Here is a 210,691-nt window from a genome sequence, read left to right as displayed (position 1 = left end):
AGCTGCCCCGCCCGCCGCCCTGCGGCCGCGGGCGCTTGAGGGTCACCGCGCGGAAGATCGCATCCAGCCGGGCGCGCGGGTCGGCCATCGGCCGGCCGGCGCGGGGGTGGTCCGACAGGCCGCAGCCATGCTCCGCCAGGACCGGCCGGAGCGCGGCCCATTCGGCGTCGGTCAGCGGCGCCCAGGGCTGCGGCGGGGTCAGGCCGAAGGTCGGCCGGAGGTAGAGGTAGGCGTGCAGGTCGTGACGGGCGACGAAATCGGGCGGCAGGATCTCCGGCGGGATGCCGGGGTCGAAGGGGCGGGAACGGGGGCGGCGGCGGCGCATGGGCTGGGTCCCTGGCGGCAGGAGCCGGAACAAAGCAGGAATATAGGAAAAAAAGCAAGGGAAAAGGGCAGGAAGGAGCGGGGGTGAAGCCCCCCGCGCGCGCCCTTCCGCCTGAGGCGGCGGGGCGGCGCCTGTCGCCGGTGCGCGAGGGCGCGATCCGCGCCCCGCGCCGCCGCCAGCCTCAGGCCGCTCGCGCGGCCAGCAACAGGAACATCGGCCGCTCGCGCTCCGGCGCCAGGTCCGGCTGCTCGGCGATCTGCGCCTCCGTCGGCGCCCATTCCTCGACACGCGTCAGCGCGAAGCCGGCGCCGAGCAGCGCGTTCAGCGTGGTGCCGAGCATGCGGTGCTGCTTGACCACGCCCTTGGCCAGCCAGTCGGTGACGCGCGCTCCCTCGCGCTGGTAGCCATCGAGCGGCCAAATGCGGTGCCCCGCGGCATCGATGCTCCACCCCTGCCGGCTCGGCGCGGTCAGGATCGGATGCTCCAGCGAGGCGACGAGATGCCCTCCCGGGACCAGCGCGCGGCGCAGCCGGCCCAGCAGCCGCGGCAGGTCCTCGATGTAGTGCAGGGCGAGCGCGCTGAAGGCCAGGTCGAAGCCGGCCGCCGGCAGGTCGAGATCCTCGAGGTCGGCGCGGCGATAGGTCACGTCAGGGTCGCCGGTCATCGCCCGCGCCCGCGCCAGCATCGACTCCGACAGGTCGAGGCCGAGGACCGTGGCGGCGCCCGCCTGTCGCATCCAGCGGCAGGCCCAGCCGAAGCCGCAGCCAAGGTCGACGACGCGCAGCCCCTGCAGCGGCGGCAGCATGGCCCGCAGCGCCGGCCATTCCGGCGCCCCGTCCAGCCCCTCGACCGAACGCCTGAGCCGGCTGTACCCCGCGAAGAAGGTCGGATCGTCGTAGATGTTCTGCGCCATGGCCGAGACTCGCGGTGTCCAGGGGCCTTTCGGCCTTTGGTGGGGGGTGCCGGGGGGCAAGGCCCCCTGGCCTGGCCCCGCCCTACCAGCAATCCGCCGACGCCCGCCACCTTGCCGCCACCCAGGCCCGCGCCCGCCGCGGCCCGCGCCAGGTCTCCACCCGCAGCGGCACCAGCCGGTAGGCCGCGCCTTCATAGGCCGCGAGCCGGGTGAAGGCCGCCGCCCCGCAGCGCAGCAGCCCGCCCTCGGTCACGGCCCCCGGCGCCGGCACCAGGGTCGGCCAGGGCGTGCCGCGCAGGCGGACCCGCGCCCAGCCGTCCAGCCGCGCCGGCAGCAGCCTTCGCGCCAGGCCCGGCTGCCCCGCCAGCCTCTCCAGCAGCCGCGGCCGCAGCAAGGTGCCGTAGAGGAAGAGCATCACTCCGCGCGCAGCCCGACCGCGGCGACCTGGGCGCGGATGCGGGTGATCTGCTCGCGCAGCATGGCGGCGTAGTCCTCCGGCCCGCCGCCGCCCGGCTCGCCGCCGGCATCGAGGATGCGGCGTTCGATATCCGGCACCGCGGCGGCGGCGGCAACCTCCCGCGCCAGCCGGTCGATCACCGGGCGCGGCGTGCCGGCCGGGGCGAAATAGCCGTTCCAGCCCTGCTGCTCGAGCGCCGGGAAGCCCAGCTCGCGCACCGTGGGGACCTCCGGCAGCACGCGGGCGCGGCGCGGCGCGAGGGTGGCGAGCGCCTTCAGCGTGCCGGCGCGGACATGGATCACCCCGGTCGAGATCTGGTCGCCGCCGAGCTGGACCCGGCCGGCGACCAGTTCCTGCACCAGGGGGGCGGCGCCGCGGTAGGGGACGTGCTCCATGCGGATGCCGGTCTCGCGCTTCAGGGTCTCGCCGGTCAGGTTCATCCCGCTGCCGGGGCCGGTGGAGCCGTAGAAGACATCGGTCCGCCCCTTTGCCCAGGCGACGAATTCGCGCAGGTCCTGCGCCGGGTGGCTGGCCTGGGTGAGGACGATGGAGGGCACCATGGCGCCGACCGAGACGGCGATGAAGTCGCGCTCGATGTCGTGCGGCGCGCGGTTGGAGGCTTGCAGCACCGAGGTGGTGGTGACGAAGGTGAGGTTGTGGAAGAGCAGCGTATGGCCATCCGGCGCCGCCTTGGCCACGACATCGGCGCCGATCGAGCCGCCGCCGCCGCCGCGGTTCTCGACCAGCACGGATTGCCCCAGCGTCTCGGTCAGCCGCTGGGCATAGAGCCGGGCCAGCATGTCGGTGGTGCCGCCGGCCGGGAAGGGCACGATCACCCGGATCGGCCGGTTCGGCCAGGCCTCCTGCGCCCGCGCGCCGCCCGCCGCCAATGCCACGCCGGCGCCCAGCGCCCCCCGCCTGGTCCATCGCATGCCCGTACCCTCCCGCGGCCGTTCCGCCGGCCTGTCGTTCAGGATGCGGAAGCGGCGCGCGGCACGTCAACCGCCGGCGGCAGGGCGAGCTCGGCCGGCAGGGTGACGACGGCCAGCGTCCCCCGCCCCGGCGCGCTGTCCAGCACCAGCTGGCCGCCATGCGCCTCGACGAAGGCGCGGGCCAGGGGCAGGCCGAGCCCGGTGCCGCCGGCCGGGCGGTCCAGGCCTTCGTCGACCTGGCGGAAGGGCTCCAGCGCCCGGGCGATCTCTTCCCGCGTCATGCCGGGCCCGGCGTCGCGCACCCAGATGGCATAGCCGCTGCCGTCGTCGTAGCCGCCGCCGACCGCGACCCGGTCCTGCGGGGCGGCGAATTTCACCGCGTTCGACAGCAGCGCGCCGATCGCCTGGCGCAACCGCTCGCCGTCGCCGAGCAGCGGCGGCATCGGCCGGTCGCTGCGCTCCAGCGTCAGGCCACGCGCCGCGGCGGCGGGGGCGGCGGCGCGCATGGCGTCGCCGATGACCAGCCAGGGATCGACCCGTTCCCGCGCCAGCACCAGGGTCCCGGCCTCGACCCGGGCATGGTCCAGCACCGCGGTCAGGGCGGCGAGCAGATCGCGGCCGGCCGCGATGACATGGCCGGCGAATTCCTGCCGCTGCGCCGCCGGCAGGCTGCCGTCCCGCAGCAATTCGGCGAAGCCGATGATGGCATTCAGCGGGGTCCGCAACTCGTGGCTCATCCGCGCCAGGAAGCGGGTCTTCGTCAGGTTCGCCGCCTCGGCGCGGGCCTTCGCCTCCTCCAGCCCGTGGATCGCGGCGGCGCGGCGCTCGGCCTCCAGCGCCAGGGCGGCAAGGTCGGCGAGCGAGGCGAGGAAGCCGCGGTCCTCCAGGCTCCAGCCGCGCGGTCCGCGGGGGGCGAGGATGCCGAGCAGCCCCTCGATGCGCGCCGCGACGCGGATCGGGGCGAACAGCAGCGCGTCGTAGCCGGCGCGGTGGACGCGGGCGGGCAGCCAGGCCGGCAGGGCGGCGGCCGCCCGCAGGCCAGTCAGCGCGACGCTGCGCTCGGCGGCCAGCGCCGGGTCCAGCGGCAGGCTTTCGCAGGCGGCGCGGCGCGGGTCGGACGGCGCCAGCGCCAGGCCGTCCGGGCCGGCCATCGTCACCAGGCGCAGCCCGTCGCCCTGCGGGTCGAGCCGCCAGAAGGCGGCGTCGCAGCCTTCCAGCCGCTCGACCGCCGCGGCGATGATGCGCTGGGCGGAGCCGTCGAGGTCGCCGCGCGCCAGGTGGCGCGAGGTGGCGATGCCGGCGAGCAGCCGCGCCTCCCGCGCCATGCGGGCGGCGCGGGCGGCGGCCTCCGCCTCGGCCAGCCGGCGCGCGGTGATGTCCTCGATGACCAGCACCGCGCCGTCCGGCCGGCCGGCCTCGTCGCGCAGCGGCGCGGTGGCGATGGCGACCGGCAGCCTTGTGCCGTCGCGGCGCATGCGCTCCGCCTCGGCCGCCACCATTGGCTCGCCCTGGACGATCGCGCGCTGGATGGCGCGGGAGGAGTCGATCTGGTCGGCCGGCACGTGCGGGCCGAAGCGGCCGAGCACCTCGGCCTCGGACCAGCCGAAGACCTTCTCCGCCGCGGGGTTCCAGCTGGTGACGCCGCCCGCCGGGTCGATGGTCAGCAGCGGCAGGGGGATGGCGTCGAGCACCGTCTGCAGCCGGCGCTCCAGCCGCGCGTGGCGGCGGACCAGCGCCGCCGCCTCGGCCTCCTGGCGGATCGAATCACCGACCTGGGCGGCGAGGTCGGCGAGCAGTTCGAGGTCCTCGGCCGGCACCGCCGCATGGCGCGGCGCGGTGTCCATGCAGCAGAGCGAGCCGAGCGCCGCGCCGCCGGGGCCGGGGCCGGGGATGGGCAGGCCGAGATAGAAGCGGATGCCGGGCGGGCCGGTGACGATCGCATTGGCGCGGAAGCGGGCATCGAGCCGCGTGTCGGGGACGATCAGCGGCGCGGCCTCGCGCCGGACGATGGCGCAGGGCGAGTCCGCCGGCAGCACGGTCAGCGGCGGGATGCCGAGCCCGTTCCGCACCACGGCGCGCAGGTCGTCCACCAGGGAGATCGCCGCCAGCGGCGTGCCGGTCACCCGGGCGGCCACGCGGAGCAGGCCGTCGAAGCGCTGCGCCGCATCCCCGCCGGACGGCGCGTCGGCGACGCCAGCCGCACCCATCAGCCCGCACTCCTGCCTCACGCCTCGCGGCGCGAGAATTCCGCAGGCGGCGGCATGATGCAAGCAGGCAATCTCACCGCCTGCGATCCGCAAGCCGGGTCGGCTGGCAAAAAAACGCGCCGATCTCAATAACCGGCGCGGCGGGACGTGGAGGCGCCGTCAGTGCCCGGCATTCTCGCCGGAGAAATCCGGCGCGGCGAGGCCGCTGGCGGTCAGCTGCTCGACCAGCCCGGCCTTGAGCCGGTCGAGCCCCGCGGCAGAACTCGCCTCGCAGCGCGCCACCAGCACCGCCTGGGTGTTGGAGGCGCGCAGCAGCCACCAGCCGTCCTCGGTCAGCACGCGGACGCCGTCGACCGCCTGGACCTTGGCGCCGGACGCCGCGAGGCGGGCCTTGACCTCGTCGACCACGACGAATTTGCGCTCCTCCGGGCAGTCGAAGCGCAGTTCCGGCGTGTTCAGCACCTGCGGCAGGGCGGCGCGCATCTGGCCCAGCGTCTCCGTGGCGCGGGCCAGGATGCCGAGCAGGCGGATGGCCGAATAGGGCGCGTCGTCGAAGCCGTACCACTTGTCGGCGAAGAAGATGTGGCCGGACATCTCGCCGGCCAGCGGGCTGCCGGTCTCGGCCATCTTGGCCTTGATCAGGCTGTGCCCGGTCTTCCACATCAGCGGCTGGCCGCCGGCCTTGGCGATCTCGTCGAACAGCACCTGGCTGGCCTTGACGTCGGCGATGACGGTGCCGCCGGGGTGCGACTTCAGCACGTCGCGCGCCAGCACCACCAGCAGCTGGTCGCCGAACAGGATGTTGCCCTCCCCGTCCACCACGCCGATGCGGTCGGCGTCGCCGTCGAAGGCGATGCCGAAATCGGCGCCTTCCTTGGCGACTTCCGCGATCAGCTGCTCGAGGTTCTTCGCCACCGTCGGGTCGGGGTGGTGGTTCGGGAAGGTCCCGTCCACGTCGCCGTTGATGACGAAATGCTCGCCCGGCAGCTTCGCGGTCAGCACCTTGGTGATCTCGCAGCCGGAGCCGTTGCCCGGATCCCAGACCACCTTCAGGCGGCGCTCGCCGCCGTCATAATCCTGCAGCACGCGGGCGGCATAGGGCTCGGTGACGTCGACCTTGTGGTCGCTGCCCTCCAGTGAGACCGGGACGACGTCGCCCTCGGCCGCCATCCGGCCGATCTCCTGGATCTGCGCGCCGAAGAAGGGCTTCTTGCCCAGCATCATCTTGAAGCCGTTGTAGTCCGGCGGGTTGTGGCTGCCGGTCACCATCACCGCGCCATCGGCGCCGTGGTGGTAGCTGGCGAAATACAGCATCGGCGTGGCCACCAGGCCGATGCGGATCACCTCCAGCCCGCAGGCGCGCAGCCCGGCGACCAGCTGCGGCTCCAGGTCCGGGGAGGAAAGCCTGCCATCGTAGCCGACCGCCACCTTGGTGCCGCCGGCGCGGGTCACGATGCTGCCGAAGCAGCGGCCGATGGCGAAGGCATCCTCCGGCTGCAGCGTCGTCCCGACGATGCCGCGGATGTCGTACTCGCGCAGCACGGTCGGGTTGAAGCTGTGGTGGAAGGCGGTCATGGCAGGTCTCCGGGTTTTGCCGGGGGATGTCCCCGGCCGGATCAGGGTCGGCCGATCGAGGAATAGCGGAAGCCGGCAGCACGCACCGCTTCCGGGTCATAGACGTTGCGCAGGTCGAGCAGCACGTCGCCGCGCATGGCGCGGCGCAGCCGGTCGGGCGACAGGGCGCGGAACTCGTTCCATTCGGTCAGCAGCACCAGCGCGTCGGCACCGGCGATCGCATCCAGCGCGCTGGTCGCATAGTGCACGGCGCCCGGCAGCAGCGGCTTCGCATGGTCCATGCCGGCCGGGTCGAAGGCGCGGATCACGGCGCCCGCCTCGGCCAGCCGCGGCACCACGACCAGCGACGGCGCGTCGCGCATGTCGTCGGTCTCCGGCTTGAAGGTCAGGCCGAGCACCGCCACGGTCTTGCCGGCGACGCTGCCGCCGCAGGCGGCGATGACGCGGTCCGCCATGCCGGCCTTGCGCGCCTCGTTCACCGCGATGGTGGTCTCCACCAGCTTGATCGGCGTGCCGAAATCGGCCGCGGTGCGCGCCAGGGCAAGCGTATCCTTGGGGAAGCAGGACCCGCCGTAGCCCGGCCCGGCATGCAGGAATTTCCGCCCGATCCGGCCATCCAGCCCCATGCCGCGCGCCACGTCGTGGACGTCGGCGCCGACCTTCTCGCAGAGGTCGGCGATCTCGTTGATGAAGGTGATCTTGGTCGCCAGGAAGGCGTTGGCGGCGTACTTGATCAGCTCGGCGGTCTCGATCACGGTCGCCAGGATCGGCACCTCAATCAGGTTGAGCGGTCGGTAGAGCCGGCGCAGGACCTTCATGGCCCGCTCCCCGCCCTCGCCCTCCATGGTGCCGATGACCACCCGGTCGGGCCGCATGAAATCGCCGATGGCGCTGCCTTCGCGCAGGAATTCGGGGTTGGAGGCGACCTCGATGGCCAGGTCCGGCCGGGCGGCGCGGACGATGTCGTGCACCTTCCGCCCGGTGCCGACCGGCACGGTGGATTTCGTCACCAGCACCAGCGGGCCCTTGGCCGCCTTCGCCACCTGCTCGGCCGCGGCGAAGACGAAGGACAGGTCGGCATGGCCGTCGCCGCGGCGGGACGGCGTGCCGACCGCGAGGAAGACCGCATCCGCGCCCTGCACCGCCTCGGCCAGGTCGGTGGTGAAGCTCAACCGGCCGTCCCGGGCATTCTCCTGCACCAGGGATTCCAGGCCGGGCTCGTAGATCGGGATGCGGCCGGCGCGCAGCGCGTCGATCTTCGCCGCGTCGGTGTCGAGGATGCAGACATCGACGCCGAATTCGGCGAAGCAGGCCCCCGAGACCAGGCCGACATAGCCGGCCCCCACCATGACAATGCGCATCGTCCTGCTCCCGGTCAATCAGCCGAGCGGGCCGCCCAAAACGGGCGTCCCGCGGCTCGTGTCAGGCCGTTGCGGTTAGCACGGGTGGATCACTGGTACCGCTTCAGGAATTCGCGCACGGACGGCGCCATGTCCGGCCGCGCCAGGGCGAAGGCGATCTGCGCCTCCAGCCAGCCGGCCTTGTCGCCACAGTCGAACCGGCGGCCCTCGTAGCGGAGGCCGTGGAAGGGCTGCTGGCCGATCAGCTTGGCCATGCCGTCGGTCAGCTGGACCTCGTTGCCGGCGCCGCGCTCCATCTTCGCCAGGTGCCCGATCACCTCGGGCATCAGCACGTAGCGGCCGATCACCGTCAGGTTGGACGGCGCGTCCTCGATCTTCGGCTTCTCGACCAGCCCCTTCACGGAAACGAGCCGGCCCAGGTCCTGCTCGATGTCCAGCACGCCGTAGCGGTTCACCCGGTCGCGCGGCACTTCCTCGATCGCCACCACGTTGCCGCCGGTCTCGCGGTAGGCCGCGGCCAGCTGGGCGGTGCAGGAGGTCTCGCACATCATCAGGTCGTCGGGCAGCAGGATGGCGAAGGGGTCGTCACCGATGAAGCTGCGGGCGCACCAGATGGCGTGGCCAAGGCCCATCGGCACCTGCTGGCGCACCGTGACCATGGCGCCGGGCACCAGGGCCTGGGCGCGCAGGTCGGCCAGTTCCCGCGTCTTGCCGCGTTCCTCGAGCGTCTTCTCGAGCTCGTAGGCGACGTCGAAATGCTCGACGATCGAGGTCTTGCCGCGGCCGGTGATCAGGCAGAATTGCTCGATGCCGGCGGCGCGGGCTTCCTCGATCGCATACTGGATCAGCGGCCGGTCGACCACCGGCAGCATTTCCTTGGCCAGCGCCTTGGTCGCAGGCAGGAACCGGGTCCCGAGGCCGGCAACCGGCAGGACGGCCTTCTTCAAGGGCTTCAGTGCGGACACATGCCTCTCCTGGCGGTGACGTCTCATGCGGACGGGGGGCTTGCCGCAAGACCATCGGGCGCGAGGAGTGCCACGCGACCCGACGCCCCGCAAGCCACGCCGAGCCTTATCGAGCCTTCGCTAACGCAACATGAAGACAAGGCCGTGGCCACTCCCGCGGAAAGCGAGGGACGCCGGGACGATCACCGCGGCCGGGGACGACCCAGCGCCAGGCCGGGGGCGGGCCAGGCATGTCCTCCGCGCGCCCCCCCTCCCCGATGGCCGGACGCATGCGTTTCGCGGGAGGAGGACGCCTCCGCCCCGGCCCGGTCCCCGCGCATCAGGGCAACAGGACGTCCCTTGCCTGGTTGATCCGCGCCGCCAGCCAGTCGCTGCCGCCCTGGTCGGGATGCGCGCCCCGCATCAGCCGGCGATGCGCCGCGCGGATCGCCCCCGCATCGGCGCCCTCGGCCAGGCCGAGCACCGCCAGCGCCTCCTCCCGCGTCATCCGGCCGCCGGCGCCGCTGCCGGGTGGCGGGGCGGCGGCCTCGGCGGCGCGCCAGTCGGCATCCAGCCGGTCGAGCCAGGCTTCCAGCAGCGCCACGCTGTCGGGGTCCTCGGTGCGGCAATCCGCCAGCAAGGCCAGCAATTCGGGCAGCGACAGCGCCGCCAGCTCCCGCCCGGCCTGCCGGCCGCGGCGCACCGTGCCGGTCATCTGGCCGCTCGCGTGGTCCAGCCGCATCGCCAGGGTGGCGGTCTCCACCGCGCTCTCGCCGGTCGCGCCCGGGCCACCCCGCCCTTCCCCCTGCCAGCGGAACCGCCGCGCGGCGAGCCAGCCGCGGCCCCAGCGCCAGAGCAGCGGCGCGAACAGGCCGAGGGTCCAGAGCGCCTGGCCGCCGCGGCCAGTGGTCAGCACCAGCAGCAGGACGCCGCCGCCGGCCACCGCGCCGCCCCAGATGGCGCCCTTGCGGATGGTCTCGACCCGCGCCGAGGCAAACAGCCGCATGAGCCACAGCAGCACCAGCAGCAGCCCGACACCGAGGGCGAGCCAGACCATCCCCGGTCAGGCCCTGGGCGCGGGCAATTGCCCGGCGATCCGCGCGGCCGCGCCGCCGGGCAGCCGGCCCAGCGCGGCGCGGCCGCCCGCGGCATAGACCGCGACGGCGCGGAGCAGGTCGCGCAGCGCCGCCGCGCTGGCGGTATCGAAGGGCGCATAGGCGCCGCCCGACAGCCGGGCGATCTGCCTCAGCGCATTGGCCGCCTCCGGATGGCCGCCTTCGTGGAAGGTGAAGACCGGGGTGCCGTGCAGGCCGAGCTGGCCGGCGGCGTGGCAGAGCGGGTCGACCGCTTCCTCGACCGCGTCGCCGACGAAGACCAGCGCATTGACCCGCTCCCGCCTGGTCTCGGCCAGGACGTGGTCGAGCACCCGCTGGATCTGGGTCTGCCCGCCCAGGCACTGCACCCCGGCCATCCGCCGGGTCAGCTCCTGCGCATCGGTCAGGAAGGGGGTCGCGGCGAATTCCAGGAAGCCGCGGTAATAGGCGAGCTGGACGGAAAGCCCGCCCAGGTCGCGGGTCGCCTGGAACATCTCGCCCTGCAACTGGCAGGCGCGGTCCCAGGTGGGCTGGCGCGACGCCGTGGCGTCGATCGCGAAAACCAGGCGGCCACGGCGCCCGGAGGCCGGCCGCGCCTGCGGCAGGCCCTCGACGCGCTTGAGGAAGGCCGCGACGGCGGCCGTGGCCGGCTTGTCGGGCAGGTTGCTCATGCGGCGAATGTGGGCGCGTCGCGGCGCCGGCACCAGGGTAGGATCGGCAGGCGATCGCCATCACGCGCGCTTGTCACGCGGCCGGGCATGGCGCGATGCGGCATCCGCTCCCTATGGTTGCGCCTCCGGCGGAGGATACGGCATGCGGTGGGTTCTCGGCGCGCTCCTGGTGATCGGCCCGCTCAGCCTGGCCGCCCTGGCGCAGCCCAAGCCGCCGCCGCTGGAGCCGCCCGCCGGCCGGCTCGACAAATTCGGCGAACCGCTCCCGCAGGCCGCGCCGCCGGCCGGCCCGGCCCCATCCGGCCCGGCCATCGCCGCGCCGCCGCCGATCGATGCGCTGCCCGCGGTCGCCCGCTTCCGCGCCCTGCTGGGCGATTCCATCACCCTCGCCTACCGCGCCGCCGAGCCGATCGACCCGGCGACCGGCAGCGTCCGGCTGCTCGGCGCCAGGCTGACCCGCGGCGAGGGCAGCCTGGCGATCGAGGAACTCACCCTCGACGGGCTCGGCGAGCAGCGGATCGGCGCCGCCAGCGCGCGCGAGCTGGTGCTGACCGGCCCCGGGACCGGCACCGCCCGCATCGCCCGGCTGGAGCTGCGCGAGATGGCGGCGCCGGGGCTGGCGCCGGAGGCGCTCGCGGTCGCCTCGCTGCGGCTCGAGCAGCTGACCGTCGAGGGCGACACGCCGGTCTCCCTCGCCGAGCTGGTGCTGGAGGACTACGCCGCCGGCAGGCCGGGCCGGCTGACGCTGACCGGGCTCGACGTGCTGGCGCCGCAGGCCGGCGCCTTCGACCGGGTCCGCACCGGGCGGGTCCAGCTGCGCGGCCTCGACCTGCCGGGCACCATCGCCTCGCTCGGGGCGCAGGAGACGCCGCCGCGGGCCGATGCCGGCTATGCGCTGGAGATCGAGGACGTGGTGGTGACCGCCGGCGACCGGGCGATCGGCGGCTTCGGCGCGCTGCGCATCCAGGGCGACCCGACGACCGCGGAGGGGATCGAGACCGGCCGGGTGGCGCTGCGCGAGCTGCGGCTGGAGCCCCTGCCCGGGCTCGAGGCATGGCTGACCCGGTTCGGCTACCCGGCGCTGCTCGCCGACCTGACCGCCGAGAGCCGCTACGACCGCGCCAGGGGCCGGCTGGAACTGCGCTCGCTCTCGCTCGCCGGGCGGGAGATGGGGGTGCTGGGCCTGTCGCTGGCGCTCGACGGGGTGACGCCGGAAGCCGCCGAGCAGCAGGACTGGGAGCAGCTGAAGCTGGTCGGCCTGGCGCTGCGCTACCTCGACCAGTCGCTGCTCGGCCGCGCCGCGCGCGACGAGGCGCGGCGGCGGAAGACGACCGAGGCGCGGGTGCGCGAGGGCTGGGCCAGCCAGCTCGCCGCGGCGCTGGGCAGCCCCGGGGGGCGCGGCCAGGCGGTGCCGGGCGGCGGCGGGCTCGGGCCGGTGGTCGCCGCGCTGCAGCGCTTCCTGCGCGGCGAGGCGAAGGAGGTCGAGCTCACCGCCCGGCCGGCGCAGCCGGTGGCGCTGGGCGATCTGCCGGCGGCGCTGCTCGGCGGGCCGGCGGCGGCGCAGCGGGTGCTCGGGCTCGGCGCGGTGGCGAGGTAGCCGCGGCAGGCGCCACGCCGCGCCTGCCGCGGCGGCGGCCGGCCGCGGGTTTCCTGGCCGATTGGGCGACGCCCGGGTCTGCCGCCGCCTCCTCGCCGCGGCCGGCGCCGCCGCCGGGAGCGCCGTCACGTTGCCGTGGCAGGCGATTTGCCCCCCGCTCCGGACCCCAAGGGCAATGAACGTATCCGCCGCTGGCCTGTTGAGTGGCCCGCCCAGGCAGTCGTTCATGCGGGATTACCCAAGTTGTCAAATAACAACGAAGACGCCGTACCCAATTCGACCGAACATATTCCGCTTCTTGAAGAACATCTCAGCCTGGGCAAGCGGGAAGTCGTGTCCGGTCGGGTCAGGGTACGCATCACCAATGCCACCGAACGGCAAAACCTGCAGGCCGACCTGCATTCGGAGGCGGTGACCGTCGACCGGGTGCCGATCGGCCGCGAACTCGCCTTGGGCGAGGCGCCGCCGGTGCCGCGCGAGGAGGAGGACGGCAAGGTCCTCGTCGTCCCGGTGCTGGAGGAAGTGCTGGTCGTGGAGAAGCGCCTGGTGCTGCGCGAGGAACTGCGCCTCCGCCGCACCGGCACCACCCAGCATGTCGAGCAGGTGGTGGAGGTCCGGCGGCAATCCGCCGTGGTCGACCACCTGCCACCCGCCGGCGATCCGGCGCCCGGCTGAGCCGGCGCCGCAGGGTTTCACCTTTCAGGCAATATCAGGAGCCACATCATCATGGCGAACCAGACCATCACGGCCGTCTTCTCCACCGTCGCCGAGGCCGAGGCCGCGTCGCGCGACCTGGCCATGCAGATCGGCGGGGTGCGCGGCAGCATCTTCACCAACCAGACCGGCACCGCCGACCTCGGGATCGCCGGCACCGACCGCGCGACGCTGGAGGAAGCGGTCCGCCGCGGCCATGCGGTGCTCTCGGCGACCGTCCCGGCCGCCCAGTTCGACACCGCGGCCGACGTGGTCGAGGCCGCCGGCGCGATCGACCTCGACGCGCAGGAAGCCGAGTGGCGGAGCGCCGGCTGGACCGGCGGGAATGCCCTGGGCAGCGCGGACATGGGCACGGCCCGGCTCGACGCGACCCCCGTCGCGCCCCAGGCGGCGCCGGCCCGCGCCGCGGCCACCGGCTCGCTGGCCAGCGGCCAGGAGGAAAGCATCCCGCTGCTCGAGGAACGCCTCCGCGTCGGCAAGCGCGAGACCGCGCATGGCCGCGTGAAGGTGCGGTCCTACGTGGTCGAGACCCCGGTCGAGGAGCAGGTGTCGCTGCACAGCGAGCATGTCCAGGTCGATCGCCGCGCGGTCGACCGGCCGGTGACCGGCGCCGATGCGCTGTTCCAGGAGCGCACCATCGAGGCGACCGAGACCGCCGAGGAGGCGGTGGTCGCCAAGGAGGCGCGGGTGCGCGAGGAGCTGGTGATCCGCAAGACCGCCGAGGACACCACCGAGACGGTCAAGGGCACCGTCCGCCGCACCGAGGTCGAGGTCCAGGACGAGCGCGGCGCGACCCGCCCCGCAACCGGCCCCGCCCGCGACCCCGGCGCCTGAGCCGAGCGGCCGGAGGGGGCAGGCCCCCCTCCGGCCATCCCGCGGCGGCCTTGGGGCCGCGCCGGCCGGCCAGCCGTGGCCTTCCGCGCGTGCGATGGCGCACGGCGCGGCGTCCGGTATTTCCCCCAGCATGCAATCCGCCCCGGCCGGTGCCGGGAGGCAATGCTGTGACGGGGAGGACGCGGATCATGGCGGAACGGACGCCAGGCGGGCGCGCCACGCATCGGCGGCGCGACCGCCTGCTGCGGGGGCTGCTGTCGTTGCTGCTGGCCGGCGCCGCGCCGGCCATGGCGCTGGCCCAGGCGCCGGCGCCCGCCGCGGCCGCGGCGCCGACCAAGGCGGGGCCGGCGCATCACGGCCGCTGCATCCTGATCGACAGCGACGGCGACCTCGACGACTACCGCGCCGTGGCGATGCTGGGCCAGACCGGCCGGGTCGTCGCCATCGTCATGACCGAAGGCCTTGCCCGGCCCCGGCAGGCCGCCGGGGCGATGGAGACGGCGCTCGCCACCCTGCCCTTCCCCGTCCCCATCCCGGTGATCCCCGGCGGCAGCGGCAGCGACAGCGCGGACGTCCGTGGCCCGCTCGACCCGCGCTTCCCCGCCTGGCGGGACAATGCGGAACGGCTCAACGGCCTGCTCGAGGCCCCGGTCGAGGGCAGCCTGGCGCCGCCGGTCGATCTCGCCGCGGCGTTGCGGCCGCACCTGAAGGATTGCGCCCGCATCGCCCTGCTGGTGATCGGGCCCTGGACCTCCTTCCTGCGCTATGCGGCGGAGGTGCTGGAGAAGGCCGAACGGATCGTGGCGCAGGGCCGGCCCTATCCGGACGAGCTCGGCGGCATGCCGGACGGGCTGAACTGCATCTATGACCGGGCCGCCTGCCTGACCGCCTTCGACCTGCTGGCCGGGCGGCATCTCCGCGGCAGCAGGCGGTTGCGGACCGACTGGGTGGACATCCCGACCGGGCTGGAGGCCTGCGGCAGGGCGGAGCCGGGGGTGGATTCCGACGGGCGCCGGCAATTCGCCTTCGCCCCGACCGCCGAATGGGCCGCGACGCTGGCCGAGGGCGGCCATGTGGCGCGGGGCGTGGCGAGGATGCTGCAGAAGAACCCGGATGGCTGGGCCCGTACCTCGCTCTGGGACGACCTGGCGGCGTTGTACCTGCTGCGGCCGGACGCCTTCGGCCAACGCGGCGGCCACCTGGAGCCCTGCGTGCCCGCCGCGGCGGTGCGGCGCATGCTGACCACGGCGCTGGAAGGGCAGACGCCGTAGCGGCGATGCGGCCCGGCCCGGGCGCGGCGGACCTGTCGCGCCGCCGGCCGCGCCGGGCGGCGTAGCCTCACCCCGCCTTCAGCGCATTCGCCTGGTGCACCGCGACCGCGGTCAGGTTGACGATGCCGCGCGCGGTCACGCTCGGCACCAGGACGTGCAGCGGCTTGCGCATCCCGAGCAGGATCGGCCCGACCTGCAGCCCGTCGGCCGCCGCCTTCAGCAGGTTGAAGCTGATATTGGCGCTGTCCAGGTTGGGGAAGACCAGCAGGTTGGCGGTCTCGGTCAGCGTGCTGTTCGGCACCGCGCGGGCGCGGATGGCGGGGACCAGGGCGGCATCGGCGTGCATCTCGCCATCCACCTCCAGCGCCGGCGCCTGGGCGCGCAGCAGCTTCAGCGCCTGCCGCATGGTCCGCGCGGTCGGCGCGTTCGAGCCGCCGAAGGAGGAATGCGACAGCAGCGCGACCTTGGGCGTGAGGCCGAAGGCCTCGACCTGCTCGGCCGCCAGCAGGGTCATCTCGGCGATCTGCTCGGCGCTGGGCTCGACCATCAGATGCGTGTCGACGAAGAACAGCGTCCCCGTCGGGATGATGACGGCCGAGAGCGCGTAGACGCGGGACGTCGTCCCCGACTTGCCGATGACGTCGAAGCCGTAGTGGAACTGCCGCATCCAGTTGCCGCTGCCGCCGACGAGCGCGGCATCGACCAGCCCGGCCTCCAGCAGCAGGGCGGCGGCGACCGTCGCGCGCGTCGTGACGCGCCGCGCCGCGGCCTCCGGTGGCACGCCGCGGCGGCCGACGCGGAGCTGGTACATCTCGGTCAGCGGCGCGAAGCGGGCGATGTCGGCATTGGGGTCGAGGATCTCGACCGACTCGGTGAAGTCCATGCGCAGGCCCATCGCCCGCGCCTTCGCCTCGATCACCGCGCGGCGGCCGAGCAGGACGGGCTCGGCGATCCCCTCGTCCAGCACCGTCTGCACCGCGCGCAGCGTGCGTTCGTCCTCGCCTTCCGCATAGACCACGCGGCGCGGCGCCTGGCGGTCGGCCTCGAACAGCGGCCGCATCAGGTAGCCGGAGCGGAACACGAAGCGCTCCAGCTCGCGCCGGTAGGCGGCGAAATCGGCGATCGGCCGGCGGGCGACGCCGCTCTCCATCGCCGCGCGGGCGACGGCGGGGGCGATCTCCAGGATCAGCCGCGGGTCGAAGGGCTTCGGGATGATGTACTCGGCGCCGAACACCGGGGCGTTGCCGCCATAGGCGGCGGCCACCACCTCGCTGGCCTCGACCCGCGCCAGGGCCGCGATCGCGTCGGCGGCGGCGACCTTCATCGCCTCGTTGATCTGCGTCGCGCCGACATCGAGCGCGCCGCGGAAGATGAAGGGGAAGCAGAGCACATTGTTGACCTGGTTCGGATAGTCCGACCGGCCGGTGGCGACGATGGCGTCCGGGCGGACGGCGCGCACCGCCTCCGGCAGGATCTCGGGCTCGGGGTTGGCCAGCGCCATGATCAGCGGCTTCGGGCCCAGCTTGTTCAGCCACTCGGCCTTCAGCACCCGCGGCGCCGAGAGGCCGAGGAAGACGTCGGCGCCGTCCAGCACCTCCTCCAGCGTCCGCGCGTCCGTCTGGCGGGCATATTTCGACTTGTAGGGGTCCATCCCCTCCTCGCGGCCGAAATGGACCACGCCGTGGATGTCGCAGACGGTCACGTTCTCCCGCCGCAGCCCCATCTCGCAGAGCAGGTCGAGGCAGGCGAGCGCCGCGGCGCCGCCGCCGGTGTTCACCAGCTTCACCTCCTCGATCCGCTTGCCCTGCAGCACCAGGCCGTTGCGGACCGCGGCGGCGACGATGATGGCGGTGCCGTGCTGGTCGTCGTGGAAGACCGGGATCCGCATCCGGGCGCGGAGCTCGCGCTCCACCTCGAAGCATTCGGGGGCCTTGATGTCTTCCAGGTTGATCGCGCCGAAGGAGGGCTCGAGGGCGGCGATGACCTCGATCAACCGCGCCGGGTCACGCTCCTCGACCTCGATGTCGATGGAATCGATGCCGGCGAATTTCTTGAAGAGGACCGCCTTGCCTTCCATGACCGGCTTGCTGGCGAGCGCGCCGATCGCGCCGAGCCCGAGCACCGCGGTGCCGTTGGTGATGACCGCCACCATGTTGCCGCGGCTGGTGTAGTCCCAGGCGGCGTCGGGGTCGCGGGCGATCTCCTCGCAGGCGGCGGCGACGCCGGGGGAATAGGCCAGCCCGAGGTCGCGTTGCGTCGCCATGCGCTTGGTCGGCTCGACGCTGAGCTTCCCGGGCCGCGGCAGCCGATGGTAGTCCAGCGCGGCCTTGCGGAAATCCTCGTCCATGAATCGCCCCTGTCCCGAGGGGCGAAGATGCGGCCGGCGGCGCGGCGCCGCAACTGCCGGGATGGGGAGGGTCCGGAGGGGGCTTGCGCGGCGCCCCGGGGGGCGGCACCTGTCGCCGCGACGAAGGCCAGGATGGGTATGGTGCGGTCGAGAAGATTCGAACTTCCACGGGGTTTCCCCCACCAGCACCTCAAGCTGGCGCGTCTACCATTCCGCCACGACCGCAAAACCGGGCGAGGCGGGGCGTATAACCGATGAGCGGGACGGGAGCAACGGCCGGACTGGCCGGCGTGGCGCTATCCCGGCCGGAATTCCGCGTCGCCGAGGGCCTCACCCCCTATCCCGAGGCGCTGGCCTTCATGGCGGCCCGGGTCGCCGCCATCCGCGCCGGGGAGGCGGGCGAGCTGGTCTGGCTGGTGGAACACCCGCCGACCTATACCGCCGGCACCTCCGCCCCGGCCGAGGGGCTGCTCGATCCGCGCTTCCCGGTCTTCGCCGCCGGGCGCGGCGGGCAATGGACCTACCACGGGCCGGGCCAGCGGACGGCCTACGTGATGCTCGACCTCGGCGCGCGCGGGCGGGACGTGCGGGCCTATGTCCACCGGCTGGAGGAATGGGTGATCCGGGCGCTCTGGCGCTTCAACGTGGTGGCGGAGCGGCGGGAAGGCCGGGTCGGCATCTGGGTGGAGGACCGGTCACGCGGCACGGAGGACAAGATCGGCGCCATCGGGGTGCGGGTGACGCGCTGGGTGACCTGGCACGGGATCGCCCTGAACGTCGACCCGGACCTCAGCCATTTCGGCGGGATCGTGCCCTGCGGGCTGAACCAGTTCGGGGTGACCAGCCTGCATCGGCTGGGGGTCACGGCGACGATGGAGGAGGCCGACGCGGCGCTAATGGCGGAATGGGACGGGGTGTTCGAAGGCTAAGGGCCTCCCCTCACCCAACCCTCCCCCCAGGGGGTAGAGGGCCATGTGCGTTCAGCCTGAGGCCGGGTCGCTCTCGGTCGCCTTCAGGCCGGGGGCGCCGCTGTCGCCGGCCACCGCACCGGGCGGCTTCGCTGGGCTGCCGGGCGGGGCGCGGTCGCCGTCGGCGGCCACCTGCCAGCCTTCGGCCTGGAAGTCCGCCAGCAACGTCTCGTGCATGTCGGTGCCGTGCTCGGCGGCGACCTTGCCGGCATCGTCCAGCACCGTGGTGCCGGCATCGTCGGTGCGCATCACCCGGCGGTCGCCGGCGCGCTCAAGCTTGGTTTCCCGCATGCGGCGGCAACGCGGCGGCAGCGTTCCGGTTCGCAGACCGGGCGCTGCGCCGCGCCGGCGGCGAAGACGGCGAACAGCAACCCGCGCAGGTCGTGGTCGCGGTCGAGCACGTCCGGCCCGATCCGGCCGCTGACCGCGGCGACGGCATAGACGGCCTGCCGCATCCTCTCGAAGCTCTCGTCCTGCACCGCGACATCCCGCCGGGCGGCCTCGCCCGGCGGGAGGTAGCAGCCAGTGTGCCAAGGCCGCGGTCGCAGCCTGCGTTGAAAACTGCGAGTTGATCAGAAATCCGCCTTGATGCCGGCCCGCTTGATCAGCGCCGCCCATTTCGCCTGCTCCCGCGCCAGCAGGGCATCGCCCTCGGCCGGGCTGTTCATGACGATGTCGAAGCCGAGGTCGCGGAAGCGCGGCTGCAATTCGGGCGCGCGGGAGGCCTCGGCCAGCGCCGCGTGCAGCCGCTGCACCGGCAGGTCCGGCGTCGCCTTCGGCGCGGCCAGCATGGCCCAGGTGTAGATGTCGTACTCCGCCAGGCGCGGGTCGCTCTCCGCCATGGTCGGCATGCCGGGATAGGCGGCGATGCGCTGCTGCACCAGGGAGGCGAGCGGGCGGACCGTGCCGGCGGCGATCTGCGGCGCCGCGGCCGGCAGGTCGGCGAAGACCATCTGCACCTGGCCGGCCAGCAGGTCGGCGATCGCCGGGCCCGAGCCGCGGTAGGAGACATGGGTCATCTGTGCCCCCATCATCAGCGAATAGATCGCCCCGCCCAGGTGCAGCGGCGTGCCGTTGCCGGCCGAGCCGTAGTTCAGCTTGCCCGGGTTGCCCGCGACCCATCTGTGGAACTCGGCGAGGTCCTTCGGCGGCGCATCGGCGCGGACCAGCAGGATGTAGGGCACGCTGGCCAGCAGCGAGACCACCCGGAACCCGGCCGCGGAATCGAAGGGGGCTGGGTCCATGGTCAGCGGCGCCATCATGAAGCTGATGCTGCCCATCAGCACGGTGTGGCCGTCCGGCTTCGCCTGCAGGACGCTGCGGGTGCCGATGGTGGAGCCTGCGCCGGCGCGGTTCTCGGTCACCACCGGCTGGCCGAGGACCTGGGTCATCTTCGGCGCCACCAGCCGGGCGGCGACGTCGGGCGTGCCGCCGGGGGCGAAGGGCACCACCATGGTGACCGGGCGCTCCGGCCAGGTCTGGGCGGCGGCGGGGAAGGCGAGCAAGGCGGGGGCGGCGAGCAGATGGCGGCGGCGCATGGGGTTTCCTCCGGCGTGTTGGCTGCGGGATAGCATGCGCCGCGCCGGGCGCTACTCCACCCGTGCCCCGCTGGCCCGCGCCGCCGCGGCCCAGATGGGCGCATCGGCGCGCATCTGGGCGGCGAATTCGGCCGGGCCGAGGGCGGTCGGCACCAGCCCCAGCTCGCGCAGCTTCGCCCGTCCCTCCGGCCCGCGCAGCACCGGCAGGATCGCCGCCGCCAGCCGGTCCACCAGCGCCGGCGGCGTGCCGGCCCGCAGCACCAGCCCGTTGTAGCCCAGCAGTTCCAGCCCGCCGCGGTAGCCCAGCTCGACGAAGGTCGGGACCTCCGGCAGGGTGTCGATCCGGGCCGGGCCGGTCACCGCCAGCGGCAGCAGCCGCCCGTCCTTCACCTGCGGCACCGTCACCGCCTCGTCGTTGATCGACAGGAAGGCATTGCCCGCCACCACGTCCAGCACCGCCGGGGCCGAGCCGCGATAGGGCACGTGGACCATGCGCAGGTCGGCGACCTGCTCCAGCATCGCGCCGTAGAGGTGGCTGGCCGAGCCGATGCCGAAGCTCGCATAGCTGAGCTGCGCCGGCCGCCGCCGCGCCTCGGCCAGCAGGTCGGCCAGGGTCTTGATCCCGCGGTCCGGCCGCACCGCCAGCACCAGGGCGGCGGTGCCGAACTGCACCAGCGGCAGCATGTCGCGGAAGGTCTCGTAGCCCGGGTTGGCATGAACCACGGGGTTGATCAGCGTGGTGGAGGCATTGACGTAGAGCAGCGTCGTGCCGTCCGCGGGGGCCGCCAGCGCCGCCTGGGTGCCGATGATCCCCTGCGCGCCGGCGCGGTTCTCCACCAGCACCGGCTGCCCGAAGGCCGGCCGCAATTGCTCCGCCAGCCAGCGGGAGACGAGGTCCGTCTGCCCGCCGGGCGGATAGGGTGCCAGGATGCGGATCGGCCGGTCCGGCCAGGTCCCGCCAGCAGGCGCGGGCTGTGCCGCGGCGCCGCCGGCGGCAAGCGCCAGGCCGAGCGTGGCGCGGCGGGTCAGGTGGGTCATGGCGGTGCCTCCCGGGGCGTTGGTTGCCCGGAAGGATGCCAGAGCCGGCCCGCCGCCGTCACCCCGCCAATGGGCCGCGACCCCGAGGGGCTGCGGCGGCAGGCTCAGCGGCTGCGGGTCAGGAAGGCCGGCGCGGCATCGCGGAAGTCGGCATTGCGGAAGCTGTCGCGGTCGCGCCGCGGGGCTTCGGCGCCGGCCGCCGCAGCGGGCCGCCGGCGGGTGTTGTCACCGCCCGGCTGGGCCGGCTTCGGCTGACCCTGCGGCCGGCCGGACTGGCCCTGGGCCGGGCGCGGAGCGCCCTGACCGTTGCGAGGCGCGCCCTGCCCGCTCCGGTTGCCGCCGCCCGGCGCACCGCGGCCACCGCCGCCATGGCCACGCCCCTGGCCGCCGCCACCGCGGGCCGGCCGCGCCAGCAGGCCCGGCTTGGCCAGCGAACGGGTCTTGTCGTCGCGCTGGTCCTCGGCCGGGATGACCTGGCGGATCAGCTTCTCGATGGCGAAGAGCTTCTCGAGGTCGTCGTGGCAGACCAGCGCCACCGCCTCGCCCGACGCGCCGGCGCGCGCGGTGCGGCCGATGCGGTGGACATAGGTCTCGGGCACCTCGGGCAGGTCGTACTGCACGACATGGGTGATGCCGTCGACATCGATGCCGCGGGCGGCGATGTCCGTCGCGACCAGGATCGGCGCGATGCCGTCCTTGAATTCCGCCAGCGCGCGTTCGCGCTGGCCCTGCGACTTGTTGCCGTGGATGGCGTTCGCCGCCAGGCCGTCGGCCTCGAGCTGCTTCACCACGCGGTCGGCGCCGTGCTTGGTGCGGCTGAAGACCAGGGCGCGGCCGACGCCGGGGCCGCGCAGCAGCGCCGCGAGCGCCGGGCGCTTCTTGGCCGTCTCCAGGTGGATGATGCGCTGGTCGACGCGCTCGGCGGTCGTCGCCACCGGCGCGACCTCGACCCGGGCGGGGTTGTTCAGCAGCTCGCCGGCCAGGCGGCCGATCTCCTGCGGCATGGTGGCGGAGAAGAAAAGGGTCTGCCGCACGGTCGGCAGCGCCTTCACCAGGCGGCGGATGGCGGGCAGGAAGCCCTTGTCCAGCATCTGGTCGGCCTCATCCAGCACCAGCACTTCCACGCGGTCGAGCCGCGCGGTGCCGGCGTCCAAATGATCCTGCAGGCGGCCCGGGGTGGCGACGATGATGTCGACGCCGCCGGCCAGCGCCCGGCGCTGCGGCCCGTGCGGGACGCCGCCGAAGACGATGGCGACGGAGAGGCCGAGATGCGCGCCATAGGCCTTGAAGCTGTCGGCGATCTGCGAGGAGAGCTCGCGCGTCGGGGACAGCACCAAAGCGCGGCAGCCGCCGCGCGGCGGGCGGCCGCCCTTCTCGTTCAGCCGGTGCAGGATGGGGAGCGCAAAGGCGGCGGTCTTGCCGGTGCCGGTCTGGGCGATGCCCAGCAGGTCGCGGCCGGACAGGACGGTGGGGATGGCCTGGGCCTGGATGGGGGTGGGCGTGGTGTAGCCGGCATCGTCGAGCGCCCGCAGGAGGGGCGTGGCAAGGCCGAGTTCGTTGAACATAGTCAAGATATGCATACTTCCGGTCGCGCGGCGCCGGACGCGGCCCCTTCGAGGGGACGGCGCGCCGCGGGTTTCAGGTGGAGACCCCGCGTGGCTGGGCCGGTCCGGTGGGGATTCATCGCGTGCGCCAGCAGTTCGGCTTGATCCGCGGGGGCTGTTCGCCGCATCCGCGGGCCGCTCACGCGGCCGGGCACCGCCGGCGCGTCGAGGCGCCAGCGGGGGAGATATGCACTTTTGTATGCTGCGGCGCAAGGGGAACCGGCGCGCAGGTTCCGGACAAATGGGTGGGTCGGGCACGCGGATCGGGCGTTTTTGGACAAAGGGGGGCGGGAGACCGGAGGGGCGCTGCCCCTCCGGACCACCCCGCCAAAGGCCGAAAGGCCCTTGGAACCCTCGGGTTGGGGGGCGCGGCGGTCGGGGCCGGACAAAGGCGGGGCATGGCCCCGGGCGGGGCGAAAGGGACCAGAGGATGCATGGGCTGGGCGGGGCGCGTCGGGCATCGCCGGCCTCCTCACCGGAGGCTGGAACGTATCATGAACACGCTGCCGAATGCAACAGGAAGCGACGGGCGAGACCGCTGGCACCGGCATCCGGATCGACCATATGGCGCTGGAATGCGGCCCCCGTTCGGGCCATCCTCAAACCCCGCACCGGGAGCCGATCGTGGCCGCAGCCCCCGTCACCCTTGCCGTCGCCGTCCCCGCCGAGCGCGCCGCCGCATTGGATGCGCTCGCCAAGGCGCAGCGCACGGACGCCGGCACCCTCGTCAACGAGGCCCTCGCCCAGTACCTCGACGACCAGGCCGGCTGGGCCGCCCATCTCGAAGAGGGCCTGCGCCAGGCCGATGCCGGCGAATTCGCCGGTGAGGCCGCGGTCGCCGCCGCCTTCCGCCCCCGTGCCGCGAAGGCGTGATCCGGCTTCGCGTCACGCCCCTTGCACTGGCCGATCTAGACCGCGCCCGCGACGCCATCGTGGCGCACCACCCGGACGGCCCCCTCGCCGGGGAGCATCTGGCCGATGCCGCCCTCGTCCGATTGCTCGAAGGCGTCGGGCACCCGCAGACCTTCCCCCGCCTCAGCCGCCCCGGCCATCGTCCAGGACAATTCGGCATGTAGCCGCGGTGGCTTTCAGCCGGATCCGCGCGCCGCTCACGCGGCCGGGCACCGCCGCGCCATAATGACTTTGGCCCACCTCCGGTATTTGATTGGTGAGCTCGGAACAAGGCATTTTTATATCAAAACGATAACTCCACTGCGGCCTATATTTAAGAAGATACTTGCCGAAACGGCTGAACGACGAGCTTATGTGAGCAAGCCACCAATAATTTCTTGCGGCTTCGCCAGACTAGAACGCACTCGAAGTTTGCGCGAGTCGCATTCAGCGAAGAGGACATCCGACCAAGCCTTAAGTAAAGTGTTGATATAGGCGTCCAGTGTGCCATCTTTTAATAATATCTCAAAACTAAAGAGATCTTCGCGATATGAATTTCCGGGGCCGAGCGGCATTATTGTTTCTAATAAGCCGCTTCCAGCATACGCAACAATCTCCTTTTTGGAGATTTGTGGAAATAGTTTCGATATGTGATTCGAAAGCACTTGAAAAGCCATTAGCTGTCGGAGGTATGGATGCGGATGGTAATGCGAGAGTAGATTGCTTTTCGTAATTATATTGGAGGGAAAAAGAAAAAAGAACGCTGCCAGTAGCAAGGCAAGAAACTTCGCAACACCCCGAAGCCCTACCCCAAAAATCAATCGTAAAAAATGGCACGCCTCTCGATCACTCTCAACATGAAACGACCTTAAATCGTTATTGAATATTGGAAAAAACTTCGAAAATAAAAATACTACAGCTGTAGCGTCCGCATCCATTTCTAACGTATGGGCAAATAAATTTTCTTCGGATCCACCGTATGCGCCAAATTCAAAGCGGAGACTTTCAGGAGAAATATGGCCATTGACAATATGTCCAAGCTCATGGAATAAAATAAATTCCAGCGCGGCAGAAGCCATAAATCGCGCCAATCTATGTCTTATGCGGCATTTAGGCTGCATCGAGCCATATTCTTTTATTATCTTATCGAAAGATGTCTCGAAATGTCCCAACTGTGGACGTTCCGCCTCCAAACGTACATCTCCCACCTTCGCCAGAAATTGACGTGATGAAAGCAGTGAATTAAAGGTATGGTTAATAATATCAATGGCCCCAAAATAGATTGATATAGTTGGCGGACATTTTTTTGTTGCCGAAATTGCTACCGCATTTAGGCTTTCACTATGCCCCCAGACAAATTTAATAGGATTTTCAATATTCTCTGAATTGAGTGCGATCTTTAGACAGCTGGATAATCCAGCATGATAGTTATTTGCCTTAGTTATACTTGATTCATCGAAAGATTTCAGATTTAATACGCCGGCGCATCCTAAAGCAATCAGATTGTCATGGCAATTGACTAGCGCTTCGCTACCACGCCCATCGATCAGCCAAGCATCATCCACAGCAACTCTCCAAACAACCGTCCAACGCGACGCGATTTTTATTGCGATCGACAATCAAGTCAACATAATTTCATTTTCCAAAAAATTCTCCGAGAATATGCAGTGAATTGGCTTAACTCAGCCTTTAGAGACCGGCGTAACCCAGGTCGGTCCAGGCCAGACCCTGGCCTGGCAGGGGGTTGGCGGCAGTGCCGCCAACGGGGGACAGCGTCCCCCAACCTTCCCTTCCCTACCGCGGCGGCCCCGCCGCCGCGACGAAGGCGAAATTCTCGTACGCATTCTCCGCCACCCGGAACCACTGGAACTGGTCGTCCCGGAACGCCTTGTAGCTCGTCCACAGCTTGCGGAACCTTGGGTTCTGCGCAGCCGTCTCCTCGTACAGCTCGCCCGAGGCCTTCCAGGCCGCGTTCAGGATCTCCCTTGGCCAGCCGCGCAGCTGCGCGCCGCCCGCCACCAGCCTTCGCAGCGCCTTCGGGTTGCCCTCGTCGTAGCGGCCCATCATCTCCATCGTCGCCTCGCCGCAGGCCACCTCCAGGATGTGGCGGTAGTGCTCGGGCAGCCCGTCCCAGGCGCGCTGGTTCACCATGAACACCCCGCGCGAGGAGCCCTCCCAGAAGCCCGGCGCGTAGTAGTATTTGGCGATCCGGGCGAAGCCCAGCTTCTCGTCGTCATAGGGGCCGATCCACTCCGCCGCGTCGATCGTCCCGCGTTCCAGGCTCGGGTAGATGTCGGGCCCGGCGATCTGCGTCGGCGAGGCGCCCAGCTTGGCGAACAGATGCCCGGCGAAGCCGGAGATGCGGAATTTCAGCCCGTTCAGGTCCTCCAGGCTGCGGATCTCCTTCCTGAACCAGCCGCCCATCTGGGTGCCGGTGTCGCCGAAGGGGATGCCGACCACGTTGTAGTCGCGGTACAGCTCGGCCGCGATCTCGTTGCCGCCGCCGTAGCGCAGCCAGGCGGTCATCTGCCGCATGTTCATGCCGAAGGGGATGGCGGTGAAGGCGGCGAAGGTCGGGTCCTTCCCCACGTAGTACAGGCTGGCGGTCTGGCCGCATTCGACGGTGCCGGACTGCAGGCCGTCCAGCACCTGCAGCGCCGGCAGGATCTCGCCGGCGGCGAAGGTGCGGATCTGGAAGCGGTTGTCGGTCATCTGGGCGACGCGCCTGGCCAGGTATTCCGACCCGCCGAACAGGATGTCGAGGTTCTTCGGGAAGCTGCTGGCGCAGCGCCAGCGGACCTCCGGGTTCTGGGTCTGCGCCAATGCGGGTGCGGCCAGCGCCACCGGGGCCAGGAGGGCGGCCCCCAGCATGCCACGACGTTCCATGGACGGTTGCTCTCTGCTGATTTGGCCGCCGGCAGGCGCAGGCGGCAGCGGCATCCTGCGCGGCACCGCTCCGCCTGCGCAAAGGTTTTCTAGGCCGCCAGCTTGCCGGCCTTCTTCGCCACGGCGGTCGAGATCGCGTCCATCAGCGGCGGCGACAGGCAGTCATAGGGCTCGAGTCCCAGCGCCTTCAGCCGGGCGCGGACCGCGGCCATGCGGTCGGGCGCGACGCCGCCTTCGATGGCCGAGGAGACGAAGGCGGCGAAGCCCGGGGCGGCCGAGCCCGGCTCGACCAGCAGTTCGGGATGCACGAAGTCGAGCCCGTAGAAGGGGTGCTCCTGGTTCTCGATCCGGCCGAACATGTGCACGCCGCAGCCGGTGCAGGCGTGGCGCTGGATGGCCGCCGCGGGGTCCACCACCCGCAGCTTCTCGGCATGCGCGGTGATCCTGAGCTTGTCGCGCGGCACCACCGCGACGACCGAGACGATCGCGCCTTCCGGCTTCCAGCATTTGGTGCAGCCGCAGGCATGGTTGTGGGCGACGTCGCCCTCGATCCGCACGGTGACCTGGTCGCGCTCGCACCGGCAGCGCAGGGTGCCGCCGGCAAACCGGCCGGTGCCCGGCGTGATGCCGTGGTCGAGGCTGGGATGCAGCTTGGGTTCTCCGGTGTCGGCCATGGGGTTTTTCCTCCCGCGGCGGCGTGTTGTCGCCGCGGCCGAAAGGCTGGCACGGCCCGGCCGCGGCACGCCCCTGCTCCGGCCGAGTTGATCAAGCAGCAACGGCGGTGCCGGCCGGCGGGCCAGGATGCGCGGCAGGACCATCGTGGGCCGCCGTCCGGACCACGGATCCGTCCGAAGCGGCGGGGCGCATCCGCCGGACTCCGGCTGGCCTGCCGCACCGATCCTGGCGGATTGCAAGGGTCTGGGCCGAACCGGCCCCGGCGCGCCTGATCGTGACGCGCCGGATTTGCCGCGCGACGGGCACCGGTCCGGCACACCGGCGGGGGCGGCCCGGGGGGGAACACCGCCCTCCCCCGGCCTTGCCCGTCAGCGCCGCTGGAAGCCCGGCTCCACCTCGTCCTCGTGGAAGCTCTCCAGCACGCTGTCCACCCGGGCCAGGATCGGGCCGCGCCGCGCCAGGGTCAGCAGCGCCTCGACCGCCGGCTCGGGGCCGGCGATCACCGCCTCGACCTTGCCGTCCACCCGGTTGCGGACCCAGCCGGAGAGGCCGAGCCGCCCGGCCTCCCGCGCCATCCAGTCGCGGTAGCCCACCCCCTGCACCCGGCCTTCGATCAGCAGGTGCCGGGCCCTCATGCGGCGGCGTCCTGCGCCAGGTGCAGCAGGCGCTCGGCCTGGGCGATCTCGGTGGCGATCCGGTGGCGGCGGGCGGCGGCCTCGTCCTCCAGGCCCCAGAACTCCTCCTGGAAGGTCTCGTCGAGGATCGAGAGCCGGTGCGCCTCGGCCGCCTCCAGCTCCCGCTGCACCACGGCCAGCGCCAGGACCAGGCTGCCGAAGCCGGGGACCAGGACGCCGAGCGCGGTCAGCTCGATCGGGCTGCAGGCGGCGACCACGCGGCGCAGGGCATCGACCGCCCCCGGTTCCTGCGGCACCGGCATCAGCCCGGTGGTGACCCGCAGCGGCGCGTCGTGCCGGCGCGCCGCCCAGTCGAGCAGCGGCTGCCACTCGGCGGCCTGGATGGCGGCCAGGCGGCGATCCTCGGCGCGGTAGCAGAGCAGGTCGGACTCGGCGTATTTCGCCAGGCCCTCGACCATGCCGCCCGGGTCGGGGGCGATGCGTTCCTGCGCGGTGCCGGCGAGCCGCGTCAGCGGGATGTCGGCCGGGGTCATCTCGCCGCCCTTGGCGCCGCCGGCGGCGGCCCATTCGGCGGCGATCGCCTCGGCCAGGCGCGGCGCCTGGACAACCAGCGGGGTGCCGCTCGGCAGCCGCACCGGCTTGCCGTCGAGCAGCACGCGGAAGCCGCCGGCATCCGGGGCGGCGGCGGCGGTATCCCAGAAGCGCTTCATGATGCCTTCCTTGGTCGCGGGCCGGAGGTGGGTCCGGGGAGCTCAGGGATATAGGGCAAGGCCAGGGAGGAAGTATCCTCCCTGGCCCCACCTCTGTTCCTGGGAGTTGGCAATCGCCGCGCGGCAGGTCCCGAGGCGGAAAAAGCAGCGGAGGGGTCGGGGGAGCAAATGCCTTTGCCTTTCCCGCCGCATCCCTCAGCGCCCGCGCAGCAAGCCGCGCAGCAGGTCCTGCGCCGGGCCGGGCAGCCCCTTGAGCGGCGCCGGCACGCGTTCGGCCGGCGCGGGCGCGGCGGACGGGCCGGCGGCGGGCACCGGGCCGGCGCGGCCACCGCGCGCCACGGCCAGTGCCGCGCCGCAATCCGGCAGACCGCCTGAGGGCGTGCCGCCATTGCCGCCGAGAGCGCCGAGGATCTCGCCGGCGACGCCGCCGGGAAGCTGCGCCAGCCCCTCCACCGTGCCGATCGCCCCGCGGGTCAGCGCCGGGCCGTAATCCGGCCGCGGGTTGGCGAAGCTCCCGCCCACCGCCAGCGGCGCCCGGATCCGCAGCTGGCTCACCCCCGGGATCGGCAGCCGCAGGTCGAGCTGCAGCCGCAGCGCCAGCGTCTCGTCCCGCAGGTTGGCCTGGCCGCCGCCGCCCACCTTGCCGAGCGAGCCGTCGAGCAGCAGCGTCTCGGCCCGGGCGATGCCAGCCTCCGCCCGCCAGCGGGTCGCCGCGCAGGCGAGGGTGACGCGTCCCTCCGCCAGGGCGCCGAGCTGCGGCACCGCCTGCCGCAGGTCGCCCAGCGCCCGGCCGAGCAGCGAGCCGGAGCCGCTGTCGACCTGGCCATCGGTCAGCGCCAGCCCGGCATGGCCGGTGGCGGTCGCGGCGACGGCGCGCAGGTCGCGGCCCTGGCCGCGCAGGTCGAGGTCGAATTCCAGCCGGCCGGCGGTCCCCCCCGGCGCGTGCAGCGCGGCGAGCAACGTCGCCAGGTCGATTCCCTCCGACTGCGCCGCGACCTGCAGGCTGGGCGGGGTGGTGGTGACGTCGGCCGCGGCGCGCAGCGAGAGATGCCCGCCCGGCAGGGTGGTGGTGAAGGGATCGAGCCGGCCGCGGCCGTCGGCGATGGCGAGATGCGCGGTGGTGTCGCGCAGGGTCACCCCGCCCGAACGCAGCTCCCCGATGGTCCAGCGCAGGTCGCTGTCGGTGACCCGCAGCAGCTCGAGCGGCAGCGGCACCTCCGGGATGACCCGGCCGTCGCGCCGGGCGGGCGGCGCCGGCGGCGCGGCCGGCACGGCGGGCGCCCCGGCGGCGGCCGGATCAGCCGGCAGTCCCGGCGAGTCGAGGTCCAGCCGGCGCGAGGCCAGCCTGCCGTGCAGCCCCTGCCGCATGCCGATCACATAGGTCAGCTCGCCCTCGGCATCCCCGGCCGAGGAGGCGATGCGCAGCCCCTTGAGGAAGGCGCCGCCGGAGAAGCCGAAGCCGCGCTCGGCCAGCGCGGTGCCGATCGTCAGGTCCTTCACCGCCGGCAGCGGCGTGCCGGCCAGCGGCGACAGCGCGGCGAGGTCCGGGATGCCGAAGGCCACCAGCAGGGCGACGTCGCCGATCCGGCGCGGGTCGCCGATCGTGCCCTTCACCGTCGCGGTGGCGCCGGCGGCGGTGGCGACCAGGTCGACCGGCATGGCCCCCTGGCTGCCCGGCCGCAGCACCATCGGCGACCCGGTGCTGCCCTTCAGCGTCACCGGCACGTCGCGCAGGGTGCCGGTCCCCTCCACCGCCAGCGGCGCCTCCGGCCCGGCCTGGGTCAGCCGCAGCCCGGCCAGGGCGAGGCCGGGCAGCAGCGGGTCGAGCGGCGAGGCGCCGATCGAGACGTCGAGTGCGGTCAGCGCCTGCTGCCCCGGCCCGGCATCGGCCAGGCCGACCCGGGCGCGGATGTCGCGCAGGGGTGGCAGCGGCAGGTCGGGCAGCAGCGGCACCAGCGCCTGGGTGTCCGGCACCGCGGCGGTCAGCACGGCCTTCCAGCCGCGGCGTTCCTGCGGCCGGTCGATGCTGCCCTCCAGCGTGGCGGAGGCCCCGGCGGCGGCCAGGGTCAGCCGGACCGGCCAGGGGGTGCCGGGCAGCGGCCGGGTCAGGCCGAGCAACGGGCCGCTCTCGCCCTCCAGGCTGATCGGCGCGCCGTCGAGGGTGACGTTGCCCTTGCCGCGCACCGGGCCCCGCTCGCCGTCGGCCGCCACCTCGAAGCCGGGGATGCCGAGCGTCCGGGTGGCGCCGGTCCGGCCGTCCCGCCAGGTCACGCGGCCGGCCTCGACCGCGACGCGGCCGACCGAGAGATGCAGCCGGCGCTCCGTGGCCTGGACCGCCTCGGCCGGGCGGGCCTCCGGCATGGGTGCGGGGGCGGCGTCCGGCGGCGCCGGACGGTCGAACACCCAGTTGGGGCGGCCCGCCGCATCCGTCTCCAGCAGGATGTCGGGCGCGACCAGCCGCAGCCGCCGCACCTCGACCTGGCGCGACAGCAGCGGCAGCAGCGCCAGTTCCAGCTCCACCCGCTGCACGGTCGCCATCTGCGGCCGGCTGCCGCCCGGCATGTTGGCGAGCGCAGCGCCCTCCACCGTCAGGGTCGGCACCAGGGAGAATTTCACCCCGATCGGCCCGTCCAGCGTCAGGTCGCGGCCCGTCGCCTGCTTCACCGCCGCCTGGATGCGCGGCTTCTGGCCGTTCAGGTCGAAGCCGGCGAGGAAGATCCCGCCGGCCAGGACCGGCAGCCCGACGACCGCCGCCAGCACCCAGGGCCAGCGGCGGCGCGGGCGGGCGGGCGGCCCGGGCAGCGGTTCGGGGAAGGCGGTTTCGCGCGGCATGCCGCCCTAACGCTTCGAGACCGGGGCGAGGTGGCGCGGCTTCGGCGTCTTCGGCGATTCGAAGCCGAAGAAGTCGAAGGTCTCCTTCATGTGCGGCGACAGCGGCGCGGTGGCCTCCAGCATCCCGCCCTCGGGGTGCGGCAGCCGCAGCGCGCGGGCATGCAGGTGCAGCTGGTTGGACAGCCCGTCCATGTGCGCGGCGATGCCGCCATACTTGCCGTCGCCGAGGATCGGCGTCCCCAGGCCTTCCGCGCAATGCACGCGAAGCTGGTGGGTGCGGCCGGTATAGGGTTTCAGCTCCAGCCAGGCGGCGCGGCGCTTGGCGTTGTCGAGGGTGCGGAATTCGGTGATGGCGCGCTGCCCTTCCTCGGGGTTGTCGACCGCCACCATGCGTTCGCCGCGCGGGCCGCCGACCTTGGCCAAAGCGAGCTCGATGCGGCCCTCGGCCATTTCCGGCTGCGGCACGACCACGGCCCAGTAGGTCTTCTCGACCTCCCGGCCGCGGAAGGCCTTCGCCAGCCAGGCGGCGGCCTGGGCGGTGCGGCCGAGGATCAGCACGCCGGAGGTGTCGCGGTCGAGCCGGTGCACCAGGCGGGGACGCTCCTCGGCCTCGAATTGCAGCGCATCCAGCATCGCGTCGAGGTTGCGGACGATCCCCGGCCCGCCCTGCACCGCCAGCCCATGCGGCTTGTCGAGCACCATCACGCTGGCATCGCGGTAGAGCACCATGCGCTCGAGCTCCGCGGCGTCCTCCGGGGAGACCGGGAAACGGCCGGGGATGGGCTTCGGCCCGTCCGGCAAGGGCGGGATGCGGACCTCCTGCCCCTCCTGCAGCCGGGTATTGGCCTCGGCCCGCTTGCCGTCCACGCGGATCTGGCCGGTGCGCAGCATCTTCTGCAGCGCGCCCTGGGTGAGTTGGGGGAAGTGGCGGCGAAACCAGCGGTCGAGCCGGGTATCCGTGTCGGCGGCGACGACGGTGCGGTGGGCAATGCTCATGATGCGGGGAGCCTTACCACCTCGGGCGCATGGTTGCGAAACATGGCGTGCGGGCAGGACGGCCTGGGGTCACGACGGCGTGGGCGAACGGGGGGGCGACCCGGAACCATCGACGCCGCAGGGCGTCAGGATGGGCATGAGGAATATCGCATCCCTTCTGGCCGCAGGCGCGGCTGTCCTGGTCCTCAGCGCCGGCGCACCCGGACCGCTGGCATCGGCAGCCGTGGCGGCGGAACGAACGCCGGCGGCGAAGCAGGCCAAGCCGCAACGCGGCAAGGCGAGCTACTACGGCAGCAAATTCAACGGGCGGCGCATGGCCAACGGCGCGCGCTTCAACCCGAACTCGAACAGCGCGGCGCACAAGACCCTGCCGCTGGGCACCACGGCGCGGGTGACCAACCTGGAGAATGGCAAGACCGCCGAGGTGAAGGTCGAAGACCGCGGACCGTACACGCGTGGCCGGATCGTCGATGTGAGCCCGCGGACGGCGGCGCAGCTCGACATGAAGAAGGAGGGCACCGCCGCGGTGGTGGTGGAGCCGATCCGGGTGCCGGACCGGGACGAGCGGGTGGCGGCGCGGTAGGGCGGCAAGGATGGGGGAGGGAAAAGTGTTCCCTTCCCGAATCCCACCCTGCCTTTTCGTGGGTTGGCACCGGCCGCACGGCGGATACCGAGTTCGAGGAATCGATTCGGGGGGCCGGGGAGAATGCCTTCTCCCCGGCCCTTTGCCTCAGAACCGCCAGATCAGCGGCACGATGAACACCGCCACCACGAAGAACCAGATCATCAGCGGCAGGCCCAGCTTCCAGTAGTCGCCGAAGGCATAGCCGCCCGGCTGCATGACCATCAGGTTGGTCGGCGTGGCGATCGGCGTCAGGAAGGCCGCCGCCGCCGCGACCGCCACGCTCATCAGCACCGGGCGCGGCGAGACGCCGATGCTCTCGGCTGCGGCGACGCTGATCGGGATGACGATCAGCGCGGTCGCGGTGTTGCTGATCAGCTGCCCCAGCACCGCGGTCAGGACGAACAGCCCCGCCAGCAGCGCCAGCGGCCCGGCATCGCCGACCATCGCCACCAGCCCTTCCGCCATCAGCTTCGCCGCGCCGGTGTCCTCCATCGCGGTCGAGAGCGGCATCAGCGCGGCGACCAGGATCACCGTGGTCCAGTCGATCGACCGGTAGCATTGCTCGACGCTGAGCACCCCGGTCAGCACCAGGGCGCCGGCGCCGAGCAGCCCAGCCACCGCCGGCGGCAGCAGGCCCGTCGCCAGGCAGAAGACCATGGCCAGCAGCACCATGATGGCCTGCTTCGCCCCGGTGCCGAGCGGCACCGCCTGCCGGCGCACCACGTCGGGCGCGTTCACCACCAGCACCTGCGGGTCGTTCAGCCGGACGTCGAGCGCCTTCCAGGTGCCCTGCAGCAGCAGCGTGTCGCCGGCCTTCAGCGCGATCCTGGCATCGTCCAGCGCCTCGCCCTGGCGCTGCACGGCGATGATGACCAGGTCGCCGCTCTCGGTGACCATGCCGGGGAAGACGGATTCCCCGATCATCGCCGAGCGCGGCGGGATCATCACCTCGGCCAGGCCCGAGGTACGGTTGAACAGCGTCTCCTCGACCTCGGAGGCCGCATCCTCCGGCCGGAAGCCGAGATGCCGGTCGGCGGCATAGGCCGCCGCCGCCTCCGGGTCGCCCGCCACCAGCAGGAAATCGCCCTCGGCCAGGCCCGGCCGGCCGATCCGGCCGCCCGAGGCGCCGTCCTGCACCGCGACCAGCCGCAGCTCGCCGAAGGCGGCCGGGTCGATGCCCTCGGGCGGCATGCCGACCAGCGGCGAGGTGGCGCGGATGCGCAGGCGGAACATGTTGGTCGAGAGCCCGTACTGCTCGACCAGCGTGCGGGCATGCCGGCTGAAATCGGCGGGCATCGACGGCCCGCCGCGTTCCGGCAGCACCTTGTGGCCGATCAGCACGATGATCGCGATGGTGCCGAGCAGCAGGGGGATGCCGATGATGGTGTATTCGAAGAAGCCGAAGCCGCCGAGCCCGGCATCGGTGGCGGCCTCGGCCACCAGCACGTTCACCGGGGTGCCGGTCAGCGCCAGCATCGAGCCGGCATGCGCCGAGAAGACCAGCGGCATGAGCAGCTGCGACGGCGCGCGCTTGAGCCGCACCGCCATGACCACGACCACCGGCAGCAAGGCGGCGACCGCGCCGTTGACGCTGATCAGCGCGGTCAGCAGCGCCACCAGCAGCCCGACCAGGACCAGCAGCCGGGCGCGGCTTTCCTCCCCGGCGCCGGCGATCAGCGCGCGGCCGGCCCAGGCGGTGACGCCGGTGCGGTCCAGGGACGCACTGATGATGAAGAGGCTGGCGATGAACATCACCGCCGGGTCGCTATAGCCGGCCAGCGCCCCGCCCAGGCTGAGGATGCCGGTGGCATAGAGCGACAGCCCGACGCCCATGGCGACGATGACGACCGGCAGCCTGTTCCAGACGAACAGGACCACCGCGAGGGCGATGATCAGGCCGATCAGGGTGACGTCGCTCATGCCACGCCCCCCCGGCCCTGCGCGCCCCTCACCCAAGCCCCCAGGGCAGGCCGAGCAGGTACCAGCCGGCGAGGAAGCCGGTCCAGACCACCGACAGGACCAGGACATAGGGCAGCATCAGCGCGATCACGGTGCCGACGCCGGCATCCTTCTGGTACTTGATGGCGAAGGTCACGATCATCGCGAAATAGGCGTTCAGCGGGGTGATGGCGTTCATCGGCGAATCGCCGACGCGGTAGGCCGCCAGCACCGCCTCGGGCTCGACGCCCAGCTGCATCAGCAGGGGGACGAAGACGGGGGCGAAGATGGCCCATTTGGCGATCGCCGCGGTGATGATGAGGTCGATGAAGAACACCGCGACGACGAAGCCGATCAGCAGCGCGACCGTCGGCAGGTTCAGCTGCTGCAGGAAGGTCGCCATCGAGACCGCGGCCAGGGTCGCCATGTTGGTGTAGTTGAAGAAGGCGATGAACTGGCTGATCACCAGCAACAGCAGGATCAGGCCGGCGAGCGAGCCGATCGCCTTCTGCATGGCGGCGATCGCCTCGCCGGTGGTGCTCATGGTCCGCGCGCCCCTGCCGTAGCAGATGCCGGCGACCAGGAAGATCAGCGCGATCGAGACGATCAGGCTGTTCATGAAGGGCGAGTTGGCGATCATCGCGCCGGTGTCGGGGTTGCGCAGCGGCGCGCCCGGCGGCAGCAGCAGCAGGCCGATGAAGGCCAGCACGCCGAGGAAGCCGTAGCCGGCCCAGCGCAGCCCGCGCTGCTCGTCGTCCGACATGCCGGTCTCGCCCGGCACCTGGTAGTCGCCGACATAGGTGCCGAGCCGGGGTTCGATGACCTTCTCGGTGATCAGCGCGATCAGCACCGTCAGCAGCAGGGTCGAGCCGATGGAGAACCAGACATTGGCGGCGAGGTCGACCGAGAGCGTCGGGTTGACCAGGCGGATCGCATCGTTGGTGATCTCGGTCAGGATGCCGTCGACCGGCACGATCAGGATGTTCACCAGGAAGGCGGCGGCGACCGCGGCGAAGGCCGCCGCCAGCCCGGCGAGCGGGTGGCGCCCGACGCTCATGAAGGCGGCCGCGGCCAGCGGGATCAGCACCAGGTAGCCGGCGTCCGCCGCGATCGAGGACAGGATGCCGACGAAGACCAGGATGTAGGTCAGCGCCCAGCGCGGCGCGATGATCACCAGCTTGCGGATCAGCGCCTTGACCAGGCCGGATTCCTCGGCGACGCCGACGCCGACCATGGCGATGATGATCACGCCGACGGCGTTGAAGTTCATGAAGTTCTGCACGATGCCGCTGAACATGAAGCGGATGCCGGCGACCGTGAGCAGGCTGCGCGCCGCCGTGGTGGCGGGCTCGATCTCCCCCGTGGCGGGGTTGTAGGCCTGGTAGCTGACCTCCGCGCCGAACAGCGAAAGCAGGGTCGACAGCACGATGATGATGCCGATGAGGTAGACGAAGATCATCACCGGGTGGGGCACGCGGTTGCCCACGCGCTCCACCGCATCCAGCAGCGTCTGCATCCCCGTCTTCGGGGCCTCGGTCACGGCGGCCATGGGCGTCTGCTCCGGATCAGCGAGAGAGGGCGTCGAGGATGCGCGCCCAGGAGCGGATGCCCTTGTGGAAGCTCACCAGGTTGTACTTCTCGTTCGGGCTGTGGATGCGGTCGTCGTCGAGGCCGAAGCCGGCCAGCACCACGTCCATGCCCAGCGACTGCTTGAGCTGCGAGGTGACGGGGATGGACCCGCCGCCGCCGATGAAGACCGCCGGCCTGCCCCATTCGTCGCTCAGCGCCTGGCGGGCCAGGGCGAAGGCCGGGTCGTCGTCGGGGAAGCGGATCGCCTGGCCCGAGCCGTGCTCGAGGAACTCGGCGCGGCAATCGGCCGGCAGCCGGTCCCGGACATGCTTGCGGAAGGCGGCGCGCACCTTGTGCGGGTCCTGGTCGAAGACCAGGCGGAAGGACACCTTTGCGGATGCGACCGCGGGAATGACAGTCTTGAACCCCTCCCCCTGGTAGCCGCCGCCCATGCCGTTGATCTCGCAGGTCGGCCGCGACCAGACCATCTCGAGCGCGCTGCGGCCCTTCTCCCCGGCCGGCACCGAAAGCCCGATGGCGCCGAGGAAGGCCTCGGCGCTGAAGCCCAGCGTGTCCCACTGCGCGGCCAGCGCGTTCGGCAGCTCCGGCACGCCGTCGTAGAAGCCGTCCAGCGTGACGCGGCCGTCGGCGTCGTGCAGCTCGGCCAGGATCTTCGCCAGCACGCGGTTCGGGTTGGCGGCGGCCGAGCCGTAGAAGCCGGAATGCAGGTCGCGGTCGGCCGCGTGGATGATCACCTCCTCGCCGCAGAGGCCGCGCAGCATGGTGACGATGGCCGGCGTCGCCGCGTCCCACATGTTGGTGTCGCAGATCAGGCCGATATCGGCGCGCAGCTCCGCCGCATTGGCCGCGAGGAAGCCGGGCAGGTTGGCGCCGCCGCTCTCCTCCTCGCCCTCCAGCATGATGGTGACGGGGATGGGCAGCTTGCCGGTCACCGCCTTCCAGGCGCGGCAGGCCTCGACGAAGGCCATGAGCTGGCCCTTGTCGTCGGCCGCGCCGCGGCCGCGGATGACCCTGGTGCCGTCCGCCAGGGTCTCGATCCTTGGGTCGAAGGGGTCGTTGTCCCAGAGCTCCAGCGGGTCCACCGGCTGGACGTCGTAATGGCCGTAGAACAGCGCCGAACGGCCGGTGGCGCTGCGGTCATGCGCGACGACGATCGGGTGGCCGGGGGTCGGCCGCGCTTCGGCGGTGAAGCCGATGCTGCGCAGGTCGGCCGCATGCCAGTCGGCATTGGCCTGGCATTCCGCGGCGTAGGCGGGGTCGGTGGAGATCGAGCGGATGCGCAGCACGGCAAAGAGGCGCTCCAGCGCCGCATCGATGTCGCTGTCGATCCGGCTCAGGACGTCGTCGAGCTCGGACATGGTACCTCCCGTCGATCTTATTGTTGGACGCAGGCAGAATGGCCGGCCCCTATGCGGTCTCGCAACCACTACGATAACCTCGGGCCGGCCGATGACCCGAGGACAGCACCATCGTGATGCCCATGCCGAAGCGTTTCCCGCAACCGTTACGGATTGGCGGACCAAGTGGCAAGGCGGATCGAGGCGCAGGACAATCGGAAGGCGATCGCGCCGCCCCGCTTGCGCGCAACGGGTGGAGCGGCCTTACCCGACCTTCTCCCACTCGAGTTCCAGGTGGTTCATCACGCCCTTCACCATCCGCGGCGGCGGCTGCAGCACCACCCGGTCGCCCTCGAACCGGACCTGGCGCACTTGGTCCGTGCCGATGCGGTTCGCCGGATGCGCCGCGTCCACCCGGGTCGACAGCACCGCGCCGTCGAGCGACCAGACCCCGGTATAGGCGACCCAGAACCGCGTCTCGCCTTCCGCCGGCGGCCGGCTGTCGCCGAGTGCCGCCATCATCCGCTCGGCGCCGAACTGCACCGTGCCGATCGGCGCCGGGCCGAATTCGGAGGCGATCGGGCGCCCCTCCGGATCGCGCGCACGCACCTCTACAAGCCGCCATATGCCGACCAAGCCCTGCATGACCGTTCCCCCATCGTGTCGGGGCCATGGTCGCCGCAGGCTGGACGGATAGGCAAGGCCGGGCGCGGCGTCAGCCCACGGCGAGGCCCCGCCGTGCCAGCCAGAAGCACAGCGCAAAGGCGGCGAGTCCGAGCACCAGGCTCGCCGCCACATAGGCCACCGCCAGCCACCAGGCGCGCTGCCAGAGCAGGCCGGCCTCCAGGCTGAAGGAGGAGAAGGTGGTGAAGCCGCCGAGCAGCCCGGTGACCAGCAGCAGCCGCCACTCGCCGGCGATGCCCCAGCCCCCCAGCGCGCCGATCGCCGCGCTGCCCAGCACGTTCACCGCCAGCGTGCCCCAGGGGAAGGCGGTGCCCAGCGACTCGATCATCAGCACGGAGACGACATACCGCGCCACCGAGCCACAGGCGCCGCCGCCGGCGACCAGCAGCAGCGAGGGCCAGCCGAGCGCGCTCACCGCCTGGCCTTCTTCGCGCGGATCGCCGCCCAACGTTCCATCCGCTCGCCGATCGCGGCTTCCGCGCCGCGGTCGGTCGGGCGGTAGAAGCTGGCCCGCGGCATGCCGTCGGGGAAGTAGTTGGCGCCGCTGAAGGCCTCGTCCTCGTCGTGGTCGTAGGCATAGCCGGCGCCGTAGCCGAGCTGCTTCATCAGCTTGGTCGGCGCGTTCAGGATATGCGCGGGCGGCATCAGGCTTCCCGTCTCCTTCGCGGCGCGCTGCGCGGCGCCCCAGGCGGCATAGACCCGGTTGGACTTGGGCGCGGTGCCGAGATGGACGACGAGCTGCGCCAAGGCCAGCTCGCCTTCCGGGCTGCCGAGCCGTTCATAGGTCTCCCACGCCGCGATCGCCAGCGGCAGGGCGCGCGGATCGGCCATGCCGACATCCTCGGCGGCGAAGCGGGTCAGGCGGCGGGCGATGTAGCGCGGGTCCTCCCCGCCATGCAGCATGCGGGCGAACCAGTAGAGCGCCGCATCCGGGTCGGAGCCGCGCAGCGACTTGTGCAGCGCGGAGATGAGGTTGTAGTGCTCCTCACGATCCTTGTCGTACAGCGCGGCACGCCGGGCCAGCAGGTCGGCCAGCGCCGAGGGCGTCAGCGGCGGCGCATCCGCCGGCAGGGCGAGCAGCTGCTCCGCCATGTTCAGCAGGTAGCGGCCGTCGCCATCCGCCATGGCGCGCAGCGTGCCGCGCGCCTCGGCATCCAGCGGCAGGGGGCGCCCGGCCTCGGCCTCGGCGCGGTCCAGCAGCAGCTCCAGCGCGGCATCGTCGATCCGCCGCAGCACCAGCACCTGGCAGCGCGAGAGCAAGGCGCCGTTGAGCGCGAAGGAGGGATTCTCGGTGGTGGCGCCGACCAGCGTGACCGTGCCGTCCTCCACCACCGGCAGGAAGCCGTCCTGCTGCGCCCGGTTGAAGCGGTGGATCTCGTCCACGAAGAGCAGCGTGCCCTGACCCGCCTTCCGGCGCATGCGGCTTTCGTCGAAGGCCCGCTTGAGGTCGGCGACCCCGGAGAAGACCGCGGAGAGCGAGACGAAGACCAGCCCGGCGCGCTGCGCCAGCAGCCGGGCGATGGTGGTCTTGCCCACCCCCGGCGGCCCCCAGAGGATGAGCGAGGCGAGGCTGCCGCGCGCCAGCATGCCGGACAGCGCGCCGGCCGGGCCGAGCAGGTGGTCCTGCCCGACCACTTCCTCCAGCGCCTTCGGCCGCAGCCGGTCGGCGAGCGGGCGCGGGCCGGCGGGCGCGGCCTCGGGCGGCGGTTCGGGCGGGCCGCCGAAGAGGTCCTCGGCGGGGGCGGCGGGGCGGCGGTTGGCCATGCCGGGACTATAGCCATGCCGTCACGCCGCGGCGATCCGGGGCACTCGCGGCGCATCCGTGCGTTGCTGGGGGATGCAATCATTCAACGTTTTGGCACCGCACTGCGCCTTCATCCTGCTTGCCCTGCTGGCAGGGCTTGTCTCCGCCCTCAACCTGGCCGGCCGCGAGGCGGTGAACGTCACGCCCCTGAATCTGGGCGCCGCGGTCTTCCTCGGCCAATTCCTTGGCTTCGTCATGCTTGCCGGGTTCGGCCTGCCAGCGCCCCTGGCGCAGGGGGCTGCGCTGACCCTCGGCGCCGCGGCGGCCTGGACCGAGGCGGGGTGAAGGCGGAGGATCGGCCGATGCCCGACAGGATGGACCTCGAACGCTTCATCGCCGCGCAGGACCCGCTGCTGGACCAGGTCAGGCGCGAGTTGGCGGCGGGACAGAAGCGCAGCCACTGGATGTGGTTCGTCTTCCCGCAACTGCGGGGGCTCGGCCAGAGCGCCATGGCGCATCGCTACGGGATCGCCTCGCTGGAGGAAGCGCGGGCCTATCTGGCGCATCCCGTGCTGGGACCGCGGCTGGAGGAGTGCACCGCACTGGTCAACGCCGTGCAGGGGCGCGGCGCGGCGGAGATCCTCGGCAGCGTGGATGCGGTCAAGTTCCGCTCCAGCATGACGCTGTTCGCGGCAGTCCGCCCCGGCGACAGCGTCTTCCGCACGGCGCTCGACCGCTACTTCGACGGCGCGCCCGACCCGCGGACGCTGGCGCTGCTCTGAACCGGTGCCGGCAGCCGCTGCAACCGATGCCCGCCGCTTGCGTCATCTCCCTCCGGGACCGCACCGGAACGGAGAGAACGCCCATGCATCGCCTCGCGGCCCCTGCCCTGCTGCTCGCCGGCCTCGCCGCCTGTGCCGGCCCGCCGCCCCAGCCCGTGCCGGAGGCCGCCGCACCGCCGGCGCAGCGTGGCGAGGCCTCCTATTACGGCCCTGGCTTCGAGGGGAAGCGCACCGCCAGCGGCGAGCGCTTCGACCCCGGCGCCGATACCGCGGCGCACCGCACCCTGCCGCTCGGCTCGGTGGCGGAGGTGACGAACCTCGAGACCGGGCAGTCGCAGCGGGTGCGGATCACCGACCGCGGCCCCTATGCGAAGGGCCGCGTGGTGGACGTGACGCCGAAGGTCGCCGAGAAGATCGGCATGAAGCACAAGGGCGTCGCGCCGGTCGAGGTGAAGCCGGTCGCCGCGCCGACCGAGACCGCGTCGCGCTGAGCAAGGTTGGGGAGGGAAAAGTATTCCCTCCCCAAACCCCTCCCTTCCTTTTTGTGGGCTTGGCACCTGCCACGCGGCAGGTCCCGACTCCCAGACATAGAGGAGGGGCCAGGGAGGATACTTCCTCCCTGGCCTCAGGCTTCCAGCGCCTCCCGATAGGTGCTCGGCACCATCGTCTTCACCTGCCGCGCCCGCTTCTCCAGCCAATAGGCGCTGGCGGGCGGGACGAGGGCGAAGCGCGGATCGACGCCCAGCTTCTGCGCCGCGTCCATCGGCCAGTTCGGATTGTAGAGAAGCTCCCGGGCGAGCGCGATCAGGTCGGCCTCGCCCTTCTGCAGGATGCCCTCGGCCTGGTCGGCATGGACGATCAGCCCGACCGCCATCGACAGGATCCCCGCCTCGCGCCGCAGCCGCTCCGCATAGGGCACCTGGTAGCCATAGCCGACCGGCCCGGCGCCGACGACCGGCGCGCCGGACATCCCGCCCGAGGAGCAGTCGATCACGTCGATCCCCTTGGGCTTGACCAGCTTGGCAAGTTCCACGCTCTCGGCCGGGCCCCAGCCGACATCGTCCTCGACCGACAGGCGGAGGAACAGCGGCTTGTCCTCGGGCCAGTGGCGGCGGACCTCCTCCACCACCTCGATGCAGAAGCGCATGCGGCCCATCCCGTCGCCGCCGTACTCGTCGTTGCGGCGGTTGGAGAAGGGGCTGAGGAATTGGTGGATCAGGTAGCCATGCGCGCCGTGGATCTCCAGCACCTGGAAGCCGGCCTCATTGGCGCGGCGGGCGGCCTGGCCCCAGCGCAGGACGGTGTCCTTGACCTCCTCGCGCGACAGGGCGCGCGGCAGCGGATCGCTGTCGGGCGCGCGCGCGGCGGAGGGCGCCACCAGGTCCCAGGCCTCCCATTCGGCCTGGTCCAGCGCCGCGACCACGGCCTCCTGCGTCAGCGGCGCGCCGCCTTCCCAGGGCCGGAAGCGCCGCGCCTTGCGGCCGGAATGGCCGATCTGGATCCCCGCCACGCAATCCTGCGCCCGGATGAATTCGACGATGCGGGCGAGGCCGGGGACGAAGGCATCGTCCCAGAGGCCGAGGTCGCCCATGGTGCCGCAGCCGCGCCGCTCGACCTTGGTGCTCTCCACCATCATCAGCCCGGCGCCGCCGGCGGCGTAGCGCCCGGCATTCATCAGGTGCCAGTCGGTGGCGAAGCCGCGCACCGCGGCATACTGGTGCATGGGTGCGACGACGACGCGGTTCTTCAGCGTCACGCCCCGGATCTGCATGGGCGTGAACAGCAGCGGCTCGGCCATTCCTGCGTTTCCTTTCCGTCTCCAGGGCCATGCTACAGGCCCGGGCGTGGCTGGAAAGGAGGGCGGGCGGATGGCTGGGAAGGTGGCGCTGGTGACGGGCGGCGCGCGGGGGATCGGCGCGGCGGTGGCGGCGCGCCTCGCCGCCGATGGCTGGCAGGTGGTGATCGCGGACCGGGACGCCGCGGCGCCGCCGCATCCCGGCCGCTGCGTCACGGCCGACGTCTCGGATGAAGCGGCGGTCGAGGCGCTGGTCGCCGACATCGCCGCGCGGGAGGGCCGGCTCGACGCGCTGGTCTGCAATGCCGGCTTCATGATCCGCAAGCCGATCCGCGACCTGACGCTGGCGGAGTGGAACGCCGTGCTCGGCACCAACCTGACCAGCAGCTTCCTGCTGGTCCGTGCGGCGGAGCCAATGCTGCGCGCCGCGCGCGGCACGGTGGTGACCATCGCCTCCACCCGCGCGCACCAGTCGGAGCCGGACACCGAAAGCTACAGCGCCTCCAAGGGCGGGCTGGTCGCGCTGACCCATGCGCTCGCCGTCAGCCTCGGCCCCGAGGTGCGGGTGAATTGCGTCAGTCCCGGCTGGATCGAGACCAAGGGTGCCACGCTGTCCGCCGAGGATGCGGCGCAGCATCCCGCCGGCCGTGTCGGCCGGCCGCAGGACGTGGCCTCGCTGGTCGCCTGGCTCTGCGGCGCGGAGAGCGGCTTCGTCACCGGCGCCGAATTCGTCACCGATGGCGGCATGACGCGGAAGATGATCTACGCGGACTAGGCCCGCATTGCGCGGCGGCGGCGGGCGCGCAAGCATCCCTCCATCGCAGGGAAGGAACCGCCATGCTCGACAACCCGCCGGTGCTGAAGATCCAGCGCGGCCATGCCCGCCCCGACCCCGCTTTGCTGGAACGCTTCCGCGGCGCCCAGACCTCCCACCTGGTCGATGCCATGGACGGCCGCGGCGCGATGGACTGGCAGATCAAGCCGATGGACCCCGGCTGCGCCGCCTTCGTCGGCCCGGCGCTGACCGCCTTCGCTTACCCGGCCGACGTGGTCGGCGTCTTCGGTGCGCTGGGCGAGGCCCAGGCCGGCGACGTCATCGTCGTCGCCAACGACGGCTACCGCAGTACCGCGGTGATCGGCGACATCGTCGTCGGGCTGATGAGGAACAAGGGCGTCGCCGCCTTCGTCACCGATGGCCTGGCGCGCGACCGCGCCGGCATCGTCGCCACCGGCCTGCCGTGCTTCGCCGCCGGGATCGTGCCCACCTCGCCGGCCGCCAACGGCCCGGGCGAGGTCGGCGCCCCGGTGGTCTGCGGCGGCCTGCACGTGCGCTGCGGCGACATCGTGGTGGGCGATGCCGATGGCGTGGTGGTGGTGCCGCAGGACCGCGCCGAGGCGGTGCTGGCAGCGCTCGACCGGGTGCGGGCGGCGGAGGCCAAGGCGGTGGCGGCGGTCGAATCCGGCGCGACCGAGACGGCCAAGCTGCGGGCGATCATGGCCGGGGCGACGGTGGTCGGCGGGTAGCGCGCGGCTCCCCCGCGAGGGAGGCGGACAGTCGGGCTAGCCGCGCGGCCGCAGGACGAACAGCGCGCCGGCCACCGGCGCGCCTTTCTCCTGGCGCAGCACCACAGCCTGCCGCGCCGCCACCGCCAGCCCGGCGGCCTCGGCCAGCGCCGCGACATGCGCCGGGTCGTGCCGGTAGCGCATCGCCTCGCCCAGCGCGAAGGGCGCGCCCACCCCGGCCTCGACCGAGAAGGCCGCCACCCCGCCCGGCGCCAGTGCGCCGGCGATCGCCGCCAGCGCCGGCCCGAGGTCGCCCAGGTAATTCAGCACGTCGGCCGCGGCGACCAGGTCGAAGGCGGCGGCGCGGCCCGGCAGCCAGTCCAGCAGGTCGGACTCGTGCAGCGCGTCGTAGATCCCGCGCCGACGCGCCTCGGCCAGCATGCGCGGCGAGAGGTCGAGCCCCTCCAGCCGCCGCGCGAAGGGGGCGAGCGCCGCGCCGGACAGGCCGGTGCCGCAGCCGAGGTCGAGCGCCCGCAGCCGCCGCGCCGCCGCCACGCCGGCATCGGCCAGCAGCGCCGCCAGCAGCGCCGGCGTGCGGTAGTCCAGCCGCCCGGTCAGCTCGGCCTCGAAGCGCGGGGCGAACTGGTCGAACAGGTCACGGACATAGGCGGCCGGCGCGCGGTCGGGCGCCGGCGCCGCGCCGAGCGCCGCCAGCAGGAAGCGGGCCTGCCCGGCCAGCACGGGCGCCGCCGCGGCACGGTCGAGCGCCGCCTTGGCCGCCTGGGCCGCACCGGCGGCATCGCCGGCCTCGCGCCGGGCATGGGCGAGCGCCAGCAGCGGCTCGGGCGCCGCCGGCAGCAGCGCCGCGGCACCTTCCAACGGCGCCAGCGCAGCCGCGGCATCGCCCAGCGCGCACAGCGCCTGGCCCAGGTTCCGCAGCGCCACCGCGTCGCCCGGCCGGCGGGCGAGGGCCGCCCGCAGCGCCGGCACCGCCTCGGCCAGCCGCCCGGCCTCGGCCAGGGCGGCGCCGCGATTGGCCAGGAAGACCGGCTCCTCCGGCGCGATCGCCAGCGCGCGCTCCGTGTGCCGCAGGGCGCCGGCGGCATCGCCGCGCTGCCGCGCCAGCACGCCCAGCAGGTTATGCGCGTTGGGCTCGTCCGGCCGGCGCTTCAGCACCTGGCGGTACAGCCGCTCGGCCGCCGCGACATCGCCCGCGGCATGGCGGGCGGCGCCTCGTTGCAGCAGGGCCTGGGGATCCTCGGGGGGCATGGCCCCTCATCGCAGCCGGGCGCCGCCAGGGCAATCCGGCAGACACGGGAGGCCAGGTTCCATCACCATCGCGTGCTTGCTAATGTGAAAAAGATTATCTACTTTCACGCGCATTACAGCCAGCTTGGCCCGCCTTCGCGGCACGAGCCCGGAGCCCAACCGCCGCATGCCCGAGGCCAAGCCGAACACCGTGCCGAATCCGCCGCTGCCCGGCGGGGAACCGGCTCCCGATGTTGGCATTGGGGCTTCCATGTCGGACCTGGCCCCGCTCAATCTCGCGCCTCCTGCCGTGCCGGAGGCCGACTCGCCCGCGTTCGACGCCTGGCTGCGCCGCCACCTGACGCAACTGCATGCCGGGGTGCTCGTCGAACCGGTGCCGGATCAGATGCTGCGGCTGCTCGGCGACCGCAAGGACTGACCCGGGCGGACGCCCGGCCGCCGGCGATCCGGTCTAGTAGCGCCCGAGATCCGGGTCCCCTCCGGATTTCGGCTCCAGTCCGACGCCGCGGCGCAGCGCCTCCCGCGCCCGGGAAAGCCGCGACCGCAAGGTGCCGGCGGGCACGCCGAGCACCTTGGCCGCCTCGCTGTAGTCGAGCCCCTCGACCACCACGACCCAAAGCGCCTCCCGGTGGATCGGCGGCAGGCGGCGGAAGGCGATGATGACGTCGCGCATCGCCTGGCGTTCCTCCTGCCCGCCGGAGATCGCCGCCTCCGGCATGGTCTCGGGCGACAGGAAGGGGCTGCGCGCGGCACGCCGCACGGCTGCGGCGCGCGCGTGGCGCAGGATGGTGAAAAGCCAGGCGCGGAGATTTGTCCCTTCCTGGAACTGGTCGCGCGCTCCGATCGCACGGACGAGCGTCTCCTGCACAAGGTCGTCGGCGGCATCGCCGTGCTTCACCAGCACGCGCGCGAAACGTCTAAGCCGCGGGATCTCCGCGGCAACAGCGTTCGCGAAGGCGTCCGCCCCGGGCGCCCTGTCATCTTGCATGCGGTACCGGTAGCCCCCTCTCGCGCGGCGATCTCGTCGGGGCCGACACTATCCGATGGGCGGCGATGGGTGCGCCGAGGCGGGCACACCCTTGCGTGTAACCCAGGTTGCTGCGCTGCACGCTTACGTGCGGGATTCATGGATTGGCCATTATTGCGCCAGGCCCGTGCACCGATGACACAGACCGGCGCGCCGGCGTGGCGCGATACGCCGGCGCATCATCGAGCGCTACGGGAATCCCTGCCGCACGGCACAGCCTTACCGTGCAACGGCCACCGAATCCTCGCACCGCGGCTGCACCGGGCGGTGCCGCGGCATCAGAACAGCCCGTCGATGCGCCCGTCCCCATCCAGCCCGATGCCCTCCGCCGCCGGATGCCGCGGCAGGCCGGGCATGGTCATGATGTCGCCGCAGACCGCGACGACGAAGCCGGCCCCGGCCGAGAGGCGCACCTCCCGCACCGGCAGCACGTGGCCTTCCGGCGCGCCCATCTTCGTCGCATCGGCGCTGAAGCTGTACTGGGTCTTGGCGACGCAGACCGGGACATGGCCGAAGCCCATCTCCTCGAAGCGCCTGAGCCGCGCCGCGACCGCGGGCGGGATCTGCACCTCGGCGGCGTGGTAGATCTCGCGCGCGATGGTGCGCAGCTTGTCGGCCAGCGGCAGCGCGGGCTCGTACAGCGGGCGGTACTTCGCATGGCCCTGGGCCAGCAACGCCTGCACCGCGCGGCCCAGCCCGGCCGCGCCCGCCGCGCCCTCGCCCCAATGGGTGCAGAGGAACGCCTCGGCGCCGATGCGGGCCATGGCGTGCTGCACGGCGGCGATCTCGGCCGCCGTGTCGGTGGTGAACTTGTTCAGCGCGACGACGACCGGCAGGCCGAATTTCCGCATGTTCTCGACATGCCGGACCAGGTTCACCACGCCGCGCTCGACCGCGGCCACGTCCTCCGGCCCCAGCGCCGACTTCGCCACGCCGCCATGCATCTTCAACGCGCGCACGGTGGCCACCACCACCGCGAGGTCGGGCGACAGCCCGGCGCTCGGGCACTTGATGTCGAGGAATTTCTCGGCGCCCAGGTCGGCGCCGAACCCGGCCTCCGTCACCACCACATCGGCCAGCGAGAGGCCCAGCGTCGTCGCCATGACGCTGTTGCAGCCATGCGCGATATTGGCGAAGGGCCCGCCATGCACCAGAGCGGGCGAGCCCTCCAGCGTCTGCACCAGGTTGGGCTGCAAGGCATCGCGCAGCAGCGCGGCCATGGCGCCGTCCGCCTTGATGTCGCGCGCGGTGATGCTGGTGCCGTCGCGGGTCTGGCCGATGATGATCCTGCCCAGCCGGTCCTGCAGGTCGGCCAGGTCGCGCGCCAGGCAGAAGATCGCCATGACCTCCGACGCCACGGTGATGTCGAAGCCGTCCTCGCGCGGCACGCCCTGCGACGCGCCGCCGAGGCCGAGCACCATGTTCCTGAGGTTGCGGTCGTTCATGTCCATGGCGCGGCGCCAGGTGACGCGGCGCGGGTCGATGCCGAGCCCGTTGCCCCAGTACAAATGGTTGTCGATCATCGCCGAGAGCAGGTTGTTCGCGGCCGTGATCGCATGGAAGTCGCCGGTGAAATGGAGGTTGATGTCCTCCATCGGCGCCACCTGCGCCCGGCCGCCGCCCGTGGCCCCGCCCTTCACGCCGAAGCAGGGGCCGAGGGACGGCTCCCGCAGGCAGATCATGGTCTTGGTCCCGAGCGCGTTCAGCGCGTCGCCGAGCCCGATGGTGGTGGTGGTCTTGCCCTCGCCCGCCGCGGTGGGGCTGATGCCGGTGACCAGCACCAGCTTGCCGCGCGGCTTGGTCGACTGGGTCCGGAGCAGGCCGAAGTCGAGCTTCGCCTTGTGGCGGCCGAAGGGGATCAGGGCGTCGTCCGGGATGCCGGCGCGGGCGGCGACCTCGCCGATCGGCAACAGGGTCGCGGCGCGCGCGATCTCGAGGTCGGTGGCCATGGTGTTCCCTCCCGGCAGGCTCCCCGCGCTTATCGTCCCGGGCGGCCAGGGGCAAGCCGCGGCAGCAACCATCCGGTCGCCGGCGGCTTTGGGCCGGCATGGCAAGCCCCTGTATCGATGTGTGCCGCTATGACGAGGCGACCGGCTGGTGCCTTGGCTGCGGGATGACCCGCAAGGACAAGAAGCACTGGAAGAAGGCCAAGGAACGCCGGCCGGAGATCCGCAGCATGCTGCCCGGGCGGCTGACGGCGCTGGCCGCGGCCGGCGAACGCACCGGGGCGGCGGCGGCCAAGAAGAAGCACAAGGACTGACCCGGGCCGCTGTGGCTTTCCGGCCACGGCGTGGTGGCAGCGGAAAGTGGTTTCATCCGCAACTTGATCCGGATCAAGGTCGCGCGACGTTCGCGCGCCTATCCCGACCCGCAGCGGCAACGCCGCCCGCAACGGATCGAGAGACATGCGCAAGACCCTTGGTAAGCTGGCCGGTGCCGTCGCCCTGGCCGCCATCGCCGTCACCGGCGCCGCCGCGCAGGACGCGCCACGTGGCAAGAAGGCGGGCGACTTCGTCGTCGGCCTGGGCGGCATCGCCGTGCTGCCCGGCAACGGCGGCAGCACCAGCATCGGCGGCAAGCCGGAAGCCAGCAACAGCGGCACCGCCCAGCTGGACTTCACCTATTTCATGGTGCCGCAGGTGGCGCTGAACCTGATCGCCGCCACCTCGCAGCACGATGTCAGCGTCAAGGGCTCGGCGCTCGGCGACGTGAAGCTGGGCAGCGTCTGGGTGCTGCCGCCGACCCTGACCCTGCAGATCCACCCGCTGCCGGACTCGCGGATCAGCCCCTATTTCGGCATGGGCCTGAACTACACCTTCTTCTATGGCTACAGCGGCAACAAGACCCCGCCGGTCAGCCGCGTCCGCATCGACAGCACCCCGGCCTTCGCCGCGGTGGTCGGCGTGGACTACGAGCTGGCGCCGAACTGGCTGCTGAACGTGGACGCGAAGAAGATCCTGCTGCGGCCGGATGTGAGCGTGAACTCCGGCACGGTGACCGCCAAGGCGAACCTCGACCCCTGGGTGATCGGGGCGAGCGTCCGCTACCGCTTCTGATTGAGCGGCGCGGCCCGGCATCCGGGCCGCGCCCCGCGCTCAGTCGTCGTCGCGCGCCGAGGTCTTCTGCCGCGGCGCCTCGTTGCCCGAGGCCGCGCGCCGGGTCACCCCGAGTTCCTCCAGCGCCCCGTCGATCGCCGCCACCGCGCCGCGGATGTCCTCCGGCGTCACCGCGCCGATGCAGCCCACGCGGAAGGTCGGCGCCTGGGTGTTCCAGAAATTGCTGATCAGCACGCCGCGGCGCTTCAGCGCATCGACGAAGGGCTGCAGCTCGAAGGCCGGGTCGGCCGGCTGGTGCACGGTGACGATCACCGGCCCCTGATCCGCCCAGTCCAGATAGGGCGTCAGGCCGAGCGCCCGCATCCCCTCGTACATCACCCGCACATTCTCCCGGTAGCGCGCCAGCCGCGCGGGCTGGCCACCCTCCTTGCCATGCAGGTCGAGCGCCACGCTGAAGGCCGCCAGCGCCTGCACCGGCGGGGTGAAGCGGAAGCTGCCCCAGCCGGCCCGCAGCGCGTGGGCATGGATGTCGGACAGGTCGAAGGACCAGGACCCGGCATTGCCCGCCGCGGCCGTCACGCTATCGATCCGCGCCACCGCGAAGCCGATCCCCGGCAGGCCTTCCAGGCATTTGCCGCTGGTGAAGACCAGCACGTCGATCTCCGGATGCTGCGACAGGTCGATCGGCACCGCCCCGAAGGCCGAGACCGAGTCGAGGATCAGCCGCCGCCCGGCCGCCCGCACCGCGGCGCCCACCGCCTCGGCATCGTTGACGATGCCGCTGCCCGTCTCGTTGTGGATCATCGCGACATGGCCGATCTCCGGGTCGGCCGCGAGCGCCGCGGCGATCTCGGCCGCGGTGACCGAGCGCGTGTCCGGCCCGGGCAGCGCCACCACGACGCGTCCGGCCTCCGTCGCCAGCCGGACGGCGCGGTCGGCATAGGCGCCGTTCTGCGGGATCAGCAGCTTCGCGCCGGCGGGGACGAAGGTGCGGATCGCCGCTTCCATGATGAAATGGCCGCAGCCCTGCAGCGGCAGGGTGGCATGCACCCCGTCGACCCCGCCGGCCAGCACCCGGACGCGCTCGCGGATCGAGGCGTAGGTCGGGCGGAAGTCGTTGTCCCAGGGGGCGATGTCCTGCGCCATGGCGGCACGGGTCTCGGGCCTCGTCTGCACCGGGCCTGGAATCAGCAGCAGCATGAGATCCGCACCTGTCAGTAGGTCGCGGGAGATAGCCGATCGAGGCGCGAGAGGAGAAGCCCGCCGATCTCCCGCGCCAGCTTTTCCCGGATCGCCTGGGCGAAGGCGGCATAGTCCGGGCAGTCCAGGGCGAAGCTGCCGGGGCCGCCGATCACCTCGGCGCGGTAGTGGTCGAGCAGGTCGGGCTCCTCGTTCAGCACCGCGAGGCCATTGAGGGTGACACCGGCGGCGGCGCCGATGTCGCGCACCGGGCCGGGCGGCCGGCCCTGGTTGTGCCGGCCATCGCCCGAGACATCGAGCACCAGCCGGGTCGCCGGCGCCGGGCAGCGCGCCAGCAAGGCGAGGCCGGCCGCCATCCCCTCCCCCAGGGCCGTCGCGCCCGGCAGCGGCAGGCGCGGCGCATTGTCGATCGCCTCCGCCAGCGCCGCGGCGGCCGCCGGCCCGTCCACACGCATCCAGGGCACCGCCACCTCCGGCCCGCCCGAGGGCGGCCGCATCGTGGGCCAGGCACCGGACCAGAACAGCACCGCCACCGCGATCGCCCCGCGCGGCCCGGCGGCGCAGGCGGCGGCGATGCCGGGGTCGCGGAAGGCGGCGGCATAGCCGCCGATCATCAGGCCGAACTCGTCGTAGTCGACGCTGGCCGAGACATCGACGGCGAGGCAGAGGGCGAGGTCGACGGGCTCCATCGCCTTCCCGCATAGCGCGGCAAGAACCCGGCGTCGCCGCGCTCGTTGGGCCTGGCATGCCCCTCTCCCGCCTGGCCCCCGCGCCGGATGCCGCGAAACGCGACCTGGCGCTGGAGGCGCATCGCCGCCTCTGCGCCGAATACGGCTGCCCCGTCAGCTATTTCCACGCCCTCGCCCCGCTGGACGAGCTTGTCTCCTCGCTGCTGTCGCACCGGACCAAGAACGCCGACAGCGCCCGGGCCTTCGCCAGCCTGCGGGCGCGCTTCCCCGACTGGGCGGCGGTGCGGGACGCGCCGGTGGCCGAGGTCGAGCGGGCGATCGAGGGCGTCACCTGGCCGGAGGCCAAGGCGCCCGCCCTGCAGCGGACGCTCCGCGCGCTGACCGAGCGCCAGGGGCTGCTCGACCTCTCGCACCTGGCCGGCATGCCGGAGGCCGAGGCCGCGGCCTGGCTCGCCGCGCTGCCCGGGGTCGGGCCGAAGACCGCCGCCGCGGTGCTGTCCTTCAGCACGCTGCGCGGCCGGGCGCTGCCGGTGGACAGCCACCACCACCGGGTCGCGGCGCGGCTCGGGCTGATCCCCAAGGGCCTCGCGGTCGGGCCGTCGCACCTGGTGCTGGCGGCGCTGCTGCCGGAGGACTGGGACGCCCAGGCCTTCTACGACCACCACCAGATGCTGATGCGGCACGGCCAGCGCTGCTGCTTCTTCCGCGGCCCGGCCTGCGGCCGCTGCGCGCTGCGCGACCTCTGCCCGGAGGGGCAGGCGCGGCTGGGCACGGCGTCCGGGTGAGGAAAAGGTCCTCCCTCCCCGAACCCCAGCCTTCCTTTCCGTGGGCTGGCACCCGCCGCGCGGCAGGCGCCAGCCCACGGAAACAGATGAGGGGCCTAGGAGGATACCTCCTCTCTGGCCTTGCCGCCCCAGCTGCGAAACCACGCGCGCCCCGGTCTCCCACCCGCTTATGCTAAGCGGAAAGAACCAGGGAGGGACGAGGCATGACCCAGCAGGGCCGCGTGGTCTTCAGCGCGATGGAGGAGGTGGTCTTCGGCCGCCCCGCCGCCGAGGCGGTGGCCGCACTGGCCGAGAAGGCCGGCGCCGAGCGCATCTTCCTCATGGTCAGCGGTACCCTGCAGCGAGAGACCGACGCGATCGCCCGCATCCGCGCCGCGCTCGGCAACAAGGTGGCCGCGGTCTTCGACCGGATGCCGGCGCATACCCCGCGCGAGGCGGTCCTCGCCGCGACGGCGATGGCGCGGGCGGCCGGGGCCGACCTGATTGTCACCGTCGGCGGCGGCTCGGTCACCGACGCGGCCAAGGCGGTGCAGCTCTGCCTGGCCAACGGCACCGCCACGGCCGAGGCGATGGATGCGCTGCGCGACGGGAAGGCCGGGGCGCCGCCCGTGGTGCGGCAGATCGCGGTGCCGACCACCCTGTCGGCCGGCGAGTTCAGCGCCATCGCCGGCGTCACCAACGAGGCGACCCGGGTGAAGGAGATGCTGCGCCACCCGCGCATCATCCCCGCGGCCGTGGTGCTGGACCCGGCGCTGACCCGGCACACGCCGGAATGGCTGTTCCTCTCGACCGGCATCCGCGCGGTGGACCATTGCGTCGAGGGCATCTGCTCGGCCGCGGCGCATCCCTTCGCCGATGCCCAGGCGCTGCGCGGCCTGTCGCTGCTGGTCGATGGGATGCGGCGGGTGAAGGCCGATCCGGGGGACCTCGACGCGCGGATGGATTGCCAGCTCGGCTCCTGGCTTTCGATGGCGCCGCTGGCGACCGGGGTGCCGATGGGGGCGAGCCATGGCATCGGCTACGTGCTCGGCGCCGCCTTCGGGGTGCCGCACGGGCATACCTCCTGCATCATGCTGCCGGCGGTGATGCGCTGGAACGCCGCGGCCGATGCCGCCGGGCGGCAGGCGCTGGTGGCGGCGGCGATGGGCGCGCCGGGGGCGGCGGCGGGCGACCTGCTGGACAGCTTCATCGGCGGGCTCGGGATGCCGCGCAGCCTGGCCGCGGTGGGGATCAGCCGCGACGCCTTCCCGCGGATCGCCGAGGCGGCGATGGCGACCCCCTGGGTGCCGCGCAACCCCCGGCCCATCGCCGGGCCGGCGCAGGTGATGGAGATCCTGGCCCTGGCGGCCTGACCCACGCGAATGCGAGGCCGGGGGTTGCGGCGGATCAAGGAGGCCGCCGCCGCCGGGGCGGATGCTCCCGCGGCCGTCGCAGAACGGCAACGGGGAGGGATGGGCGTCATGACCAACCGCCACATGCACGAGATCATCACCCGGCGGCATCCCATCACCCTGCCGCCCGAGGCGAGCGTCCAGCATGCCTGCCAGGAGATGCGCAACCATCGCGTCGGCGCCATCCTGGTGACCGACCCGCAGGGCCGGCTGCTCGGCATCTTCACCGGGCGGGACGCCATCCGCCGCATCCTGGCGGAGGGCCTCAACCCGACGACGCGGCTGCAGGACGCGATGACCCGGAATCCCGAATGCTGCGCGCCGCAGGCGACGGCGATCGAGGCGCTGCGGCTGATGCGCGACGGCGGCTTCCGCCACATCCCGGTGGTGGACGGCCACCGGCTGGTCGGCATCGTCTCGCGCGGGGATTTCCTGGCCGACGAGAGCGGGCGGCTGGAGGCGGAGAGCGACCTCTGGGAGAAGCTGTAGCGCCCCATCTGGCCACCCCGCGCGCCGGGCCTTAGTCTTCCCGCCATCCCGGGAGGAACCGATGCCCGAAAGTCCGATCGATCCTAAATTGATGGCCGAGACCCGTCTTCCGCTGGCCGGTCTCCGCGTCCTCGACCTCACCTTGGCCCGCGCCGGCCCGACCTGCGTCCGCCACCTCGCCGACTGGGGCGCCGAGATCATCCGGGTGGAGCCGCCCGGCCAGGGCGACGGGCTCGGCGGCGCCCGCGACGGCTTCGACCAGGTCAACCTGCACCGCAACAAGCGCGGCCTGTCGATCGACCTGAAGAACCCGGCCGGCTTGGCCGCCTTCCTCAAGGTGGCGGCGACCGCGGACATCCTGGTCGAGAACATGCGGATGCAGGTCAAGCACCGCCTGAAGATCGCCTATGACGACCTCAAGGCGATCAACCCGCGGCTGATCTACGCCTCGATCTCCGGCTTCGGGCAGACCGGGCCCTATTCCAAGCGCGGCGGCGTCGACCAGATCGCGCAGGGCATGGGCGGGCTGATGACCATCACCGGCGAGCCGGGGCGCGGGCCGATGCGGGTCGGCATCCCGATCAACGACCTCACCGCCGGCAACCTGCTGGCCATGGGGATCATGATGAAGCTCTACGACCGGGAGCGCACCGGCCAGGGCGGCTATGTCCATACCTCCCTGCTGGAGGCCCAGGTCTTCATGCTGGACTTCCAGGCCAGCCGCTTCCTGATGGACGGGGAAGTGGCGGGACAGGCCGGCAACGACCACCCCGTCAACATCCCGATGGGCGTCTTCCCGACCACCGACAAGCCGATCAACATCGCGGCGTCCTCGCCCAAGCTCTGGACCAATTTCTGCAAGGCAGCCGGCCACGAGGAATGGCTGGAGGTCGAGGAGTGGAAGACCAACGGCGGCCGTTCGCGCGACCGCCAGCGGATCAACGCGGTGATCGCCGAGGTCACCCGGCAGCATTCCTCCGACTACTGGATCGACAAGCTCGAGGAAGCCGGCATCCCCTGCGGCCCGGTGAACAACATCCGCGAGGTCTTCGAGGACCCGCAGGTGCAGCACCTGGAGATGGCGATGCCGATGCGGCACCGCACCCGCGGCGACATCAAGGTCGTGGCCCAGCCGGTGAACATCGAGGGCGTCGAGACCGGCTTCTACCGGGACATGCCGAACCTCGGCGAGCACAACGACGAGATCCTGGCGGAAGCCGGCCTCACCGCGGAGGAGATCGCGGATCTGAAGGCCAAGGGAGCTTTGGGCGGGGCATGAGCAACATGGAATTCGCGGACGGCAAGATCCTCGCCAGCGTCAAGGACGGCGTCGGCCGGGTGGTGTTCAACCAGCCCGAGAAGCGCAATGCCATGTCGGTCAACATGTGGGAGGGGATGGGCGCCGCACTCGACCTGTTTGCCGAAGACAGCAACGTGCGCTGCGTCGTCCTGGCCGGCGCCGGCGACAAGGCCTTCGTCTCGGGCGCCGACATCAGCCAGTTCGAGAAGGTGCGCAGCAACGCCGATGCGCAGCAGGAATACGACCGCGTCACCAGCGCCGGCCGGTTGAAGCTGTCGCACTATGCCAAGCCGGTGATCGCGCAGATCCGCGGCTTCTGCATGGGCGGCGGCCTGGGCATCGCGATGTCCACCGACATCCGCATCGCCTCCGACGACAGTCAGTTCGGCATCCCGGCGGCGAAGCTCTCCATCGCCTACGGCTTCGACATGGTGCGTGCCCTGGTCGACCTGGTCGGCCCGGCGCATGCCCACATGATCCTGATGACCGGCGAGCGCTTCGGCGCGAAGGAGGCCGAGCGGATCGGCCTGGTCAACAAGGTCGTCCCGGTCGACCAGCTGGAGGCCGAGGTCGACCGGCTGACCGCGACGCTCGCAAGCAACGCGCCGCTCTCGCTGACCACCAACAAGCAGACGGTGAAGGCGGTGCTGCAGGACGCGGCCGACCGCGACATGGGCAGGATCCGCGCCGCCATGGCCGCCTGCTTCGACAGCGCCGACTACAAGGAAGGCCGCCGCGCCTTCATGGAGAAGCGCAAGCCGGCCTTTACCGGGAGCTGACAGGATCGGCCGGCCCGCCCGGTTGGGGTTTCACCGAGATTCCCGGTGCATGGCGGGCCGCTTGCCCTTAGGATAGGGTAACCGTGACGGGCTCGAAAAGAAGGGCCGCATGGCGAGGCTTTTGGCGGTCCGGCCGCAGCGCGGTCGGGCCTGGACTGGGACGAAGGGTCTGAGACCGGGAATGGATGGGAATATCGAGGCGCCGATCGTTGCGGCATCGTCTACGCGCGATCTTGGGCCTGACCTCGGGCACGACCAGGGGCATGACGCCGCCGGCGCACCGATTTCCCGCATCGTCGCCGAAGTGGCGGCCCGCTTTCCCAATGAGCGCATCAGCCTCGGCGACATGGCCCTGGCCTTCGGCGACCGCGCCTTCGGCCTGCTGATCCTGCTGCTGCTGCTGCCCTCCCTGCTGCCCGGCATGGCCTCGGTCTTCGGCACGCCGGTGCTGATCCTCGGCGTGCAGATGGGGCTCGGCCGCAGCGTGCCGAAGCTGCCGGGCTTCATCGCCCGCCAGAGCATCAAGCGGGAGGACCTGCTGCGGCTCGCAGGCTCCTCTTCCAAATGGCTGCGCAAGGTCGAGCATTTCGTGAAGCCGCGGCCCGGCGTCTTCGTCTCGCCCCTGGGGGACAGGGTGTTCGGCTGGCTGATCGCCTATGTGGCGCTGATGCTGATCCTGCCCGGACCCGGCACCAACGGGCCGCCGGCCTTCGGCGCCATCGTCATGGCGCTCGGGCTGGTCGAGCACGACAACCGCACCACCGCCTGGGGCATCGGCCTGACCATCGGCGGCTGCGCCTTCGCCACGGCGGTGCTCGGCATGGTTTGCTGGCTTGGGATCAAGGCGCTGGGCTGGATGTTCTAGCCCTGTCGGCAGGCATGGCGACACAGCTTCGGCACGCAAGGCCCAAGCGGGCCAAGCCCCCTGCCCTCGGGCCGGCCCGGCTGCTACACCGCATCCATGCGCCGGTGGCCCGCAAGGGCTGAAACGGGAACGCGCGAGGCCGGAGCGATCCGGTCAGGCCGCGGCTGCCCTCGCAACTGTAGGCGGTGAGGTCCTGCCATTCGCCATTGCACCCTGCGGTGCGAGAAGGCGGCAGGACCGCGGGGGTCCCCGGACTCCCCCACCGTGAGCCAGGAGACCGGCCGGCGCAGAGTTGTCTCGCGCGTGCCGGGCGGGGTGCACCGGCGCACCGGATCACAGGCCTTCCGCCTTGGCGGGGTGCCTCCGTCTGCGGGAACGACGCCCGTCGTCCCGGCCCCATTCGGGCCGGGGCTCGTTCGTCAACGCCGCAGGGGGAACCCATCATGCGACGCATCACCCTGGCCCTGGCATGCGGCATCGCCGCATTGCCCTGCCTTGCCCATGCCCAGACCGCCCTGCCCGACACCATCGTCACCGGCACCCGCATCCCGACGCCGCAGGAGCGCGTGCCGGCCGCCGCCACCGTCATCACCCGCCAGGAGATCGAGGAGCGCGGCTACCAGACCCTGGCGGAGGCGCTGACCGCCGTCCCCGGCCTGCGCATCGCGCCGCAGGGCGGGCCGGGACAGCTCACCTCGGCCTTCCTGCGCGGCACCGGCAGCGGCAACGTCCTGGTGCTGATCGACGGCGTCCCGGCCAACGATGTCGGCGCGCCCACCGGCGGCTTCGACTTCGGCCAGGACCTGCTGTTCGACGTCGAGCGGATCGAGGTGGTGCGCGGGCCGCTCTCCTCGCTCTATGGGTCCTCGGCGATCGGCGGCGTGGTCAACCTGATCACCCGCCGCGCCGCGCCGGACCGCGCCTTCCAGCCCTATGGCGAGCTCGCCGGCGGCACCCAGAACACGCTGCGCGGCGGGCTCGGCGCCACCGGCACGGTGGGTGCCTTCGACTACCTGATGTCCGGCTTCTCCCAGTCCACCCGCGGCTCCAACGCCATGGCGCCGCGCTTCGAGGCCAATATCCCCGAGCGCGACGGCTTCCGCGGCGCCACCGGCACCGCGCGGCTGGGCTGGACGCCGCTCGAGGGCACGCGCTTCGAGGCGCTGCTGCGCTGGCGGGAGAACAAATTCGGCCTCGACAACGTCCCCCAGGACGACCCGAACTACAGCGGCCGCGACCGCCGCTGGGCCGGGCAGATCCGCGGCGAGACGAAGCTGCTGGACGGCGCCTGGACCACCGGGATGCGGGTCTTCTCGACCGAGCAGACCCGCCGCTACACCAACCTGCCCGACCAGTTCGATGCCTTCACCCGGGAGGATTCCCGCTTCCGCGGCACCCGCACCGGCCTGGACTGGGGCAATACCGTGCGGCTCCCCACGGCCGGGCCCTTCACCGACGGCGCGCTCGGCTTCGGCGTGACCCATACGCTGGAGGACGCGCGGACGACGCAGTCCTTCCCCTCCGATTTCGGCGACTTCACCAGCAACCTGCGCGCGCAGCAGCACACCACCGCCGGCTGGGCGTCGCTGCAGTACCGGCTGCTCGACCGGCTCGACCTCTCGGGCGGGCTGCGGCAGGACAACGTCACCGGCGTCGAGGGGGCCACCACCTGGAAGCTCGGCGCCGCCCTGGCGCTGCCGGAGCTGAATTCGCGCCTGCGCCTGACCGCCGGCACCGCCTTCCGCGCCCCCTCGCTGTTCGAGCGCTACGGCATCGGCAGCTTCGACGGCTTCCAGGTCTCGACCGGCAATCCCGACCTGAAGCCGGAACGCAGCTTCGGCTGGGAGATCGGCAGCGACACCGACCTGCCCGGCTTCGGCAGGGCTCGCTTCGCCACCGCGAGCTGGACCTTCTTCCAGAGCCGGGTGCGCGACCAGATCATCAACGTCTTCGGCCCGACCGGCAGCACCTATGCCAACATCAACCGCGCCAACATCCATGGCGCGGAGCTGGGGCTGACATTGCGCCCGGCGACCTGGCTGGAGACCACGACGGCCTGGACCATCACCGAGGCCTTCGACGCCGAGACCGACCGCCGCCTGCCGCGCCGGCCCGAGACGGTGGTGAGCCTGACCGCGCGGATCGTGCCGATGCCCAGGGTGGTGGTGGCGCCGACGCTGCTCTTCACCGGCCGCAGCCCGGAAGGCGCCTTCGCCAGCTACGCCAACGACGGCACCGCCTACCCCTACGCCCGCAGCAATCCGGCGGGGACGGTGGTGAACGTCACGGCCAGTTGGCAGGCCTTCGACCAGGCGGCGCTGTTCCTTGAGGCGCGCAACCTCGGCAACAGCCGGTGGGAGCCGGTGAATGGCTTCGTCACCCCGGGTCGGAGCCTGTTGGTCGGCACGCGCTTCGCGCTGTAGCGGCGGAGGCATGGCTGCAGCGGGCGATGCGGCGCGGTAGCCTGCGCCGCATGACCAGCGCCCTCGCCTATCTCCTCGCCGCGCTTGCCGAGATCGCCGGCTGCTTCGCCGCCTGGGCGGTGCTGCGGCAGGGGGCGAGCGCCCTCTGGCTGCTGCCCGGCGCGGCCTCGTTGTTCCTGTTCGCCTGGGCGCTGACCTGGGTGGAGGCGGATGCCGCGGGCCGCGCCTTCGCCGCCTATGGCGGGGTCTACATCGCGGCCTCGCTCGGCTGGCTCTGGGCGGTGGAGGGCCAGGCGCCGAGCGGCTGGGACCTGGCCGGGGCGATGCTCTGCCTGGCCGGGGCCGGCGTCATCCTGGCCGGCGCGGCGCGCGGCTAGGCGCGCGGCGACCGCGCCAGGATGTCGGCCTCGGCCATCGGCCTGGCCGCGACCTCCGCCGCATCGGCGACGCCGAGCGCCAGCAGCAGCATCCGCGCCACCGCCTCGGCATGGCCGGGCGCGGCCTCCCCGCGCAGCACCGAGCGCATGCCCATCAGCCCAGCACCCAGCACCAGGTCGTAGGCGACCTGCGGCGCGGCGACCTGGAACCGGCCGGCCGCGATGCCATCGGCGATGTCGGTGGCGAGGTCGGCCCGCATCGTCTCGCCCAGCGGCGCGGCGATCAGCGCGACGCGGACGATGATCCAGCCCCAGGTCGCATCGGCGGCGGCCTGCCGGATGAACAGCCGCACGGTGCAGGCGACCCGGTCGGCGGGATCGACCAGGCCGCGCAGCATGCGGGTCTCCGCCTGGATCCGGTCGGCAATGACGGCCGCCACGGCGATCAGCAGTTCTTCCTTGGTCTTGAAATAGTTGTAGAATGTGCCGCGCGCCACCCCGGCCTCGGCGATGAAGTCGCCGATCACCGGAGTATCGGGGCCGAGCCGGGCAAAGACGCGCATCGCCGCCTCGACCAGGGCCGTGCGGGTGCGCAGACGCTTGTGCTGGCCGATCTCCGGCCGGGTTGCCATCACGCTGTTGGACCGCCGACCATGGCTGGGAAGACATCGCGTATAGGACAATTCCGCCACGCGGTCGAATTCTGCTTGACGGTTCCGTCAATTTGACGAAATCGTCAATCCGTGGCGCAGGGCTGCGCCATGGCCCGCAACGCCGCCGCCGCCACGGCGCCCCCGCATCGGACGGGGGCACCCACCGGGCGGCCGTGGCGGCGCGGGCGACGGCATCGGGGATGGGAGCACCTGGGGGAATGGCCGGATATCGCGCGGTGACACTACGGTCGCGCCTGGCAGGCGCCGCACTCGGCCTGGCCCTCGCCGCCGGCCCGGCCGCGGCGCAGGACGCCGCCGCGCCGCAGCTTCGCCTCGACCTCACCCCCTATCTGTGGGTCGCCGGCCTCAGCGGCTCGCTGCGCACCCCGCTGCCCGACCGCTCGGGCCAGGAGGTCTCCGCCCGCTTCGGCGACGTGCTGGACAACCTGAACGCCATTCCGCTGATGGGCGCGGCGGAACTCCGCTACGGCCGCTTCGGGGTGACCGCCGACATCCTCGCCATCTCGGTCAAGGCCGACCTCAAGCCGGTCAACGGCCCGCTCTATGCCGGCGGCGACGTCCAGCTCACCCAGGTCATCGGATCGGCGCTCTTCTCCGCGCGGGTGCTGGACACCGGCGTGCACACGCTCGACCTCGGCCTCGGCGTCCGCGCCTTCGGGCTGTCGACCAAATTCTCGCTCGATGCCGGCCTGCTGCCCGGCACCTCGAAGAGCCCCGGCGCGACCTGGGCGGACCCGCTCATCGGCCTGCGCTACCACGTCGCCATCGCGCCGCGCTGGGGCGCGACCCTGGCGGCCGATTTCGGCGCCACCTCCTCGACCCAGCAGACCTGGCAGCTGCTCGGCACCGCCGACTACCAGATCGGCGAATCGACCGTGCTGCGGGCCGGCTACCGGCACCTCTCCTTCTCCTACGGCTCGGTCCCGGTGCATCAGAACATGCATCTCAGCGGGCCGATCGTCGGCGCCACCTTCCGCTTCTGACCGCAGCCTGCAGGGAGAATACGCCATGGACCGCAACAGCGAGACGACGCCCGCCGCCGGCGGCAGGACGCGGCGCGACATGCTGCTCGGCGGCGCCGCCTTCGCCGCCGCGGCGGGGCTCGGCGCCGGCCCGGGCGCCGGCCAGGCCATGGCGCAGCCGGCGAAGCCGGCCCGCCCGCCGCACATCGTCTACATCCTCTCGGACGACCAGGGCTGGAAGGATGTCGGCTTCCAGGGCTCCGACATCCGCACGCCGAACATCGACCGGCTGGCCGAGGGCGGCGCGAAGCTCGGGCAGTTCTACGTCGAGCCGATGTGCACCCCGTCCCGCGCGGCCTTCCTGACCGGGCGCTACCCGATGCGCTACGGGCTGCAGACCGGCGTCATCCCCGCCGGCGCGACCTATGGGCTGGCGCAGGACGAATACCTGCTGCCGCAGGCGCTGAAGGCCGCCGGCTACCGCACCGCCATGGTCGGCAAGTGGCATGTCGGCCACGGCAAGCCCGGGATGTGGCCGCGCCAGCGCGGGTTCGATTCCTTCTACGGCGCCCTGGTCGGCGAGATCGACCACTTCAAGCATTCCTCGCACGGCGTGCGCGACTGGTACCGCGACAACAAGGTGGTCAAGGAAGAAGGCTACGACACCACCCTGTTCGGGCAGGAGGCGGCGAAGATCATCGCCGGCCACGACAAGGCCAGGCCGCTCTTCCTCTATCTGGCCTTCACCGCGCCGCACACGCCCTACCAGGCGCCGAAGGCCTGGCTCGACAAGTATGCCCACATCGCCGACCCGAACCGCCGCGCCTATGCGGCGCAGGTCAGCGCCATGGACGACCAGATCGGCCGCGTCGTCGCCGCGCTGGAGAAGCGGGGCATGCGCGACGACACGCTGATCGTCTTCCACAGCGACAATGGCGGCACGCGCTCGGCCATGTTCACCGGCGACACGCCGGTGAAGGGCGAGATCCCGCCGGACAACGCGCCGCTGCGGAACGGCAAGGGCACCCTGTACGAGGGCGGCACGCGCGCCGCGGCGGTGATGAACTGGCCGGGCCGGATCCCGGCCGGCAAGGTCGACGGGCTGGCGCATGTCGTCGACATGCTGCCGACCCTGGCCGGGCTGGCCGGCGCCCCGCTGGCGAAGTCGAAGCCGCTGGACGGGGTCGACATCTGGCCGCTGGTGACCGGCAAGGCGCCCTCCCCCCCGGACCGAGATCGTCTACAACGTCGAGCCCTTCCGCGCCGCGGTCCGCCAGGGCGACTGGAAGCTGCTGGTCGCCGCCCTGCTGCCGGCGCGGGTCGAGCTGTACGACCTGGCGAAGGACCCGTCGGAGACCACCAACCTCGCCGCCGCCAACCCCGAGATCGTCGCCCGGCTGCAGGCGCGGATCGACGCGCTGGCGCGGGAAGCCGTGCCGCCGCTGCTGCTGAACGAGATGGTGCGCGCCACCTATGGCGCGCCGCCGATCACCCCCGCCCTCGAATTCGCCGAATTCGACTGAACCGGCCGCCTGATGCGTTCCCGGCAGACAGAGAGGCTCCGATGAGGCTCATCCCGATCTGGACACTGGCCGCGGCCCTCCTCCCGCTGGCGGCGGCCATGGCGCAGCAGCCGATCTTCTATCCGTCGAAGGGCCAGTCGGCGGAGAAGCAGGCGCAGGACGAGGCCGCCTGCCGGAGCTGGGCGACGCAGCAGACCGGGATCAACCCGAACGCGCCGGCGGCCCCGCCGCCGAAGCAGGCCGGCGGTCGGGTTCGGGGCGCCGCGGCCGGGGCGACGGCCGCGGCCATCACCGGCAACGATGCCGGGAAGGGCGCCGCCGTCGGTGCCGTCGCCGGTGGCACGGCGCAACGCGGCGCCCGGCGCCAGGGTGCCCGGCAGGCGAGTGCGCAGCAGCAACAGGCCGGCGCGACCCATGCGCGGGCCGTCGGCGCCTGCATGGAAGGCCGCGGCTACGCGGTCCGGTAGGCCGCCGGCGGGGGCGCGGCCTACCGCAGCGCCTCGCCGCGCGCCGCATGCACGTCCAGCCAGCCATGCGCCAGCAGCCCGTCGCGGCGCGACAGCCGCATGAAGTCGAACCAGCGCTCGGTGATCTCGGTGAAGTCGGTCCACCGCGCCGGGTCCAGCTCCCGCCCGAACAGCCCGCTATGGTGGCCGGTGAACTGCACCGCGGCGTGGCGGCCCTCCCGCGCCGGCTCGGGCGGCGGGCTGTTCCAGTGGAAGGCCTGGTTCACCAGCTGCGCCCGGTCGTAGCCGCAGGCCCGCAGATAGGCGAAGATGTCGAAGGACGAGGCCTCCATCGAGACGAAATCCGGCCGCCGCCCATCCGCCAGCACCTGCCGGGCGCATTCCTCGTCCATGCCCTCGATATCGCATTTCAGGTAGCGCGGCACCCCGAAGCGGTCGAACAGCTCGGCCATCGTCACCGTCGGCACGGTGATCTCCTGCACCGCGTGGCCGCCCTTGGCGGCGAAGTCGCGGTAGACGCTGTTCCAGTCGTCCTTCACCGGGTTGACCCAGAAGGAGATGGTCTCGCCGCCGCGCGGGTACAGCGCGCAGGGCACCACGGTCAGCCGCCCGGCCTCGACCTCGGCGGCGAAGCGGGCGGAGACCTCGGCGCAGAAATCCGGCCGCGCCTCCAGCGCCACCACGCGGAATCCCTTCCGCAGATAGAATTCGGTATCCAGGCCATGGTGCAGGCCGAGGTCGTAGACCAGGTCGGGAACGGGGTCGGGGCTCATCCCCCGATTGATACCGCCGGGGCGCCCGCCCGCAAGCGAAAGCGCGTCAGGCGCCGCCCGGCACCCAGACCACGTCGCCCGCGCCGTTGCCGTTCAGCCGGCGCGACAGCACGAACAGGTGGTCGGACAGCCGGTTGAGGTAGCGCACCGCATCCGGGTTGACCGGCTCGGCCGCCGCCAGCGCCACCACCCCGCGCTCCGCCCGCCGCGCCAGGGTCCGCGCCAGATGCGCCGCCGCCGCCGCCGGGCTGCCGCCGGGCAGCACGAAGCTGCGCAGCGGCGGCAGTTCGGCGTTCATCGCGGCGAGTTCCCGTTCCAGCCGCAGGCACTGCGCCGGGGTCACCCGCAGCCTTCCCCAGGCCTCGCCGGGGACGCAGAGATCGGCGCCGAGGTCGAACAGGTCGTTCTGCATGCGCGCCAGCATCGCATCCTCCGCCGGCATCGCCGCGGTCTGCAGCCGCAGCAGGCCGAGCGCGGCATTCGCCTCGTCCACCGCGCCCATCGCCTCGATCCTCAAAGTGTCCTTGCGCACCCGGGTGCCGTCGCCGAGCGAGGTCTCGCCCTCGTCGCCGCCGCGGGTGGTGATGACGTCCAGCCTGACCATGCGCCTGTCCCCTATCGCAGGGAGAAATGGATCGCCGTGCGGATGCTGCCAGGGATCGGCACGCCATCCCGCGTCGCCGGCTTCAATTTCCACCGCAGCACGGCGCGCCGGGCCGAATCGTCCAGCGCTGGATGGCCCGAGCTCTGCGCCACCTCGACCGCCAGCACCGAGCCATCCTCGGCCACGCGGATGACCACGCCGACCACCCCCTGCTCGCCGCGCTGCCGGCTGGCGAAGGGGTATTCCGGCTCGGCGTTGCGCACCCCGGACAACAGGCCGGGCGGCGTCACCCGGCCGGTCGCCTGGCTGCCCCCGGGCGGCACCGGCGCCTGGGGCGCGGCGGCCGGGCCCGGCTGGGCGGCCGCGGCCGCGGGTGGCGGCGCGGCCTGCTGGCGGGCCGGGACCTGACGCGCGGGCTCCGGGCGCGGCGCCGGGGGCGGCATGGGCGGCGGCAGCGGGACCTCCGCCGCCGCCTCTGGCTCCGGCTCGTCGGCCGGAGGCGGCGGCAGGGTCACCGGATCAACGGCCGCGGGGGGCGGCGGTGGCAGGGTCACCGGATTGACGGCCGCGGGGGGCGGCGGCGGCAGCTGCATGGCCAGGACCGGGGCCGGCTCGGCCGGCGGCGCCGGCTGCGGTGGCGCGATCCCGGGCGGTGCCTGCACCGCCTGCGGCGGCGGCGGCGGGGCGGGCGGCGGCGTGGCCGGGCTGGGCGGCGGCGGGGGATCGCGCGGCGCCTCGGGCTCCGGCGGGGCCGCGACCGAAGGCGGCTGGGCGGGGGACGGCGCGCCGGTCACCAGCTCGGCTTCCTGGGACGCGTCCCAGACCACCTCGACGCCCCGTTCGGGCGGCGTCTCGGGTGCCTGGCCGCGCTCCAGCAGCACCAGCACCGCGCCCAGCGCCGCGGCGTGCAGCAGCAGCGACAGCAGCGGCGCCCAGGACGGCAGCGGCCGCGGGGGCCGCAGGACGGCGGCGCGCTCACCCGGGACCGGCGGCATCCGGGCCAGGCGCGCCAGCGCCGTCACAGCACCAGCACACCGTGGTGCTTGGCCTTGCCCTCGGGCTCGACATGGATGGTGATGGTGGCGCCCTCGATCTCCGCCTTCAGCGCCGCCTCGATCCGGTCGCAGATGACATGCGCGTCGTCGACGCTGAGGCTGCCGGGCACCACGAGGTGGAACTCGATGAAGGTCAGCCGGCCGGCATGCCGGGTGCGCAGGTCATGCGCCTCGATCGCCCCCTCGGCGCTGGTCTGCACGGCGCCGCGGATGCGGCCGAGCAGGACGGGCTCCACCGCCTCGTCCATCAGCCCGCCGACCGATTCTCGCATCAGGTACCAGCCGGACCAGAGGATGTTGACCGCGGTCAGCGCGGCGATCAGCGGGTCGAGCCAGAGCCGGCCGGTCAGCGCCACCGCGGCGACCCCGACCAGCACGCCGATCGAGGTGACCACGTCGGCGAAGAGATGCCGCGCATCGGCCAGCAGGGCGGGGGAGCGGGCGCGCCGGCCCTCCTTCCGCAGCAGGATGGCCCAGCCGGCGTTGATGGCGGTGGCCGCGGCCGAGATCAGCAGGCCGACCATCGGATGGTCCGGCGCGCGCGGCGCGACATAGGCGCCCCAGGCCTGGTCGAGGATGGCGAGCGCGGCGACGATGATCAGCGCGCCTTCCAGGACGGCGGAGAAATACTCCGCCTTGGTATGGCCGTAGGGGTGGTTGGCATCGGCCGGCAGGGCGGAATAGTGCACCGCGACCAGCGCCGCGCCGGCGGCGGCGACGTTCACCACGCTTTCCAGCGCATCGGCCAGCAGCGCGACGCTGCCCGTCACCCACCAGGCGCCGAGCTTCAGCGCGAGCACGGCGGCGGCGATCACGACGCTGCCGGCGGCAAGGCGGACGACGCGCGTCATCGGGGCGTGGCGGCGGTTGGGGCAGCCAAGGGGGCGAGGCTCCGTGGGTGGAGGCGGTTCATGCCCCGAGCGGCGCGGCGGGGGCAACCCCCGGCGCGCCGGGACCGGCCGGATCGCGGCGCCCCGTGCCTCGGCGCGGCGGGCGCGGATCGCGTGAAGCACGCGCTTCTGATCTCAAAAAAGAGATGCGCCCCTAAGGCCGTTATGCAAAGGGAATTGATCCGCCGGTGCCAAGGCAATGAATTACCCGGGACATTCGCCAGACAGGCGAGATCACTGCCGAAACATACAAGTCCGAAGCAATATTATATAACCTTAGGTAAGATGGATGGCACTATTTTTCGGGTATTTTTACTGACCACATGCAATCCATGATGGATTTCTTGGCGTTTGGCTCATTCTCATGAATGATCCGGCTGCCACGTGGCTGCCCCATATCGAAACGTTACTTTCTCGTCGAAATTTTCGGCCGAAAACTCCGCTTCGGGGGCGCTTAACCCGGCCCGGCCACCTTGCCGGCGGGATGTGAGCCCCATGCCCCCTGCCTCGCGGCGCTTCACAACAAGTCGCGGGGTGTCTGCCACCAGGCATGGAAGGACTCGCCTTGGCTATCCTCAACGCCAGATCCGTTGCGCTGACCCCGTCTGGCAAGGTCGTCAACTGGCTCACCCCCGCCGCGAAGGGCGGCAGCCTGGCCGGCACCGCCGGCGCCGACATGCTGTCAGCCCCCAACGGGCCGGCGACCTTGGCCGGCGGCGCCGGCGACGACACCTATGCCATCTGGTCCGCCGACGTCACGCTGCGGGAATTGGCGGGCGGCGGCATCGACACGGTGCAGTCCTATGCCGCGGCCTTCGTGCTGCCCGACTTCATCGAGAACCTGCAGCTGATGTGGACCGGCACCGCCGGCCGGGGCAACGCGCTCGCCAACATCATCACGGGCGCTGACGGCGCGCAGACCCTCGATGGCGGCGCCGGGGACGACGTGCTGAGCGGCGGCGCCGGGGCCGATACCTTCGTCGTCCGGCGCGGCAACGGCAGCGAGGTCATCACCGATTTCCAGCCCGGCACCGACAGGATCCTGCTGCAGGACCATGCGCTGCACAGCTTCGCCACGCTGCAGCCGGCGCTGCGCCAGACCGGCGCCGACACGGTGCTGACGCTTGGCAACGAGAGTTTGGTGCTGCGCAACACCCAGGCGGCGACGCTCTCGGCGCGGGATTTCCAGCTGCCCGCCGACCCCACGCATGCCGGCATGCGGGTCACTTTCAACGAGGATTTCAACAGCCTCAGCGCCTCGGCCAATGGCCGCGGCACCACCTGGAAGACCACGCTGAAGATCGTCGACCAGCTCCGCACCCTGACGACCAACGGCGAAGCCCAGTACTACTCGGATGCCTCGGTCGGGGTGAATCCGTTCAAGGTTTCGGGCGGCATCCTCGATATCACCGCCGCCCCGGGCAGCAACCCGCTGAAGCTGGCCTACAACTCCGGCGCCCTGACCACCGCGCAGTCCTTCGCCCAGCAATACGGGTTCTTCGAGGTGCGGGCCGACCTGCCCTCCGGCCAGGGCTTCTGGCCGGCCTTCTGGCTGCTGCCGACCGATGGCAGCTGGCCGCCCGAGATCGATATCTTCGAGGTGCTCGGCCAGGACCCGACCACCGCCTATTTCAGCCTGCATACCACGACCGGGCCCACCACCACGGCCAAGGTCAGCCTGCTGCCGGACCTGTCCGCCGGCTTCCACACCTATGGGCTCGACTGGCAGGCGGACCGGATCCGCTGGTACGTCGACGGCAACCAGGTCGCCGAGGCGGCGACGCCCGCCGACATGCACCGGCCGATGTACATGCTGCTGAACCTGGCGGTCGGCGATGCCGGCAGCTGGCCCGGCAAATACGATCCCGGCATGCCGACGGGGCATCTGCTGGTGGACTATGTCCGGGTCTGGCAGAACGGCGCCACGCAACCGCCGCCGGTCGACCGCACCGTCCGCGGCCCGGCCGATGTCGCGGCCGCCGGCGGCAGCTATTCGCTGCGGCCCGATGGCGTCAGCGACCTGTATGATTTCGGCAAGGCACGGTCCGGCATCCAGCTCGACGCCAGCGGCCTTTCCGCCCAGCTCGCCCATACCGTCTGGGGCAGCGCCCACGCCGACCACGTGACGGCCGGCGCCGGCACGCTCAACCTCTCCGCCGGCGCCGGCGACGATACCTTCGTCTTCGGCCCCGGCACCTCCCGCGTCATGGGCGGCGCCGGCAACGATACCTTCGTGCTCCGCAAGGGCGCCATCGCCACCGGCGACCAGATCATCGACTTCCAGCGCAGCCTGCCCGGCGGCGGGGAGCACGACCTGCTCCGGCTCGAGGGCTTTTCCGCCGCCGCGCAGCTCAACCACAAGGGCGGCAGCGGCGCGGTGCAGTACTACACGGTGACGGATGGCGGCTACGTGTCGCCGGTCATCACCCTCACCGTCACCAACGCCACCACCCCGCTCACCCAGGCCGACTATGCCTTCACCGGCTGAGCCGGGTCAGATCGCCGGCGCGTCCAGCACCTCGAAGACCGCGCCGCCGTAGTCGGCCTCCACCGGGATGGTCAGGCGCCAGCCCTGCTCCGCCTGCACCATCTCCGGCATCACCGTCACCACCCGGGCCTGGCGCGTCGCCGCCAGCGCCTCGGCCACCGTGGCCCAGCGGCCGAGCTTCTCCAGGTTCTTCCGGGTCGGGAAGACCAGGCGGCGCTGGCCGGCATTGGCCTCCCGGATCGCCTGCGCCGGGGTGATCCAGACGCTGTCCTCGGTCTCGTGCCCGTCATGCACCGCCAGCTGGTCGGGCGGCGCGGCGGCAAGGAAGAACTGCGTGTCGAACCGCTTGCTGCGGGACAGCGGCGTCACCCAGTGGGCGAAATGCACCATGCCGTCGATGGCGGGCTCCAGCCGTTCCTCCGCCAGCATGGCGCTCAGCGGCTGTTCGCCCTTCGCCACGCGGGCACGGTGCAGCGCCTCGATCCCCAGCAGCTGCGTCGCGCTGATCAGGTCGGGCTCCCCGCGCGGCCGGGCCAGCAGCACGCCGCACTCCTCGAAGGTCTCGCGGATGCCGGCGATGCGGAAGCCGTCCAGCGGGTCCGCCCCGCCCAGCGCCTGGTCGTCCGCCTCCACCCGGCCGCCCGGGAAGACCAGCGCGCCGCCGGCGAATTCAATGGCGCGGTGGCGCACCACCATGAACACCTCGATCCCCTCCGCGCCGTCCCGCAGCAGCAGGACCGTCGCGGCGGGCCGCGCGGGAACAGGATCGGCCGGCCGCTTCGTCTCGCTCATCGCCTTCACTCCAGCCGCAGGCCGAGGCCGCGGATCAGCGGCGTCCAGCGGGCGATCTCGGCCTGGATGAAGGCGCCGAATTGCTCCGGCGTGCCGCCCACCACGTCGGCCGCCTGGCGGTCCCGCACGCTGGCCGCCACCGCGGGGTCCGCCATGATGGCGTTGCAGATGCGGTTGGCCGCGGCCACCACCGCCGGGTCCATCCCGGCCGGGCCGAGGATGCCGTTCCAGACCAGCGCCTCGAACCCCGGCAAGGTCGCCGCCAGCGGCGGCACGCCCGGCAGCAGCGCCACCGGCCCCTTCGAGGAGACGGCGAGCGCCTTCACCTTGCCCTCGCGGATGAAGGGCAGCGCGGTGGAGACGGTCATGAAGGTCGACAGCGTCTCGGCCGAGAGCATGCTGCGCGCCACCTCCGCCCCGCTGCGATAGGGCACCGGCGTCATCTTCAGGCCGAGGTCGCGGATCATCAGCTCCTGCGCCAGATGGCCGGAATAGCCGATGCCGGGATGCGCATAGGCCATGTCGGGATGGGCGCGGGCATAGGCGACGAATCCGGCCATGTCCTGCACCGGCAGGGAGGCCGGGACGACCAGGACCAGCGGCAGGTTCACCAGGTGGCAGATCGGGGTGAAGGCGGTGGCGGGGTCGTAGGGGACGCTCGGCTGCAGCTCCCGCGCGATGGCGTTGGCGCCGAGATCGGCCAGCATCAGCGTGGTGCCGTCGGGCTTGGCCTGGGCGACGAAGGCCCCAGCGATGGTGCCGCCGGCGCCGCCGCGATTCTCCACCACCATGGCCTGGCCGTTGGCCAGCGGGGCGAAGGCATTGGCGACGGTGCGGGCCAGCGTGTCGGACGCCCCGCCGGCGCCGAAGGGGACCACCAGGCGGACGGTGCGGTCGGGCCAGGCGGCCTGGGCGCGCGCCAGGCGCGGGACGGCCATGGCCGCCGCCAGCAGGCCGAGGTCTCTTCGGTTCATCATGCGGCGCGTTCCCACTCCCCGTTGCGGCAAACTGCCGCCGGGCGGGGCCCCTGGCAACGGGGGGAAGCGCTAAGGAGCGCTGCCGCTCCGCGCCACTCCGCCAAAGGCCGAAGGGCCGCTGGACAGCTTGAGTCAGCGGTTTTGGAATTGAGGGGCGTAAAGCCTGAAATCGGGCTGAAGAAAGTTGAGGCGGTGGAGGGGGCGGCAGGCGCAAAGGCCGGGACGGGCTGGGGTTCGGCCGCGACGGTTTTTGGATTTTCCGAATTGAGCGCTTGATGCCGGGGGGCGATGCGGACGGCGCGGCGATGCAGCGCGGCGGCCCAATCCGCCAGGGCGCGGAGCGCGGGCGGCGCCGCCGCCTCCCCTGCCGCCCGGTGCAGGCGGGACCAGACGCCGGCGCGGGCCCAGCGGTGGAAATGCCGGTAGACGGTCGGCCAGAACGGGCCCTGCCCGCCGGCCGGCACCCAGGGGACGCCATGCGCGGCGACGCCGAGGATGCAGTTCAGCCGGTGGCGCAAGGCGGGGTGGCGGCTGCGCGGGAGGAGCGGTGCGAGGGCGGCCCATTCGGGGTCGGAGAGCGGGGCCCAGGGGCGGGTGGCAGTCTCCGGACCATGCCCCGGCTGCGCCGCGCCGGGCCGCGGCGACAGGGTTGCAGATGCAGGGGGAGAATGGGTCATGCGCCGGCCTCCAAACCAAACGGAGCATGTTTTACAGGAAAATAGTCCTTTCGCAAGCGAAAAATGAGGCTCGCCGCGTCACCGCGATCCGCTCGCCCGGACCCGGCCCCGATCGGACCTTCGCCGCTGCGGGAGGGAAACCGGGGCCTACGCGAAAGCGGCCGCGTAGGTCTGGCGGTCCGCCCGCCATGCGACCGGCCACGACAGGATTCCTGACCCCGAACGACAGATCCGCATGTCTGACACCCGCCGAGCGGCATATCGTATATCCACGATGACATCTCTCGGAACCGTGAGGTATCCTCATGCGGTGAGTTTTGCGATATCAGAACAAATTGGCGGCGAAGGTGCCGCAGGACGCTCAGCCGCATGGCACCCAGGCGGGTTGTCCTTCCCGCCAGGACACCCGCTGCCGCACGGCCTTTTCGGCCAGGACCAGGCCGGTCTCGCGCCGCACCTCGAGGGGGTGAGCCTGGGGCGCGGCCACATCCCGGTCGAGCCCGGACGCATCCTCGCGCACGTCGCCTTTTCGCAGGGGGGCAGCACGGCCTCGCCTGTCCCGCCACCGGGGCCAGGGTCCGACCGGTGAACCGTGCTTACCCTTCCGAGGGGGCGGAGACCTCGCCGTGCCGCGGTCGGGACCGTGCCCGCCCGCCGCGGTTGCGCTTCACGGCGCTGCTGCTCGGCCTGGTGCTCGCGGGGCTGCTGCCCGCACTCGCCTTCGGCGGCCTCGCGGCCTGGGAGGCGTTGGAAGGACGCCAGGCGGCGGTCGAGAACGGGCTGCGCTTCACGGCGCAGAGCCTCTCGCTCGCGCTCGACCGGGAGATCGACCGCCCCTCGGCATCGTCCGCGGGCTCGCCGCCGCCGAAGCCCTCGACGGGCCGGCGCCCGACCTCGCGCGCTTCGAGGCACAGGCCCGCCGTGTCACGGCGACGTTCGGCACCTCCGCCCTGCTGCTGGACCCCGACTCGCTCCGCGCGGTCGTCGACACCGCGCTCCCGCCCGGGATGCCGGCCGGGGGCTCGGCCGCGGCCAGGTTCCGGTCGGCGGCGGAGACGAGGCGACCCGTCGTGACCGACCTCGTGGCCGGCGCCGCGGCGGGCCGGCCCCTGGTCGGCGTTGCCGTGCCCGTGCTGCGCGGCGACCGCATCCCCTTCATCCTCGCGGTTCAGCTCGAGCCCGAGGTGTTCCGCCGCCTCCTCGTTGCGCAGAACCTGCCGGCGGGTTCCTTCGCCGCGGTGACGGATGGTCGCGGCGTGGTGGTCGCGCGCTCGGATGCGCTGCACTCCCAACGCTTCGGGCAGACCATCCCGGAGGAGAACCGCCGCCGGCTGGCTGCCGCGCCTTCGGGCCTCTACCGTGCCGCCGCGCTCGACGGCGCGGAGCAGGTGTTCGGCTTCCACCGGCTCGACACCGCACCCGGCTGGACGGTCGTCGCGGCGCACCCTGCCGCCAGCTTCGACGCCGCCTGGCGCGCCGCGGCCCTCGCGCTCGGCACCGGCGCCCTTTTCGCGCTGACGCTCGGCGGCACCCTGGCGATCCTTGCCGCGCGCGGCGTGCTGGTGCCGGTCCGCCGCCTAGAAGTCTATGCGCGCAGGCTCGCCGAGGGCGGCGGGCCCTCGCCGGCCGGGTCCGCTGCGGCGATCCCGCCCGCCCATGTGGCGGAGCTGGAGGCGCTGCGGCAGGGCTTCGCCGCCGCGGAAGCCGCGCTCGTCGCGCGCGAAGCGACGCTCGCGGAGGGAAGCGAGCGGCTGCGCCTCGCGCTCGACGCCGCCGACCTCGGCACCTGGCGGTGGGAGGTGGCGGCGGGCACGGACGTGGTCATCTGGGACGCGCGCTGCAGGGCGCTGTTCGGCCTGCCGCCCGACGCCGCCGTAAACTACGCCACCTGGGCCGCGACGCTGCTGGACGAGGACCGCGCCGCGGCGGAGGCGGCCGTCGCCCGCGCCCTCGACCCGGCCGAGCCCGAGGATGGGCTCGCCCTCGACTACCGCGTGCGGTGCCCGGACGGGGCGGTGCGCTGGCTGGCGTCGACCGGCCGCACCATCTTCGTCCCGGATCCTGCCGCGCCGGCCGGCCGCCGACCGGTGCGTATCCTAGGCATCATCCGGGACTGCACCGCGGCGCGCGAGGCTGTGGCGGCGCTTGCGCGCAGCAACGAGGAGGCCCTCGCCGCGGCGGAGCGCGTGCAGCTCGCGCTGGCCGCCGGGGCCATCGTCGGCACCTGGGACTGGGACCTGGTCGCCGACCGGGTCACGGTGGACGAGCGCTTCGCCGAGCATTTCGGGATCGACCCCGCCCTCGGCCGCTCCGGCCTCCCGCTGGAGCAGGTCCTTGCCACCGTCCATCCGGCGGACCTCCCCGGGCTGCGCGCCGCGATCGACGAAAGCCTGGCGCGGGGCGGTCCCTACCGGCACGAGTACCGCGTGCGCAGCCGCGACGGCGCCTATCGCCGGATCGAGGCGAACGGGCGCGTGGACCTCGGCCCCGACGGTGCGCCGGTGCGGTTCCCGGGCATCCTGCTCGACGTCGAGGCACGGCGCGCGCTGGAGGCGGACCGGGACCGCTCGGCCGCGCTGCTGCGCGCCTTCGTCGCGGCCGTGCCGGGCGTGGTCTACGCCAAGGACCGCGACGGCCGGATGCTGGTGGCGAACGCGGGCACCGCGGCGCTGGTCGGCAAGCCGCTCGAGGCGATCCTCGGCCGGACGGACGCCGAGATCCTCGACGACCCCGCCCAGGCCGCCATCGTCATGGCGAATGACCACCGGATCATGGCGGGCGGGACCGCCGAGCAGTTCGAGGAGGCGGTGAGCATGCCGGACGGCAGGCCGGCCGTGTGGCTGTCCACCAAGGCGCCGTTCCGGAACGACTCCGGCGCGGTGGTGGGCCTGGTCGGGGCGTCGCTCGACATCACCGAGCGCAAGCGAACGGAGGAGCGCCTGCGGCTGATGGTCCACGAGTTGAACCACCGCGTGAAGAACACGCTGGTCACCGTGCAGTCCATCGCGGCGCAGAGCCTGCGCGGCGCCGACCCGGCGGTTCGTCGCAGGCTGCAAGCACGGCTGCTGGCGCTTGCCGCCGCCCACGACGTGCTGACGCGCGAAGCCTGGACGGGGGCGGACGTGGACGAGGTGGTGGCCGGCGTGCTCGCCCCGCATGGCGGGTGCGGCCGCGGGCGCTTCCGGGTCTCGGGCCCGCCGTTGCGGCTGGTGCCGCGTGCGGCCGTGGCGCTGTCCATGGCGCTGCACGAACTGGCCACGAACGCGCTGAAGTATGGCGCCCTCTCGGTCCCGGCCGGCCATGTCGAGGTTCACTGGGAGGTCGCGCCGCGGCCCACGCCGCGCTTTCGCCTGACATGGCGGGAGCGGGGCGGCCCGCCGGTGGTGCCGCCCGCCGTCCGGGGTTTCGGCACCAAGCTGGTGGAGCGGGGCCTCGCGCATGACCTCGGCGGGACGGCGTGGATCGACTTCGTCCCGGAAGGCGTCACGGGCCGCGTCGAGGCGCCGCTGGCCGGTATCGTGGCACCGGCGGAGGTAGTGCCACTGCTCCGCCTGGGCTGAATGGGGGAGGATCCGCTGGGCGCGTCGCGCGCTGGAGCCTGGCCGGACGAAGTCCCCGACCGCTGCACCGCGGGACGGTCCTCGGCCCCTGCGCTTGGAGCGGGAGCCCAAGCTCCGCTTCGCGCCCGAAGCGGGCGGCCGCGGTGCCTTCGCGCCGGAACTGGCGCCGGAGGTTGCGCACGCCGCAGAGGCCGACGTTCGCCTCGTGAACCCGCCGGATCGCGGCGCAGAACGCGGCGTCACGGCGGCGCCGGGCCGAGCCCTTGGCTGGATCCATCCGAACGGCAGCACGGGCATGCCAGGTCGACGGGGCGATCCGCAGCACCCTGCAGATCGGCTCGCCCCCGTAGGCTGCGCGGTGATCGTCGATGAACGCGATCATGGCTTCGATCGGCGGTCGAGCTCCGCCACCGCGAAATACGCCGATGCCTTGCGCGGGATCTCGTTGGCCTGCCGCAGATCGCGGACCTCGCGCTCCTGCGTTCTGATCCGCCTGCGATCCCCGCTCGTCAGGCCAGGCCGCTGCCTTTCGTCGCGCCCGGTCTGGCGGACCCGCTTCCTGGGCATCTCGGTCGTGCAGCCGATCCTGCCCGCGGTTGACCCGATCGCCGCCCAGCGCGACGCATGGTCGCCGCCATGACCCAGCACTGTCCGGACCGCCCGCTGCCGTGCCTCAGGCGAACATCGGTTCGACGTCTTCTTTGGCGTTGTCCCATCCTCTCAACGGTTGGGGCCTCCGGCAAACCCGGGGCGGTCCGAAGGCGAGTGCGTGGTCCATCGCGGTCGCGGTCGAGCAAGGCGGCGCCCTCAGTCAGCGTCGTCGCTGCCAGGGCCTCCGGCCGCGCGAGGAGATCCTCCTGCCCAACGCGACGCCGCGCCATAACCGCGCCCGACCGCGGTGTCGCACCGCGTGACACCTCTTCGACAAATCAATCTGTCCTGGGGAAGAACTAGTTTCTAAATCGCATGAATCCCGCTCGAGGGAACAAGTTTGCTTTCCTCGCCCTGCAAATATTGAGCGATTACAACCCCAGATACAAAAAAACTTTTACCATTCAATCTAGAGGCTGGACGACGGTTGGAAAGTTCGCTTAGACATATAGAGGATGTGTTTGTGAATGAGAGACTTTCAGAGGTGCCGCTGACCCGCTCGCCCCCGCAGACTTCCTCCGGTCCTGTCAGCGCCTCGGCCGAGGTTCAGCTCTGCGTCATGGTCCCGCCAGCTGTGCGGAGCAAGGTACGTGCCGCCGCCAAAGCACGCGGCCTCACCTTGCGAGCGTTGGTGCTGAGCGCGTTGCGCGATGCCGGGGTGCTGGAAGGGCTCAGCGAGGTGGAGTTCGCCGACCGCCGCGCCTCCCTTGCCGCCGCGAAGGCGCGGTTATGGCGGGAGCATACCGCGGCGGCAACCGACGCCCCTGATGCCTCGCAGCCTGCCTTGCCAAGATCCGGAGACGGCAGCGCCTAATGCTCGGCCGAGACGACCGATCCGCCCCACACGCACTGCAGTGCCTCGGTCCGAGCCAGAGAAACCGAAGACTTCACTCGAGGGGCATGGATTGGAGCTTGGATGGCGGCAACCTCCGTCGTGGCCTCAAGATCCGGCTCGAAGCGTCCGCACGTATCGCGACCTGGGCAGCCATGCGGCATCGTTGTATCCTCGCCGCAGCGGCGCCATCGCCTTGACCGTTTCGGGCAATGCGTCAGTTCCCGACGACCCTACCATAGGGTGTGACCGCGAGCCTATCCATGTCCCCGGCAGCATCCAGCCGCATGGGCACCTGCTCGCCTTCGCCGGTGACGGTCTCGCACTCATCCATGCCAGTGCCGGTGCGGGAACTGTGCTCCCCGGCGGGATTGCCGCCGCATTCGGTCAGCCGATCGCGCACATCTTCGCCGACCTGCCGCATGAGCACCTTTGCGAAGGAATGCGGGGCCTGCCGGAGACAGGTCCGCTGCAGCTTGGCCGCTTCCGTGCGGCATCCGGCGCGGCTTTCCAGGCGATCGGTCATCGCTCGCTCGACGGACACGCCGTCTTGGAACTCGAGTCGGAGTTCAAGGATGACGGGCCGGCGCCGCGATCGACACTTGAAGCGCTTTACCCCGGTGTGCGGGAAGCATTCGCGCGGCTCGGGCGCGCCACCTCGTTGGAGGCGTTGGCCGCCACCGCAGCCTCCGCGGTGAGACGCATCACTGGTTTTGACCGGGTGCTTGTTTATCGCTTCGAGGAGAACTGGGATGGCACCGTGCTCGCCGAGGATGGCAACGGGCGCTTGCCTTCCTACCTCGGTCTGCGCTTTCCCGCCTCCGACATCCCGGCACAGGCCCGGCGGCTCTACGAGATCAACTCGCAGCGCCTGATTGCGGACGTAGACTACACGCCGGTGCCGATCCTGTCGGCACGACCCGGGCCGCCGCTCGACCTCACCTATGCCGGTCTGCGTAGTGTCTCACCTGTTCACCTCCAATACATGCGCAACATGGGCACGCCGGCATCCATGTCGGTCTCCATCCTGCGCGGCGACGGCCAGCTGTGGGGGCTGGTATCCTGCCATCACGCCGAACCACGCCGGGTTTCCTTCGCGGCCCGGAACGCCTGCGACATGTTGGCGCAGATGCTGGCCGTCCGCGTCGCTTCGCGCGAGGAGATGGCCTTTGCTGAAGCGCGCGCGCGGCTGAAGAGCCTTGAGGGGCGCCTTCTCGCGCGGATGGCGGCGGCGCCCGCAAGCCTCGCGGATGGTCTCCTCGCCGTGCCATCGGACTTGCTTGAGTTGACCGGGGCGGCCGGGGCGGCGGTCCTCACCGAGGGCGGTTGCGCTCTGGCTGGCCGTACGCCTCCAGAAGCCGAGGTGCGGCGCATTGCAGGTTGGCTGGCAAAGCGCGGCGAGGACGAGGTATTCGAAACCTGCTCCCTGGCGTCGCTGCTGCCCGAAGCCAGCCCCTTCGCAGACACCGCAAGTGGGCTGCTGGCCGTGTCGATCTCCAAGCTGCACCCCAGCTACCTGCTCTGGTTCCGACCCGAGGTGGTCCGCACGGTCGCTTGGGGCGGCGACCCTCGCAAGCCGGCAGAGCCGGCTCCGGACCGGCTGCATCCGCGCCGATCCTTTGCCGCTTGGGTGGAGACCGTGCGGCTGCGTTCTGCTGCCTGGAGCACGGCCGAGATAGAGTCCGCGCGTGACCTGCGCACCGCGGTCGTCGGCGTCGTGCTGCGCGCGGCCGAAGAGCGGGCCGAGCTCAGCGGCCGCTTGGAGCGGGTGAACAAGGAACTGGCCGCGTTCTCATACTCGGTCTCGCATGACCTCCGTGCGCCCTTCCGCCACATTGTCGGCTTCGCCGAGTTGCTACGGGAACACGAGGGAGTCTCGCTCAGCGAACGAGGCCGGCGATATGTCGCCACCATCGCCGCGGCAGCGGAAACTGCGGGCCGCCTGGTGGATGCGCTGCTGAACTTCTCGCAGATGGGCCGTACGGCGCTGGTCCCGATCGAGTTCGATCCAGCCGTGGTGGTGGCCGAGGTGCGACGGGCGCTGGAGCCGGAGCAGGCGGGGCGGAGGATCGAATGGCGGGTCGGGCCGATGCCGATGGTGCAGGCCGACCCCACCATGTTGAAGCAAGTATTCCAGAACCTTCTGTCAAACGCGGTCAAGTACACCCGGGACCGATCCCCTGCAGTAATCGAAGTCAGCGGCGAAATGTCAGGCGGCGAGGTCGTCATCCGCGTGCGCGACAACGGCGTCGGCTTCGACATGGCATATGCCCACAAGCTGTTCGGCGTGTTCCAGCGCCTACATCGCGCGGAGGAGTTCGAGGGCGTCGGGATTGGCCTTGCCAACGCGCAGCGCATCGTCGAGCGCCATGGTGGCCGGATCTGGGCCAAGGCCGAGCCTGGCAAGGGCGCGACCTTCCATTTCACACTGCCGCGGCAAGAGGCGCCGACGGAGGAGGCGAATTGACATGGCGCAGTTGAGGCCTGTTTTGCTGGTTGAGGATAATCCGAATGACGTGGAGCTTACGCTAGCGGCACTGGAGAAAAGTCGACTGGCCAACCCGGTCGTGGTGGCGCGTGACGGGGTGGAGGCGCTGGACCACCTGTTCCGGCGCAGCAACGCGGAGCCGGAATGCGCTGGCACGGTGCTTCTCCCCGCAGTGGTGCTGCTCGACATCAAGCTGCCTCTGGTGGATGGGCTAGAGGTGCTGGAGCGCATCAAGGGAGACCCGCTGACCAGGCATGTGCCCGTGGTCATGCTCACCTCGTCGCGCGAGGAGCAGGACCTCATCCGCAGCTACGGCCTCGGCGTCAACGCCTTCGTGGTGAAGCCCGTGGGCCACCGCGATTTCTTCGAAGCCATCCGGGACATCGGGGCCTTCTGGGCCGTGCTCAACGAGCCGCACCCTGATCCGGACGGGGCCGTCTCGGGGTTGGGCGTTGGCGCCAACCTGTGAAATTTCCTTGCACCTCGCCGTCGCCCGAGGACCGCTGCCATATCCTGCATCTCGAGGATAACCCAGTCGACGCCGACTTGATCGATGCGTACCTTGCGCGCATGGGCTTCTCCTACACCGTCCATGTCGTGGCGACGCGAGGCGCCTACGTCGCCGCACTGGCGAAAGGCGTCTTCGATCTAATCCTGGCCGACTTCGAGCTGCCCGATTTTGACGGTTTCACGGCTTTGACGCTCGCGCGCGAACTGGCACCCAACACGCCCTTTATCTTCGTCTCAGGCACCTTGGGCGAGGAGACAGCAGTCAAGGCGGTCAAAGGCGGTGCTACTGACTACGTGGTCAAGCAACGCCTGGCGCGGCTGCCGGTCGCCGTTGAACGCGCCGTCATCGAAGCGCGGGCTCGAGTCGAGCACCGCGAGTCACGGGTGGCGCTGCACAAAAGTGAGCAGCGGTACCGCATGCTGTTCGAGGCGATCGACGAAGGCTTTTGCATCGTCGAGGTACTTTTCGGCGCAGATGGGCGCGCCTATGACTACCGCTTCCTCGAGATCAATCCCGCCTTCGAGCGCCTGACTGGAATGCGCCAGGCTGCGGGCAAGACGATGCGCGAATTCGCGCCGGCGCATGAGGATCATTGGTTCGAGATCTACGGCCGTGTCGCGCTCAACGGCGAATCGGTCCGCTTCGAGAACCGTGCCGCTAATCTCGACGGACGATGGTACGACGTTTATGCCTTCCGCGTCGGCGAGCCCGAGCAACGGCACGTCGCAATCCTCTTCAATGATATCACGAAGCGAAAGGCCGCCGAGGAACGGCAGGCCTTGCTTTCGCGCGAGGTTGACCACCGAGCGAAGAACGCGCTGGCCGTGGTGCAGTCGATGCTGCGGCTGACCCGCGCGGCGGATATGTCGGACTACATCCGGACGGTCGAGGGTCGGGTCGCCGCACTGGCGCGAGCGCAGACGCTGCTGGCGCAGAGACGCTGGGCGCGCACGGATCTGGGCACCTTGTTGAAAGGGGAACTCATGCCCTTTCTCGACATGGGTCAGACGCGCGCGGCGTTGGACGGGCCAGAGGTCTTGCTGCCAGCGAGTGCGGTTCAGCCACTGGCCATGGCCGTGCACGAGCTGGGCACCAATGCGGTGAAGTACGGCGCGCTGTCATTGGCGGCCGGTCGCGTTTCCGTAATGTGGTGTGTCGAGCAGGAGCTCGATGCGCCGCTATTGCTGCGACTGCGCTGGACGGAAGAGGGCGGACCGCCTGTCACCGATGCGCCGACGCGGCACGGGTTCGGACAGCGAGTTTTGGACGGCACCGTACGCGTGCAACTCGGCGGCAAGGTGTCGCTCACCTGGGCGGTGACGGGCCTGGTCTGCGAGATCGCATTTTCACTCGGAGCGCCGACCGACCAAGCCGGCTCTGCGGCAGACGTCGCATCGAGAATCCGTAGCGTCGACACTCCGTGCATTTGATCCGGAAGGTTGATGCAAGGGCGGCCGCGTTGCAGGGATCGGCGGGACGAACGCAACAAGTCCACGCCGTCTGGGTTCGGCCGATACGGACGGAGATCGGGTGTCCCAAGTCCAACATACGCTTCGGAGCATGGATGACGACGTCCACCTCGGTCGCTGGTCCGTGCAGCAGCGCTGCCCGTCATCGATCACCGGCATTGTCACGTCGTTCGATGACCGGACGAGTTTGACCGCACGGCGCGGTTTGCCTGACCTCACGGTGTCAGCTGGGCACACGTCGCCTGCCGCCAGATCTGGAAAGCCTTGTGGCGCGAGCGGCGGTGCTGGTCGGCGGTCACCAAGTGACGCCGTGGACGGAAGTGGCCCTGAATCATCGCGTTCGCCGAGGAGGCACCGCGGGCCTTGCACGAGTGCCTTGACGCGTTGCATCCGGCGTTCTCGACGGCGCGTCGGCCCATGCGGCTTCTCGGCACGATTGTTCGGGTGACGGCTCGCCCGATGTCGCATGTCGGGCAGGACCTCGCGCTGTGCAACGCCGTAGCTGCGGAGCCCCTCCGCGACGATCTTGCAGGGGCTTGTACTTGAGGCCGGCCAGCAGGCGTCTGAGGCAGCGCTTGGCGGCTGCGATACTGCGGCGCTCCTGGACGAGGATGTCGAGCACGACACTGTGCTGATCCGCCGCACGCCAGGGGTAAAAAAGCTGGCCGTTGACCCTGGGCTCCGGCGGCCTCCCGCCAGGGTGGCCCAGCGACCTCACCCCGGGCAGAGCCGGAGCACGTGACAATGCCCGCGCGCGTGCTGACCGGCAGGGATGCCGACGACGGCTTGCAGGTCGGCCCCTTGCTCGACCCGATGGATGGGCCGGTGGCGTCCTTCACCGGCGACGGCGCCTTCGACCGGGACGATGCCGACGCCGAAGTCGCGGCGCGCCATCCCGGTGCGGCCGTGGTCGCGCCGCCGCGCGCGAACGCGGTGCCGGGCGAGCCCGCGGAGACCGCGCCGACGCAGCGCGACGCCCGCCTGCGACATATCGCCGAGCGCTGCCGGATGGGCTCGCAGCGGGCATCGGGGCATGGCCGGCGCGCCCTGGCGGAGGCCGATATCGCGCGTCGGAAGCGCGTCATCGGTGATGGAAGGCGCTTCCAGACGGACGGGCGGCAAAGGGCCGAGGTGGCCATCGCCGCCAGCGTGCCGAACCGAATGCTGGACCTGGGACGCCTGGAGTAGGTTCGGACCGCATGACCCGGAACGCGGGCTGGGCTCCATGCGTCCGATCCGCCGTTCCGTGCAACCGAGTGGCGTCGCAAAAGACCTTGCCATGGCTACCATCAGCATGCCCCCTCCCCCTGGCCGTAGATCGATCTGCAAGCACGCCCTAGACTGGACCAATGGGAGAGGGAACCATCGCCATGCCGCGCGAAATCCTGTTCAACGCCTTCGCCATGAACACGGTCGGGCATCTCTCTCCCGGGCAATGGCGCAATCCGCGCGACCGCAGCGGCGCCTACAATCGGCTGCGCACCTGGACCGACCTGGCCGTCACGCTGGAACGCGGACTGTTCGACGGGTTGTTCATTGCCGATGTGATCGGCGTGTACGACGTCTATGGCAGCGGCCCCGCCGGCGCGTTACGCAACGCGGCGCAATTGCCGATCAACGACCCGATGATGCTGGTCAGCGCCATGGCCCATGTCACGCGGCACCTGGGCTTCGGCGTGACGGCGAACCTGACCTGGACCTCGCCCTTCCTTCTCGCGCGCGCCTTCTCCACGCTGGATCACCTGACCGAGGGCCGCATCGGCTGGAACATCGTCACCGGCTACCTGGACAGCGGCGCCCGCGCGCATGGCCTCACCGGCCTGATCGCGCATGACGACCGCTACGCCATGGCCGAGGAGTACATGGAGGTCTGCTACAAGCTGTGGGAGGGCAGCTGGGAGGATGGCGCCGCGGTGCGTGACCCGGCCACCGGCGTCTTCGCCGACCCGGCGCGCGTGCACACGATCAAGCACGAGGGCAAGCACTACCGGCTGGACGCGATCCATTCCTGCGAACCCTCGCCGCAGCGCACGCCCTTGCTGTACCAGGCCGGCACCAGCGCCGCGGGGCGGGGCTTCGCGGCGAGGCACGCGGAGTGCGTCTTCGTCTCCGGCCCGAACGCCGAGGTGATCCAGCGCCGCACGCAGGAACTGCGCGCCGCCGTGGCCGAGGCCGGGCGCGATCCCGCCGGCCTCAAGGTGTTCAGCCTGCTGACCGTGATGGTGGCCGGCACCCGCAGCGAGGCCGAGGACCGCCATGCCGAGGCGCTGCGCCATGCGAGCCCCGAGGGTTCGCTGACGCTGATGGCAGGCTGGACCGGCCTCGACCTCTCCGGCTACGCGCTGGATCAGGAGATCCGCTACATCGAGAAGGAAGGCTACCGCACGATGCTGGAGAACATCACGCGCGCCGACCCGGACCGGGTCTGGACCGTGCGCGACGTGGCCGAGCATTGCGCCGTGGGCGCCATCGGCCCGGTGGTGGTGGGCGACGCCAAGGGCGCGGCCGATGCGGTGGAGGACTGGGTGGAGCGGACCGGCGTCGACGGGCTGAACCTGGCCTATGCCGTGCTGCCGGAGACCTTCGAGGCGATCGCCGACCATTTGGTGCCGGAGCTGCAACGGCGCGGGCGCTACAAGAACGCCTACGCGCCCGGCACGATGCGTGCCAAGCTGTACGGCCAGGACCGGCTGCAGGCGCCGCATCCTGCGGCGGGGTTCCGGGCGGGCTGACACGTCCGGCCGCATTGGGCGACCGTGCCCGTGGCCATCATGCGATGGCGCTCGGACGTCCGGGCTGGCCAGGAGTCGCGCGCACCCTCGCACTGGAGCTGCCAGGATGTCGGCTCACGTGCCGTGTGGGAGGCCCGCGAACCACGCAGCGTAAGGCGTCGTCCGCGCGAGATGCCTGTTGAGGTCGGCCGCATCATCATCCCACCAGACCGGCCCCCGCTCACCCAAGGCGACCTTTGCGGCATCCACCTGGGCACGCGCGGCTTCCCGGGCGGCATGGTCGCCAGCGCGCATGGCTTGCTGCTTCGCACGCCGTGCGGACATGAGTGCTGCCACCAACTCGGTGCGTCGCTCGTCGTCCAGGTTTGGATTTGAGCAGCGCCATAAGCGTCCACGTACGACGAAATACCGGCCGTCTGGTGTCACTGGATACTTCATGGTCCGTACAGCACGGTTAGGCCCTCGCCGGTCAACCCTGTGGCGCCAGCATAGTCACGCATGGCCCAACTATCACTGCTTGAAGCCGGCGACCTTGATCCCAGCAAGCGCCAGCAGGCGCGCCAGACTGTTCGGTCAGCGGTACGGGTGCGGCGCGGCGCGTTCATCGGGCGACCGCACAGCCGGTCCTGGACAGGGCACCTCCCCTTGCCTGGATCGACTCGAATGCGAAGTCTCGCTCCAGCCTGATCGCGCCGTCACGGCTGAGCTCAAGCCCGGCGACCAGCGTGCTGGCCAGCGTCGCCCGCCACGGCCGCCGAGAGGTGGGACCCGGCCCCGCTGCCGCGGGCAGGAAGGCCTCCAGCGCCGCGCCCTGCGGCAGCCCCGCCAGCATCCGCCGCATCTGCGCCAGCGCGTCCGGCACCCGCCGGAGCGGCGGCGGGTTGGGGCGGCAGACCCGCTCGCGCGCCGGCAGCTTCAGCAGGGTCAGGCGGGCCCGCAGCGGCGCGGCGAGATCCGCCGCCGGTGGCGCGTCGGCCGCGGGCTCGCCCCGTGCAAGGATCTCCCGGCCGAGCTGCGGCCGGCGTTCGAGCCAGTCGGTCAGGCGTCGTGCCACGTCGCGGTCGGCCAGGCGCCGCCGCAGCCCGGCGGCCTTGGCCTGGGCGGCGTCGTCGGGCAGCGCCGGCATTTGGTCCATCATCGGCGGCGCAGCCCGCCCAGCGCCAGGACGATGCGCAGCTTCGCCCAGAGGCTCGGCCGGTGGCCCCAGAGGCTGGTGACGCTGATCGCCGCGGGCTCCTGCGGGGCGACGAATGCCGCCGCGCCGGCGCCGATCTCGATGTCGAAGCCGGACGGCGCGGCGGCGTGGAAGGAGGCGGTGCCGTCCGGCAGCGGGTGCTGGCCGAGGCCGAGGCGGATCGGCATCCCCGCCTGCTCCGCCTGGTCGTATAGCCGGGCGGCCTCGGCGACCGAGGGTGCCTCGGACATGAGGTGGTTCAGCCGCCGCCGGCCAGGCACGTTCGGCACCGCCAGCGCATGGTGCCACGTTGCGCTGCCCAGGAAGCCGCCCTCCAACGCCAGTTGGCCGAGCGTCGTCGCCAGCCGCACATGCAGCGCGAAGCCGATCGCCTCGAGGTGAGAAGCGGGCCGTCTCGCCCGGCGCCGCATCCGCCAGCGCCACATGGCCGATCGGCCAGCCGGCGGCCTCCGGCGCTGGGCCCGGCAGCATCAACTCCAATGCATTGCCTGCCGGGTCGGCAGCGCGGAAGGCCTGGCGGGGCCAGTGCCGTGCCGGCGGTCCAGCATGGCGGCGAAGGCGCAGGATCCGTCCAGCCGAGACCGAGCGCGATCAGGTCGTCGTGCTTCTCCTCGCGCAGCCGCCGCACGCCGCGGACAGCCTGAACGCCCCGACGCAGAAGTCAGAGGGGATGGGCAATCACAATCCATGCGGCTGCTGACACGCAATTATATAATTTTCCAAGGCATGTGCTGGCCGGCACAGCGGCCGCCGGAGCCGCGCCGGACACTCCCGCCACGCGTCGCGGACCGGCGACGCGCTGACCTCCCGTCAGCTGCCGTCGGTCCCGCCCCGCTGCGCCAGCATCGCCCGTCCCGGACCGGGGCGTGCGGCGCCGGCCAGGAGGGCGTGTCGCCGAGGAGACCATCATGCAGGCGCAATTTCGCCCCCCTTCCCCACCCTGTCCGGCCTGGCGCCGCGCTGCCGCCACCCTGCTGGCCGGCCTGGCCGTCACCCCGCTGGCCGCCGCACCGGCCATGGCGCACATCAAGTGGTTCGAGCCCTATGATGTCTCGCAGGCGCCGATGCCGATCGCCGAGCTGATGTCGCAACGCTACCTGCTGGTGATGGCCGGCTTCGCGTTGCTGGTGGCCGGCGGCTTCCTGCTCGACCGGCTGGTGGCCCCGGCGCGCTGGGTCACCACCGCCCTGGCCCGGCACGATTCGGTCGAGGCGCTGCTGCGCGCGGCGCTGGGCGCCTTCTTCGTCGCCCTCTTCACCATGGGCGGCATCATCCTGACCCCAGAGTTGCGGACCGGCGCCGACTGGCCGGCCTGGCTGCAGCTCGGCATCGCGGCCAGCCTGTTCTCGGCACGCAGCTGCTTCCTCGGCGGGATCGGGATCCTGCTGCTCTATGGCTACGGCATCGCGCTCTATGGCGCCTTCCACCTGGCGGACTACCCGATCTTCCTCGGCCTTGCCGCCTACCTGATCTTGACCTCCTGCCGTAGCGCGCGGCTGCGCGAACTGCGCATGCCGATCCTCTACGTCACCTTTTGCGTCAGCATGATGTGGGGCGCGCTCGAGAAATGGGCCTACCCGCAATGGACCTATCCGCTCCTGGCAGAGCGGCCTTACCTCGCCTTCGGCTTCCAGGCGGAGGAGATCATGGTGCTGGCCGGCTTCGTCGAGTTCGCGCTGGCCTTCTACATCCTGACCGGGCTCGGGCTGCTGCGGCTCGGGATCGGCGCCCTTTGCCTCATCTTCGTCGCGGCGGTCGTCGACTTCGGCAAGATGGACGCCATCGGCCACCTGCCGCTGATCGCGGCCATGATGGCGATGTTCCTGCACGGGCCAACCCGGCTGCACCATGCGCTGCACGATGCCGGGCGCGGAATGCTGGCCGAGGCACGTCGCTCCGGCGCCTTGTTCCTCGGCGCCGTCGGAGTGTTCTTCTTCGCGTATTACGGGTTGCAGCACACCGAGCTGCGGAGCGAGCCGACGGGACACCGCGTTGCGGCCCTCGCCGCACCCGACAAGATCCGCTGACGCGCGGGGAGCCGGCGCCATGCCGACTTCGCCCCGCATGCGCGCCGCCGCCGCCCTGGTCGCGGCGGCTGCCGCCCTGGGCTCCGGTGCCGGGCTGATCGCGGCCGGGCTGGCCCTGACACGGGACACGCCGGCCGTGGACGCCGCGGCTGCGGCGCGCGGCGCGGCTGGCCATGCCGCGCTCTGTATGGGGTGCCACGGAGTGCCGGGCGGGCCGGCGCCGCCACTCGATGCCGCGGGCCATGCCTGGCGGCACTCGGATGCGCAGCTCGCGCGAATCATCGCCCTGGGCATCGGCGAGGCCGGAGGAAAGGACGCCGCGATGCCAGGCTTCGCCGCGCAGCTTGGTCGCAACGGCATCGCCGACCAGATTGCCTACCTGAAAAGCCGGTGGCCGGCCGAGCTACGGCGGCGTCAGGCGGTGCTCAATCCGGGCGGCGAGGCGGAATTGCGGGCGTTGCTGGCGGACCCATCCAGGACCTTGCCCGGCGACTGCCTGCCGGGGCCGCCCTGATGTGGCTGGCCATGCCCCGAATGGCATTGATGTCGCATCGAAAGCTTTTCCCATGGCACCCGAAGGGCGGGTTATGGCGGTGGATTGCTGCCGCCCAGTCAGCTTTGCGAGTTGCCGGCACGGCAGGATCGCCCTTCGGGAGCTCTTGGAAAAAGGTTCAGACGCGGCCTTCCTCCGCGAGATGATTGGCTTCGCTGCCCAGCGGCCGATGGCGTTGGAGACCGATGGTCTGTGCGGCGCCGCCCATGGCGAGCGCAGCGCCGAGCGGCTGAACCAGCGCAACGGCTGCCGCGAGCGCGACTGGCAGACCCGGGCCGGGACGGTCGAACGACGGCTCCCGAAGCTCCGGCGGGGCTCCTACTGTCCCGGAGCCCCGCAAGACCGCCAGAAGGCGCTGACCGCGGTGATCCGGGAGGCCTATGTCCAGGGCATCTCGACCCGCTCGTTCGACGACCTGGTCCGTGCCATGGGCCTGCAGGGCGTCTCCAAGAGCCAGGTCTGCCGCCCCTGCGCCGAGATCGATGGACGGGTCGGCGACTTCCTCCCCCGGCCGATCGAGGGCGACCGGCCGTACCTGTGGCTCGACGGTTCTGGGAGATGTTGAACCAGGCCGTGCAGGACGAGCCGACCGAGGCGCTCGATCCCACGACGCCCGGCTTCCGGACACCGGTCGACATCCGGGAAGGCAAGCCCTTCGCACCGGGTCAGCGGATGAAGCGGATCTTGACCGAAGCGGCGGCGGTGGGAGACGCGACAGGGCGGACGCTGTTCTCCCGCAACCGCGAGAAGGAGGCGCTGTCCTTCGACGATGGCAAGCGGAAGCGCCCGTTCATCGGTGGCTACAAGTTCGAATGGCAGCCCGGTGTCGCCAACCTCACCGGCAGCGCGATGTATTTCTTCGCGGCCACCGGCGTCACGCCGGCGATGGACACCCAGATCGTCGGCGAGGGCTCGGCCTATCCCTGGACCGCGACGGATGCCGACGACAACCCGCTGGATGGCGGCAAAAGGTACCAGCTCCACCTGCCGCCAGATATTCCGGTCAAGACCTTCTGGTCGGTGATCGTCTACGATGCGCAGACCCGGCCGATGGTGCGGACCGAGGCGCGTTTCCCGAGCGTGAGCAGGCAGAACAGCGCGGTGCAGACGAATCCCGACGGCCCCGTGGACGTCTATTTCGGCCCGAAGGCGCCGGCCGGGCGCGAGAGCGGCTGGGGGCAGACCACCCCCGGCATGTGGTGGTCCATCATCCTGCGCCTCTACGGCCCGCTGGAGCCGTGGCTCAAGCAGCAGTGGCGGCCCGACGACATCGTGCCGCAGCCGTGAGCCGCCGGCGCGACGCGCCACGGCCGAAGCCCAAGGGCCCCGAGGGCCTTTCGGCCCTTGGCGGGTGGGGTTTGGGGGTCGCGGCACTGCCGCGACCGGTGCCCTCCCCAACCTCCCGTCACTCCGCCGCCGGCGCCACCTTGTCCTGCGTCTTCGTCTCGAAGTCGCTCGCCTCGTGCCGTTCGTGCAGCTGGCTCGAAGGCTCCCCCTGCACCCGGTTCACCATCCGCCCGCGCTGCGCCGCCGGCCTTGCATGGATCGCGTCCGCCCAGCGGTTGACGTGCCTGTAGCTCCCCACGTCGAGGAATTCCGCCGCGCCGTAGAGCCAGCCCTTCACCAGCCCGCCATACCAGGGCCAGACCGCGATGTCGGCGATCGTGTACTCCGCCCCGCCGAGGTATTCGCTTTCGGCCAGCCGGCGGTCGAGCACGTCGAGCTGCCGCTTGGTCTCCATGGCGAAGCGGTCGATCGGGTATTCCCACTTGGTCGGGGCATAGGCGTAGAAATGCCCGAAGCCGCCGCCGAGATAGGGCGCGCTGCCCATCTGCCAGAAGAGCCAGGACAGCACCTCGGCCCGTGGGGCGGGGTCCTTCGGCAGGAAGGCGCCGAATTTCTCGGCCAGGTGCATCAGGATGGCGCCCGATTCGAAGACCCGGATCGGGGTCGGCCCGGACCGGTCGAGCAGCGCGGGGATCTTGGAATTCGGGTTGATGCCGACGAAGCCGGAGCCGAACTGGTCGCCCTCCCCGATCCTGATCAGCCAGGCATCGTATTCGGCGCCGCTGTGGCCGGCGGCCAGCAGCTCCTCCAGCATCACCGTCACCTTCACGCCGTTCGGCGTGCCGAGCGAGTAGAGCTGGAGGGGATGGCGGCCGACCGGCAGTTCCTTGTCGTGCGTGGCGCCGGCGATGGGGCGGTTGATGTTGGCAAAGCGGCCGCCGCTGGCCTTGTTCCAGGTCCAGACCTTGGGGGGGACGTAGTCTTCGGTCATGGGCGATGCTCCCTTGGGTGGGTTCCTGGCATAGGATGGGGCCGCGGCGGCGGAAGCGACACCCCTCCCGCGGCGCGGGCTGCGCGGGCATGCTCCGGGCCTCGCTGCCGGAGCCCTTCGCATGACCTGGTCCATCGTCGCCCATGACCCCGGGACGGGGGCCTTCGCGGTCGCCGTCTCCACCTGCAACTTCGCGGTCGGGGCGAGCTGCCCCTTCGTGCGGTCGGGGGTGGGGGCGGTGTCCACCCAGTCCTTCACCAACCGCTACCTGGCGCCGGCGATCCTCGATGCGCTGGAGCGCGGGCTGGGCCCGGCCGATGCCATCCAGGCGGCGCTGGTGGGGGACAAGGGCGCCGGCATCCGCCAGGTGCATGTGGTGGACCGGCACGGCCGCAGCGCGGCATGGACCGGGGCGAATTGCGTGGAATGGTGCGGCGACAGCCCGCAGCAGGGCTTCTCGGTCGCCGGCAACATGCTGGCCGGGCCGGCAGTGGTGGCGGATACCGTGGCCGCCTATGCCGCCGGGGCCAGCCTCGACGTGCCGGAGCGCCTGATGGCGGCGATGGAGGCCGGCCAGGCCGCCGGCGGCGACAAGCGCGGTCGGCAGTCGGCGGCAATGCTGCTGACCACGACCGAGGATTTCCCCGACCTCAACCTTCGCGTCGACGACCATGCCGAGCCGCTGCCCGAGCTGCGCCGGATGCTGGGTATCTGGCGGATCATGCGGGCGCCGAGCCTGCACGAGGCGCCGCGCAAGGCCGACCCGTCCGGGTATTGCGACATCGACGCGATCGAGGCGGGCTGGATCGCCCGCGGCGTGACCCTTCGCTTCAGGCGTTAATGTCGAGCGCGTGAGTTCTCGTTTCGTTTAGTGTAGCGGGCATGAGACTTCAGGTTGCGAATACAAATTATTGTATTCAATCTTGGAGAGAAACATGCCCGTCCTCGATGGCACCGCCGGTACCGATACCCTGCGCGGCACCGCCGACCACGACCAGATTCACGGCGACGGGCTGGACGGGCCGTATGCGGCGATCTTCCCCGGCCCGGCCGGCGGCCCGGCGCCGCTGGGCAACCTGATCGTCGCCGGCGCGGACGACGACACGGTGCTGGCCGATACCGGCTTCACCGATGCGACGCAGCTGCAGGTCCGCAGCGTCATCGCCGGCGCCGATACGCGGATGGAGATCCATCTGCCGGGCAGCGGCAGCCTCGGCGTCGACGCGGTGATCACCCTGCTCGGCCAGCGCCACCTCACTGCCCAGGATGTCATCTTCGCCTGAGTGGCACGGCCCTGGCATGCTGGGCCGCAGCAGCCGGGGGAACAGCGACGATGGCGAAGACCGAGAAGGGCCGCAGCCTGATCCGCGGCGGGCTCCTGGCGGATGCGGCGACCCGCCGCGCCGCGCCGGCCGATATCCTCATCGAGGACGGCATCATCCGCGCCGTCGGCACCGGCTTGGCCGCGCCGCCGGATGCCCGGGTGGAGGACGCGACCGGGCTGCTGCTGCATCCTGGCCTGATCAACGCCCATACCCACGGCCATGGCGGCCTGGCGCGCGGCCTGGCGGATACCTGGACGCTGGAGCTGCTGCTGGCCGCGGCGCCCTGGATGGGCGGCGGGCGGAGCCTCGCCGACAAGAAGCTCTCGACCCAGCTGGTCGCCGCCGAGATGGCGCTGAAGGGCGTCACCGCCGCCTACGACCTCTCGGCCGAGGCGCCGATGCCGACGCGGGACGGCATGGACGCCATGGCGGAAGCCTATGCCGAGGTCGGCCTGCGCGCGGTGATCGCGCCCATGGTCGCCGACCGCACGGTCTGGGAGGCGGTGCCCGGCCTGCGCGACGCGCTGCCCGATGCGCTGCGCGCCCAGGTGGACGCCACCCGCCCTGCCCCGGGCGACGCGACGCTCGCCGCCATGCGCGACATCCTGCAGCACTGGCGCTGGGGGACGGCGGATATCCGCGCGGCGCTGGCGCCGACCATCCCGCTGCATTGCGCCGACGCGTTCCTCTGCGGCTGCGGCGCGCTGGCCAGGGAATTCGGCGCGCCGATGCAGAGCCATGTCGGCGAGAGCAAGCTGCAGGCGCTCGCCGGGATGCAGCGCTACGGCCGCACGCTGGTGGCGCATCTCGATGCGCTCGGCCTGGTCGGCCCCGGATTCTCGGCGGCGCACGGCATCTGGCTGACCGACGACGACCTGGCGCTGCTGGCGGCGAAGGGGGCAGCGATCGCCCACAACCCGGGCAGCAACATGCGCCTGGGCAACGGGATGTTCCGGCTGCGCCGGGCGCTCGACCTCGGGGTCACCGTCGGGATCGGCACCGACGGCGTCTCCTCCTCCGACACCTCCAACATGTACGAGGCGATGCGCGCCGCCTTCCAGCTCGCCGCGGTGCAGGGGCCGGACCCGGCCGCGTGGGTCAGCGCCGAGGAGGTCTGGCGCGCCGGCACCGAAGGCTCGGCCAGGGCGCTGGGCTTCGCCGATATCGGCGCCATCGCGCCGGGGATGAAGGCCGACATCGTCTTCCTCGACCTGGCCCATCCCAACTGGATGCCGCTGAACGGCACGGTGAACCAGCTGGTCCATACCGAGGACGCCAATGCCCTGCGCCACGTCATGGTCGGCGGCGGCTTCATCGTCCGCGACCGCCGTCTGCTGACCGTGGACCTGGCGAAGCTGGCCCGCGAAGCCGAGGCGGCGCGGGCGCGGCTGGAGGCGCTGAATGCCGAGAGGCGCGGCCTGTTCGACCTGCTGGAACCCGTGGTCCGCAGCTTCTGCCCGGCCTTCGCCCGGCAGCCCTATGCGGTGCGCCGCTACCTCTGCGACTAGAGTGCGATCGTCCGAGGTGGAGTCGCCGCAGGACGTGCATCACAGGAAACGATAAGAGCCCGGAGCCTGTCAGGCGCTTCTATCGGCGCGTGACAGGCTCCGGGGCGGATCGCGGCGGGGCCTGAAGGCCCGGCTGCGTCGATCCGTCCTGGGACCGAGACGCCACGGCGGTGCGGCGTTCCCCGCCGCACGCAAACCGGCGGCGCGCCTCGGCTCGCTGTCCGGGTGGCGGCCCTGGTCCGCGGAACCGGCTCGGGGCCGCGCATGACGCCTGCGGATGGCGTCGATCAGGCGGTGAAGGCGAAGTCGTCCGCCGCGAAGGACGCCTTGGCCACGCCCTCGAACAGCACGGCGTTGCCGCCGCCGAGATCGAGCAGGGTGCCCTGGGCCGTATCGGTGATGCGGGCCAGCACCTCGGCGACGCCGTCCAGATCGGGATTGCCCGCGGGCAGCACCATGATGTCCTCGTCCCTGAAGTCGGTGATCCGGTCCTGGCCGTTGCCGCCGCGGAGGATGAAGCGATCGGGGCCGTTGCCGCCGGGCAGGATGTCGTTGCCGCCGAGCCCGTCGAGCGTGTCGAGCCCGTTGTCGCCGGAGAGCCGGTCATCGCCGCCCGCGCCGACCAGGAGATCCCGGCCGTTGCCGCCGGCGCGCACCACCGGCTCGTCCCGCGCCGCCACCTGGATGCTGGCCGTCGCGGTGCGGGTCACGCCCGCCGCGTCGGCGATCGTGCAGGCGAAGCTGTCGGTGCCGTTGAAATCCGCGGCCGGGCTATAGGTGAAGGCGCCGTCGGGGTTCAGCACGACGCTCCCGCCGCCGGGCTGGGTATAGCCGGCGATGCCGAGGACATCCCCGTCAGGGGCGCTGTCGTTGGCGAGCACGCCCGCCGCCGCGGCGATGCTGAGCGGCGTGTCCTCCACCCCGGCGGTGCTGTCGTCCTGCGCGCCGGACGCGTCGTTCTCCGGCGTGACCGTCACCGCGACGGTGCCGGTGAGGGTGGGATGGCCGGGCTGAATGAGTTCGGCCCGCTCCGGCGCGGCCGGATGCCGAGCTCGCCGGATCGTGCAGGTCCGCCGCGACGCTACGATCGGGCTTGAATCCCGCCCCGAGTTCTTGATACGTTCCCGTCGCGCCAGCCAGGCGCGGAGGGACATCCAATGACCACGCAGGAGATCGCCGAGGCATTCGCCGCGCTCTGCAAGGCGGGGAAGTTCGAGGAGGCGGGCGAGCGCTTCTGGTCCGACGACGTCGTCAGCATCGAGCCCATGGCCGGCGAGATGGCCGTGCTGCGGGGCAAGGCCGCGGTCAGGGGCAAGGGCGACTGGTGGTACGCCAACCATGACATACACTCGGCCGAGGCCCATGGCCCCTATGTCAACGGCGACCAGTTCGCATTGCGCTTCCTGCTCGACGTGACGCAGAAGGCCAATGGCCAGCGCATGCAGATGGAGGAGGTCGGCCTCTACACCGTGCGCGACGGCCGCGTGGTGGAGGAGAAGTTCTACTTCCGCATGGGCTGATGCTGGCACGGGGCTGGCTAGGTGGGGCCGTCCCGCCGGAGCCCGCGCCATGCCGACCCGCCGCCACTTGCTCGCCTTGCCGGCGCTCCTGCTGCCGCATCGCCAGGCCCGGGCCGCCTGGGTGCCCGACCGGCCGCTGCGGATGGTCGCCCCCTTCCCGCCCGGCGGCGCCTCCGACCTCGTCGCCCGCATGGTGGTCGAGGAGGTCGGCCAGGCGCTCGGCCAGCCCATGCAGGTGGAGAACCGCTCCGGCGCCGGCGGCGCGCTGGGCACGGATGCCGTGGTGCGAGCCCGGCCGGACGGGCTGACCCTGCTGATGGGCAGCCAGGCGACGCATGCCACCAACCCGGCGCTGCAGACCCTGGGCTACGACCCGACGGTCGACCTGGCCGTGGTAGCCGGCGTCTGCGGCGTGCCGGCGGTGCTGGTGGTGCACCCATCGGTGCCGGCCACGACCATCGCGGAACTGGTCGCGCTGGCCCGCACCCGGCCGGGCGGCATCCGCTATGGCTCGGCCGGCATCGGCGCCTCCACCCATCTCGCCGCGGCGCTCTTCGCCCATATCGCGGGCATCGAATTGACCCATGTGCCCTATCGCGGCACCGCGCCGGCGACGCAGGACCTGCTGGCCGGGCGGATCGAGATGATCACCGACACGCTGCCGACGTCCCTGCCGCATATCCAGGCTGGGCGGCTCCGGGCGCTGGGCGTCTCCACCACCGCCCGTTCGCCCAGCCTGCCCGCGGTGCCGACCATCGCCGAGGCCGGGGTCACGGGCTACGAGGCGCTGAACTGGTACGCGGCCTATGCGCCGGCCGCGACGCCCGAGCCGGCGCTCGCCCGCCTGCACGAGGCCTTCGCCGAGGCCGTCGCCCGGCCGCGCTTCCAGGCCCGGCTGGCGCAGCAGGGCATGCTGCCCCTGCCCGGCAGCCGGGCGGAGATCGCCGCCTATGCCGCGGCCGACCGGCAACGCTGGACCGCGCTGGTGCTTGCGGCGAACATCAGGCCCGACTGACGCAAAGGCCGCCGCCATGCCCGAATTCGTCGATCTCTCGCGCGAGATCTTCCACCGCACCCAGACCCATCCAAGCCACCCGCCCGCCGTGGTGACGGTCTGGGGCGACCATTCCGAGAAGAAGGTCGCGGGCAGGACCACCTTCACCAGCAAGGCGCTGTACCTGTCGATGAGCGACCATGCCGGCACCCATGTCGACGCGCCGGTGCATTTCGACCCGCGGCCGGAGGCACTGTCGATCGACCAGGTGCCGCTCGAGAACTTCTTCACCTCCGGCATCTGCCTCGATCTCAGCCATGTGCCGCTGAAGCATTCGATCTCGGTGCCGGAGATGGAGGCGGCGCTGGCCGCATCGGGCCAGGAGATCCGGCCGCGCGACACCGTGCTGTTGCACATGGCGACCAACGACCGGCTGCTCGGCAAGCCGGGCTACCTGCACGACTTCCCCGGGCTCGCGCTGGAATCGGTGCACTGGCTGGCCGACCGCGGCATCGGGATGTTCGGCGTGGAGGCGATCAGCCCGGCGCCGGAAGGCGAGCCCAACTTCCTCGCCCACATGGCCTGCGCCGAGCGCGGCATCACCCACATGGAATGCCTGGCGAACCTCGATAGGCTGCTCGGCCGTGGGCGGTTCACCTTCATCGGCTTCCCGCTGAAGATCAAAGGCGGCACGGCGAGCCCGATCCGGGCGGTGGCGATGTTCGGGTGAGAGGCAGCAAGGCCAGGGAGGAAGTATCCTCCCTGGACCCACCTCTATTTTTGTGGGTTGGCACGCGCCGCGCGGCGTTGGGGAGGGAATGCATCTCCCTCCCCAATCTTCCTTGGCACAGGCGTTGCAGCGCCGCGGCCCATGCACGCCCTGCCCCGCCGCGCCCTGCTCGCCGCCCTCGCCTTGCCCGCCACAGCCCGGGCACAAGCCTGGCCGGACCGCCCGGTCCGCTGGATCGTCAACTTCCCGCCCGGCGGCGCGGCGGACACGCTCTCCCGCGCCCTCGGTGAGGCCATCGGCAACAGGCTTGGCCAGCCCATCGTCATCGAGAACCGGCCCGGCGCCGGCGGGCTGGTTGGCGCCGACCTGGTCGCCAAGGCGCGCAACGACACGCATGTGGTCATCATGTCGAATGCCGCCTCGCACGGCATCGGCCCGGTGCTCTACCCCAGCATGCCCTACGACTCGCTGGCGGATTTCACCCACATCGCCCTGGTCGGCACCTTCGCCAGCGTGCTGGTGGTGAACCCGGGCGTGCCGGCGAAGGACCTCGCCGAATTCCTCGCCTCGGCGCGGGCGCGGCCGGGTGGCCTGGCCTATGGCACCGGCGGCAACGGCACGATGAACCACCTGGTCGGGCAGTTGCTGGCCCGCGCCGCGGGGGTGGAGCTGACCCATGTGCCCTATCGCGGCTCGGCGCCGGCCTTGGCGGATGCGATCGGCGGGCAGATCCCGGCGGTGATGGAAAGCCTGCCGATCGCCCTGCCGCATTTGCGTGGCGGCCGGCTGCGGGCGCTGGGCACGTCGGAGGCGACGCGCGACGCGGCGCTGCCGGAGGTGCCGACCTTCGCCGAAGCCGGCTTCCCGGCGGCGCGGAGCACCAACTGGTTCGGCTTCTCGGCCGCCGCCGGCATCCCGCCCGAGATCGCCGCCCGCTGGAGCACGGCGATCGCCGAGGCGCTGGCCGATGCGAAGCTGCGCGAACGCTTCGCGGGCATCGGCGTGGTGCCGGGGCGCCTGGATGCCACCGCCTACACCGCGCTGATCGCCGCCGAGCTTGCCCGCTGGCGCGAGGTGATCCGCACGGCCGGCATCCGGCCGGACTGACGGCGCGGCCATGCCCGGAGCATCGGACCCGCCGCGCGCCTCCGATGCCCCGCCGCGGCCGCTGCACAGGGATCCCGCCCCGACACCAGGGCCGGGCCCGGCGGCGGCCGGCGAGGACGCGGAGGCGCGCGGCATCGCCCGCGCGCTGCGGCATGCGATGATCGCCGAGGCAAACCGGCTGGGGCCCCTGCCGGCCACGCTCATCAACACCGCGGACCTGCACAACCCGGTTGCCCGCCGCCGCTTCCTGCGGCGCCTGCGCGAGGCCAAGCCGGCCATCTTCCACGCCAGCGACCGCACCACCGGGGGGAAGGTACGGATCGAGGCGGTCTGGTTCGACATCGCCACCGGACCGCCGCTCCGGCCGGGCATCGCCGCCATGCTGTGGCGGTCGGGCACGCGGCACGGCCGGGTCTTCGCCTCCTGGGGCGTCGGCATGGCCTTCTCGCACCATGCCCAGGAACGCGCGGTGCGGCGCCTCGGCGCCAGGACGGTGCAGCAACAGTCGCAGGTGCTGCACACCGCCTGGCGGTACTTCGCCGCATGCCTCAATACCCTGCAGCGCCACGGCCGCGCGGAGGGCGACTGCGCCGACCTGCTCGGCCGCTCCTACCTGGTTCCCTGCTTCGCCGTGGCGGGAGGACGCAAGGGGCTGGCGGTGATCGACTGGGAGAGTTTCGTGCTGCCCCGGATCGTCACGGTCCTCGATTCCGACCAGCTCCGCCCGGAGCAGGAGGCGGTATTCGGGCGCTTCCTGCCGGACGGCGGATGCCCGCCGCTGAGCGACCTCGGGATCCCCGACTGGGACGGGGACTGACCGCGTCGCCGCCGGGCGCCCCGCCTGCGCGACAGCGGCCGGACCGCGGCTACTTCCCGGGCCCGGTCGCCCGTGCCAGCCAGCCGGCGAGCCAATCGGCGATCTCCAGGCTGTTGTTGTCCTGCATGAGCATATGGGAATTGCCCTTGATGCCCATCTCCGGCAGCACCACGACCTCGACCTTGCCGCCGGCCGCATTGGCCGCCGCGGCGAAGTCGCGACAGCCCTTCAGCCGCGGCGTCCAGCGCGGCGCGAGTTCGACGTAGTCGCCCCACAGCACCAGGACCGGCAGGCCCTTGTAGGGCGTCATGTCGCCGGTCGCCGCGGGGCAGGCACCCGGCTCGATCGAGACGATGCCGGCGATCCCCGCCCGGTTCAGCGCCGCGGCCTGGAAGGGGTAGATGCCGGACTGCGAATGGCTGACCAGCACCGCGCCCTCCAGCTTCCGGGCGAGGTCCGAGAGCGCCGGCACGGTCGGGTTGGGCGTCGGCAGGCTGTTCAGCCAATCCGGCACCATCTGCTTCCAGAACTCGCCCTGCGCCTCCAGCGGGAAGCGCAGGCCGGGGAAGACCTGCGGGTATTCGGCGCCGAAGCGGAAGATCGCCCAGGCCCCCTCATGCGCCGCGGCGAAGACGGTGGGCAGCTCGTCCGCCGGGGCGCGGCCGGTGCGGACCCGGTTGATGCCGGCGATGCTGCCGGCCGAGCGCCCGCGCCAGGCCTGGTCGACGACATAGGTCGGGTGGCCGCGGCGGAGGAAGTATTCGTCCCAGCCCATGCGGCCGTCGGGCGTCGTCTCCCAGGTCTTGCCGGTGAGGCAGCAGCCATGCACCAGCACCAGCGGCCGTCCGGTCGCGGCGGCGGGCACCTGGTAGCGGACATACATCTGGTCGACCGTGACGGTGCCGCTGGACGCATAGGCCGGCAGGGTCGAGAGCGCGTCGGAGGCGACCTCCCGCCCGCCGATGAAGAAGCTGCCCTGCCTGGCGATGGTCAGCGGGCCTTCGGGTTGCGCCGCGGCCGGCAGGGCCAGCAGCAGCAGGGCGGCGAGGGTCAGCAGCCTGCGCATGATACGTCTCCTCAACCCGGCTCGATGCCGACCTCGCGCGCGCGCTCGCCGAGTTCCTTGATCTGGCCGGCGAGGAAGGTCCGGAACCACTCCGGCTCGGTCGGCTTCGGGACGTAGCCGAGCTTGGCCACGCGCTCGGCGAATTCGGCGCTGCCCAGCGCCTTGTTCATCGCCGCGTTGGCCCGCGCGACCACCGGCGCCGGCGTGCCGGCGGGCACCCCCATGCCGAACCAGAAGCGGAAGCCGTAGCCGGGCAGGACGGAGCCGACCGGCGGAATCTCCGGCAGCAGCGCGAACGGCTCCGGCTGGGTGATGCCAAGGGCGCGGACGCGGCCGTCCTTCATCTGCGGCACGCCGGCCGGGATGTCGGTGAAGGTGCAGTCGATGCGTCCGGCGATGATGTCGGTCAGCGCCTCCGGCCCGCCGCGGTAGGGGATGCCGGTCATCTCGATTCCGGCCATGCGGGCCAGGGTGGCGGTGGCGATATGGGCGCTCTGGTTGCCGTAGCTGAAGGTCAGCGCGCCGGGCTTCTCCTTCGCCAGGGCGATCAGGCCCGCGAGGTCGCGCGCCGGGTGCTCGGTGCGGACCACCAGGATATAGGCGGTCTCGGCGAGGAAGCCGATCGGCGTGAAGTCGCGCAGCGGGTCGTAGGGCAGCTTGCGGACCACATAGGGGGCCAGCGCCCCGTTGGTGACGCTCAGCACGCACCAGGTATGGCCATCCGTGCCGGCCCGGGCGGCGCTCTCGGTGCCGATCACGCCGTTGCCGCCGGGCCGGTTCTCGATGATCACCGGCTGGCCGAGCTCGCGTGCCAGCGGCTCCGACAGGTGCCGCATCAACGTGTCGGTGACGCTGCCGGCCGGGAAAGCGACGACGATGCGGATGGGGCGGTCCGGCCAGGCGGGCTGTGCCAGGGCCGGCATTGCCAGCAGTGCCGGCGCGGCGAGAATGGCGCGGCGGCCGATGATGCCCGACATGGCGTTTTCCTCCGTTCTGATTGGGGCGGACACTCCCCCACCGCCGGTCGGCTGGCAAGGTGGCCGCGACATGGCGGCGCCGGATCGGCTAGAACGCCTCCGAGTAGAGGACCAGCCGCCATGCCCGAGGACGACGACGCCTATGTCTATGACGAGGCCACCGGGGAATGGCGACCGGCGGGTGAGGTCGCCGCCGCAGCACCCGCCGCGCCCGTCCCGGGCCGGGTCCGCGACGCCGCCGGTAGCATCCTGGCCGATGGCGATTCCGTCACCGTCATCAAGGACCTGAAGGTGAAGGGCGCCAACCAGACCCTGAAGCAGGGCACGGTCATCCGCTCGATCCGGCTGACCGACAACGCCGAGGAGATCGACTGCCGCCACGAGAGCATCAAGGGCCTCGTCCTGCGCACCGAATTCGTCCGCAAGCGCTGAACCCACAAAAAGCGAAGGGGGACCGGGGCAAGGGCCTTCCCCCGGCCTTCCCTACTTGACCCAACTGGCCTTCCGCTTCCCCTTGAACGCCGCGATCCCCTCCGCCGCCTCGGCGCTGGACGCCGTCCGCGCGAAGGCCGCCGCCCCGGCTTCGGCATAGCCCTCCGGCGAGATCGGCCCGAGCGCCGCCAGCAGCCCCTTGGTCTCGGCCAAAGCGCCGGGCGCGCCTTCCAGCACCGCGGCGATGGTCCGCTGCACCTGCGCCTCCAGCGCCGCGGCATCCGGCAGCACCTGGTGCAGCAGGCCGATCCGCCCGGCCTCCGCCGCCTCGATCACCGCCGCTTCCAGCACCAGCCGGGTCGCCGCGGTGCGGCCGGTGCGGCGGGCCAGCCAGGGCAGGATCTGCGCCGGGACCAGGCCGCGGCGCACCTCGGGTGCGGCGAAGCGGGCGGTGGCCGCGCCGAAGGCGATGTCGGCGGCGCAGCAGAAACCGAGGCCCCCGGCATGGCAGGACCCCTCGACCGCGGCGACCACCACCTGCGGCAGGGCCGAGATGTCGACGAAGCGCTGGCCGGTGCGGCGGTTGCGCGCGGTCTGCCGCGCCAGCTTCCGCTCGGGCGTCTCATCGGAGGCGACCTCGGTCAGGTCGAGCCCGGCGCAGAAATGCCCGCCGGCGCCGGCGATCACCAGCACCCGCGCCGTGCCGTCCTGCGCAAGCTCGGCCAGCAGCCGGTCCCAGGCGGCGCCCATCGCCTCGCTGAGCGCGTTGCGGCGCTCCGGCCGGTTCATGGTGGCGCGGACCACGGGGCCCTCGCGGGTGACCAGCAGCGGGGTGTCATCGGCCATGCGGCGTTCCTCCGGGCGGCGTCGATCACGCGGCCATCCATGGCGGCGGAGGATGCTGCGCGCAGGGGGGGCGGGCAAGACGCGCACGGCATGGCATACCCGCGCCGACAGACGCGGGAGACTTCGCATGGCCGCCATCAACCTCGGCATCATCGGCTTCGGCATCATGGGGGAGCGGCTGCTGCGCGCGGCGCTCGACCATGCCGCGGCGCATGTGCGGCCGGCCGGCGTCTGGGACCCCGCCCCGGCCGCCGCGGCGCGGCTGGCCGAGGTCGCCCCCGGCGTGGCGCTGCTGGACGGCGCGGCGGCGGTGATCGAGGCCTGCGACTGCCTCTACGTCGCCGCCCCTCCCCGCGCGCACCTGCCGCTCGCGGAGGCCGCGCTCGGCGCCGGGCGGGCGGTGTTCCTCGAGAAGCCGCTGGCGGTGGACCTGGCCGAGGCACAGGCCTTCGTCGCCAAGGCCGAGGCGCTGGGCGCCCGGGCGGCGGTGAATTTCCCCATGGCCTCCTCCCCCGCCGTCGCGCAGCTGTCCGCCTGGCGGGAGGCAGGCGCGGTCGGCGCGCCCGAAGGGCTGGCCATCGAGGTCGCCTTCGCCACCTGGCCGCGCGGCTGGCAGCAGGATGCGGCGTCCTGGCTGGCGCGCCGGGCGGAGGGCGGCTTCACCCGGGAGGTGCTGTCCCACTTCCTGTTCCTGACGCGGCGGCAGCTCGGGCCACTGGTGCTGCAGGCGGCGACGGTGGCCTATCCCGGCGGCGACGCGGCGGAGACGGCGGTCACCGCCCGGCTGACCGCCGGCGGCGTGCCGGTCACGGTCACCGGCGGCGTCGGTACCACGGCGAAGGACGACCACAACACCTGGACCCTGCAGGGCCCGGCCGGGACGATCCGGCTGCGCGACTGGTCCTTCGCGGAACGGCTGGGGGAGGACGGCCGCTGGCACCAGGCGGCCGACGCGCTGCCGAACGAGAAGATGCGGCCGCTGGTGCTGAAGCGGCAGCTCGGCAGCGTCGCCGCCATGACCCGCGGCAAGGCCCACCCGCTGGCGACCCTGCGGGAGGCGCTGGAGGTGCAGGCGGTGGTCGAGGCGATCCTCGCCGCCTGACCCGGCCGGAGCGGCTTGCCTTCGCAATGAACGCGGCACCGCTGCAGCTCCTGGCTTTCAAAGCGGACTCCTGCGTCCGGGCGCGCCCGGACGCGATCTGCGCTACCCCAGGAGGACCGCGAGCTTCGTCCGCACCTGGCCGGCCGCGCCTTCCGTGAAGGCTGCGGCGGGCAGCGCGCGGTACATCGCGTAGCTCTCCCGCAGCAGCCGCGGCAGGCCGATATAGAGCGCGTTGCCGAGCGGCCCGACCGGGTCGGAGTAGCGCTTGAACAGCATCCCGCCGGGGAGGCCGAGCGGCTCGGCGATCTCCGGATAGACCGGCCAGATGGTATCGGCCGCCAGGTGGTCGAAGGGCGGCCGCACCCGCGGCGCCGCCGCCCCCAGCAGCCCGGCGCGGATCGCCGCGGCGCGCATGACATCGGCCAGCACCGGGCCGCGCGGGTGGTTGATGCCGTGCATGAAGGGCCCCTCGGCATGCCAGGCCTCGAATTCCGCCGTCAGGTCGAGCCCGTAGCCGGCGAGGAATTCCAGGAACAGCGTCCGCGCCGCGGCGAAGCCCTGCAGGTAGCCGAGCCGGGCATAGACCAGGCGGTTGAACAGCTGCGGCACGTCCGCCTCCGCCACGCCCAGCGAATACGCCGCGGCGATGATGGCGGAGTGGTAGGCGCCCAGCGGCGAGCCCTGCACCTGGCCGGCCAGGGTGAGGTAGACCATGTCCGGGTGGTAGCCGGCGAAGGCGAGCAGCGGCAGCCGGTGCACCGGCGGCCCGAGCGCCGGCAGCGCGGCGGTCGCCAGCGGGCCGAACTCGGCGCCGAAATCCTGGGTGAACAGCACATCGCAGCCGCGCAGCAGCGCCGCGGCCCGGTCGAGCTTGTCGTGGTTGCGGCTTATCACCGCCTCGACCGCCTCGACCTCCGCCTCGGGCAGAAGATGCGCCAGCGCATGCGCATAGCCATGCGCCTGGCAGCAGCCGACGACCGCGATCCGCATCAGGTCGCACGCCCCGGCACGCCCATGGGCATGACGACCGCCTCCTCGTCGCAGATCACCTTGGTCAGCGCGGCGTAGCGGGCGCGCTCCTCGGCGCTGACCGGCGCCGGCAGCGGCGCGCCGGGGCGCGGTGGCGGCGGCGGGATCTCGGCCGGCGTGCCGACCAGACAGTGGCGGCGGAACAGCGCCATGACGAAGGCGACGCCCTCGGGCGTCACCTCGCGCAGATCCTCGGCGTAGAAGCGCGCGCCGGTCTGCGGCCCGGTGACGATCTCGAAGGCGGGGAAATAGCCGATCGACGGATCCCGCCGCACCAGCTCGTCCGCCACCGCGCGGAGGATCGCCTTGCTGGCCATGGTCGAGACCAGCACGTGGCGGTCTTCGTAGGTCGCCACCAGCGGCACCGGGGAGACGGTGAGCATGACGCGGACGCGCGGATTGACGCTGCGGAGCGTCGCCAGGAAGGCCTCCAGCTGCGCCAGGGTCTCGGCGAAGCCGGCATTCTCGAAGCGCCAGTCACCGGGTTCGGTCGCCACGCCCAGCACGCCGGGATGCAGCGGCACCGCGGCGCCATCCCTCCCGGCCACCCAGCCCTCGGTCAGGCCCAGGGTGAATATGAAGACGTCGCAGGCCTCGAACATCCGCCGCACGGCGGCGAGGTGGCGGCTGCGGTCGGCGTCCAGCATCGCGGCATCCGCGAAGCCGCCGGCCTGGATGCGCGGGCGGAAGGGGTCGGCAAGCCCGCCGCCCGGCAGCGCCCAGCCGCGGGCCTGCGGCCGGAAGATCCCGTAGGCGCGGTCGATCAGCTGGCGGAGCTGCCGCGCGGTGTAGAGATTGCCGAAGCGGGCCGGGAAGACGCCGTAGCCTTCATCGCGCGTGCCGGGCGTGCCGGCGAATTCCTCGGTCACCAGGTAGCGGAAGCCCTGCGCGACCAGGCTGCGCGACAGGTGCTGGGCAAAGCAGCTGCCCGCCGTCGCCACCGCGTCGGTGGGGGCGATGGCGAAGGGCATCGCCACCACCGGATCGACGCCTTCGGCCACCCGTGCCGCCACGCCCTGCCGCCAGAAGCTATGGCCGGGCCGGCCGCGATAGGGGTTGGTCACGCTGCACCTCGGCTCCCGTCCTGCCGATGTGTCGCGTCAGGCGAGGAAAGGCAAGTGTCATACCAACGCCCGCATTGCCAGACCTGCGGCGGGCGACGCCCGCCGAGGCGCCGGATGGCGCCCGCCACGCGTGCGGCGGCCAAGGCCGCGGCTGCAGCCGCCCGGCGCCCGAGGGCACGGCAAGGCATTCCAGCGGTCACCGAAGATGACCGTTGGCGTCACCTCAATCCACGTTCGCGCGCCGCCGCGACATAGGCCTCGGCATCGGCCGGCAGCAGCAGGCGCTCCGCCGCCAGCACCTCGGCCGCGACCCGCACCGCGGCGACATAGGCGGCCTGGCCGGGATAGCGCTCGGCCAAGCTCGGGCGCGGGTCGCCGGCGGCCTGGCGGGCGGCGGCATCGGTGGCGAATGGCAGGAAGCTGCCCTCGCGGTCGCAGAGTTCCTCCTGCAGGCCGGCGGCGGCATAGAGGTTCCAGCCGGTGTGCGTCCCGCGCGGCACGGCGATGTCGGGCAGCCGGACGCCGGCGCGCTCGTTGCCGTCGGCATCGACCGCGGGGACCAGCGGGCGCCAGGCCTCCTCGGCGCCGCGCGTGCCGGCGACCCAATCGGTGACCGGGGCGATCGGCGTGGCGAAGCGCGGGCGCAGCGTGCCGGGCACCACGGGGAAGCGCCGCAGCACGTCTTCCGCCGGGACCAGCGTGCCGTCGGCGATGCGCGGCACGCGCGACGGCGGCGGGGCGGTGCCGGACTCGACCCATTCCTCCAGCGCGGCCAGCAGGGCGCGCAGCAGCGAGCTGGCGGAATGCGGGTTGTTCAGGTTGTGGCAGCGGCCGGGCGCGGTGGTCGCGCCGAAGCGGCCGCCATGCTTGGTACCGGCGACCAGGTAGTGCCGGACATGCGGCAGCACGTGCAGGTCCTGGGTGCCGGCCGGATCGGTATGGGTCAGCGAGGCGCCCTTCTGCCAGTACTCAGTCGAGGTGTTCACCTCGATCAGCAGCGGGTCGCTGCCGTCGCCGCGCAGCAGGGCGCCGCGGCGGCCGGTGGCGGGGTCGGTGGTCTCGGCCGCCGCCATTGGGAACCAGGTCTCCGGATGGGCGAAGTCCTCGTGCCAGGTGGCGGTGCGGTCGGGCTGGGCGAAGCGTTCGTTGGCGAAGACCCGGCCGGCGCCGGCGATATGCGCCAGCACGCCGTCGAAGACCCGCCGCCCGCGCGTGTCGGCATTCATCCCGAGGTCGATGTGGTGCCGCAGGTAGCGTCCGGACTGCGAGATGCCGAGCGCGAAGGCCGCACGGATGGCGATGCCGGCGAGCGGCCCGGGGCGGCCCTGCCCGTCCGCCTCCCCATGCCGCAGGAAGCTGACCAGGTCGCGGGTCGCCGCGAAGCCCATGCCGAGCGGCCGGGCGCCGCTGGCGACATAGCGGAATTCGTAGATGCTGCCGGGGATGAAGGCGGCGCCCTCGGGCAGCAGGCGGATGGCGCGCGGCCCGGCATAGGCGAAGGCGACCGGCTGCGGCGCATCCTCCCGCCGGCGGCGGACGGTCAGGCCGGCCTGGGCCGGGTCGGCTTCGGCGGCGGGGTAGGAGAGCGGCGCGGTCGGCCGGTCACCTGGGTTGATGCGGGTGCCGAAGATGAATTCGTCCCGCACCGGGCCGGTGATGCCGGGCAGGACGGGGATCTCGATCCGCAGCCCGTCATTGGCGCGCGGCGCCTCGGGGTCCCAGCCGCTCCAGACCAGGGTGGTGCCGGCCCGCAGCGGCAGCGCCAGGCCGACCGAGGCCGGGGTCTGCAGCGCGTTCAGCTCCGGCTGGCCGCCGGGCGCGTCGAAGACGCCGCCGAACATCATCTTCCGGCCGCGGTTGGTCACGTCGTACAGCAGCCGGCCATTGGCCCGGGCCGGGTCGGCGGGGCGGAGGATGACCACCTCGGTCGCGTATTCCACCTGGCCGCGGGCGTTGCGCGGGGCGAGGCCGAGATCGACGATCGGGGCATTGCGCGGGTCGGCCGGGTCCAGCTCGCCGCGGGCGATGCCGCTGACTTTCAGGTAGGGCCCGGCGCCGAAATCCTGGCCGCCGGCGAACGGTGCCTGCGTGGTGACCTCGAAGGCGATGATGCGGGCGGCGGCCGGCGTCGTGGCCAGCAGGGCGGCGGCGGCGGCGGCCGTGACGGCTCGGTTCATGCTCGGGTCCTCCCGCCCGGAGGATAGGCCGGGGCGGGCCGGCGGGTCATCCCATCTGCATCGGCAGGCCGACATAGTTCTCGGCCAGGGTCAGCGACCCGGCGGCGCTGCCGCAGACGTAGTCGAGCTCGGCGACCTGCACCTTGTGCTCGAAGGGGTCGCCGCCGTCGAAGCGGTGCAGCATGGAGGTCATCCACCAGGAGAAGCGCTGCGCTTTCCAGATCCGGCGCAGGGCGGTGGCGGAATAGGCGTCCAGCAGGGCGGTGCCGCGGCCGCGGTAGAAGGCCTCCAACGCCCGGGCAAGGACGACGATGTCGGCGACTGCCAGGTTCATCCCCTTGGCGCCGGTGGGGGGCACGATGTGCGCGGCGTCGCCGGCCAGGAAGAGCCTTCCGTGCCGCATCGGCTCGGCGACGAAGCTGCGCATCGGGGTGATCCCCTTCTGCAGGATCGGGCCTTCCTTGACCGGTGAGGCGCCGTCGCGGTCGAGCATGCGGGCGTGGAGTTCGGCCCAGATGCGGTCGTCTGACCAGTCGGCGATGTCTTCGTCGGGCCGGCACTGGACATAGTGCCGGGCCAGGGAGTTGCTGCGCATGGTGGCCAGGGCGAAGCCACGCTCGTGCCGCGCATAGATGAGCTCATGCGAGGCCGGCGGCGCACTGGCCAGGATGCCGAGCCAGGCGAAGGGATAGATTCGCTCGTAGACGCGCAGGACCTCGGCCGGGATGGCGTCGCGGCAGATGCCGTGGAAGCCGTCGCAGCCGGCGACGACGTCGCAATGCAGGGTCTGCGCCCGGCCCTCATGGTGGAAGGTGATGCTGGGATAGTCGCTGTCGATGTCGTGCGCCGCGGCGGCCTCGACCTCGAACAGCAGGGCGCCGCCATAGGCGAGCCGCGCGGCGATCAGGTCCTTCACCACCTCCTGCTGGCCATAGATGGTCACCCGCTTGCCCGTCAGGCCGGTCAGGTCAATGCGGTGGCCCTGGCCATCGAAGCGCAGCTCGATCCCCTCGTGCGGCAGCCCCTCCCGGTGCAGGCGGTCGCCGACGCCCGCCTGGGTCAGGATGTCGACGCTGCCCTGTTCCAGCAGGCCGGCGCGGATGCGCCCCTCGACATAGGCGCGGGACTTCGCTTCCAGGATCACGCTCTCGATCCCGGCCAAGTGCAGCAGATGCGCCAGCAGCAGCCCGGCCGGCCCGGCCCCGATGATCCCCACCTGCGTGCGCATGGCGCCTCTCCCGTCGATGCCGCGACTGTGCAGGCTTCGCGGCCCCTGGCAAGGCTTTCGCCCGCGGTTTGCGCCGATGCGGCGGGCAGGCGACACTGGGTGCTGCCTGGCCCCGCGAATCAGGGCGCCAGCAAGGCGCTGGGCGGGCCACGACCATCCTGGGGACATCGCCATGAGCCGCGTGCTGTACGACCTTGCCGGTGCCGATCCGGCGCTGCGCTTCAGCCCCTTCTGCTGGCGGACCCGCATGGCATTGGCGCACAAGGACCTGACGGTGGAGACCGTCCCCTGGCGCTTCACCGAAAAGGACCGGATCGCCTTTTCCGGCCAGGCGCTGGTGCCGGTGCTGGTGGACGGCGACCGGACGCTGCACGATTCCTGGGCCATCGCCGAATACCTCGAGGACGCCTACCCGCACCGGCCGAGCCTGTTCGGCGGGCCGGAGGCGCAGGCAGTGACGCGCTTCGTCAACGGCTGGACCGACAGCATCCTGCATCCCTGGATCGCCCGGATGGTGGTGCGGGACCTTCTCGATTGCCTGCGGCCGGAGGATGCCGGGTATTTCCGCGCCAGCCGCGAGGCGCGCTTCGGCACCACGCTGGAGGCCTTCGTCGCCCCGCGGGAGGCCAGCCTGACGGCCTTCCGCAAGGATCTGCAGCCGGTGCGGCTGGCGCTGCGCGGCCAGGCCTTCCTGGCCGGCGAGGCGCCGGCCTATGCCGACTACATCGTCTTCGGCGCCTTCATGTGGGCGCGCGCGGTGAGCCCTTTCCGGCTGCTGGAGGCCGACGACCCGGTGCATGCCTGGCGCGGGCGGATGCTGGCGATGTTCGACGGGCTTGCCGGCGCCGCCCCGGGCCACGAAGTCTGAGAACCGAAGCAGGAGCGGCAGGATGAGCGAGATCTGTGGCCCGGATGGGTGCGAGGTGCCGGCCGCCGCCGGCGGGGCGCTGCCGCTGGAGCGCGTTCCGGCGCGGATCGACGTCGTGTCGGATGCCATCTGCCCCTGGTGCTGGGTCGGCAAGCGCAACCTGGAAGGCGCGCTGGCCATCCTGGCCGAGGCGGGCGAGCGGTTCGAGGTGCATTGGCGCCCCTTCCAGCTCAACCCCGACATGCCGAAGGAAGGAGTGGAGCGGGACAGCTACCGCGCCGCCAAATTCGGCAGCGTGGCGCGGAGCCGGGAGCTGGACGCCCAGGTGGCGGCGTCCGGCCGTGCCGCGGGGGTGGAGTTCCGCCATGCGCTGATGCTGCGCACGCCGAACACGGTGGATGCGCACCGGCTGATCCGCCTCGCGGGCATGCAGGGCCCGACGGTGCAGGACAAGGTCGTGGAGGCGCTGTTCGTCGGCTATTTCCAGCAGGGCCGCGACATCGGCGACCGCGCGGTGCTGGCGGAGATCGCCGGCGCGCAGGGGCTGGACGTGGCGGCCTACCTCGCAGGCGACGAAGGCACGGCCGAGGTGCTGCAGGAGGACATGGGCTTCCGCCGCGGGGGCCTGTCCGGCGTGCCGACCTTCGCCTTGGACGGCCATGTGGTCTTCAGCGGCGCGATGCCCGCCGACCGCATGGCCGACGCTTTCCGCCGCGCCCTGGCCATCCTGCGCAGCCCCGCCGCCCGCGCGGCCGAATAACCCGGAAAACGGATGGGGGTGCAGGGGGAATGCCTTCCCCCTGCCCTTGCCGCCTCTCAGTAGGTCGCGCGTCCCCCGGAGACGTCGAACACCGCCCCGGTCGAGAAGCTGCAATCCTCGGTCGCCAGCCAGCAGATCAGCGCGGCGATCTCCTCCACCTGGGCGAAGCGGTTGGCCGGAATCTTCGACAGCATGTAGTCGATCTGCGCCTGCGTCATCTGCTTGAAGATGTCGGTGGCAGCGGCCGCCGGCGTCACGCAGTTCACCCGGATCGGCGTCTGCGCCAATTCCTTGCCGAGCGACTTGGTGAAGCCGATGACGCCGGCCTTGGCCGCCGAGTAGGCCGCGGCGTTCGGGTTGCCTTCCTTGCCGGCGATCGAGGCGACGTTGACGATGCGGCCATAGTTGCGCGCCCGCATGCCCGGCACCACGGCGCGGCAGGACAGGAAGACGCCGGTCAGGTCGATCTCGATCACCTGGCGCCAGGCGTCGATCGGGTACTGGTCCACCGGCATGTTCGGCCCGGTGATACCGGCATTGGCGACCAGGATGTCGAGCGGGCCGAGCGCGGCTTCGGTCGCGGCCAGCGCCGCTTCGAGGCTGGCATGATCGGCGACGTCGACGCGGGCGGCGAAGCCGCCGAGCCGGCCAGCGACCGCCTCGGCCTCGGCCAGGTCGACGTCCCAGATGGCCGGGCGGCCGCCGCTGGCGGCGATGCGTTCGGCGACCGCCAGGCCGATGCCGCGGGCGCCGCCGGTGATGGCCGCGACGCGGCCCTTGAAATCGAGTGCGTTCATGGGGTCCTCCGCCGCCGGTATTAGGCGGGGCGGGGCTATCCGGCCAGCCGGACCGCCGAGATGATGACGATGGCCGAGGCGTAGGGGTATTCGTCGGTCATGGTCAGGTCGACCTGCGCCGCGTGGCCGGGCGGGGTGAGTGCGGCGAGCCGCGCCGCGGCGCCGCCGGTCAGCGCCAGGGTCGGCTTGCCGGAGCGCAGGTTCACCACGCCGATATCGCGCATGAAGACCCCTTGGGCGAAGCCGGTGCCAAGCGCCTTCGATGCGGCCTCCTTCGCCGCGAAGCGCTTGGCATAGGTCCCGGCGCGGAGCTTCTCGGTGCGCTTCTCCGCCTTGGCGCGCTCGACGGGGGTGAAGACGCGGTCGAGGAAGCGCTCGCCATGCCGTTCCAGCACGCGTTCCAGCCGGCGGATGTCGCAGATGTCGTTGCCCAGCCCCAAAATCATCCGCGCATCCGCTCCACGCGCAGATTGTCGGCCGGGGCCCGCAGCGCCGCCATGATACGCTCTAGATGGCGCAGGTCGGTGACCTCGATGTCCAGCAGCACCTCGATCGAATCGCCGTCGCGGTGCTGCACCTTCAGCCCGGCGATGGCGCCGTCGTTCTGCGCCACCGTCTCGGCCAGGGCGGACAGCGCCGCGCTGCGGTTGCGCGTCTCCACCACCACGCGGCCGACCCGGGCGGCGGCCGAGGCCTCGTCCCAGTCGACGTCGAGGAAACGCTCCGGCGTGGCCGCGAAATTCTCCAGCGTGTGGCAGTCGGTCGCGTGGATGGTGACGCCCTTGCCGGTGGTGACGATGCCGAGGATGCGCTCGCCCGGCAGCGGGTGGCAGCAGCCGGCGAAGTGGAAGGGCATGCCGCTGACCAGGCCGGTGACCGGCAGCCCGGCATTGCCGGTGCGCGGCGCGCCCGGGCGGTCCGGCCGGCCGAGCATCGGGCTGGCGCCGATCCGGCCGCGCGGCCGGGACAGCGGCAGCGCGTCGGCGATGCGCGGCGGGATGCGGAGTTCCGGCACCGCGGCGTGCATGACCTCGCGCGCCGAAAGCGACCCGGAGCCGACGGCGGTGTAGAGGTCTTCCAGCCCGGCCTGCTTGAGCGGCTTGAGCGCGCCTTCCAGCAGCTTCTCGGTAGCTTCCAGCCCTTCCTGGCGGAAGGCCTTGGCGATGGCGGCGCGGCCGCCTTCCATGTGCTCCTCGCGCAGCCTTGCATGGACGAAACGGCGGATGCGGGCGCGCGCCTTGCCGGTGACGACGAAGCGTTCCCAGCCCGGGTTGGGCTGGCCGCCACGGGCGGTGATGATCTCGACCTGGTCGCCGTTCTCCAGCTGGTGGCGCAGCGGGACGATCTTGCCGTTGACCTTGGCGCCGACGCAGGAATCCCCGACCTGGCTGTGCACTTCATAGGCGAAGTCGATCGGCGTGGCGCCGCGCGGCAACTCGATCAGGTCGCCCTTGGGGGAGAAGCAGAAGACCTGGTCGCGGTGCAGTTCCAGCTTGGTATGGTCGAGGAAGTCCTGCGCGCCCTCGGCATTCTCCAGGATGTCGAGCAGGGCGCGGACCCAGGGGTAGCGCTTGCGGGCGCCGCCGGGATGGGCGTCCGGCACCTGCTTGTAGATCCAGTGCGCGGCGACGCCGTTCTCGGCGACCTCGTGCATCTCCTGCGTGCGGATCTGCACCTCGATCTTGGCATTGCGGCGTTCCGGCACCGTCACGCCGGTATGCAGCGACTGGTAGCCGTTGGTCTTGGGCGTCGAGATGTAGTCCTTGAACCGCCCCGGGACCACGCGGTAGGCGTCGTGCACGGCGCCGAGCGCGACGTAGCAGGCGGCCCGGTCGTCGACCAGGACGCGGAAGGCCATGACGTCCGAGAGCGCCTCGAAGGCCACGTTCTTCTTCTGCATCTTCAGCCAGATCGAATAGGGCGACTTCTCCCGCCCCACCACGTCCACCGCATGCACGCCGTGGCTGGCCAATACGCGCTTGAGGTCCTGCTCGATCTCGCGGATCAGGTTGGCGCCCTGGCCGCGCAGGAAGGTCAGCCGGGCGGCGATGGTCTGCCGGGCCTCCGGGTGCAGTTCCTGGAAAGCCAGCGTTTCCAGCTCGGTCTTCAGCGCATCCATGCCGATGCGCTCGGCGAGCGGGGTGAAGATGTCGATGGTCTCGCGCGCGGTCTTCCGGCGGCGCTCGGCCTGCGGCACGAAATGCAGCGTGCGCATGTTGTGCAGCCGGTCGGCCAGCTTCACGAGCAGGACGCGGATGTCCTCGCTCATCGCCAGGACCAGCTTGCGGAGGTTCTCGGCCTGCTTGGTCCGTTCGCTCTGCAACTCGATACGGGTGAGCTTGGTCACCCCGTCCACCAGCCGGGCGACCTCGCTGCCGAAGCGGCGCTCGATCTCCTTCAGCCCGAAGGCGGTGTCCTCGGCGACGTCGTGCAGCAGGGCGGTCGCGATGGTCGCGCTGTCAAGCCGATAGTCGGCCAGGATGTTGGCGACCGCGATCGGGTGGGTGATGTAGGGGTCGCCGTTGTCGCGCTTCTGCGCCGCATGCGCCTCGGCGGCGACCTGGCCGGCGCGCTCGATCAGGGCGACATCGGCGCGGGGGTCGTAGCCCGCGACGCGGCGGGCAAGCGCGATGGCCTCCTCAAGGCCGGGGATCGGCGTGGTGGCGACGCCCGCGACCGTCCCTTCCGGCGCGCGCGGCACCGGTGCCTGCAGGGGCCCGGCGTCGCGCGCGGTCAATCGGCCCTCCTCAGCGGCGGCCGCCGCCGCCCAGTTCGGCCGCGATCGCGGCTTCGAGGTCGTCCGGCGACATCTCCTCGAGCCCGGCGCCGTCGGCGGGCAGTTCCTCGTTCACGTCCATGACGCCGAAGATGTTCTCGTCGGTGGCGATGAGGTCGAGCACCTCCTCCTCCGCCGGCTCCGGCTCCGGCGCGCGCTGCAGCGACTTGATCAGGTCGGCCTCGACCGAATCGAGGGCAATGGTCTGGTCGGCGATCTCGCGGAGCGCCACAACGGGGTTCTTGTCATTGTCGCGGTCGACGGTCAGATCCTCGCCGCGGCCGATGTTGCGGGCCCGTTGCGCCGCGATGAGCACCAGCTCGAAGCGGTTCGGGATCTGGACAATGCAGTCTTCAACGGTGACGCGCGCCATGACGGCCTCGTGTTCATTTGGGCAGCGGGAAAGGCGGCCCGCGGCAAAGGTCTGCAGGAGAACCTTCCAGATAGCCACCAGGGCCGGCCGATGCAAGCCGCAAGCGCCGAATTGGTGACAGGTCCCCTGGCATCGCGGCCCGGCCGGCCCATGTCAAACCAGGATCGGCTCCGGCGGAGCTTCGTCCGGCGGCAGGCCGGCAAGCAAGGACTCCACCGCCCGGCCGAGCACCGGGTGAACCCAACCGGGAGCGACATCGAACAGGGGCTGCAGCACGAAGGGGCGCAGATGCGCCCGGGGATGCGGCAGCACCGGATCGGGCGCGGTGCGGCGCAGCCCGTCCAGATCGATGAGGTCGAGGTCGAGCACCCGCGGCGCATTGGGGAAGGGTCGCTGGCGGCCGGCTTGGTCCTCGATGGCATGCAGCGCGGCCAGCAGGCCGGCCGGATCGCCCGCTTCGCCGTCCAGCCGCGCCACCCCGTTGACGAAAAGCGGGGCACCGGGCAGGGATGGAACCGGCACGGTGCGGTACCAGCGCGAGAGCGCCCGGAGCCGTAACCCGGGCAGGGAATCGAGGGCTGCGGCAGCGGCCTGACAGGTCTGCAAGGGGGGGGTCCCGGCTGCGGCCGGCAAATTCGCTCCTAACGCGATAAGGATCATGGTTTTCTCGCTTACAAATCGAGAAGCCTAGACTAGTATGGAAAGGTGCCTTTCCGGCATGCATCACATTTCGAGAGCGCGTAGCTTGCAGCCAGAGCGTATCGAACGGATCGCCGTCTTCATCGACGGGGCCAACCTTTATGCCGCGTCCCGCACCCTGGGATTCGACGTGGACTACAAGAACCTGCTGAATCACTTTCGGCAGAGATCCTATCTCGTCCGCGCGTACTACTATACCGCGCTGCTCGAGACCGAGGAGTATTCGCCGCTCCGGCCGCTGGTCGATTGGCTCGGCTACAACGGCTATTCCGTGGTGACCAAGCCGGCCAAGGAGTTCACCGATGCCACCGGCCGGCGCCGGGTCAAGGGCAGCGTCGACATCGAGATGGCGGTCGACGTGCTCGACCTCACCCCCTCGGTCGACCATGTGGTGATCTTCTCCGGCGACGGCGATCTGCGCCGGCTGGTCGAATCGGTCCAGCGCCGCGGCGTGCGGGTGACCGTGATCTCCACCATCCGCACCCAGCCGGCGATGATCGCCGACGACCTGCGCCGGCAGGCCGATGCCTTCATCGACCTGGCCGACCTGGCGGAGCACATCACCCGCCGGCAGGTCGAGCCGCGGGCGCGGGCACCGGTGGCCCCGGTGGCGCGGCCCGGCGTGCCGGTCCGCGCCACCCCGGCCGATCCCTTCCGCGAGACCCCGGACCTGCCGGACTAGGCCGGCCGCCGGGGCTCAGACCGGCAGCCGCACCCGGGCGCGCAGCCCGCCCAGCGGGCTCGCCTCCAGCACGATCTCGCCGCCATGCGCGCGGACGATGTCGCGGGCGATCGCCAGCCCCAGCCCGGTCCCGTCGGGCGAGCCGCTATGGAAGGGCCGGAAGGCGTCCTCCCGCTCCGCCGCCGGGATGCCGGGCCCGTCGTCGTCCACCGTCACCTCGGCCCAGAGCGATTGCTGCTCCCCGCGCGGGTCGCTGCCCGGGCCGCCCAGCCCGGTCCGCGGCACCGTCCGGACGCCCACCGCGATGCGCTGGGCGTGCCGCCGCGCATTGTCCACCAGGTTGCCGAGGCAGCGCCGCACCGCATCGGCCCGCAGCGGCATGGCCAGGCTCTCCGGCGCCGCCACCTCCACCTGCGCCCCCGTCCGGCGGGCATTGGCGGCGACGTCCTGGACCAGTTCGACCAGGTCGGCCGGGCGCGACTGTTCCACCCCCTCGCCGCGCGCGAAGGTCAGGTAGGCGGCCGTCATCCGCTCCATCTCCTCGACATCCTGGTTGAGCGCCGCCAGGTCCTCCTCGGTGTCGGCGTCGCGCGGCAGCATGGCCAGGGCAAGCCGCATGCGGGTCAGCGGGGTGCGCAAATCGTGGCTGATGCCGGCCAGCATCTCGGTCCGCTGGCCGACGAAGCGGCGGATGCGTTCCTGCATGCGGTTGAAGGCCTGCGCCGCCTGGCGCACCTCGCTGGCGCCCTCCGGCTTCATCGGCCCGACGTCGCGGCCGAGCCCGAAGGCCTCCGCCGCCGCGGCCAGCCGGCGAATCGCCCGCACCTGGTTCTTCATGAACAGGATGGCGATGCCGGACAGCAGCAGCGCCGACCCCACCAGCCAGATGACGAAGAGATAGAGCGTCGAGGTGAACAGCCGCTTCCGCGGGGCCTCCACGTGCAGCACGCCGTCCGGCAACTGCACCCGGATGATGATGCTGCGCGGGTCGCTCTGCCAGTCGGTGTCGAAGGGCAGCCGCAAGCGTTCGCGCAGCGCGTTGTTCAGGTCCTCCTCCAGCGGCAGCAGCGGCAGGCTGGCCGGGCGGGAGATGAACTGGATCCTCGCATCCGCCTCGTAGGCCAGCGCGAGGTCGAGCCGCCAGGCGGACTCGCGGAAGATCCAGGCGCGGTTCTCCGGCTCCTCCCGCCGCACCAGCTCGACCAGCATCGCCACGTCGCCGGCGACGCCGCCGGCCAGCCGGCGGGAGACGACGTCGAGATGCGCGCCGTAGAACAGCTGCAGGGCCACCGCCTGCAGGATCAGCATCGGCACCAGGATGATCAGCACCGACCGCGCCAGCAGGCCTCGCGGCAGCAGGGCGCGCAGCGCGCGGCTGAGCGGCTTGCCCCCTTCCGGCGCGGTCAAGGGCCTGGCCGCAGCACATAGCCGCGGTGCCGCACGGTATGCAGGAAGCGCGGCTCGCGCGGGTCGGGCTCGATCTTGCGGCGCAGCCGCGTGACCTGCACGTCCACCGCGCGCTCGCCGGCCTCCGGCGTGCCGAGCGCGGCGGCGATCTCCTCGCGGCTCAGCACCTCGCCCGGGCGGCGGGCGAGTGCCGCCAGCAGCGCCGCCTCGCCGCCGGTCAGCCGGATGGTGCCGTCCGGGCCACGCAGCTCCGATCGCTCGGCATCGAACCAGCGCATGCCGAGCTGGACCGGCGCCTGCGGCAGCAGCGCCGGCGGCGGCGGCGCGGTGCGGCGCAGGATGGTGCGGATGCGCAGCGCCAGCTCGCGCGGGTCGAAGGGCTTGGCCAGGTAGTCGTCGGCGCCCAGCTCGAAGCCGGCGACGCGGTCGTCCGGCCCGCCGCGCGCGGTCAGCATCAGGACGGGGACGTCGTTGCCGTCGCGGCGCATCGATTCGACCAGTTCGAGGCCGGTCTCCCCCGGCATCATCACGTCCAGCACCACCAGGTCGAAGGCCATGGCCGCCAGCGTGCCGCGCGCCGCGGCCGCATCCGCCGCGGCGGTCACCCGGAAGCCCTGCTCCGCCAGGTAGCGCTGCAGCAGGGCGCGCAGCCTGGCATCGTCGTCCACCACCAGCAGATGGGCGTTGTCGGCGGCAAGCTCGGCCGGCATGTCCAGCGTATTCTCCCCAAGGCGGGCGCGGCGGGCGGCACCGCCCAGGCTGCGCGACTCCATAGCGTTCACCGGTCCGCAGACTCGCATGCCGGCCCCCGCCAGGGCGAGCGCGACGTCAACCGGTGCGGGCGAGAGATGTGGTGCCGGCCCGGCTTGGCGAGGGGCGTTCCAGCCGTTCGAGCTGCGCCCGCGCCTCCGGCCCCATCAGCCCGCGCATGACGCGGCGGAAGCCCTCCACCGCGATCGGCCCGGCTTCGCGGTAGGCCTGCATGACCCATTCGCGCTGCCGCTCGAACAGCCGCCGCTCCAGCGCTTCGCCTTTCGCGGTCAGCGACAGCAGCCGCTGGCGGCGGTCGCTGCGGCCGGTCGCCTGGACGACGTAGTCCTCCGCCATCAGCGGGGTCAGCACGCGGGCCAGCGACTGCTTGGTGATGCCGAGGATGCCGAGCAGGTCGCCGACGGTGATGCCCGGCCGGCGGCCGACGAAATGCAGCACCCGGTGGTGCGCCCTTCCCATGCCCAATTCTTCCAGGATCTGGTCGGCGCCGGCGGTGAAATCGCGGTAGCCGAAGAAGAGCAGGTCCTGCGCCAGGCGCAGTTCCTCCTCCCGGAGGAACAGCAGGTTGCGGCCGGCGCCGACCGGCGCGCCGACCTGCTGTTCGGCCCTCGGGTCGGGTGGTTCGGGCATGGCTGGCATGCTGCGCCGTCTGGCCTCCGGTTTGGTCAGCAATGTTGACACATTTTTCCGATCGGGTCTAGTTTGCCCCGGCGGCAAGCAACGATATTGCGGAGAACGCGGTCATGGTGATGGTTCCTTGCGGCGGCCCGGCCGGCTCCGGGTCAGGGGGCGACGCCTCGCCAGTCCGGATCGCGGTCGTCGTCCGGCCCGCGAAGGGCTGAGGCACCCCCCGACGCCGCCCGAATTCCGGCCCCGGCCGGGGCCACGAGACGCCAGCCAGAAGGACCCGAACCATGGGCGATTTCCCCACCACCCGCACCACCACGCCGAAGCCGAAGCCGGCCGATGAGAGCCTGTCCTTCGGCAAGGTGCTGACCGACCACATGTTCCTGATGGACTACGACGAGGGCAAGGGCTGGCACGCGCCGCGCATCGTCCCCTACGGCCCGCTCACCATGGACCCGGCCACCACCGTGCTGCACTACGGCCAGGCCATCTTCGACGGGCTGAAGGCCTTCCGCGGCGACGACGGCAAGATCCGGCTGTTCCGCCCCGACCGGCACGCGGCGCGGTTCAACCAGTCCGCCAGGATCATGTGCATGCCGGAACTGCCGGTGGACATCATCCGCCGGAGCTTCGACGCGCTGGTCGGCGTGGACCACGACTGGGTGCCGCACCTGCCGGGCACCTCGCTGTACCTGCGGCCGACCATCATCGCCACCGACGTCATGCTGGGCGTGCACCCGGCGCACAGCTACCTCTATTTCCTGATCCTCTCGCCGGTCGGCAGCTACTATGCCGAGGGCGTCAAGCCGGTGCGCATCCTGGCCTCCGACAGCCATGTCCGGGCGGTGAAGGGCGGCACGGGGGAAGCCAAGACCGCGGCCAACTATGCCGCCAGCCTGGCCGGCCAGCGCGACGCGGCGGCCGCCGGCTATACCCAGGTGCTGTACCTCGACGGCGTGCACCGCAAGTACCTCGACGAGGTCGGCACCATGAACATCATGGTCCGCATCGGCGACGAGGTGATCACCCCGCCGCTGGCCGGCACCATCCTCGACGGCGTCACCCGCAACAGCGCGCTGACCCTGATGCACGACTGGGGCCTGCGCATCAGCGAACGGCCGATCACCATCGACGAGGTGATGCAGGCCGGCCGCGACGGCACCTTGAAGGAGATGTGGGGGACGGGCACCGCCGCGGTGGTCTCGCCGGTCGGCACGCTCGGCTACAAGGGCGAGGACGTGACGGTGAACGGCGGCGAGACCGGCGAGGTGACCCGCAAGCTGTACGACAGCATCGTCGGCATCCAGTACGGCCGCACCAACGACCCGCATGGCTGGACCAGCGTCGTGGAGCCGGTCTGACACGGTGCGGGGGCGGCGCCGTGCAGGGCACCGCCTGGTTCCTCTCGGCGGCCGGCTTCGCTTTGGCGATGTCGGCGACGCCGGGGCCGAACAACGCGCTGGTCGCGGCGACCGCGGCGAATTTCGGCCTGCGGCGCAGCCTGCCGCAGGTGCTCGGCGTCTCGGTCGGCTTCCCCGTGATGCTGGTGCTGGTGGCACTGGGCGCGGCGCAGTTGCTGCGCGACGCGCCCGGGGTGATGCTGGCGATGCGCTGGGCCGGGGCAGCCTGGATGCTGTGGCTGGCCTGGGGCATCGCCACTGCGGCGCCGCCGGCGCCGGGCGCGGCACCGGGCCGGCCGATGACGGCGCTGCAGGCGGCGTTGTTCCAATGGGTGAACCCCAAGGCCTGGATCATCGCGGCCGGCGCCGTCGCCACCTATACCGGTGGCGAGTCCGGCCTGCTGGGCGAGGCATTGGCCCTGGCCGCGCTCTTCGCCGTCGCCGCCTGCGGCAGCCTGCTGGCCTGGGCGGCACTCGGCGCCGGGACGGCGCGGCTGCTGCGCGACCCGGCTTCGCTGCGCTGGTTCAACCGCGGGATGGCGGCGCTGCTGGTGGCCTCGCTGGTCCCGGTGCTCGCCGGATAGTGCCTCAGGGCGCCGGGTCGAGCCCGAGGCTGCGGATCACCGGATGCGCCGCCGGCGCCCGCAGGAAGGCGACGAGCTGCCGCGCCGCCTCGGGCTGCGCCGCCCCGGCGGCGAGCCCGGCCGAGAAGGCCGTCACCCGCTGCAAGGCTTCCGGCAGCGGCCCGACATAATCGGCGCCGGGGATGCCGAGGATCTCGCTGACCTGCTGGAAGCCGACCGCCGCCTCGCCGCGCGCCACCACGGCGGCGACCCGCTCGCTCAGGATGCGGCGGGATTTGGGGGCGACCTGCTCGGCGATGCCGAGCCGCTGGTACAGCTCGGTCGAGACATAGACCCCGCTGGCGCTGGCCGAATAGGCGATGGAGGGCGCTTCCAGCAGCATCGACCGCACCGCCTCGACCGTGGCGATATCCGGCTTCGGCGCGCCGGTCCGGACGGTGACGCCGATGCGCGACAGCACGATGTCGGTGCGGCTGCCGGGCCGCAGCCGGCCTTCGGCGATCAGCTTGTCGATCGACTCGCCGGCGATGATCACGATGTCCGCCGCCTCCCCCCGCGCCAGGCGGTTGGGGATGGCGTCCGGCGCATTGCCCATGGATGCGCCGAGGGACAGCGTGATGGTATGGCCCGTCGCCTTCTCGAATTCCGGGATCAGCAGCCGGAGCGGGGCGGTGAAGGCGCCGGAGCTCATCACCTTCAGCTCCGCCGCGGCGGCGGTGCCGGCCAGCAGCGGCAGGACGGCGAGGAGGCCGAGCAGGGCGCGGCGGCCGCTGGGGATGCTTCGCATGGTGACCTCCCGGGGTGGCGTGGCTGCCGGCATTCGGCCCCGGCGCGGCCCGGGCGGCAATCCCCCATGGGGCGGCGCGCGGCCGCCAGGCTCCCTTCCCGGCCAGGGTCCCTCCCGCCCGGCGGGTTCGTCATCGGGCCGCGTCAGGCGAAGGCCCGGAACGCCAGCCACACCCCCACAAGCCCGAGCGCGGCCTGGATCACCGTGCGGAACCGCGCCGCCGGCATGGCCCGGCGCACCCGGGTGCCGAGCGCCATGCCGAGGAAGGCCGGCGCCACGCCGACCAGCGAGGCGAGGCCGAGATCCGCCGGCAGCAGCCCCGCCCCGGCCATGCCGAGTCCGAGCGCGAGCGTCGCCAGCAGCGCGCCGAGGCCGAAGCCCTGGACGAAATGCTGCGGCGGCAGCTTCAGCGCGGCGAGATAGGGCGCGGCCGGCATCAGGAAGCTGCCGGTCATGCCGGTCAGCAGCCCGGCCGTGCCGCCGACGAGCGGCCCGAGCCAGCGTTCCCGCGCCGGGGTCGGCGCCGGCATCGGCAGGCCGCCCAACGCCAGCACCGCCGAGAGGATCAGCAGCAGGCCGAGCAGGCCGGACAGCAGCACCGCATCCGACCGCGCCAGGATGCCGGCACCGGCGAAGGTGCCGAGGACCGCGGCGAGAAGGAAGGGCCAAAGCCGGCGCAGTGCCGGGACCAGCGCAGGGCCGACCAGCGACTGCCAGATATTGGTGGCCAGCGTCGGCACCAGCATCAGAGCCATGGCCTCGGGCAGCGGGCGGGTCAAAGCCAGCAGGCCGAGGGTCACCGTCGGCAGGCCGAAACCGGCCACGCCCTTGACGAAGCCGGCCACCGTGAAGGCGCCGAGGACGAAGGCCGACTCGGCCGGATCGAAGGGGATCATGCGGCTGGCAGGCTAGCCTCGCGGCTGGCCCGACGATACGCCCGGTATCCGGGCGCCCGGCCCGCGTACCGGCCCGGCGCCTGCCACCAGCGCCGCGCGACGAGGCTAAGCCCGATCCCTCGGCCATGATGCGCGCGGCCGTCCCGAACGCCGCGACGATCCGCCGCGAGGTGCCGAACAGGTCGGTGAGCTCCCAGCCAAGCAGGCAGAGGCCAAGGACGACAAGCGACGGCCGGCGCGCATCGAGCCGGCACAACCACGCGAGGGCTGCGGCCGGCAGCGGCAGCTTCGTGGCAAGGCCCATGATGACTATGCCCAGCACGACGCCCACGACGATGTCCGAAACAGAGTGGACGCCGAACAGGATGCGCGGGAGGCACACCATCAGGGTGCCCCATGCCGCCGCAAGCAAGCCGAGCCGGTAAGAGGCCGTCCAGATGGCAGCGACGATGGCGAAGACCAGCATCGCATGATCGGAGGGAAGCGAACTCCAGTCGCCCAGGCCGAAGCCCTAGCTGGTGGTCGGGGATGCCAGGTCGGGATGGGCGAAGCGCGGTCGTGGCCGCATCGGCAGGATCTCCTGCAGCAAGCGGCCGGTCCCGAGCGCGAGTACGACTCCGAGCAGGGTGCGCAGCATCGGCGACGGGGCCATGAGAACGCCGCCCGCGCCCCTGCCTCCTGAATCCACATGCCCGGACCTCAACCATGTCTAGAATAACAACAGTATTAGTGGACCCATCTTGATCAGGTTGGCATCCAGCAGCATGGCCGCGATCCGGGTGACCAGGAGCATGCCCGTGCTCGCGTCACCCAGCGCAGTGGCAGCCTTTGCCGCAGCGAAATCAACAGCTTGCATCCATTCCATCAGGCAAGCTTGCATTCGCCTTCGGCGTTGGGGAGGGTGTCTGCGGCGGCATCCCGGTTGCAATTCATGACAAGCAGATGACAGTACGGTGAGCCACGCGACATCAAAACGAGATGACCGTTCCTCATTTATGGCCCCGCCAATGTTCTCGTTTCTGGATTTGCACTGTTCGGCCTGGGTGCGGGACAGCCGCGGGATATGGCGTTCGAAACGCTACCCGGAATGACACCAACTGCCCTGACCGGGTTTGGCCTGCGGCCATGCGGTTGAGTCACGAAATCAGCGGGATGGTACCGCGCCCGTACGTCGGCGCCGGCGCGGTCCGTCCGGCCAGATGGATGCGGAGCGGGATCGGCGGCATTGCCGGACCGGTCTGCGGAGCGCGGCGCCAGGCCGAACCCGGCCATGGGTGCGCAGTGCCGGGCGCGGTGTCCCGCAGGCTGCCGGTGGAGGGCACGACCGACCGGATCGCAGTGACGGTCGGGCGCTCTCCCTCCGATGCGCAGGCAAGCCGGACACGAGGGCCGTGCGGACAAAGGGCGCCTGCCCGGCCCGCCCGGACTGGACGCGGGCAAGAGGTCATCGGCCGCCTGCGCCACCAGGTAACCGACACGACCGCTGCACCGTCCGCAGTGATGGCGCAGCCTGCCGGCATGCCGGAGTGTGACTGCGCTGAACCGCGGTCACACCGGGCGCGCTTGCGGCTTGCCTGATCGCCTGCGAGGCCGCTTCCGGCTTCGCGCGCGGCCCGCGGGCGCGAAGCCCTTCATGGGACCGACCGCTGAAGGCCTCCCATGCCAGCGGTCATCTTCAATGACCGTTGGCATGACTCGCCGTTCCCTCAGGCGCCGGGCGGCCGCATCCGCGGCCTTGGCTCGCCGCACATTCGGCGCCTCGGCGGGCTTCGCCCACCGCAGGTCACGCAATGCGGGCGTTGGCATCAGGCCGCCAGCGCCGCCTCGATCGCCTGGACCAGAGCACGGGACTCCGGCCCGGTCTGGGTCGAGAAGCCACGCACGGTGCGGCCATCCCGGCCCACCAGGTACTTGTGGAAATTCCACTGCGGCGGGCCGCCGCCGCGTTCCGCGAGGAATGCGAAGAGCGGCGCCGCATGCGCCCCGCGAACGCGGGAGACCGTGGTCATCGGGAATTCGACGTTGTAGTTGGCGTCGCAGAAATCCTTGATCTTCTTATTGTCCGAGGATTCCTGGTTGAAGTCCTGCGACGGCACGCCGAGCACCACCAGTCCGCGCGGGCCGTATTTCTCGTGCAGCGCCTGCAGCCCGGCATACTGCGGCGTGTAGCCGCAGAAGCTGGCGGTGTTCACCACCAGCACCGGCTTGCCGCGATAGGCCGCCAGCTCCAGCGGGCCGCCCTCGATCGCCTCCATCCGGAAATCGTACAGGCTGGCCGAGGCCGCCGCCGCATCGCCCACCATCAGCGCGCCCCCCAGCAGGATGGCACCACGCCGCCCGATCTCAACCATACCGCTCCTCCGCCCAGGGGTCGCCATTGTTGTGGTAGCCGCGGACTTCCCAGAAGCCCGGCCGGTCCTCGCGCAGCAGCTCGATCCGGGTGACCCATTTCGGGCTCTTCCAGAAATAGAGGCGCGGCAGCACCACCCTCACCGGGCCGCCATGCTGGCGGGTCAACGGCGCGCCTTCCCAGGAATGCGCCAGCAGCACCTCGTCGGCGGTGAACTCCGCCAGCGGCACGTTGGTGGTGTAGCCGTCATAGGAGGTGAAGGAGACGAAGCGGGCCTCGTCCTTCGGCCGCGCCATGGCGATCAGGTCCTTCGCCCGGACGCCCTGCCAGTGGTTGTCGTAACGCGACCATTGGGTGACGCAGTGGATGTCGTTGACCAGCTCCGCCTGCTGCAGGGCCATGAATTCCGGCAGGGTCAGGCGGACCGGGGCCTGCACCAGGCCCTCCACCCGCAGCCGCCACTTGTCCGGCGCCACGTCCGGCTGGACGCCGAGGTCGAGGACGGGCCAGTCCTTCACCAGCGTCTGGCCGGGCGGCAGGCGGTCGCGCGTCGGGTCCGCGTGGGTACCGGTCAGCAGGCGGCCGTCGCGGGCCCAGGCCTGCTTGGTCTCGACCAGCTTGTCGCGGATCCTGCCGGTCACCGGGACGGTATCGTCGTCGTCTGTCATCTCGCTCTCCTGCATCCCTTACGTGCCAGCGCCGGCGGCGGACGCAAGAGGAGAGACGCGGCCCCCTACCCCCGATTCCGCATCAGCCGCGCCTTGTCGCGCGCCCAGTCCCGTTCGGCGATGGCATTCCGCTTGTCATGCTTCTTGCGCCCCTCGGCGATGCCCAGCACGACCTTGGCGATGCCCTTGTCGTTGAAGTGGATCTGTAGCGGCACGATGGTGGCGCCGTCGCGGCCGATGGCGCCGATCAGCTCGTTCACCTGCTTCTTGTGCAGCAGCAGCTTGCGCGGCCGGCCCGGCTCGAACTTCGCCACCGTGCTGCCGGCCTGCCATTCCGGGATGGTGCAGCCGAACAGGTACATCGCGCCGTCGCGCTCGCCGGCCCAGGCCTCGGACAAGGTGGCGCGGCCGGCGCGGAGCGACTTCACCTCCGGCCCGAACAGCACCATGCCGGCCTCCATCGTCTCGCCGATGGTGTAGTCGTAGCGCGCCCTGCGGTTCTGCGAGGCGATGCCGTGCGAGATCAGGGTCTTCTTTTTTGCCGGTTCCGCCATGGGGTCAGTTCAGGATTCCCACGGAGACCATCGCATCCCGCACCCGCGCCTTGGTCGAGGCGGCGACCGGCGCCATCGGCAGGCGGCAGTGGTCGGCGGTCTTGCCGAGCAGGCTGGCGGCATACTTCACCGGGCCGGGCGAGGTCTCGCAGAACATCGCGTCGTGCAGCGGCACCAGCCGGTCCTGGATCGCCATCGCCTCGGCCAGCTTGCCGGCCCGCCAGGCCTTGTGCATCTCCGCACACAGGCGCGGGGCGACATTGGCGCTGACGCTGATGCAGCCATGCCCGCCCGAGGCGCTGAACGACACGGCGAGATGGTCCTCGCCCGAAAGCTGGATGAAATCCTCGCCGCAGGCGCGCTTCGTGTGCAGCGGCCGGGCCAGGTTGCCGGTCGAGTCCTTCACGCCGACGATGTTCTTGTGCTTGGCCAGCCGCGCCATGGTCTCGACCGACATGTCGACCACGCTGCGGCCGGGGATGTTGTAGATGAACAGCGGCAGGTCGACGGCGTCCGCAATCGCGGTGTAGTGCAGGAAGAGGCCTTCCTGGGTCGGCTTGTTGTAGTAGGGCGTCACCACCAGCGTGGCATCGGCGCCGGCCTTCCTGGCATGGCGGGCGAAGTCGATCGCCTCGGCGGTGCTGTTGCTGCCGGCGCCGGCGATGACGGGCACGCGGCCGCGCGTCACCTCGACGCAGATCTCGACGACGCGCTTGTGCTCCTCATGCGACAGGGTCGGGCTTTCGCCCGTGGTGCCGACCGGGATGAGCCCTTCGGTGCCCTCGGCGATCTGCCATTCGACGAACTCGGCGAAGGCCTTCTCGTCCAGGGAGCCGTCGGCACGCATCGGCGTGATCAACGCGACCATCGATCCCTTGAACATCTGGCTTTCCTCCGGTGGGGCGGTGGGTGCCCGTTGCCGCCGGGCGCATCTCCCCCGGCGCGGCGGATGCGCCCGGGGCGGAGAACCTAGTCACCGGGGATCGCAGGGGCAAGGGCGACGCGGCCCGCGGCGCCGGATCGCCCGCGCATCGGCCGCGGAATTGCCCTAAGAAGCGGGAATGCGCCGCCGCTCCCTCCTCGCCCTGCCCGCAGCCCTGCTCCCGGGCGCTGCCCTCGCCCAGCCCACCGCCTTCGCGGGGGGGGAGGCCACGCGGCTCGCCGGCCGCCAGGCCGTTGCCCTTGCACAGGCGCAGCGCTGGGCGGAGGCCGATGCCGCGGCGCAGTCCGCCGATCCGTTGATCCGGAAATACGTCACCTGGCTCCGGCTGCAGCAGCGCGGCCAGGCCGCCGGCGCGGCCGAGGTCATCGGCTTCGCCCTGGGCAACCCGGAATGGCCCGGCCAGGACCTGCTCGGCCGCCGGGTCGAGGAGACCCTTGCCTTCGACCCCGACGACAGTCTGGCCACCCAGTGGTTCGCCGCCCGCGCCCCGCGCAGCATGGACGGCTACCAGCGCCTGGCGGACGTGCTGGCCCGCGCCGGCCGGACGGACCAGGCGACCCAGGTGCTCCGCACCGGCTGGGCCGAGGCGCCGGCCGACCCGGTGGCCGAGACCGCCTTCCTCACCCGCAACGCCGCCAGCCTGACGCCCGCGGAGCATGCCCGCCGCTTCGACCGGCTGGCCCTGGCACGGGACGCCGCCGCCGCCGCCCGGGCGATGCCCTATCTGGACCCGGCGCAGCAGGCCCGTGCCGCCGCCCGCCTCGCCTATGCCGCCGACCGGCCCGATGCCGACGCCCCCGGCATGGCCGCCGCCGCCCCCGCCGATGCCGGGCTGACGCTCGAGCGCGCCCGCTGGCTGCGCCGCCGCGACCAGGACCAGGAAGCCGCCGCCGCCTTCGCCGCCGGCACCCGGCTGATCCCGCTCCCCGCCCCCGACACCGCCCGCGCCACTTGGGCGGAACGGCAACTGTTGGCGCGAAAGCTGCTCCGCCTCGGCGATCCGCGCGCCGCCTATGGCGTCGCCGCCGGGCATGGCATCGCCGCGCCCGGGGAGCCGCGGCAGGATGCCGAATTCCTCGCCGGCTTCCTCGCGCTGCGCTTCCTGCGCGATGCCGCGACGGCGGAACGCCATTTCGCCCGGATCGGCGAGGACAGCCGCAGCGTCATCACCCGCGCCCGCAGCCTCTACTGGCAGGGCCGCGCGGCGGAAGCCCAGGGGGCCGGCCAGCGGGCCCAGGACCGCTACCGCGCAGCCGCCGAATTCCCCCTCGCCTTCTATGGCCAACTGGCCGCGGTGACGCTGGGGGAGAACGGCCAGGCGCTGTCCGCCCGCATCGCCCGCGCCCCGGCGCCGCAGCCCTCCGCCGCCCAGGCCCAGGCCTTCGCAGCCAGGGAGCCGGCCCAAGTGGTGCTGGCGCTGGCAGACATCGGCGAGAGCCGCCGTACCCGCCCCTTCCTGCTGCGGCTGGAGGACCTCTCGGCCGATCCGGCGGAGAAGATCCTCGCCGCCCGCCTGGCGCAACAGGTCGGCCGGCCGGACAATGCGGTCTGGGTGGTCCGCCGCGCCGGGGCGAGCGGCCTGATGGCCGTGGCCGAGGGCTGGCCCGCCCCCTACCCCGCCCCGCCCGAGGCGCCGGAGCCGGCCCTGATCTTCGGCATCACCCGGCAGGAAAGCAATTTCGACCCCGAGGCGGTCTCCTCGGCCAATGCCCGCGGTCTCATGCAGTTGCTCCCGGCCACCGCCAGCGGTGTGGCCAAGCGGCTCGGCCTCAGGCATCAGGTGAGCATGCTGACCACCGACACCGGCCACAACATGCGCCTCGGCGCCGCCTACCTGGACCAATTGCTGGCCCGCTTCGGCGGCACCCTCCCCTTCGCCATCGCCGGCTACAATGCCGGGCCGGGCCGGGTGGACGAATGGCTCGGCACCTATGGCGACCCGCGCGGCGGCGGCGTCGCCATGCTCGACTGGATGGAGCAGATCCCCTTTGCCGAGACCCGCAACTATGTCCAGCGGGTGATCGAGAACATGGCCATCTACCGCGCGCTCGATGCACGGTCCGCGGCGCTGGAACACCCGATGACGCAGTGGCTGCGGGCGCCGGCGTGATGGCGCCTCGCCAGCGTTTCGTCAGCGCCCGCGACGGGCTGCGGCTGGCCGCGCGCGACTGGGCGGGGCCGGCGGACGCGACGCCGCTGCTCTGCCTGTCCGGCATCTCGCGCTCCGGGCTCGACTTCATCCACGTGGCGGAGCATTTCGCTGGCACGCGCCGCATCGTGGCGCTGGACTATGCCGGGCATGGCGAGAGCGGCCGCGCCGCCGCCCCCGGCCGCTATGCGCCGCAGATGGCGATCGGCGACGTGCTTGACGCCATGGCGGCGCTCGGCCTGCACCGGGTCGCGCTGCTGGGCACCAGCTTCGGCGGCATCCTCGGCATGGCGCTCGGCACGGTGCGGCCGGGCGTGCTGGCCGGCCTCGCCCTGAACGACACCGGCCCCTCGCTGCAGCAGGGCGGGCTCGATTCCATCGGCGAGATCATCGGCCGCGACCCCGGCTTCGCCACGCGGGACGAGGCCGTGGCCTTCCTCAAGGCCCGGCTGCCGCCGCTCGGCATCACCGAGGCCGGCTGGCCGGAGGTCGCCGAGCGCACCTATCAGCACGGCAGGGATGGCCGCTGGCACCCGCGCTGGGACATCCGCATCGTCGACATCCTGCCGAAGAACGGCGCCGGTGCGCCCGACCTCTGGCCCTTCTTCCGCGCCATCCCCGAGATCCCGACGCTGCTGGTCTGGGGCCAGGAGAGCACGGTGCTCGCCGCCCGGACGGTGCAGGACATGCGCGCGGCGCGGCCGGAGATGGCGCTGTGCTCCCTGCCCGGCATCGGCCATGCGCCGGGACTCGGCGAGCCGGCGGCGCTGGAGGCGATCGGCCGCTGGCTGGCCCAGATGCCGTGAGCCTGCCGTGAGTCCCGGGCAGGGCCTCGCCTATGCGGTGGCGACGCTCGGCGGAGTCGGGCGGCTGCGGCCGGCGCCGGGCAGCTGGGGATCCGCCATCGTGCTGCCGGCGGTGCTGCTCGGGCCGCTGGCCTGCCTCGGCCTGGCGCTGCTGCTGACCGCGGCGGGCTTCTGGGCGACGCGGCGGATGCTGGGCGACGACACCACCGCCGACCCGTCCTGGGTGGTGGTGGACGAGGGCGCCGGGCAGCTGCTGGCGCTGGCCGCGCTGCCCGCCGGGGCCGGGGGCTATGGCGTGCTGCTGGCCTTCCTGCTGTTCCGGGTCTTCGATATCGTCAAGCCCGGCCCGGTCGGCTGGGCCGACCGGCAGCATGGCGCGCTGGGCGTCATGCTGGACGACGTCTTCGCCGGCGCCCTGGCCGCGGCGCTGGTGCTGCTGGCGCGCGCGGCGCTGCCCGAAGGGATCCTCTGATGCTGCCGCAAGCCACATTGGACGAGGCGCGCGACCTGCTGGCGCTGCTGCAGTCGCGCGGCCTGACGCTGGCCACCGCCGAAAGCTGCACCGGCGGGCTGATCGCCGCGGCCCTCACCGCCATCGCCGGCAGCTCGGCCGTCGTCACGCATGGCTTCGTCACCTATTCGAACGAGGCCAAGCGGGACGTGCTCGGCATCCCCTGGGGGGTGATCGAGGGCCATGGCGCAGTCAGCGACAGCGTTGCGCGGCGGATGGCCGAAGGCGCGCTGGCCCGCAGCGGCGCCGACCTGGCGGTGTCCTGCACCGGGATCGCCGGGCCGGGCGGCGCGACGCCGGGCAAGCCGGTGGGGCTGGTCCACATGGCCGCGGCGATGCGGGGCGAGACCCGGGCGATCCGCCGGGTCTTCCCGGGCGACCGCACGGCGGTGCGGGCGGCGACGGTGGCCGAGGTCTTCGCCCTGGTGCGCGGGCTGCTCAATCCGCGCTGAGGCCGCGTGCCGCGATCAGGCCGCGCCAGGCGGCGATCTCCGCCAGCACCAGGGCGCGGGTGGCGGGAGGGGCGCTGGGATCGACCTCGCCATCGGTCAGTTCCTCCAGCTTCGTCCGCACCGCGGGCTGGGCCAGCGCCCGCAGCAGCGCGGCATGGACCGTGGCGACGACCGGCGCCGGCGTGCCGGCCGGGGCGGCGAGGCCGGCCCAGGTATAGGAGCGGAAGCCGGGGAAGCCGGATTCGGCCACCGTCGGGATCGCCGGGAAGCGGAGGCTGCGCCGGTCGGCGGTGACCGCCAGGCCGCGCAGCTTCGGGTCCTGCAGCAGGCCCATGGCACCGACCGAGGTGCTGACCATCAGCGGCAGCTCGCCGCCCAGCACGCCGCCGAGGCCGGCGACGTCGCTGCGATAGGGCACCTGGGCCATCTCGATCCCCGCGGCGGCGCTGAACAGCTCCCCCGTCAGGTGGTGCGAGGAGCCGGGGCCAAGCGTGCCGTACTGCACCGCGCCCGGCCGCGCCCTGGCCGCGGCGACCAGGGCGCCGAGGTCGCGGTAGGGCCCATCCGCCCGCGCCACCAGCACGAAGGCGTAGCGCAGCGCGACGCTGATCCAGGCGAAGCTGTCGACCGGATCGAACCCCGCCGCGCGGCCGAAGGCCGCCGCCACACCGTGGCTGCCGGTCAGCAGCCCCAGCGTATGGCCGTCCGGCGCCGCGCGGGCCAGGGCAGCGGAGCCGATGTTGCCGCCGGCGCCGGGGCGGGGTTCCACCACCACCGGCCGGCCGAGCGCCTCGGCCAGCGGCGGCGCCAGGATGCGGCAGATGGTATCGGCCGCCCCGCCGGGGCCGAAGCCGTGCAGCAGGGTGATGCTGCGGTCCGGCGCCCATCCCTGGGCCCGCGCGACGGCGGGTGCGGCCAGCGCCGCGAGCAGCAGCCGTCGCGCGAGCGCCATGTCAGGTCAGCGCCTGGTAGACCAGCTGCCGCAGCGCGTAGCGGTACTGGATGCGGTCGGAGGGTCCCTGCAGCATCAGCACGGCGTAGAGCTCCTCCTTCGGGTCGATCCAGAAATAGGTGCCATAGGCGCCGCCCCAGAAATAGTCCCCGACATTGCCTGGCACCGGGCTGCGGCCCTGGGCGGTGCGCACCGCGAAGCCGAGCCCGAAGCCGTAGCCGGTGACCGGCGCCGGGGCGAGGCCGCCGAAGCGCACCAGCAGGCCGGGGCCGTATTGCGTGCCCTCCGGCAGGTGGTTGGCGGTCATGAGGTCGATGGTGCTGCGCGAGGCGACCTGCGCCTCCCCCAGCCGGCCGCCGTTCAGCAGCATCTGGCAGAACCGCGCATAGTCCATGGCGGTGGAGACCATGCCGCCGCCGCCCGAGAACATGGCCGGCTTCTCCAGCGCATCGGGGACCGCCTGGCGGGCCTTGGTCACCGGGTCGACCTGGGCGCGGGCGACGCGGTCGGCGGCCTCGGCCGGCGCCCAGAAGCCGGTATCGGCGAGGCCCAGCGGGGCGGAGATGCGGGCGCGGATGAAGGCGTCGAGGTCCTGGCCGGAGACCACCTCGACGATGCGGCCGACCACGTCGGTGGCCTGGCTGTATTCCCAGGTGGTGCCGGGCTGGAACATCAGCGGCTGGGCCGCCAGGCGCGTGATGAACTCGGCCGAGGTCAGGCTGCGGTCGGCGACCTTGGCGGCGACATAGGCCGACTGCACCGGATGCGGCGCCGGGCCCGGCCCGGGCAGCGCGCCATAGGTCAGGCCGGCGGTGTGGCGCAGCAGGTCCTGCACGGTGGCCTCGCGCTCGACCGGAATGCCTTCCAGCCCGACCTTCTGGCCCTTGAACTCCGGCAGGTAGCGGCTGACCGGATGCCAGAGCATCACCTTGCCTTCCTCCGCCAGCATCATCAGGGCCAGCGAGGCAAAGGGCTTGGTCATCGAGGCGATGCGGAAGATCGCATCGGCCGGCATCGGCGCGCGGGAGTCGCGGTCGCGGAAGCCGACGGGCTCATGCAGCACGAGCTTGCCGCTGCGGCCGACCGCGACGACGGCGCCGGGGATGCGGCCGGCGTCCACCTCGGCCTGCAGCCAGGCGGTGACGCGGCCGAGCCGGTCGCGCGACAGGCCGGCATCCTCCGGCCGCGCGGCGCGGGCCAGCGGGCCGGCATCGTTGGCGGCGGCGGGGCGGATGAGCGCGGCGGTGGCGGCCCCGGCGGCGAGCGCGAAGGCGGCGCGGCGTTCGAACATGAAATGTCTCCTTCCCTTGGATCTTATGGCCGGGACGCTGCACGCCCGCGGCGCGCCGGGTCAAGCATCGCCCAGCCGGAAAGCGTCGGCGATGCGCCGCACGCGGCCGTCGGCGGCGACCAGCAGCACGTCGAAGCGGATGCCCGCAGCGCCATGGCCGGGATGCTCCGCCAGCCAGCATTCGGCCGCGGCGACGAGCCGGGCGCGCTGCCGGGGCGCCAGCGCGAAGGCGGCCTCGGTCAGGCTGGGCCGGGCCTTGACCTCGACGAAGGCGAGCAGGCCCATGCGCTCGGCGACGAGGTCCAATTCGCCGGCCGGGGTGCGGATGCGGCGGCCGAGGACCAGCCAGCCGCCGGCGACGAGCGCATCCGCCGCGGCGTCCTCGGCGGCGCGGCCGGTGACGTCGGCGCGGGCGCCGCGGAGGTGGCGGGCGGGGTCGGTCACCATGCTGGGTCTCCCGGGAAGATCAGCGGGGCGGGGAACCTCCGCCCCAAACCCCGCCACCCTCTTTCTCTGGGCTTCAGCCTGCCGTGTCGGCCGGGAGTCGCTCCATGGAAATCCGCCGCGCGGCCAGCACGCCGAGCGCCAATTGCATCGTCAGCAGGGCCGCCATGGCCAGGGGCCGCGCCGGGCCGAGCAGGTCGGCCAGGAAGACCAGCCCGTTGGTCGCCTTCAGCCCGCTGTTGATGTCGTTCGGGTCGAGCCAGCCGACCGCCGCGACATGCGACCAGAACAGCGCGAGATACTCAAGGGTCGCCACGGCGACGACGAGCCGCAGCAGGCGCCGCCCGGCATGGCGGGCAAGCAGCCCGGCGCTCCAGACCAGCGCGGCCAGCATCGCCGGAAAGAGGTTGGCGGGCAGCAGGCCGTAGGGGTCCTCCCGCGGGTGCAGCGGCAGTGACAGCGCGGCGCCGAGCAGGGCGAAGACCGCCAGCGCCGTGGCGCAGGCCGCGCCGGGCGCGACACCCCGTCCCGCATGGCCCGTCCCTGCCACGCGCCGCCACAGCAGGACCAGCAGCCCCAGCCCCTGCGCCAGGGTGATGGCACCGATGGCTTGGTTGAACTCGACCTTGGTCAGCCAGCGGTAGAGCTCGGTCGCCCGGATCGGCCCGCGCGGCATGTCGACGAAGACCGGCCCGATGCTGTGCAGCGCATTCATCCCCATGGCGTGCAGCAGGCCGACCGGCGTCACCGCCGTCTCGTTCATCGCCAGCAATGGCGAGGCGCGCAGCATCGACCCCGGGCCGAATTCCGCCAGCAGCCAGCCATACCAGGGCGCCAGCAGCGCCAACGTGGCCAAGGCGTAGCCGCCGAGCCGCCGCGGGGCGAGGAAGGCGCCGAGCCGCCCCTGCCGCCAGGCCCACACCACGCCGTGCGCAAGCAGCGCCGCGACATAGGGGGCCGCCAGCTGGTGGGTCAGGAAGGCCAGCACCGAGGCCAGCCAGAATCCGGCGAAATCCCGTCCCGCCGCGGCCGCGTCGGCGGCCTCCCGCTGCAGCGACCGCAGGTGGAAGTGCAGGGCCAGCAGCAGGTAGAAGGCGACGAGGGTCTTGCTCCAGGTGAACCAAGCCAGGTGCATCAGCCAGATGTTCAGGCAGGCCAGCCCGGCGCCGAGGATGGCGGCGCGGCGCCCGAACAGGCCGCGCAGCACCAGATACAGCGCCAGCACGACCGCGCCGTTGGTCGTCGCCGCCGTTGCCTGGAAGGCCCAGAACCGTCCGCCGCCGAAGCCCATCGGTGCCGCGACGGCCAAGTTGAACAGCGGGTTGCGGGAGGCAATGCTGAAATCCTGGCCCCAGACCGTGTGCGGGTCACGCTCGCCGAGGAAGATCAGCGCCGCGTCGTAGTGCATCCACCAGTCGAAGTACCAATTGCCGCCGGCGAAGCCCGGCAGCACCGCCTCGATCAGCAAGATCTGCAGCCAGGCCAGCAGCACCAGCCCCGGCAACCAGGGATCCCAGCGCAGCGCCGGGGGCGATGGCGCGGTCAGCCAGGCCAGGGCCGCCGCCAGCGCCATGCCGAGCACGACCACCCCCTGCCCCAGCCCGGTGGCGAAGGCCAGGAACTGCGCCCCGGCGAGGACCGCGATCCCGACGCCGAGGGCCGCGGCGAGCCGCTCCTCGGCATCCAGGTCGCGGACCCGCCGCAGCAGGGCCCAGCCGACCAGCGACGCGGCCAAGGGGAAGCCAAGCGCCAGGCCGGCGGCGGACACGACCGATCCCACACGCGTGCTCCACGGCCATGCAACGATGCGTCGTTCCATGGCACGTGACTGCGGGAAGGCGGAAGCCCACGTTGCCGTTACATTCCTGGAACAGAAACGGCGGGTTGGAAAGGCCCGTGGCAGTTCCCGGCAGGCGGCAGACCTGGTGCCGTCAGGCGGCCAGCGCCTCGCGGATCAGCCCCACCGCCTCCTCGATCATCGGCGCCGTGACGTCGAGATGCGTACACGCCCGCACCCGGCCGCCGAGGCCGCTGACCGCGACGCCCTGCATGATCAGGCGGGCCTGCAGCGTCGCCACGTCGACCCCGGCGTCCTTGATGTCGAAGAAGACCAGGTTGGTGTCGGGTTCCTCGACCACCACGCCGGGGATCTGCGCCAGGCCGCGGGCAAGCGCCTTGGCATTGGCATGGTCCTCCGCCAGCCGGTCGACATGGTGGTCAAGCGCATGGAGGCAGCCGGCGGCCGACAGCCCGGCCTGGCGCATCGAGCCGCCGAGCCGCTGCTTCCAGCGCCAGGCCGCGCCGATGAACTCGCTGCTGCCGCAGAGCACGGCGCCGAGCGGCGCGCCGAGCCCCTTGGTGAAGTCGAGCCAGACGCTGTCGTAGCCGGCGACCATGTCCTTCGGCGCGATGCCGGCGGCGACGCAGGCATTCATCAGCCGCGCGCCGTCCATGTGGGTCGCCCAGCCCTGCTCATGGGCGATCTCGGCCACCGCGTTCAGCTGCGCCAGCGGCCAGACCGCGCCGCCGCCGATATTGGCGGTCTGCTCGACCTCCAGCAGGCGTTGCGGCGGGGTGTAGCGGGTGCGCGGGCGGATCGCGGCGCGCAGGTCGTCCGCGCTGAACATGCCGCGCGGGCCCTTCAGTCCCATGATCTGCGCGCCGGTCAGCGCCGCATGGGTGCCGCCCTCGCTCGTCAGGATATGCGCGGTCTCGTGCGCCACCACCTCGTCGCCCTTCTGGCAATGGGTGAGGATGGCGACGACGTTGCACATCGTGCCGGAGGGCAGGAACATCGCCGCCTCCTTTCCCATCAGCGCCGCCATGCGGTCGCACAGCGCGTGGACGGTCGGGTCGTCGCCATGCTGCTCGTCGCCGACCTCGGCGCGCATCATCGCGTCCTTCATCGCCGCGGTCGGGCGGGTCTGGGTGTCCGAGTAGAGGTTGATGCGGGTGCGCGGCGCGCCGGCGGGCGGGCGGGGCGGAGCATGGACCATGGCGGGAATCCCTGAAATCGGCGCCAAGCTGCGACGGATGGCGGCGCCGGGCAACCCGGCCAGGCCGTTCAGTCCGGCACCGCGAAATGCCGCGCCCAGGCCGCGGCGAGGCGAGGCCGGGTGGCGACGGCGCGGGCCAGGGCCTGGATAGGCGGGCAGTTGTCGGGCATCCAGGCCTCGTTGCCCATCCAGCGGGACAGCACGGCGAGGGTCAGGTCGGCCAGCGAGAGCCGTTCGCCGAGCACGAAGGGCGCTGGCTGCGCGCCGGCCGCGACCAGCTGCCAGAAGTCGCGGGCCATCTCCACCGCGCGCGCGCGGATCGAGGCGGTGTCGGCGCCGAAGCGGCCCGGGTAGTCGTAGCGGGTGACGCAGGGATAGATCTCGCTCGCCGCCAGCATCATCCAGCGCAAAGCGCGTGCACGGCCAGGATCGGCGGCGGGCGGCAGCAGCCCGGCCTCCGGGTGGCGGGCTTCCAGGGTCAGCAGGATGGCGGTGCTTTCGGTCACCACCGTGCCGTCCGGCAGGATCAGGGTCGGCAGCCGGCCCATCGGATTGATCCGGCGGTACTCCGCCGCCAGCTGCGCGTCCTGGTCCACCGACACGGACCGCAGCTCGGCCTCGGCGCCGATTTCGGCCAGCGCCAGCTCGATCATCGCGGAACCGGAGCGCCGGTCCCCGTAGAGGATGTATCCCATGCGCCGAGCCTCGCCCGCCCGGCGCGCAACGGGCAAACGCAAAGCGGTGATGGGCAGATCAGCCCGGCTGATGGCCGCGGCCGTCAGACCGAAGCGTCGCGCAGCCAGCCGGAGAAGCGCGTGGCGATCCGCCTGCAGCCGCCGATCACCGAGACGGCAAGCACCAGGGCGATGCTGCCGAGCACCATCATCGCCAGGCTGTACCAGGGGTCCGGCAGGATGCCGATGGCGCCGGTCAGGCGGCGCAGCAGCAGCATGCCGTCCAGCGTCGCCTGCGGTTCAAGGGCGGCCGGCCCACCCAGCGTTTCGACCACGAGCCGCGTCCCCGCATGCAGCCAGCCCTGCTGAACGGCGGTGCCGAGGAGGAGGACGCAGAGGAGGAGCCGGACCAGCGCTTTCATGCCCCGCAGCCTGCCGGCGGCGGGGTGAAGAAACCGTTCAGGCAGGCGGGTCAGGCCTGCGGCGCGGCTGCCGCGCCGGCCGGCGGCGGCGCGGGTCGGCCATAGAGCTGCATCGCGCGCCGCTCGAAGGACCGCACCATCAACCGCACCGCCTCGTTGAACACGGTGCCGATCACCGCCTGAAGCAGGCGCGACTTGAATTCGAAGTCGACGAAGAAATCGACCTCGGTGCCCTGCGGGTGCGGGTGGAAGCGCCAGTGGTTGTTCAGGTAGCGGAAGGGGCCGGTCAAGTACCGCACATGCACGTGGTGCGGCCGTTCCAGGGTGACGGAGCTGCGGAAGGTCTCGCGGAACATCTTGAAGCCGATGGTCAGGTCGGCGATCAGCTCGTCATCCTTGCGCGAGATCAACCGGGCGCCGACGCACCAGGGCAGGAATTCGGGATAGCGACGCACGTCCGCCACCATGTCGAACAACTGCTCCGGTGTGTAGCGCAGGATCTTCTTCTCAGCGTGCGTCGGCATCAGGCGGCGGCCAGGCTCGCGGCGCGCGCATCACGCAGCGCAGCGAAGTCGCGGTCAGCGTGGTAGCTGCTGCGGGTCAGCGGCGTGGCGGAGACCAGCAGGAAGCCCTTGCTGCGGGCCATCCGGGCATAGTCGGCGAATTCATCCGGGGTGACGAAACGGTCCACCGCGGCGTGCTTCACCGTGGGTTGCAGGTACTGCCCGATGGTGAGGAAATCGACCTCGGCCGAGCGCAGGTCGTCCATCACCTGCAGCACCTCGATCCGCTGCTCGCCGAGGCCCACCATGACGCCCGACTTGGTGAAGATGGTCGGGTCGAGCTGCTTCACCCGGTCCAGCAGGCGCAGCGAGTGGTAGTAGCGGGCGCCGGGACGGATGGTCGGGTAGAGCTTCGGCACCGTCTCCAGGTTATGGTTGAAGACGTCGGGACGGGCAGCGACCACGACCTCGAGCGCGCCGTTCTTGCGCAGGAAGTCGGGGGTCAGGATCTCGATCGTGGTGCCCGGCGCCGCGGCACGGATGGCGCGGATGGTCGCGGCGAAATGCTCCGCCCCGCCATCGGCCAGGTCGTCCCGATCCACGCTGGTGACGACCACATGCCGGAGGCCGAGCTTGGCCACCGCATCGCCCACCCGGCGCGGCTCGTCGGCGTCGAGCGCCTTCGGCAGCCCGGTCGCCACGTTGCAGAAGCTGCAGGCGCGGGTGCAGGTCTCGCCCATGATCATCATGGTGGCGTGGCGCTGCGACCAGCACTCCCCGATATTCGGGCAGGCGGCTTCCTCGCAGACCGTGGTCAGCTTGTTGTCCCGCATGAGATTGCGGGTCTCGTGGTAGATTGGGCTGTTCGGCGCCTTGACCCGGATCCAGGCGGGTTTCCGCTGGATCGGGTTGTCGGGCCGGTTGGCCTTCTCCGGGTGGCGAAGGATAGTCCCCTCCGCGGCCGGGACGGCCCGGTGGTCGATGTCGATGCGCGTGGCCATGCCAGAAATGCCCGGTGGGTTCGGCGCTAGATGTGGATCACCCGGCCATAGGCATCAAGCACCGACTCGTGCATGGCTTCCGAGATGGTCGGATGCGGAAAGACCGTCTCCATCAGCTCGGCCTCGGTAGTCTCCATGGTCTTGGCGATGGTGTAGCCCTGGATCATCTCCGTCACTTCGGGCCCGGCCATATGGGCGCCGAGCAGCTCGCCGGTCTTGGCGTCGAACACCGTCTTGATCATGCCCTCGGGCTCGCCCATGGCGATGGCCTTGCCATTGCCGATGAAGGGGAAGCGGCCGACCTTGACCTCATGCCCCTTCGCCTTGGCCGCGGCTTCCGTCAGGCCGACGCTGGCGACCTGCGGGCGGCAATAGGTGCAGCCGGGAATGTTCAGGATGTTCAGCGGGTGGACATGCATGCCGGCGATGTGCTCGACGCAAAGCACACCCTCATGGCTCGCCTTGTGCGCCAGCCAGGGCGGGCCGGTAAGGTCGCCGATCGCATAGACCCCCGGCTCCCCGGTGCGGCAATACGCGTCGATCACCACATGGGCGCGCTCGACCTTCACCCCGGTGCCTTCCAGCCCGATGCCCTCGACATTGCCGACGATGCCGACGGCCGAGATGACCCGGTCGGCGGTGATCTCCTGGACCTTGCCGTTGGCCTCGATGATCGCGGTGACCTCGTCGGCGCCGCGGCGCAGGCCCTGCACCTTGGCGCCGGTGATGATCTTCATGCCCTGCTTGACGAAGGCCTTCTGCACGAAGCTGCCGATCTCGGCATCCTCAACCGGCAGGATGCGGTCGAGCACTTCCACCAGTGTCACCTCGGCGCCAAGGTTCAGGTAGAAGCTGGCGAATTCCGCGCCGATGGCGCCCGAGCCGATGACGATCAGCCGCTTCGGCATGGATTGGGGGACCATCGCCTCCTTGTAGGTCCAGACCAGCTTGCCGTCGGGCTCGATCCCCGGGATGACGCGGGCCCGCGCCCCGGTGGCCAGGATGATGTGCTTCGACGCGAGCTCGGCCAGCGGCTGACCGCCCTTGGTCACCGACAGCTTCCCCTTGCCGGCCAGCCTGCCCTCGCCGTCGAAGACCGTGACCTTGTTCTTCTTCATCAGGAAGCGGACGCCGTCCGAGAGCTGCTTGGCCACGCCGCGGCTGCGCTTGACGATCTTGCCGATGTCGAAGCGGATGTTGTCGGCGGCAAAGCCGTAGGCGTCCAGCGTGTGCAGCAGGTGGTTGATCTCGCTCGACCGCAGCAGGGCCTTGGTCGGGATGCAGCCCCAGTTCAGGCAGATGCCGCCCAGATGCTCGCGTTCCACCAGCGCGGTCTTCATGCCGAGCTGGGCGGCGCGGATGGCCGCGACATAGCCGCCGGGGCCGCCGCCGAGCACGATGAGATCGAAGGTCTGTTCGGCCATCTTTACGTCTCCTGGGCGGCGAGCGCCGCGAGCGCGTCGCCGCTGAGGCGTTGCAGGGTCCAGCCCTCGCGCGGGAGGGCGCCGATCGAACGGTAGAAGGCGATGGAGGGCGCGTTCCAGTCGAGCACCGACCATTCCATCCGGAGGCAGCCCTGCGCGAGCGCGCGGCGGGCCAAGTCGGCGAAGATCGCCCGGCCGATGCCGCGCCCGCGCGCCGCGGGCTGCACGAAGACATCCTCGACATAAAGCTTGGGCCGGCCGTCGAAGGTGCTGACGCTGTAGTACCAGAGGGCGAAGCCGACCGGGTCGCCAGCCGCTTCCGCGATCAGCGCCTCGGCCCGGCGCGGCTCGGCGAAGAGCAGGCGTTGGAAATCCGCCTCCGTCGCCCGCACCTCGTGCAGCAGCTTCTCATAGTCCGCGAGCGCGCGGACAAAGCCGAGCACGAGCAGCACGTCCTGCGGCGTGGCATCGCGCAGCACGAGGCCCTTCATGCCGGCACCGCGTGGCACACCGCCTCGATCCGGTTGCCAGCGGGGTCGCGCAGGAAGGCGGCGTAATAGCCCGCATGATAGTGCGGCCGCAGGCCCGGTGCGCCGTCATCCGCGCCGCCCGCCGCCAGGCCGGCCCGCCAGAACGCGTCCACCGCCGCGCGGTCCGCTGCCTTGAGGCACCAGTGGCGGCGCGAGGCCGGCTCGGGCGCCGCGCCGGCGAGAACGGAGAGATAGCACCGCTCCGGATGCGCCGCGTCGGCCCGCAGCCCGTAGCCGAGCCAGCCCGCATCCCGCCCGACCACCGGCACGCCGAGCGCCGTCATCACCGCGTCGTAGAACGGCGTGGCGGCGGCCAGATCGGGCACGGTGATCGAGACGTGGTCGATCACAGCATCAGGCTCAGCGGGTCCTCGACCACGCCCTTCAGCGCCTGCATGAACTCGGCGGCCAATGCGCCGTCGATTACGCGGTGGTCGACCGACAGGGTGCAGGTCATCACCGTGGCGATGGCCAGGGCGCCGTTCCTCACCACGGGTCGCGGCTCGCCCGCCGCGACCGCCAGGATGCCGGCCTGGGGCGGGTTGATGATCGCCGAGAAGGACTGCACGCCGTACATCCCCATGTTGGAGATGCTGAAGCCGCCGCCCTGGAATTCCTCGGGCTTCAGCTTGTTCGCCTTGGCGCGCGAGGCGAGGTCCTTCATCTCGTTGCTGATCGCCGAAAGACCCTTCTGGTCGGCGCGGCGGATGATCGGCGTGATCAGGCCGGTCGGGGTCGAGACGGCGACCGAGACGTCGACGTCGTGGAACTGCAGGATCGCGTCGTCGGTCCACATGGCGTTGACGTTGGGGAAGCGCCGCAGGGTGGCCGCGACCGCCTTGATGACCAGGTCGTTGACCGAGAGCTTGAAGGCGCCCGGGCCGTCCTTGGCGGATTTCGCGTTGAGGTCGGCGCGCAGCTTCAGCAGCGCGTCGATCTCGAAGTCCATCGTCACGTAGAAATGCGGGATGGTCTGCTTCGATTCCGCCAGGCGGCGGGCGATCACCTTGCGGATCGTGCTGTTCGGCACCGGAGTATGCGGCGCGGTGACCGCCGGGGCGGGTGCGGCCGGCTTCGGTGCCGGGGCGGCGGCGGGTGCAGCCGCGGCCTGCGGGGCGGGGGCTGCCGCCGGCGCGGGCTGCGCCGCCGGGCCCTTGGCCAGCGCGGCTTCGATATCCGCCTTGACGATCCGCCCGGATGGGCCGCTGCCCGTCACGCCGGACAGATCGAGGCCGGATTGCTGCGCCATGCGGCGCGCGAGCGGCGAGGCGAAGACGCGCTCGCCCGCGTCATGCCCGTTGGCCTTCGGCGCGGCCGTGGCTGCAGGCGTGGCGGCCGGCCGGGGCGCCGGCGCCGCCACCGGCTGTTCCGCCGCGCCGACGACCTTGCCGCCGGCGGCCTGCACCGCCTCGATCGCCGGGGCGGCGCTGGCCGATTGGGCCGGCTCCGGCGCCTTGGCAGGAGCCGGAGCCTTCGCCCCGTCGCCGCTCGGCACCGCCTCGCCGGCCTCGACCAGCACGGCGATCGGGTCGTTGACCTTCACGCCCTGGGTGCCGTCGCCGACCAGGATCTTGCCCAGCACGCCCTCGTCGACGGCTTCCACTTCCATGGTCGCCTTGTCGGTCTCGATCTCGGCGATGATGTCGCCCGCCTTGACCTGGTCGCCTTCCTTCTTCAGCCAGCGCGCCAGCGTGCCCTCGGTCATGGTGGGCGAGAGCGCCGGCATCAGGATGTTGGTTGCCATGGTTCCCGCCCCCTTACTTGTAGGTCACGCGCTTCACCGCATCGACGATGTCGGCGGTGGTGGGCAGGGCCAGCTTCTCGAGGTTGGCCGCATAGGGCATCGGCACGTCACGGCCGGTGACCCGCACGGGCGGCGCATCCAGCCAGTCGAAGGCCGCCTCGATCACCTGCATCGCCACCTCGGTGCCGATATTGGCATAGGGCCAGCCCTCCTCGACCGTCACCAGCCGGTTGGTGCGCTTGACCGAGGCCGCGATGGTCTCGCTATCCAAGGGCCGGATGGAGCGCAGGTTGATCACCTCCGCCTCGATCCCCTGCTTGGCCAGTTCGTCGGCTGCCGCCAGCGCCCAGGACACCGCGATGGAATAGGCGACGATGGTCACATCCTTGCCCGGCCGCTCGATCTTCGCCTGGCCGATCGGCAGGATGAAATCCTTATCCGTCGGGCATTCGAAGGTTTGGCCGTAGAGGATCTCGTTCTCCAGCACGATGACCGGGTTCGGATCGCGGATCGCCGCCCGCAGCAGGCCCTTGGCATCGGCGGAGGACCAGGGCGCCACCACCTTCAGACCCGGCACATGCGCGTACCAGGACGCGTAGCACTGGCTGTGCTGCGCCGCGACGCGCGACGCCGCGCCGTTGGCGCCGCGGAAGACGATCGGGCAGCCGAGCTGGCCGCCCGACATGTAGAGCGTCTTGGCGGCGCTGTTGATGATGTGGTCGATCGCCTGCATCGAGAAATTGAAGGTCATGTACTCGACGATCGGCTTCAGGCCGGTCATCGCCGCGCCGACCGCCATGCCGGTGAAGCCGTGCTCGGTGATCGGGGTGTCGATGACCCGCTTCGGGCCGAACTCGTCCAGCAGGCCCTGGCTGATCTTGTAGGCACCCTGGTACTGGGCGACCTCCTCGCCCATCAGGAAGACCTTGTCGTCGGCCCGCATCTCGGCCGCCATGGCGTCGCGCAGGGCTTCCCGCACGGTCATCGGCTTGGTCGGGCCCCAGTCCTTCTCCGGCGCCGCGGCCGCGGCGGGCGCCGGGGCGGCCGCAGCGATCTTCGCCGGGTCCTCGGCATGCTTGGCCACCTGGCCGACCTCGGGGCTGGCCGCGGCCGGCGGGGCCGGGTGCTGCGGCGCCGCCGTATCGTGGCCGGGTGCCGCGCCGGTCGAGGCACCGCCGCCGCCGTCCAGCTCGGCGATCGGCGCATTGACCGAGACGCCCTCGGTACCCTCGGGGACGAGGATCTTCGTCAGCGTCCCCTCATCGACGGCTTCCACTTCCATGGTCGCCTTGTCGGTCTCGATCTCGGCGATCACGTCGCCGGACTTCACCGCATCGCCTTCCTGCTTCAGCCACTTGGCGAGCTTGCCCTCGGTCATCGTGGGCGAGAGCGCCGGCATCAGGATCTGGACACCCATCTCAGCGCGCTCCCTCAAGCAGGATATCGGTCCAGAGCTCCTTTTCGTCTGGCTCCGGGCTGGCCTGGGCGAAGTCGGCGGCCTCCTGCACGATGCCCTTGACCGCGTCGTCGACCTTCTTGAGGTCGGCCTCGGTCACGCCCTGCTCCAGCAGCGCCTTGCGCGCGGTCTCGATGGGGTCGGACTGCTCGCGCATCTTCTGCACTTCCTCCCGGGTGCGGTACTTTGCCGGGTCGGACATGGAATGGCCGCGGTAGCGGTAGGTCTTCATCTCCAGCAGGTAGGGGCCGTTGCCGGCGCGGCAGTGGGCGACGGCGCGCTCACCGGCCTCCTTCACCGCCGCGACGTCCATGCCGTTCACCTGCTCACCCGGGATGCCCCAGGGGGAGGCGTTCTTCGACAGGTCGCGCGACGCACTGGCGCGCTCCACGCTGGTGCCCATGCCGTACTTGTTGTTCTCGATGATGAAGATCACCGGCAGCTTCATCAGCGCCGCCAGGTTGAAGCTCTCGAAGACCTGCCCCTGGTTGGAGGCGCCCTCGCCGAAATAGGTCAGGCTGACGTTCTTGCTGTCCCGGTACCAATTGGCGAAGGCCAGGCCGGTGCCGATCGAGACCTGCGCACCGACGATGCCATGGCCGCCGTAGAAGCCCTTCTCGCGGCTGAACATGTGCATCGAGCCGCCCTTGCCGCGGGAATAGCCGCCCTCGCGTCCGGTCAGCTCGGCCATGACGCCGCGTGCCTCCATGCCCGTCGCCAGCATATGGCCGTGGTCGCGGTAGGAGGTGATGACCTGGTCGCCCGGCTCGAGGCAGGCCTGCATGCCGACGACGACGGCTTCCTGGCCGATATACAGATGGCAGAAGCCGCCGATGAGCCCCATGCCATAGAGCTGCCCGGCCTTTTCCTCGAAGCGGCGGATCAGCAGCATGTCTCGATAGGCCTGAAGGAGCTGGTCCCGCGTCATCGAGGCCTCCTTCGCCGTCCGCATGCGGCGCTTGGCGCCCGCGGTTTCCGCTGCCTGGGCCATCTGGACGGCTCCCTTTCGTCTCCGGTCCCCGTGATCTACGCAACCCGGTGCGCCACGACAAGCGACAGCGAAGTGAAAAAAAGCCCTATGCTGCAACGCAATACGATGATTAACCTCAAGATGGTTAATCAGGAAAGCGGCCGTTTCGCCAGCGTTGGGCAACCGTTGCGGAAAACCGTTTCGCGGCGCAAGAACCGCCAAGGTCAGGGCCGGCGATGCGCATCATCCGCACGCGCCCGGCGGCAGGCACCCTCTCGTGCCACCATCAGACCGAGCGAGAACGGAAAACCGGTGTCGGATGGGGTCCGCCAGCTGCCCGCCCTGGCGTGGCAGGCGGTGCGACATGCCCGGCACCACGGGCGTGGCGCGGCGCGGCAAGCCTCCGCCGGAGCCGCCGCTCACCGCGATGATCCCGCCGGACGCCGCCGCGCTGCGTTGCCCGCCCGATCATGAAGCGGCGCTGCGGGGACCGCGCCAGGAGGAGCCGGACGCTGACGCCGGCCTTCCTTGCCCCGTGCTTCAGACGGCCATGCCGTCCGCATCCTGCGCGGCAGCGCGGGGTCTGCCGTAGCGGTTCACCGGCCGCCGGGACGGCTGGCGCTGGATCGGCGACCGCAGTCCGGCCACGCCGCCGGATTGGAATGGCCTATTGGAACAGCCGCTTGCCCGGTTCGTAGGGGATGACGATCTCGTCCTTGCCGACCAAATTCAGCAAGGTGCGCGCCCGCTCGTCCAACTGGTCGCGGTCGATCCGGTCGCCGCGCAGGCCGGTGACGCGGCGCTCCAGTGCCTCGCGGTCGGCTTCGGCCTTGGCCAGGGTGGCGCGGGCCAGGGCGATGTTCTCCAGCTTCTGCTCGCGCGCCACCAGGCCGAAATCGCCGAGCTGGGCGTTCCAGACGAAATAGCCGCAGAGCGCCGCGAAGGCGACCGGCAGCACGGCATCACGCATCCGGCGCTTCAGCGCGCGGCCAAAGGACATGAAACCACAACCCCAAGCTGTCCGGACGAGAGAGAATCAGTGCCGGCGCGTTTTGGCAAGCAGGATCGTATGCCACAGCGCGTGCCGGATGGGCAGGAAAGGTTGCGGAGGAAAATGCATTCCCTCCCCAGACCCCGCCCTTCCTTTTTGCGGGTTGGCACATGCCGCGCGGCAGGTCCCGGCTCCAGAAGATCGATGAGGGGTCTGGGGAGAATATCTTCCCCCCAACCTTGCTTCCGCTCAGCGCCGCAGGATGGTCCGCCCGGCATAGCGCGCGGCGCTGCCAAGCTGCTGCTCGATCCGGATCAGCTGGTTGTACTTGGCCAGTCGGTCGGACCGCGACAGCGAGCCGGTCTTGATCTGCCCGCAATTGGTGGCGACGGACAGGTCGGCGATGGTCGCGTCCTCGGTCTCGCCCGACCGGTGGCTCATCACCGCGGTGTAGCCGGCGCGATGCGCCATCTCGACCGCTTCCAGCGTCTCGGTCAGGGTGCCGATCTGGTTGACCTTGACCAGGATGGAATTGGCGGTGCCGGTCTGGATGCCCTGGCGCAGGCGCTCCGGGTTGGTGACGAACAGGTCGTCGCCGACCAGCTGGACCTTGGCCCCGAGCTTCTCGGTCAGCAGCTTCCAGCCGGCCCAGTCGTCCTCGGCCATGCCGTCCTCGATCGAGACGATCGGCCACTTGGCGCAGAGCGCGGCAAGGTAGTCGACCATGCCGCCGGCATCGAGGGTCTTGCCCTCGCCTTCCATCACATACTTGCCGTCGTGGAAGAACTCGGTGGAGGCGCAGTCGAGGGCGAACATGACGTCCTCGCCCACCCGGTGGCCGGCGGCCTCGCAAGCCTTGGCGATGAAGGACAGCGCCTCGTCCGCCGAGCCGATATTCGGGGCGAAGCCGCCCTCGTCGCCCACATTGGTGTTGTGGTGGGCGTCGTGCAGCTGCTTCTTCAGCGCCGCGAAGCATTCGGCGCCGATCCGGATGGCGTCGGATGCCGTGCCGGCGGCGACCGGCATGATCATGAATTCCTGGATGTCGATCGGGTTGTCGGCATGCTTGCCGCCGTTGATGATGTTCATCATCGGCACCGGCAGGGTGCGGGCGAAGACGCCGCCGACATAGCGGTAGAGCGGCATCGCCAGGTCCTCGGCCGCCGCCTTGGCCACCGCCAGGCTGACCGCCAGCATGGCGTTCGCACCCAGGCGGGCCTTGTTCGGCGTGCCGTCGAGCTCGATCATCGTCTCGTCGATCTTGACCTGCTCCTCCGGGTCCATGCCGGAGAGAGCGTCGAAGATCTCGCCCTCGACATTGGCGACGGCCTTGAGCACGCCCTTGCCGCCGTAGCGGGCCTTGTCGCCGTCGCGCAGCTCCACCGCCTCATGCGCGCCGGTCGAGGCGCCGGAGGGGACGATGGCGCGGCCGACCGCGCCGGTGTCGAGGTGGACCTCGGCTTCCACGGTCGGGTTGCCGCGCGAATCGAGGACTTCGCGGGCGATGATGTCGACGATGGCGGACATGCGCGTCTCCGGGTCGCTTTGGGTGCGCCGGCCATAAGACGGTCCTGCCCCAGGGGCAAGGGGTTCGGGCGGGATGTCACCCGCACGCGACTCTGCCGGGGCTAGGCGGCGCCGCCGCCGTCACCGCCCGCATCGCCGCCCCCGCCGCCGTCGGAGAGCGCGCCGTCCGGGCCCATGGCAGGGCCCTGGCCGGTGCCCTCCGGCTCCGCGGGCTGCCGCAGGGCGAGGCCCGCGAGCGCCGCGGTGCAGGCCAGGAAGGCCCAGAAGGGCGCGAAGGGGACGAGGCCGAACCCGGCGGCGCCGGCCAGGCCGAGGACGCCCAGCAGCCCGCCGCCCAGCAGGCCCACCGCCATGCCGTGCCGGATCAATTGCGCTGGGCGGCTTCGGCCATGGCGCCGAGCCGCGCCACCGCGGCCTCGAAGGCGGCGACCTTCGGTGCCGCGTCGGGCGCGCCAGCGGCAAGCGCGGCATGCGCCGCCTCCAGCGTGTCGAGCACATCGATCAGGGCGGCGAAGCTGCCCTGGGCGGGGTCGTCGTCGCGCTGGTCGGCAACGCTGCGGAAGATGGTGTAGCGCTCGCCGGGGCCGAGCCGGCGGTCGGCGGCGACGGCGGCGAGGAAGCGCGCCTGGGCGGCATCAAGCCCGTCCCGCCGGGCGCGGAGGGCGCCGCGGGTACCGTCGCCCGGCTCCGCCCCGATCGCCGCCCGCAGCAAGGAGGTGACGGAGGCAAGATGCGGCGCGGCCTCGGCCAGCATGGCGGGGACGTTGGCACCGCGCGTCGCGGCCATGCGGTCGGGCAGGTCGGACAAGGCGGCGATGCCGGCCAGGCCGGCGGCGCGGACCGGCTCGGGCGGCATGGCGCCGCCGGTCTGGCGGACCGCCTGCAGACCGGCATCGGCAGCCTGGGCCAGCAGGGCGCCGGCGGGGCCGGAGCGCGGCTCGATCGGCTCGCCGTCCGCCAGCTGGGCCAGGCCATGGGCATAGTCGCCGAGCGCGGTGACGGCGGGCATCAGCACCTGGCCGGCGGCCTCCGCCGCGCCGGACCCGGCGGCGCCGAGCCGCGGGGCGCCGGCCTGGCGGCCACCGGCGGCGAAGCCGATCGCGGCATCCTCGCGCCGCGCCATGCGCTCGAAGGCATCCATCCGCAGGATCAGGGCGTCGGCGCTGGGGTCGGCGGCTTCCAGCGCGGTGCCGAGCCGGAGGGCCAGCGGCGAGGGCGGGTCCTTCTGCCCTCCTCCGGCACAACCGATGGCCAGCAAGGGCAGGAGAAGGACCAGGCTGCGACGCAAGGGCATGCGGAAGGTGCCTCGATGGGAGGCGGGAAGTGACGCCGGCCGGAGCGCCGGCGTCAAGCTAAGCTGCCGTCATGTTCCCCCCGCCCCGTCGCGGGACGGACCGATCCAGGCCTGCGGGCCAGGCGGCCCTCCGGCCGCGTCAGACCAGCCGCGCCTGGCGGATCGCGGCGCCGATGAAGCCGCGGAACAGCGGATGCGGCTCGAACGGCTTGGAGCGCAATTCGGGGTGGAACTGCACGCCGATGAACCAGGGGTGGTCGGGGTATTCGACGATCTCGGGCAAGGCGCCGTCCGGCGACATGCCGGAGAAGCGGAGCCCCACTTCCTCCAGCCGGTCCTTGTAGTTGACGTTGACCTCGTAACGATGACGGTGGCGCTCGGTGATCTCGGAGGCGCCGCCATAGACCTGCTGCACCAGCGTGCCCTCGGCCAGGCGGGCCAGGTAGGAGCCGAGCCGCATGGTGCCGCCGAGGTCGCCGGCGGCGTTGCGGCGTTCCAGCGCATTGCCGCGCAGCCATTCGGTCATCAGCCCGACGACCGCATGCTCGCAGGGGCCGAATTCGGTCGAGGACGCGCCCTTGAGGCCGACCAGGTTCCGCGCCGCCTCGATCACCGCCATCTGCATGCCGAAGCAGATGCCGAAGAAAGGGACCTTGCGTTCGCGGGCGAAGCGCACGGCTTCGAGCTTGCCGGCGGTGCCGCGCTCACCGAAGCCGCCCGGGACCAGGATGCCGCTGGCGCCTTCGAGCCGCGCGACCGCCTCCTCATCGCGCTCGAAGACCTCCGAGTCGACCCAGTCCAGCTTGACCCGGACATTGTGGGCGATGCCGCCATGGGTCAGCGCCTCGTTCAGCGACTTATAGCTGTCGAGCAGGTTGGTATACTTGCCGACGACGGCGATGGTGACCTCGCCTTCCGGCTGGCGTAGGGAATGGACGATGCCTTCCCAGCGGCGCATGTCGGGCTCGCCATAGGCGCTCAAGCCGAAATGGCGCAGCACTTCCTGGTCCAGGCCTTCGGCATGATACTGCAGCGGCACGCCGTAGATGCTGCTGGCGTCGAGCGCCGGGATGACGCTCTCGGGCCGTACGTTGCAGAAGAGCGCGATCTTGCGGCGCTCGTTCTCCGGGATCGGCCGGTCGCAGCGGCAGAGCAGGATCTGCGGCTGGATACCGAGTCCGAGCAATTCCTTGACCGAATGCTGGGTCGGCTTGGTCTTCAGCTCGCCGGCCGAGCCGATATAAGGCACCAGGGTGAGGTGGACGAAGAGGCTGCGGGTCGGGCCCATCTCGTTGGATAGTTGCCGCATGGCTTCGAGGAAGGGCAGCGATTCGATGTCGCCGACCGTGCCGCCGACCTCGACCAGGACGAAGTCGTAGCCATCGGTCTCGGCCTGGACGACTTCCTTGATCTTGTCGGTGATGTGGGGAATGACCTGGACGGTGCCGCCGAGGTAGTCGCCCCGCCGTTCGGCGGCGATGACGTCGGAATAGATTCGGCCCGTGGTCCAATTGTCAGCCTTGGTGGCGTGGACGCCGGTGAAGCGCTCGTAGTGACCGAGGTCGAGATCGGTCTCCGCGCCGTCGTCGGTGACGAAGACCTCGCCGTGCTGATACGGGGACATCGTCCCGGGATCGACGTTGAGATAGGGGTCGAGCTTGCGCAGCCGCACCTTGTAGCCACGGGCCTGCAACAGCGCGCCGAGCGACGCCGCTGCAATGCCCTTGCCAAGGGAGGAGACCACGCCGCCGGTGATGAATACGAACCGCGCCATGGGTGCCCTGCTTACCGCGTGACGCCCGCCGCTGCTACCCGCAGTGTGAGGGAGCGGCCATGCATTCGCGGGAGATGTGCGAATAAGCCGGCTTGCGCATCGGCGCGGCCATGCCGCAGTCGGTGCGACTCGGCATCAGTTGGTCGGGACGCTGGGTGCGGCGGGGGTCGCCGGCAGCGCGGGGGCGGTGGCGGCCGGCGGCGCGTCGAGGATCGAGCGCGGGCCGGCGGTGCCGCGGCCGAGGATCGCCAGGGTCAGCGACAGCGCGAAGAAGACGGTGCCCAACACGGCCGTGGTGCGGGTGAGCAGGTTCGCGGTGCCGCGGCCGGTCATGAAGCCGCCCATGCCCTGGGAGGAGCCGACGCCGAGCCCGCCACCCTCGGAGCGCTGCAGGAGCACTACGCCGATCAGGGCAAGGGTCACGAAGAGGTGAATGATGAGGAGGACGGTGGCCATGGGCTGCGCGGGTGTCCGGTGCGGCGAGGCTGCGGGTTCTACAGGCTCGCGGCGTCGGAAGCCACCCTTCGCGCAATCCGGCCGCCCCAGGCCGCGCCACGTCCCCGCACCGACCACGACGACCGACCTTCGGAGGTGAACGCGGCACCGCAATGGTTTGCGGCCTGCGGCGCGGCGTTCTGCGTCCAGGCGACATGCCGAGCATCCGGCCGGGGGGGGGTCTAACCTTCCTGGCGCGCTTGGACCCAGATCGGGTCATCCCAGTCACCGAATGACCCGCATGGAGAAATCGACGGAATTCCGATAGTGAATCCCCGCGCTTCCACCAACGCACCGCCTATTCTCGGCCAGCCATTACATTTGCGAATGAACAGTCGTACTGCGGGAAGAATGATGCATGAATTCCTGCACCGATCGAAAAATGCCGATGAAAGGAATGGGACAGATGGCCAGATTCGTGTCGCGGATGCATCGCATGGCAGGCGTGCTGTTCGCCCCTATCGTGGTCGCAGGCTGCGTGTCCCAAAGCGACTACGACGCGCTGCAAGCGGAGAACAACCAGCTGAAACGGCAGCTTGCGGCGCAGTCCGCCACGCTTGCGGCGGAACGTCAGCAGGTCGGCCGGCTACAGGGCGCGATCGCCTACACCGTGAACAGCGACCTGCTGTTCGCCCCAGGCAGCTGGGAGATGCGCGAGAGGGGCAAGCATATCATCGCCGACATGAGCCGGAAGCTGGCGCCGACCCAGCAGAACAAGCTCATCGTCACCGGCTTCACCGACAATGCTCCCATCGGCCCGGCGCTGCAGCGACAAGGCATCACGTCGAACCAGATATTGTCGCAGAAGCGGGCCGAGGCGGTCATGGAGTACCTGATCTCGCAGGGCGTCCGATCCGACATGGTCTCGGCGCGGGGCATGGGTGAGGCGGATCCGGTCGCATCGAACAGTGACGCCAAGGGGCGGGCGCAGAATCGCCGCGTGGTGCTGTCGCTGGCGAACGCCTGAAGCCTCGGCCTCGATGGGTCCGGCGCGGGACTTCGCGTCGGACCGCTGTCCGGCCATCAGGCTGGCGCGATCCTAGGCCTCCACCACCACATAGGCGTCCTCGACCTGCACCGGGAACGTCTCCGCCACATATGGCCCTTCCACCAGCGCCGCCCCCGTTTCCACATGCGCCGCGTACTGCCGCACCTGCACCCGCTTCGGGTCGAACCAGCTTTTCCCCGTGCGGATGTCGAATTCCCAGTAGTGCCAGGGGCAGCGGATCATCTCGCCGCGGCGGCCATAGACGTACACCCCCGGCTCCGGGCTATCGACATGGCCGCTCAGCAGCCCGGCGCAGAGGCTGCCGCCCTGGTGCGGGCAGCGGTCGCTCAGCGCGAAGAACTCGCCGTCCAGATTGAAGACGACGATCCGCTTCCCCTCGGCCTCCACCAGCTTGCGCCCGCCCGGCGGGATCTCGGCGACGGCACAGACGACATGCTTGGGCACGGCAGACTCACAGAAAAAGGGTGGCGGGGTTCGGGGAGGAGGTTCCCCCCTCCCCGATCTTCCTTCAGAGCCCGTAGAGCACCCGCGCATTCCCGCCATAGATCGCCGCCCGCCGCTCCGCCGGCACCACCCCCGGCATCGCGGACCGCGCATCGTCGAAGTCCCAGTGCGGGTAGTCCGAGGCAAACAGGATCCGGTCCCACCCCACCCATTCCATGATGTCGAGCAGGTGGCCGCCGCGCTCCGGCTCCTCCATCGGCTGGGTGGACACCCAGATCTGCTGGCGGATCTGCTGCGACGGCAGGCGCGTGAGGTGCGGCACCTCGGATTTCAGGCTCTTCCAGGCCTGGTCCAGCCGCCAGCCGACCGATGGCAGCCAGGCGAAGCCGCATTCGATCAGGATGATCTTCAGCGCGGGGAAGCGCTCGAGCACGCCCTCCACCACCAGCGAGATCACCTGGTTCTGGCAGGAGGTGGCATGTTCCGACACCTCCTCGATGTAGAAGCTCGGCCAGCCGCCATTGGTCATCGCCCAGCCGCTATAGCCGAAGGCGTGGAAGGCGACGGGCAGGCCGGCCTCGGCCGCGGCCCCGTAGATCGGCCAGTAGCGCGGGTTGCCGGCGGGCTCCGCGGTCCGGCTCATCATCAGGACCTGGCAGAAATTCGGGTCGCCGGCACGCTTGCGGATCTCGGCGGCGGAGGCGATCGGGTCCTCGTAGGGCACCACGATGCTGCCGCGCAGGCGAGGTTCCTTGCGCAGCCAGGCCTCCAGCTGCCACTCGTTCACGGCATGCGCCATGGCGGCGGAGAAGGCGTTGTTGCGGTCGCCCTGCCCGCTCGGCTGCAAGGGGTTCAGCACGCCGATATCGGTGCCGTAATTGTCCAGCAGCTGGAAGCGCAGGAAGTCGAGGTCGGAAGCCGGCGTCCCGCCATTGGGCGGCCAGGCGTCGCGGCGCGAGGCCAGCGGCTGCGCCTTCGGGAAGGGCGGCTGGCCGCCGGTGAAGCCGTGCCGCTGGCGCATGCCCCAGGTCTGCAGGTGCTGCCACCAGCGGTCCGACATGAAGGGCTTGAACTCGGTGATCGCCTTCGGCCGCGGATGGATGTCCACGTCGATGAGGCCGAGCGTGGCGGCGGCCGGCTTGCCGGGCACCTGGATGGGCTGGATGACGTTCATGCGGGCACTCCCTCCCGGATACGGTCGTAGGTCGCAAGCGCGTTCTCGCGCATCAGCTTGGGCATCAGCGAGGCCGGGATGCCGGGCGGCACCGCCGCGTCGCCGTCATATTGCCAGTGTGGCCAGTCGGAGGCCCAGAGCAGCATCTTGTCCGAGCGCAAATGGTCCAGCACGCGTTCCACCGCGTCCGCCGGCGCGTCCAGCGGCTGCACGGTCAGGCGGACCTGGTCGCGGATGATCTCGGCCGGCAGCCGGTCCACCCAGGGGATCTCGAAGCGGACGCCCTTCCAGGTCTTCGACAGCCGCCAGAGGAAGGCAGGCAGCCAGGTGACGCCGGATTCCAGCAGGACGACCTTCAGTTCGGGGTGCTTCACCAGCGCCCCCTCGGTCAGCAGGCTGGCAAGCGTGCTCTGGAATCCCTGCTGGTTGGCGGCGTATTCCTCGAGGTACCAGGAGGTCCAGCCGACCGAGGTCTGCGGATGCCGGTAGGCGCTGCCGGCATGGATGCCGAGCGCCAGGCCGTGCCGCACGCAGGCCTCGTAGATCGGCCAGTATTGCCGCTTGCCCAGCGGGTTCTCCCCCATCACCAGCGCCAGCACTTGGACGAAGCGGCGGTCGGGGCCGAGCCGCTCGATCTCCTCCACCGCCGCGGCGACGTTCTGCATGGGCAGCACGATGGAGGCCCGCAACCGCTCGTCGCGGTCGAGCCATTCCGCCCGGGTCCAATCGTTTAGGGCGCGGGTGAAGGCGACCGCCATGTCCTGGTTGAGGACGAGCTGCACACCATAGAGCGGGTTGAGTATGCCGGTCTCGATGCCGAATCGGTCCAGCACCTGGCCGCGCAGCTGATCCACCGTATCAGCGCCGCGGCCGTTTGCGCCGCGCCAGTCGGCCCGGATGGTCTTCGGCGAGTTCACCGGCCAGGATTGGCTGTCGAGCGTGGTGATCCCGCGCTCCGCCACCTGGTCGGCCCAGAAGGCGTCCATGTAGGGGGTCAATGCCTTCATGCCCGGCACCATGGGATGAAGGTCGCAATCGATCGGGCGATACCCGCTGAACATGCCGTTTCCCGTCCCCCGCGGCCCATGCGGGGGCCGGACTGGTATATCAGCCCGATCGGGGTCCCGCAGCAAGCGGGCTATTGGTCGAGCGACCATCCCCGTGCCCGGTCGCGCGGTGTTCAGGCCTTGTCCGGCAGGGGGAACAGGGTGACAAAGCGCGCTGCCAGGCCGCGGTCGCCCTCGATGCGGATGGTGCCCTCCCCTTCCAGCGCCGCCAGCGGCACGCCGCCATAGATCGCGGCCGCAAGCACCGCCGGCGGGCCGGAGAGGATGAGGTCGGCCGGGGCCGCCGCGCCGGCGGCGATGGCGATCCGGCCCTCGGCGAGGTCGCCGGCGAATTCCTCCTCCCCCAGTCGGAAGCCGATCCGTGCCCGCAGCCCCGCCGCCCGGCCTGGATCGAGCATGGTCCGCAGCGACAGCAGGAAGGACACCGCGCTGATCGGCAGGGTCGGGTCGTGCCGCGGCGACCGTGCCGCCCAGCGGCCGAGCGCCTGGAAGATCGGCTCGCTCCCCATGCCCCAGTCGGTCAGGGCATAGACCTGCACCGCGGCCGGCGGCGGCAGCCGGCGGCGCTGGACGATACACGCGGTCTCCAGTTCCTCCAGCCGCTGGGTCAGGACGGTGGCGCTGATGCCGGGCAGGCTGGCGCGCAGGTCGCCGAAGCGGCGCGGGCCGAGCAGCAACTCGCGCATCACCAGCAGCGCCCAGCGGTCGCCGACCAGGTCGAGCGCATGGGCTGCGGCACAGGCATCCTCGTAGCGGCGTGGCCTCGGCTGAAATTCACTCTGGTTTTTTGACTTCATGGTAGCAATTTATAACTTCATGCAGCAGGCTTGTCGAACCCGATGGGCGAGGACAACCGCATGGCCAAGCTGATTTTCGTCAACCTGCCGGTCGCGGACCTGCCGCGCGCCGTCGCCTTCTACGAAGCCGTGGGCGCGCGGAAAAACCCGCAATTCTCCGACGACACCGCGGCCTGCATGGTGCTGTCCGAGACCATCCACACCATGCTGCTGACGCATGACAAATTCCGCCAATTCACCACCAAGGCGATCCCCGACGCGAAGGCGACCTGCCAGGTGCTGCTCTGCCTCTCGGCCGAGAGCCGCGCCGAGGTGGACGGCATCGTCGAGCGCGCCGGTGCGGCCGGCGGCACCATGGATCCCGGCTTCAAGCAGGACCACGGCTGGATGTACGGCCGCGGCTTCGAGGATCCGGACGGCCATATCTGGGAAGTCATGTGGATGGATATGGCGGCCGCCGCAACGGCCATGGCGAAGGGCTGACCACATGGCGACGCTCGCGCCCTGCGCCTGGGTCCCCGGGAAGGCCGAGGGCGCCGCCGCCTTCTACCTCGCCGCCTTCCGGCGCGCCGGCCAGCCGGCCGAGATCCACGGCCGCATGCGGATGGGCGCCGAGGGCACGCTGATCGCGGTCACCGTGGCGCTCGCGGGGTAGGAGGTGATCCTGTTCGACCCGCCCGCCGAGGTGGCGCATGGCCACGCCATCTCGCTCTTCCTCACCTGCGCGACGCAGGCCGAGGTCGACGCGCTGTGGGACGGGCTGCTGGAAGGCGGCAAGCCGGTCCAGTGCGGCTGGCTGACCGACCGCTACGGGGTTTCCTGGCAGGTCGTCCCCAGCCCGGTCGGCGACCTGCTGCAGGAAGCCGATGCGGACCAGGCCGGGCGGGTGAAGCAGGCGATCGAGGGCATGGTGAAGATCGACCTGGCGACGCTGGAAGCCGCGTTCCGGGGATAGCCAAATTGCGAGGAGGAGACCACAGGATGCGCGTGATGGTTCTGGTGAAGGCGACGCCGGACAGCGAAGCCGGCCTGCTGCCCTCGACCGAGTTGCTCGAGGCCATGGGACGGTTCAACCAGGAATTGGCCGATGCCGGCATCCTGCTGGCCGGCGAGGGCCTGCATCCTTCCGCCCGCGGCAAGCGCGTGGCCTTCGACGGCGCGTCCCGCACCGTGGTCGACGGCCCCTTCGGGGCGACCGGCGAACTCGTCGCCGGCTTCTGGCTGTGGCAGGTCGAGGACATGGCGGAGGCGGTGGCCTGGGTGAAGCGCTGCCCCAACCCGATGCCCGGCCCGAGCGAGATCGAGATCCGCCCGCTCTTCGAGATGGCGGATTTCGGCGTGGCCATGACGCCGGAGATCGCCGCGGCGGAAGCCAGGCTCCGCGACCAGGTGGCCGGGGAGTAAGGTTGGGGAGAGAACGGCATTCCCTCCCCAAGCACGAATGTCTCCTTGGCCTTCCTTTTCGTGGGTCCGGCACCCGCCGCGCGGCCGATGCCAACCCACAGAAACAGAGGAGGGTCCAGGGAGGATACTTCCTCCCCGGCCTTTGCTTCTTCCACTCAATTACAACGAGGCCCGGCTACGCCGCCGGCGGGGTAATCCCGAGCCGCGCCAGCCGCGTCGCCGCCGCGGCATTGACCGCGTGGTCCGGCACTTCGCCGCGGGCCAGCGCCGTCACCTGCCGCACCGTGTCGAAGGCCTGGTGCTCGATAGCGGCCGGGGTCAGGCCGCCGACATGCGGCGTGGCGATGACCTTCGGGTGTGCTGCCAAGGATGGCGTCGGCATCTGGTCCGGCGCCCGGCCGACATCCATCGCCGCGCCGGCCAGCTGGCCGCTGTCCAGCGCCGCCAGCAGCGCCGCCTCCTCCACCAGGTTGCCGCGCGAGGGGTTGAGGAAGAAGGCGCCGCGCCGCATCCGGGCAAAGGCGGCGGCATCCATCAGATTCTCGGTCTGCTCGTTGGCGACGGCGAGGCAGACGACGAAGTCGCTCCCCGCCAGCAGCGCCTCCAGCGGGACATGTTCGAGCCGCGGATCCTCCGGCGCCGCATGCGGGTCCGCCACCAGCACCCGCATCCCCAGCGCCAGGCCGAGCGGCGCCAGGTACCGCCCGATCGCGCCATGGCCGATGATGCCCAGCGTCGCGCCGTTGAGCTGACGCCCCATCCGCGCCGCCGGCACCGCGCCGCGATGGTAGCTGGCCGCCGCGTCACTGACGCCGCGCGCCAGGTCGACCATCTGCCCCACCACCAGCTCGGCGACCGAGGGGATGAAGCCCGGCGTCGCCTGGGTCACCAGCACGCCGGCGGCACTCGCCGCCGCGACGTCCACGTTGCGGATATCGACCGCGCAGCGCAGGAAGGCGACCAAGTCGGGGGCGTGGCGGAAGGTTTCGGCCTCGCCCGGGGACTGGCGGTAGCTGACGATCGCCTCGCAGCCGGCGGCGGCCTCGGCCAGTTCCCGCCCGGCCAAGTGCCGGCCGGTCTGGTTCAGCCGGACCTGGGCGACCTGGCGCAGCGCGGCCAGGGCCCCTTCGCCGTAGTAGTTCGCCAGCGCATCGGCGGTATGGGTCAGGTAGACCTGCATGGCGCATCCCTCGTCCGTTGCCGCATCCCTCCCATGCCGGTCCCAGGGGCGCAACGCGGCTTGGCCGGCGCGGCGCGGCGTGGTGGATTGGCGCCATGCCCCATCCCCTCCCCGCCATCCTCGCCCACCTCGACGACACCGCCGCCGCTGCCGAGGCGCGGCTGCTCGACTGGCTCCGCATCCCCAGCATCAGCGCCCAGCCGGCCCATGCCGGCGACTGCCTGCGCGCCGCCGGCTGGGTGCGCGACGAATTGCAGGGCATGGGGTTCGCCGCCGAGGTCCGCCCGACCGCCGGCCACCCCGTGGTGGTCGCCCACCATCCCGGCCCGGGCGGCGCCACGCCGCATCTGCTGTTCTACGGCCATTACGACGTGCAGCCGGCCGACCCGCTGGCGCTCTGGACCTCGCCGCCCTTCGACCCGGTGGTGGTCGAGGGCCCGCACGGCCCGCGCGTGGTCGCCCGCGGCGCGGTGGACGACAAGGGCCAGTGCAGCATGTGGCTGGACGCGCTGCGCGCCTGGCACGCGGTGGCCGGCGGCCCGCCCTGCCGCATCACCGTGCTGATCGAGGGCGAGGAGGAGGTCGGCAGCCCCAGCCTCGACGCCTTCCTCGCCGCCAACCGCGATGCGCTGAAGGCCGATGTCGCCATCGTCAGCGACACCGGCATGTGGGACATCGACACGCCGGCGATCACCACCAGCCTGCGCGGCATGGTCTATGCGCAGGTCGACCTGAAGGCGGCTTCGCGCGACCTGCACAGCGGGATCTATGGCGGCGCCGCGCGCAACCCGATCAACCTGCTGAGCCGGATCATGGGCGGCCTGCACGACGAGGACGGCCGCGTGCAGCTGCCCGGCTTCTACGACGGGGTGCGGGAGCTGACCAACGCGCAGCGCGTCGAATGGGACGGCTTGGGCTTCGACGAGGCGGAGTTCCTCGGCGAGATCGGCCTGTCCGTCCCGGCCGGCGAGCGCGGCCGCGGCGCGCTGGAACGGATGTGGGCCAGGCCGACCGCCGACCTGAACGGCATCTGGGGCGGCTATACCGGCGACGGGAGCAAGACGGTGATCGCGGCGGAGGCCCATGCCAAGCTCTCCTGCCGCCTGGTCCCCGGCCAGGACCCGCAGCAGGTCGCCGAGAGCATCCGCCGCTTCGTCGCCGACCGCCTGCCGGCCGACTGCACCGCCGAGGTCCAGGTATTCAGCACCACGCCGGGAATCGAGGTGGCGGCCGACAGCCCCTGGGTGCGCGCCGCCCGCACGGCGCTGACTGCGGAATACGGCAAGCCCGCGGTGCTGATGGGCTGCGGCGGCTCGATCCCGGTGGTCGAGAGCATGCAGCGGCTGCTCGGCCTGGACAGCCTTCTGGTCGGCTTCGGGCTGACCGATGACCAGGTGCACAGCCCGAACGAGAAATTCGAGTTCCGCTGCCTGCACAAGGGCGCCCGCAGCCATGCGCGGCTGCTGGCGGAGATCGCCGGGCGTGCTGCCTGAAGCGCGGGATGCGCGGGCCTGACCCGCGCATCCCGTCGCCTGCCGGCGCGGATGCTGCCCAGGGTGTGCTCGGCCGAGGCGGACCCATCGAAAGACGTGAATCACACGGCGGAACAATAACCTGGAGTCGGTCAGGCGCCTCCAACGGCGCCTGGCAGATTCTAGGGCAGCACCTTCCCCGGGTTCATCCGCCCGTCCGGGTCGAACGCCGCCTTCACCGTCCGCATCAGGTCGAGAGCCACCTGGTTCTTGTGCGTCGCCATGGCATGGCGCTTCGATTGCCCGATGCCGTGCTCGGCCGAGAAGCTGCCGCCGAGCGAGACCGCGATGGCGTTCACCAGCGGCTCCATCTCCCCCGCATGCGCCACCCAGGCGGCGCGGTCCCCCGCCCAGCCTTCCGGCGCATGCAGCGACAGGTGGATGTTGCCGTCGCCGGCATGGCCGATCGCCGCCATGCGGCCTTCCGGCCAGCGCGCTTTCAGCGCCCGCTCCGCCGCGTTGACGAAATCCGGCACCGCCGAGACCGGCACGGAGGTATCCGTGCCGACCGCCGGGCTGTCGCGGCGCGAGCAGTCCGGGTAGTCCTCGCGGATCTTCCAGATCATGGCGCGCTGCGCCTCGCTCTCGGCGATCACCGCATCGCTCGCCTCGCCGCTTTCGAGTGCGGCGCCCAGCGCCTCCTCCAGCATGTCGCGCAGCGGCACGCTTTCATGCGCCGCGGCGATCTCGACCATGACATACCAGGGCGCCTCCAGCGGCAGCGGCATGCGCAGGCCCACGCCGTGCTTCGCCGCCATCTGCATGCAGAAGCGGGCGCAGAGCTCGAAGCCGATCAGCTCGGCGCCGCTGCCCATGACGCGGGAGAAGAGCGACAGCGCCGCATCGGGGCTGGGCACCGCGACGAAGGCGCTCTCGACCCGCTTCAGCGCCGGGACCATGCGCAGGGCCGCCGCGGTGATGACGCCGAGCGTCCCCTCCCCGCCGATGAACAGGTGCCGCAGCGCGTAGCCGCTGTTGTCCTTCCGGACGCGCCGCAAATCGTCCAGCACGCGGCCATCCGGCAGCACCACCTCCAGCCCCAATACCAGTTCGCGCGCATTGCCCCAGCGCAGGGTGCGGATGCCGCCCGCATTGGTCGAGAGCATGCCGCCGATCTGCGCCGTGCCCTGCGCGCCCCATTGGATCGGGAAGAGCCTCCCGGCCTCGGCCGCCGCCGCCTGCACCGTCTGCACCACGCAGCCGGCCTCCGCCACCAGGGAGAAATCGCGCGCATCGACATGGCGGATGCGGTTGAGCCGTTCCAGCGACAGCACCACCGCGGGCGGCCCGTTCGCCGCCGGCACCGCGCCGCCTGCCAGCCCGGTGCGGCCGCCGGCCGGGACGATGGCAAGCCCCATGGCGCCGCAACGCCGCACCACCTCGGCCACCTCGGCCGTGCTGCCGGGGCGGGCGACCGCCACCGGCTGGCCGCGATAGGCGCCGCGCCAGTCGACGGCATAGGGGGAGAGGTCCTGCGCTTCGTGGAGGACGTTCCTGGGGCCGACGGCGTCGGCCAGCATGTCGAGCGGGCTCATTATGCCGCCATCCTCCGCCGCGCACGCCGCCGCTTCAACCCCCCTGGCCGTGTGCGGCATGCTGCGCTTCACTGCCGGCGGAACAACGGGGAATGCTGCGATGCACAAGGGAATCGGCCGATGAGCGACGGCGTGCCGCTCAGCGCGGACTACATCGTGGTGGGCGCCGGCTCGGCCGGTTGCGCCGTCGCCGCGCGGCTGTCGGAGGACCCCTCCGTCCGCGTCGTCCTGCTGGAAGCCGGCGCCCGAGACCGGAATCCCTGGCTGCATGTGCCGATCGGCTATGCCAAGACCATGTACCATCCGACCCTGTCCTGGAACCTGGTGACGGAGCCGGAGCCGGAACTCGAGAACCGCCGCATCCCCTGGCCGCGCGGCCGTACCCTCGGCGGGTCCTCGGCGATCAACGGGCTGCTCTACGTGCGCGGCCAGCACGCGGACTACGACCACTGGCGGCAGCTGGGCTGCACCGGCTGGTCCTTCGAGGACGTGCTGCCCTATTTCCGCCGCTCCGAGGACCAGGAACGCGGCGCCTCCGACCTGCACGGCAAGGGCGGGCCGCTGGCGGTCTCCGACCTGCGCGAGCGCAACCCGCTGGCGCTGGCCTTCATCGACGCCGCCGCCGAGCTCGGCTTCCCGCGCAACGACGACTTCAACGGCGCGACCCAGGAGGGCGCCGGCTTCTTCCAGGTGACCGCGCGCAACGGCTGGCGCTGTTCCTCCGCCACCGCCTACCTGAAGCCGGCCCGCAACCGGCCCAACCTGATCGTCGTGACCGACGCGCACAGCAACGGGCTGGTGATGGAAGGCCGCCGCGCCGCCGGCGTCTCCTTCACCCGGCACGGCGCGAAACTGACCATCAAGGCGGCGCGCGAGGTGATCCTCTCGGCCGGCGCCATCGCCTCGCCGCATCTGCTGCTGCTGTCGGGCATCGGGCCGGCGGCGCACCTGCAGGAGATCGGCGTGCCGGTGGTGCACGACCTGGTCCAGGTCGGCCGCAACCTGCAGGACCATTTCCAGGCGCGGCTGGCCTTCCGGGTGAAGGGGCCGGGCAGCCTGAACAAGCGGGTCGCCAGCCTCTTCGGCAAGGCGCTGATGGGCGCCGAATTCGCGCTCCGCCGCACCGGCCCGCTGACCGTCAGCGCCGGCACCGCGGGCCTCTTTGCCCGCGTGCTGCCGGGCAGCGAGACGCCCGACGTGCAGTACCATTTCCTGCCCTTCAGCACCGCGAAGACGATGATGGAACTGCACGACTTCCCCGGCATGACCATCAGCGCCTGCCAGCTCCGCCCGGAAAGCCGCGGCAGCATCACGCTGGCCAGCCCGGACCCGATGCAGAAGGCGCTGATCCACGCCAACTATTTGGCGACCGAGACCGACCGGCGCTGCATGGTGGAGGGCATCAAGCTCGGCCGGCGGCTGGCGCAGGCCCGCGCCTTCGCCGGCATCGTCGAGGAGGAGATCGTCCCCGGCGACGCGGCGGCGAGCGACGAGGACATCCTCGGCCACATCCGCCGCACCGGCAACACGATCTACCACCCGAGCGGCACCTGCCGCATGGGCGGCGACCCCGCCAGCGTGGTGGACCCGGAGCTGCGCGTGCGCGGGATCGAGGGATTGCGCGTGGCCGATGCCGCGGTGATGCCGACCGTGGTCTCCGGCAACACCAACGCGCCCAGCATCATGATCGGCGAGAAATGCGCCGACATGGTCAAGGCCGCCGCCAGGCAGCGCCTGGCCGCCTGAGCCTCAGGCCTCGAAGCCGGCCATCGCCGCCTGCCACTCGGCGGCGGCGAGGCTTTCCTCGATCGCCAGCAGCTCCGTCGCCAGGGCGCCGCGCGGGTCGCGCTCGACGCCCTCGTCGATGCAGCGCTTGGCCAGGCGCAGCGCGGATCGCGGGGCCCTGGCGATGGTGGCGGCGATCTCCTCCAGCGCCGCCTCCAGCCCCGCCGCGTCGACCAGCCGCGTCACCAACCCATGCGCCAGCGCCTCCCCGGCCGACAGCACCCGCCCGGTCAGCATCATGTCCTTGGCCAGCCGCTTGCCGAGCACCCGCGGCAGCCGCTGCGTCGCGCCCACCGTGCCCCACAGCGCCTCCGGCGTGCGGAAGCTGGCGGCCGGCGTGGCCACGACGAAGTCGCAGGCCGCGGCGATCTCGCAGCCGGAGCCGACCGCCGGCCCTTCCACCACCGCGACCACCGGCATCGGCAGGGCCTCGACCGCGGCATAGGCGGCGAAGCCCTTCAGCCGGCGGGCGCGCACCTGGTCGTCGCCCATCCCCTGGCGTTCCTTCAGGTCGGCGCCGGCGCAGAAGACCGGGCCCGCGGCGCGGACCAGCACCAGCCGTGCGTCCTCCGTGGCCGCACGCCGGCAGGCGTCGGCCAAGGCCGCCGCCATCGCCAGGTTGAAGGCGTTGCGCGCCGCCGGCCGGTTCAGCCGCAGCGTGGCGACGCCACGCGCATCCGCTTCGTACAGCACCGTGTCGTTCATCACCGGACCCCTGCCGCGTCGATCATCGCCTTGATGCCGCGCAGGCTCTCCGGCCCATAGGCCGCCGAAGCGGCCGCCAGGGCACAGGCCTCCTCCAGCAGCGCATCCGGCGCCACCACGCGGTTGACCAGCCGCAGCGCCCGCGCCTCCGCCGCATCCAGCATGCGGCCGGTCGCCAGCACCTCGAAGGCATCCTTCGGCCCGAGATGGCGCAGCAATTGCGGCATGACCAGCGCCGGCCAGATGCCGTGCCGCGCCTCCGGCCAGGTGAACAGCGCATCCTCGGCCGCCACCACCATGTCGCAGCCCAGCATCAGCGAGGCGCCCATCCCCACCACGCGGCCGTGCACCGCGGCGACCACCGGCTTGGCCATCGCGCCGGGTGCGGCCAGCACCGCATCGGCCAGCGTCGCCCTCGCCTGCCAGGCGGCCGGATCATCGGCCAGCAGGCGCCGCTCCTCCAGGTCCCCACCGGCGCAGAAGCCGGCCCCCTCCCCGGCCAGCACAACGGCGGCCACGGCGTCATCGTCCTCGGCCGCCCGCAGCCCCGCCACCAACGCCGCACAGAGCGCCATGCTGAGCGCATTGCGCCTTTCCGGGCGGTTCAGCCGCAGCAGCAGCACGGAGCCGCGCATCTCGCTCAACAGGATCATGAGCCGGACGCTACCGGTGAGCCGCCGGCTGTCAACGCGGGTGCGGCAAGAGAAGAACCGGGAGGAGGTATTCCCCCGGGCCCCATCTATTCCTTTGGGCTTGCCCGGATCACCTTCGAGTCCAGGCGACGGCCAAGAAGCTGTTCCGCGGCCAGGCCGGCGGCAGCCACCGCGGTCATGTCCAAGCCAGTCGCGTAGCCCATCGCCTCCAGCGCCGTCGCCAGATCCTCGGTGCAGGTATTGCCGGTGAAACCCTCGCCATAGGCGATGCGCGACGGATGGCCACCGGTGCCGCCCAGCGCGCAATCGGCATGGGTCAGCCCGGCCTCGATCGCCGCCAGCGTGTTCGCCACGCCGGTGCCGCGGCTGTCGTGGAAATGCGCGATGAAGGTCGCCGTCGGCAGCGCGCCATGCAGCCAGCCGATCAGGTCGCGCACCCGCGGCGGCGTGGCACTGCCGATGGTGTCGCCGATCGCGATCCGCGTCACGCCGAGCGAGGCAAAGCGCTCGGCATCCTCCAGCACCCGCTCCTGCGGCGTGCGGCCGTCGAAGGGGCAGTCGAAGGCGACGCTGATCGTGCCGACCAGGGTGAAGGCATCCCGGCCCAGCGCCGCCATCTCCGCCACGTTCGCCCATTGCGCCTCGCGCGAGCGCTTCAAGTTGCGCTGCGAATGCCCCTCGCTGGCCGAGACCAGCAGCGAGATCTCCTCCGGCCCCCAGCCGGCCTCGCGCGCCGCCAGCGCCCGCTTCACCGCCTGCGGATTCGGGCAGGTCGCCTTGAACAGCACGCCGGGCCGCCGTCGCACCCCGCGCAGCACCGCCTCGGCATCGGCGAATTGCGGCACCTGCTGCGGATGCGCGAAGCTGGTGATCTCGATCCGGCGGAAGCCGCAATCGGCGATGCGGTCGATCATCGCGATCTTCGCCTCGGCGGGGATGATCGCTTCCTCATGCTGCAGCCCGTCGCGGGCGAAGCATTCGCACAGGACGATGCCGGGCCCCTCGGGCGCCGCACTTCCGGCGATCTCCTCCATCTCGGCAGCGGTCGGCAGGTCGCTCATCGATGCAGGTCCTTCAGGATGGCGATGGCAGCTTCGGGGTCGCGCGCGACATGCGCGCCGCCGGCGGCGAGTGCCGCCAGCTTGGCTGCCGCGGTCTCGCGTTCGGCGCCGGCCAGCGCGCCGGCATGGCCCATGCGCTTGCCCGGCGGCGCATGCCGCCCGACCAGCATTGCGACGACGGGCTTGGCGCAGCCGCGGATGGCTTCGGACAGGGCATATTCCTTGTCGCCGCCGATCTCGCCGCAATAGAAGACGGCGGAAATACCCGGGTCGTCCGCCAGCGCCGCCAGCCATTCATGCGGGTTGCGGCCGCAGACCGTGTCGCCGCCGATATGCGCCACCACGCGCTGGCCGATCCCGGCCGCGGTCAGCAGCCGCGCCATGGTCAGGGTCAGCGTGCCGCTGCGGCACAGCACGGCGACCGAGCCAGGGGCGCAGAAGGACGGCGCGATCGAGCCCAGCAGCCCGACGCCGGGCACGCAGAGCCCGAGGGTGTTCGGCCCCACCATCCACGACCCCGCCGCCCGCGCCGCCTGCGCCGCGCGCAGCCCGTCATGCACCGGCACGTATTCCGCCGCGACCACGATGCTCGGGATGCCCGCCGCGGCGCGCACCGCATCGAGCACGCCCTCGGGCGGCGTGTAGATCACCGCGGCATCCGCCGGTTCCGGCAGGTCGCGCAGGTCGTCGTACAGCGGCAGCCCGTCCACCACCTCCCCGCCACGCCCGAGCGCGATGCCGGCGACGAGGCTGGTCCCCGCGTCCCGCATCGAGGCCACCTGGGCCGCGGCGTAGCGGCCGGTCGGGTTGAACACCACGACGCGACGGGGGAAGCTGCGGAGGAAGGGTGCGGTCATCACGGAGGGAACGGTGCGTCTCGCGGAGCATGATGGCAAGAGACTGCTGCACCGGCATGGCGTGGCGATCCCGCGCGGCACGCTGCTGCATGCTGCGCCCGCGAAGGATGCGGAGGGCATCCTCAAGGCGCAGGTGCTGGAAGGCGGCCGCGGCAAGCGTGGCCTGGTGCGCCGCAGCATGAAGGGTAATGCACCGGAGATTGCCGCCGCCATCCGCGCCGCGCTCGGCGACGCAAGCGCACCGCTGCTGCTGGAAGAAGCGGTGCCGATGGCACGCGAGATCTACCTCGCGTTGCGCATCGACGGCACGGCGCAATGCATCGAGTTGCTCTGCGCAGCCGAAGGCGGCGTCGAGGTCGAGCGCGCCGCCGGCCTGCTGCGCTGCGGCATCGACCCCGAGGCACCGGGCGCGCTGGAGCGCATCCACGCCACGCTGCGCGCCGGCTTCGCCCCCGAGCTTGCGGCGCGGCTCTCGCGCCTGGCGCTGCGCCTCGCCCGCATCCTGCGCGACGAGGATCTGGACCTGCTGGAGATCAACCCGCTCGGCCTGCTGGCGAACGGCCGGCTGGTGGCCTGCGACGTGAAGGCGATCCGCGACGACTCGGCGATGTTCCGCCACGCTGCGCCCGCCCTGTCCGCCACGCTGCAGGATGCCGCGCTGACGCCGCTGGAACGTCGCGCCCGCGACCAGGGCTTCCAGCTCGTCGAGCTTGCGGGCGGCACGGTGGCGATGATCACCGCCGGGGCGGGCCTCGGCATGCTGATGCTGGACCTGCTGGCCGATGCCGGCTGTCCCGCCGCCTGCTTCATGGACAATGCCAATGGCGGCCCGGCCGAGACCATGCCGGACCGGCTGGCCGCGGCCTTCGAGATCGCCGCGCGGCCGGAGGTGAAGGCGATCATGTTCTTCACCACCCTCGCCTCGCGCGGCTTGAAGGCGCGGGTCGATGCGCTGGCCACGGCATTGCGCGCCAATCCGCCGACCAAGCCCTTCCTGGCCGGCATCGCCGCCGGCCATGCGGCGCTGCGCGGCTACCCCATGGCGCAGGCCCGCGCCGACCTCGCCGCGGTTGGCGTCGCCGCGCTGCACGACGACCCGCACGATCTGGTGCGGGCGGTGGCGGCGGCGGTACGCGGCTGACCTATTCCGGCTCGATCCCCGCCATGCGCACGATGCGGCCGTATTTCTCCCGCTCGCGCCGGCCATAGGCGATGGTCGATTCCAGATCCATCGCCACCGGGTTCATGCTCATCTCGCGCAGCCGCCGGCTGATCTCCGCCTCCTGCACCGCCAGGGTGATCTGCCGGTTGACCTCGAGCTGGATCGCCGGCGCGACCGCGCTGCGGATCCCCATGCCGAGATAGCCGCTGGTCTCGAAGCCGTCGTAGAGTTCCCGCATCGCCGGCAGATCCGGAAAGCGTGCCGAGCGTTCCGGCCCGGTCACCGCCAGGGCGCGGAAGCGGCCGGAATTCAGGTGCGCGTCGGCCGCCACCATGTCGATGTAGACGAACTGGATCTGTCCCGACATCAGGTCGGTGATGGCATTGCCGACGATCTTGTAGGACACCTCCTCGAATTCCAGCGTCGCCACGCGCTTCAGCAAAGCGGCGGGGATGCGGGAGGAGCCGTTGAACCAGCCGGAATTCAGCTTGCCCGGCTGCGCCCGAATGGCGGCGATGAGGTCCTGCGCCGTCTTCCAGGGGCTGTCGGCCGCCACCATCAGGTAGCTCGCGGTCAGGCCGAAGACGCCGACCAGGGCGAAGTCGCGCTCGGCATCGTAGCCCGGGTTGCGCATCAAATGCGGGTTGACGGAAAACGTGGTGGTCGCGCCGAGCAGCAGCGTATGGCCATCGGGCGGCGCCTGCAGCACCGCCAGCGTGCCGACCACACCATTGCCGCCGGCGAGGTTCTCGACCACGAAATTCTGCCCGGTCGCCGCCTGCATCTGGCGCCCGATGAGCCGTGCGCAGATGTCGCTGGACCCACCGGCGGCGAAGGGCACGACGATGCGCACCGGGCGCTGCGGCCAGCTCGCCGCCCTCGCCTGCCCCGCCAGCGCCGCGGCACCGCCCAGCGCCAGGATCCCGCGTCGTGCGATCATGCTGTTTCCTCCAGGTCTTTTCTTCTTCACCCAGCCTGCACCGCCAGCCGCTTCGGCGCCACCAGGCGATAGCTGCGGCAGACCAGCGCCGTCATCTCGGCCCAGTCCGGCAGCGGCTGCAGGCGGATGCCGACCCAGCCCTTGGGGCCGAGATAGGGCGGCACGAAGAAGCGCCCCGGATCGGCGCCTACCAGCACCTGCTGCGCCCCCGGCGGTGCCTTGCACCAGACCGCCAGGTCCGGCCCCGCGCCCGGCGCCATGGCGAAGATCTTCTCCCGTACCCGGAAGGTCGGCAGCCCCCAGGTCTCGCGCTCCTCCGCCTCGGGCAAGGCGAGGCAGAGCGCGCGCAGCCGGGCGATGGGGCGGGACGCCATCCGCGTCAGCCGCCGCGCAGGTCGAGCGCCATCAGCACCTCGTCCACGCAGCGGCCGGGACCGAGGCGCAGCCCGCGCGGCTCGGTCCCATAGGCGCGGAAGCCCAGGGACAGATAGAGCGCATGCGCCGCCGGCGCCGCGGTGCTCACGGTCAGCAGCAGGGTTTCCAGCCCGGCCTCCCGCGCCGCCAGGATCGCGCGGCCGAGCAGCAGCCGGCCGATGCCCCGGCCCCGCGCCGCGTCGCGCACATAGACGCCCCAGACATGCCCCTTGTGCGCCAGCTTGCGGCGGCGTTCGGCATTGAACCCGGCCATGCCCTGCGGCGCCGCCTCCCCCGGCAGCCAGGCACCGAACACCGCGTCTGGCGGCGCCTGCGACAGCCAGGCGGCGAAGGCCGCAGCGTTGCGCGGCGCCTCCTCCTCGTAGGCGGCGCCGAAGGCGTCCGGATGCAGCCGCAGCGCCTCCAGCCGAAGGTCGCGGAAAGCGGCGGCCTCCGCGGCGGCGAAGGCACGGATGGTGCTGGTCATGCGGAGCCTCGACAGGGCGCGGACGGCCGGCATGATGCACCGGCTTCCATGCCCAAGGAACCACGATGACCCTCGGCTTCCGCATCCGCCCCGTCACCATCCGCGTCGATGCCGCGCTCTGCGCCCGCGCGGCGAAGCTGCCGGCGGCCAATATCGGCGACGTGGTGCACCGCATGCAGACCATGCGCGGCGGCTTCCGTGCCTTCGGTGGCAGCCTCGCCGTGGCCGGGCCGGCCTTCACGGTGAAGGCGCGGCCGGGCGACAACCTGATGCTGCACCGCGCCATCGATCTGGCGGCACCGGGCGACGTGATCGTCGTCGATGCCGGCGGCGACCTCGGCATCGCCACCACGGGCGAGCTGATGCTGGGCTGGGCGGCGCGGCGCGGCATCGCTGCGGTGGTCATCGACGGCGCCATCCGCGACGCGGCGCAGCTCGGCGCGATGGAGCTTGGCGTCTGGGCCCGCGGCGTCACGCCCTCCGGCCCCTACAAGGACGGGCCGGGCGAGATCGGCTGCCCAATCGCCTGCGGCGGCCAGGTGGTGATGCCGGGCGACCTGATCATGGCGGATGAGGACGGCGTGGTGGTGATCCCACTGGCCGATGCGGCTGCGGCGATCGCCGCGGCCGAGGATCACAACGCGAAGGAAATGCAGGCGCAGGCGGCGATCGATGCCGGCAGTTGGGACCGCGGCTGGGTGATGGATGCGCTCAGGGCGAAGGGCTGCGAGGGCGCCTGACGGCATGGGCCAGGGCATAGGCCGGACTGACGGACAGGCTGCCGCGGCCGCGATCGCTGCGCGATGGCGCTTTCGCCGCCAAGGCCAGGGCGGCGGCGAATTGCACGCTGCCGAAGGTCAGACCGACATGCAGCCAGAACAGCGCCAGCGGCAGCGGGCCGCTCTCGGGGGCCAGCAGCAGCGTGCCTACCCCGCCCGGATCGGCCAGCAGCAGCAGGGCGATGAACAGCGTCGCGGCACCGAAGCCGATGGCGACCTGCAACGCGAAGAAGCGGAGGGGCAGCATTCGGACTCAGCGCCGCAGCCCCGCCTTGGTTCATCCGGCGCGCGGCGTCGCGTGCGGCGCCAGCCAGCCCATCGTCGCCCCCGGCTCGGCATCCGTCGTCGGCAGATAGGGCTTGATGTCGAGCAGCGGCGTGCCGTTGGCGCAGTCGAGGTTGCGCACCCGCAGGATGCCGGGCGCGGCAAAGCCTTCGAAGCGGACGACCGAAAGCGCGATCGGGTTCGGCCGGACCGGGGCGCGGGTGGCGAAGATCCCGCGCTGGTCGCCGTCGAAGCGCGGCGACAGCACGAGCGGGGCAGGCCGTCCCTGGTCCATCCAGTAGAGCAGGATGAGGTGGCTGAAGCCGTCCAGCCCGAGCAGCCCGGCCTGGAACTCCGCCGCGACAACGGCGCGGCATTCCGGCAGCGGGTCCGGCTGACGGCCGTTGCGCGGGCAATCGGCCGGGCTGGGCCACGGCGTTTCGAGATGACCGATCGGCGTCAGGGTGAAGCTGGCCATGGAGCGATCCCTTGGGGCTGCGCCCGCCCGGCTGTATGCCTTTCGCAACGGGGAGAGAAGAGCATGACGGGAATCGGACGACGCGCGCTGCTGGTCGCCGCCCTGGCGACGCCGGCGCTGGCCCAGCCAGCCTGGCCCAACCGCCCGATCCGCTTCATCAGCCCCTTCGCGCCGGGCGGGCCGCAGGAGGTGCCGGCGCGGATCATCGCCGAGCACCTGTCGCAGCGGCTCGGCCAGCCGGTGGTGATCGAATCGAAGCCCGGCGCCGGCAGCGCCGTCGGCACGCAATTCGTGGCACGGGAGACGGACGGGCACAGCTTCCTGTTCACCACCACCTCCTTCGCCACCCTGCCGGGGATCATGAAGGACCCCGGCTTCGATCCCTTCGCGGACCTGGTGCCGGTGACGCTGGTCTCCGAGAGCTCGCTGCTGCTGGCAGCAAGGGCCGATGCGCCCTTCGCCGATTTCGCCGGACTGCTGGCCGCCGCCAAGGCGAGCCCTGGGCGGATTAGCGTCGGCTCGGCCGGGATCGGATCGTCCACCCACCTGTCGATGGCGCTGCTGCAGAATCTGGCGGGGATCGAGCTGTTGCACGTGCCCTATCGCGGCGTAACCCAGTCGCTGACCGCGCTGCTGGCGGGAGATATCGACCTCTGGACCGGCGATCCCTCGATCCCCGCGGGCCAATTGCAGGACGGCAAGGTCCGCCCGCTGGCGGTGACGACCGCGGCGCGCAGCCCGGCACTGCCCCATGTGCCGTCGATCGGCGAGGCGGTGCCCGGCTTTGCCGTGCCCTTCTGGTTCGCCATGCTCGGCGGCCGGGCGACGCCGGCCGAGGCGGTGCCGGTCCTGATGCGGGAGATGGCAGCGCTGCGCGCGCCGGACAGCCCGCTGATGCGGCGGATGACGGCGCAGGGCGCGACCGTGCTGCTGACCGGGCCGGAGGCGCTGACGGCGCGGCTGCGGCAGGAGATCCCGCAATGGAAGCGGGTGGCGGCCGCGGCGGGGATCACCCCGGAATGACGTCTCAGGCCGGCGGCGCGACTACCGCGCCGCCGAGCAGGGATTCGATCTCGGCCGGCGTGTAGCCTGCCTCGGCGAGCACGCCGCGCGCATCGGCCGAGAGCCGCGGCGCGAGGCGGATCTCATCCGGCCCGGCGGCGGAGAAGGTGACGGGGCGGCCGAGCCCGGTCATCGCGCCTTCCGTCGGGTGGATCTCCTTCCGCAGCAGCCCGGTCTCCCAGAGATGCGGGTCCTCCAGCAGCCCCTCGATCGTCGCATAGGGCATGGCGGGAATCTCGCGCTTGCGGAACTCCGCGGCCCATTCCGCGGTCGGACGCCGGCGCAGCGCCGCGGCGCGCAGGGTGAAATAGGCATCGACGTTGCGGAAGCGGGCGACGACGGAACTGAATCGCGGGTCGTCGCGCAGCTCGGGCCGGCCGATGGCGTCGAAGAAGGCGAAGGCCTGGGCATCGGTATTGGCGGAGACGGCGATGTAGCCGTCCTGCGTCGGGATCGGCTTGGCGTCCGGGTTCATCACCCGCGGGTCTCCGGTGGCGCCGCCGGGGTCGAAGGTACGCCTGAACATGTGCTCGGTCAGGACGAAATGGGCCATGCTCTCGTACATCGGCACCTCGATCGCCTGACCCTCGCCACTGCGTTCGCGGGCGTACAGGGCGGCGGTGATGGCCTGGGAGGCGACGATGCCGGTGATGTGGTCGCACAGCACGAAGGGGGCGTAGCGCGGCTCCCCGGTGACGCGGCCAAGCGCCGCGGCGAAGCCCGACATGCCCTGGATTATGGTGTCGTAGGCCGGGCTGTCGTGGTGGCGGCCACGGCTGCCGAAGCCGGCGATGACGCAGAAGACCAGGCGCGGGTTGCGCGGCCGCAAAGCCTCCCAGGTGATGCCGAGCCGCTTGAGCGCGCCGCCGCGCATGTTGGTGACCAGCACGTCGGCCTGCTCCGCCAGCCGCGCCAGCACCGCCATGCCTTCGGCGGTCTTGAGGTCGACGGCCATGCTGCGCTTGCCGCGGTTGAAGTGGATGAATTTGGGCGACATGTCGGGCGACGGCGCCGGGCCGCCCAGCTTGCGCAGCAGGTCGCCTTCCGGGCTCTCCAGCTTGATGACCTCGGCGCCCTGCTCGGCCAGCGTCAGGGTGCAGGAGGGGCCGACGACGACGGCGGTGAGGTCGAGGACCTTGACGCCGGACAGCGGTCCCTTGGTCATGCCGCGCCCTCCGCCACGCATTCAAAGGCCAGCCGGCCAGCATCGTCGAGCGCCCAGAGCCGCGCGCGGCCCGGCGCTTCCAGGTGGCAGGCGAGCGTCGCCTCCCGCCCGACAAACAGCGGCCGCCCCGCCCGCGTCGTCACCTGCCGCAGCGGCCCGGGCAAATGCCGCTTGGCGAGTTCCGACAGCTTCGTCGTGGTGATGCCGCCATTGACCACCAGGGCGGGATAGCCCTCCGTCCCGCGCGCATAGTCGGCGTCGTAGTGGATGCGGTGGCCGTTGTTGGTGACGGCCGAGTAGCGGAACATCAGCGTGGTGTCGGGCGTGAAGCGCTCGCGCACCGCCTCGGCGGGCAGTTCGGGCAAGGACGCTTCCAGGCCGGCCGCGCCCGGCACCGCGGCCTCGCGGTAGACCAGGTCCTGCTCCTCGACCACGCATTCGCGGCCGTCGCTTTCGATCCCGTGGCGGAGGGTGACGAAGATCATCCGCCCGCTGCGGCCGGCCTTCGGGGTGATGGCGGCAATGCGGGAGACGCGGCGGACCTCGGCGCCGATGGCGATGGGGGCGTTGAACCAGGTGCGCCGCCCGGCGAACATCCGCCGCGGCAAAGGCACCGGCGGCAGGAATTCGCCGAGCGCGGCATGGCCGTCCTGCCCCAGCCCGGATTGCCGCGCCAGCGGGCCGAACAGCGCCACGTGCCAGCCCTCCGGCATCGGCGCGCCACGGCGAAGGCCCGCCGGGTCCTGGTCCAGCAAGGCGGCGAGTCGGCGCAGCAGCACCAGGCTCGCCTCATCCTCCGCCACCTCCTCGCGGCCGATCCAGCCCTGCAACGCGACCTCATCCATGCCCGCCCTCCCCTTTGCGCCGAGTCTCCCGGCCGGTGCGCGGGCTGTCAAACCGCGCTCGCCTTCGCCGCGCCGCGACCGCTAGGGTCACAATCCCAGCCGCGGAGCAGATCGATGGCGGCCAAGGATCAGTCTGCGGCACCGCACCGGATCGTCGTGGTGGGCGGCGGCGCCGCGGGGCTGGAACTGGTGACGCGGCTGGGGAATGGGCTCGGCAGGTCGGACCGGGCGCAGGTCACGCTGGTCGAGAAGGGCCGCACCCATCTGTGGAAGCCGCTGCTGCACTCGGTCGCCGCCGGCAGCCTCGACCGCTCGCAGCACGAGCTGAACTACCTGGCCCAGGCGCATTGGCACCACTTCACCCACCGCTTCGGCGAGCTGGCCGGGCTCGACCGAGAAGGGCCGCAGGTCCTGCTGGGCGCCACGCAAGACGAGGAGGGGCGGCGGATCACCCCGCCCTCGGCGGTGCCCTACGACACGCTGATCGTCTCGGTCGGCAGCGTCACCAACGACTTCGGCACGCCCGGCGCCGCGCAATATGCGGTGCCGCTGGAGACGCTGGAACAGGCCAGCCGCTTCCACCGCCGCCTGGTCAATGCCTGCTTCCGCGCCAATAGCCAGGCGGAGCCGGTCCGGCCGGGCCAGTTGCACGTGGCGATCATCGGCGCCGGCGCCACCGGCATCGAGCTGGCGGCCGAGTTGCACCGCACGGTGCGCGCGGTCGTCGCCTATATGGCCTGACCCGCATCGACCCCGGGCGCGATATCCGGATCCGCCTGGTCGAGGCTGCGCCGCGCATCCTGCCCGCCTTGCCCGAACGCATCTCGATCGCCACCACCGACCTGCCGGCCAGGATCGGCGTCGAGGTGCTGGCTGGCCGCCGAGTCAGCAAGGTGCGCGCCGACGGCGTCCGCCTGGCCGATGGCGACTTCCTGCCGGGCGGGCTGGTGGTTCGGGCCGCCGGGGTGAAGGGGCCGGAGGTGCTGAAGGAGATCGGCGAGATGGAGACGACGCGGACCAACCAGCTGCTGGCCGCGCCGACGCTGCGCACCACGCGCGATCCGGACATCTTCGGCATGGGCGACTGCGCTGCCTGCCCGCGGCCGGACGGCAAGGGCTTCCTGCCGCCGCGCGCCCAGGCGGCGCACCAGCGGGCCAGCCACATGGTCGGGCAAATGGACCGGCGCTTGGCCGGCCAGGCGCTGACCGATTTCGTCTACCGCGACTTCGGCTCGCTGGTCTTGCTCGGCAAGTACAGCACGGTGGGCAGCCTGATGGGCAAGAGCATGTTCATCGCGGGCCACTTCGCCCGGCTGATGTACCGATCAACGACAAGATGCACCAGACCGCGCTGCATGGCCGGGCGCCGGTGCTGTGGCGGACGCCGGCGGGGCTGGTGACCTCGCGCCGCGCCAGGGGTGAAGCTGCACTGAACCGGCCCGATGGCCGTAGGCCTGAATCGGACCGGCAAACACCAGGATCAGCGCGGCTGTACCCGCGGGTCGCCGCCCGGCGTGCCGGGTGGCGGGATGACCGGCATGGTGCCGGGGGTTGGAACGGGTACGGGTGCCTGGATGCCGGGATCGACCTGAAGCGGCGGCCGCAACACGCCGGCGGGCGGGGCGGCGGGAGGCGTGGCGGGCGGCGCCGGCATCTCCGGCCGTGGCGGCTCGCGTGGGCTGCCCGTCTGCGCCAGGGCGCCACCCGGCAGCATCGCCAAAGCCGCCAGCAATCGCCAGTGTCGCCGCATGCCGTCTCTCCCGTCCCGCGCGGCAACGCGGTGGCCGGGCCAAGGTTCGTTCGGCGCTTGCCGCGCCCCGACGGCCATCACGCCGTGCGACATCGACCATGAAAAGAGATACCGCCCTGCCGAAGACGCCGATCATCCCGCCCGGCTCCGCCCCGCCGCTGGCGCTCTACTCGCCGGGGGTGAAGGCCGGCAACATACTCTATCTCTCCCTATGTCTCCGGCATCCCGGCGCTGGATGCGGAGGGCAGGCTGGTCGGCGAGCGCGATGCCGGGGCGCAGACCCGCGCCGTGCTGGGCGGCATCCGGTCGGTCGTGGAGGCCGGCGGCGGCACGATGGCGGATATCGCCTATGTCACCATCTTCCTCTCCGACATGGCGCACTACGCGGCGATGACCTGGTCTACCGGGAGTTCTTCCCCAGTGAGCCGCCGGCTCGCTGGTGCATCCAGTGTGGCCTGGTGAAGCTGGAATTCCTCGTCGGGATGTCGGCGGTGGCGCAGCTGCCCTAAGGCGGGGCGACGACCGCCCGCGTTTCCAGCAGCGCGGCGATCTCGGCCGCGTCATAGCCCGCCTCGGCCAGGATCGCGGCGCTGTCGCCGCCGAGCTGCGGCGAGGGCAAGCGCGCGCCGGTCGGCGTGGCCGAGAATCTCACCGGCGGCGCCATGCGGGTGATGCGGCCTTCGGTCGAGTGGTCCTCCGCCTCGAAGAAGCCTGTCGCCAGCAGATGCGGGTCCTCGAAGATCGAGTCCAGCGTATGCACCGGCGTCACCGGCAGGTCGGCCGCCTCCAGCAGCGCCATCCATTCGGCGCTGGTCCGCGTCAGGAATTCCTGCGCCAGCATCCCAAGCACCGCGTCGATATGCACCGTCCGCGTCGCATGGCTGGCGAAGCGCGAGTCGGTCGCCACGAGGTCGGGCCAGCCGACGGCCGCACAGAAATTCCGCCACTGCCGGTCGTTGTAGATCATCGTGCAGACGAAGCCGTCCCTGGTGCGGTACGGCTTGCGGTCGGGCGACAGCAGGCGGCCATAGCCGCCGCCATCCAGCGGCGGGTCGAAGACGCGGCCGCCGAGATGATCGCCGAGGACAAAATTCAGCATCGTCTCGAACATCGGCACCTCGACCAGCTGGCCCTCGCCGCTGCGCAGCTGGTGGACCAGGGCGGCGTTGATGGCGCTGGCCGCCATCAGCCCGGTGATGCGGTCGGCCATGGCCAGCGGCACGTAGCGCGGCTCGCCGCCGCTGACCTGCGCATTCAGCCCGGCGATCAGCGCAGCGCCCTGCATCAGGTCATCATAGGCGGGGCGCGGGCCGTAGGGGCCGTCCTGCGCATAGCCCAGGACGCTGGCATAGACGATGCGAGGATTGGCCGCCCGGACCGCGGCGTAGTCGAGGCCCAGCCGCGCCATCGCGGCGGGGCGGATATTGGTGACCAGCACGTCGGCGGCCTGCGCCAGGCGCAGCAGCACCGCCCGCGCTTCGGGCTTCTTCAGGTCCAGCGCGATGCTGCGCTTGCCGCGGTTGATGGTGATGAACATGCAGCCCATCCCCGGATTGCGGCCCGGCCCGATGAGCCGCACCACGTCGCCTTCCGGCGCCTCCACCTTGGTGACCTCGGCGCCCATCTCCGCCAGGACCTGCGTGCAATAGGGCCCGACCAGCACGGTGGTGAGGTCGAGCACGCGGATTCCCGCGAGCGGTCCTGGCATGAGCACGTTTCCCCGATAGCGGCGTTGCGCGGCAGGATACACGCCGGAGCAGATCGCCGAAGGGCCGAACGGCCCGGAGGCGTGAATCGGCTCCGCAAAATCACCTACCGCGGCGCGGCTACCGGTGGCGGGCTTCCGCCAGGTGATCGAACCGGTGCACATAGCTGCCCAGGCCCTGGGTCTGGCTGCGCAGCTCGATGATGAAGTCCTGCAATTCGGCGGCCGGCACCAGCGCCTCGACCGCGTCCCAGCCCTCCCAGCCCTCCTTCGCCGCATAGCCGAGGATCTGGCCGCGCCGCCCGGTCAGCAAGCGCTGGGCGTTGGGTGTGTACTCCGCCGGCACGGTGACGGTGATCGCATCGATCGGCTCCAGCAGCACCGGGTCGGCCTTGGCCAGCCCGTCCTGCATCGCCTGCCGCGTCGCGGTGGCGAAGGCCATGTCGCTGCTGTCGACCGAATGGAAGCTGCCGTCCAGCAGGGTCACCGAAACATCCACCACCGGGTGGCCGAGCGGGCCCTTGGCGGTCGCCGCCTCGGCCGCCTCCCCCACCGCGGGAATGAAGCGGCGCGGCACGGCGCCGCCGACCACCTTGTCCTCGAAGGCGAAGCCGGCGCCGCGCGGGCGCGGTTCTAAATGCAGCTTCACGTCGGCGAACTGGCCATGCCCGCCGGTCTGCCGCTTCAGCCTCGCATGCTGGGTCACGGCCTGGCGGATGGTCTCGCGGTAGGCGATCTGCGGCCGGACGGTGCGCAGCTTGATGCCCAACGCACTGGACAGCCGCTCCACCGCCGCGCGCAGATGGATCTCGCCCTGCCCGTGCAGGATGGTCTGGGCGCTTTCCGGATCCAGCGCCACCGTCAGGCCGGGGTCCTCCTCCGCCAGCCGCTGCAGGGCGCCTGACAGCCGAACCTCGTCCTTGCGATCCTCCAGCACCACCGCCAGCGCATGGACTGGCGCGGCGGGCACGGGGAAGGTCAGCGGCGCGGCGGCGCCTAGCGTGGCACCCGTCGTCACGCCCTCCAGCCGGCCGAGTGCGACGAGCTCGCCCGCGACCGCCTCCGCCACCTTCTGCGCCTCGCCGCTCGGGAAGCGGTGGATGCCGCCCACCCGGTGGCCGTCGAGCTGCGCGCCATCCCTCACCGGCCCGCGCCAGACCCGCGCCCAGGACAGCCGCCCGGCATGGCCGGCATGCAGCGTGCGGAAGACCTGGGCCAGAGGCGGGCCGTCGGGCGCGATGCCGCGCCGTGCCGCGGTTTCCTGCGGGTCCGGCACGTCGTGCCGCAGCGCCTTCCACAGCCGCTGGATGCCGTTGCTGTGCTCGGCCGCACCGAGCAGGACGGAGACGACGGCGCCGCTCGCCTCGCCGGCATGGAGCGGGCGGTAGATCTCCTCCGGCTCCGGCGCCAGATCCTCCAGCACCTTCTTCAGCAGGGCGTCGTCGTGGTCGGCCAGCGCCTCCAGCAGCTCGGCCCGCGCCTCCGCCTCGCGCTCCCGCATGGTGGGCGGCAGCGCGATCCGCTCGGACGCGGCGCCGCGCCGGTAGCGGTAGGCGCGCTCGCTGACCACATCGACGTAGCCGGTGACCGTCTCGCCCTCACGGATCGGCACCTGGCGCAGCACCAGCTTGCGCCGGGTCTGCCCCTGCAGCGCCGCCAGCGTGTCGCGCACCCGGCCGTCGAGCTGGTCGATCTTGTTGACGAAGACCAGGGCGGGGACGCCCTGTTCCTCCAGCAGCCGGAAGATCGGGCCGAGGGATGCGGCACGGCCGGGCGCGGCCTCCGCCACCACCACGGCCAGGTCACAGACCGCCAGGGCGCAGGCCGCTTCATGGGCGAATTCGATCGAGCCGGGACAGTCCAGCAGCGACCAGGCATCGCCCAGGAAATTCGCATGGCCGAGCCGCAGCTCGGTGCCCAGGCCGCGCGGGCCGCCGCGCCGCGCCGGGCCGCCGGCGGCGGCGAGCAGCGCGTCGAACAAGGTGGATTTCCCGCTGGCCTGCGGGCCGATGAGCGCGATGGAACGGGGCCTCGCCCCGCCGGGTTGTCTGCCGCTGGCGTCAGGCATGGAATACTGCCCTCCCTGTCGGGGCGGGCCGCCATCGCGTGCAAGCCGGGCACCGCAGGCGGGCCAGCCCGGGTCGTTTGCGACCCTTGGTTGCCGCGGGCGTCCAGGCGCCGCCGGGACGGGCCCGGGCACCGCGCGTGGGTGCAGCCTAGCGAGGGTGGCGGTGCGGACGCCACAGCGGTGTCACGGTCGCATCGAGATCGCATGCGCATCCATGCTTTAGCAACCCAAGGGTGATTTACACCCATTTCGCGGGCGCATGAGGCTAGCCGGGCCCCGTCGTTTTAAGCTGGCATTATGCTGCATTGCACCATTCTATCGCATCGCAGCATACCGTTCGTGAGGTAGATCATGAAGCTTAACCTGCATGTCCCTGGTACAATGGCAAATATTGCCCTGTCGCAAGCGGCTCCACCCCTGCTCGGAGCCACCATCCTGCTGGCGGCGCTGGCATTGCTTCCAGCCCCGGCGCTGTTCCTGGCAGGGGTGATCGGGGCGATCGGGCTTGGCCTGAGCCTGGCCGAGCTGCGCCGGCATGGCGGCCCGGACGTCCCTTCCCTGCCGCCGATGACGGAGCGATGAGCCACCCGGGCTGTCGCCTCCCCCGGCGATCGCTAATACTCGGCGCCGACAAGGGGAAGGAACGGTCATGGTCGAGGTCCGCGCCGGCAATCTGGGCGTCTATGCGCTGAAGGGCCGCGTCGCGATCGTCACCGGCGGCAGCAACGGCATTGGCGCCGCCACGGCACGGCGCCTGGCCGAGGCGGGGGCAACGGTGGTGGTTGGCTACAACGAGGGCGCCGAGCGGGCCGTGGCGCTAGCCGCCGAACTCTCCGGCAGTGGCCACCTGGCGCTGCGCCTGCCGATGGCTGACAGCGCCGCGCTGAAGGCGGCAGCAGCCGAGGTCACGGCAAAGCTCGGCCGCTGCGACGTGCTGGTGAACTCGGCCGGGACGACGCGGGCGGTGCCGCATGCGGACCTCGAGACGCTGGACGACGAGCTGATCGACCGCGTGCTGACGATCAACGTGCGCGGGCCGATCGCCACCATTCGCGCCTTCCTGCCACTGCTGAAGGCGAGCGGCGACGCGGTCATCGTCAACATCTCCTCGCTGGCCGCCGTCACCGGCACCGGCAGCAGCATCATCTACGGCGCGTCGAAGGCGGCGCTGGACACCATCGGGCTGTCGCTGGCGCGGGTGCTGGGGTCGTCCGGCATCCGCGTGGTCTCGGTTTCGCCCTCCGCCGTGCTGACCGACTTCGTCCCTGGCCGGAGCCGGGAGACGGTGGAGAAGGCGGCACTTTCCTCCCCGCTGCGGACCCTGACCGAAGCCGACGACGTGGCGCTGGCGGTGATGTCCGTGGTGACGCATCTGCGGCTGACCACCGGCGTCGCCATCCTGGTCGATGGCGGCAAGCATCTGTAGCTAGGCGCGCGGCACCGCCACGCGTTTGAGCACCTCGGCCGCCGCCAGATACAGCATCACGAGGCCCAGCAACGTCGCCAGCAATGCCCCCGGCAGCGGCGCGAAGCCCAGCACCGCGGCGAAGGGGCCGAGCGCCAGGGCCAACGCCACGGCAAGCGCGCCGAGCGAAGTCGCCACCAGCACAGGATGCGGCCGCGCCGCGCGCCAGGCGGGGCCGGCGGTGCGGATCAGGAAGATTACCAGGATCTGCGTCACCATGCTCTCGACGAACCAGGCGGTGCGGAACTCTTCCGGCGTCGCGCCGTAGCCCCAGAACAGGATGGCGAAGGTCGCCAGGTCGAAGACCGAGGACAGCGGCCCCATCACCAGGGTGAAGTGCAGCACCTGCTTCATGTCCCAGGCATGCGGCGCCGCCAGGTCCGCGCGGTCCACCGCGTCGAAGGGGATGCCGATCTCCGACAGGTCGTACAGCAGGTTGTTCAGCAGGATCTGCGCCGGCAACAGCGGCAGGAAGGGGATGACGAGGGACGCGACCGCCATCGACAGCATGTTGCCGAAGTTGGAGGACGTCCCCATGCGCACATACTTCATGACGTTGGCATAGGTGCGGCGACCCTCCTCGACGCCTTCGGCCAGCACGCCGAGATCGGGCGCCAGCAGGATCAGGTCAGCCGCGGCGCGCGCCACCTCGGTCGCTTCCTGCACGGAAATCCCCGCATCCGCCGCATGGATCGCCGGCGCATCGTTGATGCCGTCGCCAATGAAGCCGACGGTATGGCCGCGCGCCTTCAACGCCAGCAGGATGCGCCGCTTCTGGTCCGGCGAGACGCGGGCATAGAGATCAACATGCTCGACCCGCGCCGCCAGCGCGTGATGGTCCATGCCGGCGATCTCCTCGCCGGTCAGCAGGCCCTCGGCGGGAATGCCCAGCGCCTGGACCAAATGACGCACGACGGGCGCCGCATCGCCCGAGACGATCTTGGTGCGGATGCCGAGCTCGGCCAGCCGCGCGACGGCTGCCGCGGCGGATTGTTTCGGCGGGTCGAGGAAGGCACAGAAGCCGAGGAAGGTGAGGTCGCGCTCGGCGTCCGGGCCATCGATGGCCTCGCCCTCCGGCACGGCACGGGTGGCAACGCCGAGCAGCCGCAGCCCCTCCGCTCCGCGCGCCTCGGCCGCGGCCAGCAGCGCGGCACGGTCGAAACCGCCGCCCTCGGCGCCGGTACAGGCGGCCAGCACCGCCTCCGGCGCGCCCTTCACCACGAGCAGACGTTGGCCCTCGCCTTCCACCAGCAGCGAGGACCGCCGCCGCTCGAAGCCGAAGGGCACCTCGGCCAGCATCCGCCAGCCCCCCGGCACCGGCTGCGCCGCCAGGATCGCCGCATCCAACGTGGTCGGGATGCCGCTGGCCAGCCCGGCATTGATCGCGGCCATCTCCAGCACGCGGGGCGAGGTCGCATCCGCCAGCGCGATCCGCGCCTCGGTCAAGGTGCCAGTCTTGTCGGTGCAGAGCACGTCCATGGCGCCGAGGTCGTGGATCGCCGCCAGACGCTTCACCACCACCTGCTTGGCCGCCATGCGCATCGCGCCGCGCGACAGGGTGACGGTTGTCACCATCGGCAGCAGCTCGGGCGTCAGCCCGACCGCGAGGGCCACGGCGAACAGGAAGCTCTCCAGCGGCGGCCGCTGGAAGGCCAGGTGCGCTAGCAGCACGAAGAGCACCAGGAAGACCGTCAGCCGCAGGATCAGCAGGCCGAGGCCGCGCAAGCCCCGTTCGAAGGCCGTCGCCGGGCGGCGCGCGGCCAGGGCGGCGGCGACGCCGCCGAGCCTGGTCGCCGGCCCGGTCGCCACCACCAGCATGGTCGCCGCGCCGGCCACCATCGCGGTGCCGGAGAAGACCGCATTCGCCGCCTCGGCCGGCGTGGCGCCGGCGGAGCGGCCCGGGCGCTTGGCGACGGGATAGGGCTCGCCGGTCAGCAGCGCCTCGTTCACCTGGGCGCCCTGGCTGTCGAGGATAACGCCATCGGCCGGGACCAGCGCGCCCGCGGCCAGTTCCACCACATCGCCGGCGACCAGCGATTCCACCGGCACCGCCTGGGCGTGGCCATCACGCCGGGCGGTGGCGCGCACCGCGACGCTGTCGCGCAGGGCGGCCGCGGCCCGTTCGGCAAGGTGTTCCTGCACCACATCCATGACGACCGAGACGGCGACGATGCCGAGGATGATGGCGAAGCCGGGCCAGTCGCCGGTCAGGCCGGAGACCAGGCCGGCGACGATCAGGATGGCGATCAGCGGCTCCGCCATCCGGCGCAGGATCTTCCGCCCGATCGCCGCCGGGGCGTGGCCGGCGACGGCATTGGGGCCATTCGCCGCCAGCCGGCGCGCCGCCTCCACGGCCGGAAGCCCCTGCGGCGTGCTGCCGAGCCGGGCGAGGAGGTCGGGGGCGGCGACGGCCCAGAAGCGGTCGTTGAGGTGCGGCATGCGCGCATCCTACGCCGCTCCAGCCTGCGTCAGCTTGACGCCGTGCAATGACGGCGCCCTGGCACGCCGCCTGCAAGCCTACGCCCGTCCAAGCCGAGGAGCGCGCCGATGCCCCGCACCGTCCAGATTGCCGCCCGTCCCGAACCCATCACCGTCGTGCCGGAGGAGACGGCGCTGATCGTGGTGGACATGCAGCACGCCTATCTCTCGCCGGGCGGCTACCTCGACCTCTGCGGCTTCGATGTCAGCGGCTCGCCGCCGGTGATCGAGGAATGCGCCCGGGTCATCGCCGCCTGCCGCGACGCCGCCATCCCGGTCATCTACCTGCAGAACGGCTTCTCGCCCGACATGCGGGAGGCGGCGGGGCCCTCGGCGCCGGTCTGGCACAAGTCGAATGCGTTGAAATTCATGCGGGCGAACGAGGCCTATGCCGGCAGGCTGATCACCCACGGGACCTGGGACCACGAGATCGTGCCGGAAGTCGCGCCGCGGCCGGGCGAGGTGGTTGTTGGCAAGTCGCGCTACAGCGGCTTCGCCGGCACGGCGCTGGAGCAGATCCTGCACGCGCGGCGCATCCGCACCGTGCTGGTGGTCGGCGTTGCCACCAATGTCTGCGTCGAGAGTACGATCCGCGACGCCTACCACCGGGAGTTCTTCCCGGTGATGGTGTCCGACGCCACGCTGGGCGCCGGACCCGGCAGCCAGGAGGCGACCGAGTTCAATGTGAAGGCGTTCTTCGGCTGGGTGACCTCGGGCGCCGAACTCAGGGCTGCGCTGGGCACCAACGCATAAAGGAAAGGCCGGGGAGAAGGTATTATCCCCGGCCCCTCATCTATTTCTGTGGGTTTGCAGGCTATCTTTGCAGCGCCTGCACGATCTCCTGCGTCACCTTCTTCGCGTCGCCGAACAGCATCATCGTGTTGGGGCGGAAGAACAGCTCGTTGTCCACGCCGGCATAGCCGCTGGCCATGCCGCGCTTGATGAAGAACACCGTCTTGGCCTTCTCCACGTCGAGGATCGGCATGCCGTAGATGGCGCTGGACTTGTCGGTCTTGGCCGCCGGGTTGGTCACGTCGTTGGCGCCGATGACGAAGGCGACGTCGGCCTCCGAGAACTCGGGGTTGATCTCCTCAAGCTCCTTGACGTCCTCGTACGGCACGTTCGCCTCGGCCAGCAGCACGTTCATGTGGCCCGGCATGCGGCCGGCGACCGGGTGGATGGCGTATTCCACCGTGGCGCCTTCCTTCTTCAGCAGGTCGCCCATCTCGCGGAGCACCTGCTGCGCCTGCGCCACCGCCATGCCGTAGCCGGGCACGATGATGATCTTGCCGGCATTCTTCATGATGAAGGCGGCGTCCTCCGGGCTGCCGGCCTTGACCGGGCCCTTGTCGGCCGCGGCGCCGGCCGGGCCGGCAGCGCTGGTATCCGTACCGAACCCGCCCAGCAGCACGTTGATGATGCTGCGGTTCATGCCCTTGCACATGATGTAGGACAGGATCGCGCCCGAGGCGCCGACCAGCGCGCCGGTGACGATCAGCAGCAGGTTGCCGATGGTGAAGCCGATGCCCGCCGCCGCCCAGCCGGAATAGCTGTTCAGCATGGATACGACGACCGGCATGTCGGCGCCGCCGATCGGGATGATCAGCAGGAAGCCGAGCGCGAAGGACAGCAGCGCGATCAGCCAGAACAGCACCGGGTTGCCGGACATGACGAAGGCGATCACCAGCACCAGCAGCAGCACGCCAAGGGCGGCGTTCAGCTTGTGCTGCATCGGAAAGATGATGGGCGCGCCCGACATCCGGCCATCGAGCTTGGCGAAGGCGATGACCGAGCCGGAGAAGGTGATGGCGCCGATCGCCAGGCCCAGCGACATCTCGACCAGCGAGGCGCCGTGGATATGGCCATGCGTGCCTATGCCGAAGCTTTCCGGGCTGTAGAAGGCGGCGGCGGCGACGAAGACCGCGGCCATGCCGACCAGCGAGTGGAAGGCGGCGACCAGTTGCGGCAGCGAGGTCATCTGGATCCGCTTGGCCACCACCGCGCCGGCGCCGCCGCCGATGGCGAGGCCGGCCAGGACCAGCACGATGCCGGTCGGGTCCATGCCGGGCCGGAACAGGGTCGCCACGATGGCGATCCCCATGCCGATCATGCCGTACTGGTTGCCCTGCCGCGAGGTGGTCGGGTGGGACAGCCCGCGCAGCGCGAGGATGAAGAGGACCGCCGCGACCAGGTAGGCGAGCGTCGAGATCGTCGCCATGGCGTCAGGCCTTCTTCTTGGTCTGGAACATCGCCAGCATCCGGCGCGTCACCAGGAAGCCGCCGAAGATGTTGACCGAGGCGAAGGTCACCGCGAGGAAGCCGAAGATCCGCGCGCCCCAGTTATCCGCCGTGCCGGCGGCCAGGATGGCGCCGACCACGATGACGGAGGAGATGGCGTTGGTGACGCCCATCAGCGGGCTGTGCAGCGCCGGGGTGACGTTCCACACCACGTAGTAGCCGACGAAGCAGGCCAGCAGGAAGATCGTCAGCAGGAACAGGAAGGGATCGGCGGCGGCGGCGCCCTGCTGCACGGCGGGCACGATCTGCGTCTCCGCCATCAGCCGCGCCTGGGCGGCGAGCGCGCCCGCACGCTCGGCCAATGCCTGGGCCTGGTTGGCCAGGTCGGTCGGGTTCATTGCGTTGTCTCCTTCGGAGACGCCGGCCGATTCGGACCTCCGGGCCACGCGGCCCTCCAGTCATCGGACGGCATCGGGTTGAACGGGTCAGGCGGCCTTGGCGGGCGCGAGGCTCGGGTGCACGACGGCGCCGCCGGTGGTCAGCATGACGCCCTTCACGATCTCGTCCTCGGGCGGCAGCTTCGGCGCCTTGGCCTCCTTGTCCCAGAAGGTGGTCAGGAAGGTCAGCAGGTTGCGCGCGAACAGGGCGGACGACGCACCGGCGATGCGGCCCGGCCAGTTGTTGAAGCCGATGATCTTCACGCCGTTGTCGGTGGTGATGAACTGCCCCGGCTGGGTGAGTGCCACGTTGCCGCCGGCATCCGACGCGATGTCGACGATCACCGAGCCCGGCTTCATCGAGGCGACCATCTCCGCCGTCACCAGGATGGGTGCCTTGCGGCCCTGCACCAGCGCCGTGGTGATGACGATGTCCTGCTTGGCGATATGCGCCGCGACGACCTTCGCCTGTTCGGCATAGAACTCGGCCGAGAGCTGCTTGGCATAGCCGCCGGCGGTCTGCACCTGCTTGCTCTCCTCCGACTCGTAGCCGACATAGGCGGCGCCGAGCGACTTGATCTCCTCCTTGGCCGCCGGCCGGACGTCGGTGGCGGAGACCCGGCCGCCGAGCCGCCGCGCCGTGGCGATGGCCTGTAGCCCGGCGACGCCGGCGCCCATGACGAAGACATTGGCCGCCGAGATGGTGCCGGCCGCGGTCATCAGCATCGGGAAGCCGCGGTCGAAGGCGCCCGCCGCCTCGATCACCGCCCGATAGCCTGAGAGGTTCGCCTGGGAGGATAGGATGTCCATGCTCTGCGCCCGGGTGATGCGCGGCAGCAGCTCCATCGCCCCGGCTTCGATGCCGAGCTGGGCATAGGTCGCGGCCATCTCCGGCGTCGCCTGCAGCTGGCCGAGCATCAGCGCGCCGCGCGGGATCAGCGACAGCTCGTCCACCGCGCCTTCCCCGGTGCCGAGCGGGGCGCGGATCTTCAGCACGATGCCGGCGCCGTTCAGCGTGGCGGCGACGTCGGGCGTGACCTCGGCCCCGGCGGCGGCATATTCCGCGTCCGGGATGCCGGAGGGCAGGCCCGCCCCGGACTCGATCGCCACGGTGCAGCCGAGGGCGATGAATTTCTTGACGGTTTCCGGCGTGGCCGCGACGCGAGTCTCGGCAGGCCGGCGCTCCTTCAGGACAGCCAGACGCATACGGGGTCCCCCCTCTTCCGCTTCATAAATGCGGCGACGCGTGAAGGCCGGCAAGACCGCACCGGGCCGCCGGTTGTGCGCGCGTGATACAGGGCGCGCGAAAGCTTGACCATGGGGGTCGGGGAATTCGGCCCCGGTGGCTCAGGACCCCAGTCGATCACCCGCAGGCAGGCGCCGCGGCCTGCGGGCTGATACGTGCCGCCCGACCGAGGGCCCATCCGGGCGACACGGTCCGGAGCTGGTCCGTGACCGTCGGCGATGCTGTTCGCCGGCGCGTCATCGAGGCCTTTCTCGGTCGGGTTCTATGCCAGCGGCCCCGGCACCCGCGCCGCCGCGAGCGCTGCCGCCTGGCGCTCGGCCACGCCCTGTTCGGTCAGGTCCCCGATCATCTCCATGAACAGCCTGTGCCAGTTCATGTCCGTCCGCAGCCGGAGGAAGACGCTGCCCAGGCCCACCGCCGCACGGTCCATCAGCGGGAATTCGCGCGGGATCTTCACCCCGCCGGTCCGCTTCAGGCCCTCGTGCACCTGTTGGGCAATCTTCCGGCCGTAGGACATGTCGTCCGAGAACTGGATCGGCCGGACCTTGTCCTGAACCAGCGGTTCGTAGAGGAAATTGGCCCAGAGGTTGAGGACCGCCATCGTCTCCTTCGACAGGTTGCGGAAGCCCCAGATCCGATAGGCCTCAGCTGCCTTCTCGTCGTCGTGGTCACGCACCGCCTCGTACAGCATGATGACGCCGCCGACGAAGCTGGGCGGGAAGACCCGGATGGTGCCGAAGTCAAACAGGTTGATTCCCTGCCGGTCCGGCCGCACCTGGTAGTTGCCCAAATGCGGGTCGCCGTGGATCACGCCGTAGCGATAGAATGGCCTGTACCAGGCGCGGAACAGCCCTTCGGCATAGGCCTGCCGTTCCTCGACCGGTGGGTCCTCCGCCAGCCGCTTGACCAGTGGCCGGCCTTCCAGCCAAGTCATGGTGAGCAGCCGCGTGGTGCAATAGCCCTCGACCGGGGTCGGCACCGCGACATGCGGCTGGTCGGCCAGCATCAGCGCATAGAGCCGCTGGTGGGCGGCCTCCCGCAGGTAGTCCAACTCCTCGCGCAGCCGGTCGCGCAGCTCCTGGTAGACCTCGCCGTTGTCGAGCGCGCTGTCCATCCGCTGATAGAGGTTCATCGCCAGCTTGAGCTGGCGGAGATCGGCCTCCACCACGCTCGGCATGTCGGGGTATTGCAGCTTGCAGGCGACCTCCGTGCCATCCGGCAAGGTGGCGCGGTGCACTTGGCCAAGCGAGGCGGCGGCCGCCGCCTCCCGGCCGAAGGTCCTGAACTTGGCTTCCCAGCCCGGGCCCAGCTCGCCGGCCATGCGGCGGCGGACGAAGGGCCAGCCCATCGGCGGGGCATTGGCCTGCAGCGTCTCCAGCTGCTCGGCATATTCGTCCGGCAGGGCGTCCGGCACGGTCGAGAGGAACTGCGCCACCTTCATCAGCGGGCCCTTCAGCCCGCCGAGGATCTGCTTCAGGTCCTCGGCATGCGCGTTCTTGTCGGTCTTGATGCCGAGGAAGCGCTGCCCGGCGACGCGGGCGGCGATGCCGCCCACCGCGCCTGAGGTCTGCACCATCCGCTTCATCTCGCCGAAGATCGTCGAGTCGGGGTTCCGGCCACTCATGCCGCGGTTTCCAGCTCGTCGATGAAGCCGGCGATGACGTCGAGCCCGCGCTGCCAGAATTGCGGGTCCGACGCATCCAGGCCGAAGGGCGCCAGCAGCTCCTTGTGCCGCAGCGTGCCGCCGGCCTTCAGCAGGTCGAGGTATTTCTGCTCGAAGCCCGGCACCGCGCCATCGCGGTAGACGCCGTACAGCGCATTCACCAGGCAGTCGCCGAAGGCATAGGCATAGACATAGAAGGGGCTGTGCACGAAGTGCGGGATATAGGCCCAGTAGACCCCGTAATCCTCCGAGAAGTCGAAGGCGGGCCCGAGGCTCTCGACCTGCACCTGCATCCAGATAGCGGCGATCTGCTCGGCCGAGAGCTCGCCGCGGCGGCGCTCCTCGTGCAGCAGCGTCTCGAACCGGTAGAAGGCGATCTGCCGCACCACCGTGTTCAGCATGTCCTCGACCTTGCCGGCCAGCATCAGCCGGCGCCGGGCGGGGTCGGTCTCGGCATCCAGCAGGCCGCGGAAGGTCAGCATCTCGCCGAACACCGAAGCCGTCTCGGCCAGGGTCAGCGGCGTGCCGGACAGCAGGTAGCCCTGCTTGGCCGCCAGCACTTGGTGCACGCCGTGGCCAAGCTCATGCGCCAGGGTCATCACGTCGCGCGTCTTGCCGTGGTAGTTCAGCAGCAGATAAGGGTGCGCGCTCGGCACCGTCGGATGGGCGAAGGCGCCGGAGGCCTTGCCCGGCCGCAGCGCCGCGTCGATCCAGGGCTTCTCGAAGAACCGCCCGCCGACCGCGGCCAGTTCCGGGCTGAAGGCGGCATAGCTGTCGAGCACCGTCTTCACCGCCTCCGGCCAAGCGATGCTGCGGTCCACCTCGCCCGGCAAGGGCGCGTTGCGGTCCCAGTGCTGCAGCTTCTCCAGGCCCAGCCACTTCGCCTTCATCGCGTAGTAGCGGTGCGACAGGCGCGGGAAGCTGTTGCGCACCGCGGTGACCAGCGCGTCCACCACCTCGTCCTCGACCATGTTGGCGCGGTTGCGGGACGAGCCGGGGCGCGGGTAGCTGCGCCAGTTGTCTAGGATCTCCTTGTCCTTGGCGAGCGTGTTGGTGATCAGCGAGAACAGCCGCACCCGGCTGCCGAAGGCCTCCGACACCCCCTTGGCCGCCGCCGCCCGCACCGCGCGGTCGCTGTCGGACAGGCGATTGAGCGCCGCGGAGACGGTCACCTCCTCCCCCGCCACGCTCACCGTCATCCCGGCGATGGTCTCGTCGAACAGCCGGTTCCAGGCGGAACGGCCGGTGACCTCCTTCTCGTGCAGCAGCTTCTCGAGATCATCGGAAAGCTGATGCGGCCGGAACACCCGCAGGTCGCGCAGCCAGGGCCCCCAGCGGCGCAGCGCGGCGCTGCCCGCCAGCGTGCGGTCGAGCTCGGCATCCTCCAGCCGGTTCAGCTCCAGCGTGAAGAACAGCAGATGGGAGGAGATGACCGTCACCCGCTCCTGCAGGGTCTGGTAGAAGCGCCCGCTCGCCGGGTCCTGCGCGTCGCCGGCGAAGACCAGTTGGCCGTAGCTCATCGCCCGGCCGAGCACTTCCTCGATCCGCTCATAGGCGGCGATCGCCTCGGCCAGTCCGTCGCCGCCCAAGCCGCCGAGCTTGCCGGCGTAGCGCAGCGAGAAGGCCTTGCCATCCGCCTCCGCCCGGTCGAGATCGGCGGTGAGCCGGGGATCCTCCGGCGAGGCATAGAGGTCGGAGAGGTCCCAGACCGGCAGCTTCGCGCCGCCCGCGGCCTCCCCGGCATCGAGCGGCGCGAAGGCGGCCTGGAAGGCCGGGCGGGGTCCCGCGGCCACGGCAGCATCAGCCGCAGCGCGGGTCGGGGTCGGAATGGGGGCGATTGGGGTCACATCTCCCCATATAAGGCCCCCGGTGCCCTGGCCAAGCCGCCGCGGCACCGGGAACAGAAGAGCGGGGGGATAATGTCGGGGACGGAGGCGCTCGCCATGCCGGGCGAAGCAGGGCGGCCAGCAGGCCGCGGCAGTAGCGGCTGGACCAGCCTGCCGGGGATGCTCTTCGCCCTGGCGCGGCGGCACCCGGATCGGCCGATGCTGCGCTACTGGCGCGACGGCGCATGGCAGCGCCTGGCCTGGGGCGATTTCGCCCTGCGGGTGGCCAGCGCCGCCGCCTGGCTGCGGGCCCAGGGCATCATGCCGGGCGACCGGGTGATGCTGGTCAGCGAGAGCCGGCCGGAATGGAACGTGGCGGATGCCGCGATCATGGCGATCGGCGCGGTCACCGTGCCGACCTACACCACCAACACCGTCGCCGACCATGCGCATATCCTGCGGGATTCCGGGGCGCGGGCGGCGATCGTCTCCTCCGCCGCGCTGACCGCGCGGGTGGCCGAGGCCGCCACCGGGACCGGCGGGCTCGACCTGCTGGTCTGCCTCGACGGCACGGCGCCAGTCCCCGTCCGGCCCTGGGCCGAGGCCATCGCCGAACCCGGCGACCTGCCGATGCTGATGGCCGAGGTCGAGCAGATCCCGGCCGGCCGCCTGGCCTGCCTGATCTACACCTCCGGCACCGGCGGCGCCCCGCGCGGCGTCATGCTGCCGCACCGCGCGATGCTGGCGAACCGGGAGGGCGTGCGCGGGCTGATCGAGCGGCTCGGCGTGGAGGGCGAGCCCTATCTGTCCTTCCTGCCCCTCTCGCACGCCTACGAGCACACCGTCGGCTGCTTCCTGCTGCCCTCGATGGGCATGGAGGTCGTCTACTCCACCGGGGCCGAGCGCCTGGCCGCCGAATTCCTCGAGATCCGCCCGGCCATCGTCACCGCCGTGCCGCGGCTGTTCGAGGTGCTGCGGGCCCGGATGCTTTGGCAAATGGAGAGGGAGACCGGCCTCAAGCGCCGGCTGCTCGACCTGGCGCTCTCCCAGGGGCTGCGGCGGCTGGACGGGCCGCCGCTCGGACTCGGCGCGCGGTTGATCGACCCGATCCTCGACCGGCTGGTGCGGGACAAGGTGCGGGCGCGCTTCGGCGGCCGGCTGAAGGCGCTGGTCTCAGGCGGGGCGCGGCTCGACCCCGACCTCTCGGGCTTCTTCATCGCCCTCGGCCTGCCGCTGATCCAGGGCTACGGCCAGTCCGAGGCCGGGCCGGTGATCAGCGTGAACGTACCCTGGGACAACCACCGCCGCACGGTCGGCGCGCCGCTGGCCGGCGTCGAGGCACGCATCGCCGAGGACGGGGAATTGCTGGTCCGCGGCGACCTGGTCATGGACGGCTACTGGAACAACGCCGAGGCGACGGACCAGGCACTGCGTCCCGGCCCGGACGGCGCGACCTGGCTGCATACCGGCGACGTTGCGCGGCTGGAGGAAGGCCGTATCACCGTCACCGACCGCAAGCGCGACTTCATCAAGACCCTCGGCGGCGACATGGTCAGCCCGGCCAAGCTGGAAGGCCTGCTGATGGCCGAGCCGGAGATCGCCCAGGCGGTGGTCGCCGGCGAAGGCCAGCCCGGCATCGTCGCCCTGCTGGTCCCGGCCGAGGGCTTCGCCGAGGCCGTCGCCAAGGCGGTGGCGCGGGTCAATGCCCGGCTCTCGACCACCGAGCGCATCCGCCGCTGGATCCCGGTCCCCGCCGCCTTCTCGGTGGAGAACGGGCTGCTGACGCCCACCATGAAAGTGAAGCGGCGGGCGGTGCTGGAACGCTTCGACGGGGAGATCGCCGGGCTCTACCGTTAAGGCGCAGCGGAGCACCGGCGCATGACGACGATCCCGAACACCGCCGACACCGCCTACTGGAACAGCCCGGCGACCCGGGTCTGGGCCACCGGCCATGCCCGGATCGATGCCATCTTCGCCCCGGTGCTGGCCGCCGCCCTGGCCGCGGCAGCGCCGCAGCCGGGCGAGCGGGTCATCGATATCGGCTGCGGCAGCGGCACCTCGGTGCTCGCTCTGGCCGCCGCGGTGGGACCAGGCGGCGAGGTGCTGGGGGCCGACGTGGCGGCGGAATCGGTCGCGGTGGCACGGCGGCGGATCGAGCAGGCCGGGTTGACGCAGGCTGCCGTCGTGCTGGGCGATGCCGGTTCGCACCCCTTCCCGCAGGCCGGCTTCGATCTGCTGTTCTCGCGCTTCGGGGTGATGTTCTTCGCCGACCCGGTCGCCGCCTTCCGCCACCTGCGCAGGGCGCTGCGCCCGGGCGGCCGGTTCTGCGCCGCCGCCTTCCGCGCGCCGGCCGAGAACCCCTGGGTCACCGGCCCGGCCGCCGCGCTGCGGCCGCTGCTGCCGCCGCAGCCGGCGGCCGGGCCCGATGCCCCCGGCCAGTTCGGCTGGGCGCGGGCGGCGCATGTGCGGTCGATCCTCGACGGTGCCGGCTTCGGGGACGTGGCGCTCACCCCGTGCGACCTGCGCTTCCGCCTAGGTGAGGACGCCGCCGGCGCGGCCGAGGCGGCGATGTCGATCGGCCAGGCTGCCCGTGCCCTGCTCGGGGCGGATGCGGCGACCCGGGATTCGGCGCGGATGGCGCTGGAGGCTTGGTTCCGCCCGCATGAGGGACCCGATGGCGTCGCCCTGCCGGCGGCCCTCTGGATCGTCACCGCCCGCGCCTGAGTGGAACCTCTCCCGCCGTCCTGACCAATCGTGATCGGAACCGGCCTTGGCGCGGCATTGCCCGCACGGCCAAGGTGCCCTCCAAGACGCAGGAAGCGTCGGCAACGGGCCGGGTCCGCCGAGGCATGCACGCCTCGATAGGGCTGGGCGGGAGAATCGGGTCATGGACGACACGCTGTTCCGCGGCGGCATCGCTTCCAGCATCGCCGTGGCCCTGGGCAGCCTCATCCTGTTGCTGGCCCTGATCTACTGGTCGACCCGCAACCGCGGCCCGCGTCGGCCGGTGGACCTCGACCGGCACCGCGAGGCGCTGCAGAATTTCAGGCTTCGCTACGCCGCGGAGCCAACGCCGAAGCGGTGGTGGACGCGGCACTGAGCGGGGGCGCCGCCAGCAGCGGCTGCAGCAGCAGCCGGTCCAGCCGCTGCAGCGCCGGCACCCGCCAGCCTAGGACGCCGATCACCACTGCCTCCCCCGCTGCCGGCGCGGCGCGGTAGCTGCCGAAGAGCCGGTCCCACCAGGGCAGGCAGAAGCCGTAGCAACTGTCGGTCTCCGCCTGGACCTCGGAATGGTGCGTGCGGTGCATTTCGGGCGTGACCAGGCCCAGCCGCAGCACGCGTTCCAGCCGCGGCGGCAGGCCTATGGCGGCATGGTTGAACATGGCCGTGGCGTTCAGCAGCACCTCGAAGGCCAGCACGCCCAGCGGCGGCGCGCCGAGCGCCACCACCACCGCCATCTTCAGCCCCATGGACAGCAGGATCTCCACCGGGTGGAAGCGCAGCGCGCTGGTCGCATCCAGTTCCGGGTCGGCATGGTGCACCCGGTGCAGGCGCCAGAGCAGCGGCACCGCATGGGTCAGCCGGTGCTGCCAGTAAATCAGCAGGTCGAGCAGGACGACCGAAAGCGGGATCGCCACCCAGCCCGGCAGGCCGAGCGCCGGGAACAGGCCGAGCCCCCTGCCCTCCGCCCAGACCGCCGCACCGACCGCGGCGGCCGGCGCCACCGCCCGCACCAGCAGCGACCCGACGAAGGCCAAGCCGATGTTTCCCGGCCAGCGCCGCAGGCCGAGCGTTCGCGCATGGCCCCAGGGCAGCAGCCGCTCCAGCGCCAGCAGCGTCAGCAGGACGCCGAGGAAGACGCCGAGGCGGATGGCGGGCTCATGCTGCAACATGGACGGAAAATGGGGCCGGCCGGGTGGTTCCGCCAGCCGAAGTTCAGATCTTCTCCTGGCGCGGCAGGTTCACCTCGCAGCGCCAGCGGCTGAGCGTGAAGGCCGGGTGCTGCGACAACCAGCGCGCCGCGACCATCTGGCCCTGGGTGGCGCAGGCCATGACGCTGTTGATCCCGGTGAGCGGACGCTCCTCCCGGCACTCGGTGGGGACGGCGGCAAGGCAGACGACCATGACGAGTTCGATCAAGGGCGGGGCTTCCATCCAGGGGACGACAGGCAGCCGGACACGGGCGCCCCCCGAGCAGGCCGGTGCGGCTACGCGCGTCTCCGCCGTCGCATAGCACGCCGCGCACTTCACGAAAACGCGATTCATAGTCCGGCAGGAGATCAGCCGCCGGCGTCGAGCGTCCAGTGCGCCGCGAAGCGACGGCTGCGGTTGTCCTCCGCCTCGACGTGCAATTCGCCGCCCGGATGTCCGGCCAGGGTGAAACCGAAGGTTGGATTCTCGGCGATCGAGATGTCGGATTCCACCGTCAGCACGGCCGTGCCGGCATAGCCTACCGTCAGGCGTCGGACATACTCGGCCGGAATCGAAAGCCGCGTCAGCTGATCCATCTGCAGACCGGAGGTGTTCGGGTGGCTGACCGCCACCTGCACCGGCACCACGCGGCCCGGGCCGGGTGGGCCTTCCGGCAAGGTCAGGCGCATCCGGCCCATGCGCTGCCGGGCCGATTCCAGGTCGCCGCCCATCGGCGCGGAGCAGCCGCCGGCCGCCTTGATGAAGCGCGCCGTCTCCAGCAGCCGGCCGTCCGCGGTCTCGGCCACCGCATGCAGGTTGGTATAGGCATCGACCCGCACCCGGGTGGTCAGCGCCCGCAGCGCGCCCGGCTGGCCGGCGCGGAAGACCGCGGCCAGCGGCAGCGGGTTCTCGTCGATCACCAGATGGATCGCCACGATGCCCGGCGCGACCTCCGCCGACAGGGCCAGCCCCACCGGCACCAGCGCGGCGTCCAGCGCCCGGCCCGGGACGTCGAGGTCGAGCGCCGCGCCGGCCGGCTCGGTCGGGCGGTCGCCGAAGATCGCCTGCTTCAGCTCGCGCCAGCGCGCCGCCCGGCGCGGGGTGTCGGCGGGCTCGATGCCCTGGGCACGACCGATGGCCGGCATCGCCAAAGCGGCGAGCAGCAAGGGCCGGCGGGGAAGCGCATGACGCATGGCGGCTACTCCCACTCCAATTCGCGATAGGCCGCGGTGACGTTGCGACCATGATAGGCCTCGCCCAGGCGCCAGCGGCCGATCTCCGCCTGGGCGACGCGGGCCGGCGCCTCGGCGATACCGATGCCCGCGGCGATGGCTGCGCGGGTGCCGTCGCGCAGCGCCAGCAGGTAGCGCGTCAGATCCGCCGCAGCCGCAGGCCAGGGGACAGCGGGCGGCCCGTGGCCCGGCACCGCCCGCGCCACGGGCATCGCCTGCAGGGTATCGAGGGCACGCAGCCAGCCGACCAGGCTGCCATCGAGCGCCGGGATGCGGCCGACGAAGAGCAGGTCGCCGGCCCATAGCGTCCGCGTCGTGCTGTCCAGCAGGCTAAGGTCGTGGTCGGTATGCGCCGGCCGGTGCGCTTGCAGCGCCAGGCTCCGCCCCCCGAGATCGAGGTCGAGACTGTCCTGCACCAATCGCGTCGGCACCAGGGCGGCGCTGCCGGCCGCCGCCTCGCCCATCTCGCGGTCCAGCATGCTGCGGTAGAAATCGCCGCGCTGCGCCAGGGCGGCGGGCAACCTGGCATGGCCGATAACCTCGGCGCCGCAATCGGCGAAGGCGACCGCGCCCATGAGGTGGTCGGGATGGACATGGGTAAGGATCAGGTGGCGGATCGGCAACGGCGTCGCCGCCTCGACCGCTTGCCGCAGCAGACGACCATGCGCCAGGCTGCCTCCCGGATCCAAAACCGCGACCGCCTCACGGCCGACGACGAAGCCGGTATTCGCCAGGGCATCGAGGTTTTCGGCCGAGGCTTCCTCGTCGAGCCCTGGCAGGACGAAGATGCCGGGGGCTATTTCCGTAGCACGCGTGGAAGGCGCAGCGGCCCCCAGCAGGGCACCGCTCAGCCCGAGCAGAGCCCCACGGCGCGAGACCGCGGGGCGCCTGCGGCTGGCGTCAGACCTTGGCGCTGGCGTAGGCGTTGATCTCGAGCCCGAGGCAGATCTCGGTAATGCGGGGGGTCTTCCAGGCCATCTTGCGTTTCCTTCTCGACGGGGCAGGAACGCGAGACTGGGGCCGCCGCCGCGCATCGATCAAGCACGGCGACCTCACGTCCGCGTGGGAGCCGCTTCGACCCGCACCGCGCAGTACTTGAACTCGGGAATCTTGCCGAGGGGGTCGAGCTGCGGGTTGGTCAGCAGGTTCGCCGCCGCCTCGCGATAGGCGAAGGGGACGAAGACCAGCCCCTCCGGCAGCGCCGGGTCGGAGCGCGCCGCGAGTTCGATCGCACCGCGCCGGGTCTCCAGACGCAGGCGCTGGCCGGGGGCGAGGCCGAGCCGGGCCAGTTCGGCCGGGGCGAGCGAGACGGTCGGCTCCGGCTCCAGCGCATCCAGCATCCCGGCGCGGCGGGTCATGGAGCCGGTGTGCCAGTGCTCGAGCTGCCGGCCGGTGGTCAGGATCAGCGGGTAGCGGTCGTCCGGCATCTCGTCCGGGTCGCGCAGCCCGGCGGTGACGAACCGGGCGCGGCCGGAGGCGGTGGGGAAGCGGTCGCCGAAGACGATCGCCTCGCCCGGCTCGTCCGGCGCGTGGCAGGGGTAGGTGACGCTGCCTTCCCGGTCCAGCCGGTCCCAGGTGATGTTGGCCAAGGAGGCGGTCGCCGCGGCCATCTCCGGGAAGACTTCGCGCGGATGGGCGTAGCGCCAGCCGAGCCCAAGGCGGTTGGCCAACGCCACGATGATGTCGAGGTCCTGCCGCACCCCGGCCGGCAGCGGCACCGCGGCGCGGCCCATCTGCACCTGGCGGTTGGTGTTGGTGACGGTGCCGTCCTTCTCAGGCCAGGCCGAGGCGGGCAGGACCACGTCGGCCAAGGCCGCCGTCTCGGTCAGGAACAGATCCTGCACCACCAAGTGGTCCAGCTTCGCCAGCCCGGCCCGGGCATGCGCGACGTCGGGGTCCGACATCGCCGGGTTCTCCCCCATGATGTACATGCCGGCGATCTCGCCGCGTTCCATCGCGTGCATGATCTCGACCACGGTGAGGCCAGGGGTCGGGTCGAGCGTGGCACCCCAGAGCCGTTCCAGGTGCACCCGCGCCGCGTCGTCGTCGGTGTGGCGGTAGTCGGGGAACATCATCGGGATCAGCCCGGCATCCGAGGCGCCCTGGACGTTGTTCTGGCCGCGCAGCGGGTGCAGCCCGGTGCCCGGCCGGCCGACCTGGCCGCAGAGCAGTGCAAGCGCGATCAGGCAGCGGGTGTTGTCGGTGCCGTGGGTCGATTGGCTGATGCCCATGCCCCAGAGGATCATCGCGGTCCGAGCCCGCGCGAACAGCCGGGCGACGCGGCGAAGTTGCTCGGCCGGCACGCCGCAGAGCGGCGCCATGGCCTCCGGCGTCAGCGCGGCGACATGGTCACGCAGCGCGGCGAAGTCTTCTGTATGCGCCGCGACATATTGCCGGTCGTAGAGCCGTTCGTGGATCACCGTATGGAGCATCGCGTTCAGCATCGGCACGTCGCGCCCGGGGGCGAAGCGCACCACTTCCGTCGCGTGGCGATCGAGCGCGCTGCCGCGCGGGTCGAGCGTGACGAGCGCCGCGCCGCGCGCCGCCGCCTCCTTCAGGAAGGTGGCGGCGACCGGGTGGTTCTCGGTCGGCCGCGCGCCGATGACGACGATCACCTCCGCCTCGGCCGCGGCCATGAAGGGGGCGGTGACGGCGCCCGAACCGATGCCTTCCAGCAGCGCGGCTACGCTGGCCGCGTGGCAGAGCCGGGTGCAGTGGTCGACGTTGTTGGTGCCGAAGCCGGTGCGCACCAGCTTCTGGAACAGGTAGGCCTCCTCGTTCGAGCCCTTGGCCGAGCCGAAGCCGGCCAGCGCATTCGGCCCCCGTGTGTCGCGGATATGGGCAAGGCCATCGGCGGCAAGCGCCAGCGCCTCCTCCCAGGAGGTCTCGCGGAATTTCGTGCGTGCCGCGCGCGGGTCGAGGCAATCCGCCGGGTCTTTCGGCGCGATGCGGATCAGCGGCCGAGTCAACCGGTCCGGGTGCGCCAGGTAGTCGAAGCCGAAGCGCCCCTTGACGCAGAGCCGCCCCTGGTTCGACGGCCCGTCGCGCCCGACCACCTCCTCGATCGCGCCGTCGCGCACGCGGAAGCCGACCTGGCAGCCGACGCCGCAATAGGGGCAGACGCTGGTGACTTCCGCGGCCGGCGCCGCGGCGCGGTGCCCCGCTTCGTCCAGCACCGATTTCGGCAGCAGCGCCCCGGTCGGGCAGGCCTGCACGCATTCGCCGCAGGCAACGCAGGACGACGCGCCCATCGGGTCGAGCAGGTCGAAGCTGACCGTCACCGCCATCCCGCGCCGCGCCATGCCGATGACGTCGTTGTGCTGCACCTCACGGCAGGCGCGTTCGCACAGGCCGCACTGGATGCAGGCATCGAGCTGCACCGCCATGGCCGGATGCGACAGGTCGGGCGCCGGCTGCCGCGCTTCGGGCGCGAAACGCGAGCCGGTGAGACCCAGCCGCTGCGTCCATCGGCCGAAGCCGGCGCTGGCATCGCGCCCGGTGGTTGCCGGCTGGTCGGCCAGCAGCAGCTCGAAGACCATCCGCCGCGCGCGCTCGGCCCGCTCGGTCGCGCTGCGCACCACCATGCCCTCGCGCGGTGCGCGGATGCAGGAGGCGGCGAGCACCCGTTCGCCCTCGATCTCGACGAGGCAGGCGCGGCAATTGCCGTCCGGCCGGTAGCCGGGCTTCGGCCGGTGGCAGAGATGCGGGATCTCGGCGCCCTCGCGCCGCGCGACGTCCCACAGGCTCTCGCCCGGTGTCGCCTCGACCTCGCGGCCATCCAGGCGGAAGCGGATCATGGCACCGCCTCCGGCATGTGGCGCAGCAGCGTCCGCACCGGGTTCATCGCGGCCTGGCCGAGGCCGCAGATCGAGCCATCGGCCATCGCCACCGCCAGTTCCCCGAGCAGCGCGCGGTCCCAGCGCGGCGCGTCCAGCAGCGCCGCCGCCTTCGCCGTGCCGACCCGGCAGGGCGTGCACTGGCCGCAGCTTTCCTCCCGGAAGAAGCGCACCAGGTTGCGCACCGCTTCCGGCAGGTCGTCCTGGTCCGAGAGGATCACCACGGCGCCCGAGCCGACGAAGCAGCCCTGCGCATCCAGCGTGCCGAAATCGAGCGGCAGGTCGGCCAGGCGTTCCGGCAGGATGCCGCCTGAGGCACCACCGGGCAGATAGGCCGCGAAGCGGTGGCCGGGCAGCATGCCGCCCGAGAATTCCTCGATGAGCTCGCGAGCCGTCACGCCGGCCGGCGCCAGCTTCTCGCCGGGGTCCCGCACCCGGCCGCTGACGCTGAAGAAGCGCAGGCCGTGCCGGCCGCGCCGGCCCATGGCGGCGTGCCTCGCCGCGGCCTCCGGATGCGCCAGGAGGTCCGGCAGCAGCCACAGCGTCTCGACGTTGTGGATCAGCGTCGGGCGGCCGAACAGCCCATGCTCGCCCGGGAAGGGCGGCTTGTGGCGGGGATAGCCGCGCTTGCCTTCCAGGCTTTCCAGCAGCGCGGTCTCCTCCCCGCAGATATAGGCGCCGGCGCCGCGGCGGAGATGGATCGGCATGCGCGCCAAGCCGGCCTGGACCAGCGCGGCGATCTCGCGCTCCAGCATGCGGCGCAGGTGCGGGTACTCGTCGCGCAGGTAGATCCAGCATGCCTCGGCGCCGATCGACTCGGCGGCGATCAGCATGCCTTCCAGCACGCGGTGCGGCTCGGTCTCCAGGCAATAGCGGTCCTTGAAGGTGCCGGGCTCGCCTTCGTCGGCATTGACCACCAGGTGCCGCGGCGCCGGCTGCGCCATCACCAGCCGCCACTTGCGCGCCGCAGGGAAGCCGGCGCCGCCGAGGCCGCGCAACGCGCCGGCTTCCAGCACCGCCAGCATCCGCTCATGCCCCGCAGCGCCCTCGGCCTGGGCCCGGCGCAGCGCGGCATAGCCGCCCCGCGCCTGGTAGGCGGCGAGATCGGGCGGCACCGGCAGCGCCGGCGGACCGTCCCGCAGCGCCGCCGCGATGCGCGCGGGCGTCGCATGCTCCACCAGCTCATGTCCCAGCGCCGCGGCGGGTGCCCGGTGGCAAGCGCCCATGCAGGGCGCGGTGACGATGCGGGCGCCGCCCGGCGGCGCGGCGCGCAGCGCGTCCAGCAGATGGTGCGCGCCGGCCATGGCGCAGGGCAGGCTCTCGCAGACCCGGATCGTCACTGGCGGCGGCGCCGGCGCCGTGTCGTCCAGCACCTCGAAATGGTGGTAGAAGCTGGCGACCTCGAAGACCTCGACCGGGGCCAGGCGCAGCAGGTCGGCCAGCGCCACCAGATGTCCGGCCCACAGGCAGCCATGCACGTCCTGCAACGCATGCAGATGCTCGATCAGCAGGTCGTGCCGCGGCGGCAGGTCGCCGATCGCCACCTGCACCGCCATGCGTGCCGCATCCCCGGCGACCCGGCCGCGCGGCCCGGTGCGGGGACGCCGACCTTCCTGCTGCGGCACAGCGACCACCCCATCCGCCATTCAGGCATTCCCTCCCGCATCCCCATGCGTCAGGGGAAGCAACGCAGTGTCGCCTCCGCCTGCGCGCGACGCAACGCCTCCACCGTGGCGCGGATCTGCGGCGGGTCGCGGAATTCGGCGCCGCGCTCGCCGAGATTGCCGGCCTGCATGCGCAGCACGGTATCCGCCGCCTCGTAGCGGTCGTAGGGCAGCTGCTCGGCGATGGCATCGATGCTGCAAGCGCAGCGTTCCAGCGCCAGTCGGGTATTGCCGTTCGCCGCCATGCAGCCGAGCACGTAGTCGGCCCGCGCCACGGTCGGGTAATCATGTGCCAGCGCCGGCAGCGCCGGCAGCAGCAGCAGGAACGCCCACCGCTTCACAGCGGTACCGCCTCGGCGAAGCGGATCGTCTCCCGCACCGCGCCGACGGGCAGCTCGGTGTCGATCGCCTGGATCCAACCGGGCATCGACTCGGCCAGGACGAAGCGCAGCCGCTGGTCCTGGAAGCGGCCGGCACGCGGCTCGCCGGCGAAGGGATGCAGGATGATCTCGGCGGCCTCGATATCGTCGCCTTCGAAGGGAGCCGTCGTGCGCTCCGGCGACGGCGCCAGCGCCAGCGCCCGGCGGATGCGGTTGCGGAACCAGGCATGCGCCCCGCCGGTCGCAGCACTCAGCTCGCGTGCCTGCCGGTCGAGCGCGAAGAGCAATAGCGGATTGCCGCGGAAGCCCGGCGCCGGCGGGTAGTGGATGGCGCGCGGCCCGGTGAGGAATTCCGGCACCACGTCGCGGCGTCCGGGCACCTCGCTCGCAAGGATGGACAGCCGGATGGCATCCTCCACCGGCGCATGTCCCGCCGCCTCCCGCCGGAAGCCGTAGTCGAGCCGCAGCGGCGGGTGCAACGCGGCCAGATGCGGGGTCTCGAACAGCAGCACCTGCGCGTCTGACAGCGGCGGCGGCTCCTCCGCCGCAAGCGGCAGCGGCAGGAGGCCCAACAGGGCGGGCAGCGCGCGGCGTGCGATCATCGGCGTCTCCTCCGGTCACGCCGCTCCCGCTTGTTGCGGATCACAGCGACAAAGTTTCGCCACAAGCTAGGCCGCTGCAGCCGCATGTCCAGCGACGAAGGCCGTGCCACGTGGTCGAACACGTACGCGGGACCGGCGCCGCTGCTCGCTTGTGGAGCCACGCTTCGACCCAATAGCCTTCCGGTGTGAACGGCGACGCGCGTCGCCGTCCACGCGGCGGCAGTGGCCGCCGGCAAACGAGACAATCGCGCGCCCGTGCCGGAAGGCCGAAGGCCGTTGGAGGAACGACAAGATGTTGCGACGCGCTGCCATGGCGTTCGCGTTGGCCGTAACGGCCACGGGCGCTTCCGCCAACCCAGAGCTGCTGCGTCTGCAGCGCGACCCCAACCAATGGGTCATGCCGAACGGCAATTATGCGTCCTGGCGCTATAGCGAACTGGCCCAGATCACCCGCGAGAACGTCCGCAACCTGAAGCCGAGCTGGCAATTCTCGACCGGCGTGCTGCGCGGCCATGAGGGCGGACCGCTGGTGGTGGGGGAGGTGATGTATATCCACACCCCCTTCCCCAACCGCGTCTTCGCGCTCGACCTGAACGATCCGGGCCGCGTGCTCTGGCGCTACGAGCCGACCCAGGACCCCAGCGTGATCGGCGTGATGTGCTGCGACACGGTGAACCGTGGCCCGGCCTATGCCGACGGCAAGATCATCCTCAGCCAGGCCGACACCACCGTCGTGGCGCTCGATGCCAAGACCGGACGCGAAGTCTGGAAGGTGAAGAACGGCGACCCGGCGAAGGGCGAGACGGCGACGATGGCGCCGATGGTCTTCGGCGACAAGGTGCTGATCGGCATCTCCGGCGGCGAGTTCGGCATCCGCGGCCATGTCACCGCCTACAACCTGGCGGACGGCAAGCAGGCCTGGCGAGCCTATTCCGTCGGGACGGACGAGGACATCAAGTTCGACCCGCAGAAGACCACCTCGATGGGCCAGCCGGTCGGCGCCAACTCCTCCATCAAGAGCTGGGAGGGCGACCAGTGGAAGATGGGCGGCGGCTCCACCTGGGGCTGGTTCAGCTACGACCCGGATCTCAACCTGATCTACTACGGCACCGGCAATCCCGGCACCTGGAACCCGGTGCAGCGGCCCGGCGACAACAAGTGGTCGATGACCATCTTCGCGCGCGATGCAACGACGGGCGTGGCGAAATGGGTCTACCAGATGACCCCGCACGACGAGTGGGACTATGACGGCGTCAACGAGATGGTACTGGTCGACAACCTGCAGGTCGGCAACCAGCGCGTCGCCAAGGCCCTGGTCCATATGGACCGCAACGGCTTCGGCTATACGCTGAACCGCGAGAACGGCCAGCTTCTGGTCGCGCAGAAATTCGACCCGTCGGTGAACTGGGCCAGCCATGTGGACATGGAGACCGGCCGGCCGCAGGTGGTCAGCCAGTTCTCCACCCGTGCCCAGGGCGAGGACACCAACACCAAGAACATCTGCCCGGCCGCGCTGGGCACCAAGGACCAGCAGCCTTCCGCCTGGTCGCCGAAGGCCAACCTGCTCTTCGTGCCGACCAACCATGTCTGCATGGACTACGAGCCGTTCCGCGTCTCCTACACCGCGGGGCAGCCCTATGTCGGCGCGACGCTGGCGATGTACCCGCCGAAGGGGTCGGACAACCTGGGCAATTTCATCGCCTGGAACCCGGCCACCGGCAAGATCGTGTGGTCGAAGCCGGAGCGCTTCTCGGTCTGGTCGGGCGCGCTGGCGACCGCCGGCGACATCGTCTTCTACGGCACGCTCGAAGGCCACCTGAAGGCGGTCGACACCAAGGACGGCAAGGAGCTGTTCAGCTACCGCACGCCGTCCGGCATCATCGGCAACGTCAACACCTTCACCCACAAGGGCAAGCAGTACGTGGCGGTGCTGTCCGGCGTCGGCGGCTGGGCCGGCATCGGCATGGCGGCCGGGCTGGCCGGCGACAGCGAAGGGCTGGGCGCGGTCGGCGCCTACAAGTCGCTGTCGGACTACACCCAGCTTGGCGGCGTGCTGACCGTCTTCGCCCTGCCGAACTGAAGCGTATCCCAGGACCGGTGCCCGCGTGGCGCCGGTCCGCTCGGAGCTCCCGCATGAAGACATGGATTGCACTGACCCTGGCGCTCGCCGTCACCGCTCCCGCCGCACGGGCGGATGACGGCAAGCCCTACACCATCGAGAACGGCAAGGTGGACCAGGCGACCTTCAACGGCTACCGCCGCTACGGCAATTCCTGCCTGCAATGCCATGGGCCGGATGGCGCCGGCAGCAGCTATGCACCGAACCTGACCGAATCCCTCAAGCATTTGTCGCAGGAGCAATTCGCCGAAACCGTCATCAACGGCAGGCAGAATGTGAGCGCCTCACAGCAGAACGTCATGCCCTCCTTCGGCCATGTCGAGGATGTGGTCACCTACATGGATGACATCTACGGTTACCTGAAGGCGCGCTCCGACGGCGCGCTCGGCCGCGGCCGGCCGGAACGGATCGGCAAATGAGACGGCGTGCGCTGCTGGCGCTGCTGGCGGCGGCGCCGGCAGCGGCGCAGACCGGCGACCTGGTTGCGACCGACGTGCTTCGCGTCTGCGCCGACCCGGCCAACCTGCCCTTCTCCAACGACCGCGGCGAGGGCTTCGAGAACCGCATCGCGGCGCTGCTTGGCCAAGCGCTGGACCGGCAGGTGGACTATGTCTTCTTCCCGCAGGTCCAGGGCTTCGTCCGCAACACCCTGCGCGCCGGGCGCTGCGACCTGGTGATGGGAACGGTCGCCGGCGATGAGGTGATGCAGAACACCAACGCCTACTACCATACCACCTATGTCATCGCCTTCCGCCACGACCGGCCGGTGCCCGCGCGCCTCGACGACCCGGCGATGAAGGCGCTGCGGCTCGGCGCCATCGCCCGCACGCCGCCGGTGGACCTGCTGCTGCGCAACGGGCTGATCGGCAACACCCGCTTCTTTCCGCTGGCGGTGGATACGCGGCACGAAAGCCCGGGTGCCGACCTGCTGCGCGCGGTGGCGGCGGGCGAGCTCGACGCAGCACTGGTCTGGGGCCCGATCGCCGGCTATCAGGCGAAGGTGAAAGGCCTGCCGCTGGCGCTGCGCGCCTTGCCGACGGAACCCGGCGCGGCGCGGATGGATTTCCGCATCACCATGGGCGTGCGCGGCGAGGAGCCGCAATGGCGCCGTCGCATCAACGCGGTGATCCGCGACCGGCAATCCGAGATCGACGGCATCCTGCGCGACTATGGCGTGCCGCTGCTGGATGCCGAGGGGCGTCTGCAGGTGCCGTGAGGCGACGCGCCCTGCTGCTCGCCATGCCTGCGCTTGCCGCCGCCGATGGCTACCGGACGGAGAACTACCGCGCGCCGGTGCCGACGGACGTGCCGGGCGGCCGCGCGATCGGCTCGGCGGAGGCCACGCTTCTTTTCGACCGGCAGGGCGCCGTCTGGATCGACGTGCTGCCCGCGCCACGCCGGCCAGAGGGGCTGCCGCCGGACGCGCTGTGGCGCCCCAGTCCACGGCTCGGAATCCCGGGCAGCCTCTGGCTGCCGGAGGTCGGGCGCGGGGCGCTCCCGGCAGACCTGGAAGCCTGGTTCCGCGCCGGGCTGGAACGCGCGACGCAGGGCGATCGCGACCGGCCGGTGGTGTTCTACTGCCTGGCCGACTGCTGGATGAGCTGGAACGCGGCGAAACGCGCCGCCGCTTGGGGCTGGCGGCAGGTGCTGTGGTACCGCGACGGCACCGATGGTTGGGAAGCCGCCGGCATGCCGACCGAGGCGCTGCACCCGGCACCCGGCTGGCGCTAGCTAGTCCGCCGCCTGCATCGCCCGGGCGTAGGCACCCATCCGCGCCTCCAGCCGCACCGGCGCCTCGCAGGCGAAGCGCAGCGTGCGTTCGGCGTCGGTGTAGGATTTGGCGGCGAAGAAGTGGCGCTGGGCGAGTTCCTCCCGCGCGGCATCGGGCGCCGCGCGCAGCGCCGCTTCGAGCCCGCGCACCCGCTCGGCCAGGTCGCGCTGGTGGCGGGCGAAGCGGCGGATCTGGGCGATGAGGAGGTCGCGCTGGCGGTTGGTCTCCTCCAGCGTGCCGGTGAAGGCCAGATGCAGCAGGTTGCGGCGCGCCTCGGCATCCAGGGCCGTGGCGAAGTCCTGGATCGCGGCGACACCCGCCGCCTCCTCCACGGCGCGCGGCGCGATGCGGGCGACCAGCGCCGCGACCTCCGGCACCCCGCGCCAGTCGCCCGCGGCGAGGCCGGGCCAGAGCGCGCCGGCGGCGAGTTGCGGCACCAGGCGCTGAGCGCAGGGCCAGTCCGGATCGGCACGCGGCTGCGCCATGGCTGCCGCAGGCAGCAGTGCCGCCAGCAGCAGCAGCCAGGCCTTCACGGCTTCACCACCACGCCCCAGGGCGCCTGCCCCACCGGCACGCTGCGCAGCACGCGCATCGCCTGGATGTCGATCATCGACAGGTCGTTGCTGACGCCGTTGGTGGTGAACAGCCTTGTGCCGTCGGTCGACAGCGCCAGGTTCCAGACCCGCTGGCCGACCAGCAGCGTGCGCTCCATCTGCCGCGTCGCCCGGTCCACCACCGCCACCCGGTTGGCCGGGCCCAGCGCCACGAACAGCTTGGCGCCGTCGCGCGACAGCACCATGCCAACCGGCTGGATCGCCTCGGCCGGCACGCCGGGGATGCTGAAGCTCACCTGCCCCCGCGGCCGCCAGTCATCGGCGCCGATCTGGGTCAGCGTGCCGCCGATCTCGGAGGAGACCCAGAAGGACTTGCCGTCGGCTTCCCACAACGCGTAGCGCGGCCGGGCGCCGACCAGGACATTCGCCACGATCTTGCTCGTTGCGACCTCGATGACATGCGCCATGCTGGTGGTCTCGGAGGTATTGACCAGGTAGCGCCCGTCGGGGCTGAGGCCGAGTCCCTCCGGCTCGACGCCGACGGGGATTTCCTGCAGCACCACGCCGCGCTCGACATCGACGACGGTCACCATGTTGTCGTCCTCGTTGGCGACGAACAGGCGGCGGCCGTCCGGGTGCAGCACGGCGACCTCGGGGTCGGATCCGCTCGGCAGCTGCCGCACCACGCGCCAGGTGGTGGTGTCCACCACGTCGATGCGGTCGCTGTCGCCGGCGCAGACATACAGGTAACGCGCATCGCGCGACAGGACGATGCCGCGCGGCCGTTCCCCCACCGGCACGGTGCGGACCTGCTTCAGCGTCTCGCCGTCGAGCACGGTGATGGTGTTGTCCTTCTCGTTCGAGACCAGGACGGTCTCCGCCCGCGCCGTGGCGCCGAGGAGCAGCAGGGCAAGGATCAGGATGCGCGGCATTGGGTCTCCGGCCGGTCGGTGCCGAGTGTGTCGAGTTCGGAGAAGCGGTGCTGGAAACCCGGCTGCGGCGAGACCGCGACCAGGGCCCGGGGTGCGGCCAGCAGCACCGGCTGGCGAAGCTGCCCGTCCCATTCGCGGAAGGACAGCCGGGCCCCCTTGAAGCCGGCCAGCTCGAACTCCGCGCTGCGCAGATAGGCGGCGACGCGGGCCGGGTCGGTGGAGGCGCTGCGCACCGCGCCCTCGCCCACCGCGCGCAGCGCCAGCCAGGCGGCGTGGTCGAGCGGCGTCATCGGCCGGCCGGCCTGGGCGCGGAAGCGGCGCTGCAACTGCGTCGCCCCCCATTGCTCGTGGATCGGCGACCAGATGGTCGGCACCAGGCCCTGGGTGCCGGCCACGGGCCGCGGGTCGGTGGTGCGCCAGGCCAGGCTGTCGCCCCAGACATTCGCCTCGTCCGCCACTACCAGGACGTCGTAGGCGGGCGACCCTTGGGTGAAGCGGGCCGCCTCGGCGGCGATCGACATATGGCCGGTATCGGTGCGCTGCGCGCCCGGCGCATGCGTCCAGGGCTTGTCGAGCACGATGCGCAGGCCGAATTTCTTCGCCGCGCGCCGCATTGCCTCGGCATACAGCAAGTCCCCCGGCAAGGGCCCGACCGCAAGGAACAGGTTGCGCCAGCGCTTCACCGCCAGGTACTGCGCCAGCGCGTCGGTCAGCATGGCGCGGCTGGGCAGGATGTGCAGCAGGCTGCGGCGGCAATCCGCGTTGCGCAGCGCGTCGTCGGGAGCGGCGATGTTCAGCAGCACCGCGCCGGGCTCGCCCGCCACCTGCAGCAGCAGCTCGGCCGGCAGGTCGGCGACCACCAGGCGGATGCCGCCGGCCAGCAAGCCGCGCAGCGCGTCCAGCGCCTCCTCCGGCGCCGCGGCGCGGCGTTCCTCCAGGGTGAAGCCCTGGCCGGTGAAGCGGCCGGTGGTGACGTTGTCGGTCAGGCCGAGCCGGGCGCCCTGCACGCCCTCGTCGGCCGGTGGCGGTTCGAGCAGGGTCGAGGCGACCGGCCGCGGCGGGCGCAGCGACAGGTAGCCGATGGGCAACGAGGCTGCCTGGGCCTGGGCCTGGGCCTGGGCCTGGGCCTGAGTCGGGGCCACGAGCGGCAGCAATGCCGCGGTCAGCAGGCTCCGGCGTGCGAGCGGCAGCGCCACCATCTTCCCTCCCCTGGGCAGGCATCCCACCAGCCCTTCGCGCGTAGTCTGCCGGCACAACCCGGTGCCGCGGAGGAAGAATGCGCTCAACACGCCGTGCGGCCTGGCTGCCGCTGCTGCTCGCGCTGGCCGCCGCCCCCGCCTTCGCCGCCGAGACGATCGCGGTCTTCGATGCCGAACTGCTCGACACCTCCGGCCAGGGCGAACAGGCGGACCAGCAGCGCCGCCTCGCGATGCTGGACGCGGAATTGCGCCAGGCGCTCGCCGCCTCGGGCCGCTACGTCGTGGTCGATGTGGCGCCGCAGCGCGCGCGCCTGGCGACCGGCCCGGCGCTGCGCGACTGCGCCGGCTGCGCGGCGGACGCAGCCCGGACGCTCGGCGCCGGGCTGGCCCTGGTCACCGTGGTGCAGAAGGTGAGCAACCTCATACTCAATATCACCGTCTCGGTGCTCGAGGCCGCACCTGCCGCCACGCTGCGGGCCGCCTACAGCGTCGACATCCGTGGCAACAGCGATGAAAGCTGGCGGCACGGCATCCGCTGGTTGCTGCGCAACCGGCTGCTGGCCGCCCCGTGACGGCCGCGCGGCTATTTCAGCGTCGCCAGGTAAGCGATGATGTTCTGCCGCTCGGCCTCTTCCTTGATGCCGGCCAGGATCATGCGGTTGCCCGGCACATAGGCCTTGGGGTCCTGCAGATAGGCATCGATCGCCGCCGCGTCCCAGGTCTTGCCGGCGTTCTTCATCGCCGGGGAGTAGTTGAAGTTCGCCGCCGTGCCGGAGGCCCGGCCGACCACGCCGTGCAGGCTGGGGCCGACCTTGTTCTGCCCTTCCGCCACCGCATGGCAGACCATGCAGCGGCGGTTGAAGGCGGTCTTGCCCGCCTCGGCATCGCCCTCGGCCCGCGCCGCCGCGGGCAGCAGCAGCGCCATCGCCGCCAGCATCATAGTTGGTCGCATCCGCGTCCTCCCCGTTTCGTCCCGAAAGGCGTTAGGCTCGGCGCGGCGTCCCGGTTCCCTCGGGTGACGCGATCCTGTGGGCCCGGCCGCCCTTCCCTCCGCCCATGGAGTGGATTAATGGTTACGCTCATAAAATCCACGGAGTGACGTCGTATGAAAGCCCAGAGCGTTCTCGAGACGATCGGCGGCACGCCGCATATCCGGCTGAACCGCCTGTTTCCCGCCGCCGAGGTCTGGATCAAGTCGGAACGCAGCAATCCCGGCGGCTCGATCAAGGACCGCATCGGCATCGCCATGATCGAGGCGGCCGAGGCCGATGGCCGCCTGAAGCCCGGCGGCACGATCATCGAGCCGACCTCGGGCAATACCGGCATCGGCCTGGCCATGGCCGCCGCGGTGAAGGGCTACAGGCTGATCCTGGTCATGCCGGACAGCATGTCGGTCGAGCGCCGCCGGCTGATGCAGGCCTATGGCGCGACCTTCGAGCTGACGCCGCGGGCCCAGGGCATGAAGGGCTCGATCGCCAAGGCGGAGGAGCTGGCGGCGGCGACGCCCGGCGCCTGGATCCCGATGCAGTTCGACAACCCGGCCAATATCGCCATCCACGCGAAGACCACGGCACAGGAGATCCTGGCCGACTTCCCGGAGGGCCTCGACGCATTGATCACCGGCGTCGGCACCGGCGGCCACATCACCGGCTGCGCCCAGGTGCTGAAGGCGAAATGGCCGGGCCTCAAGGTCTTCGCGGTGGAACCCACGGCGTCGCCGGTCATTTCGGGCGGCACGCCGTCGCCGCACCCGATCCAGGGCATCGGCGCCGGCTTCATCCCGGGCAACCTGCATGTCGCGCTGCTGGACGGCGTCATCCAGGTCTCGGCCGAGGACGCGAAGGACTATGCCCGCCGCTCGGCGTCGCAGGAGGGGCTGCTGGTCGGCATCTCCTCCGGCGCCACGCTGGCGGCGATCGCGCAGAAGCTGCCGGAGTTGCCGGCCGGGTCGCGGGTGCTGGGCTTCAACTACGACACCGGGGAGCGGTATTTTTCTGTGGCCGACTTCCTGCCGGAGTGATCGCCAGCGGGCGCGGCCCTTGATCCCGGTCAACGCGCCGCGCCGGGACCGGCCCAGGGTAGCCCCCGTATGCCAACGGAGGGTTCGATGCCGCTCAAGGACATCCTGGTCCATCTGGACGCCACGCCGCGCTGCGCGACCCGGCTGCAACTGGCCGTCGCGCTGGCGCGGCAGCATGACGCCCATCTGATCGGCCTGCACGTGGTGGACACTGTCCTGCCGGTGATGGCCCTGGCAGACGGCGGTGGTGGCGGGGCGCTGCTCGGCGACCTGATCGAGCAGTTGCGGCAGGAAGGCCTGGCCGCCGCCGCCGGCGTCGAGGCCGAATTCCGCGAGACGCTGCGACGCGAGGCGATCAACGGAGAATGGCGCCTGGTCGAAGGCTCCCTGCCCGATACCATGGCGCTGCACGCCCGCTATGCCGACCTGGCCGTGCTCAGCCAGCGCGACCCGGATGATGCCGCCTCCGGCGCCGGGCTGGCGGTGGAACAGGTACTGTTCGCTGGCGGCCGCCCGGTGCTGATGGTACCCTATGCCGGTACCTTCGAAACCATCGGGCGGCGCGTGCTGGTCGGCTGGAATGCCAGCCGGGAATCGGCGCGGGCGGTGGCCGATGCGCTGCCGATCCTGGCAGCGGCCGAACGCGTCACGATATTGGCGGTCACCGCGGCGGCGGTGGCGACT

215 protein-coding genes, 1 tRNA gene, 2 pseudogenes, 1 riboswitch and 1 other annotated feature (1 of these 220 running past the window's edge) are annotated in these 210,691 nt (G+C 71.6%); of the genes and pseudogenes, 84 read left to right on the top strand and 134 right to left on the bottom strand.

Annotated elements, in window-relative coordinates; all coding sequences use genetic code 11:
- The 10 genes from ACFQS7_RS06360 to ACFQS7_RS06315 form a co-directional block, all read right to left on the bottom strand.
- A partial coding sequence (locus ACFQS7_RS06360; RefSeq protein WP_380066177.1) for a transposase occupies positions 1-325 on the bottom strand: 325 nt, incomplete at its 3' end.
- A 181-nt stretch (positions 326-506) separates the two neighbouring features.
- Entirely contained in the window at positions 507-1,238 is a 732-nt protein-coding gene (locus tag ACFQS7_RS06355; protein WP_380066176.1) for a class I SAM-dependent methyltransferase, read from the bottom strand.
- Positions 1,239-1,320: 82 nt separating this feature from the next.
- Positions 1,321-1,653 carry a gamma-glutamylcyclotransferase family protein gene (locus ACFQS7_RS06350; RefSeq protein ID WP_380066175.1) on the bottom strand — a complete coding sequence of 111 codons (333 nt, stop codon included), beginning with the start codon at positions 1,651-1,653 and terminating at the stop codon, positions 1,321-1,323.
- Complete coding sequence (locus ACFQS7_RS06345; RefSeq protein WP_380066174.1) at positions 1,653-2,627, bottom strand: Bug family tripartite tricarboxylate transporter substrate binding protein; 975 nt, start codon at positions 2,625-2,627, stop codon at positions 1,653-1,655. Before ACFQS7_RS06345 ends, ACFQS7_RS06350 begins: the two co-directional genes overlap by 1 nt.
- A 38-nt stretch (positions 2,628-2,665) precedes the next feature.
- Positions 2,666-4,834, bottom strand: a complete 2,169-nt coding sequence (locus tag ACFQS7_RS06340; protein ID WP_380066173.1) for a PAS domain-containing sensor histidine kinase — start codon at positions 4,832-4,834, stop codon at positions 2,666-2,668.
- A 159-nt stretch (positions 4,835-4,993) separates the two neighbouring features.
- Positions 4,994-6,409 (bottom strand): phosphoglucomutase/phosphomannomutase PgmG, encoded by a 1,416-nt coding sequence (gene pgmG / locus ACFQS7_RS06335; RefSeq protein ID WP_380066172.1) that lies wholly within the window; start codon positions 6,407-6,409, stop codon positions 4,994-4,996.
- 41 nt (positions 6,410-6,450) lie between these two features.
- A complete protein-coding gene (locus ACFQS7_RS06330) occupies positions 6,451-7,770 on the bottom strand; it encodes a UDP-glucose dehydrogenase family protein (protein ID WP_380066171.1) in 1,320 nt (439 codons plus the stop codon).
- An 89-nt stretch (positions 7,771-7,859) separates the two neighbouring features.
- Positions 7,860-8,735: a UTP--glucose-1-phosphate uridylyltransferase GalU gene (gene galU / locus ACFQS7_RS06325; RefSeq protein WP_380066170.1), complete on the bottom strand. Its 876-nt coding sequence runs from the start codon at positions 8,733-8,735 to the stop codon at positions 7,860-7,862.
- A 319-nt stretch (positions 8,736-9,054) separates the two neighbouring features.
- Positions 9,055-9,771 carry a hypothetical protein gene (locus ACFQS7_RS06320; protein ID WP_380066169.1) on the bottom strand — a complete coding sequence of 239 codons (717 nt, stop codon included), beginning with the start codon at positions 9,769-9,771 and terminating at the stop codon, positions 9,055-9,057.
- Between the two features lie 6 nt (positions 9,772-9,777).
- Positions 9,778-10,479 (bottom strand): VWA domain-containing protein, encoded by a 702-nt coding sequence (locus ACFQS7_RS06315; protein WP_380066168.1) that lies wholly within the window; start codon positions 10,477-10,479, stop codon positions 9,778-9,780.
- 142 nt (positions 10,480-10,621) lie between these two features.
- Between ACFQS7_RS06315 and ACFQS7_RS06310 the strand changes: the two genes are divergently transcribed.
- The 4 genes from ACFQS7_RS06310 to ACFQS7_RS06295 all read left to right on the top strand — a co-directional run bounded on the left by ACFQS7_RS06310 (position 10,622) and on the right by ACFQS7_RS06295 (position 14,895).
- Positions 10,622-12,076, top strand: a complete 1,455-nt coding sequence (locus ACFQS7_RS06310; RefSeq protein ID WP_380066167.1) for a hypothetical protein — start codon at positions 10,622-10,624, stop codon at positions 12,074-12,076.
- Positions 12,077-12,211: 135 nt separating this feature from the next.
- Positions 12,212-12,751 carry a DUF2382 domain-containing protein gene (locus ACFQS7_RS06305; protein WP_380066166.1) on the top strand — a complete coding sequence of 180 codons (540 nt, stop codon included), beginning with the start codon at positions 12,212-12,214 and terminating at the stop codon, positions 12,749-12,751.
- 51 nt (positions 12,752-12,802) lie between these two features.
- Positions 12,803-13,624: a YsnF/AvaK domain-containing protein gene (locus ACFQS7_RS06300; protein ID WP_380066165.1), complete on the top strand. Its 822-nt coding sequence runs from the start codon at positions 12,803-12,805 to the stop codon at positions 13,622-13,624.
- A gap of 188 nt (positions 13,625-13,812) precedes the next feature.
- Complete coding sequence (locus ACFQS7_RS06295) at positions 13,813-14,895, top strand: hypothetical protein (protein ID WP_380066164.1); 1,083 nt, start codon at positions 13,813-13,815, stop codon at positions 14,893-14,895.
- Between the two features lie 67 nt (positions 14,896-14,962).
- On the opposite strand, the gene ACFQS7_RS06290 is transcribed toward ACFQS7_RS06295, so the two are convergent.
- Positions 14,963-17,242, bottom strand: a complete 2,280-nt coding sequence (locus ACFQS7_RS06290; protein WP_380066163.1) for an NADP-dependent malic enzyme — start codon at positions 17,240-17,242, stop codon at positions 14,963-14,965.
- A 139-nt stretch (positions 17,243-17,381) separates the two neighbouring features.
- Positions 17,382-17,467: transfer RNA gene (locus tag ACFQS7_RS06285), tRNA-Leu, on the bottom strand.
- A gap of 29 nt (positions 17,468-17,496) precedes the next feature.
- Here ACFQS7_RS06285 and lipB point away from each other — a divergent pair.
- Entirely contained in the window at positions 17,497-18,171 is a 675-nt protein-coding gene (lipB, locus tag ACFQS7_RS06280) for a lipoyl(octanoyl) transferase LipB (RefSeq protein ID WP_380066162.1), read from the top strand.
- Positions 18,172-18,222: 51 nt separating this feature from the next.
- On the opposite strand, the gene ACFQS7_RS06275 is transcribed toward lipB, so the two are convergent.
- The 5 genes from ACFQS7_RS06275 to ACFQS7_RS06255 form a co-directional block, all read right to left on the bottom strand.
- Positions 18,223-18,501, bottom strand: coding sequence for a hypothetical protein (locus tag ACFQS7_RS06275; protein ID WP_380066161.1), 279 nt, complete (start codon positions 18,499-18,501; stop codon positions 18,223-18,225).
- On the bottom strand, positions 18,459-18,689 hold the full coding sequence (locus tag ACFQS7_RS06270; RefSeq protein ID WP_380066160.1) for a hypothetical protein: 231 nt from the start codon (positions 18,687-18,689) through the stop codon (positions 18,459-18,461). The genes ACFQS7_RS06275 and ACFQS7_RS06270 overlap by 43 nt, the downstream gene beginning before the upstream one ends.
- A gap of 93 nt (positions 18,690-18,782) precedes the next feature.
- The gene (locus ACFQS7_RS06265; RefSeq protein ID WP_380066159.1) at positions 18,783-19,748 is read right to left on the bottom strand and encodes a Bug family tripartite tricarboxylate transporter substrate binding protein; all 966 of its coding nucleotides are present in this window, start codon (positions 19,746-19,748) and stop codon (positions 18,783-18,785) included.
- Between the two features lie 51 nt (positions 19,749-19,799).
- Entirely contained in the window at positions 19,800-20,786 is a 987-nt protein-coding gene (locus tag ACFQS7_RS06260; protein ID WP_380066158.1) for a Bug family tripartite tricarboxylate transporter substrate binding protein, read from the bottom strand.
- Between the two features lie 104 nt (positions 20,787-20,890).
- Positions 20,891-22,351: a DEAD/DEAH box helicase gene (locus ACFQS7_RS06255; protein ID WP_380066202.1), complete on the bottom strand. Its 1,461-nt coding sequence runs from the start codon at positions 22,349-22,351 to the stop codon at positions 20,891-20,893.
- Between the two features lie 663 nt (positions 22,352-23,014).
- Between ACFQS7_RS06255 and ACFQS7_RS06250 the strand changes: the two genes are divergently transcribed.
- Positions 23,015-23,263, top strand: coding sequence for a hypothetical protein (locus tag ACFQS7_RS06250; RefSeq protein WP_380066157.1), 249 nt, complete (start codon positions 23,015-23,017; stop codon positions 23,261-23,263).
- Positions 23,264-23,298: 35 nt separating this feature from the next.
- On the opposite strand, the gene ACFQS7_RS06245 is transcribed toward ACFQS7_RS06250, so the two are convergent.
- From ACFQS7_RS06245 to ACFQS7_RS06210, 8 genes are all read right to left on the bottom strand, one after another.
- On the bottom strand, positions 23,299-23,454 hold the full coding sequence (locus ACFQS7_RS06245; protein WP_380066156.1) for a hypothetical protein: 156 nt from the start codon (positions 23,452-23,454) through the stop codon (positions 23,299-23,301).
- Between the two features lie 198 nt (positions 23,455-23,652).
- On the bottom strand, positions 23,653-24,846 hold the full coding sequence (locus ACFQS7_RS06240) for a hypothetical protein (RefSeq protein ID WP_380066155.1): 1,194 nt from the start codon (positions 24,844-24,846) through the stop codon (positions 23,653-23,655).
- A gap of 229 nt (positions 24,847-25,075) precedes the next feature.
- Positions 25,076-26,167, bottom strand: coding sequence for a TRAP transporter substrate-binding protein (locus ACFQS7_RS06235; protein WP_380066154.1), 1,092 nt, complete (start codon positions 26,165-26,167; stop codon positions 25,076-25,078).
- 89 nt (positions 26,168-26,256) lie between these two features.
- Positions 26,257-26,841, bottom strand: a complete 585-nt coding sequence (gene gfa, locus ACFQS7_RS06230) for an S-(hydroxymethyl)glutathione synthase (RefSeq protein ID WP_380066153.1) — start codon at positions 26,839-26,841, stop codon at positions 26,257-26,259.
- A gap of 369 nt (positions 26,842-27,210) precedes the next feature.
- Positions 27,211-27,477, bottom strand: a complete 267-nt coding sequence (locus ACFQS7_RS06225) for an acylphosphatase (RefSeq protein ID WP_380066152.1) — start codon at positions 27,475-27,477, stop codon at positions 27,211-27,213.
- Complete coding sequence (locus ACFQS7_RS06220; protein ID WP_380066151.1) at positions 27,474-28,187, bottom strand: ATP12 family chaperone protein; 714 nt, start codon at positions 28,185-28,187, stop codon at positions 27,474-27,476. The genes ACFQS7_RS06225 and ACFQS7_RS06220 overlap by 4 nt, the downstream gene beginning before the upstream one ends.
- Positions 28,188-28,382: 195 nt before the next feature.
- The gene (locus ACFQS7_RS06215; protein ID WP_380066150.1) at positions 28,383-31,019 is read right to left on the bottom strand and encodes an AsmA family protein; all 2,637 of its coding nucleotides are present in this window, start codon (positions 31,017-31,019) and stop codon (positions 28,383-28,385) included.
- Positions 31,020-31,025: 6 nt separating this feature from the next.
- Complete coding sequence (locus ACFQS7_RS06210) at positions 31,026-32,015, bottom strand: RluA family pseudouridine synthase (protein WP_380066149.1); 990 nt, start codon at positions 32,013-32,015, stop codon at positions 31,026-31,028.
- Positions 32,016-32,238: 223 nt separating this feature from the next.
- Between ACFQS7_RS06210 and ACFQS7_RS06205 the strand changes: the two genes are divergently transcribed.
- A complete protein-coding gene (locus ACFQS7_RS06205; protein ID WP_380066148.1) occupies positions 32,239-32,598 on the top strand; it encodes a septal ring lytic transglycosylase RlpA family protein in 360 nt (119 codons plus the stop codon).
- Between the two features lie 147 nt (positions 32,599-32,745).
- Here ACFQS7_RS06205 and ACFQS7_RS06200 read toward each other — a convergent pair whose 3' ends face one another.
- The 6 genes from ACFQS7_RS06200 to ACFQS7_RS06175 all read right to left on the bottom strand — a co-directional run bounded on the left by ACFQS7_RS06200 (position 32,746) and on the right by ACFQS7_RS06175 (position 39,953).
- Positions 32,746-34,560: an SLC13 family permease gene (locus ACFQS7_RS06200; protein ID WP_380066147.1), complete on the bottom strand. Its 1,815-nt coding sequence runs from the start codon at positions 34,558-34,560 to the stop codon at positions 32,746-32,748.
- A 28-nt stretch (positions 34,561-34,588) separates the two neighbouring features.
- Positions 34,589-36,127 carry an AbgT family transporter gene (locus ACFQS7_RS06195; RefSeq protein ID WP_380066146.1) on the bottom strand — a complete coding sequence of 513 codons (1,539 nt, stop codon included), beginning with the start codon at positions 36,125-36,127 and terminating at the stop codon, positions 34,589-34,591.
- A gap of 16 nt (positions 36,128-36,143) precedes the next feature.
- Positions 36,144-37,526 carry a M20/M25/M40 family metallo-hydrolase gene (locus ACFQS7_RS06190; RefSeq protein WP_380066145.1) on the bottom strand — a complete coding sequence of 461 codons (1,383 nt, stop codon included), beginning with the start codon at positions 37,524-37,526 and terminating at the stop codon, positions 36,144-36,146.
- Positions 37,527-37,769: 243 nt separating this feature from the next.
- Positions 37,770-38,150 carry a lipocalin-like domain-containing protein gene (locus ACFQS7_RS06185; RefSeq protein ID WP_380066144.1) on the bottom strand — a complete coding sequence of 127 codons (381 nt, stop codon included), beginning with the start codon at positions 38,148-38,150 and terminating at the stop codon, positions 37,770-37,772.
- A 70-nt stretch (positions 38,151-38,220) separates the two neighbouring features.
- Complete coding sequence (locus ACFQS7_RS06180; RefSeq protein WP_380066143.1) at positions 38,221-38,604, bottom strand: fluoride efflux transporter FluC; 384 nt, start codon at positions 38,602-38,604, stop codon at positions 38,221-38,223.
- Positions 38,601-39,953, bottom strand: a complete 1,353-nt coding sequence (locus ACFQS7_RS06175; protein ID WP_380066142.1) for a replication-associated recombination protein A — start codon at positions 39,951-39,953, stop codon at positions 38,601-38,603. The genes ACFQS7_RS06180 and ACFQS7_RS06175 overlap by 4 nt, the downstream gene beginning before the upstream one ends.
- Positions 39,954-40,026: 73 nt before the next feature.
- Between ACFQS7_RS06175 and ACFQS7_RS06170 the strand changes: the two genes are divergently transcribed.
- From ACFQS7_RS06170 to ACFQS7_RS06160, 3 genes are all read left to right on the top strand, one after another.
- Entirely contained in the window at positions 40,027-40,278 is a 252-nt protein-coding gene (locus ACFQS7_RS06170) for a hypothetical protein (protein ID WP_380066141.1), read from the top strand.
- 17 nt (positions 40,279-40,295) lie between these two features.
- Entirely contained in the window at positions 40,296-40,715 is a 420-nt protein-coding gene (locus ACFQS7_RS06165; protein WP_380066140.1) for a DUF1810 domain-containing protein, read from the top strand.
- Positions 40,716-40,798: 83 nt separating this feature from the next.
- Positions 40,799-41,206: a septal ring lytic transglycosylase RlpA family protein gene (locus ACFQS7_RS06160; protein ID WP_380066139.1), complete on the top strand. Its 408-nt coding sequence runs from the start codon at positions 40,799-40,801 to the stop codon at positions 41,204-41,206.
- Between the two features lie 134 nt (positions 41,207-41,340).
- Here the strand turns inward: ACFQS7_RS06160 and ACFQS7_RS06155 are convergent, their stop codons facing one another.
- Positions 41,341-42,513 carry an NADH:flavin oxidoreductase/NADH oxidase gene (locus ACFQS7_RS06155; protein WP_380066138.1) on the bottom strand — a complete coding sequence of 391 codons (1,173 nt, stop codon included), beginning with the start codon at positions 42,511-42,513 and terminating at the stop codon, positions 41,341-41,343.
- A 70-nt stretch (positions 42,514-42,583) separates the two neighbouring features.
- On the opposite strand from ACFQS7_RS06155, the gene ACFQS7_RS06150 reads away from it, so the two are divergent.
- Together ACFQS7_RS06150 and ACFQS7_RS06145 are read left to right on the top strand one after the other, a co-directional pair.
- Entirely contained in the window at positions 42,584-43,285 is a 702-nt protein-coding gene (locus tag ACFQS7_RS06150) for an SDR family oxidoreductase (protein ID WP_380066137.1), read from the top strand.
- Positions 43,286-43,347: 62 nt separating this feature from the next.
- The gene (locus ACFQS7_RS06145) at positions 43,348-44,034 is read left to right on the top strand and encodes an RraA family protein (RefSeq protein WP_380066136.1); all 687 of its coding nucleotides are present in this window, start codon (positions 43,348-43,350) and stop codon (positions 44,032-44,034) included.
- A 36-nt stretch (positions 44,035-44,070) separates the two neighbouring features.
- On the opposite strand, the gene ACFQS7_RS06140 is transcribed toward ACFQS7_RS06145, so the two are convergent.
- Positions 44,071-45,282 (bottom strand): methyltransferase domain-containing protein, encoded by a 1,212-nt coding sequence (locus tag ACFQS7_RS06140; protein ID WP_380066135.1) that lies wholly within the window; start codon positions 45,280-45,282, stop codon positions 44,071-44,073.
- Positions 45,283-45,448: 166 nt separating this feature from the next.
- Here ACFQS7_RS06140 and ACFQS7_RS06135 point away from each other — a divergent pair, with 166 nt between their 5' ends.
- A complete protein-coding gene (locus tag ACFQS7_RS06135) occupies positions 45,449-45,700 on the top strand; it encodes a hypothetical protein (protein ID WP_380066134.1) in 252 nt (83 codons plus the stop codon).
- Positions 45,701-45,733: 33 nt separating this feature from the next.
- Here ACFQS7_RS06135 and ACFQS7_RS06130 read toward each other — a convergent pair whose 3' ends face one another.
- Both ACFQS7_RS06130 and ACFQS7_RS06125 read right to left on the bottom strand, forming a co-directional pair.
- The gene (locus ACFQS7_RS06130; protein ID WP_380066133.1) at positions 45,734-46,270 is read right to left on the bottom strand and encodes a sigma-70 family RNA polymerase sigma factor; all 537 of its coding nucleotides are present in this window, start codon (positions 46,268-46,270) and stop codon (positions 45,734-45,736) included.
- A 317-nt stretch (positions 46,271-46,587) separates the two neighbouring features.
- Positions 46,588-48,258: a formate--tetrahydrofolate ligase gene (locus ACFQS7_RS06125; RefSeq protein ID WP_380066132.1), complete on the bottom strand. Its 1,671-nt coding sequence runs from the start codon at positions 48,256-48,258 to the stop codon at positions 46,588-46,590.
- Between the two features lie 98 nt (positions 48,259-48,356).
- Here ACFQS7_RS06125 and ACFQS7_RS06120 point away from each other — a divergent pair, with 98 nt between their 5' ends.
- Positions 48,357-48,569 carry a DUF1289 domain-containing protein gene (locus ACFQS7_RS06120; protein WP_380066131.1) on the top strand — a complete coding sequence of 71 codons (213 nt, stop codon included), beginning with the start codon at positions 48,357-48,359 and terminating at the stop codon, positions 48,567-48,569.
- A gap of 145 nt (positions 48,570-48,714) precedes the next feature.
- Positions 48,715-49,365: an OmpW family protein gene (locus ACFQS7_RS06115; protein WP_380066130.1), complete on the top strand. Its 651-nt coding sequence runs from the start codon at positions 48,715-48,717 to the stop codon at positions 49,363-49,365.
- Between the two features lie 39 nt (positions 49,366-49,404).
- Here ACFQS7_RS06115 and ACFQS7_RS06110 read toward each other — a convergent pair whose 3' ends face one another.
- A complete protein-coding gene (locus ACFQS7_RS06110) occupies positions 49,405-50,565 on the bottom strand; it encodes a 2-aminoethylphosphonate--pyruvate transaminase (protein ID WP_380066129.1) in 1,161 nt (386 codons plus the stop codon).
- Between the two features lie 14 nt (positions 50,566-50,579).
- Positions 50,580-51,254: a DUF1194 domain-containing protein gene (locus ACFQS7_RS06105; protein ID WP_380066128.1), complete on the bottom strand. Its 675-nt coding sequence runs from the start codon at positions 51,252-51,254 to the stop codon at positions 50,580-50,582.
- A gap of 56 nt (positions 51,255-51,310) precedes the next feature.
- Between ACFQS7_RS06105 and nth the strand changes: the two genes are divergently transcribed.
- The 8 genes from nth to ACFQS7_RS06065 all read left to right on the top strand — a co-directional run bounded on the left by nth (position 51,311) and on the right by ACFQS7_RS06065 (position 59,663).
- Positions 51,311-52,039 (top strand): endonuclease III domain-containing protein, encoded by a 729-nt coding sequence (gene nth / locus ACFQS7_RS06100; RefSeq protein WP_380066127.1) that lies wholly within the window; start codon positions 51,311-51,313, stop codon positions 52,037-52,039.
- 203 nt (positions 52,040-52,242) lie between these two features.
- On the top strand, positions 52,243-53,391 hold the full coding sequence (locus ACFQS7_RS06095) for an iron-containing alcohol dehydrogenase (protein ID WP_380066126.1): 1,149 nt from the start codon (positions 52,243-52,245) through the stop codon (positions 53,389-53,391).
- A 108-nt stretch (positions 53,392-53,499) separates the two neighbouring features.
- The gene (locus ACFQS7_RS06090; RefSeq protein ID WP_380066125.1) at positions 53,500-53,919 is read left to right on the top strand and encodes a cyclic nucleotide-binding/CBS domain-containing protein; all 420 of its coding nucleotides are present in this window, start codon (positions 53,500-53,502) and stop codon (positions 53,917-53,919) included.
- A 91-nt stretch (positions 53,920-54,010) separates the two neighbouring features.
- Complete coding sequence (locus tag ACFQS7_RS06085; protein WP_380066124.1) at positions 54,011-55,198, top strand: CaiB/BaiF CoA transferase family protein; 1,188 nt, start codon at positions 54,011-54,013, stop codon at positions 55,196-55,198.
- The gene (locus tag ACFQS7_RS06080) at positions 55,195-55,998 is read left to right on the top strand and encodes an enoyl-CoA hydratase (RefSeq protein ID WP_380066123.1); all 804 of its coding nucleotides are present in this window, start codon (positions 55,195-55,197) and stop codon (positions 55,996-55,998) included. The genes ACFQS7_RS06085 and ACFQS7_RS06080 overlap by 4 nt, the downstream gene beginning before the upstream one ends.
- A 181-nt stretch (positions 55,999-56,179) precedes the next feature.
- Positions 56,180-56,863: an exopolysaccharide biosynthesis protein gene (locus ACFQS7_RS06075; protein WP_380066122.1), complete on the top strand. Its 684-nt coding sequence runs from the start codon at positions 56,180-56,182 to the stop codon at positions 56,861-56,863.
- Between the two features lie 85 nt (positions 56,864-56,948).
- Positions 56,949-57,164: riboswitch (cobalamin riboswitch) on the top strand.
- Positions 57,165-57,306: 142 nt separating this feature from the next.
- Positions 57,307-59,286 carry a TonB-dependent receptor plug domain-containing protein gene (locus ACFQS7_RS06070; RefSeq protein WP_380066121.1) on the top strand — a complete coding sequence of 660 codons (1,980 nt, stop codon included), beginning with the start codon at positions 57,307-57,309 and terminating at the stop codon, positions 59,284-59,286.
- A gap of 50 nt (positions 59,287-59,336) precedes the next feature.
- Positions 59,337-59,663, top strand: coding sequence for a YnfA family protein (locus tag ACFQS7_RS06065; RefSeq protein ID WP_380066120.1), 327 nt, complete (start codon positions 59,337-59,339; stop codon positions 59,661-59,663).
- Here ACFQS7_RS06065 and ACFQS7_RS06060 read toward each other — a convergent pair.
- The gene (locus ACFQS7_RS06060; protein WP_380066119.1) at positions 59,660-60,295 is read right to left on the bottom strand and encodes a TetR/AcrR family transcriptional regulator; all 636 of its coding nucleotides are present in this window, start codon (positions 60,293-60,295) and stop codon (positions 59,660-59,662) included. The genes ACFQS7_RS06065 and ACFQS7_RS06060 overlap by 4 nt on opposite strands.
- A 239-nt stretch (positions 60,296-60,534) precedes the next feature.
- Between ACFQS7_RS06060 and ACFQS7_RS06055 the strand changes: the two genes are divergently transcribed.
- Entirely contained in the window at positions 60,535-61,320 is a 786-nt protein-coding gene (locus ACFQS7_RS06055) for a hypothetical protein (protein WP_380066118.1), read from the top strand.
- A gap of 25 nt (positions 61,321-61,345) precedes the next feature.
- Entirely contained in the window at positions 61,346-63,289 is a 1,944-nt protein-coding gene (locus ACFQS7_RS06050; protein WP_380066117.1) for an arylsulfatase, read from the top strand.
- 20 nt (positions 63,290-63,309) lie between these two features.
- Here ACFQS7_RS06050 and ACFQS7_RS06045 read toward each other — a convergent pair whose 3' ends face one another.
- The 4 genes from ACFQS7_RS06045 to ACFQS7_RS06030 are packed head-to-tail and all read right to left on the bottom strand — an operon-like array spanning position 63,310 to position 66,572.
- Positions 63,310-64,062 (bottom strand): FkbM family methyltransferase, encoded by a 753-nt coding sequence (locus ACFQS7_RS06045; protein ID WP_380066116.1) that lies wholly within the window; start codon positions 64,060-64,062, stop codon positions 63,310-63,312.
- 46 nt (positions 64,063-64,108) lie between these two features.
- Complete coding sequence (locus ACFQS7_RS06040; RefSeq protein ID WP_380066115.1) at positions 64,109-64,666, bottom strand: cob(I)yrinic acid a,c-diamide adenosyltransferase; 558 nt, start codon at positions 64,664-64,666, stop codon at positions 64,109-64,111.
- Positions 64,667-64,677: 11 nt separating this feature from the next.
- Positions 64,678-65,661 (bottom strand): energy transducer TonB, encoded by a 984-nt coding sequence (locus ACFQS7_RS06035; RefSeq protein ID WP_380066114.1) that lies wholly within the window; start codon positions 65,659-65,661, stop codon positions 64,678-64,680.
- 23 nt (positions 65,662-65,684) lie between these two features.
- Positions 65,685-66,572 carry a cation diffusion facilitator family transporter gene (locus tag ACFQS7_RS06030; RefSeq protein ID WP_380066113.1) on the bottom strand — a complete coding sequence of 296 codons (888 nt, stop codon included), beginning with the start codon at positions 66,570-66,572 and terminating at the stop codon, positions 65,685-65,687.
- A 589-nt stretch (positions 66,573-67,161) separates the two neighbouring features.
- Here ACFQS7_RS06030 and ACFQS7_RS06025 point away from each other — a divergent pair.
- A complete protein-coding gene (locus ACFQS7_RS06025) occupies positions 67,162-69,099 on the top strand; it encodes a family 16 glycosylhydrolase (protein WP_380066112.1) in 1,938 nt (645 codons plus the stop codon).
- A 6-nt stretch (positions 69,100-69,105) separates the two neighbouring features.
- Here ACFQS7_RS06025 and ACFQS7_RS06020 read toward each other — a convergent pair whose 3' ends face one another.
- Genes ACFQS7_RS06020 through ACFQS7_RS06010 form a run of 3 tightly spaced genes read right to left on the bottom strand, consistent with a single transcriptional unit; the run spans position 69,106 to position 71,545 of the window.
- The gene (locus ACFQS7_RS06020) at positions 69,106-69,891 is read right to left on the bottom strand and encodes an NUDIX hydrolase (RefSeq protein WP_380066111.1); all 786 of its coding nucleotides are present in this window, start codon (positions 69,889-69,891) and stop codon (positions 69,106-69,108) included.
- Between the two features lie 5 nt (positions 69,892-69,896).
- Positions 69,897-70,868: a Bug family tripartite tricarboxylate transporter substrate binding protein gene (locus ACFQS7_RS06015; RefSeq protein ID WP_380066110.1), complete on the bottom strand. Its 972-nt coding sequence runs from the start codon at positions 70,866-70,868 to the stop codon at positions 69,897-69,899.
- Positions 70,865-71,545 carry a transposase gene (locus ACFQS7_RS06010; RefSeq protein WP_380066109.1) on the bottom strand — a complete coding sequence of 227 codons (681 nt, stop codon included), beginning with the start codon at positions 71,543-71,545 and terminating at the stop codon, positions 70,865-70,867. The genes ACFQS7_RS06015 and ACFQS7_RS06010 overlap by 4 nt, the downstream gene beginning before the upstream one ends.
- Positions 71,546-72,615: 1,070 nt before the next feature.
- On the opposite strand from ACFQS7_RS06010, the gene ACFQS7_RS06005 reads away from it, so the two are divergent.
- The 6 genes from ACFQS7_RS06005 (at position 72,616) to ACFQS7_RS05980 (ending at position 81,017) form a co-directional block, all read left to right on the top strand.
- Positions 72,616-75,105, top strand: a complete 2,490-nt coding sequence (locus ACFQS7_RS06005) for a PAS domain-containing protein (RefSeq protein WP_380066108.1) — start codon at positions 72,616-72,618, stop codon at positions 75,103-75,105.
- Between the two features lie 94 nt (positions 75,106-75,199).
- A complete protein-coding gene (locus ACFQS7_RS06000; protein WP_380066107.1) occupies positions 75,200-75,745 on the top strand; it encodes a hypothetical protein in 546 nt (181 codons plus the stop codon).
- Positions 75,413-75,529: a sequence feature (AL1L pseudoknot), on the bottom strand. (Overlaps the previous gene by 117 nt.)
- A 495-nt stretch (positions 75,746-76,240) precedes the next feature.
- Positions 76,241-76,570, top strand: a complete 330-nt coding sequence (locus tag ACFQS7_RS05995; RefSeq protein ID WP_380066106.1) for a hypothetical protein — start codon at positions 76,241-76,243, stop codon at positions 76,568-76,570.
- A 214-nt stretch (positions 76,571-76,784) separates the two neighbouring features.
- Complete coding sequence (locus tag ACFQS7_RS05990) at positions 76,785-79,055, top strand: ATP-binding protein (protein ID WP_380066105.1); 2,271 nt, start codon at positions 76,785-76,787, stop codon at positions 79,053-79,055.
- Between the two features lies 1 nt (position 79,056).
- Positions 79,057-79,545 carry a response regulator gene (locus tag ACFQS7_RS05985; RefSeq protein ID WP_380066104.1) on the top strand — a complete coding sequence of 163 codons (489 nt, stop codon included), beginning with the start codon at positions 79,057-79,059 and terminating at the stop codon, positions 79,543-79,545.
- The gene (locus ACFQS7_RS05980; protein ID WP_380066103.1) at positions 79,542-81,017 is read left to right on the top strand and encodes an HWE histidine kinase domain-containing protein; all 1,476 of its coding nucleotides are present in this window, start codon (positions 79,542-79,544) and stop codon (positions 81,015-81,017) included. The genes ACFQS7_RS05985 and ACFQS7_RS05980 overlap by 4 nt, the downstream gene beginning before the upstream one ends.
- Before the next feature lie 370 nt (positions 81,018-81,387).
- Here ACFQS7_RS05980 and ACFQS7_RS05975 read toward each other — a convergent pair whose 3' ends face one another.
- Positions 81,388-81,774: a DDE-type integrase/transposase/recombinase gene (locus ACFQS7_RS05975; RefSeq protein WP_380066102.1), complete on the bottom strand. Its 387-nt coding sequence runs from the start codon at positions 81,772-81,774 to the stop codon at positions 81,388-81,390.
- A gap of 26 nt (positions 81,775-81,800) precedes the next feature.
- Between ACFQS7_RS05975 and ACFQS7_RS05970 the strand changes: the two genes are divergently transcribed.
- The 3 genes from ACFQS7_RS05970 to ACFQS7_RS05960 all read left to right on the top strand — a co-directional run bounded on the left by ACFQS7_RS05970 (position 81,801) and on the right by ACFQS7_RS05960 (position 84,163).
- Entirely contained in the window at positions 81,801-82,244 is a 444-nt protein-coding gene (locus ACFQS7_RS05970; protein WP_380066101.1) for a hypothetical protein, read from the top strand.
- Positions 82,245-82,426: 182 nt separating this feature from the next.
- On the top strand, positions 82,427-83,788 hold the full coding sequence (locus ACFQS7_RS05965; RefSeq protein ID WP_380066100.1) for an LLM class flavin-dependent oxidoreductase: 1,362 nt from the start codon (positions 82,427-82,429) through the stop codon (positions 83,786-83,788).
- A gap of 171 nt (positions 83,789-83,959) precedes the next feature.
- Positions 83,960-84,163, top strand: coding sequence for a hypothetical protein (locus ACFQS7_RS05960; RefSeq protein WP_380066099.1), 204 nt, complete (start codon positions 83,960-83,962; stop codon positions 84,161-84,163).
- Positions 84,164-84,389: 226 nt separating this feature from the next.
- Here ACFQS7_RS05960 and ACFQS7_RS05955 read toward each other — a convergent pair whose 3' ends face one another.
- Both ACFQS7_RS05955 and ACFQS7_RS05950 read right to left on the bottom strand, forming a co-directional pair.
- Positions 84,390-84,914: a hypothetical protein gene (locus ACFQS7_RS05955; RefSeq protein ID WP_380066098.1), complete on the bottom strand. Its 525-nt coding sequence runs from the start codon at positions 84,912-84,914 to the stop codon at positions 84,390-84,392.
- Between the two features lie 8 nt (positions 84,915-84,922).
- Positions 84,923-85,408: a VOC family protein gene (locus ACFQS7_RS05950; protein WP_380066097.1), complete on the bottom strand. Its 486-nt coding sequence runs from the start codon at positions 85,406-85,408 to the stop codon at positions 84,923-84,925.
- 483 nt (positions 85,409-85,891) lie between these two features.
- Between ACFQS7_RS05950 and ACFQS7_RS05945 the strand changes: the two genes are divergently transcribed.
- From ACFQS7_RS05945 to ACFQS7_RS05930, 4 genes and pseudogenes are all read left to right on the top strand, one after another.
- Positions 85,892-87,010 (top strand): hypothetical protein, encoded by a 1,119-nt coding sequence (locus ACFQS7_RS05945; protein ID WP_380066096.1) that lies wholly within the window; start codon positions 85,892-85,894, stop codon positions 87,008-87,010.
- Positions 87,011-87,029: 19 nt separating this feature from the next.
- Positions 87,030-87,524, top strand: coding sequence for a c-type cytochrome (locus ACFQS7_RS05940; protein ID WP_380066095.1), 495 nt, complete (start codon positions 87,030-87,032; stop codon positions 87,522-87,524).
- 73 nt (positions 87,525-87,597) lie between these two features.
- Positions 87,598-88,116, top strand: a pseudogene (locus ACFQS7_RS05935) (transposase); the annotation flags it as partial.
- Between the two features lie 8 nt (positions 88,117-88,124).
- Positions 88,125-88,850, top strand: coding sequence for a DUF1214 domain-containing protein (locus ACFQS7_RS05930; protein ID WP_380066094.1), 726 nt, complete (start codon positions 88,125-88,127; stop codon positions 88,848-88,850).
- 118 nt (positions 88,851-88,968) lie between these two features.
- Here ACFQS7_RS05930 and yghU read toward each other — a convergent pair whose 3' ends face one another.
- Positions 88,969-89,841 (bottom strand): glutathione-dependent disulfide-bond oxidoreductase, encoded by an 873-nt coding sequence (gene yghU / locus ACFQS7_RS05925; protein ID WP_380066093.1) that lies wholly within the window; start codon positions 89,839-89,841, stop codon positions 88,969-88,971.
- A gap of 121 nt (positions 89,842-89,962) precedes the next feature.
- On the opposite strand from yghU, the gene ACFQS7_RS05920 reads away from it, so the two are divergent.
- From ACFQS7_RS05920 to ACFQS7_RS05910, 3 genes are all read left to right on the top strand, one after another.
- Positions 89,963-90,682 carry a DUF1028 domain-containing protein gene (locus ACFQS7_RS05920; protein ID WP_380066092.1) on the top strand — a complete coding sequence of 240 codons (720 nt, stop codon included), beginning with the start codon at positions 89,963-89,965 and terminating at the stop codon, positions 90,680-90,682.
- 94 nt (positions 90,683-90,776) lie between these two features.
- The gene (locus tag ACFQS7_RS05915; RefSeq protein WP_380066091.1) at positions 90,777-91,124 is read left to right on the top strand and encodes a hypothetical protein; all 348 of its coding nucleotides are present in this window, start codon (positions 90,777-90,779) and stop codon (positions 91,122-91,124) included.
- A gap of 50 nt (positions 91,125-91,174) precedes the next feature.
- A complete protein-coding gene (locus ACFQS7_RS05910; RefSeq protein WP_380066090.1) occupies positions 91,175-92,674 on the top strand; it encodes an amidohydrolase family protein in 1,500 nt (499 codons plus the stop codon).
- Positions 92,675-92,961: 287 nt separating this feature from the next.
- Here the strand turns inward: ACFQS7_RS05910 and ACFQS7_RS05905 are convergent, their stop codons facing one another.
- Positions 92,962-93,828 carry an Ig-like domain-containing protein gene (locus ACFQS7_RS05905; protein WP_380066089.1) on the bottom strand — a complete coding sequence of 289 codons (867 nt, stop codon included), beginning with the start codon at positions 93,826-93,828 and terminating at the stop codon, positions 92,962-92,964.
- Between the two features lie 3 nt (positions 93,829-93,831).
- On the opposite strand from ACFQS7_RS05905, the gene ACFQS7_RS05900 reads away from it, so the two are divergent.
- From ACFQS7_RS05900 to ACFQS7_RS05880, 5 genes are all read left to right on the top strand, one after another.
- Entirely contained in the window at positions 93,832-94,194 is a 363-nt protein-coding gene (locus tag ACFQS7_RS05900) for a SnoaL-like domain-containing protein (RefSeq protein WP_380066088.1), read from the top strand.
- A gap of 49 nt (positions 94,195-94,243) precedes the next feature.
- Positions 94,244-95,209: a Bug family tripartite tricarboxylate transporter substrate binding protein gene (locus ACFQS7_RS05895; protein WP_380066087.1), complete on the top strand. Its 966-nt coding sequence runs from the start codon at positions 94,244-94,246 to the stop codon at positions 95,207-95,209.
- A gap of 16 nt (positions 95,210-95,225) precedes the next feature.
- On the top strand, positions 95,226-95,918 hold the full coding sequence (locus ACFQS7_RS05890; protein WP_380066086.1) for a cyclase family protein: 693 nt from the start codon (positions 95,226-95,228) through the stop codon (positions 95,916-95,918).
- Between the two features lie 141 nt (positions 95,919-96,059).
- Positions 96,060-97,025 carry a Bug family tripartite tricarboxylate transporter substrate binding protein gene (locus tag ACFQS7_RS05885; protein WP_380066085.1) on the top strand — a complete coding sequence of 322 codons (966 nt, stop codon included), beginning with the start codon at positions 96,060-96,062 and terminating at the stop codon, positions 97,023-97,025.
- 10 nt (positions 97,026-97,035) lie between these two features.
- Positions 97,036-97,842, top strand: a complete 807-nt coding sequence (locus ACFQS7_RS05880; protein WP_380066084.1) for a hypothetical protein — start codon at positions 97,036-97,038, stop codon at positions 97,840-97,842.
- A 49-nt stretch (positions 97,843-97,891) separates the two neighbouring features.
- On the opposite strand, the gene ACFQS7_RS05875 is transcribed toward ACFQS7_RS05880, so the two are convergent.
- Together ACFQS7_RS05875 and ACFQS7_RS05870 are read right to left on the bottom strand one after the other, a co-directional pair.
- Positions 97,892-98,908, bottom strand: a complete 1,017-nt coding sequence (locus tag ACFQS7_RS05875; protein ID WP_380066083.1) for a hypothetical protein — start codon at positions 98,906-98,908, stop codon at positions 97,892-97,894.
- 11 nt (positions 98,909-98,919) lie between these two features.
- Complete coding sequence (locus ACFQS7_RS05870) at positions 98,920-99,885, bottom strand: Bug family tripartite tricarboxylate transporter substrate binding protein (protein WP_380066082.1); 966 nt, start codon at positions 99,883-99,885, stop codon at positions 98,920-98,922.
- 120 nt (positions 99,886-100,005) lie between these two features.
- Here ACFQS7_RS05870 and ACFQS7_RS05865 point away from each other — a divergent pair, with 120 nt between their 5' ends.
- Complete coding sequence (locus ACFQS7_RS05865; protein WP_380066081.1) at positions 100,006-100,317, top strand: alkylphosphonate utilization protein; 312 nt, start codon at positions 100,006-100,008, stop codon at positions 100,315-100,317.
- 51 nt (positions 100,318-100,368) lie between these two features.
- On the opposite strand, the gene ACFQS7_RS05860 is transcribed toward ACFQS7_RS05865, so the two are convergent.
- Positions 100,369-101,163 carry an enoyl-CoA hydratase/isomerase family protein gene (locus tag ACFQS7_RS05860; protein ID WP_380066080.1) on the bottom strand — a complete coding sequence of 265 codons (795 nt, stop codon included), beginning with the start codon at positions 101,161-101,163 and terminating at the stop codon, positions 100,369-100,371.
- Positions 101,164-101,290: 127 nt separating this feature from the next.
- Between ACFQS7_RS05860 and ACFQS7_RS05855 the strand changes: the two genes are divergently transcribed.
- On the top strand, positions 101,291-102,265 hold the full coding sequence (locus ACFQS7_RS05855; RefSeq protein ID WP_380066079.1) for a Gfo/Idh/MocA family protein: 975 nt from the start codon (positions 101,291-101,293) through the stop codon (positions 102,263-102,265).
- A 102-nt stretch (positions 102,266-102,367) separates the two neighbouring features.
- Here ACFQS7_RS05855 and ACFQS7_RS05850 read toward each other — a convergent pair whose 3' ends face one another.
- From ACFQS7_RS05850 to pobA, 4 genes are all read right to left on the bottom strand, one after another.
- Positions 102,368-103,255 carry a WcbI family polysaccharide biosynthesis putative acetyltransferase gene (locus ACFQS7_RS05850; protein WP_380066078.1) on the bottom strand — a complete coding sequence of 296 codons (888 nt, stop codon included), beginning with the start codon at positions 103,253-103,255 and terminating at the stop codon, positions 102,368-102,370.
- A complete protein-coding gene (locus ACFQS7_RS05845) occupies positions 103,255-104,358 on the bottom strand; it encodes a GSCFA domain-containing protein (RefSeq protein WP_380066077.1) in 1,104 nt (367 codons plus the stop codon). The genes ACFQS7_RS05850 and ACFQS7_RS05845 overlap by 1 nt, the downstream gene beginning before the upstream one ends.
- Positions 104,359-104,576: 218 nt before the next feature.
- Positions 104,577-106,535 carry an alpha/beta hydrolase domain-containing protein gene (locus tag ACFQS7_RS05840; RefSeq protein WP_380066076.1) on the bottom strand — a complete coding sequence of 653 codons (1,959 nt, stop codon included), beginning with the start codon at positions 106,533-106,535 and terminating at the stop codon, positions 104,577-104,579.
- Positions 106,536-106,581: 46 nt separating this feature from the next.
- Complete coding sequence (gene pobA / locus ACFQS7_RS05835; protein ID WP_380066075.1) at positions 106,582-107,763, bottom strand: 4-hydroxybenzoate 3-monooxygenase; 1,182 nt, start codon at positions 107,761-107,763, stop codon at positions 106,582-106,584.
- A gap of 172 nt (positions 107,764-107,935) precedes the next feature.
- Between pobA and ACFQS7_RS05830 the strand changes: the two genes are divergently transcribed.
- Both ACFQS7_RS05830 and ACFQS7_RS05825 read left to right on the top strand, forming a co-directional pair.
- Positions 107,936-108,631: a glutathione S-transferase family protein gene (locus tag ACFQS7_RS05830; RefSeq protein ID WP_380066074.1), complete on the top strand. Its 696-nt coding sequence runs from the start codon at positions 107,936-107,938 to the stop codon at positions 108,629-108,631.
- Between the two features lie 22 nt (positions 108,632-108,653).
- On the top strand, positions 108,654-109,391 hold the full coding sequence (locus ACFQS7_RS05825) for a DsbA family oxidoreductase (RefSeq protein ID WP_380066073.1): 738 nt from the start codon (positions 108,654-108,656) through the stop codon (positions 109,389-109,391).
- Between the two features lie 56 nt (positions 109,392-109,447).
- On the opposite strand, the gene ACFQS7_RS05820 is transcribed toward ACFQS7_RS05825, so the two are convergent.
- The 5 genes from ACFQS7_RS05820 to folK all read right to left on the bottom strand — a co-directional run bounded on the left by ACFQS7_RS05820 (position 109,448) and on the right by folK (position 113,997).
- Entirely contained in the window at positions 109,448-110,188 is a 741-nt protein-coding gene (locus ACFQS7_RS05820) for an SDR family oxidoreductase (protein WP_380066072.1), read from the bottom strand.
- A 35-nt stretch (positions 110,189-110,223) separates the two neighbouring features.
- Entirely contained in the window at positions 110,224-110,634 is a 411-nt protein-coding gene (acpS, locus tag ACFQS7_RS05815; RefSeq protein ID WP_380066071.1) for a holo-ACP synthase, read from the bottom strand.
- Entirely contained in the window at positions 110,631-112,925 is a 2,295-nt protein-coding gene (locus tag ACFQS7_RS05810) for a RelA/SpoT family protein (protein WP_380066070.1), read from the bottom strand. Before ACFQS7_RS05810 ends, acpS begins: the two co-directional genes overlap by 4 nt.
- Before the next feature lie 10 nt (positions 112,926-112,935).
- Entirely contained in the window at positions 112,936-113,337 is a 402-nt protein-coding gene (gene rpoZ, locus ACFQS7_RS05805) for a DNA-directed RNA polymerase subunit omega (protein ID WP_380066201.1), read from the bottom strand.
- A 153-nt stretch (positions 113,338-113,490) separates the two neighbouring features.
- A complete protein-coding gene (folK, locus tag ACFQS7_RS05800; RefSeq protein WP_380066069.1) occupies positions 113,491-113,997 on the bottom strand; it encodes a 2-amino-4-hydroxy-6-hydroxymethyldihydropteridine diphosphokinase in 507 nt (168 codons plus the stop codon).
- 58 nt (positions 113,998-114,055) lie between these two features.
- Between folK and ACFQS7_RS05795 the strand changes: the two genes are divergently transcribed.
- Entirely contained in the window at positions 114,056-114,718 is a 663-nt protein-coding gene (locus tag ACFQS7_RS05795; RefSeq protein WP_380066068.1) for an NYN domain-containing protein, read from the top strand.
- A 15-nt stretch (positions 114,719-114,733) separates the two neighbouring features.
- Here the strand turns inward: ACFQS7_RS05795 and ACFQS7_RS05790 are convergent, their stop codons facing one another.
- The 3 genes from ACFQS7_RS05790 to ACFQS7_RS05780 all read right to left on the bottom strand — a co-directional run bounded on the left by ACFQS7_RS05790 (position 114,734) and on the right by ACFQS7_RS05780 (position 117,526).
- Positions 114,734-116,125 carry an ATP-binding protein gene (locus ACFQS7_RS05790; RefSeq protein ID WP_380066067.1) on the bottom strand — a complete coding sequence of 464 codons (1,392 nt, stop codon included), beginning with the start codon at positions 116,123-116,125 and terminating at the stop codon, positions 114,734-114,736.
- Positions 116,122-116,835, bottom strand: coding sequence for a response regulator (locus tag ACFQS7_RS05785; RefSeq protein ID WP_380066200.1), 714 nt, complete (start codon positions 116,833-116,835; stop codon positions 116,122-116,124). The genes ACFQS7_RS05790 and ACFQS7_RS05785 overlap by 4 nt, the downstream gene beginning before the upstream one ends.
- A gap of 118 nt (positions 116,836-116,953) precedes the next feature.
- A complete protein-coding gene (locus ACFQS7_RS05780) occupies positions 116,954-117,526 on the bottom strand; it encodes a MarR family winged helix-turn-helix transcriptional regulator (RefSeq protein ID WP_380066066.1) in 573 nt (190 codons plus the stop codon).
- Between the two features lie 284 nt (positions 117,527-117,810).
- Here ACFQS7_RS05780 and ACFQS7_RS05775 point away from each other — a divergent pair, with 284 nt between their 5' ends.
- Both ACFQS7_RS05775 and ACFQS7_RS05770 read left to right on the top strand, forming a co-directional pair.
- Positions 117,811-118,884 carry a branched-chain amino acid aminotransferase gene (locus tag ACFQS7_RS05775; RefSeq protein WP_380066065.1) on the top strand — a complete coding sequence of 358 codons (1,074 nt, stop codon included), beginning with the start codon at positions 117,811-117,813 and terminating at the stop codon, positions 118,882-118,884.
- Positions 118,885-118,904: 20 nt separating this feature from the next.
- Entirely contained in the window at positions 118,905-119,507 is a 603-nt protein-coding gene (locus ACFQS7_RS05770) for a LysE family translocator (RefSeq protein ID WP_380066064.1), read from the top strand.
- Between the two features lie 4 nt (positions 119,508-119,511).
- On the opposite strand, the gene ACFQS7_RS05765 is transcribed toward ACFQS7_RS05770, so the two are convergent.
- The 9 genes and pseudogenes from ACFQS7_RS05765 to dapA all read right to left on the bottom strand — a co-directional run bounded on the left by ACFQS7_RS05765 (position 119,512) and on the right by dapA (position 125,645).
- Complete coding sequence (locus ACFQS7_RS05765; RefSeq protein ID WP_380066063.1) at positions 119,512-120,294, bottom strand: substrate-binding domain-containing protein; 783 nt, start codon at positions 120,292-120,294, stop codon at positions 119,512-119,514.
- Positions 120,295-120,437: 143 nt separating this feature from the next.
- On the bottom strand, positions 120,438-121,190 hold the full coding sequence (locus tag ACFQS7_RS05760; RefSeq protein WP_380066062.1) for a TSUP family transporter: 753 nt from the start codon (positions 121,188-121,190) through the stop codon (positions 120,438-120,440).
- A 298-nt stretch (positions 121,191-121,488) separates the two neighbouring features.
- Positions 121,489-121,692 (bottom strand): annotated as a pseudogene (locus tag ACFQS7_RS05755) (phosphatase PAP2 family protein); the annotation flags it as partial.
- Between the two features lie 9 nt (positions 121,693-121,701).
- Positions 121,702-121,842 carry a hypothetical protein gene (locus tag ACFQS7_RS05750; protein ID WP_380066061.1) on the bottom strand — a complete coding sequence of 47 codons (141 nt, stop codon included), beginning with the start codon at positions 121,840-121,842 and terminating at the stop codon, positions 121,702-121,704.
- A gap of 57 nt (positions 121,843-121,899) precedes the next feature.
- Complete coding sequence (locus ACFQS7_RS05745; RefSeq protein WP_380066060.1) at positions 121,900-122,055, bottom strand: hypothetical protein; 156 nt, start codon at positions 122,053-122,055, stop codon at positions 121,900-121,902.
- Positions 122,056-122,995: 940 nt separating this feature from the next.
- Positions 122,996-123,541 (bottom strand): glutathione peroxidase, encoded by a 546-nt coding sequence (locus tag ACFQS7_RS05740; RefSeq protein ID WP_380066059.1) that lies wholly within the window; start codon positions 123,539-123,541, stop codon positions 122,996-122,998.
- Positions 123,534-124,208 carry a sulfite oxidase-like oxidoreductase gene (locus ACFQS7_RS05735; RefSeq protein WP_380066058.1) on the bottom strand — a complete coding sequence of 225 codons (675 nt, stop codon included), beginning with the start codon at positions 124,206-124,208 and terminating at the stop codon, positions 123,534-123,536. The genes ACFQS7_RS05740 and ACFQS7_RS05735 overlap by 8 nt, the downstream gene beginning before the upstream one ends.
- Before the next feature lie 65 nt (positions 124,209-124,273).
- Complete coding sequence (gene smpB / locus ACFQS7_RS05730; RefSeq protein WP_380066057.1) at positions 124,274-124,762, bottom strand: SsrA-binding protein SmpB; 489 nt, start codon at positions 124,760-124,762, stop codon at positions 124,274-124,276.
- A 4-nt stretch (positions 124,763-124,766) separates the two neighbouring features.
- Positions 124,767-125,645 carry a 4-hydroxy-tetrahydrodipicolinate synthase gene (dapA, locus tag ACFQS7_RS05725; protein ID WP_380066056.1) on the bottom strand — a complete coding sequence of 293 codons (879 nt, stop codon included), beginning with the start codon at positions 125,643-125,645 and terminating at the stop codon, positions 124,767-124,769.
- A gap of 178 nt (positions 125,646-125,823) precedes the next feature.
- On the opposite strand from dapA, the gene ACFQS7_RS05720 reads away from it, so the two are divergent.
- The 4 genes from ACFQS7_RS05720 to ACFQS7_RS05705 are packed head-to-tail and all read left to right on the top strand — an operon-like array spanning position 125,824 to position 129,623.
- Positions 125,824-127,815 carry a lytic transglycosylase domain-containing protein gene (locus ACFQS7_RS05720; RefSeq protein WP_380066055.1) on the top strand — a complete coding sequence of 664 codons (1,992 nt, stop codon included), beginning with the start codon at positions 125,824-125,826 and terminating at the stop codon, positions 127,813-127,815.
- Positions 127,815-128,660 carry an alpha/beta fold hydrolase gene (locus ACFQS7_RS05715; RefSeq protein WP_380066054.1) on the top strand — a complete coding sequence of 282 codons (846 nt, stop codon included), beginning with the start codon at positions 127,815-127,817 and terminating at the stop codon, positions 128,658-128,660. The genes ACFQS7_RS05720 and ACFQS7_RS05715 overlap by 1 nt, the downstream gene beginning before the upstream one ends.
- 7 nt (positions 128,661-128,667) lie before the next feature.
- A complete protein-coding gene (locus tag ACFQS7_RS05710; RefSeq protein ID WP_380066053.1) occupies positions 128,668-129,132 on the top strand; it encodes a phosphatidylglycerophosphatase A in 465 nt (154 codons plus the stop codon).
- Complete coding sequence (locus tag ACFQS7_RS05705) at positions 129,132-129,623, top strand: CinA family protein (protein ID WP_380066052.1); 492 nt, start codon at positions 129,132-129,134, stop codon at positions 129,621-129,623. Before ACFQS7_RS05710 ends, ACFQS7_RS05705 begins: the two co-directional genes overlap by 1 nt.
- Here ACFQS7_RS05705 and ACFQS7_RS05700 read toward each other — a convergent pair.
- The 21 genes from ACFQS7_RS05700 to secG form a co-directional block, all read right to left on the bottom strand.
- Complete coding sequence (locus ACFQS7_RS05700) at positions 129,610-130,575, bottom strand: tripartite tricarboxylate transporter substrate-binding protein (protein ID WP_380066051.1); 966 nt, start codon at positions 130,573-130,575, stop codon at positions 129,610-129,612. The two genes, ACFQS7_RS05705 and ACFQS7_RS05700, sit on opposite strands and share 14 nt — an antisense overlap.
- A gap of 1 nt (position 130,576) precedes the next feature.
- Positions 130,577-131,866, bottom strand: a complete 1,290-nt coding sequence (locus tag ACFQS7_RS05695; protein WP_380066050.1) for a serine hydrolase domain-containing protein — start codon at positions 131,864-131,866, stop codon at positions 130,577-130,579.
- Positions 131,867-131,926: 60 nt separating this feature from the next.
- Positions 131,927-132,313 carry a YraN family protein gene (locus tag ACFQS7_RS05690; protein ID WP_380066049.1) on the bottom strand — a complete coding sequence of 129 codons (387 nt, stop codon included), beginning with the start codon at positions 132,311-132,313 and terminating at the stop codon, positions 131,927-131,929.
- Positions 132,314-132,386: 73 nt separating this feature from the next.
- Positions 132,387-134,078, bottom strand: a complete 1,692-nt coding sequence (locus tag ACFQS7_RS05685; RefSeq protein ID WP_380066048.1) for a hypothetical protein — start codon at positions 134,076-134,078, stop codon at positions 132,387-132,389.
- Positions 134,079-134,241: 163 nt separating this feature from the next.
- Positions 134,242-135,306 (bottom strand): threonine aldolase family protein, encoded by a 1,065-nt coding sequence (locus tag ACFQS7_RS05680; protein WP_380066047.1) that lies wholly within the window; start codon positions 135,304-135,306, stop codon positions 134,242-134,244.
- A 68-nt stretch (positions 135,307-135,374) separates the two neighbouring features.
- On the bottom strand, positions 135,375-136,001 hold the full coding sequence (locus ACFQS7_RS05675) for a glutathione S-transferase family protein (RefSeq protein ID WP_380066046.1): 627 nt from the start codon (positions 135,999-136,001) through the stop codon (positions 135,375-135,377).
- Positions 136,002-136,084: 83 nt separating this feature from the next.
- Entirely contained in the window at positions 136,085-136,402 is a 318-nt protein-coding gene (locus ACFQS7_RS05670; RefSeq protein ID WP_380066045.1) for a hypothetical protein, read from the bottom strand.
- Positions 136,403-136,452: 50 nt separating this feature from the next.
- Complete coding sequence (locus ACFQS7_RS05665; RefSeq protein WP_380066044.1) at positions 136,453-136,926, bottom strand: type II toxin-antitoxin system RatA family toxin; 474 nt, start codon at positions 136,924-136,926, stop codon at positions 136,453-136,455.
- The gene (gene lipA, locus ACFQS7_RS05660; protein ID WP_380066043.1) at positions 136,926-137,906 is read right to left on the bottom strand and encodes a lipoyl synthase; all 981 of its coding nucleotides are present in this window, start codon (positions 137,904-137,906) and stop codon (positions 136,926-136,928) included. The genes ACFQS7_RS05665 and lipA overlap by 1 nt, the downstream gene beginning before the upstream one ends.
- Before the next feature lie 26 nt (positions 137,907-137,932).
- Positions 137,933-139,330, bottom strand: coding sequence for a dihydrolipoyl dehydrogenase (lpdA, locus tag ACFQS7_RS05655; protein ID WP_380066042.1), 1,398 nt, complete (start codon positions 139,328-139,330; stop codon positions 137,933-137,935).
- 2 nt (positions 139,331-139,332) lie between these two features.
- Positions 139,333-139,821, bottom strand: a complete 489-nt coding sequence (locus ACFQS7_RS05650; RefSeq protein ID WP_380066041.1) for a GNAT family N-acetyltransferase — start codon at positions 139,819-139,821, stop codon at positions 139,333-139,335.
- Positions 139,818-140,210: a VOC family protein gene (locus ACFQS7_RS05645; protein WP_380066040.1), complete on the bottom strand. Its 393-nt coding sequence runs from the start codon at positions 140,208-140,210 to the stop codon at positions 139,818-139,820. Before ACFQS7_RS05645 ends, ACFQS7_RS05650 begins: the two co-directional genes overlap by 4 nt.
- Entirely contained in the window at positions 140,207-141,604 is a 1,398-nt protein-coding gene (locus ACFQS7_RS05640; RefSeq protein ID WP_380066039.1) for a pyruvate dehydrogenase complex dihydrolipoamide acetyltransferase, read from the bottom strand. Before ACFQS7_RS05640 ends, ACFQS7_RS05645 begins: the two co-directional genes overlap by 4 nt.
- Positions 141,605-141,617: 13 nt before the next feature.
- Entirely contained in the window at positions 141,618-143,021 is a 1,404-nt protein-coding gene (locus ACFQS7_RS05635; protein ID WP_380066038.1) for a pyruvate dehydrogenase complex E1 component subunit beta, read from the bottom strand.
- Position 143,022: 1 nt separating this feature from the next.
- Entirely contained in the window at positions 143,023-144,051 is a 1,029-nt protein-coding gene (gene pdhA, locus ACFQS7_RS05630; RefSeq protein WP_380066037.1) for a pyruvate dehydrogenase (acetyl-transferring) E1 component subunit alpha, read from the bottom strand.
- A gap of 646 nt (positions 144,052-144,697) precedes the next feature.
- Positions 144,698-145,030, bottom strand: coding sequence for a septum formation initiator family protein (locus ACFQS7_RS05625; RefSeq protein WP_380066036.1), 333 nt, complete (start codon positions 145,028-145,030; stop codon positions 144,698-144,700).
- A 240-nt stretch (positions 145,031-145,270) separates the two neighbouring features.
- The gene (gene eno / locus ACFQS7_RS05620; protein ID WP_380066035.1) at positions 145,271-146,548 is read right to left on the bottom strand and encodes a phosphopyruvate hydratase; all 1,278 of its coding nucleotides are present in this window, start codon (positions 146,546-146,548) and stop codon (positions 145,271-145,273) included.
- A 101-nt stretch (positions 146,549-146,649) separates the two neighbouring features.
- Positions 146,650-146,901, bottom strand: coding sequence for a hypothetical protein (locus ACFQS7_RS05615; RefSeq protein WP_380066034.1), 252 nt, complete (start codon positions 146,899-146,901; stop codon positions 146,650-146,652).
- 11 nt (positions 146,902-146,912) lie between these two features.
- Positions 146,913-147,842, bottom strand: a complete 930-nt coding sequence (locus ACFQS7_RS05610) for a hypothetical protein (protein ID WP_380066033.1) — start codon at positions 147,840-147,842, stop codon at positions 146,913-146,915.
- A gap of 139 nt (positions 147,843-147,981) precedes the next feature.
- A complete protein-coding gene (locus ACFQS7_RS05605) occupies positions 147,982-149,616 on the bottom strand; it encodes a CTP synthase (protein ID WP_380066032.1) in 1,635 nt (544 codons plus the stop codon).
- A gap of 135 nt (positions 149,617-149,751) precedes the next feature.
- Positions 149,752-150,072, bottom strand: coding sequence for a preprotein translocase subunit SecG (gene secG / locus ACFQS7_RS05600; protein ID WP_380066031.1), 321 nt, complete (start codon positions 150,070-150,072; stop codon positions 149,752-149,754).
- Between the two features lie 397 nt (positions 150,073-150,469).
- Between secG and ACFQS7_RS05595 the strand changes: the two genes are divergently transcribed.
- Positions 150,470-151,078, top strand: a complete 609-nt coding sequence (locus tag ACFQS7_RS05595; RefSeq protein ID WP_380066030.1) for an OmpA family protein — start codon at positions 150,470-150,472, stop codon at positions 151,076-151,078.
- Between the two features lie 72 nt (positions 151,079-151,150).
- Here the strand turns inward: ACFQS7_RS05595 and ACFQS7_RS05590 are convergent, their stop codons facing one another.
- The 4 genes from ACFQS7_RS05590 to ACFQS7_RS05575 all read right to left on the bottom strand — a co-directional run bounded on the left by ACFQS7_RS05590 (position 151,151) and on the right by ACFQS7_RS05575 (position 154,602).
- The gene (locus tag ACFQS7_RS05590) at positions 151,151-151,564 is read right to left on the bottom strand and encodes a Rieske (2Fe-2S) protein (protein ID WP_380066029.1); all 414 of its coding nucleotides are present in this window, start codon (positions 151,562-151,564) and stop codon (positions 151,151-151,153) included.
- A 64-nt stretch (positions 151,565-151,628) separates the two neighbouring features.
- A complete protein-coding gene (locus tag ACFQS7_RS05585; RefSeq protein WP_380066028.1) occupies positions 151,629-152,738 on the bottom strand; it encodes an amidohydrolase family protein in 1,110 nt (369 codons plus the stop codon).
- On the bottom strand, positions 152,735-153,799 hold the full coding sequence (locus ACFQS7_RS05580; RefSeq protein WP_380066027.1) for an amidohydrolase family protein: 1,065 nt from the start codon (positions 153,797-153,799) through the stop codon (positions 152,735-152,737). Before ACFQS7_RS05580 ends, ACFQS7_RS05585 begins: the two co-directional genes overlap by 4 nt.
- Positions 153,800-153,918: 119 nt before the next feature.
- Positions 153,919-154,602, bottom strand: coding sequence for a winged helix-turn-helix transcriptional regulator (locus ACFQS7_RS05575; protein ID WP_380066026.1), 684 nt, complete (start codon positions 154,600-154,602; stop codon positions 153,919-153,921).
- Positions 154,603-154,662: 60 nt separating this feature from the next.
- Between ACFQS7_RS05575 and ACFQS7_RS05570 the strand changes: the two genes are divergently transcribed.
- From ACFQS7_RS05570 to ACFQS7_RS05555, 4 genes are read left to right on the top strand one after another with little or no spacing between them, the layout of a single operon-like run.
- Entirely contained in the window at positions 154,663-155,085 is a 423-nt protein-coding gene (locus tag ACFQS7_RS05570) for a VOC family protein (RefSeq protein ID WP_380066025.1), read from the top strand.
- 4 nt (positions 155,086-155,089) lie between these two features.
- Positions 155,090-155,257: a hypothetical protein gene (locus tag ACFQS7_RS05565; RefSeq protein WP_380066024.1), complete on the top strand. Its 168-nt coding sequence runs from the start codon at positions 155,090-155,092 to the stop codon at positions 155,255-155,257.
- 3 nt (positions 155,258-155,260) lie between these two features.
- Positions 155,261-155,557, top strand: a complete 297-nt coding sequence (locus ACFQS7_RS05560) for a VOC family protein (protein ID WP_380066023.1) — start codon at positions 155,261-155,263, stop codon at positions 155,555-155,557.
- 26 nt (positions 155,558-155,583) lie between these two features.
- A complete protein-coding gene (locus ACFQS7_RS05555) occupies positions 155,584-156,006 on the top strand; it encodes a YciI family protein (RefSeq protein WP_380066022.1) in 423 nt (140 codons plus the stop codon).
- Between the two features lie 175 nt (positions 156,007-156,181).
- On the opposite strand, the gene ACFQS7_RS05550 is transcribed toward ACFQS7_RS05555, so the two are convergent.
- Positions 156,182-157,186 (bottom strand): NAD(P)-dependent oxidoreductase, encoded by a 1,005-nt coding sequence (locus ACFQS7_RS05550; RefSeq protein WP_380066021.1) that lies wholly within the window; start codon positions 157,184-157,186, stop codon positions 156,182-156,184.
- 95 nt (positions 157,187-157,281) lie between these two features.
- Here ACFQS7_RS05550 and ACFQS7_RS05545 point away from each other — a divergent pair, with 95 nt between their 5' ends.
- Entirely contained in the window at positions 157,282-158,679 is a 1,398-nt protein-coding gene (locus tag ACFQS7_RS05545) for a dipeptidase (protein WP_380066020.1), read from the top strand.
- A gap of 161 nt (positions 158,680-158,840) precedes the next feature.
- On the opposite strand, the gene ACFQS7_RS05540 is transcribed toward ACFQS7_RS05545, so the two are convergent.
- Complete coding sequence (locus ACFQS7_RS05540; protein ID WP_380066019.1) at positions 158,841-160,253, bottom strand: FAD-binding oxidoreductase; 1,413 nt, start codon at positions 160,251-160,253, stop codon at positions 158,841-158,843.
- A gap of 120 nt (positions 160,254-160,373) precedes the next feature.
- On the opposite strand from ACFQS7_RS05540, the gene ACFQS7_RS05535 reads away from it, so the two are divergent.
- Positions 160,374-161,999, top strand: a complete 1,626-nt coding sequence (locus ACFQS7_RS05535; RefSeq protein WP_380066018.1) for a GMC family oxidoreductase — start codon at positions 160,374-160,376, stop codon at positions 161,997-161,999.
- A 3-nt stretch (positions 162,000-162,002) separates the two neighbouring features.
- Here ACFQS7_RS05535 and ACFQS7_RS05530 read toward each other — a convergent pair whose 3' ends face one another.
- The 4 genes from ACFQS7_RS05530 to ACFQS7_RS05515 all read right to left on the bottom strand — a co-directional run bounded on the left by ACFQS7_RS05530 (position 162,003) and on the right by ACFQS7_RS05515 (position 165,314).
- On the bottom strand, positions 162,003-162,743 hold the full coding sequence (locus tag ACFQS7_RS05530) for an enoyl-CoA hydratase/isomerase family protein (protein ID WP_380066017.1): 741 nt from the start codon (positions 162,741-162,743) through the stop codon (positions 162,003-162,005).
- On the bottom strand, positions 162,743-163,396 hold the full coding sequence (locus tag ACFQS7_RS05525) for an enoyl-CoA hydratase/isomerase family protein (protein WP_380066016.1): 654 nt from the start codon (positions 163,394-163,396) through the stop codon (positions 162,743-162,745). The genes ACFQS7_RS05530 and ACFQS7_RS05525 overlap by 1 nt, the downstream gene beginning before the upstream one ends.
- A gap of 86 nt (positions 163,397-163,482) precedes the next feature.
- Positions 163,483-164,457, bottom strand: a complete 975-nt coding sequence (locus ACFQS7_RS05520; protein WP_380066015.1) for a hydroxymethylglutaryl-CoA lyase — start codon at positions 164,455-164,457, stop codon at positions 163,483-163,485.
- A complete protein-coding gene (locus ACFQS7_RS05515; protein ID WP_380066014.1) occupies positions 164,454-165,314 on the bottom strand; it encodes a CoA-binding protein in 861 nt (286 codons plus the stop codon). The genes ACFQS7_RS05520 and ACFQS7_RS05515 overlap by 4 nt, the downstream gene beginning before the upstream one ends.
- Before the next feature lie 13 nt (positions 165,315-165,327).
- On the opposite strand from ACFQS7_RS05515, the gene ACFQS7_RS05510 reads away from it, so the two are divergent.
- The gene (locus tag ACFQS7_RS05510) at positions 165,328-166,455 is read left to right on the top strand and encodes an ATP-grasp domain-containing protein (protein WP_380066013.1); all 1,128 of its coding nucleotides are present in this window, start codon (positions 165,328-165,330) and stop codon (positions 166,453-166,455) included.
- A 1-nt stretch (position 166,456) separates the two neighbouring features.
- Here the strand turns inward: ACFQS7_RS05510 and ACFQS7_RS05505 are convergent, their stop codons facing one another.
- The 3 genes from ACFQS7_RS05505 to ACFQS7_RS05495 are packed head-to-tail and all read right to left on the bottom strand — an operon-like array spanning position 166,457 to position 168,350.
- A complete protein-coding gene (locus ACFQS7_RS05505) occupies positions 166,457-167,416 on the bottom strand; it encodes a Bug family tripartite tricarboxylate transporter substrate binding protein (RefSeq protein ID WP_380066012.1) in 960 nt (319 codons plus the stop codon).
- A gap of 26 nt (positions 167,417-167,442) precedes the next feature.
- Entirely contained in the window at positions 167,443-167,790 is a 348-nt protein-coding gene (locus ACFQS7_RS05500) for an MmcQ/YjbR family DNA-binding protein (protein WP_380066011.1), read from the bottom strand.
- A 5-nt stretch (positions 167,791-167,795) separates the two neighbouring features.
- Positions 167,796-168,350 carry a GNAT family N-acetyltransferase gene (locus tag ACFQS7_RS05495; protein ID WP_380066010.1) on the bottom strand — a complete coding sequence of 185 codons (555 nt, stop codon included), beginning with the start codon at positions 168,348-168,350 and terminating at the stop codon, positions 167,796-167,798.
- 32 nt (positions 168,351-168,382) lie between these two features.
- Here ACFQS7_RS05495 and ACFQS7_RS05490 point away from each other — a divergent pair, with 32 nt between their 5' ends.
- Positions 168,383-169,057: an RraA family protein gene (locus tag ACFQS7_RS05490; protein WP_380066009.1), complete on the top strand. Its 675-nt coding sequence runs from the start codon at positions 168,383-168,385 to the stop codon at positions 169,055-169,057.
- Here ACFQS7_RS05490 and ACFQS7_RS05485 read toward each other — a convergent pair.
- Both ACFQS7_RS05485 and tsaA read right to left on the bottom strand, forming a co-directional pair.
- Positions 169,029-169,343: a hypothetical protein gene (locus ACFQS7_RS05485; protein ID WP_380066008.1), complete on the bottom strand. Its 315-nt coding sequence runs from the start codon at positions 169,341-169,343 to the stop codon at positions 169,029-169,031. The two genes, ACFQS7_RS05490 and ACFQS7_RS05485, sit on opposite strands and share 29 nt — an antisense overlap.
- Before the next feature lie 30 nt (positions 169,344-169,373).
- On the bottom strand, positions 169,374-169,838 hold the full coding sequence (gene tsaA / locus ACFQS7_RS05480; RefSeq protein WP_380066007.1) for a tRNA (N6-threonylcarbamoyladenosine(37)-N6)-methyltransferase TrmO: 465 nt from the start codon (positions 169,836-169,838) through the stop codon (positions 169,374-169,376).
- Between the two features lie 63 nt (positions 169,839-169,901).
- On the opposite strand from tsaA, the gene ACFQS7_RS05475 reads away from it, so the two are divergent.
- The gene (locus ACFQS7_RS05475) at positions 169,902-170,861 is read left to right on the top strand and encodes a Bug family tripartite tricarboxylate transporter substrate binding protein (protein ID WP_380066006.1); all 960 of its coding nucleotides are present in this window, start codon (positions 169,902-169,904) and stop codon (positions 170,859-170,861) included.
- A gap of 4 nt (positions 170,862-170,865) precedes the next feature.
- Here ACFQS7_RS05475 and ACFQS7_RS05470 read toward each other — a convergent pair whose 3' ends face one another.
- Both ACFQS7_RS05470 and ACFQS7_RS05465 read right to left on the bottom strand, forming a co-directional pair.
- Positions 170,866-172,065: a CaiB/BaiF CoA transferase family protein gene (locus ACFQS7_RS05470; protein WP_380066005.1), complete on the bottom strand. Its 1,200-nt coding sequence runs from the start codon at positions 172,063-172,065 to the stop codon at positions 170,866-170,868.
- Positions 172,062-172,910, bottom strand: a complete 849-nt coding sequence (locus tag ACFQS7_RS05465; protein WP_380066004.1) for a MaoC family dehydratase N-terminal domain-containing protein — start codon at positions 172,908-172,910, stop codon at positions 172,062-172,064. The genes ACFQS7_RS05470 and ACFQS7_RS05465 overlap by 4 nt, the downstream gene beginning before the upstream one ends.
- 114 nt (positions 172,911-173,024) lie before the next feature.
- Here ACFQS7_RS05465 and ACFQS7_RS05460 point away from each other — a divergent pair, with 114 nt between their 5' ends.
- Entirely contained in the window at positions 173,025-173,651 is a 627-nt protein-coding gene (locus tag ACFQS7_RS05460) for an NAD(P)/FAD-dependent oxidoreductase (protein WP_380066003.1), read from the top strand.
- A 68-nt stretch (positions 173,652-173,719) separates the two neighbouring features.
- Positions 173,720-174,310 (top strand): NAD(P)/FAD-dependent oxidoreductase, encoded by a 591-nt coding sequence (locus ACFQS7_RS05455; RefSeq protein ID WP_380066002.1) that lies wholly within the window; start codon positions 173,720-173,722, stop codon positions 174,308-174,310.
- 80 nt (positions 174,311-174,390) lie between these two features.
- Here the strand turns inward: ACFQS7_RS05455 and ACFQS7_RS05450 are convergent, their stop codons facing one another.
- Positions 174,391-174,660, bottom strand: a complete 270-nt coding sequence (locus ACFQS7_RS05450) for a hypothetical protein (protein ID WP_380066001.1) — start codon at positions 174,658-174,660, stop codon at positions 174,391-174,393.
- Between the two features lie 201 nt (positions 174,661-174,861).
- Between ACFQS7_RS05450 and ACFQS7_RS05445 the strand changes: the two genes are divergently transcribed.
- The gene (locus ACFQS7_RS05445; RefSeq protein WP_380066199.1) at positions 174,862-175,122 is read left to right on the top strand and encodes a RidA family protein; all 261 of its coding nucleotides are present in this window, start codon (positions 174,862-174,864) and stop codon (positions 175,120-175,122) included.
- Positions 175,123-175,165: 43 nt separating this feature from the next.
- On the opposite strand, the gene ACFQS7_RS05440 is transcribed toward ACFQS7_RS05445, so the two are convergent.
- Together ACFQS7_RS05440 and ACFQS7_RS05435 are read right to left on the bottom strand one after the other, a co-directional pair.
- Positions 175,166-176,368, bottom strand: a complete 1,203-nt coding sequence (locus tag ACFQS7_RS05440) for a CaiB/BaiF CoA transferase family protein (RefSeq protein ID WP_380066000.1) — start codon at positions 176,366-176,368, stop codon at positions 175,166-175,168.
- 118 nt (positions 176,369-176,486) lie between these two features.
- On the bottom strand, positions 176,487-178,433 hold the full coding sequence (locus ACFQS7_RS05435; RefSeq protein WP_380065999.1) for an elongation factor G: 1,947 nt from the start codon (positions 178,431-178,433) through the stop codon (positions 176,487-176,489).
- A gap of 381 nt (positions 178,434-178,814) precedes the next feature.
- On the opposite strand from ACFQS7_RS05435, the gene ACFQS7_RS05430 reads away from it, so the two are divergent.
- Positions 178,815-179,015 carry a hypothetical protein gene (locus ACFQS7_RS05430; RefSeq protein ID WP_380065998.1) on the top strand — a complete coding sequence of 67 codons (201 nt, stop codon included), beginning with the start codon at positions 178,815-178,817 and terminating at the stop codon, positions 179,013-179,015.
- A gap of 67 nt (positions 179,016-179,082) precedes the next feature.
- Positions 179,083-179,859 (top strand): SDR family NAD(P)-dependent oxidoreductase, encoded by a 777-nt coding sequence (locus tag ACFQS7_RS05425; RefSeq protein ID WP_380065997.1) that lies wholly within the window; start codon positions 179,083-179,085, stop codon positions 179,857-179,859.
- On the opposite strand, the gene mgtA is transcribed toward ACFQS7_RS05425, so the two are convergent.
- Positions 179,860-182,337, bottom strand: a complete 2,478-nt coding sequence (gene mgtA, locus ACFQS7_RS05420) for a magnesium-translocating P-type ATPase (protein ID WP_380065996.1) — start codon at positions 182,335-182,337, stop codon at positions 179,860-179,862.
- 108 nt (positions 182,338-182,445) lie between these two features.
- Between mgtA and ACFQS7_RS05415 the strand changes: the two genes are divergently transcribed.
- On the top strand, positions 182,446-183,129 hold the full coding sequence (locus tag ACFQS7_RS05415; protein WP_380065995.1) for an isochorismatase family protein: 684 nt from the start codon (positions 182,446-182,448) through the stop codon (positions 183,127-183,129).
- 61 nt (positions 183,130-183,190) lie between these two features.
- Here the strand turns inward: ACFQS7_RS05415 and ACFQS7_RS05410 are convergent, their stop codons facing one another.
- From ACFQS7_RS05410 to ACFQS7_RS05390, 5 genes are all read right to left on the bottom strand, one after another.
- Positions 183,191-184,594, bottom strand: a complete 1,404-nt coding sequence (locus ACFQS7_RS05410; protein WP_380065994.1) for an NAD(P)(+) transhydrogenase (Re/Si-specific) subunit beta — start codon at positions 184,592-184,594, stop codon at positions 183,191-183,193.
- A gap of 4 nt (positions 184,595-184,598) precedes the next feature.
- Entirely contained in the window at positions 184,599-185,012 is a 414-nt protein-coding gene (locus ACFQS7_RS05405; RefSeq protein WP_380065993.1) for an NAD(P) transhydrogenase subunit alpha, read from the bottom strand.
- Between the two features lie 87 nt (positions 185,013-185,099).
- Positions 185,100-186,257 (bottom strand): NAD(P) transhydrogenase subunit alpha, encoded by a 1,158-nt coding sequence (locus tag ACFQS7_RS05400; RefSeq protein ID WP_380065992.1) that lies wholly within the window; start codon positions 186,255-186,257, stop codon positions 185,100-185,102.
- Positions 186,258-186,559: 302 nt separating this feature from the next.
- Positions 186,560-187,921, bottom strand: a complete 1,362-nt coding sequence (locus ACFQS7_RS05395) for an ABC1 kinase family protein (protein ID WP_380065991.1) — start codon at positions 187,919-187,921, stop codon at positions 186,560-186,562.
- Entirely contained in the window at positions 187,918-189,753 is a 1,836-nt protein-coding gene (locus tag ACFQS7_RS05390) for a M3 family oligoendopeptidase (RefSeq protein WP_380065990.1), read from the bottom strand. The genes ACFQS7_RS05395 and ACFQS7_RS05390 overlap by 4 nt, the downstream gene beginning before the upstream one ends.
- Before the next feature lie 126 nt (positions 189,754-189,879).
- On the opposite strand from ACFQS7_RS05390, the gene ACFQS7_RS05385 reads away from it, so the two are divergent.
- The 3 genes from ACFQS7_RS05385 to ACFQS7_RS05375 all read left to right on the top strand — a co-directional run bounded on the left by ACFQS7_RS05385 (position 189,880) and on the right by ACFQS7_RS05375 (position 192,886).
- Complete coding sequence (locus ACFQS7_RS05385; protein WP_380065989.1) at positions 189,880-191,643, top strand: AMP-dependent synthetase/ligase; 1,764 nt, start codon at positions 189,880-189,882, stop codon at positions 191,641-191,643.
- 21 nt (positions 191,644-191,664) lie between these two features.
- Positions 191,665-192,510 carry a class I SAM-dependent methyltransferase gene (locus ACFQS7_RS05380; protein ID WP_380065988.1) on the top strand — a complete coding sequence of 282 codons (846 nt, stop codon included), beginning with the start codon at positions 191,665-191,667 and terminating at the stop codon, positions 192,508-192,510.
- A gap of 163 nt (positions 192,511-192,673) precedes the next feature.
- The gene (locus ACFQS7_RS05375; RefSeq protein ID WP_380065987.1) at positions 192,674-192,886 is read left to right on the top strand and encodes a hypothetical protein; all 213 of its coding nucleotides are present in this window, start codon (positions 192,674-192,676) and stop codon (positions 192,884-192,886) included.
- Here the strand turns inward: ACFQS7_RS05375 and ACFQS7_RS05370 are convergent.
- The 9 genes from ACFQS7_RS05370 to ACFQS7_RS05330 form a co-directional block, all read right to left on the bottom strand.
- Complete coding sequence (locus ACFQS7_RS05370) at positions 192,831-193,679, bottom strand: sterol desaturase family protein (RefSeq protein ID WP_380065986.1); 849 nt, start codon at positions 193,677-193,679, stop codon at positions 192,831-192,833. The genes ACFQS7_RS05375 and ACFQS7_RS05370 overlap by 56 nt on opposite strands.
- Positions 193,680-193,722: 43 nt before the next feature.
- A complete protein-coding gene (locus tag ACFQS7_RS05365) occupies positions 193,723-193,926 on the bottom strand; it encodes a hypothetical protein (protein WP_380065985.1) in 204 nt (67 codons plus the stop codon).
- 140 nt (positions 193,927-194,066) lie between these two features.
- On the bottom strand, positions 194,067-194,891 hold the full coding sequence (locus tag ACFQS7_RS05360) for a quinoprotein dehydrogenase-associated SoxYZ-like carrier (RefSeq protein WP_380065984.1): 825 nt from the start codon (positions 194,889-194,891) through the stop codon (positions 194,067-194,069).
- A 5-nt stretch (positions 194,892-194,896) separates the two neighbouring features.
- Positions 194,897-195,730 carry a quinoprotein relay system zinc metallohydrolase 2 gene (locus ACFQS7_RS05355; RefSeq protein WP_380066198.1) on the bottom strand — a complete coding sequence of 278 codons (834 nt, stop codon included), beginning with the start codon at positions 195,728-195,730 and terminating at the stop codon, positions 194,897-194,899.
- A 100-nt stretch (positions 195,731-195,830) separates the two neighbouring features.
- Entirely contained in the window at positions 195,831-195,908 is a 78-nt protein-coding gene (gene pqqA, locus ACFQS7_RS05350; protein ID WP_380066197.1) for a pyrroloquinoline quinone precursor peptide PqqA, read from the bottom strand.
- Between the two features lie 74 nt (positions 195,909-195,982).
- Positions 195,983-198,727, bottom strand: coding sequence for a formate dehydrogenase subunit alpha (gene fdhF / locus ACFQS7_RS05345; protein ID WP_380065983.1), 2,745 nt, complete (start codon positions 198,725-198,727; stop codon positions 195,983-195,985).
- A complete protein-coding gene (locus tag ACFQS7_RS05340) occupies positions 198,724-200,412 on the bottom strand; it encodes an NAD(P)H-dependent oxidoreductase subunit E (protein WP_380065982.1) in 1,689 nt (562 codons plus the stop codon). Before ACFQS7_RS05340 ends, fdhF begins: the two co-directional genes overlap by 4 nt.
- A gap of 29 nt (positions 200,413-200,441) precedes the next feature.
- On the bottom strand, positions 200,442-200,771 hold the full coding sequence (locus ACFQS7_RS05335) for a hypothetical protein (protein ID WP_380065981.1): 330 nt from the start codon (positions 200,769-200,771) through the stop codon (positions 200,442-200,444).
- On the bottom strand, positions 200,768-201,412 hold the full coding sequence (locus ACFQS7_RS05330) for a hypothetical protein (protein ID WP_380065980.1): 645 nt from the start codon (positions 201,410-201,412) through the stop codon (positions 200,768-200,770). The genes ACFQS7_RS05335 and ACFQS7_RS05330 overlap by 4 nt, the downstream gene beginning before the upstream one ends.
- A 292-nt stretch (positions 201,413-201,704) precedes the next feature.
- On the opposite strand from ACFQS7_RS05330, the gene ACFQS7_RS05325 reads away from it, so the two are divergent.
- Genes ACFQS7_RS05325 through ACFQS7_RS05310 form a run of 4 tightly spaced genes read left to right on the top strand, consistent with a single transcriptional unit; the run spans position 201,705 to position 205,262 of the window.
- Entirely contained in the window at positions 201,705-203,492 is a 1,788-nt protein-coding gene (locus ACFQS7_RS05325) for a methanol/ethanol family PQQ-dependent dehydrogenase (protein ID WP_380065979.1), read from the top strand.
- Between the two features lie 53 nt (positions 203,493-203,545).
- Entirely contained in the window at positions 203,546-203,950 is a 405-nt protein-coding gene (locus ACFQS7_RS05320; protein WP_380065978.1) for a c-type cytochrome, read from the top strand.
- Entirely contained in the window at positions 203,947-204,747 is an 801-nt protein-coding gene (locus ACFQS7_RS05315; RefSeq protein ID WP_380065977.1) for a quinoprotein dehydrogenase-associated putative ABC transporter substrate-binding protein, read from the top strand. Before ACFQS7_RS05320 ends, ACFQS7_RS05315 begins: the two co-directional genes overlap by 4 nt.
- Positions 204,744-205,262 (top strand): PQQ-dependent catabolism-associated CXXCW motif protein, encoded by a 519-nt coding sequence (locus tag ACFQS7_RS05310; RefSeq protein WP_380065976.1) that lies wholly within the window; start codon positions 204,744-204,746, stop codon positions 205,260-205,262. The genes ACFQS7_RS05315 and ACFQS7_RS05310 overlap by 4 nt, the downstream gene beginning before the upstream one ends.
- Here ACFQS7_RS05310 and ACFQS7_RS05305 read toward each other — a convergent pair whose 3' ends face one another.
- Genes ACFQS7_RS05305 through ACFQS7_RS05295 form a run of 3 tightly spaced genes read right to left on the bottom strand, consistent with a single transcriptional unit; the run spans position 205,263 to position 207,987 of the window.
- Positions 205,263-205,835 carry a hypothetical protein gene (locus ACFQS7_RS05305; RefSeq protein WP_380065975.1) on the bottom strand — a complete coding sequence of 191 codons (573 nt, stop codon included), beginning with the start codon at positions 205,833-205,835 and terminating at the stop codon, positions 205,263-205,265. It lies immediately after the preceding gene.
- The gene (locus ACFQS7_RS05300; RefSeq protein WP_380065974.1) at positions 205,832-206,788 is read right to left on the bottom strand and encodes a PQQ-dependent catabolism-associated beta-propeller protein; all 957 of its coding nucleotides are present in this window, start codon (positions 206,786-206,788) and stop codon (positions 205,832-205,834) included. The genes ACFQS7_RS05305 and ACFQS7_RS05300 overlap by 4 nt, the downstream gene beginning before the upstream one ends.
- A complete protein-coding gene (locus tag ACFQS7_RS05295; protein WP_380065973.1) occupies positions 206,773-207,987 on the bottom strand; it encodes an ABC transporter substrate-binding protein in 1,215 nt (404 codons plus the stop codon). Before ACFQS7_RS05295 ends, ACFQS7_RS05300 begins: the two co-directional genes overlap by 16 nt.
- 77 nt (positions 207,988-208,064) lie before the next feature.
- Here ACFQS7_RS05295 and ACFQS7_RS05290 point away from each other — a divergent pair, with 77 nt between their 5' ends.
- Complete coding sequence (locus ACFQS7_RS05290; RefSeq protein ID WP_380065972.1) at positions 208,065-208,559, top strand: DUF3280 domain-containing protein; 495 nt, start codon at positions 208,065-208,067, stop codon at positions 208,557-208,559.
- Between the two features lie 11 nt (positions 208,560-208,570).
- Here the strand turns inward: ACFQS7_RS05290 and ACFQS7_RS05285 are convergent, their stop codons facing one another.
- Positions 208,571-208,939 carry a c-type cytochrome gene (locus ACFQS7_RS05285; RefSeq protein WP_380065971.1) on the bottom strand — a complete coding sequence of 123 codons (369 nt, stop codon included), beginning with the start codon at positions 208,937-208,939 and terminating at the stop codon, positions 208,571-208,573.
- Positions 208,940-209,092: 153 nt separating this feature from the next.
- Between ACFQS7_RS05285 and cysK the strand changes: the two genes are divergently transcribed.
- Both cysK and ACFQS7_RS05275 read left to right on the top strand, forming a co-directional pair.
- The gene (cysK, locus tag ACFQS7_RS05280; protein WP_380065970.1) at positions 209,093-210,007 is read left to right on the top strand and encodes a cysteine synthase A; all 915 of its coding nucleotides are present in this window, start codon (positions 209,093-209,095) and stop codon (positions 210,005-210,007) included.
- 87 nt (positions 210,008-210,094) lie between these two features.
- Positions 210,095-210,691 carry the 5' portion of a universal stress protein gene (locus tag ACFQS7_RS05275; protein ID WP_380065969.1) on the top strand. Its footprint extends 252 nt past the window's final position, so 597 of the gene's 849 nt are visible here — the first part of the coding sequence; the start codon lies at positions 210,095-210,097; its stop codon lies beyond the right edge, outside the window.

This window comes from Dankookia sp. GCM10030260, from assembly GCF_042666655.1.
GTDB lineage: Bacteria > Pseudomonadota > Alphaproteobacteria > Acetobacterales > Acetobacteraceae > Paracraurococcus.
This window is presented reverse-complemented; position numbering and strand designations above follow the sequence as displayed.

Coding starts and splice junctions, on each gene's coding strand:
- cysK (WP_380065970.1), top strand. CDS start 209,093: ATGAAAGCCCAGAGCGTTCTCGAGACGATCGGCGGCACGCCGCATATC.
- ACFQS7_RS06020 (WP_380066111.1), bottom strand. CDS start 69,891: ATGAGCGAGACGAAGCGGCCGGCCGATCCTGTTCCCGCGCGGCCCGCC.
- mgtA (WP_380065996.1), bottom strand. CDS start 182,337: ATGCCGCACCTCAACGACCGCTTCTGGGCCGTCGCCGCCCCCGACCTC.
- ACFQS7_RS05405 (WP_380065993.1), bottom strand. CDS start 185,012: ATGAACCCGACCGACCTGGCCAACCAGGCCCAGGCATTGGCCGAGCGT.
- yghU (WP_380066093.1), bottom strand. CDS start 89,841: ATGACCGAAGACTACGTCCCCCCCAAGGTCTGGACCTGGAACAAGGCC.
- ACFQS7_RS05395 (WP_380065991.1), bottom strand. CDS start 187,921: ATGAGTGGCCGGAACCCCGACTCGACGATCTTCGGCGAGATGAAGCGG.
- ACFQS7_RS06135 (WP_380066134.1), top strand. CDS start 45,449: ATGCCCGAGGCCAAGCCGAACACCGTGCCGAATCCGCCGCTGCCCGGC.
- ACFQS7_RS05545 (WP_380066020.1), top strand. CDS start 157,282: ATGCCCCATCCCCTCCCCGCCATCCTCGCCCACCTCGACGACACCGCC.
- ACFQS7_RS06140 (WP_380066135.1), bottom strand. CDS start 45,282: ATGCCCCCCGAGGATCCCCAGGCCCTGCTGCAACGAGGCGCCGCCCGC.
- ACFQS7_RS06150 (WP_380066137.1), top strand. CDS start 42,584: ATGGCTGGGAAGGTGGCGCTGGTGACGGGCGGCGCGCGGGGGATCGGC.
- ACFQS7_RS05885 (WP_380066085.1), top strand. CDS start 96,060: ATGCACGCCCTGCCCCGCCGCGCCCTGCTCGCCGCCCTCGCCTTGCCC.
- ACFQS7_RS05765 (WP_380066063.1), bottom strand. CDS start 120,294: ATGCGAAGCATCCCCAGCGGCCGCCGCGCCCTGCTCGGCCTCCTCGCC.
- ACFQS7_RS05940 (WP_380066095.1), top strand. CDS start 87,030: ATGCCGACTTCGCCCCGCATGCGCGCCGCCGCCGCCCTGGTCGCGGCG.
- ACFQS7_RS05565 (WP_380066024.1), top strand. CDS start 155,090: ATGGCGACGCTCGCGCCCTGCGCCTGGGTCCCCGGGAAGGCCGAGGGC.
- ACFQS7_RS05495 (WP_380066010.1), bottom strand. CDS start 168,350: ATGCCGGCCGTCCGCGCCCTGTCGAGGCTCCGCATGACCAGCACCATC.
- ACFQS7_RS05400 (WP_380065992.1), bottom strand. CDS start 186,257: ATGCGTCTGGCTGTCCTGAAGGAGCGCCGGCCTGCCGAGACTCGCGTC.
- ACFQS7_RS05775 (WP_380066065.1), top strand. CDS start 117,811: ATGGGCGATTTCCCCACCACCCGCACCACCACGCCGAAGCCGAAGCCG.
- ACFQS7_RS05670 (WP_380066045.1), bottom strand. CDS start 136,402: ATGAAAGCGCTGGTCCGGCTCCTCCTCTGCGTCCTCCTCCTCGGCACC.
- ACFQS7_RS06330 (WP_380066171.1), bottom strand. CDS start 7,770: ATGCGCATTGTCATGGTGGGGGCCGGCTATGTCGGCCTGGTCTCGGGG.
- ACFQS7_RS05635 (WP_380066038.1), bottom strand. CDS start 143,021: ATGGGTGTCCAGATCCTGATGCCGGCGCTCTCGCCCACGATGACCGAG.
- ACFQS7_RS05520 (WP_380066015.1), bottom strand. CDS start 164,457: ATGAGCGACCTGCCGACCGCTGCCGAGATGGAGGAGATCGCCGGAAGT.
- ACFQS7_RS06125 (WP_380066132.1), bottom strand. CDS start 48,258: ATGGCCACCGACCTCGAGATCGCGCGCGCCGCGACCCTGTTGCCGATC.
- ACFQS7_RS05875 (WP_380066083.1), bottom strand. CDS start 98,908: ATGCGCAGGCTGCTGACCCTCGCCGCCCTGCTGCTGCTGGCCCTGCCG.
- ACFQS7_RS05370 (WP_380065986.1), bottom strand. CDS start 193,679: ATGTTGCAGCATGAGCCCGCCATCCGCCTCGGCGTCTTCCTCGGCGTC.
- ACFQS7_RS05915 (WP_380066091.1), top strand. CDS start 90,777: ATGCCCGTCCTCGATGGCACCGCCGGTACCGATACCCTGCGCGGCACC.
- ACFQS7_RS05575 (WP_380066026.1), bottom strand. CDS start 154,602: ATGAAGTCAAAAAACCAGAGTGAATTTCAGCCGAGGCCACGCCGCTAC.
- pobA (WP_380066075.1), bottom strand. CDS start 107,763: ATGCGCACGCAGGTGGGGATCATCGGGGCCGGGCCGGCCGGGCTGCTG.
- ACFQS7_RS06350 (WP_380066175.1), bottom strand. CDS start 1,653: ATGCTCTTCCTCTACGGCACCTTGCTGCGGCCGCGGCTGCTGGAGAGG.
- fdhF (WP_380065983.1), bottom strand. CDS start 198,727: ATGATCCGCTTCCGCCTGGATGGCCGCGAGGTCGAGGCGACACCGGGC.
- ACFQS7_RS06190 (WP_380066145.1), bottom strand. CDS start 37,526: ATGTCCGAGCTCGACGACGTCCTGAGCCGGATCGACAGCGACATCGAT.
- gfa (WP_380066153.1), bottom strand. CDS start 26,841: ATGGCCGACACCGGAGAACCCAAGCTGCATCCCAGCCTCGACCACGGC.
- ACFQS7_RS06105 (WP_380066128.1), bottom strand. CDS start 51,254: ATGGAGCCCGTCGACCTCGCCCTCTGCCTCGCCGTCGATGTCTCGGCC.
- ACFQS7_RS05705 (WP_380066052.1), top strand. CDS start 129,132: ATGCTGCCGCAAGCCACATTGGACGAGGCGCGCGACCTGCTGGCGCTG.
- ACFQS7_RS05680 (WP_380066047.1), bottom strand. CDS start 135,306: ATGGTCCATGCTCCGCCCCGCCCGCCCGCCGGCGCGCCGCGCACCCGC.
- dapA (WP_380066056.1), bottom strand. CDS start 125,645: ATGTTCAAGGGATCGATGGTCGCGTTGATCACGCCGATGCGTGCCGAC.
- ACFQS7_RS05290 (WP_380065972.1), top strand. CDS start 208,065: ATGCGCTCAACACGCCGTGCGGCCTGGCTGCCGCTGCTGCTCGCGCTG.
- eno (WP_380066035.1), bottom strand. CDS start 146,548: ATGTCCGCCATCGTCGACATCATCGCCCGCGAAGTCCTCGATTCGCGC.
- ACFQS7_RS06120 (WP_380066131.1), top strand. CDS start 48,357: ATGGCAAGCCCCTGTATCGATGTGTGCCGCTATGACGAGGCGACCGGC.
- ACFQS7_RS06010 (WP_380066109.1), bottom strand. CDS start 71,545: ATGACCCATTCTCCCCCTGCATCTGCAACCCTGTCGCCGCGGCCCGGC.
- ACFQS7_RS05650 (WP_380066041.1), bottom strand. CDS start 139,821: ATGAAGGGCCTCGTGCTGCGCGATGCCACGCCGCAGGACGTGCTGCTC.
- ACFQS7_RS06200 (WP_380066147.1), bottom strand. CDS start 34,560: ATGAGCGACGTCACCCTGATCGGCCTGATCATCGCCCTCGCGGTGGTC.
- ACFQS7_RS05970 (WP_380066101.1), top strand. CDS start 81,801: ATGCCCGCGCGCGTGCTGACCGGCAGGGATGCCGACGACGGCTTGCAG.
- ACFQS7_RS05425 (WP_380065997.1), top strand. CDS start 179,083: ATGGTCGAGGTCCGCGCCGGCAATCTGGGCGTCTATGCGCTGAAGGGC.
- ACFQS7_RS05485 (WP_380066008.1), bottom strand. CDS start 169,343: ATGCTGCCCCTCCGCTTCTTCGCGTTGCAGGTCGCCATCGGCTTCGGT.
- ACFQS7_RS05735 (WP_380066058.1), bottom strand. CDS start 124,208: ATGACAGACGACGACGATACCGTCCCGGTGACCGGCAGGATCCGCGAC.
- ACFQS7_RS05665 (WP_380066044.1), bottom strand. CDS start 136,926: ATGCCGACGCACGCTGAGAAGAAGATCCTGCGCTACACACCGGAGCAG.
- ACFQS7_RS05450 (WP_380066001.1), bottom strand. CDS start 174,660: ATGCGGCGACACTGGCGATTGCTGGCGGCTTTGGCGATGCTGCCGGGT.
- ACFQS7_RS06050 (WP_380066117.1), top strand. CDS start 61,346: ATGGACCGCAACAGCGAGACGACGCCCGCCGCCGGCGGCAGGACGCGG.
- ACFQS7_RS06355 (WP_380066176.1), bottom strand. CDS start 1,238: ATGGCGCAGAACATCTACGACGATCCGACCTTCTTCGCGGGGTACAGC.
- ACFQS7_RS05615 (WP_380066034.1), bottom strand. CDS start 146,901: ATGGCGGTGGGCCTGCTGGGCGGCGGGCTGCTGGGCGTCCTCGGCCTG.
- ACFQS7_RS06185 (WP_380066144.1), bottom strand. CDS start 38,150: ATGCAGGGCTTGGTCGGCATATGGCGGCTTGTAGAGGTGCGTGCGCGC.
- ACFQS7_RS05695 (WP_380066050.1), bottom strand. CDS start 131,866: ATGTTCGAACGCCGCGCCGCCTTCGCGCTCGCCGCCGGGGCCGCCACC.
- ACFQS7_RS06265 (WP_380066159.1), bottom strand. CDS start 19,748: ATGCGCCGCCGCCATCTGCTCGCCGCCCCCGCCTTGCTCGCCTTCCCC.
- secG (WP_380066031.1), bottom strand. CDS start 150,072: ATGGCCACCGTCCTCCTCATCATTCACCTCTTCGTGACCCTTGCCCTG.
- ACFQS7_RS05880 (WP_380066084.1), top strand. CDS start 97,036: ATGCCCGGAGCATCGGACCCGCCGCGCGCCTCCGATGCCCCGCCGCGG.
- ACFQS7_RS05920 (WP_380066092.1), top strand. CDS start 89,963: ATGACCTGGTCCATCGTCGCCCATGACCCCGGGACGGGGGCCTTCGCG.
- ACFQS7_RS05610 (WP_380066033.1), bottom strand. CDS start 147,842: ATGCCCTTGCGTCGCAGCCTGGTCCTTCTCCTGCCCTTGCTGGCCATC.
- ACFQS7_RS05375 (WP_380065987.1), top strand. CDS start 192,674: ATGGACGACACGCTGTTCCGCGGCGGCATCGCTTCCAGCATCGCCGTG.
- ACFQS7_RS06290 (WP_380066163.1), bottom strand. CDS start 17,242: ATGGACGAGGATTTCCGCAAGGCCGCGCTGGACTACCATCGGCTGCCG.
- ACFQS7_RS05850 (WP_380066078.1), bottom strand. CDS start 103,255: ATGCGGATCGCGGTCGTCGGCTGCTGCCAGGCGCATGGCTATGCGCAT.
- ACFQS7_RS05960 (WP_380066099.1), top strand. CDS start 83,960: ATGCCTGTTGAGGTCGGCCGCATCATCATCCCACCAGACCGGCCCCCG.
- ACFQS7_RS05745 (WP_380066060.1), bottom strand. CDS start 122,055: ATGGAATGGATGCAAGCTGTTGATTTCGCTGCGGCAAAGGCTGCCACT.
- ACFQS7_RS05955 (WP_380066098.1), bottom strand. CDS start 84,914: ATGCCGGCGCTGCCCGACGACGCCGCCCAGGCCAAGGCCGCCGGGCTG.
- ACFQS7_RS06320 (WP_380066169.1), bottom strand. CDS start 9,771: ATGGTCTGGCTCGCCCTCGGTGTCGGGCTGCTGCTGGTGCTGCTGTGG.
- ACFQS7_RS05855 (WP_380066079.1), top strand. CDS start 101,291: ATGGCCGCCATCAACCTCGGCATCATCGGCTTCGGCATCATGGGGGAG.
- ACFQS7_RS06255 (WP_380066202.1), bottom strand. CDS start 22,351: ATGTTCAACGAACTCGGCCTTGCCACGCCCCTCCTGCGGGCGCTCGAC.
- ACFQS7_RS05470 (WP_380066005.1), bottom strand. CDS start 172,065: ATGACCAAGGGACCGCTGTCCGGCGTCAAGGTCCTCGACCTCACCGCC.
- ACFQS7_RS05740 (WP_380066059.1), bottom strand. CDS start 123,541: ATGGTTGAGATCGGGCGGCGTGGTGCCATCCTGCTGGGGGGCGCGCTG.
- ACFQS7_RS06130 (WP_380066133.1), bottom strand. CDS start 46,270: ATGCAAGATGACAGGGCGCCCGGGGCGGACGCCTTCGCGAACGCTGTT.
- ACFQS7_RS05540 (WP_380066019.1), bottom strand. CDS start 160,253: ATGAGCCCGCTCGACATGCTGGCCGACGCCGTCGGCCCCAGGAACGTC.
- ACFQS7_RS05570 (WP_380066025.1), top strand. CDS start 154,663: ATGGCCAAGCTGATTTTCGTCAACCTGCCGGTCGCGGACCTGCCGCGC.
- folK (WP_380066069.1), bottom strand. CDS start 113,997: ATGATCCTTATCGCGTTAGGAGCGAATTTGCCGGCCGCAGCCGGGACC.
- pgmG (WP_380066172.1), bottom strand. CDS start 6,409: ATGACCGCCTTCCACCACAGCTTCAACCCGACCGTGCTGCGCGAGTAC.
- lipA (WP_380066043.1), bottom strand. CDS start 137,906: ATGGCCACGCGCATCGACATCGACCACCGGGCCGTCCCGGCCGCGGAG.
- ACFQS7_RS05900 (WP_380066088.1), top strand. CDS start 93,832: ATGACCACGCAGGAGATCGCCGAGGCATTCGCCGCGCTCTGCAAGGCG.
- ACFQS7_RS05910 (WP_380066090.1), top strand. CDS start 91,175: ATGGCGAAGACCGAGAAGGGCCGCAGCCTGATCCGCGGCGGGCTCCTG.
- ACFQS7_RS05825 (WP_380066073.1), top strand. CDS start 108,654: ATGAGCGAGATCTGTGGCCCGGATGGGTGCGAGGTGCCGGCCGCCGCC.
- pdhA (WP_380066037.1), bottom strand. CDS start 144,051: ATGGCCCAGGCAGCGGAAACCGCGGGCGCCAAGCGCCGCATGCGGACG.
- ACFQS7_RS06310 (WP_380066167.1), top strand. CDS start 10,622: ATGCGGTGGGTTCTCGGCGCGCTCCTGGTGATCGGCCCGCTCAGCCTG.
- ACFQS7_RS06040 (WP_380066115.1), bottom strand. CDS start 64,666: ATGGTCAGGCTGGACGTCATCACCACCCGCGGCGGCGACGAGGGCGAG.
- lpdA (WP_380066042.1), bottom strand. CDS start 139,330: ATGGCCGAACAGACCTTCGATCTCATCGTGCTCGGCGGCGGCCCCGGC.
- ACFQS7_RS05500 (WP_380066011.1), bottom strand. CDS start 167,790: ATGGCGTCCCGCCCCATCGCCCGGCTGCGCGCGCTCTGCCTCGCCTTG.
- ACFQS7_RS06115 (WP_380066130.1), top strand. CDS start 48,715: ATGCGCAAGACCCTTGGTAAGCTGGCCGGTGCCGTCGCCCTGGCCGCC.
- ACFQS7_RS06235 (WP_380066154.1), bottom strand. CDS start 26,167: ATGGAACGTCGTGGCATGCTGGGGGCCGCCCTCCTGGCCCCGGTGGCG.
- ACFQS7_RS05840 (WP_380066076.1), bottom strand. CDS start 106,535: ATGAACCGAGCCGTCACGGCCGCCGCCGCCGCCGCCCTGCTGGCCACG.
- ACFQS7_RS06110 (WP_380066129.1), bottom strand. CDS start 50,565: ATGCTGCTGCTGATTCCAGGCCCGGTGCAGACGAGGCCCGAGACCCGT.
- ACFQS7_RS05430 (WP_380065998.1), top strand. CDS start 178,815: ATGGCAAATATTGCCCTGTCGCAAGCGGCTCCACCCCTGCTCGGAGCC.
- ACFQS7_RS06220 (WP_380066151.1), bottom strand. CDS start 28,187: ATGAAGCGCTTCTGGGATACCGCCGCCGCCGCCCCGGATGCCGGCGGC.
- rpoZ (WP_380066201.1), bottom strand. CDS start 113,337: ATGGCGCGCGTCACCGTTGAAGACTGCATTGTCCAGATCCCGAACCGC.
- ACFQS7_RS05715 (WP_380066054.1), top strand. CDS start 127,815: ATGGCGCCTCGCCAGCGTTTCGTCAGCGCCCGCGACGGGCTGCGGCTG.
- ACFQS7_RS06315 (WP_380066168.1), bottom strand. CDS start 10,479: ATGAGCAACCTGCCCGACAAGCCGGCCACGGCCGCCGTCGCGGCCTTC.
- ACFQS7_RS05440 (WP_380066000.1), bottom strand. CDS start 176,368: ATGCCAGGACCGCTCGCGGGAATCCGCGTGCTCGACCTCACCACCGTG.
- ACFQS7_RS05535 (WP_380066018.1), top strand. CDS start 160,374: ATGAGCGACGGCGTGCCGCTCAGCGCGGACTACATCGTGGTGGGCGCC.
- ACFQS7_RS05870 (WP_380066082.1), bottom strand. CDS start 99,885: ATGTCGGGCATCATCGGCCGCCGCGCCATTCTCGCCGCGCCGGCACTG.
- ACFQS7_RS05555 (WP_380066022.1), top strand. CDS start 155,584: ATGCGCGTGATGGTTCTGGTGAAGGCGACGCCGGACAGCGAAGCCGGC.
- ACFQS7_RS05625 (WP_380066036.1), bottom strand. CDS start 145,030: ATGTCCTTTGGCCGCGCGCTGAAGCGCCGGATGCGTGATGCCGTGCTG.
- ACFQS7_RS06060 (WP_380066119.1), bottom strand. CDS start 60,295: ATGGCAACCCGGCCGGAGATCGGCCAGCACAAGCGTCTGCGCACCCGC.
- ACFQS7_RS05410 (WP_380065994.1), bottom strand. CDS start 184,594: ATGGCGACGATCTCGACGCTCGCCTACCTGGTCGCGGCGGTCCTCTTC.
- ACFQS7_RS05385 (WP_380065989.1), top strand. CDS start 189,880: ATGTCGGGGACGGAGGCGCTCGCCATGCCGGGCGAAGCAGGGCGGCCA.
- ACFQS7_RS06210 (WP_380066149.1), bottom strand. CDS start 32,015: ATGAGCATTGCCCACCGCACCGTCGTCGCCGCCGACACGGATACCCGG.
- ACFQS7_RS06300 (WP_380066165.1), top strand. CDS start 12,803: ATGGCGAACCAGACCATCACGGCCGTCTTCTCCACCGTCGCCGAGGCC.
- ACFQS7_RS05830 (WP_380066074.1), top strand. CDS start 107,936: ATGAGCCGCGTGCTGTACGACCTTGCCGGTGCCGATCCGGCGCTGCGC.
- ACFQS7_RS06070 (WP_380066121.1), top strand. CDS start 57,307: ATGCGACGCATCACCCTGGCCCTGGCATGCGGCATCGCCGCATTGCCC.
- ACFQS7_RS05380 (WP_380065988.1), top strand. CDS start 191,665: ATGACGACGATCCCGAACACCGCCGACACCGCCTACTGGAACAGCCCG.
- nth (WP_380066127.1), top strand. CDS start 51,311: ATGCCCCTCTCCCGCCTGGCCCCCGCGCCGGATGCCGCGAAACGCGAC.
- ACFQS7_RS06295 (WP_380066164.1), top strand. CDS start 13,813: ATGGCGGAACGGACGCCAGGCGGGCGCGCCACGCATCGGCGGCGCGAC.
- smpB (WP_380066057.1), bottom strand. CDS start 124,762: ATGGCGGAACCGGCAAAAAAGAAGACCCTGATCTCGCACGGCATCGCC.
- ACFQS7_RS05690 (WP_380066049.1), bottom strand. CDS start 132,313: ATGGTGACCGACCCCGCCCGCCACCTCCGCGGCGCCCGCGCCGACGTC.
- ACFQS7_RS05700 (WP_380066051.1), bottom strand. CDS start 130,575: ATGGCGCTCGCGCGACGGCTGCTGCTCGCGGCGCTGGCCGCACCCGCC.
- ACFQS7_RS06025 (WP_380066112.1), top strand. CDS start 67,162: ATGGAAGGACTCGCCTTGGCTATCCTCAACGCCAGATCCGTTGCGCTG.
- ACFQS7_RS05295 (WP_380065973.1), bottom strand. CDS start 207,987: ATGGTGGCGCTGCCGCTCGCACGCCGGAGCCTGCTGACCGCGGCATTG.
- ACFQS7_RS05320 (WP_380065978.1), top strand. CDS start 203,546: ATGAAGACATGGATTGCACTGACCCTGGCGCTCGCCGTCACCGCTCCC.
- ACFQS7_RS05360 (WP_380065984.1), bottom strand. CDS start 194,891: ATGCGTCATGCGCTTCCCCGCCGGCCCTTGCTGCTCGCCGCTTTGGCG.
- ACFQS7_RS05460 (WP_380066003.1), top strand. CDS start 173,025: ATGGCGGCCAAGGATCAGTCTGCGGCACCGCACCGGATCGTCGTGGTG.
- ACFQS7_RS05525 (WP_380066016.1), bottom strand. CDS start 163,396: ATGATCCTGTTGAGCGAGATGCGCGGCTCCGTGCTGCTGCTGCGGCTG.
- ACFQS7_RS05585 (WP_380066028.1), bottom strand. CDS start 152,738: ATGAACGTCATCCAGCCCATCCAGGTGCCCGGCAAGCCGGCCGCCGCC.
- ACFQS7_RS05595 (WP_380066030.1), top strand. CDS start 150,470: ATGAATTCCTGCACCGATCGAAAAATGCCGATGAAAGGAATGGGACAG.
- ACFQS7_RS05315 (WP_380065977.1), top strand. CDS start 203,947: ATGAGACGGCGTGCGCTGCTGGCGCTGCTGGCGGCGGCGCCGGCAGCG.
- ACFQS7_RS06090 (WP_380066125.1), top strand. CDS start 53,500: ATGACCAACCGCCACATGCACGAGATCATCACCCGGCGGCATCCCATC.
- ACFQS7_RS05795 (WP_380066068.1), top strand. CDS start 114,056: ATGCATCACATTTCGAGAGCGCGTAGCTTGCAGCCAGAGCGTATCGAA.
- ACFQS7_RS05415 (WP_380065995.1), top strand. CDS start 182,446: ATGCCCCGCACCGTCCAGATTGCCGCCCGTCCCGAACCCATCACCGTC.
- ACFQS7_RS05890 (WP_380066086.1), top strand. CDS start 95,226: ATGCCCGAATTCGTCGATCTCTCGCGCGAGATCTTCCACCGCACCCAG.
- ACFQS7_RS05780 (WP_380066066.1), bottom strand. CDS start 117,526: ATGCCCGAACCACCCGACCCGAGGGCCGAACAGCAGGTCGGCGCGCCG.
- ACFQS7_RS06085 (WP_380066124.1), top strand. CDS start 54,011: ATGGCCGAGACCCGTCTTCCGCTGGCCGGTCTCCGCGTCCTCGACCTC.
- ACFQS7_RS06260 (WP_380066158.1), bottom strand. CDS start 20,786: ATGACCCACCTGACCCGCCGCGCCACGCTCGGCCTGGCGCTTGCCGCC.
- ACFQS7_RS06055 (WP_380066118.1), top strand. CDS start 60,535: ATGGCCGGATATCGCGCGGTGACACTACGGTCGCGCCTGGCAGGCGCC.
- ACFQS7_RS06080 (WP_380066123.1), top strand. CDS start 55,195: ATGAGCAACATGGAATTCGCGGACGGCAAGATCCTCGCCAGCGTCAAG.
- ACFQS7_RS05605 (WP_380066032.1), bottom strand. CDS start 149,616: ATGGCGCGGTTCGTATTCATCACCGGCGGCGTGGTCTCCTCCCTTGGC.
- ACFQS7_RS06015 (WP_380066110.1), bottom strand. CDS start 70,868: ATGATGAACCGAAGAGACCTCGGCCTGCTGGCGGCGGCCATGGCCGTC.
- ACFQS7_RS06345 (WP_380066174.1), bottom strand. CDS start 2,627: ATGCGATGGACCAGGCGGGGGGCGCTGGGCGCCGGCGTGGCATTGGCG.
- ACFQS7_RS05945 (WP_380066096.1), top strand. CDS start 85,892: ATGCAGGCGCAATTTCGCCCCCCTTCCCCACCCTGTCCGGCCTGGCGC.
- ACFQS7_RS05330 (WP_380065980.1), bottom strand. CDS start 201,412: ATGATCGCACGCCGCGCGCTGCCCGCCCTGTTGGGCCTCCTGCCGCTG.
- ACFQS7_RS06030 (WP_380066113.1), bottom strand. CDS start 66,572: ATGACGCGCGTCGTCCGCCTTGCCGCCGGCAGCGTCGTGATCGCCGCC.
- ACFQS7_RS05860 (WP_380066080.1), bottom strand. CDS start 101,163: ATGGCCGATGACACCCCGCTGCTGGTCACCCGCGAGGGCCCCGTGGTC.
- ACFQS7_RS05760 (WP_380066062.1), bottom strand. CDS start 121,190: ATGATCCCCTTCGATCCGGCCGAGTCGGCCTTCGTCCTCGGCGCCTTC.
- ACFQS7_RS05820 (WP_380066072.1), bottom strand. CDS start 110,188: ATGAACGCACTCGATTTCAAGGGCCGCGTCGCGGCCATCACCGGCGGC.
- ACFQS7_RS06160 (WP_380066139.1), top strand. CDS start 40,799: ATGCATCGCCTCGCGGCCCCTGCCCTGCTGCTCGCCGGCCTCGCCGCC.
- ACFQS7_RS05340 (WP_380065982.1), bottom strand. CDS start 200,412: ATGGCGGATGGGGTGGTCGCTGTGCCGCAGCAGGAAGGTCGGCGTCCC.
- ACFQS7_RS05475 (WP_380066006.1), top strand. CDS start 169,902: ATGACGGGAATCGGACGACGCGCGCTGCTGGTCGCCGCCCTGGCGACG.
- ACFQS7_RS05965 (WP_380066100.1), top strand. CDS start 82,427: ATGCCGCGCGAAATCCTGTTCAACGCCTTCGCCATGAACACGGTCGGG.
- ACFQS7_RS05300 (WP_380065974.1), bottom strand. CDS start 206,788: ATGCCGCGCATCCTGATCCTTGCCCTGCTGCTCCTCGGCGCCACGGCG.
- ACFQS7_RS06225 (WP_380066152.1), bottom strand. CDS start 27,477: ATGAGGGCCCGGCACCTGCTGATCGAAGGCCGGGTGCAGGGGGTGGGC.
- ACFQS7_RS05895 (WP_380066087.1), top strand. CDS start 94,244: ATGCCGACCCGCCGCCACTTGCTCGCCTTGCCGGCGCTCCTGCTGCCG.
- ACFQS7_RS06065 (WP_380066120.1), top strand. CDS start 59,337: ATGACCAGCGCCCTCGCCTATCTCCTCGCCGCGCTTGCCGAGATCGCC.
- ACFQS7_RS05785 (WP_380066200.1), bottom strand. CDS start 116,835: ATGCCGGCCGAGCTTGCCGCCGACAACGCCCATCTGCTGGTGGTGGAC.
- ACFQS7_RS05550 (WP_380066021.1), bottom strand. CDS start 157,186: ATGCAGGTCTACCTGACCCATACCGCCGATGCGCTGGCGAACTACTAC.
- pqqA (WP_380066197.1), bottom strand. CDS start 195,908: ATGGCCTGGAAGACCCCCCGCATTACCGAGATCTGCCTCGGGCTCGAG.
- ACFQS7_RS06045 (WP_380066116.1), bottom strand. CDS start 64,062: ATGAGCCCCGACCCCGTTCCCGACCTGGTCTACGACCTCGGCCTGCAC.
- ACFQS7_RS06165 (WP_380066140.1), top strand. CDS start 40,296: ATGCCCGACAGGATGGACCTCGAACGCTTCATCGCCGCGCAGGACCCG.
- ACFQS7_RS05950 (WP_380066097.1), bottom strand. CDS start 85,408: ATGTGGCGCTGGCGGATGCGGCGCCGGGCGAGACGGCCCGCTTCTCAC.
- ACFQS7_RS05720 (WP_380066055.1), top strand. CDS start 125,824: ATGCGCCGCCGCTCCCTCCTCGCCCTGCCCGCAGCCCTGCTCCCGGGC.
- ACFQS7_RS05515 (WP_380066014.1), bottom strand. CDS start 165,314: ATGACCGCACCCTTCCTCCGCAGCTTCCCCCGTCGCGTCGTGGTGTTC.
- ACFQS7_RS06275 (WP_380066161.1), bottom strand. CDS start 18,501: ATGCGGGAAACCAAGCTTGAGCGCGCCGGCGACCGCCGGGTGATGCGC.
- ACFQS7_RS06035 (WP_380066114.1), bottom strand. CDS start 65,661: ATGCCGCCGGTCCCGGGTGAGCGCGCCGCCGTCCTGCGGCCCCCGCGG.
- ACFQS7_RS05750 (WP_380066061.1), bottom strand. CDS start 121,842: ATGGCCCCGTCGCCGATGCTGCGCACCCTGCTCGGAGTCGTACTCGCG.
- ACFQS7_RS05905 (WP_380066089.1), bottom strand. CDS start 93,828: ATGTCCCTCCGCGCCTGGCTGGCGCGACGGGAACGTATCAAGAACTCG.
- ACFQS7_RS05285 (WP_380065971.1), bottom strand. CDS start 208,939: ATGCGACCAACTATGATGCTGGCGGCGATGGCGCTGCTGCTGCCCGCG.
- ACFQS7_RS06175 (WP_380066142.1), bottom strand. CDS start 39,953: ATGGCCAACCGCCGCCCCGCCGCCCCCGCCGAGGACCTCTTCGGCGGC.
- ACFQS7_RS05640 (WP_380066039.1), bottom strand. CDS start 141,604: ATGGCAACCAACATCCTGATGCCGGCGCTCTCGCCCACCATGACCGAG.
- lipB (WP_380066162.1), top strand. CDS start 17,497: ATGAGCGGGACGGGAGCAACGGCCGGACTGGCCGGCGTGGCGCTATCC.
- ACFQS7_RS06195 (WP_380066146.1), bottom strand. CDS start 36,127: ATGGCCGCCGTGACCGAGGCCCCGAAGACGGGGATGCAGACGCTGCTG.
- ACFQS7_RS05675 (WP_380066046.1), bottom strand. CDS start 136,001: ATGGGATACATCCTCTACGGGGACCGGCGCTCCGGTTCCGCGATGATC.
- ACFQS7_RS06340 (WP_380066173.1), bottom strand. CDS start 4,834: ATGGGTGCGGCTGGCGTCGCCGACGCGCCGTCCGGCGGGGATGCGGCG.
- ACFQS7_RS06145 (WP_380066136.1), top strand. CDS start 43,348: ATGCTCGACAACCCGCCGGTGCTGAAGATCCAGCGCGGCCATGCCCGC.
- ACFQS7_RS05530 (WP_380066017.1), bottom strand. CDS start 162,743: ATGAACGACACGGTGCTGTACGAAGCGGATGCGCGTGGCGTCGCCACG.
- ACFQS7_RS06095 (WP_380066126.1), top strand. CDS start 52,243: ATGACCCAGCAGGGCCGCGTGGTCTTCAGCGCGATGGAGGAGGTGGTC.
- ACFQS7_RS05465 (WP_380066004.1), bottom strand. CDS start 172,910: ATGGATGAGGTCGCGTTGCAGGGCTGGATCGGCCGCGAGGAGGTGGCG.
- ACFQS7_RS05435 (WP_380065999.1), bottom strand. CDS start 178,433: ATGCCTGACGCCAGCGGCAGACAACCCGGCGGGGCGAGGCCCCGTTCC.
- ACFQS7_RS05985 (WP_380066104.1), top strand. CDS start 79,057: ATGGCGCAGTTGAGGCCTGTTTTGCTGGTTGAGGATAATCCGAATGAC.
- ACFQS7_RS05580 (WP_380066027.1), bottom strand. CDS start 153,799: ATGTTCAGCGGGTATCGCCCGATCGATTGCGACCTTCATCCCATGGTG.
- ACFQS7_RS05505 (WP_380066012.1), bottom strand. CDS start 167,416: ATGATCGCACGACGCGGGATCCTGGCGCTGGGCGGTGCCGCGGCGCTG.
- ACFQS7_RS06215 (WP_380066150.1), bottom strand. CDS start 31,019: ATGCCGCGCGAAACCGCCTTCCCCGAACCGCTGCCCGGGCCGCCCGCC.
- ACFQS7_RS06155 (WP_380066138.1), bottom strand. CDS start 42,513: ATGGCCGAGCCGCTGCTGTTCACGCCCATGCAGATCCGGGGCGTGACG.
- ACFQS7_RS05490 (WP_380066009.1), top strand. CDS start 168,383: ATGACCCTCGGCTTCCGCATCCGCCCCGTCACCATCCGCGTCGATGCC.
- acpS (WP_380066071.1), bottom strand. CDS start 110,634: ATGATTTTGGGGCTGGGCAACGACATCTGCGACATCCGCCGGCTGGAA.
- ACFQS7_RS06075 (WP_380066122.1), top strand. CDS start 56,180: ATGGATGGGAATATCGAGGCGCCGATCGTTGCGGCATCGTCTACGCGC.
- ACFQS7_RS05325 (WP_380065979.1), top strand. CDS start 201,705: ATGTTGCGACGCGCTGCCATGGCGTTCGCGTTGGCCGTAACGGCCACG.
- tsaA (WP_380066007.1), bottom strand. CDS start 169,838: ATGGCCAGCTTCACCCTGACGCCGATCGGTCATCTCGAAACGCCGTGG.
- ACFQS7_RS06170 (WP_380066141.1), top strand. CDS start 40,027: ATGCAATCATTCAACGTTTTGGCACCGCACTGCGCCTTCATCCTGCTT.
- ACFQS7_RS05865 (WP_380066081.1), top strand. CDS start 100,006: ATGCCCGAGGACGACGACGCCTATGTCTATGACGAGGCCACCGGGGAA.